The sequence below is a fragment of the Streptomyces sp. NPDC050433 genome (assembly GCF_044458565.1).
In the GTDB taxonomy this organism is placed as follows: domain Bacteria; phylum Actinomycetota; class Actinomycetes; order Streptomycetales; family Streptomycetaceae; genus Streptomyces.
In genome coordinates, this window is record NZ_JBITIB010000004.1 from 104,491 (window position 1) to 319,523 (window position 215,033).

The 215,033-nt window shown below is 70.4% G+C and carries 186 protein-coding genes, 2 tRNA genes, 1 rRNA gene, 2 pseudogenes and 1 riboswitch; of the genes and pseudogenes, 119 read left to right on the forward strand and 72 right to left on the reverse strand.

Going from position 1 to position 215,033, the window contains the following annotated elements; genetic code table 11:
* A partial coding sequence (locus ACIBLA_RS06995) for an ADP-ribosyltransferase (RefSeq protein WP_363240321.1) occupies window positions 1-1,481 on the forward strand: 1,481 nt, incomplete at its 5' end.
* A 101-nt stretch (window positions 1,482-1,582) separates the two neighbouring features.
* Here ACIBLA_RS06995 and ACIBLA_RS07000 read toward each other — a convergent pair.
* Window positions 1,583-2,782 (reverse strand): RCC1 domain-containing protein, encoded by a 1,200-nt coding sequence (locus ACIBLA_RS07000; protein WP_399198002.1) that lies wholly within the window; start codon window positions 2,780-2,782, stop codon window positions 1,583-1,585.
* Window positions 2,783-3,056: 274 nt separating this feature from the next.
* Between ACIBLA_RS07000 and ACIBLA_RS07005 the strand changes: the two genes are divergently transcribed.
* Window positions 3,057-6,698 carry a hypothetical protein gene (locus ACIBLA_RS07005; RefSeq protein ID WP_399198003.1) on the forward strand — a complete coding sequence of 1,214 codons (3,642 nt, stop codon included), beginning with the start codon at window positions 3,057-3,059 and terminating at the stop codon, window positions 6,696-6,698.
* Here ACIBLA_RS07005 and ACIBLA_RS07010 read toward each other — a convergent pair.
* Complete coding sequence (locus ACIBLA_RS07010; protein ID WP_399198004.1) at window positions 6,596-7,864, reverse strand: GDSL-type esterase/lipase family protein; 1,269 nt, start codon at window positions 7,862-7,864, stop codon at window positions 6,596-6,598. The genes ACIBLA_RS07005 and ACIBLA_RS07010 overlap by 103 nt on opposite strands.
* Before the next feature lie 9 nt (window positions 7,865-7,873).
* The gene (locus ACIBLA_RS07015; protein ID WP_363240317.1) at window positions 7,874-8,467 is read right to left on the reverse strand and encodes a TetR/AcrR family transcriptional regulator; all 594 of its coding nucleotides are present in this window, start codon (window positions 8,465-8,467) and stop codon (window positions 7,874-7,876) included.
* A gap of 143 nt (window positions 8,468-8,610) precedes the next feature.
* Between ACIBLA_RS07015 and ACIBLA_RS07020 the strand changes: the two genes are divergently transcribed.
* Window positions 8,611-8,754: a VOC family protein gene (locus ACIBLA_RS07020; RefSeq protein ID WP_399198005.1), complete on the forward strand. Its 144-nt coding sequence runs from the start codon at window positions 8,611-8,613 to the stop codon at window positions 8,752-8,754.
* Between the two features lie 17 nt (window positions 8,755-8,771).
* Here the strand turns inward: ACIBLA_RS07020 and ACIBLA_RS07025 are convergent, their stop codons facing one another.
* From ACIBLA_RS07025 to ACIBLA_RS07035, 3 genes are all read right to left on the reverse strand, one after another.
* Window positions 8,772-10,583, reverse strand: a complete 1,812-nt coding sequence (locus tag ACIBLA_RS07025) for a protein kinase (RefSeq protein WP_399198006.1) — start codon at window positions 10,581-10,583, stop codon at window positions 8,772-8,774.
* A gap of 105 nt (window positions 10,584-10,688) precedes the next feature.
* Window positions 10,689-11,165 carry a MarR family winged helix-turn-helix transcriptional regulator gene (locus ACIBLA_RS07030; protein WP_399198007.1) on the reverse strand — a complete coding sequence of 159 codons (477 nt, stop codon included), beginning with the start codon at window positions 11,163-11,165 and terminating at the stop codon, window positions 10,689-10,691.
* Window positions 11,162-11,758 carry a type 1 glutamine amidotransferase family protein gene (locus tag ACIBLA_RS07035; protein ID WP_399198008.1) on the reverse strand — a complete coding sequence of 199 codons (597 nt, stop codon included), beginning with the start codon at window positions 11,756-11,758 and terminating at the stop codon, window positions 11,162-11,164. Before ACIBLA_RS07035 ends, ACIBLA_RS07030 begins: the two co-directional genes overlap by 4 nt.
* Before the next feature lie 152 nt (window positions 11,759-11,910).
* On the opposite strand from ACIBLA_RS07035, the gene ACIBLA_RS07040 reads away from it, so the two are divergent.
* From ACIBLA_RS07040 to ACIBLA_RS07055, 4 genes are all read left to right on the forward strand, one after another.
* Window positions 11,911-13,275, forward strand: a complete 1,365-nt coding sequence (locus ACIBLA_RS07040) for an aspartate aminotransferase family protein (protein ID WP_399198009.1) — start codon at window positions 11,911-11,913, stop codon at window positions 13,273-13,275.
* A gap of 95 nt (window positions 13,276-13,370) precedes the next feature.
* Complete coding sequence (locus tag ACIBLA_RS07045) at window positions 13,371-14,099, forward strand: GntR family transcriptional regulator (RefSeq protein ID WP_399198010.1); 729 nt, start codon at window positions 13,371-13,373, stop codon at window positions 14,097-14,099.
* Between the two features lie 83 nt (window positions 14,100-14,182).
* The gene (locus ACIBLA_RS07050) at window positions 14,183-16,690 is read left to right on the forward strand and encodes a glycosyltransferase (protein WP_399198081.1); all 2,508 of its coding nucleotides are present in this window, start codon (window positions 14,183-14,185) and stop codon (window positions 16,688-16,690) included.
* Between the two features lie 156 nt (window positions 16,691-16,846).
* Complete coding sequence (locus ACIBLA_RS07055; RefSeq protein ID WP_363240311.1) at window positions 16,847-17,497, forward strand: hypothetical protein; 651 nt, start codon at window positions 16,847-16,849, stop codon at window positions 17,495-17,497.
* A 153-nt stretch (window positions 17,498-17,650) separates the two neighbouring features.
* Here the strand turns inward: ACIBLA_RS07055 and ACIBLA_RS07060 are convergent, their stop codons facing one another.
* The gene (locus tag ACIBLA_RS07060; RefSeq protein ID WP_363240309.1) at window positions 17,651-18,505 is read right to left on the reverse strand and encodes an SLATT domain-containing protein; all 855 of its coding nucleotides are present in this window, start codon (window positions 18,503-18,505) and stop codon (window positions 17,651-17,653) included.
* 269 nt (window positions 18,506-18,774) lie between these two features.
* On the opposite strand from ACIBLA_RS07060, the gene ACIBLA_RS07065 reads away from it, so the two are divergent.
* From ACIBLA_RS07065 to ACIBLA_RS07075, 3 genes are all read left to right on the forward strand, one after another.
* Complete coding sequence (locus ACIBLA_RS07065) at window positions 18,775-19,110, forward strand: YbaB/EbfC family nucleoid-associated protein (protein ID WP_078494255.1); 336 nt, start codon at window positions 18,775-18,777, stop codon at window positions 19,108-19,110.
* Window positions 19,111-19,171: 61 nt separating this feature from the next.
* Window positions 19,172-19,771 carry a recombination mediator RecR gene (gene recR, locus ACIBLA_RS07070; protein WP_363240308.1) on the forward strand — a complete coding sequence of 200 codons (600 nt, stop codon included), beginning with the start codon at window positions 19,172-19,174 and terminating at the stop codon, window positions 19,769-19,771.
* The gene (locus ACIBLA_RS07075) at window positions 19,764-20,429 is read left to right on the forward strand and encodes a DUF5063 domain-containing protein (RefSeq protein WP_363240307.1); all 666 of its coding nucleotides are present in this window, start codon (window positions 19,764-19,766) and stop codon (window positions 20,427-20,429) included. The genes recR and ACIBLA_RS07075 overlap by 8 nt, the downstream gene beginning before the upstream one ends.
* Before the next feature lie 4 nt (window positions 20,430-20,433).
* Here ACIBLA_RS07075 and ACIBLA_RS07080 read toward each other — a convergent pair whose 3' ends face one another.
* On the reverse strand, window positions 20,434-21,006 hold the full coding sequence (locus tag ACIBLA_RS07080; protein WP_363240306.1) for a hypothetical protein: 573 nt from the start codon (window positions 21,004-21,006) through the stop codon (window positions 20,434-20,436).
* A gap of 281 nt (window positions 21,007-21,287) precedes the next feature.
* Here ACIBLA_RS07080 and ACIBLA_RS07085 point away from each other — a divergent pair, with 281 nt between their 5' ends.
* The 5 genes from ACIBLA_RS07085 to ACIBLA_RS07105 all read left to right on the forward strand — a co-directional run bounded on the left by ACIBLA_RS07085 (window position 21,288) and on the right by ACIBLA_RS07105 (window position 27,348).
* Window positions 21,288-22,340: a LacI family DNA-binding transcriptional regulator gene (locus ACIBLA_RS07085; RefSeq protein WP_399198011.1), complete on the forward strand. Its 1,053-nt coding sequence runs from the start codon at window positions 21,288-21,290 to the stop codon at window positions 22,338-22,340.
* Between the two features lie 132 nt (window positions 22,341-22,472).
* A complete protein-coding gene (locus ACIBLA_RS07090) occupies window positions 22,473-23,837 on the forward strand; it encodes an ABC transporter substrate-binding protein (RefSeq protein WP_399198012.1) in 1,365 nt (454 codons plus the stop codon).
* On the forward strand, window positions 23,834-24,826 hold the full coding sequence (locus ACIBLA_RS07095; RefSeq protein WP_363240303.1) for a sugar ABC transporter permease: 993 nt from the start codon (window positions 23,834-23,836) through the stop codon (window positions 24,824-24,826). The genes ACIBLA_RS07090 and ACIBLA_RS07095 overlap by 4 nt, the downstream gene beginning before the upstream one ends.
* Window positions 24,823-25,656 carry a carbohydrate ABC transporter permease gene (locus ACIBLA_RS07100; RefSeq protein ID WP_399198013.1) on the forward strand — a complete coding sequence of 278 codons (834 nt, stop codon included), beginning with the start codon at window positions 24,823-24,825 and terminating at the stop codon, window positions 25,654-25,656. Before ACIBLA_RS07095 ends, ACIBLA_RS07100 begins: the two co-directional genes overlap by 4 nt.
* Window positions 25,657-25,707: 51 nt before the next feature.
* Window positions 25,708-27,348, forward strand: coding sequence for a glycoside hydrolase family 13 protein (locus ACIBLA_RS07105; protein WP_399198014.1), 1,641 nt, complete (start codon window positions 25,708-25,710; stop codon window positions 27,346-27,348).
* A 21-nt stretch (window positions 27,349-27,369) separates the two neighbouring features.
* On the opposite strand, the gene ACIBLA_RS07110 is transcribed toward ACIBLA_RS07105, so the two are convergent.
* A complete protein-coding gene (locus ACIBLA_RS07110; protein ID WP_399198016.1) occupies window positions 27,370-28,269 on the reverse strand; it encodes a phosphotransferase family protein in 900 nt (299 codons plus the stop codon).
* 136 nt (window positions 28,270-28,405) lie between these two features.
* Here ACIBLA_RS07110 and ACIBLA_RS07115 point away from each other — a divergent pair, with 136 nt between their 5' ends.
* Window positions 28,406-28,861, forward strand: coding sequence for an SRPBCC family protein (locus ACIBLA_RS07115; protein WP_363240299.1), 456 nt, complete (start codon window positions 28,406-28,408; stop codon window positions 28,859-28,861).
* A 214-nt stretch (window positions 28,862-29,075) separates the two neighbouring features.
* Here ACIBLA_RS07115 and ACIBLA_RS07120 read toward each other — a convergent pair whose 3' ends face one another.
* Window positions 29,076-29,396 (reverse strand): hypothetical protein, encoded by a 321-nt coding sequence (locus ACIBLA_RS07120; protein ID WP_363240298.1) that lies wholly within the window; start codon window positions 29,394-29,396, stop codon window positions 29,076-29,078.
* A 308-nt stretch (window positions 29,397-29,704) separates the two neighbouring features.
* Here ACIBLA_RS07120 and ACIBLA_RS07125 point away from each other — a divergent pair, with 308 nt between their 5' ends.
* The 7 genes from ACIBLA_RS07125 to ACIBLA_RS07155 all read left to right on the forward strand — a co-directional run bounded on the left by ACIBLA_RS07125 (window position 29,705) and on the right by ACIBLA_RS07155 (window position 36,774).
* Entirely contained in the window at window positions 29,705-30,772 is a 1,068-nt protein-coding gene (locus ACIBLA_RS07125; protein WP_399198017.1) for a hypothetical protein, read from the forward strand.
* Window positions 30,773-30,781: 9 nt separating this feature from the next.
* Window positions 30,782-31,042: a DUF397 domain-containing protein gene (locus tag ACIBLA_RS07130; protein ID WP_399198018.1), complete on the forward strand. Its 261-nt coding sequence runs from the start codon at window positions 30,782-30,784 to the stop codon at window positions 31,040-31,042.
* A 267-nt stretch (window positions 31,043-31,309) separates the two neighbouring features.
* Entirely contained in the window at window positions 31,310-31,975 is a 666-nt protein-coding gene (locus ACIBLA_RS07135; RefSeq protein ID WP_363240292.1) for a dihydrofolate reductase family protein, read from the forward strand.
* A 218-nt stretch (window positions 31,976-32,193) separates the two neighbouring features.
* The gene (locus tag ACIBLA_RS07140; protein ID WP_363244373.1) at window positions 32,194-33,465 is read left to right on the forward strand and encodes an aspartate kinase; all 1,272 of its coding nucleotides are present in this window, start codon (window positions 32,194-32,196) and stop codon (window positions 33,463-33,465) included.
* Between the two features lie 25 nt (window positions 33,466-33,490).
* Entirely contained in the window at window positions 33,491-34,555 is a 1,065-nt protein-coding gene (locus tag ACIBLA_RS07145) for an aspartate-semialdehyde dehydrogenase (protein ID WP_399198019.1), read from the forward strand.
* A gap of 288 nt (window positions 34,556-34,843) precedes the next feature.
* On the forward strand, window positions 34,844-35,509 hold the full coding sequence (locus ACIBLA_RS07150; protein WP_363244375.1) for a SigE family RNA polymerase sigma factor: 666 nt from the start codon (window positions 34,844-34,846) through the stop codon (window positions 35,507-35,509).
* 179 nt (window positions 35,510-35,688) lie between these two features.
* Window positions 35,689-36,774 (forward strand): hypothetical protein, encoded by a 1,086-nt coding sequence (locus ACIBLA_RS07155; RefSeq protein ID WP_363244376.1) that lies wholly within the window; start codon window positions 35,689-35,691, stop codon window positions 36,772-36,774.
* 42 nt (window positions 36,775-36,816) lie between these two features.
* Here ACIBLA_RS07155 and ACIBLA_RS07160 read toward each other — a convergent pair whose 3' ends face one another.
* The 3 genes from ACIBLA_RS07160 to ACIBLA_RS07170 form a co-directional block, all read right to left on the reverse strand.
* On the reverse strand, window positions 36,817-37,569 hold the full coding sequence (locus ACIBLA_RS07160; RefSeq protein WP_363244377.1) for an SURF1 family protein: 753 nt from the start codon (window positions 37,567-37,569) through the stop codon (window positions 36,817-36,819).
* A 384-nt stretch (window positions 37,570-37,953) separates the two neighbouring features.
* On the reverse strand, window positions 37,954-39,786 hold the full coding sequence (locus tag ACIBLA_RS07165; protein ID WP_399198020.1) for a S9 family peptidase: 1,833 nt from the start codon (window positions 39,784-39,786) through the stop codon (window positions 37,954-37,956).
* Between the two features lie 164 nt (window positions 39,787-39,950).
* Complete coding sequence (locus ACIBLA_RS07170; protein ID WP_363244379.1) at window positions 39,951-40,598, reverse strand: TetR/AcrR family transcriptional regulator; 648 nt, start codon at window positions 40,596-40,598, stop codon at window positions 39,951-39,953.
* A gap of 111 nt (window positions 40,599-40,709) precedes the next feature.
* On the opposite strand from ACIBLA_RS07170, the gene ACIBLA_RS07175 reads away from it, so the two are divergent.
* Window positions 40,710-41,867 (forward strand): serine hydrolase domain-containing protein, encoded by a 1,158-nt coding sequence (locus ACIBLA_RS07175; RefSeq protein ID WP_399198021.1) that lies wholly within the window; start codon window positions 40,710-40,712, stop codon window positions 41,865-41,867.
* A 63-nt stretch (window positions 41,868-41,930) separates the two neighbouring features.
* Window positions 41,931-42,518: a flavoprotein gene (locus ACIBLA_RS07180; protein WP_399198022.1), complete on the forward strand. Its 588-nt coding sequence runs from the start codon at window positions 41,931-41,933 to the stop codon at window positions 42,516-42,518.
* A gap of 14 nt (window positions 42,519-42,532) precedes the next feature.
* Here ACIBLA_RS07180 and ACIBLA_RS07185 read toward each other — a convergent pair whose 3' ends face one another.
* Together ACIBLA_RS07185 and ACIBLA_RS07190 are read right to left on the reverse strand one after the other, a co-directional pair.
* Window positions 42,533-44,713 (reverse strand): TIR domain-containing protein, encoded by a 2,181-nt coding sequence (locus tag ACIBLA_RS07185; RefSeq protein ID WP_399198023.1) that lies wholly within the window; start codon window positions 44,711-44,713, stop codon window positions 42,533-42,535.
* Window positions 44,714-45,157: 444 nt separating this feature from the next.
* On the reverse strand, window positions 45,158-46,726 hold the full coding sequence (locus tag ACIBLA_RS07190) for a hypothetical protein (protein ID WP_399198024.1): 1,569 nt from the start codon (window positions 46,724-46,726) through the stop codon (window positions 45,158-45,160).
* A gap of 776 nt (window positions 46,727-47,502) precedes the next feature.
* Between ACIBLA_RS07190 and ACIBLA_RS07195 the strand changes: the two genes are divergently transcribed.
* The 3 genes and pseudogenes from ACIBLA_RS07195 to xerC all read left to right on the forward strand — a co-directional run.
* Window positions 47,503-49,038 carry an alanine/glycine:cation symporter family protein gene (locus tag ACIBLA_RS07195; RefSeq protein WP_399198025.1) on the forward strand — a complete coding sequence of 512 codons (1,536 nt, stop codon included), beginning with the start codon at window positions 47,503-47,505 and terminating at the stop codon, window positions 49,036-49,038.
* A 460-nt stretch (window positions 49,039-49,498) separates the two neighbouring features.
* Window positions 49,499-51,205, forward strand: a complete 1,707-nt coding sequence (locus ACIBLA_RS07200; protein WP_399198026.1) for an FAD-binding oxidoreductase — start codon at window positions 49,499-49,501, stop codon at window positions 51,203-51,205.
* A gap of 291 nt (window positions 51,206-51,496) precedes the next feature.
* Window positions 51,497-52,419 (forward strand): annotated as a pseudogene (gene xerC, locus ACIBLA_RS07205) (tyrosine recombinase XerC); the annotation flags it as partial.
* Window positions 52,420-52,516: 97 nt separating this feature from the next.
* Here xerC and ACIBLA_RS07210 read toward each other — a convergent pair.
* Together ACIBLA_RS07210 and ACIBLA_RS07215 are read right to left on the reverse strand one after the other, a co-directional pair.
* A tRNA-Pro gene (locus ACIBLA_RS07210) sits at window positions 52,517-52,590 on the reverse strand.
* Between the two features lie 108 nt (window positions 52,591-52,698).
* The gene (locus ACIBLA_RS07215; RefSeq protein ID WP_363244386.1) at window positions 52,699-53,637 is read right to left on the reverse strand and encodes a metallophosphoesterase; all 939 of its coding nucleotides are present in this window, start codon (window positions 53,635-53,637) and stop codon (window positions 52,699-52,701) included.
* Window positions 53,638-53,736: 99 nt separating this feature from the next.
* Between ACIBLA_RS07215 and ACIBLA_RS07220 the strand changes: the two genes are divergently transcribed.
* Window positions 53,737-54,204 (forward strand): GatB/YqeY domain-containing protein, encoded by a 468-nt coding sequence (locus ACIBLA_RS07220; protein WP_399198027.1) that lies wholly within the window; start codon window positions 53,737-53,739, stop codon window positions 54,202-54,204.
* 60 nt (window positions 54,205-54,264) lie between these two features.
* Here ACIBLA_RS07220 and ACIBLA_RS07225 read toward each other — a convergent pair whose 3' ends face one another.
* Window positions 54,265-56,493: a transglycosylase domain-containing protein gene (locus ACIBLA_RS07225; RefSeq protein ID WP_399198028.1), complete on the reverse strand. Its 2,229-nt coding sequence runs from the start codon at window positions 56,491-56,493 to the stop codon at window positions 54,265-54,267.
* Between the two features lie 457 nt (window positions 56,494-56,950).
* Here ACIBLA_RS07225 and ACIBLA_RS07230 point away from each other — a divergent pair, with 457 nt between their 5' ends.
* Window positions 56,951-57,325: a WhiB family transcriptional regulator gene (locus ACIBLA_RS07230; RefSeq protein WP_363244389.1), complete on the forward strand. Its 375-nt coding sequence runs from the start codon at window positions 56,951-56,953 to the stop codon at window positions 57,323-57,325.
* A 29-nt stretch (window positions 57,326-57,354) separates the two neighbouring features.
* Here the strand turns inward: ACIBLA_RS07230 and ACIBLA_RS07235 are convergent, their stop codons facing one another.
* Both ACIBLA_RS07235 and ACIBLA_RS07240 read right to left on the reverse strand, forming a co-directional pair.
* Window positions 57,355-58,719 (reverse strand): ArsA family ATPase, encoded by a 1,365-nt coding sequence (locus ACIBLA_RS07235; RefSeq protein WP_399198029.1) that lies wholly within the window; start codon window positions 58,717-58,719, stop codon window positions 57,355-57,357.
* Window positions 58,719-59,678, reverse strand: a complete 960-nt coding sequence (locus ACIBLA_RS07240; RefSeq protein WP_363244391.1) for an ArsA-related P-loop ATPase — start codon at window positions 59,676-59,678, stop codon at window positions 58,719-58,721. Before ACIBLA_RS07240 ends, ACIBLA_RS07235 begins: the two co-directional genes overlap by 1 nt.
* A 174-nt stretch (window positions 59,679-59,852) precedes the next feature.
* Here ACIBLA_RS07240 and ACIBLA_RS07245 point away from each other — a divergent pair, with 174 nt between their 5' ends.
* The 4 genes from ACIBLA_RS07245 to ACIBLA_RS07260 all read left to right on the forward strand — a co-directional run bounded on the left by ACIBLA_RS07245 (window position 59,853) and on the right by ACIBLA_RS07260 (window position 62,281).
* Entirely contained in the window at window positions 59,853-60,014 is a 162-nt protein-coding gene (locus ACIBLA_RS07245) for a DUF4177 domain-containing protein (RefSeq protein ID WP_023539689.1), read from the forward strand.
* Entirely contained in the window at window positions 60,011-60,481 is a 471-nt protein-coding gene (locus ACIBLA_RS07250; RefSeq protein WP_399198030.1) for a RidA family protein, read from the forward strand. The genes ACIBLA_RS07245 and ACIBLA_RS07250 overlap by 4 nt, the downstream gene beginning before the upstream one ends.
* Window positions 60,482-60,542: 61 nt before the next feature.
* Window positions 60,543-61,439, forward strand: a complete 897-nt coding sequence (locus ACIBLA_RS07255; protein ID WP_363244393.1) for an NUDIX hydrolase — start codon at window positions 60,543-60,545, stop codon at window positions 61,437-61,439.
* The gene (locus ACIBLA_RS07260; protein WP_363244394.1) at window positions 61,436-62,281 is read left to right on the forward strand and encodes an MBL fold metallo-hydrolase; all 846 of its coding nucleotides are present in this window, start codon (window positions 61,436-61,438) and stop codon (window positions 62,279-62,281) included. The genes ACIBLA_RS07255 and ACIBLA_RS07260 overlap by 4 nt, the downstream gene beginning before the upstream one ends.
* A 145-nt stretch (window positions 62,282-62,426) precedes the next feature.
* On the opposite strand, the gene ACIBLA_RS07265 is transcribed toward ACIBLA_RS07260, so the two are convergent.
* Window positions 62,427-63,101 (reverse strand): Crp/Fnr family transcriptional regulator, encoded by a 675-nt coding sequence (locus tag ACIBLA_RS07265; protein WP_023539685.1) that lies wholly within the window; start codon window positions 63,099-63,101, stop codon window positions 62,427-62,429.
* 288 nt (window positions 63,102-63,389) lie between these two features.
* Here ACIBLA_RS07265 and nth point away from each other — a divergent pair, with 288 nt between their 5' ends.
* The 3 genes from nth (at window position 63,390) to ACIBLA_RS07280 (ending at window position 66,463) form a co-directional block, all read left to right on the forward strand.
* Entirely contained in the window at window positions 63,390-64,322 is a 933-nt protein-coding gene (gene nth, locus ACIBLA_RS07270) for an endonuclease III (protein ID WP_363244395.1), read from the forward strand.
* Window positions 64,323-64,385: 63 nt separating this feature from the next.
* Window positions 64,386-65,138 (forward strand): CoA pyrophosphatase, encoded by a 753-nt coding sequence (locus tag ACIBLA_RS07275; protein ID WP_363244396.1) that lies wholly within the window; start codon window positions 64,386-64,388, stop codon window positions 65,136-65,138.
* A gap of 125 nt (window positions 65,139-65,263) precedes the next feature.
* Window positions 65,264-66,463, forward strand: coding sequence for a MarP family serine protease (locus ACIBLA_RS07280; RefSeq protein WP_363244397.1), 1,200 nt, complete (start codon window positions 65,264-65,266; stop codon window positions 66,461-66,463).
* 156 nt (window positions 66,464-66,619) lie between these two features.
* On the opposite strand, the gene ACIBLA_RS07285 is transcribed toward ACIBLA_RS07280, so the two are convergent.
* The 6 genes from ACIBLA_RS07285 to ACIBLA_RS07310 form a co-directional block, all read right to left on the reverse strand.
* Window positions 66,620-66,799, reverse strand: coding sequence for a hypothetical protein (locus ACIBLA_RS07285; RefSeq protein WP_363244398.1), 180 nt, complete (start codon window positions 66,797-66,799; stop codon window positions 66,620-66,622).
* Window positions 66,800-66,933: 134 nt separating this feature from the next.
* Window positions 66,934-67,989 (reverse strand): alpha/beta fold hydrolase, encoded by a 1,056-nt coding sequence (locus tag ACIBLA_RS07290; RefSeq protein WP_399198031.1) that lies wholly within the window; start codon window positions 67,987-67,989, stop codon window positions 66,934-66,936.
* On the reverse strand, window positions 67,986-68,498 hold the full coding sequence (locus ACIBLA_RS07295) for a phage holin family protein (RefSeq protein ID WP_363244400.1): 513 nt from the start codon (window positions 68,496-68,498) through the stop codon (window positions 67,986-67,988). Before ACIBLA_RS07295 ends, ACIBLA_RS07290 begins: the two co-directional genes overlap by 4 nt.
* A gap of 102 nt (window positions 68,499-68,600) precedes the next feature.
* Window positions 68,601-69,986 carry a Na+/H+ antiporter NhaA gene (gene nhaA, locus ACIBLA_RS07300; protein ID WP_363244401.1) on the reverse strand — a complete coding sequence of 462 codons (1,386 nt, stop codon included), beginning with the start codon at window positions 69,984-69,986 and terminating at the stop codon, window positions 68,601-68,603.
* Window positions 69,987-70,174: 188 nt separating this feature from the next.
* Window positions 70,175-72,130 carry an acetate--CoA ligase gene (gene acs, locus ACIBLA_RS07305; RefSeq protein ID WP_399198032.1) on the reverse strand — a complete coding sequence of 652 codons (1,956 nt, stop codon included), beginning with the start codon at window positions 72,128-72,130 and terminating at the stop codon, window positions 70,175-70,177.
* A gap of 200 nt (window positions 72,131-72,330) precedes the next feature.
* Window positions 72,331-74,871 carry a SulP family inorganic anion transporter gene (locus ACIBLA_RS07310; protein WP_399198033.1) on the reverse strand — a complete coding sequence of 847 codons (2,541 nt, stop codon included), beginning with the start codon at window positions 74,869-74,871 and terminating at the stop codon, window positions 72,331-72,333.
* A 309-nt stretch (window positions 74,872-75,180) separates the two neighbouring features.
* Between ACIBLA_RS07310 and ACIBLA_RS07315 the strand changes: the two genes are divergently transcribed.
* Entirely contained in the window at window positions 75,181-76,569 is a 1,389-nt protein-coding gene (locus tag ACIBLA_RS07315; RefSeq protein WP_363244404.1) for a hypothetical protein, read from the forward strand.
* 56 nt (window positions 76,570-76,625) lie between these two features.
* On the opposite strand, the gene ACIBLA_RS07320 is transcribed toward ACIBLA_RS07315, so the two are convergent.
* On the reverse strand, window positions 76,626-77,612 hold the full coding sequence (locus ACIBLA_RS07320) for an ATP-binding protein (RefSeq protein WP_363244405.1): 987 nt from the start codon (window positions 77,610-77,612) through the stop codon (window positions 76,626-76,628).
* Window positions 77,613-77,714: 102 nt separating this feature from the next.
* On the opposite strand from ACIBLA_RS07320, the gene ACIBLA_RS07325 reads away from it, so the two are divergent.
* Entirely contained in the window at window positions 77,715-78,617 is a 903-nt protein-coding gene (locus ACIBLA_RS07325; protein WP_399198034.1) for an oxidoreductase, read from the forward strand.
* A 392-nt stretch (window positions 78,618-79,009) separates the two neighbouring features.
* Here the strand turns inward: ACIBLA_RS07325 and ACIBLA_RS07330 are convergent, their stop codons facing one another.
* Window positions 79,010-79,846, reverse strand: a complete 837-nt coding sequence (locus ACIBLA_RS07330) for an HAD-IB family hydrolase (RefSeq protein WP_363244407.1) — start codon at window positions 79,844-79,846, stop codon at window positions 79,010-79,012.
* A 570-nt stretch (window positions 79,847-80,416) separates the two neighbouring features.
* On the opposite strand from ACIBLA_RS07330, the gene ssd reads away from it, so the two are divergent.
* The 7 genes from ssd to ACIBLA_RS07365 are packed head-to-tail and all read left to right on the forward strand — an operon-like array spanning window position 80,417 to window position 85,504.
* Complete coding sequence (ssd, locus tag ACIBLA_RS07335; protein WP_399198035.1) at window positions 80,417-81,532, forward strand: septum site-determining protein Ssd; 1,116 nt, start codon at window positions 80,417-80,419, stop codon at window positions 81,530-81,532.
* On the forward strand, window positions 81,529-82,710 hold the full coding sequence (locus ACIBLA_RS07340; protein WP_399198036.1) for a TadA family conjugal transfer-associated ATPase: 1,182 nt from the start codon (window positions 81,529-81,531) through the stop codon (window positions 82,708-82,710). The genes ssd and ACIBLA_RS07340 overlap by 4 nt, the downstream gene beginning before the upstream one ends.
* An 11-nt stretch (window positions 82,711-82,721) precedes the next feature.
* Window positions 82,722-83,573, forward strand: coding sequence for a type II secretion system F family protein (locus ACIBLA_RS07345; RefSeq protein ID WP_399198038.1), 852 nt, complete (start codon window positions 82,722-82,724; stop codon window positions 83,571-83,573).
* Entirely contained in the window at window positions 83,570-84,376 is an 807-nt protein-coding gene (locus ACIBLA_RS07350; RefSeq protein WP_363241833.1) for a type II secretion system F family protein, read from the forward strand. The genes ACIBLA_RS07345 and ACIBLA_RS07350 overlap by 4 nt, the downstream gene beginning before the upstream one ends.
* A gap of 36 nt (window positions 84,377-84,412) precedes the next feature.
* Window positions 84,413-84,691 carry a DUF4244 domain-containing protein gene (locus ACIBLA_RS07355; protein WP_363241834.1) on the forward strand — a complete coding sequence of 93 codons (279 nt, stop codon included), beginning with the start codon at window positions 84,413-84,415 and terminating at the stop codon, window positions 84,689-84,691.
* Window positions 84,678-85,064, forward strand: a complete 387-nt coding sequence (locus ACIBLA_RS07360) for a TadE family type IV pilus minor pilin (RefSeq protein WP_363241835.1) — start codon at window positions 84,678-84,680, stop codon at window positions 85,062-85,064. Before ACIBLA_RS07355 ends, ACIBLA_RS07360 begins: the two co-directional genes overlap by 14 nt.
* Window positions 85,061-85,504, forward strand: a complete 444-nt coding sequence (locus ACIBLA_RS07365) for an Rv3654c family TadE-like protein (RefSeq protein ID WP_363241836.1) — start codon at window positions 85,061-85,063, stop codon at window positions 85,502-85,504. The genes ACIBLA_RS07360 and ACIBLA_RS07365 overlap by 4 nt, the downstream gene beginning before the upstream one ends.
* Before the next feature lie 31 nt (window positions 85,505-85,535).
* Here the strand turns inward: ACIBLA_RS07365 and ACIBLA_RS07370 are convergent, their stop codons facing one another.
* Window positions 85,536-88,073, reverse strand: coding sequence for a DEAD/DEAH box helicase (locus tag ACIBLA_RS07370; protein ID WP_399198040.1), 2,538 nt, complete (start codon window positions 88,071-88,073; stop codon window positions 85,536-85,538).
* Window positions 88,074-88,153: 80 nt separating this feature from the next.
* On the opposite strand from ACIBLA_RS07370, the gene ACIBLA_RS07375 reads away from it, so the two are divergent.
* The 11 genes from ACIBLA_RS07375 to ACIBLA_RS07425 all read left to right on the forward strand — a co-directional run bounded on the left by ACIBLA_RS07375 (window position 88,154) and on the right by ACIBLA_RS07425 (window position 104,366).
* Window positions 88,154-88,507 (forward strand): STAS domain-containing protein, encoded by a 354-nt coding sequence (locus ACIBLA_RS07375; RefSeq protein ID WP_003967428.1) that lies wholly within the window; start codon window positions 88,154-88,156, stop codon window positions 88,505-88,507.
* A 103-nt stretch (window positions 88,508-88,610) separates the two neighbouring features.
* On the forward strand, window positions 88,611-89,072 hold the full coding sequence (locus tag ACIBLA_RS07380) for an ATP-binding protein (protein ID WP_399198041.1): 462 nt from the start codon (window positions 88,611-88,613) through the stop codon (window positions 89,070-89,072).
* 306 nt (window positions 89,073-89,378) lie between these two features.
* The gene (locus ACIBLA_RS07385; protein WP_399198042.1) at window positions 89,379-91,787 is read left to right on the forward strand and encodes a sodium-translocating pyrophosphatase; all 2,409 of its coding nucleotides are present in this window, start codon (window positions 89,379-89,381) and stop codon (window positions 91,785-91,787) included.
* Window positions 91,788-92,008: 221 nt separating this feature from the next.
* Window positions 92,009-92,620, forward strand: coding sequence for a small secreted protein (locus ACIBLA_RS07390; protein ID WP_363241841.1), 612 nt, complete (start codon window positions 92,009-92,011; stop codon window positions 92,618-92,620).
* A gap of 114 nt (window positions 92,621-92,734) precedes the next feature.
* The gene (locus tag ACIBLA_RS07395; RefSeq protein WP_399198043.1) at window positions 92,735-94,294 is read left to right on the forward strand and encodes a methyltransferase; all 1,560 of its coding nucleotides are present in this window, start codon (window positions 92,735-92,737) and stop codon (window positions 94,292-94,294) included.
* Between the two features lie 149 nt (window positions 94,295-94,443).
* Window positions 94,444-94,641 carry a hypothetical protein gene (locus ACIBLA_RS07400; RefSeq protein ID WP_363241844.1) on the forward strand — a complete coding sequence of 66 codons (198 nt, stop codon included), beginning with the start codon at window positions 94,444-94,446 and terminating at the stop codon, window positions 94,639-94,641.
* 407 nt (window positions 94,642-95,048) lie between these two features.
* Window positions 95,049-97,925 carry a type I DNA topoisomerase gene (topA, locus tag ACIBLA_RS07405; protein WP_399198044.1) on the forward strand — a complete coding sequence of 959 codons (2,877 nt, stop codon included), beginning with the start codon at window positions 95,049-95,051 and terminating at the stop codon, window positions 97,923-97,925.
* 157 nt (window positions 97,926-98,082) lie between these two features.
* Window positions 98,083-101,220, forward strand: a complete 3,138-nt coding sequence (gene tmk / locus ACIBLA_RS07410) for a dTMP kinase (protein WP_399198045.1) — start codon at window positions 98,083-98,085, stop codon at window positions 101,218-101,220.
* Window positions 101,221-101,368: 148 nt separating this feature from the next.
* Window positions 101,369-102,574 (forward strand): DNA polymerase III subunit delta', encoded by a 1,206-nt coding sequence (locus ACIBLA_RS07415; protein WP_399198046.1) that lies wholly within the window; start codon window positions 101,369-101,371, stop codon window positions 102,572-102,574.
* Window positions 102,575-102,648: 74 nt separating this feature from the next.
* Window positions 102,649-104,178, forward strand: a complete 1,530-nt coding sequence (locus ACIBLA_RS07420; RefSeq protein WP_363241849.1) for an alpha/beta hydrolase — start codon at window positions 102,649-102,651, stop codon at window positions 104,176-104,178.
* 114 nt (window positions 104,179-104,292) lie between these two features.
* Window positions 104,293-104,366 (forward strand) — tRNA-Thr (locus tag ACIBLA_RS07425).
* A gap of 87 nt (window positions 104,367-104,453) precedes the next feature.
* On the opposite strand, the gene ACIBLA_RS07430 is transcribed toward ACIBLA_RS07425, so the two are convergent.
* From ACIBLA_RS07430 to ACIBLA_RS07445, 4 genes are read right to left on the reverse strand one after another with little or no spacing between them, the layout of a single operon-like run.
* On the reverse strand, window positions 104,454-104,849 hold the full coding sequence (locus tag ACIBLA_RS07430) for a universal stress protein (protein WP_363241850.1): 396 nt from the start codon (window positions 104,847-104,849) through the stop codon (window positions 104,454-104,456).
* A gap of 11 nt (window positions 104,850-104,860) precedes the next feature.
* Entirely contained in the window at window positions 104,861-106,360 is a 1,500-nt protein-coding gene (locus ACIBLA_RS07435; protein ID WP_363241851.1) for a tripartite tricarboxylate transporter permease, read from the reverse strand.
* Window positions 106,360-106,893 (reverse strand): tripartite tricarboxylate transporter TctB family protein, encoded by a 534-nt coding sequence (locus tag ACIBLA_RS07440; RefSeq protein WP_363241852.1) that lies wholly within the window; start codon window positions 106,891-106,893, stop codon window positions 106,360-106,362. The genes ACIBLA_RS07435 and ACIBLA_RS07440 overlap by 1 nt, the downstream gene beginning before the upstream one ends.
* The gene (locus ACIBLA_RS07445) at window positions 106,890-107,891 is read right to left on the reverse strand and encodes a tripartite tricarboxylate transporter substrate binding protein (protein WP_363241853.1); all 1,002 of its coding nucleotides are present in this window, start codon (window positions 107,889-107,891) and stop codon (window positions 106,890-106,892) included. The genes ACIBLA_RS07440 and ACIBLA_RS07445 overlap by 4 nt, the downstream gene beginning before the upstream one ends.
* A gap of 136 nt (window positions 107,892-108,027) precedes the next feature.
* Here ACIBLA_RS07445 and ACIBLA_RS07450 point away from each other — a divergent pair, with 136 nt between their 5' ends.
* The 4 genes from ACIBLA_RS07450 to ACIBLA_RS07465 all read left to right on the forward strand — a co-directional run bounded on the left by ACIBLA_RS07450 (window position 108,028) and on the right by ACIBLA_RS07465 (window position 111,128).
* Entirely contained in the window at window positions 108,028-109,635 is a 1,608-nt protein-coding gene (locus ACIBLA_RS07450) for an ATP-binding protein (protein ID WP_399198083.1), read from the forward strand.
* A complete protein-coding gene (locus ACIBLA_RS07455) occupies window positions 109,632-110,306 on the forward strand; it encodes a response regulator (RefSeq protein WP_363241855.1) in 675 nt (224 codons plus the stop codon). Before ACIBLA_RS07450 ends, ACIBLA_RS07455 begins: the two co-directional genes overlap by 4 nt.
* Before the next feature lie 145 nt (window positions 110,307-110,451).
* Entirely contained in the window at window positions 110,452-110,745 is a 294-nt protein-coding gene (locus ACIBLA_RS07460) for a hypothetical protein (RefSeq protein WP_399198047.1), read from the forward strand.
* An 11-nt stretch (window positions 110,746-110,756) separates the two neighbouring features.
* Window positions 110,757-111,128 (forward strand): SCO4225 family membrane protein, encoded by a 372-nt coding sequence (locus ACIBLA_RS07465; protein WP_363241856.1) that lies wholly within the window; start codon window positions 110,757-110,759, stop codon window positions 111,126-111,128.
* 143 nt (window positions 111,129-111,271) lie between these two features.
* On the opposite strand, the gene ACIBLA_RS07470 is transcribed toward ACIBLA_RS07465, so the two are convergent.
* Window positions 111,272-111,973: a TetR family transcriptional regulator gene (locus ACIBLA_RS07470; protein ID WP_363241857.1), complete on the reverse strand. Its 702-nt coding sequence runs from the start codon at window positions 111,971-111,973 to the stop codon at window positions 111,272-111,274.
* Window positions 111,974-112,070: 97 nt separating this feature from the next.
* Between ACIBLA_RS07470 and ACIBLA_RS07475 the strand changes: the two genes are divergently transcribed.
* Window positions 112,071-113,003 carry a zinc-binding dehydrogenase gene (locus tag ACIBLA_RS07475; protein ID WP_399198048.1) on the forward strand — a complete coding sequence of 311 codons (933 nt, stop codon included), beginning with the start codon at window positions 112,071-112,073 and terminating at the stop codon, window positions 113,001-113,003.
* 79 nt (window positions 113,004-113,082) lie between these two features.
* Here the strand turns inward: ACIBLA_RS07475 and ACIBLA_RS07480 are convergent, their stop codons facing one another.
* Window positions 113,083-114,825, reverse strand: coding sequence for a lysyl oxidase family protein (locus ACIBLA_RS07480; protein WP_399198049.1), 1,743 nt, complete (start codon window positions 114,823-114,825; stop codon window positions 113,083-113,085).
* A gap of 243 nt (window positions 114,826-115,068) precedes the next feature.
* Window positions 115,069-117,660: a polysaccharide lyase family 8 super-sandwich domain-containing protein gene (locus tag ACIBLA_RS07485; RefSeq protein ID WP_363241860.1), complete on the reverse strand. Its 2,592-nt coding sequence runs from the start codon at window positions 117,658-117,660 to the stop codon at window positions 115,069-115,071.
* Between the two features lie 174 nt (window positions 117,661-117,834).
* Between ACIBLA_RS07485 and ACIBLA_RS07490 the strand changes: the two genes are divergently transcribed.
* From ACIBLA_RS07490 to ACIBLA_RS07505, 4 genes are all read left to right on the forward strand, one after another.
* A complete protein-coding gene (locus tag ACIBLA_RS07490; RefSeq protein WP_363241861.1) occupies window positions 117,835-118,359 on the forward strand; it encodes a PadR family transcriptional regulator in 525 nt (174 codons plus the stop codon).
* Window positions 118,356-119,090 (forward strand): ABC transporter ATP-binding protein, encoded by a 735-nt coding sequence (locus ACIBLA_RS07495; RefSeq protein WP_363241862.1) that lies wholly within the window; start codon window positions 118,356-118,358, stop codon window positions 119,088-119,090. The genes ACIBLA_RS07490 and ACIBLA_RS07495 overlap by 4 nt, the downstream gene beginning before the upstream one ends.
* Complete coding sequence (locus tag ACIBLA_RS07500) at window positions 119,087-121,531, forward strand: FtsX-like permease family protein (protein WP_399198050.1); 2,445 nt, start codon at window positions 119,087-119,089, stop codon at window positions 121,529-121,531. Before ACIBLA_RS07495 ends, ACIBLA_RS07500 begins: the two co-directional genes overlap by 4 nt.
* Window positions 121,532-121,650: 119 nt before the next feature.
* Window positions 121,651-122,292, forward strand: coding sequence for a GNAT family protein (locus ACIBLA_RS07505; protein ID WP_363241864.1), 642 nt, complete (start codon window positions 121,651-121,653; stop codon window positions 122,290-122,292).
* Window positions 122,293-122,351: 59 nt separating this feature from the next.
* On the opposite strand, the gene metE is transcribed toward ACIBLA_RS07505, so the two are convergent.
* Complete coding sequence (gene metE, locus ACIBLA_RS07510; RefSeq protein WP_363241865.1) at window positions 122,352-124,676, reverse strand: 5-methyltetrahydropteroyltriglutamate--homocysteine S-methyltransferase; 2,325 nt, start codon at window positions 124,674-124,676, stop codon at window positions 122,352-122,354.
* 156 nt (window positions 124,677-124,832) lie between these two features.
* A riboswitch (cobalamin riboswitch) is annotated at window positions 124,833-125,083 on the reverse strand.
* 177 nt (window positions 125,084-125,260) lie between these two features.
* Here metE and ACIBLA_RS07515 point away from each other — a divergent pair.
* A complete protein-coding gene (locus ACIBLA_RS07515; RefSeq protein ID WP_363241866.1) occupies window positions 125,261-126,781 on the forward strand; it encodes a glycoside hydrolase family 3 protein in 1,521 nt (506 codons plus the stop codon).
* Window positions 126,782-126,885: 104 nt separating this feature from the next.
* Here ACIBLA_RS07515 and ACIBLA_RS07520 read toward each other — a convergent pair whose 3' ends face one another.
* Together ACIBLA_RS07520 and ACIBLA_RS07525 are read right to left on the reverse strand one after the other, a co-directional pair.
* Window positions 126,886-127,287, reverse strand: a complete 402-nt coding sequence (locus tag ACIBLA_RS07520; protein WP_363241867.1) for a VOC family protein — start codon at window positions 127,285-127,287, stop codon at window positions 126,886-126,888.
* 592 nt (window positions 127,288-127,879) lie between these two features.
* Complete coding sequence (locus ACIBLA_RS07525) at window positions 127,880-129,586, reverse strand: bifunctional 3'-5' exonuclease/DNA polymerase (RefSeq protein ID WP_363241868.1); 1,707 nt, start codon at window positions 129,584-129,586, stop codon at window positions 127,880-127,882.
* A 172-nt stretch (window positions 129,587-129,758) separates the two neighbouring features.
* Between ACIBLA_RS07525 and ACIBLA_RS07530 the strand changes: the two genes are divergently transcribed.
* On the forward strand, window positions 129,759-130,673 hold the full coding sequence (locus ACIBLA_RS07530; protein ID WP_363241869.1) for an NADP-dependent oxidoreductase: 915 nt from the start codon (window positions 129,759-129,761) through the stop codon (window positions 130,671-130,673).
* A gap of 107 nt (window positions 130,674-130,780) precedes the next feature.
* Here the strand turns inward: ACIBLA_RS07530 and ACIBLA_RS07535 are convergent, their stop codons facing one another.
* The gene (locus ACIBLA_RS07535) at window positions 130,781-131,347 is read right to left on the reverse strand and encodes a sugar O-acetyltransferase (RefSeq protein ID WP_363241870.1); all 567 of its coding nucleotides are present in this window, start codon (window positions 131,345-131,347) and stop codon (window positions 130,781-130,783) included.
* A 221-nt stretch (window positions 131,348-131,568) separates the two neighbouring features.
* Here ACIBLA_RS07535 and ACIBLA_RS07540 point away from each other — a divergent pair, with 221 nt between their 5' ends.
* Window positions 131,569-132,807, forward strand: a complete 1,239-nt coding sequence (locus ACIBLA_RS07540) for a DUF2786 domain-containing protein (protein WP_363241871.1) — start codon at window positions 131,569-131,571, stop codon at window positions 132,805-132,807.
* A gap of 55 nt (window positions 132,808-132,862) precedes the next feature.
* Here ACIBLA_RS07540 and ACIBLA_RS07545 read toward each other — a convergent pair whose 3' ends face one another.
* Window positions 132,863-133,354: a hypothetical protein gene (locus ACIBLA_RS07545; RefSeq protein ID WP_363241872.1), complete on the reverse strand. Its 492-nt coding sequence runs from the start codon at window positions 133,352-133,354 to the stop codon at window positions 132,863-132,865.
* 263 nt (window positions 133,355-133,617) lie between these two features.
* Here ACIBLA_RS07545 and ACIBLA_RS07550 point away from each other — a divergent pair, with 263 nt between their 5' ends.
* Window positions 133,618-133,854: a DUF397 domain-containing protein gene (locus ACIBLA_RS07550; protein WP_031230206.1), complete on the forward strand. Its 237-nt coding sequence runs from the start codon at window positions 133,618-133,620 to the stop codon at window positions 133,852-133,854.
* A gap of 37 nt (window positions 133,855-133,891) precedes the next feature.
* On the opposite strand, the gene ACIBLA_RS07555 is transcribed toward ACIBLA_RS07550, so the two are convergent.
* Window positions 133,892-134,386, reverse strand: a complete 495-nt coding sequence (locus tag ACIBLA_RS07555; RefSeq protein WP_363241873.1) for an ATP-binding protein — start codon at window positions 134,384-134,386, stop codon at window positions 133,892-133,894.
* Window positions 134,387-134,730: 344 nt separating this feature from the next.
* Between ACIBLA_RS07555 and ACIBLA_RS07560 the strand changes: the two genes are divergently transcribed.
* On the forward strand, window positions 134,731-135,612 hold the full coding sequence (locus tag ACIBLA_RS07560) for a helix-turn-helix transcriptional regulator (protein ID WP_363241874.1): 882 nt from the start codon (window positions 134,731-134,733) through the stop codon (window positions 135,610-135,612).
* 115 nt (window positions 135,613-135,727) lie between these two features.
* The gene (locus tag ACIBLA_RS07565) at window positions 135,728-137,185 is read left to right on the forward strand and encodes an aldehyde dehydrogenase family protein (protein ID WP_363241875.1); all 1,458 of its coding nucleotides are present in this window, start codon (window positions 135,728-135,730) and stop codon (window positions 137,183-137,185) included.
* A gap of 62 nt (window positions 137,186-137,247) precedes the next feature.
* On the opposite strand, the pseudogene ACIBLA_RS07570 reads toward ACIBLA_RS07565, so the two are convergent.
* Window positions 137,248-137,709 (reverse strand): annotated as a pseudogene (locus ACIBLA_RS07570) (hypothetical protein); the annotation flags it as partial.
* A gap of 40 nt (window positions 137,710-137,749) precedes the next feature.
* Here ACIBLA_RS07570 and ACIBLA_RS07575 point away from each other — a divergent pair.
* From ACIBLA_RS07575 to ACIBLA_RS07585, 3 genes are all read left to right on the forward strand, one after another.
* Entirely contained in the window at window positions 137,750-138,391 is a 642-nt protein-coding gene (locus ACIBLA_RS07575; protein WP_363241876.1) for a PadR family transcriptional regulator, read from the forward strand.
* Between the two features lie 159 nt (window positions 138,392-138,550).
* Complete coding sequence (locus tag ACIBLA_RS07580; RefSeq protein WP_363241910.1) at window positions 138,551-139,468, forward strand: ATP-binding cassette domain-containing protein; 918 nt, start codon at window positions 138,551-138,553, stop codon at window positions 139,466-139,468.
* Window positions 139,465-140,253, forward strand: coding sequence for an ABC transporter permease (locus ACIBLA_RS07585; protein ID WP_363241877.1), 789 nt, complete (start codon window positions 139,465-139,467; stop codon window positions 140,251-140,253). Before ACIBLA_RS07580 ends, ACIBLA_RS07585 begins: the two co-directional genes overlap by 4 nt.
* 107 nt (window positions 140,254-140,360) lie before the next feature.
* On the opposite strand, the gene ACIBLA_RS07590 is transcribed toward ACIBLA_RS07585, so the two are convergent.
* The 3 genes from ACIBLA_RS07590 to ACIBLA_RS07600 all read right to left on the reverse strand — a co-directional run bounded on the left by ACIBLA_RS07590 (window position 140,361) and on the right by ACIBLA_RS07600 (window position 143,845).
* The gene (locus tag ACIBLA_RS07590; RefSeq protein WP_363241911.1) at window positions 140,361-141,779 is read right to left on the reverse strand and encodes a glutamate decarboxylase; all 1,419 of its coding nucleotides are present in this window, start codon (window positions 141,777-141,779) and stop codon (window positions 140,361-140,363) included.
* 69 nt (window positions 141,780-141,848) lie between these two features.
* A complete protein-coding gene (wrbA, locus tag ACIBLA_RS07595) occupies window positions 141,849-142,466 on the reverse strand; it encodes an NAD(P)H:quinone oxidoreductase (RefSeq protein WP_363241878.1) in 618 nt (205 codons plus the stop codon).
* A gap of 104 nt (window positions 142,467-142,570) precedes the next feature.
* Window positions 142,571-143,845, reverse strand: coding sequence for an ion channel protein (locus tag ACIBLA_RS07600; protein WP_363241879.1), 1,275 nt, complete (start codon window positions 143,843-143,845; stop codon window positions 142,571-142,573).
* Between the two features lie 269 nt (window positions 143,846-144,114).
* Here ACIBLA_RS07600 and ACIBLA_RS07605 point away from each other — a divergent pair, with 269 nt between their 5' ends.
* Window positions 144,115-144,939 (forward strand): DedA family protein, encoded by an 825-nt coding sequence (locus ACIBLA_RS07605; RefSeq protein WP_363241880.1) that lies wholly within the window; start codon window positions 144,115-144,117, stop codon window positions 144,937-144,939.
* 59 nt (window positions 144,940-144,998) lie between these two features.
* Here the strand turns inward: ACIBLA_RS07605 and ACIBLA_RS07610 are convergent, their stop codons facing one another.
* On the reverse strand, window positions 144,999-146,666 hold the full coding sequence (locus tag ACIBLA_RS07610; protein ID WP_363241912.1) for a threonine/serine exporter family protein: 1,668 nt from the start codon (window positions 146,664-146,666) through the stop codon (window positions 144,999-145,001).
* Window positions 146,667-146,869: 203 nt separating this feature from the next.
* Window positions 146,870-147,364 (reverse strand): inorganic diphosphatase, encoded by a 495-nt coding sequence (locus ACIBLA_RS07615; protein ID WP_003968257.1) that lies wholly within the window; start codon window positions 147,362-147,364, stop codon window positions 146,870-146,872.
* 193 nt (window positions 147,365-147,557) lie between these two features.
* Here ACIBLA_RS07615 and dacB point away from each other — a divergent pair, with 193 nt between their 5' ends.
* The 6 genes from dacB to folE all read left to right on the forward strand — a co-directional run bounded on the left by dacB (window position 147,558) and on the right by folE (window position 155,237).
* A complete protein-coding gene (gene dacB / locus ACIBLA_RS07620; RefSeq protein ID WP_399198051.1) occupies window positions 147,558-149,048 on the forward strand; it encodes a D-alanyl-D-alanine carboxypeptidase/D-alanyl-D-alanine-endopeptidase in 1,491 nt (496 codons plus the stop codon).
* Between the two features lie 128 nt (window positions 149,049-149,176).
* Complete coding sequence (locus tag ACIBLA_RS07625) at window positions 149,177-150,307, forward strand: zinc-dependent metalloprotease (protein ID WP_363241882.1); 1,131 nt, start codon at window positions 149,177-149,179, stop codon at window positions 150,305-150,307.
* Between the two features lie 283 nt (window positions 150,308-150,590).
* On the forward strand, window positions 150,591-151,667 hold the full coding sequence (gene tilS, locus ACIBLA_RS07630; protein WP_363241883.1) for a tRNA lysidine(34) synthetase TilS: 1,077 nt from the start codon (window positions 150,591-150,593) through the stop codon (window positions 151,665-151,667).
* A gap of 69 nt (window positions 151,668-151,736) precedes the next feature.
* Window positions 151,737-152,297, forward strand: coding sequence for a hypoxanthine phosphoribosyltransferase (gene hpt, locus ACIBLA_RS07635; RefSeq protein WP_363241884.1), 561 nt, complete (start codon window positions 151,737-151,739; stop codon window positions 152,295-152,297).
* A gap of 195 nt (window positions 152,298-152,492) precedes the next feature.
* Entirely contained in the window at window positions 152,493-154,520 is a 2,028-nt protein-coding gene (gene ftsH / locus ACIBLA_RS07640; protein WP_363241885.1) for an ATP-dependent zinc metalloprotease FtsH, read from the forward strand.
* Between the two features lie 111 nt (window positions 154,521-154,631).
* A complete protein-coding gene (gene folE, locus ACIBLA_RS07645; RefSeq protein ID WP_363241886.1) occupies window positions 154,632-155,237 on the forward strand; it encodes a GTP cyclohydrolase I FolE in 606 nt (201 codons plus the stop codon).
* Between the two features lie 40 nt (window positions 155,238-155,277).
* Here the strand turns inward: folE and ACIBLA_RS07650 are convergent, their stop codons facing one another.
* From ACIBLA_RS07650 to ACIBLA_RS07675, 6 genes are all read right to left on the reverse strand, one after another.
* On the reverse strand, window positions 155,278-155,775 hold the full coding sequence (locus ACIBLA_RS07650; protein ID WP_363241887.1) for a DUF3180 domain-containing protein: 498 nt from the start codon (window positions 155,773-155,775) through the stop codon (window positions 155,278-155,280).
* Window positions 155,776-155,902: 127 nt separating this feature from the next.
* Window positions 155,903-156,499, reverse strand: coding sequence for a 2-amino-4-hydroxy-6-hydroxymethyldihydropteridine diphosphokinase (gene folK, locus ACIBLA_RS07655; RefSeq protein ID WP_399198052.1), 597 nt, complete (start codon window positions 156,497-156,499; stop codon window positions 155,903-155,905).
* Window positions 156,496-156,855 carry a dihydroneopterin aldolase gene (gene folB, locus ACIBLA_RS07660; protein ID WP_363241889.1) on the reverse strand — a complete coding sequence of 120 codons (360 nt, stop codon included), beginning with the start codon at window positions 156,853-156,855 and terminating at the stop codon, window positions 156,496-156,498. Before folB ends, folK begins: the two co-directional genes overlap by 4 nt.
* 210 nt (window positions 156,856-157,065) lie before the next feature.
* The gene (locus tag ACIBLA_RS07665) at window positions 157,066-157,524 is read right to left on the reverse strand and encodes a nuclear transport factor 2 family protein (RefSeq protein WP_363241913.1); all 459 of its coding nucleotides are present in this window, start codon (window positions 157,522-157,524) and stop codon (window positions 157,066-157,068) included.
* Between the two features lie 5 nt (window positions 157,525-157,529).
* A complete protein-coding gene (folP, locus tag ACIBLA_RS07670; RefSeq protein WP_363241890.1) occupies window positions 157,530-158,396 on the reverse strand; it encodes a dihydropteroate synthase in 867 nt (288 codons plus the stop codon).
* Window positions 158,397-158,477: 81 nt separating this feature from the next.
* Window positions 158,478-159,650, reverse strand: a complete 1,173-nt coding sequence (locus ACIBLA_RS07675; protein ID WP_399198054.1) for an ABC transporter ATP-binding protein — start codon at window positions 159,648-159,650, stop codon at window positions 158,478-158,480.
* A 143-nt stretch (window positions 159,651-159,793) separates the two neighbouring features.
* On the opposite strand from ACIBLA_RS07675, the gene ACIBLA_RS07680 reads away from it, so the two are divergent.
* The 4 genes from ACIBLA_RS07680 (at window position 159,794) to ACIBLA_RS07695 (ending at window position 163,615) form a co-directional block, all read left to right on the forward strand.
* Window positions 159,794-160,531 (forward strand): ABC transporter permease, encoded by a 738-nt coding sequence (locus ACIBLA_RS07680; RefSeq protein ID WP_363241892.1) that lies wholly within the window; start codon window positions 159,794-159,796, stop codon window positions 160,529-160,531.
* A gap of 3 nt (window positions 160,532-160,534) precedes the next feature.
* Window positions 160,535-161,302, forward strand: coding sequence for an ABC transporter permease (locus ACIBLA_RS07685; RefSeq protein ID WP_399198055.1), 768 nt, complete (start codon window positions 160,535-160,537; stop codon window positions 161,300-161,302).
* Between the two features lie 85 nt (window positions 161,303-161,387).
* Window positions 161,388-162,362, forward strand: coding sequence for an ABC transporter substrate-binding protein (locus tag ACIBLA_RS07690; RefSeq protein WP_363241894.1), 975 nt, complete (start codon window positions 161,388-161,390; stop codon window positions 162,360-162,362).
* Between the two features lie 107 nt (window positions 162,363-162,469).
* Window positions 162,470-163,615 carry a hypothetical protein gene (locus tag ACIBLA_RS07695; protein ID WP_363241895.1) on the forward strand — a complete coding sequence of 382 codons (1,146 nt, stop codon included), beginning with the start codon at window positions 162,470-162,472 and terminating at the stop codon, window positions 163,613-163,615.
* A 16-nt stretch (window positions 163,616-163,631) separates the two neighbouring features.
* Here ACIBLA_RS07695 and ACIBLA_RS07700 read toward each other — a convergent pair whose 3' ends face one another.
* Together ACIBLA_RS07700 and ACIBLA_RS07705 are read right to left on the reverse strand one after the other, a co-directional pair.
* Window positions 163,632-164,783, reverse strand: a complete 1,152-nt coding sequence (locus ACIBLA_RS07700; protein WP_399198056.1) for an NADH-quinone oxidoreductase subunit D — start codon at window positions 164,781-164,783, stop codon at window positions 163,632-163,634.
* On the reverse strand, window positions 164,780-165,775 hold the full coding sequence (locus tag ACIBLA_RS07705; RefSeq protein WP_363241914.1) for an SAM-dependent methyltransferase: 996 nt from the start codon (window positions 165,773-165,775) through the stop codon (window positions 164,780-164,782). Before ACIBLA_RS07705 ends, ACIBLA_RS07700 begins: the two co-directional genes overlap by 4 nt.
* A 186-nt stretch (window positions 165,776-165,961) precedes the next feature.
* Between ACIBLA_RS07705 and ACIBLA_RS07710 the strand changes: the two genes are divergently transcribed.
* The 3 genes from ACIBLA_RS07710 (at window position 165,962) to ACIBLA_RS07720 (ending at window position 168,536) form a co-directional block, all read left to right on the forward strand.
* Window positions 165,962-167,161 carry a sensor histidine kinase gene (locus tag ACIBLA_RS07710; protein ID WP_363241897.1) on the forward strand — a complete coding sequence of 400 codons (1,200 nt, stop codon included), beginning with the start codon at window positions 165,962-165,964 and terminating at the stop codon, window positions 167,159-167,161.
* 98 nt (window positions 167,162-167,259) lie between these two features.
* Complete coding sequence (locus tag ACIBLA_RS07715) at window positions 167,260-167,934, forward strand: response regulator transcription factor (protein ID WP_363241898.1); 675 nt, start codon at window positions 167,260-167,262, stop codon at window positions 167,932-167,934.
* Window positions 167,934-168,536 (forward strand): AAA family ATPase, encoded by a 603-nt coding sequence (locus tag ACIBLA_RS07720; RefSeq protein WP_399198057.1) that lies wholly within the window; start codon window positions 167,934-167,936, stop codon window positions 168,534-168,536. The genes ACIBLA_RS07715 and ACIBLA_RS07720 overlap by 1 nt, the downstream gene beginning before the upstream one ends.
* Before the next feature lie 34 nt (window positions 168,537-168,570).
* Here the strand turns inward: ACIBLA_RS07720 and ACIBLA_RS07725 are convergent, their stop codons facing one another.
* Both ACIBLA_RS07725 and ACIBLA_RS07730 read right to left on the reverse strand, forming a co-directional pair.
* The gene (locus tag ACIBLA_RS07725) at window positions 168,571-169,662 is read right to left on the reverse strand and encodes a DUF5937 family protein (protein WP_363241900.1); all 1,092 of its coding nucleotides are present in this window, start codon (window positions 169,660-169,662) and stop codon (window positions 168,571-168,573) included.
* A gap of 54 nt (window positions 169,663-169,716) precedes the next feature.
* Window positions 169,717-170,940 (reverse strand): beta-eliminating lyase-related protein, encoded by a 1,224-nt coding sequence (locus tag ACIBLA_RS07730; RefSeq protein ID WP_363241901.1) that lies wholly within the window; start codon window positions 170,938-170,940, stop codon window positions 169,717-169,719.
* Window positions 170,941-171,095: 155 nt separating this feature from the next.
* Between ACIBLA_RS07730 and ACIBLA_RS07735 the strand changes: the two genes are divergently transcribed.
* The 10 genes from ACIBLA_RS07735 (at window position 171,096) to ACIBLA_RS07780 (ending at window position 179,358) form a co-directional block, all read left to right on the forward strand.
* The gene (locus ACIBLA_RS07735) at window positions 171,096-172,034 is read left to right on the forward strand and encodes a Rossmann-like and DUF2520 domain-containing protein (protein ID WP_399198058.1); all 939 of its coding nucleotides are present in this window, start codon (window positions 171,096-171,098) and stop codon (window positions 172,032-172,034) included.
* Entirely contained in the window at window positions 172,031-173,086 is a 1,056-nt protein-coding gene (gene panC / locus ACIBLA_RS07740) for a pantoate--beta-alanine ligase (protein ID WP_363241903.1), read from the forward strand. The genes ACIBLA_RS07735 and panC overlap by 4 nt, the downstream gene beginning before the upstream one ends.
* Before the next feature lie 68 nt (window positions 173,087-173,154).
* On the forward strand, window positions 173,155-174,918 hold the full coding sequence (locus tag ACIBLA_RS07745) for an L-aspartate oxidase (protein WP_399198084.1): 1,764 nt from the start codon (window positions 173,155-173,157) through the stop codon (window positions 174,916-174,918).
* The gene (gene nadC / locus ACIBLA_RS07750) at window positions 174,915-175,937 is read left to right on the forward strand and encodes a carboxylating nicotinate-nucleotide diphosphorylase (protein WP_399198059.1); all 1,023 of its coding nucleotides are present in this window, start codon (window positions 174,915-174,917) and stop codon (window positions 175,935-175,937) included. Before ACIBLA_RS07745 ends, nadC begins: the two co-directional genes overlap by 4 nt.
* Window positions 175,937-176,734, forward strand: a complete 798-nt coding sequence (locus tag ACIBLA_RS07755; protein WP_356588655.1) for a type III pantothenate kinase — start codon at window positions 175,937-175,939, stop codon at window positions 176,732-176,734. The genes nadC and ACIBLA_RS07755 overlap by 1 nt, the downstream gene beginning before the upstream one ends.
* 175 nt (window positions 176,735-176,909) lie before the next feature.
* Window positions 176,910-177,569, forward strand: coding sequence for a hypothetical protein (locus ACIBLA_RS07760; protein WP_399198085.1), 660 nt, complete (start codon window positions 176,910-176,912; stop codon window positions 177,567-177,569).
* A gap of 13 nt (window positions 177,570-177,582) precedes the next feature.
* Window positions 177,583-177,765 (forward strand): hypothetical protein, encoded by a 183-nt coding sequence (locus ACIBLA_RS07765; protein WP_363241905.1) that lies wholly within the window; start codon window positions 177,583-177,585, stop codon window positions 177,763-177,765.
* A gap of 105 nt (window positions 177,766-177,870) precedes the next feature.
* On the forward strand, window positions 177,871-178,335 hold the full coding sequence (locus ACIBLA_RS07770; RefSeq protein ID WP_363241906.1) for a BlaI/MecI/CopY family transcriptional regulator: 465 nt from the start codon (window positions 177,871-177,873) through the stop codon (window positions 178,333-178,335).
* A gap of 9 nt (window positions 178,336-178,344) precedes the next feature.
* Entirely contained in the window at window positions 178,345-178,878 is a 534-nt protein-coding gene (locus ACIBLA_RS07775; protein ID WP_363241907.1) for an amino-acid N-acetyltransferase, read from the forward strand.
* A 144-nt stretch (window positions 178,879-179,022) separates the two neighbouring features.
* Window positions 179,023-179,358: an Lsr2 family protein gene (locus ACIBLA_RS07780; protein ID WP_023539576.1), complete on the forward strand. Its 336-nt coding sequence runs from the start codon at window positions 179,023-179,025 to the stop codon at window positions 179,356-179,358.
* On the opposite strand, the gene ACIBLA_RS07785 is transcribed toward ACIBLA_RS07780, so the two are convergent.
* Entirely contained in the window at window positions 179,337-179,963 is a 627-nt protein-coding gene (locus tag ACIBLA_RS07785) for an SCO3374 family protein (protein WP_363241908.1), read from the reverse strand. The two genes, ACIBLA_RS07780 and ACIBLA_RS07785, sit on opposite strands and share 22 nt — an antisense overlap.
* 452 nt (window positions 179,964-180,415) lie before the next feature.
* Between ACIBLA_RS07785 and ACIBLA_RS07790 the strand changes: the two genes are divergently transcribed.
* Window positions 180,416-182,941, forward strand: coding sequence for an ATP-dependent Clp protease ATP-binding subunit (locus ACIBLA_RS07790; RefSeq protein WP_363241909.1), 2,526 nt, complete (start codon window positions 180,416-180,418; stop codon window positions 182,939-182,941).
* A gap of 482 nt (window positions 182,942-183,423) precedes the next feature.
* Window positions 183,424-184,116: a M23 family metallopeptidase gene (locus tag ACIBLA_RS07795; RefSeq protein ID WP_399198060.1), complete on the forward strand. Its 693-nt coding sequence runs from the start codon at window positions 183,424-183,426 to the stop codon at window positions 184,114-184,116.
* On the opposite strand, the gene ACIBLA_RS07800 is transcribed toward ACIBLA_RS07795, so the two are convergent.
* Window positions 184,106-184,684: a TetR/AcrR family transcriptional regulator gene (locus ACIBLA_RS07800; protein WP_399198061.1), complete on the reverse strand. Its 579-nt coding sequence runs from the start codon at window positions 184,682-184,684 to the stop codon at window positions 184,106-184,108. The genes ACIBLA_RS07795 and ACIBLA_RS07800 overlap by 11 nt on opposite strands.
* 157 nt (window positions 184,685-184,841) lie before the next feature.
* Here ACIBLA_RS07800 and ACIBLA_RS07805 point away from each other — a divergent pair, with 157 nt between their 5' ends.
* The 3 genes from ACIBLA_RS07805 (at window position 184,842) to ACIBLA_RS07815 (ending at window position 187,503) form a co-directional block, all read left to right on the forward strand.
* Window positions 184,842-186,386: an MDR family MFS transporter gene (locus ACIBLA_RS07805; RefSeq protein ID WP_363246330.1), complete on the forward strand. Its 1,545-nt coding sequence runs from the start codon at window positions 184,842-184,844 to the stop codon at window positions 186,384-186,386.
* A 162-nt stretch (window positions 186,387-186,548) separates the two neighbouring features.
* On the forward strand, window positions 186,549-186,974 hold the full coding sequence (locus ACIBLA_RS07810; protein WP_363246336.1) for a helix-turn-helix transcriptional regulator: 426 nt from the start codon (window positions 186,549-186,551) through the stop codon (window positions 186,972-186,974).
* A gap of 82 nt (window positions 186,975-187,056) precedes the next feature.
* A complete protein-coding gene (locus tag ACIBLA_RS07815; protein ID WP_363246329.1) occupies window positions 187,057-187,503 on the forward strand; it encodes a VOC family protein in 447 nt (148 codons plus the stop codon).
* Between the two features lie 12 nt (window positions 187,504-187,515).
* On the opposite strand, the gene cseC is transcribed toward ACIBLA_RS07815, so the two are convergent.
* The 6 genes from cseC to ACIBLA_RS07845 all read right to left on the reverse strand — a co-directional run bounded on the left by cseC (window position 187,516) and on the right by ACIBLA_RS07845 (window position 193,038).
* On the reverse strand, window positions 187,516-188,829 hold the full coding sequence (gene cseC / locus ACIBLA_RS07820; protein ID WP_399198062.1) for a two-component system sensor histidine kinase CseC: 1,314 nt from the start codon (window positions 188,827-188,829) through the stop codon (window positions 187,516-187,518).
* A complete protein-coding gene (cseB, locus tag ACIBLA_RS07825; RefSeq protein WP_399198063.1) occupies window positions 188,826-189,530 on the reverse strand; it encodes a two-component system response regulator CseB in 705 nt (234 codons plus the stop codon). The genes cseC and cseB overlap by 4 nt, the downstream gene beginning before the upstream one ends.
* Before the next feature lie 19 nt (window positions 189,531-189,549).
* On the reverse strand, window positions 189,550-190,269 hold the full coding sequence (locus tag ACIBLA_RS07830; RefSeq protein ID WP_399198064.1) for a hypothetical protein: 720 nt from the start codon (window positions 190,267-190,269) through the stop codon (window positions 189,550-189,552).
* Window positions 190,257-190,877: a SigE family RNA polymerase sigma factor gene (locus ACIBLA_RS07835; protein ID WP_399198065.1), complete on the reverse strand. Its 621-nt coding sequence runs from the start codon at window positions 190,875-190,877 to the stop codon at window positions 190,257-190,259. The genes ACIBLA_RS07830 and ACIBLA_RS07835 overlap by 13 nt, the downstream gene beginning before the upstream one ends.
* 273 nt (window positions 190,878-191,150) lie before the next feature.
* Window positions 191,151-192,062: an A/G-specific adenine glycosylase gene (locus tag ACIBLA_RS07840; protein WP_363246325.1), complete on the reverse strand. Its 912-nt coding sequence runs from the start codon at window positions 192,060-192,062 to the stop codon at window positions 191,151-191,153.
* 202 nt (window positions 192,063-192,264) lie between these two features.
* Complete coding sequence (locus ACIBLA_RS07845) at window positions 192,265-193,038, reverse strand: phosphatase PAP2 family protein (RefSeq protein WP_399198086.1); 774 nt, start codon at window positions 193,036-193,038, stop codon at window positions 192,265-192,267.
* Between the two features lie 179 nt (window positions 193,039-193,217).
* Between ACIBLA_RS07845 and ACIBLA_RS07850 the strand changes: the two genes are divergently transcribed.
* The gene (locus ACIBLA_RS07850) at window positions 193,218-194,069 is read left to right on the forward strand and encodes a hypothetical protein (RefSeq protein ID WP_399198066.1); all 852 of its coding nucleotides are present in this window, start codon (window positions 193,218-193,220) and stop codon (window positions 194,067-194,069) included.
* A 91-nt stretch (window positions 194,070-194,160) separates the two neighbouring features.
* Here the strand turns inward: ACIBLA_RS07850 and disA are convergent, their stop codons facing one another.
* Both disA and radA read right to left on the reverse strand, forming a co-directional pair.
* Window positions 194,161-195,294: a DNA integrity scanning diadenylate cyclase DisA gene (gene disA, locus ACIBLA_RS07855; RefSeq protein ID WP_363246323.1), complete on the reverse strand. Its 1,134-nt coding sequence runs from the start codon at window positions 195,292-195,294 to the stop codon at window positions 194,161-194,163.
* Between the two features lie 44 nt (window positions 195,295-195,338).
* A complete protein-coding gene (gene radA, locus ACIBLA_RS07860; protein WP_363246321.1) occupies window positions 195,339-196,751 on the reverse strand; it encodes a DNA repair protein RadA in 1,413 nt (470 codons plus the stop codon).
* Window positions 196,752-196,908: 157 nt separating this feature from the next.
* Here radA and ACIBLA_RS07865 point away from each other — a divergent pair, with 157 nt between their 5' ends.
* Window positions 196,909-198,810, forward strand: coding sequence for a hypothetical protein (locus ACIBLA_RS07865; protein ID WP_399198067.1), 1,902 nt, complete (start codon window positions 196,909-196,911; stop codon window positions 198,808-198,810).
* 25 nt (window positions 198,811-198,835) lie between these two features.
* Here ACIBLA_RS07865 and ACIBLA_RS07870 read toward each other — a convergent pair whose 3' ends face one another.
* Window positions 198,836-199,666, reverse strand: a complete 831-nt coding sequence (locus ACIBLA_RS07870) for a hypothetical protein (protein ID WP_363246319.1) — start codon at window positions 199,664-199,666, stop codon at window positions 198,836-198,838.
* 39 nt (window positions 199,667-199,705) lie between these two features.
* Between ACIBLA_RS07870 and ACIBLA_RS07875 the strand changes: the two genes are divergently transcribed.
* From ACIBLA_RS07875 to ilvD, 4 genes are all read left to right on the forward strand, one after another.
* Complete coding sequence (locus tag ACIBLA_RS07875) at window positions 199,706-200,644, forward strand: Ppx/GppA phosphatase family protein (RefSeq protein WP_363246318.1); 939 nt, start codon at window positions 199,706-199,708, stop codon at window positions 200,642-200,644.
* 150 nt (window positions 200,645-200,794) lie between these two features.
* Window positions 200,795-201,733: a sugar phosphate isomerase/epimerase family protein gene (locus ACIBLA_RS07880; RefSeq protein ID WP_399198068.1), complete on the forward strand. Its 939-nt coding sequence runs from the start codon at window positions 200,795-200,797 to the stop codon at window positions 201,731-201,733.
* Window positions 201,730-202,341, forward strand: a complete 612-nt coding sequence (locus tag ACIBLA_RS07885) for a TetR family transcriptional regulator (protein WP_363246316.1) — start codon at window positions 201,730-201,732, stop codon at window positions 202,339-202,341. The genes ACIBLA_RS07880 and ACIBLA_RS07885 overlap by 4 nt, the downstream gene beginning before the upstream one ends.
* Window positions 202,342-202,446: 105 nt before the next feature.
* Window positions 202,447-204,297, forward strand: a complete 1,851-nt coding sequence (ilvD, locus tag ACIBLA_RS07890; protein WP_363246315.1) for a dihydroxy-acid dehydratase — start codon at window positions 202,447-202,449, stop codon at window positions 204,295-204,297.
* Window positions 204,298-204,340: 43 nt separating this feature from the next.
* On the opposite strand, the gene ACIBLA_RS07895 is transcribed toward ilvD, so the two are convergent.
* Window positions 204,341-206,548, reverse strand: coding sequence for a serine/threonine-protein kinase (locus ACIBLA_RS07895; RefSeq protein ID WP_399198070.1), 2,208 nt, complete (start codon window positions 206,546-206,548; stop codon window positions 204,341-204,343).
* A gap of 138 nt (window positions 206,549-206,686) precedes the next feature.
* Between ACIBLA_RS07895 and ACIBLA_RS07900 the strand changes: the two genes are divergently transcribed.
* From ACIBLA_RS07900 to proC, 8 genes are all read left to right on the forward strand, one after another.
* The gene (locus tag ACIBLA_RS07900) at window positions 206,687-207,022 is read left to right on the forward strand and encodes an SH3 domain-containing protein (protein WP_399198071.1); all 336 of its coding nucleotides are present in this window, start codon (window positions 206,687-206,689) and stop codon (window positions 207,020-207,022) included.
* A gap of 45 nt (window positions 207,023-207,067) precedes the next feature.
* A complete protein-coding gene (locus tag ACIBLA_RS07905; protein WP_399198072.1) occupies window positions 207,068-207,625 on the forward strand; it encodes a hypothetical protein in 558 nt (185 codons plus the stop codon).
* 68 nt (window positions 207,626-207,693) lie between these two features.
* Window positions 207,694-208,482: a class I SAM-dependent methyltransferase gene (locus ACIBLA_RS07910; RefSeq protein WP_399198073.1), complete on the forward strand. Its 789-nt coding sequence runs from the start codon at window positions 207,694-207,696 to the stop codon at window positions 208,480-208,482.
* A 40-nt stretch (window positions 208,483-208,522) separates the two neighbouring features.
* Window positions 208,523-209,395, forward strand: coding sequence for an RNA polymerase sigma factor SigJ (gene sigJ, locus ACIBLA_RS07915; RefSeq protein WP_363246311.1), 873 nt, complete (start codon window positions 208,523-208,525; stop codon window positions 209,393-209,395).
* 45 nt (window positions 209,396-209,440) lie between these two features.
* The gene (locus tag ACIBLA_RS07920) at window positions 209,441-210,583 is read left to right on the forward strand and encodes an NAD(P)/FAD-dependent oxidoreductase (protein ID WP_399198074.1); all 1,143 of its coding nucleotides are present in this window, start codon (window positions 209,441-209,443) and stop codon (window positions 210,581-210,583) included.
* A gap of 57 nt (window positions 210,584-210,640) precedes the next feature.
* Complete coding sequence (locus tag ACIBLA_RS07925) at window positions 210,641-211,411, forward strand: ABC transporter ATP-binding protein (protein WP_399198075.1); 771 nt, start codon at window positions 210,641-210,643, stop codon at window positions 211,409-211,411.
* On the forward strand, window positions 211,411-212,205 hold the full coding sequence (locus ACIBLA_RS07930) for an ABC transporter permease (RefSeq protein ID WP_399198076.1): 795 nt from the start codon (window positions 211,411-211,413) through the stop codon (window positions 212,203-212,205). The genes ACIBLA_RS07925 and ACIBLA_RS07930 overlap by 1 nt, the downstream gene beginning before the upstream one ends.
* A 111-nt stretch (window positions 212,206-212,316) precedes the next feature.
* Entirely contained in the window at window positions 212,317-213,126 is an 810-nt protein-coding gene (proC, locus tag ACIBLA_RS07935; protein ID WP_363246307.1) for a pyrroline-5-carboxylate reductase, read from the forward strand.
* 43 nt (window positions 213,127-213,169) lie between these two features.
* On the opposite strand, the gene trpS is transcribed toward proC, so the two are convergent.
* Window positions 213,170-214,168, reverse strand: coding sequence for a tryptophan--tRNA ligase (gene trpS / locus ACIBLA_RS07940; protein WP_399198077.1), 999 nt, complete (start codon window positions 214,166-214,168; stop codon window positions 213,170-213,172).
* A 772-nt stretch (window positions 214,169-214,940) separates the two neighbouring features.
* On the opposite strand from trpS, the gene ACIBLA_RS07945 reads away from it, so the two are divergent.
* Window positions 214,941-215,033, forward strand: a 16S ribosomal RNA gene (locus ACIBLA_RS07945); the annotation flags it as partial.

The window sequence follows — 215,033 nt, forward strand, 5'->3', positions numbered from 1 at the left end:
GGTCGTCCGGTGGTGGTTCCTCCTCGGGCGGTGGTTCGTCGTCCGGTGGTGGTTCCTCCTCGGGCGGTGGTTCGTCGTCCGGTGGTGGTTCCTCCTCGGGCGGTGGTTCGTCGTCCGGTGGTGGTTCCTCCTCCGGCGGTGGTTCGTCCTCCGGTGGTGGTTCCTCCTCCGGCGGTGGTTCGTCCTCCGGTGGCGGCTCCTCCTCCGGCGGTGGCTCGTCTTCAAGTGGTGGTTCGTCGTCCAGCGGTGGCTCGAGTGGCGGCAAGGTCGAGTGCAACCCCACGGGGGCCGGCTCTCAGTGGGGCCTGACCGGCTGCAAGGAGGTCGATGACGACGACAAGGACAACGACAAGGACGACAAGGACAAGGACAACGACGAAGACGACAACGACGAAGACGACAAGGACGACAAGAAGGTCGAGTGCAACCCCACCGGCGCCGGGTCTCAGTGGGGCCTGACCGGCTGCAAGGAGGTCGATGACGACGACAAGGACAAGGACGAAGACCAGGACGAAGACGAAGACGACAAGGACAAGTGCCCGGACGGCAGCCAGGTCGCCTACTTCGGCAGTGTGACCACCGGCGCGGCCGGTGCCGGTCGCTACACCCTCGCGTCGGCCTCGGTGGGCGCGGGCGTTACGTACGCGGCGCCCGGTGGACCCCCCTCCCCGGTGGAGCTGGCGAACGCGATGTCCAGCGCCGCGATCGCCGGCGTCGACACGTACCAGGACATCGAGAACCAGCTCAGCAACGCCCTCGGGCTCACCGATCCGCCGCCTCCGCCGATCAAGGACGATCCCGACCCCCCGAAGGACAAGCCCGAGCCGAAGCCGAAGCCTCCGCACCTTCGCGGTTGCCCGGTGAACAAGACCCCGATGAACGTCCTGGACGACATCCCGAAGTACGGCGACGTCGACCGGAACACCTGGGGGGAGCAGGTCGAGGAAGAAGCCCAGAAGCACGAGCTGACGAAGGACTTCACCAAGGAAGACGCGCTCATCGTCGCCGACTACACGGGTTCCTGGGCCGAGGACGCGAACAAGTACCTGCGCGGTCATCCCGTACCCGGCAGCCGGGCGAAGTCGGTGCCGAAGTTCATCGAGAAGATGGACACCGCGTTGGACCATCTGCCGCCCGTCGAGGGGACGTTCCACCGGGGCACGTTCATGCCGGACGAGATGCTGGAGAGGTTCGCCAACGGTGACGAGGTCGAGATGCCCGAGTACCTCAGCACGTCGAGCGACCCGGCGAAGGCCGACCGCGCGGCCGAGAACGCGAAGGCGAACGGTCGGGAGGGCGAGAACGTCGTCATGGAGATCACCACGGACAACGGCCGCAACATCGACCCTCTCTCCCGCTATCGGGGCAGGGAGTCGGAGGTCCTCATCCCGCGTGGCGGCAAGTTCGTGAAGACGGGCGAGACGACGAAGATGATCGGTGGCAAGGAGTACAAGGTCATCCAGGTGAAGCAGGTCGGCTGAGCCACACGCGTACGGCCCTGTGCGGTGACCGGTGAAGGTCACCGCACAGGGCCGGTGTCATGCCGTCAGGTGCTCTCGGTGGAGCAGGTGAAGCAGGTGGATCAGTAGGCGTAGCTGGTGTTTCCGCCGAGGGAGGCAGCTACCTTCGTCACGGCCGGGTCGGTGTTGAGCATGTGGAACGACTGCGGCATGGTCGACGCGGTGTTGCTGCCGCCGACCTGGCGCTCCGCGCTCTGGCCCCAGGCGAAGACGTCCTCGCCGAAGATCGCGATGCCGTGCTTGGCGCCGGCCGCGACCTGCTGGGCGCCTTCCAGGCGGGGGATGTCGATCGGAGTCGAACGGTTGGTGAACGTCTTGGCGTCCTTGGTGGCCGGGTCGGCCTCAAGGAGCTGGTTGTTCTGGTTGTTGCCCCAGCCCCAGACCTGACCCTCGCTGCCCATGGCGTAGTTGTGGTTGGCGCCGGCGTCGATGTCGCTGACGTTCTCGATCCGGTCGACGTCGACCGGGACGACGCTGCTCCGCGTGGAGGAGTTGCCGAGCTGGCCCGACTCGTTGCGGCCCCAGGACTTGACGGTCTTGTCGGCGGTCAGGGCCAGCGCGTGGTGGCAGCCCGCGTCGATCTCGGTGACGTTCCGCAGGCCCTCGATCTCGCGGGGCTTGGAGCTGGTGGTGCGGTCGCCGCTGGCGAGCTGGCCGTAGACGCCGCGGCCCCAGGCGTACACCTTGCCGGCCTCCGTCAGCGCGAGGCTGAAGTCGCAGCCGGCCGAGACCTGCTTGACCTTGGGCATGCCCTTGACGACGTTCGGGAGGACGCGGGTGTCACCCGTGCGGTTGTTGCCGAGCTGGCCGTAGTTGTTCTCGCCCCACGAGTAGACCTTGCCCTGCTCGTCCACGGCGAGCGCGTGCTGGCCGCCGGCGGCGATGTCCTTGATGTCGGTCAGGCGCGACACGGCGGCGGGGGAGTTGCGGTTGGTACGGCCGCCGTTGCCGAGCTGGCCGGACGAGTTGTGGCCCCAGGCCTTCACGGTCCGGTCGGCGAGAGCGAGCGCGAAGGAGTCGTCCTCGGAGGTGCCGCCGGCGGAGATCCGGTCGACGTCGCCACGGGCGAGGGAGGAGACGGGCACCGGGACGAAGCTGTCCTTGGCGGCACCGTTGCCGAGTTGGCCGACGCGGCCCGCGCCCCAGCTCAGAACGGACGGGTTGTCCTCGGCGGGCGCGGGCGCGGCCGAGACCGAGGCCAGCGGGGTGACTGCGAGACCGGCGGTGAGGGCGGCGGTCAGGAGGGCGCGACTACGGCGCATGTGGAAGTCCTCTCGTGAAGGTGCGGTGCCCGTCTTCGTCGGGACCGCACCTGATCATCGATTCGCTCGTTGGCCACTTTCCGAGGCGCGACCGGTCGCCCACCCGGATGGTCCCGAACAGCGACCCGAACGGCGTGCAGGCGGGGGCCGGGTGGCCGGGGCGTACGGCCGTCGGGGGTGGGTGCTCGGGCCGACTGTCAGTGGTCGATGTCATAGTCGATGGCAGTTGACGGGGAACTGGTTCACGGGGGTTCGACGAGCGATGACGCACGACATGGGGACACGTCTGGCCGCAGGGCTGGCGCCGACGGGGACGGCAGGTGGGCCGACGACCGCGGAGGAGATCACCGCGCGTCGCTACACCCATCCGCTGCTGGGAGCGCGGCCCGTCGTGCGGCTGACGGGGCAGGCGGTCGCGCCCGTCGAGGACCGGCTGTTGGCCGAGGCCGGCTTCTCCGCGCCGGACGCGGGGGAGCCCGTGGCGGCAGGGAATCGCCCGCCGCTCCGCTATCCGGCCTGGGCGCTGGTCCATGACCCTCACCACTCCGGGGTCGCGCTGGACGCGGGTGCCGAGATGGCGCGGGCCGGGCAGCTCGTGGCTCCCCGGCCGGGGCCCGCGCTGGAGAGGTTCCACCGGATCGCGGGGGCGCTTCCCGATGACCATCTGCCGCCGTTCTGGGAGGAGGTGGGCCGGCTGTTCATCGCCGCCGGGCGGGACAAGCAGGGCGCGATGATGTTCGGCCGGGCGCGGGCCGCCGACCGGCACACCGCCTTGGGCGTCGATCCGGCCGGGCGGCATGCGGTGTTCCTGGAGTTCGCGCTGGCCGGAGCCCTGTCGGCCAAGGACATCAACACGTATGTCGACGAGCTGTACCAGCGGCCCGACCCGGTGGAGGCGTATCGCGATCTGCGGGAGCTGGTCCTGCGCCGGACGGTGGGCGGGCTCGCGCCGTGGTCCGGTGTGCTGAAACAGATCGGCACGCTCGCCGGGGTGGCGGGGCTGGAGAAGGTCACTGAGCAACGGGTGCTGCTGGAGAGCCTGGTGGACACGCCGGCGCTGTGGCGGGCGGCGGACAGTTTCTGGAAGACACAGCGCAAGCTGCTGATGCCCGTGATCGCCGCCTCCCCGGCGCTGAAGGAGCGGCTGCTGTGGCGGCTGACCGAGGTGCCGCCCTCGGCGATGGACGACTGGTGGTGCGACCTGCTCGGCGAGACCGGGGCTCTCGACCAGCTGTCCCGTGATGCGGGGAAGTGGCTGTCCGCGATGCTCGGCCGGTACGGCGATGTGTCGTCTCCCTCGGTCCCCGAGGGGTTGCTGGGGCTGCTGCCCCGGCTGGCGGAGCGTGTCCGGAAGGCCGATACGCCGGTACGGTTCCGGCCCGGTGCCTTCGAGGAGTACTGCCGCATCGACGCCGTCGCGCTGCTCCGCTGCCTGGACGCGCGAATCCCGCTGGCGGACCCCGGCCCGAAGACGTACGTGCGGAACTGGCAGGAGTTCGCTCCCAAGGACCTGCGGACGCTGATCGATGACGAACGGTTCGGGCCGGTGCTGATGCGGTCCGTGCCGAGCGGAGGCGACGAGTTCCGCAAGCTGTGGGGGAAGAGGGGGCTCCGGCCCGCCCTGAGCGCGAACGTCGACAGCAATGTCCGGCGGGCGGGGTCGCGCGGCCTGGGGGAGGCGACCCACGCGCTTCGCTGGATGGAGGAGAACCTCCGTGGGGACATGCTGAAAGATTCGCCCGGCCTGCACGACCGGATCGCAGCGCTCGACATGGTGACGCCCCTGACCAGGACGCTGCGCGCGGGCATCCTGGACGAGCTGGGATGGGCCGCCCTGGACGAGGCCGCCGCCGAAGTGAGGGGCAAAGACTCCTGGTGCCGGGCGAGCTGGCCCGCGCTGACCGTCCACAACCGTCAGAAGGCCATCGCGATCGGGCCCGGTGGCCGGATGGCGGAGCACCGGCTGCGGGTGCCGCTCCGAGACGCCACCAAGTTCCACCACACACCTCAGGTGTACTTCTCCGACGGGCAGTTCCTCGTCCTGCACTATGTCAACGGCATGCAGGGGCACTACTGGTCGGACGTGCCGGGCGAGATCTTCGACGTAAGGCCGGGGATGTGGAAGTCGCTCTACCACGAACCACCCCAGCACGGTTACACGTTCATGGCGCCGAGCGGCCGGCGGTTCATGGGGCACGCCGTCCTCGACTCCGGCGAGAGGCGGGTCGGCCCGGACGGCCATATGTTCCATGACGGCCGGGACTTCTGGTGGCACGCCACGGACGGCCTGGAATCGCGGGTGCACCGGGTCGACCTGGTGACCGGCGATCTCGCCGAGGCCGGCCTGCCGGAGTTCTTCGACCCGGCCCTGCTCGGTCAGGACGAGGAGTGGGACTTCGAGTCCTCGTCCTTCGCCCCTCTGCCGTACGGCGTCAAACGCTCACCCCTGGGCAGCGACGGCACCCATGTCGGCCTGCGGGTCGTCAGGGACAGGGTGACCGACCGGGTCCGCTACCACCGTGTCGACGGTGTCGAAGGCACGCTCGACGGGGACGGAATGACGGCTGTCTGGGGTCTGCTGGACGTACCGGGCACGGAGAAGCGGCTCCTGCTCAGCGGCGGTGTCAGCAGATACAGCCCGGTGGTCGCCCGCGACGCCGAAACGGGAGAGATCTACTGGCAGGCCGAACGGAGGAACGACGGCTATACGTACAGCGACCCCGACCCGATGACTGCCGGGACACAGCTCATCCCGCCGCCCGCCTTCTGGCACTTCCTCACCCCGCGCGACCCTGCCGGATCGGGGGCTCTGCGGGAGATGACCGAGGACACCGTGCGGGGTCTGCTGAAGGCCGCGGCCACCTCGGAGGAGGCGCTGCGGACCGCCGTCCGCAGGCTCCTGCCCGAGGTCGGCCATCCGCTGCTCGTACGGGGCGTCGTCGGATGCGTCCAGGCGGCCACCGCGCTCCTTGCCGAACGGAACAAGATCCTTACCCGGCTCAAGCGGCCACGCCTCGCACGGATCAAGGTGACGGACGAGGACCTGGGCGGGGCGCTGGCGGGGCTGGTCAGTCAGTACAACAGCGGCTACCGGGGCACGGCGAAACAGATCGAGCTGACCACGGCGTTCTTCGCCGGCGCGATCGACGCGAAGGTCGCGATGGAAGGCTGGCTGGACAACTGGAGCACCTTCGACTGGACCGAGCTTCCCGGCCGGATCGGCGGGCTCGCGTTCCGTGCGGTCAGTGCCGTCACCAGTGCCGAGCACAGCCGGGCGCTGGCTCGGCTGCTGAGGTTCTGGGCGCTGTCGCCGCTGGCCGAACCGGGCCTGCGGCGCGGCCTGTTGGACGGTGAGCAGCGAGCCGCGCTGTCCGACGAGAACGGCAACGGCGTGGTGATGCCGCTGGACATCACGATGCTCCACGGCGCCTGGGGGAGGTCCCACAGCGATGCCGCCCGGAGCCTCGCGGTGTGTCTCCAGCGGGGGACCGGGCCGGCACCGGCGGGTCTCCTCGATGTCCGGGAGGTGCCCGAGGGCTGGGCCACACCCGAGCGGCTGCACCTGCTGGTGGACGAACTGGAACACCGCGGCCCTGTCCCCTTCGACCCGGCCGCGGCCCGCCGGCTCTCCGGGGCTACCGGCCTCGACCAGACGGCGGCGGCCCTGCTCCTGGCGGGCCTCCCGTACATCGCGAACGACGAGCGCAACTTCCTGCCGCCGGAGACCCGTAAGGCGCTGGGCCTGAAGGTGGCGGAGGCCGCCGCCGCCCGCGACTGGTTCCGTCGCGTACCGGAGGCGGCCCGGCTGGAGGTCTACGACGCGGCGATGCCCGACGACCCGGCCGAGTTGTGGGACCAGGCCGCGACGGCGGAGCGGCTGGCGGCGGCGTGGGAGGAGACGGAGACAGGTGTCTGACCCGGGCCCGGTGTCGTGAACGCCAGGGCGGCGAAGCGTTCGCCGATGCGGCGGTGGGTGGGGGCGTCCGGGTGGAGTTCGTCAGGGAGGGGGAGTTCGGCGTAGTCCGCCTCGCCGTACAGCTCGCGGCCGTCCAGGTAGTGCAGGTTCGGGTCCTCGGCCGCCCGCTGCCGGACGATCCGGGCCAGCTCGTCCCGGATGACGTTCAGCGTCAGCTTCCCGCCGTCGCGCTCCGCCGGGTCGCCCGCGGCCAGGAACCGCAGTCGGCCCTCGCTGATGGCGGAGAAGTCCGGGGCGCTGGGGCCGGGGGTGTCCTCGTGGATGGGGCACAGGATCGGCGAGACGACCAGCAGCGGTGCCGTGGGGTGTCCCTCGCGGATCGTGTCGAGGAACCCGTGGACGGCCGTAGTGAAGGCGCGCAGACGCATCAGGTCGACGTTGACCAGGTTGATGCCGAGCTTGACGCTGATCAGGTCGGCCGGGGTGTCCCGCATCGTGCGTGCGGTGAACGGGTCGAGCAGGGCGCTGCCGCCCAGGCCCAGGTTGATCAGGTCCACGCCGCCGAGGGAGGCGGCGAGCGCGGGCCAGGTCGTGGTGGGGCTTGCGGCGTCGGAACCCTGGCTGATCGAACTGCCGTGATGCAGCCACACCTTGCGGCCCCGGTCCGGTACGGGCTCGACGGGGGCGTCGGTGCGCAGGGCGACGAGTTCGGTGCTCTCGTTGTGCGGCAGCCAGACCTCGATGTCCTTCTCGCCGTCGGGCAGTTCGCCGAAGCGGAGGGTGCCGGGCTGTCCCGGCTGCTGCTCGCTGGTCCCGGCCGTCATGTCGATGGTCAGGATGTTGCCGCCCGCCACGGAGCCGTGGCCGGCCGGCCGGCCGTCGACGAGAAGGTCGTACAGCCCGTCGGGGCGGGGCGGGGCGCCCACGTAGACCCGCTTGGTGGGCAGCGCGTCCAGCTCGATGGCGGTGGCGCGGGTGCGGAACCGGAGCCGTACGCCGGAGGGTTGGGCCTCCACCATCGCCAACTGCGGGTCGCTGTTCTGGGCGCGGGCCCAGGCGGGCAGCCGGTGGGGGAGGACACCGTGCGCGGTGTGCTCCAACTCGATGGCGCCGCGCAGGATGTCGGCGGTGATGGGTGTGGTGGTCCACTGATGCTGGGTGCTCATGGTCTCTGCCTATGCGTCCTGTTCTTCGTTGTCTGCGATGGGCCAGGTCCGTAGGAGCGCGTCGAGGCGGTCCACGATCCACACCCAGGTCTCGTCGGAGTCCGGTGAGCTGTGGCTGAAGCCGCCGGCCGTCTCCAGGCTGATGTAGCCGTGGAAGACGCTGCCCAGGAGCCGTACGGCGTGTGTCTGGTCCGGCTCCGTCAGGTCGTACCCACGGAGGATCGCCCGCGTCATCTGCGCATGCCGGGGGCCGGCGCTGGCAGCGGCGGTCTCCGGGTCGAGCGTCAGCCGGGCGGCGGTGTAGCGGCCGGGGTGCTCGCGGGCGTAGTCGCGGTAGACGTTCGCGAACGCGCCCAGGGCGTCCTTCCCCGCCCGCCCGGCGAGCGCGGTGGCGAGCCTGTCGGCCATCTCCTCCAGCGAGAGCAGCGCGATCCGGGTCTTCAGGTCCTGGGAGCTCTTGAGGTGCGAGTAGAGGCTGGCGACCTTGACGTCGAACTGCCGGGCCAGCGCCGAGACGGTCACCTGCTCGAACCCGACCTCGTCGGCCAACTCGGCGCCCGCCCGGACGAGGCGTTCGGTGGTGAGTCCTGCGCGGGGTGACATGGGGCTCCTTCCGTCTACCTGAATCGATTATGCATTCACCTAAGGCCTATAGGCAAATCCGTAATTGATTCAGGCGCAGGTCGTGAAGAACCGGGTGCGATCTGGATCTGAAGGTGGGCGGCGGGCGCGAGGTGCCGCGTGCGGTGCGGAAGGAGCGGATCACCGCCAAGGCGGACCGGCTGGTGGCCGCCGGGGCGACGGTGTCGCGGGTGATGGACGAGCCGTCGATGGACTACTTCGGGATCGTGCTGCGGGACCCGGAGGGGAACGAGTTCTGTGTGGGGTGACACCGCCGCTTGAGTCTCTAGCCGCCCTTCGTGTACGTCACCGACTCGCCCCCCGTCGTTGACGTCCGGCGCAGGCGGCCGTCCGGGAGGATCGTCAGTTCCGATGCAGCGCCCGGCCGGCAGGAGGACATCGGGCGGCCCGTCGTGACCGTCGACGGGCCGATCCGCAGCGGGCCGGACGACGGCGCCTCGTCGAGTTCCGCCTCGAACACGCAGTGGTACGTGCCGCCTGTCTCGGTCGGGCCTTCCCCCGTCAGTACGAGGACGGTGTCGCCCACCTCGCCCTGTCTGATGGAGAGTTCGCGCGTGCTGAGCCCCGCCTCGCCGTCGATGGTGCCGGACCAGGCGCCGAGGTACTTCTTCGGTACGTCGCCCGCACCGGCCTTCTCCGTGTCCGACGGGGAGGGGGTCTCGGCGGCCGGTGGTGTGTCCGTACCGCCGTCCGTTTCCGCCTCCTCGGACTGGGGGGTGCTGTTGTCGGGCGAGTTGTCCGCCTGGTTGTGAGCCCCGTCGTCCTTCTTCTCGCTGCCGCTGTCCATGAACGCGTACACCGAACCGCCCGCGCCCAGCGCGACGACCAGTGCGACGGCGATCAGCGCGACCGTGCCGCGTGCGCTGCGGCGCGGCGGTTCGGGCTGCGGGACGGGGTAGCCGTAGCCGGCGGGCGGCGGCGGGCCGTACGGGGGTGTCGCGCCCCACGGGGGGAGCGGGGGCCGGCCGGGCTGCGGGTAGCCGTACGGCTGGGGCGGCTGGGGCAGTTGGGCGGGCGGAGGCGCCTGCTCCGGAGGCGGGGGCGGGGGCGAGGACGGCGTGCCGACCCTCGTCGCCATGTGGTGCACGCCGCCCTCGCCGGGGCCACCCGGCGGCGGAGGCCCCGGCTCGGGCGCCGGCTCCGGCGGCTTCGAGAACGCCAGTTCCGTACGCGCTCCCGGCTCCTCGTGATCCAGCAAATGCACCGCGTCGCTGCCCAGTTGGGCCAGCAGCGCGCCGGGCAGCCAGGGCTCGTCGTCGTCCGGTTCGCCCACCCGCGCCAGGATCTGCGCCGGGGTCGGGCGCTCCGCCGGGTCCTTCTTCAGGCAGTCGCCCACCAACTCCCGCAGCCCCTCCGGGAGTTCGGACAGGTCCGGCTCCTCCTGCGCGATACGGAACATCAGCAGGTGCACGGCGGTGTCGGCCGCGCCGAACGGCAGCCGCCCCGTCGCCGCGTACGCGAGCACCGAGCCCAGGCAGAACACGTCGCACGCGGGCGTGACCGGGGTGCCGCGCACCTGCTCCGGCGCCATGAAACCGGGCGACCCGACCATCCCGCCGGTCCGGGTCAGCCCGGCGTCGGTGACCGACTCCAGCGCGCGGGCTATGCCGAAGTCGATGACCTTCGGGCCCTCGATGGTGACAAGGACGTTGGACGGCTTGAGGTCGCGGTGGATCAGGCCCGCGGTGTGGATGTCCTGGAGGGCGTGGGCGAGACCCGAGCCGAGTATCCGTACCGAGCGGGCGGGCAGCGGCCCGTGCGGGCCCGAGACGACGGCGCTGAGCGAGGGCCCGGCCACGTACCCCGTCGCGACCCACGGCACCGCGGCCTCGGTGTTCGCGTCGAGAACCGGCGCCGTCCACGCGCCGCCGACCCGCCGGGCCGCGGCGACCTCCAGCCGGAACCTGTTGCGGAACTCGTCCTGTTCGGCGAGTTCCTTGCGTACGAGCTTCACCGCGACCGTACGGCCCCGGTCCGAACGCGCCAGGAAGACCTGCCCCATGCCCCCCGCACCGAGGCGTGCCAGCAACCGGTACGCGCCGATGCGCTGTGGATCTCCCGCAGCCAGATTCTCCATGGCCGTACGGCCCTCCCCCAGATGCCCAAGCCCGTCGGGGCGAGGATAGTGCCGCTGTCGTCGCCCTGCGCGGTCACGGGGAAACCGGGAGTCAGCCGACAGGCCCTAGTCGTGCTCGATCGCGTCCAGCGCCCGCGACAGCCGCTCCAGCACCCGTACGGTCTCGGCGAAGCCCTCCGCCCCCAACTCCCCGGCCAGGCGCACCGCGAGGGCCGCGTGGCCGGGTGTGATCTCGTGGATCGCCGCGCGGCCCTTCTCGGTCGGGGTGAGCAGCTTCGCCCGTCGGTGGGCGGGGTTCGGCTCGTACGCCGCCAGTCCCCGCTCGACCAGCAGATCCGCGATCCGCTGCACGCTCTGCCGGGTGATGCCCATCTCGCGGGCGATCCCGGAGACGGGCAGCGGCTGCGGCAGTACGGCTCCGAGGACCTGCCACCAGGCCGCCGTCAGGCCCGCCGGGGCGGCCAACTCATCCGCCACGGAGAGGAATTGGCCGTTGAGCCGGAAGACGCCGAGTGCGCTCCTGCTGAGCAGTTCCGGCGCGCCGGCCCGTGCCGGGGTACTGACCTGCCCCTGCTCGCTCATGAGTTGAGGACCTCGAAGGCGCTCGCGTCCGAGTTCTTGAACAGCCGGTACCAGGCGTCCAGCTTCTCGCCCTCGTACACACCGAGCAGCGCGAAGATCTCGCGGGCGAACGCGACCGGCTCGGTCGGGCCGGCCGTGATCAGGTTGCCGTCGGTGACCGCGTCGGCGTCGCGGTAGTGCTTGCCGCCCTGATAGCCGGTGGCGTCCAGGTAGTAGCTGACGGCGCTGGTGTGCGCCCGGTCGTCCAGCAGACCCTCGCGGGCCAGCCCCGCCGTGGCGCCACAGATCGCGGCCACGGGCAGGCCCAGGCCGAGGAACCGCCGGGCGGCGCGGGCGAACGGCGCCAGGTCGTCCCCGGTGTCCCAGAGATCGGCGCCCGGCAGGATGAGCACCGCCGTGTCACGGGGCTCGCCCAGCCGGTCGAGCGCGATGTCGGGCTGGACGTGCAGTCCGCCCATGGTGGTGACGGGCTCGGTGGTGGGGCCGACGGTCCGCACGGTGAAGCCGTTGCGGGCGAGGTGCGCGGTGGCGTACCCGGTCTCCCAGTCGGCGAGGGTGTCGTACACGGCGAGGTAAACGGTTCTGCCGGTCATGGTGGCCTCCTCGGCAGTTCGACTATGACAGCAGTCTGTCATGACGACAGCATGCTGTCAAAAATGGGAGGCGACACCCTGCCGAGTCCCACCGCCCACACCAGACAGGATGGTCATTTCGCCTCCCACCCGCCCCTCTCTACGCTCGCCCTATGACCCCTCATCGCGACCTCGTAGACCCCCGCGCCGGCGCCGCCGTCAAGGCCGCCGACCGCGCCCATGTCTTCCACTCCTGGTCCGCGCAGGACCTGATCGACCCGCTCGCCGTCGCCGGCGCCGAGGGCTCGTACTTCTGGGACTACGACGGCCACCGCTACCTCGACTTCACCAGCGGCCTCGTCTTCGCCAACATCGGCTATCAGCACCCCGCCGTCGTGGCCGCGATCCAGGAGCAGGCGGCCCGGCTCAGCACCTTCGCGCCCGCCTTCGCCATCGACGTACGCTCCGAGGCCGCACGCCTCATCGCCGAGCGCACCCCCGGCGACCTGGACAAGGTCTTCTTCACCAACGGCGGCGCCGAGGCCTCCGAGAACGCCGTACGGATGGCCCGCCTGCACACCGGCCGCCCCAAGGTGCTCTCCGCCTACCGCTCGTACCACGGCTCCACCACCACCGCGATCAACCTGACCGGCGACCCGCGCCGCTGGGCGTCCGACTCCGGCAGTGCGGGCGTGGTGCGCTTCTGGGCGCCGTTCCTCTACCGCTCGCCCTTCTACGCCACCACCGAGGCCGAGGAGTGCGCCCGCGCGCTGGAGCACCTGGAGGCGACCATCGCCTTCGAGGGGCCGGCGACCGTCGCCGCGATCGTCCTGGAGACGATCCCCGGCACAGCGGGCATCATGACGCCGCCGCCCGGATACCTCGCGGGCGTACGGGAGTTGTGCGACCGGCACGGCATCGTCTTCATCCTGGACGAGGTGATGACGGGCTTCGGCCGCACCGGGGCGTGGTTCGCCGCCGACCACTTCGACGTCGTGCCCGACCTGCTGACCTTCGCGAAGGGCGTCAACTCCGGCTACGTACCGCTCGGCGGCGTCGCGATCTCCGCCGCCATCGCGGACACCTTCGCGACCCGCCCCTACCCCGGCGGCCTCACCTACTCCGGCCACCCGCTCGCCTGCGCGGCGGCCGTCGCGACGCTGCGCGTGATGGCCGACGAGAAGATCGTCGAGCACGCGGCGCTCATCGGCGAGACGGTCCTCGGCCCCGGCCTGCGCGAGCTGGCCGGCCGCCACCCGTCGGTGGGGGAGGTGCGCGGGCAGGGCGTGTTCTGGGCGCTCGACCTCGTACGGGACAGGGAGACGCGCGAGCCGCTGGTGCCGTACAACGCGACGGGGGACGCGAACGCGCCGATGGCCGCGTTCGCCGCCGCGTGCAAGAAGGGCGGGCTGTGGCCGTTCGTGAACATGAACCGTACGCATGCCGTCCCGCCCTGCACCATCACCGAGGCGGAGGCGAAGGAAGGCCTGGCGATCCTGGACGCGGCGCTGGAGGTGGCCGACCAGCACACGGTCTGACCGCCGAGCACACGGTCTGACCGCCGAGCCGGTGCCCGGGCCCCTCCCCGTCCCTGGCTTAAGGTGTGCGAAGCCGGACGAGGGGACGAACACCAATGCCCGCCAGCGGAGCTGTGACCCGCAACACCCTGCGGCAACAGATCGCGGAAGCACTGCGTGACGAGGTGCTGGCGGGGCGTTTGCTGCCGGGCGAGGGGTTCACCGTCAAGCACATCGCCGAGCAGTACGGCGTGTCGGCGACCCCCGTCAGGGAGGCCCTGGTGGACCTGGCCGCGCAGGGGCTGCTCGACTCCGACCAGCACCGGGGCTTCCACGTCCACCGGTTCAGCGTCGACGACTTCCGCGCGATGATCGACGCGCGCTCGCTGATCACGGAGGGCGTGTTCCGCCGTGCCATGGTGCAGGGCACCAGACGGGTGGACTCCGAGGCGCTGGTGTCGGTACGGCGCCGCGCCGAGGAGGCCGCGCGGGCGGCCAAGGGCGGGGACCTGGACATCCTGATCGGGTACGACCTGCGGTTCTGGCGGGAGCTGTCCGCGCTCGTGGCGAATCAGTACATCTGCGACTTCCTCGACCAGCTGCGGGTGCAGGCATGGGTGTTCTCCGTGCCGTTCCTGCGCGGTGACGGTGCCCGCCGCGACTGGCTGTGGAACGGGTACGGGCAGCTCGTCGACGCGATCACGCTCGGCGACGCGAAGGCCGCGCGGGCGGTCGTCGACGACTGCCACACGCACTCGCTGGAGTGGGCGGACCAGCTGGAGCAGGCGCAGGCGCAGGGGTCCGGGTCGAGGCCGGGGCCGGGCTCGGGGCGTCCGCGGAGGTGAGCGGGTACGTGGCGAGTGGACGTACGGGATCGGGCGCGGGCGCGGAATCGGGCGCGGAATCAGGCGCGGACGCGACACCCGGCATATCGCGTATCACCGGCAGCGCGGACACGGCGGCGGACCTGACCGTCGTCGTCCCCGCGTACAACGAGGAACACCGGCTGGGCCCCACCCTCGACGCGATCCGCGCGCACCTGCGCGCCGCCCCGGAGCGCTGGGGCGACTGGGAGCTGATCGTCGTGGACGACGGCTCGACGGACGGCACCGCGGCGGTCGCGGCGCGGGCGGCGTCGGAAGACCCCCGCGTCCATGTGCTGACGAGCACCGAGAACCGCGGCAAGGGGCACGCGCTACGGCTGGGCGTCCTGGCGTCGTACGGCAGGCGGGTGCTGGTCACGGACGCGGATCTGGCGACGCCGATAGCGGAACTGGACACGCTGGACGCGCTGCTGTCGGCGAGCGCGAGCGCCGGCGACAGCGCCGACGACGACAAACACAACGACAAGCACAACGACACGTCCGCGTACGAGCCCGCCGCCGCGATAGGCTCCCGCGCCCTCCCCGGCTCCCGCGTCGAGGTGCACCAACGCCCCCTTCGCGAATGCCTCGGCCGGCTCGGCAACCGCCTCATCCGGCTCGTCGCCGTCCGCGGCATACGCGACACCCAGTGCGGCTTCAAGCTCTACGACGGCGACAAGGCGCGCGCCGCCTTCGCCGCCTCCCGCCTCGACGGCTGGGGCATAGACGTCGAGATCCTGCGCCACTTCCGCCGCGCCGGCTGGCCCGTCGCCGAGGTGCCGGTGCGCTGGTCGCACCAGAGCGGGTCGAAGGTGCGGCCGGCGGACTACGGGCGTGTACTGCTGGAACTTCTGCGGCTACGCACCCGCGTACGCCCCTTCGACCTCGCCGTCGCCGGCGTCTTCGTCCTCGCGTCCGTCCTCCTCTACAAGGGCCTGTGGGCGGACCTGGACCGCGCGTATCTCGCCGACTCGATGCAGGACCAGAACCAGTGGGAGTGGTTCTTCGGGGTCACCGCGGACAACGTCGCGCATCTGCGCAACCCGCTCTTCACCACGTATCAGGGCCATCCCGACGGCGTGAACCTGATGGCGAACACGGTCATGCTCGGCCTGTCCGTCCCCCTGACGCCCGTCACGCTCCTCCTCGGGCCGACGGTGACGTGGGCGCTGGTCCTCACGTTCGGCCTGGCGGCGACGGCCGTCGCCTGGTACTGGCTGTTCGTACGCCGCGTCACCCGCGCCCGGCCGGCGGCGGCGCTCGGCGCGGCGCTGGCGGCATTCGCGCCGCCGATGATGTCGCACGGCACCGCGCACCCGAACTTCCTCGTGCTCTTCGTGATCCCGCTGATCGTCGACCGGGCGCTGTCCCTCTGCGAAGGGCGACGTGTCGTCCGCGACGGTGTGCTGCTCGGCCTCTTCGCGGCGTACCAGATCTTCCTCGGTGAGGAAGCGCTGCTGCTCGCCACGATGGGGATGCTGATCTTCGCGCTGGCGTACGCGCTGGCGCGCCCCGACGTCGCGCGCGCCGCGCTGCGACCGCTGCTGCGCGGGCTCGGCGTGGCGCTGGCGGTGTGTCTGCCACTGGTGGCGTTCCCGCTGTACTGGCAGTTCTTCGGCCCGCAGAGCTACCACAGCGTCCTGCACGGCGACAACGCCGGCAACAGCCCGCTCGCCTTCCTGGAGTTCTCGGGCCGCGCGCTGCTCGGCGACGAGGCGCGCGCCGACACCCTCGCGATGAACCGAACCGAGCAGAACGCCTTCTACGGCTGGCCGTTGACCGCGTTCGTCTTCGGGGTCGTGGTGTGGCTGGGGCGTTCGGCGCTGGTGAAGGCGCTGACGGCCACGGTGCTGGTGGCCGCGCTGCTGTCGCTGGGGCAGAAGATCCGTATCCCGTTCACGGACGTGGTGCTGCCGGGGCCGTGGCGTGCGCTGGCGCATCAGCCGCTCTTCGAGTCGGTGATCGAGTCGCGGGTCGCGATGATCTGCGCCCCGGCGCTCGGCGTCCTGATCGCCCTCGCGGCGGAACGGATCGCGGACCTCGAACCGCGTACGCACCGGGCGGTGGGACTGGTCGCGATCGCCGCCGCGCTGCTGCCGATCCTGCCGACGCCGCAGCCGGTGCGGGAGCGCGCGGAGGTGCCGCGGTTCATCACGGACGGCATGTACCGGGACTACGTCGCCGAGGGCGAGAGCGTCGTCCCCGTACCCCTGCCGAGCCCGGCCGAGGCGGACGCGCTGCACTGGCAGTCGGCCACGGGCTTCGGCTTCTCCGTGCCCGGCGGCTACTTCAACGGGCCCTGGGGCCCGGACCGGATGGGCATCTACGGCGCGTCCCCGCGCTACACCTCCAACCTGTTGAGCGACGTCCGTTACGGCGGCCGGATCCCGGACATCGGCCCGAGTTGGCGCGCGCAGGCCAAGCTCGACCTGGCGTTCTGGAAGGCGGGCGTGGTGGTGCTGGCGCCGCAGGACAACGAGGCGGCGCTGTACGAGGTCATGACGAAACTGCTGGGGCGGCCGGGGGAGCGGTTGGGGGGCGCGTGGGTATGGGATATGCCAAGAGCGAGTTGAGGGCGGCCGGCGCAGGTCGTGCTGGTCGTCTTCGCTGATCGCGTTCGCCGCATTACGCTGACCCGACGGTCGGGTTCGTACGTACATGTACGAACATGACAGAAGTAGCTGGAACCCGACGGAATCCGTTCGAACTCGTTGGAGAGCGAGCCTCCCTTGGCCTGTGACCTGTGGTTGGTCCCCCTCGTCGACGTGCTGTGCCACAGCCCCGACAACCCCTTCGCCGAAGAGATCGCCGTCTACGACAAAGCACTCGGCGACGCCGGGCTGCCGTCCGTCCCCGTCTTCGCCTACATGCCCGGTCTCTCCGGTGATGTCGCACCCGTCGCCGGCTTCGACTACGACGCGCTGCACTTCCTGCGCCGGGCGTATCTGCTCCAGATGTGCGGCCTGGCGGTGACGCCGGTGGGCGAACTGGGCGGTGACTACGAGCAGTTGCTGGAGATGTTCGAGGCCACGGCCCAGCAGTCGCATCTGGTCTGGCACTACGACCACGCGGGCGCGTACGTGCCCGTGGACTACGCGTCCCCGCTCTCCAACGAGGAACTCCTCGCGGGCGGCGGCCCGCTGGGCTCGACCCAGGGACTGCTGCGCGAGCTGGAGCTGGTGGCCCGCTCGATCGGCATCGACCCGACCAACCCCCCGGCCGCCCCGGCCCCGCCGGGGGGCCCGACATCCCTGGAGGAACCGGCGGGCCCGATCCCGTACGACGACAGCCCGTTCGCCCGCGAACGCCACGTCTGGCTGGGCCTGCACGCGGCGGCGACCCGGAGCCTGGGCCAGGGCTCCATGATCATCTTCAGCTGACCCGCCGGCGCGGGGGCGGGCCCGGTCTACGGACCCGCCCCCGCAGCCAAGTACGCGCTGGTCGAAGGCGGTTGATCGGTTGGCGCCACCGCGGGTGCTACGGGCGCCACGGGCGACGACGCGTCATTGGGGCAGGGGCATAGGGGCAAGGGGCTACCGCACATCCGGTGGTCGCTGCCGGGGCATGTTCGGGCGGGTGCCCGGTGGGAGCGGGAAGCGGCCCGGTGGGAAACCGGCGCCGTCCGGCCGCGCCGTACCGCCCACGCCTCCCGTACTCCCCATGCCCCCCATCGCCGGCGACTGCGTCACCAGCGGCGCGGGCCCGGCCCGGTGCTCCACCATCCAGTCCGCCGTCTCCGCCCGTACCAGCTCCGTGACGTCCTCCGCGAACCTCCGCAGCACCCCCAGGCACCGCTCCGCCGCCTCGCTCGCCGTGCCGTCCGCCGGGCCGAGCACCTCTCGTACGCACTCGGACGCCCAGTCGTACTGGAGCGCCTGCAACCGCCGCTCCACCGCCTGCGCCGTCGCGACATTCCGCAGCCAGCCGGACGTCACCCCGAAATACCGGTCGCAGCCCAGACAGGCCGCGGCGAACAGCAGTGACAGATACCCCCAGCCGGTAGCCGTCCCGCCCAGCACGGCCGTCAGGTCCAGCAGCGGCAGCGCCGCGCCCGCGACCGCGCCGAGCGCCGTCGCGGCCCGCAGGGCGCGGGCGCAGCGGCGCTTGCGTACGCGCTGCGCGCGGTAGCGGGCGACGGTGCGCAGCGCACTCGCCTCGGCCCACCGGTACAGCTCGTCGAGCCGCCGCGCGGGCTCGCTCCAGTCCCCGGCGGGAAAGGCCCCGGCGGGGAAGGCCCCGGCGGGGAAGGTCCCGGAGACGGCCCCCCACGGCGCGCTCCCCGGGGCCCCCGGCCCCGCCGCACCCCCGCTCCCGTTCACACTCCCCGGCGCACCCCGCGCGCCCTCGTCCGGGGCCGGCCCCCCAGGCTGCATGTCCGGCTGGCTCACGGGGCTCCTCTGCGCAACGGCATCACTGAGTGGAAGATGGAAACGTGGAACGTAAAGGTGGATACGAACACGTACCGCACTTCCTACCGCCGAATGGTGGGGCCCGCGCCCGAAATCCGGGCGCTTGCACCGCGCGGGCCCCGTGATCAGGTAGAGGAGCCGGGCACTCTCACCCGAAAGAGTTCGTTCCTGTGGGGTAGGGCGGCCTGCTTGGTGACCACGTAGGCTCGACCTGCCGATCAACCGACGTCGATTTGCCAGGAGTGACCGTGATTCCCGGTGGTGGCCAGCCCAACATGCAGGAGATCCTCCAGCAGGCCCAGAAGATGCAGCAGGACCTCGCGGCGGCCCAGGAAGAACTGGCCGCGACCGAGGTCGACGGTCAGTCGGGCGGCGGTCTCGTGAAGGCCACCGTCAACGGTTCCGGGGAGCTGCGCGGCCTCGTCATCGACCCCAAGGCGGTCGACCCCGACGACACGGAGACGCTGGCCGACCTCGTCATCGCCGCCGTCCACGCGGCGAACGAGAACGCGCAGCAGCTCCAGCAGGAGAAGCTCGGCCCGCTGGCCCAGGGCCTCGGCGGGATGCCGGGTCTGCCCTTCTAGCGGGGCGCCCCAGCAACTACGGTACGAGCAAGACGTATAGACGTATACGAGAGGCAGTCCGTTGTACGAAGGCGTGGTCCAGGACCTCATCGACGAGTTGGGCAGGCTGCCCGGCGTCGGTCCCAAGAGCGCGCAGCGGATCGCCTTCCATGTCCTCCAGTCCGAACCGACCGACGTCCGCCGCCTCGCGCACGCCCTGCTCGAAGTGAAGGACAAGGTCCGCTTCTGTGCGGTGTGCGGCAACGTGGCGCAGGAGGAGCGGTGCGGCATCTGCCGCGACGCCCGGCGCGACCTGACGGTGATCTGTGTCGTCGAGGAGCCCAAGGACGTCGTCGCCATCGAGCGCACCCGCGAGTTCCGCGGCAAGTACCACGTACTCGGCGGCGCGATCAGCCCCATCGAGGGCGTGGGCCCCGACGACCTGCGGATCCGCGAGCTGCTGGCCCGTCTCGCCGACGGTACGGTCACCGAACTGATCCTGGCGACCGACCCCAACCTGGAGGGCGAGGCCACGGCCACGTATCTCGCACGCATGATCAAACCGATGGGCCTGAAGGTCACGCGCCTTGCCAGCGGTCTGCCCGTGGGGGGCGACCTGGAATATGCCGACGAGGTCACGCTGGGGCGTGCCTTCGAGGGGAGACGACTTCTCGATGTCTGACGCTACGCTGCACTCCACCACGCAGGACCCGGACGACTTCGCGGTCCAGATCGCCGATCAGGTCGAGAGTTTCATCGTCGCGGTCACGGAGGTCGCGAAGGGCGACGAACCGGACAGCGCCGTCCCCTTCCTGCTCCTGGAGGTCTCCCAACTGCTCCTGGCCGGCGGCCGGCTGGGCGCGCACGAGGACATCCTCCCCGACGAGCGGTACGAGCCCGACCTGGGCCCGGAGCCGGACGTCGACGACCTGCGCGAGCGCTTCGCGGCGATCCTTGAGCCGATCGACGTGTACTCGGAGGTCTTCGACCCGTACGAGCCCCGCAAGGCGCCGGTCCCGTGCCGTATCTCCGACGACCTGGCCAACGTCGTGGCGGACCTGCGCCACGGCATGGCGCACTACCGCGCGGGCCGGACGACCGAGGCGCTGTGGTGGTGGCAGTTCTCGTACTTCTCCAACTGGGGCTCCACGGCCTCGGCATCACTCCGCGCCCTCCAGTCCCTGGTGGCCCACGTCCGCCTCGACCAGCCCCTCCCGGCCCTCGACGGCCTGGACACGGACCAGGACCTGGGCGAGGACGCACTGGCGGAGGAGGCGGGCAGGGTGATGGCGGAGGAACTGGGCACCTTGGGCATGCGCCCGGTCGCGGACCCGGCGTAGGGGGTCACTCGCGGGGGCCGCTCCTGTCGTAATAGCCGAGTTCGAGGTAGCGGGTGCGGCTGCTCCAGTCGCCGAGGTCGGGTGTGTTGGCCAGGACGTCGTGCCACGGCTGGCCCGGGTCGCCGGGGCGCTCGGCCCGGAGCCGCACCCCCGACCGCGCCTCGGACTCGCGAACCGGCTCCCGGAACCCGACGGAGAACATCCCGGCGAGCTGATGCACGGCGATAAAGCTGGCCAGGCCGCCCTCGGGGTCCGTACGGTCCGGGCGCTCGGTGATGGCGTGCCACAGGATGTACATGTTCGGCAGCCGCACCTGGGGCTGGAAGCGGTAGACGAGCCGCTCCAGCCTGATCGATCCGATACCCGGCAGCTGAAGCCGCGACAGCGGAACAACCTCACGCGCACCGCCGGTCCAGGTCAGCGTCTTGTTGCGCCCCAGGTAGCCGGGCTCGCTGAAGACCGTGACGTAAAGGTGCTCCGGCCGATCAGTCCGCCGGTTGTGCAGCATGCCGGCGCCGACGACGGCACCACCCACGGAGGCCAAGCCCGTCAGAAGGATTCTGGTCTTACGTTTCATCGGAACGCGACACCTCGCTTCTGACGGTACGGGCGCCTCCATCATGCGCCAGCAACGGCAGTTGATCTACCGTCAGGCCCCGATGAGCCGGGACGGCCGACGAGCGGCCCGAGTTGTTGGTGTCATGAGTCTTGACAGTGGTGTTCGATGGAGTGGACCCTCTCAGGCATTAGATCGATCCAAGGGCACGAACGGCGAGCTCACGGCCGGAAAAGTGCCCTTTGGAACGCTCTAATGAACGTGCATGGCCCTGTGCAAGTCCGCCTGCCCCGGAGACCGCAATGTCGCGCTCCACCAGCAGTTCCTCGGCCAAGGGCGGCCCCGCGACCCTCGCCATGGTCGCCGGCCGCGCCGGGGTCTCCCCGCAGACCGTGTCCAACGCGCTCAACTCGCCGGACCTGCTGCGTCCGGAGACCCTGGAGCGGGTTCTTCGGGCGATCGACGAGATGGGCTACCGGCCGAGCCGCGCCGCCCAGACGTTGCGCACCCGCTCCAGCAAGCTCATCGGCTACGGCATCCTGCCCGCCCCGCCCGGCACCACGGCCCTGGTTCTGGACCGGTTTCTGCACGCTCTGTCCGAGGCCGCGGACGAGGCCGGTTACCGCATCCTGCTGTTCGCCGCGCCGGCCGGCGGTGCGAGCCTGCGGGGCCACGAGGAACTGCTCGCCCAGCACGCTGTCGACGGGTTCGTGCTCAGTGACACCGACGAGCGAAGCGTTCCGCGCCAGGCGTGGCTGGCCAAGCGGGGCGTGCCGTTCGTGGGCTTCGGCCGGATGTGGTCGGCACGGCAGATCGGTGACTGGGTCGATGTGGACGGCGCCTTGGGCACGGACGCGGCGGTGGAGCATCTGATCGCGCTCGGGCACCACGACATCGGCTTCCTGGGCTGGCAGCGCGGCTCCGGCGTCGGTGACGACCGCGCCAAGGGCTGGCAGAGGGCCATGCGGCGGCACGGACTGCGGACCCGTAGCCGACGGGCGCAGAGCGCCGACGACGTCGAAGAGGCGCGCACCGCGGTCAAACCGCTGCTGGACGCGGGCGTCACCGCCGTGGTGGCGGCCAGCGACACACTCGCGCTCGGCTGCTACAACGCCCTGCGCGAGCGGGGGGCCGCTCCGGGCCGGGACGTCGCCGTGACCGGCTTCGACGACTCGCCGATCGCCGCCATCCTCTCTCCCGGTCTGACCACGCTCGCCCAGCCTCTGGAGGCGGTCGGCCGGGAGTGCGTACGGCTGTTGCAGAACCGGATCTCCGACCCCGACGTACCACCCGAACGGATCCTGCTGGAGCCGTCCCTCGTCATCCGCGACAGCGCGCCCGCGCCGGACGCCTGAACTCCCGTTCCCCCGTTCCCTCTTCGGCACTTCTCTCTCAGCAGTACGTCGTTCGTCCCCTGTCCGGGCGCGGACTCCGAGCCACCCGAAACGAGCCGCAGCCACCACCTCGAATGATCCACGGAGGAATTCATGGCCACCCGTACGTCCGCTCCCGCCCTCATAGCCACCAGGCCGACCAGGCCGGCAGCGACAGCGAAGTCCCACCGCACCAGAGTGCTTCAGTGCTCGGCCACGCTTGTCGCCGCCGGGCTCGTCCTCACCGCCTGCGGCTCGTCCGACGACGGCGGCTCCGGCTCCGGGCAGGCCGGGAGTACGTCGTTCGAGGGGCGCGGCCCCATCACGTACGTGGCCGGCAAGGACACCACCGGCTCCGTCCAGCCGGTGCTCGACCGCTGGAACAAGCTGCACCCGAAGGAGAAGGTCACCTTCATCCAGCTCCCGACCGACGCCGACGCGCAGCGTCAGCAGATGATCCAGAACGCGGAGACGAAGTCCGACGCGTACTCGGTCCTCTCCCTGGACGTCGTGTGGACCTCGGAGTTCGCCGCCCACCAGTGGATCGACAAGCTGCCCGAGAAGCAGTTCCCGCTCGACAAGATGCTGAAGCCGGTGGTGGCCACGGGGCAGTACCGCGACGGCCTGTACTCGGTCCCGGTCTCGGCGGACGGCGGACTGCTGTACTCCCGCACCGACCTTCTGAAGAAGGCCGGCGTCGCCGAGCCGCCGGCGACCTGGGCGGAGATGAAGTCCGCCTGTGCCAAGGTCAAGAAGCTGCCCGAGGCCAAGGACATGTCCTGCTACGGCGGTCAGCTCCAGAAGTACGAGGGCCTGACCGTGAACTTCTCCGAGGTCGTGAACTCGGCGGGCGGCATCGTCACCGACGAGAACGGCAAGCCGGACGTCGACACCCCCGAGGCCAGGAAGGGCCTGGACTTCCTCGCCGATTCCGTCAAGGACGGGACGATTCCCAAGGAAGGCATCACCTATCTGGAGGAGGACAGCCGTCAGGCGTTCCAGTCCGGCAAGCTGATCTTCCTGCGCAACTGGCCGTACGTGTACTCCCTGGCCGAGAAGAGCGAGGTCGCGGGGAAGTTCGGGGTCTCGCCGCTGCCCGGTCTGAACGGGCCCGGCTCCTCCAGCCTGGGCGGTCACAACGTGGCCGTGTCGTCGTACGCCAAGAACAAGGCCACGGCCCTGGACTTCGCGAAGTTCTTCAGCAACGAGGAGAACGCGGGCACGTTCCTCAAGGAGGCCTCCCTCGCCCCGCCGTACGGCGCCCTGTACGACGACAAGGCGCTGGTCGGGCAGTATCCGTACCTGCCGGTGCTCAAGGAGTCGATCCTGCGTGCCGTGCCGCGTCCGCAGGTCGTGCAGTACGGCGATGTGACCTCGAAGATCCAGCAGGAGGCGTACGCCGCGCTGACCGGCGACAAGAGCAGCGCGCAGGCGCTGAAGGACCTCCAGAAGGACCTGGAGAAGGCCGCGGCCCAGTGAGGCGCACGCCGGTGGAGCGCCGGGGCAGGAAGGGACGGGCGACCGGGGGCTCGGCGCGGATGGCGGCGCTGTTGGTGTCCCCGACGATGCTGGTGCTGACGATCGTCGTGCTCTACCCGACCCTCATGGCGCTCAGCGAGTCGCTGTACGGGCCGAAGGGCCTGGACCCGAAGACCGGGTTCATGAACGCCACCGAGCCGTACGTCGGGCTGCAGAACTACGCCGACATCTTCGGCGAGGCCGGAGAGCGGTTCTGGAACGCCTTCTGGAACACCACGTTCTTCACCGTCGTCACGGTCGGTCTGGAGACACTGATCGGGGTGGCGATGGCCCTGATCATGCACAAGGCGTTCCGGGGCCGCGCCCTGCTGCGGGCCGGCATCCTGATTCCCTGGGCCGTGCCGACCGCCATCTCCGCCCTGCTCTGGCGGTGGATCTTCAACAGCAACGGCGTCGCCAACTCCCTCATCGGCCAGCAGGTCCTGTGGACCACCGAGGGCTTCCAGGCCAAGGCCGCGGTCATCATCGCCGAGGTGTGGAAGACCGCCCCCTTCATCGGCCTGCTGGTCCTGGCCGGCCTCCAGGTGATCTCGAAGGAGGTCTACGAGGCGGCCCGCATCGACGGAGCGAGCCGGTGGCGCCAGTTCTGGCACATCACCCTGCCGCTGGTGAAGCCCGCGCTGCTGGTGGCGGTGCTGTTCCGCTGCATGGACGCGCTGCGGATGTTCGACCTGCCGTACATCCTCATCGGCGCGCAGAAGAACTCGGTGGAGACCCTGTCGATGCTCGCCCAGAACGAGGCGTCCAACGTCCGCTTCGGACCGGCCTCCGCCTACGCGGTGATCCTGTTCCTCTATGTCTTCCTCATCGCCCTGGCGTTCGTCCGGCTGCTCGGCGCCGATCTCGTCGGCGACGCCGGTGGCAAACGTACGAGGAGAAGCAGACGACGGCGGATGCCGGCGCCGCGCGGCGCGGAGGTGACGGCATGACCATTCCGGCGAAATGGCGCAACGCGCCGATGTACGTGGGCGTCGCCGTAGTGGTGGCGTACTGCCTGGCTCCCTTCTACTGGATGCTCGTCTCCAGCCTGCGACGTACCTCGGACATCTTCAGCACCTCGCTGATCCCCTCCCCGGTGTCCTTCGAGAACTACCGGGCGGTGTTCGAACCGTCCCAGGGGTTCACCCGCGCCCTGCTCAACAGCTTGATCGTCGCCGGCGTCACCACCGCACTGGCGCTGCTGCTGGCCACGTTCACCGCGTATGCGATGGCCCGGCTGGAGTTCCGGTTCAAGCGGCTGATCCTCACGCTGATCATCGCCACCTCGATGTTCCCCGTGGTGTCGATCGTCGTCCCGCTGCTGAAGCTGTTCACGGACATCGGCTGGATCAACACCTATCAGTCCATGATCGTGCCCAGCATGTCCTTGACGCTGCCGCTGGCGGTGTGGAACCTGACCACGTTCTTCCGGCAGATGCCCGACGAGCTGGAACAGGCCGCCATGGTCGACGGCTGCACCCGGGGCCAGGCGTTCCGCAAGATCATTATTCCGCTCGCCGCGCCGGGCCTCTTCACCACCGCGATCATCGTCTTCATCTGTGCCTGGAACGAGTTCCTCATCGCCCTGTCGATGACCAACAAACCCGGCATGCAGACCGCGACGGTCGCCATCTCGAAGTTCACCGGCGCCACGGAGTACGACACGCCGTTCGGCAGCCAGATGGCAGCGGGCGTCCTCGTCACGATCCCACTGGTGATCATGGTGCTGCTCTTCCAGCGCCGTATCGTCGCCGGACTCACCTCCGGCTCGGCGAAGTGACATTGGGCGCCCCGCCACCCGCCCCCAACGCGCAAGGAGAACACCGCAGTTATGACCAGCACCGCAGCACCGTGGTGGCGCGACGCCGTCATCTACCAGGTCTACATCCGCAGCTTCGCCGACTCGAACGGCGACGGCGTCGGCGACATCGCCGGCATCCGTTCCCGTCTGCCGTATCTCAAGTCGCTCGGCGTCGACGCGCTCTGGATCAACCCGTGGTACAAGTCGCCGATGGCTGACCACGGTTACGACGTGGCCGACTACCGCGAGATCGACCCGCTGTTCGGCACGGTGGCCGAGGCCGAGCAACTCATCGAGGAGGCACACCGGTTGGGGATCCGCGTCATCCCCGACATCGTGCCGAACCACACCTCGGACCAGCACGCCTGGTTCCAGGCGGCCCTGGCGGCCGGACCGGGCAGTCCGGAACGAGAACGGTACGTCTTCCGGCCCGGCCGCGGCCCCGACGGCGCCGAGCCGCCCAACAACTGGCTCTCCGTCTTCGGCGGCCCGGCCTGGACCCGGCTGCCCGACGGCGAGTGGTACCTGCACCTGTTCGCCCCCGAGCAGCCCGACCTCAACTGGCAACACCGCGAGGTCCGGGCGGAGTTCGAGTCGATCCTGCGGTTCTGGTTCAGCCGAGGAGTCGACGGCTTCCGTATCGACGTCGCCCACGGGCTCGTCAAGGACCCCGAACTGCCCGACCTCCCACCCCGCCGGGAACCGGAGAGCGACGGGCCCCGGCAGCATGTCGACCACCCGCACTGGGACCGTGACGAGGTCCACGACATCTTCCGCGCGTGGCGCAAGGTGGCCGACGAGTTCCCCGGCGACCGGACGTTCGTCGCCGAGGCCTGGGCCGACACACCGCAGCGACTCGCCGCCTACGTTCGCGAGGACGGCCTGCACACCGCGTTCAACTTCGACTTCCTGATGTCCAGTTGGGATCCGAAGGCCCTGCGTGCGGTCATCGACGACTCGCTCGCCGTCCTCGGGGCCGTGGGCGCACCGGCCACCTGGGTGCTCTCCAACCACGACGTCGTACGCCACCCCAGCCGGTACGGCCGTATGACGGTCAACCAATGGGTCGCCAACGAGCCCTACCGCCCCGAAGGCCCCCTGGACCTGGACCTGGGCACACGACGCGCCCGGGCGGCGGTCCTGCTGATGCTCGCCCTGCCCGGCGGCGCCTACATCTACCAGGGCGAGGAACTCGGCCTGCCCGAGGTGGAGGACCTGCCCGAGCCGGTCCTCCAGGACCCGATCTGGGAACGCTCCGGACACACCGACCGCGGACGCGACGGCTGCCGGGTCCCCCTCCCCTGGTCGGGGCCGGCCGAGCCGTTCGGCTTCAGCCCCGACGGTGCCGCCGCTCCCTGGCTCCCGCAGCCCGCGGACTGGTCCGAACGCAGCGTGGAAACCCAGAGCGGCGACGAGACCTCCATGCTGGAGCTGTACCGCCGCGCCCTGCGCCTGCGGCGCGAGCACCCCGCTCTCGGCGACGGCACCCTGACCTGGCTGGACACCCCGCCCGGTGTCCTCGCCTTCAGCCGCGCCCCCGGCTTCGTGTGCGCGGTCAACCTCTCGCCCGAGCCCTACCGGCTCCCCGAGCACGCATCGGTCCTGCTGTCCGGCGACCCCGTCGAGAACGGACTGCTGGCACCGGACGACGCGGCGTGGCTCGCGATGTAGGTCCGACCGGCTGCCGAGCGGCTATGCCGGGTACAGCCACGTCAGCGCGGCGAGGCTCTTGTCGAGATAGGGGGCCCGTCCGGTCTCGATGCCGTAGGCCATGTCCTCCAGGACGCCGCACTTGGCGTAGAAGGCGGCACGGGTCCCGATCGCTTCGGCCTGGTGGGCGCCGGTCCGGTAGCTCCGCAGGGCGCTGTGGAGCGCCGTGGCACCGAGGTCGCGGTACAGACGGCCGAAGTCACAGGCCGGATCGCAGATCGCGGCGTCGCTCCAGTCGATGACGCCCGTGAACGTCCAGGTGGCGGCGTCGACGAGAACGTGCTCGATCCCCAGGTCGTTGTGCGAGAACACGAGAGGATGTCCGCCGGCGGGTGGTGGCTCGCCGAGGAACGCCTCGATGGCAGGGCGATGCGCCATCGGCACGTTCGAGACGATCGCGGCGTACGTCTCCGCGGCCTCGTCGAGCCACGCCGCGGCCGGCTGATCCTCGACGTCCACCAACCGCGCCATCGGGCCGACCGGAACCTCGTGCAGCGCGGAGAGCAACTCGCCGAGCCTGGCGGCGGTCACGGCGTCGTGAGCCGCCCGTTGGGGGAGGGGCAGATCGATCACCGGTCGGCCGGGGAGTTTGAAGTAGGCCAGGCAGCCGTGCTCGGCGTCGGCGAAGGCCGGCTCGGGAACGGGCAGCGGTGAGATACGGGCGACGGCGGCGAGCAGGCGAACCTCGCCGCTCACTTCGGCGGTCCGGCGTACCGGATCGGGCTCCTTGCTGAAACGTACGATCAGCTCCCCGTTGACCTCGAAGGCGATGTTGTCCTCGCCTTCACCGAGAAGCACCACGGAGCCGGCCCGGTAGCCGGGCAGCTGCGCGGCCACGATGTCACGTACGAATCCGGCCTGATCGCCGCGCCCGCTGTCCATGGCAGGAGAGTAATGCGCGGGACCGCACTGCCGAGACTTCACCCGTGCTCAGCAACCCGAGTGGCGGTGGACCGGTAACGAGGGCAGAGTGAGTTGCTACCTTCCCCCCACTCTGACCGTCAAGGAGTGAACAGTTGTGAGTGGACAGTTCGAAGCAGTGACCGAGATCGACCGACCGATCGAGGAAGTCTTCGCGTATCTGGCGGAGGGCACGAACGATCCGGAATTCAGTCCCCGCGTACAGACCATCACCAAGGAGCCGGCGGGACCCACGGAGGTCGGCACGGTATTCCGGAGCACGGTGAAGGACGCCGGGATGAAAACCCAGCGCGCGCTACGGATCACCGAGCTGGAAACACCCTCCAGAATCCGCTGGGCCGAAACGTCGAAGAACGTGGTGACGTCACGCGAGGGCGGTTACGACCTGGAGGCGATCTCGGACGGGAGGACACGGGTGCGACTGTTCAACGTCCTGGAGGGCCACGGCATCGGCAAACTGCTGGAGGGATTCGCCCTCAGCGGGGCCCGCAAGGACGCCCCCGCATTCGGCGAGCGCATCAAGAAGGCCGTCGAGTCTGTCCAGGCGCCCTGACCGACTTGAGGTCCAGCTCGAACCACACGTACTTCCCGAACGGCCGCTCGCCCGTACCCCACCGCGACGCGACCGCCTCGACCAGCAGCAGCCCGCACCCGGTCTGGTCGTCGTCGGCCGGATGACGGAGCCGGGGCCGGCGGCGGTTGGCGTCGTGGCACTCCACACGTACGCGGTGCTCGTCTCGCGGTAACCAGCTTCGTCCGGTACGCCGCTACGCGTAGGTCGTGAGGACCGCCATCAGGAACGTTGCTTCGGCGACCAGTTGGATCAGGAGCGCGGTCCCGCGCAGGGCTCGGCGCGGGACGAAGAGGACGGCCAGCCAGGCGACGCCGGCGACCAGGAGGCTTCCCGAGTACACCCAGCCGGGGGTGCTGCCGCAGTTCTCGTTGTAGCCGATGCACCTGGCGGAGTTCTCGGTCGTGAGGGCGAGGATGCCGGCCAGAATCGTCGCGGGCACCAGCAACACGGCCGAGACGGTGGCCCACTTGCGGAGTAGGCGGGTGGCCTCGGCGGTGGTCATGATGGCGTTCATGGTGTCGATCAAAGCGGGCCGGGCCGCCCGTCGAATGAGCCCCGCTACTCAGCCCCCGATGAGTGACATCGCCGCAGGTGGCCCCGGAGCTTGAGCCTCGGGCTCCGAGCCCTCTTTCAGAAGACTGGAAGGGCTTGGGAGGGAACCAACCCCCCTCCCAAGTCCCCCGCTGACGAGGCGATATGACTATCAGTGGTCAGCTTGCGCCGTTGCGTATTGACGGTTTAGCGTTCATGGCATTAAGCGGCCCCGGCAGGTGCACCAACACCAACTCCGGGGCCTGACCAACGAATCGAAAGCAGTCGATCGTGGCTTCCACAGAGCTTAGTGCTGCCCTGCGCGCGCCCGCACACCCCTCGGCCAAGCCCGGCTACGGCAAGCGCTCCGCGCCCGACCAACGCCCGCGTACCGCAGCTGATTTCACACAGCTGCGCCCGAGGGAAGCGGCGATCGCCGCGTACATCGACCGCCTGCCCGAAGGCGCTGCGATCGGCTACAAGCCCCTCGCTGCGAACATCGCCGACTACGGCCAGCAGGCATGCGCCAAGGCGCTCAAGTTCCTGTCGCACGAGGGGCATCTGCGGCTGGTGAAGGAACATCTGTGCACGGCGGACAACAGCTTTCGCTGGGTGACGCGGACCTACTTCTCCCGGACGTCGAGGGACGACGACTGGTGGAAGGCGTACGTGGACAGCCTGCGCGGGATCGACCTCACGGAGCTGGAACGACGGCAGCGCGGCGCGGCGCCGACGGGGGAGCCCGTACGGGAACCCGAGCCCGCCCCCGCCGCACCCGCACGGCCCGCCGCGCTCCAGGAGCCTTCCGCCGCGTACCGAGCCCTCGCCCGCCTGGGGCGTACCGAACCTCGTATGACCCTGTCCGCCACCGAGTGCGCCGCGCTCGAACCGCTCGCCGCGCAGTGGCTGGAGCGCGGCGCGACGGCGGACCACCTGACCCGTTCGCTGACCGGCGGGCTGCCGCACCCCTTGCACAGCCCCGGCGCGATCGCCCGCAAACGACTGGAGACCAAGATGCCGCCCGAGCCGTACGAGGCCCCGGAGTACATCACCCGAGCCGTGATGGTCTGCATGGGCTGTGAGCAGCCCGAGAACGTCGTGACGTTGATCAAGGGCATGTGCCTCGACTGCAACGAGGAGCTGGAGGCGTACGACGCGGCCGAGGAGACGGGCCTGGTCATCGACGCCATCCCCGACACCTTCCGCGCCGTCCCCGCCAAACAGGAGGTGGCCCGCCGCGCCGACGCCCTGCGCGCGGCGGCCGGCTTCAGAACCCGCCCCATCCCGCGCCCGGCCCACGGTGAACTCGTCCAGACCTACTCGCCCGACGGCGCGGACCTGCTGCGGGCGGCCGAATGAGCGTGCGGCATGGGATGTCCGTCCCGGTTCCGCCACCCAACGGCTGGGGTGGCCCGTGATCTCGGCGATCTGGTCGTAGTCCTCGTCGAAGTCGCCCTGGCCTGGCACAAGTCCACGTACAGCGACTTCGAAGACGCGAGCTGCGTCGAGGTCGCCGCCTGCCCCGCCGCCGTCCACGTCCGGGACTCCAAGGTCACCGACGGGCCTGAACTGGCCGTTGCCGCCCCGGCTTGGGGCGCGTTCGTCTCGTACGCGAGCCGACGCGCCTGAGAGGGCGGCTCAGCCTCAGCTCTCCGTGACAGTCGTCTCCTCGGCGGTCGTGTCCGGCATCTCCATCAGCGACATGATGTGCTGATCCGCCGGAGGCCGGCCCCGTGGCCTCGGCTCTCTCGCCCGTCGACCGGGGGCGACGACATGGCCGCACGGATGCCGAGAAGCGACCGGTCAGGCCACCCTGCGATGAGTTTCCGGCGCGCCCGTCGTCTCCACTCGTGACGACCCACATACGGTTACGCCCCCGGAAGGCAGGTACCACCCATGGCGAAACTCATCCTCACCTCGTTCGTCAGTCTCGACGGCGTCATGCAGGCCCCCGGCGGGCCCCAGGAGGACACCCGCGGCGGGTTCGATCTCGGCGGGTGGAGCTTCCCGTACGGGGACGAGGACTTCATGCGGTTCATCGCCGGTGTCTTCGACCGCGCCGGGGCTTTTCTCCTCGGGCGGTATACGTACGACATCTGGGCCGGATTCTGGCCCAAGGTGACCGACCCCCACGACCCGGTCGCCTCAAGGCTCAACTCCCTTCCCAAATACGTCGTTTCCAATTCCCTTGACGCGGCCGGCGAACCGGCGTGGGCCGGTACCACCGTCATCGGCGGGGATCTTGTCGCGGAGGTCACCGCGCTGAAGGAGCGCACCGAGGGGGAGCTTCAGGTGCACGGGAGCGGGGTGCTCGCGCAGTCGCTCATGGCGCACGATCTGATCGACACGCTCCATCTGCTCGTCTTCCCCGTCGTCCTCGGCAAGGGCCGCCGCCTCTTCGCCGAAGGCGCCGTACCCACCGCGTTCCGGCACACCGGCGCCGAGGTCACGGGTGCGGGCGTTGCGATCCATACGTACGATCTGGCCGGCCGGCCCACCTACGGCTCGTACGTGGATGACCAGCCGCAGGGCGACGCGCGCGGCGACGTGCCCGGCGTGTGACCCGGCCCACGTTCCGGCGCCGTTTCCGCGTGGCTCGCGGGATACCGGGCATGGATGTCCACCGAGCAGCCGCACCGCTCCCGAGGGACCCTCGGAGTGATCAAGGCGTGAGCGGGACATCTCACGATGCGATATACCCGAAGCGGAATGCGGCTGCTCGTTAGACTGAGCCGACCGCAGTGATGAACGACTGCGGCATGACTGATCGAGGAGCGCACGTGGGCCTTGTCGTGCAGAAGTACGGAGGCTCCTCCGTCGCCGATGCCGAAGGCATCAAGCGCGTTGCCAAGAGAATCGTCGATGCCAAGAAGAACGGCCACCAAGTGGTCGTCGTGGTATCCGCGATGGGCGACACGACGGACGAGCTGACCGACCTCGCCGAGCAGGTGTCCCCGATCCCCGCGGGTCGGGAACTGGACATGCTGTTGACCTCGGGAGAGCGGATCTCCATGGCGCTGCTGGCCATGGCGATCAAAAGCCTGGGCCACGAGGCCCAGTCGTTCACCGGCAGCCAGGCCGGTGTCATCACCGACTCGGTCCACAACAAGGCGCGCATCATCGATGTCACGCCCGGCCGTATCCGTACGGCGCTGGACGAGGGCAACATCGCCATCGTCGCCGGATTCCAGGGTGTGTCGGGCGACAAGAAGGACATCACCACGCTCGGCAGGGGCGGCTCGGACACCACGGCCGTCGCCCTCGCCGCCGCGCTGGACGCCGAGGTCTGTGAGATCTACACGGACGTCGACGGAGTCTTCACCGCCGACCCCCGCGTCGTCCCGAAGGCCCGGAAGATCGACTGGATCTCCATCGAGGACATGCTGGAGCTGGCCTCGTCCGGCTCCAAGGTGCTGCTGCACCGCTGCGTCGAGTACGCACGCCGATACAACATCCCGATCCACGTCCGCTCGTCCTTCTCGGGACTGCGCGGCACCTGGGTCAGCAACCAGCCGCAAGGGGACCAGCAGGTGGAGCACGCCATCATCTCCGGAGTCGCCCACGACGTCTCCGAAGCCAAGATCACCGTCGTCGGCGTCCCCGACAAGCCGGGGGAGGCCGCGGCGATCTTCCGTTCCATCGCGAACGCGGAGATCAACATCGACATGGTGGTACAGAACGTGTCCGCCGCGTCCACCGGGCTGACCGACATCTCCTTCACCCTCCCCAAGACCGAGGGCCGCAAGGCCATCGACGCCCTGGAGAAGGCGAAGGGCACGATCGGCTTCGACTCGCTGCGCTACGACGACCAGATTGGCAAGATCTCGCTGGTCGGCGCCGGTATGAAGACGAACCCGGGCGTCACCGCCAGTTTCTTCGAGGCGCTGTCCGACGCGGGCGTGAACATCGAGTTGATCTCGACATCCGAGATCCGTATCTCGGTCGTCACCCGCGCCGACGACGTCAACGAGGCCGTACGCGCCGTGCACACCGCCTTCGGTCTCGACACCGAGTCCGACGAGGCCGTGGTCTACGGAGGCACCGGACGATGAACAGGCGTCGCGGAGGCGCGCGCCGATGAACGGCCGGCCGACGCTCGCGGTCGTAGGCGCGACCGGGGGCGTCGGCGCCGTCATGCTCCAGATCCTGTCGCAGCACGCGGACGTCTGGGGCGAGATCCGCCTTCTCGCCTCGCCCCGCGCGGCCGGCCGCAAGCTGACCGTACGGGGCGAGGAGACCGAGGTCGTGGCGCTCAGCGAGGCCGCGCTCGCCGGGGTGGACGTCGCGGTGTTCCTCGTACCGGACGCGGTGTCCGCCCAGTGGGCACCCGTCGCGGTGTCGCGGGGCGCGGTCGTCGTCGATGTCTCGGCCGCGTTCCGGATGGATCCCGACGTACCGCTCGTGGTCCCCGAGCTGAATCCGCATGCCGTACGGCTCCGTCCGCGCGGCATCGTCGCGAGTCCGGGCTGCGCCACGCTCTCGATGATCGTCGCGGTCGGCTCTCTGCACGCCGAGTTCGGGGTGCGCGAGCTGGTCGTCTCCTCGTACCAGGCGGTCAGCGCGGCGGGAGCGGACGGCGTCGAGACGCTGCGTCGGCAGATGTCGGTCGTGGCGGGTACGGAGCTGGGGACGAACCCCGGCGACGTACGGCGCGCGGTGGGCGACATCGCCGGGCCCTTCGGCGGGCCGCTGGCGCTCAACGTCGTGCCGTGGGCGGGGTCGCTCATGGAGGACGGCTGGTCGTCCGAGGAGATGGCGATCCGCGAGGAGACCCGGAAGGTCCTGGATCTGCCGGACCTGAAGGTCGCGGTGACGTGCGTGCACGTGCCGGTGATCACCGCGCACTCGCTCGCCGTGCACGCGCGCTTCGAGAGCGCCGTAACGGTCGACCGGGCGCACGAGATCCTGGCGACATCGCCGGGCGTGGTGCTGTTCGACAATCCGGCGGCGGGGGACTTCCCGACACCGGCGGACGTGGTGGGGACCGACCCGACGTGGGTGGGGCGGGTACGGCGGGCGCTGGACGACGAGCGGGCGCTGGAGCTGTTCGTGTGCGGCGACAACCTCCGTAAGGGCGCGGCGCTCAACTGTGCGCAGATCGCGGAGGCCGTGGCCGGGGAATTCACCGGGATGCGGCCCTAGGAACCGCTCCACCACGACTGGCTGACCCTATGTAGAGTCTGTGAACAACCTGTGAGCAAATCGCCGGTCTGGGCCACTTGAACTGGGGTGTTCCGGTGGCAGACGATGCTGACTCGACTTTCTGCAACCGCTGGTTGGCCGGAAGCGTCTAAGCGGTCGCCCCTCTGTGGTGCCGTGGGCAAATGGGGCATGTGGGGGAGATCGGTTACGCATGAGGGCAATTGGTGCATCGTCAAATGCGGCGACGAACGCGTACAACCCTGGGCGGGGGAAGCGTGTCCAACAGGCGTGGCAGAGGTTCTCGATTTCACAGCGGTCGTCCCGGTTCGCGGCACTTCGGTGCGGCCGACCCGTCGCCCCCGCAGGCCCGGCGGTATGCCGGTGATCGCCCCCATGCCCGCGGCGCGCCCGGCATCCGGTATCCCGGACCGGCGCGAGGGCGCTGACGACACGATGGCAGCCGGTACCACCGTCGACCACCTGACCGAGACCTACCGCCAGCACTACCGCTCACTGCTCGGCCTCGCGGCACTGCTCCTGGACGACACGGCCTCCTGTGAGGACGTCGTACAGGAAGCCTTCATTCGCGTGCACTCGGCGCGCAACCGGGTACGCGAACCGGAGAAGACCCTCGCCTATCTGCGCCAGACGGTCGTCAACCTGTCGCGCTCCGCGCTGCGCCGCCGCATCCTCGGGCTCAAGCTGCTGTCGAAGCCGATGCCCGACATGGCGAGCGCCGAGGAGGGCGCGTACGACCTGCTGGAGCGCGACGCGCTGATCAAGGCGATGCGCGGCCTCCAGCGCCGGCAGCGCGAGGTGCTGGTGCTGCGCTACTTCGCGGACATGACGGAGGCGCAGGTCTCCGAGACGCTCGGCATATCCCTGGGCTCGGTGAAGGCGTACGGCTCGCGGGGCATCGCGGCGCTGCGTATCGCCATGGAGGCCACGGCGTGAGCGGCACGGGAGGCGTGGGCGGGTACGAGCACGACCACGGGTACGAGCGTGACAACACGTACGAGCATGACCAGGACCACGAAAGGCCGGAGGGGCCGGACGGTCCGACAAGCGAGTCGACTGGGAATGGAACTGTGAAACACGGGCCGGAAGAAGAACCGGGCGGAGACCTCCACAGCGTGGCCGACGGCAGCGGCCCCCCAGCAGATGTGACCCAGCCGCAGCCCCTCGCGGCGCTCTTCGGCGGAGCGACTGGTGACGACGACGGCATCGCCGACGAGTTGGCGCTGCGCCGGCTCCTGCACGGCGCCGTCCAGGAGATAGAGCCCTCCGACGGAGCCCTCGACCACCTGCGCAGAGCCGTGCCCGCGAGACGCGCGCGCAAGCGCCAGGCCTTCGTCGGCGTCGCGGCGGCGGCGCTGCTGATCAGTACCGCGGTGCCCGCCTTCGTGCATGTCGCCAACACCGCCAGCTCCGCCGAGGACAATTCTTTCAACGTGGGCCACGGGGAGCAGGTGCACGGCGGCACCGGCTCCGACGGGGCCCCGCGAGACGGTGAGTCGGAGGGGACCAGCCCTTCCGACACCACGGAAAGCGGTCCGGACGGCTCGGGCGACAAGGACACGCCGGAGACGAGCGTCGGCGGGACCACGGGCGGTACGACCGGTGGCATCGGCAGGGACCCGGAGAGCAGCTTCACCAGCTCCACCGCGACCTGCGACGCCAGCCAGCTCGTCGTCATCTCGGCCGAGTCGGGCGAACCGCAGGCCGACGGCACGGTCTACGGCAAGTTCCGCATCTCCAACGTCTCCGGCACCGACTGCTCGGTCAGCGGCCACGGATCCATCGCCTTCGAGGCGGCGGGAGCCGCCGACCCGAACAAGATCGAGGTCCTGGACCACACTCCGGGCGACCCCGCGAGCGACCTGCCCGACCCGTCTCAGGAGGCGAGCAGCCTGGTGCTGCCGCCCTCGGGGGCGTACGAGGTGATGTTCGCCTGGGTGCCGACCGACACCTGTCCCAAGGGCGAGCCGTCACCGGACCCCTCGCCCACGGAGGGCGACTCGGGCGGTGCGACGAACGGCACGGGGTCGTCGCCGGTCGAAGCGACGCCGCAGCTCGGCAGCGAGGAGGGGCCCGAGGACAGCGGCAGTATCGACGTCCTGCACACCCCGGAGTCCGGCTCGGCGTCGGCGGAGACGACGACGATCGACAACGCGTGCGCGGGCAAGATCTACCGGACGGGCGTGCTGGAAGCGTCGTAAACGGCGCGGTGGCGCGTGGTCCCGTACGACGCTACGGCGGCGCTACGCGGCGGTCTCCAGCCCCAGCGCACGGTCCCTGATCGCCTCGGTCTCGCGCCGGAACAGCCGGAACCACATGAAGAGCACGAACGCGACGAAGACGAACCACTCGCCCGTGTACCCGAGGTTCTGGAACGCCTTCAGGTCCAGCCCGCTGCCCTGCGGCGCCCGCGCCGGTACGGGAGTCAGCCCGGCCTCCGGCTCGGTGACGGTGACCCACGCGTCGTACACCTCGTACGGTACGAGATTGACCAGCGACGCCCCGCTGATGATGCCGACCTGCCCGCTCGGCAGCCCGCCACGGGAGTCGACGCCGTCGGTGCCCGAGTTCTCCGGCGCCTGAAGCGCGCCGGTCACGCTGACCTCGCCCTTCGGGGCGGGGGGCACGGCCTCGCCGGCCGGCAGCCAGCCGCGTACGACGGGCAGCGCCCGACCGCTCTCGGTCCGCAGGAGCCCGAGCACGTACGAGCCGGACTTGTCGTCCAACTCGCGGTTGGGCACGACGAGTTGGTCCGCGTACGTACCGCTCGCCGTGGCGTGCCGCCCGGAGGTCTCCTGATCGACGGGCAACAACTCGGCGAGCGGCGCGGCGGCCCGCTCACCGGGATCGGGCGCGGCCTCGGCGCTCCGGTGCGAATCGACGCGGTCCTCGAAACGGCCGAGCTGCCAGGTCCCCATGAAGATGCAGAAGGGAATGGCCAGCAGCACGAAGACATTGATGCCCCACCACCGGGGCGTCAGCAGGAACCGGTACACCCCTCTACGGTACGCAGCGCCTGTGCGGGGCCGGGGGGCGGGGGCGGCTCGCCTGGTGGGTGCGACCATCCGCCGGACGGGCTTCCGGCCCTCGGAGACGAGGTGCTACCGGCGGCCTGCCCAGCGGTGTCACGACGCCTGGGCGTCGGTTCCCCCCCCCGTAGCCCTTCGGGCACGGGAGGTGCCCCCGCGTTGTCGTCGGTCGCCCACGTACGACTGCCGGGTCGTCCGCGACGCGGATCCTCCGTCCATCGGCCGTTCCACGGCGGGCGCGAGCCCGCCCCCTTCGAGCGGCCGAAGGTACGTCGCGGACACGCCTCAGGACGGAGCCGCGCCGGGGCCGGTCGCCGCACCGGGTGCTCACCGCCCCGTCCCCCCACCCGCCTACCGCAGGTGCCGCTCCGCGAAGTCCAGTTCCAGGCGGACCTGCTTGATCCGCTCCTCCACCACCAGGGAACCGTGGCCTGCGTCGTACCGGTACACCTCGTGCGTCGCCCCACGCGCCGACAGGCGGTTGACGTAGTTCTCCACCTGCCGGATCGGGCAGCGCGGGTCGTTCAGGCCGGCCGAGATGTAGACCGGCGCGCGTACCGCGTCGACGTACGTCAGCGGTGACGACGCCGCCCAGCGTTCGGGCACCTCCTCCGGCGTACCCCCGAGCAGCGTGCGGTCCATGGACTTCAGGGCCTCCATCTCGTCCTCGTACGCCGTGACGTAGTCCGCCACCGGTACGGCCGCCAGCCCCACCGCCCACGCGTCCGGCTGCGTGCCGATGCCGAGCAGCGTCAGATAGCCGCCCCACGAGCCGCCGGAGAGCACGAGCTTCGCCGGGTCCGCGAGACCGGACGTCACCGCCCACTCGCGTACGGCCGCGATGTCCTCCAGCTCGATCAGACCGATGCGGTGCTTGAGCGCGTCCGTCCATTCGCGGCCGTAACCGGTGGAGCCGCGGTAGTTGACCCGTACGACCGCGTAACCGTGGTCCACCCACGCCGCCGGCCCCGCCGTGAACGAGTCCCGGTCGTGCGCGGTCGGCCCGCCGTGGATCTCGAAGACCGTCGGGAACGGGCCCTTGCCCGCCGGCTGCTGCACCAGCGCGTGGATCGGGCCGCCCGGACCCTCCACCCACAGGTCCGTCACGGGCACGGACTCCGGCGCCTTCGCCCCCGGCGGGTCGAGTACGACCCCGCCCGACGTGGACCGCACCACCGGCGGGTGGGCCGCCGACGACCACAGGTACTCCACCGAGCCGTCGGGCCTGGCCGTCGCCCCCGACACCGTCCCGGCCGGCATCTCCATCTCGGTCAGCTCGCGCGTCGCGAGGTCGTAGCGCCACAGCTCGCTGCGCGCGTCGAAGCTGTGCACGATCAGCAGCGCGGACCCGTCCGGATACCACTCGGCCGATACGTCTCCGGGCAGCTCGATGCCCAGATCGGTCTCCTCGCCGGACTTCACGTCCCACATGATCGGCTCCCAGCGCCCGCGCCGCTGGTGCCCGACGAGCAGGCGGGTGTCACCGTCGACCGGTGCGAAACCGAGGACGGACAGGCCCAGTTCGAGCTGGCCGCCCTTGGTGTCGTCCAGCTCGGCGACCGTCGTGCCGTCGAGACGCACCACGCGCAGCGCGGAGTGCATCGCGTCGCCGTGCTCGGTGTGCTCGACGGCGACGAGCGTCCCGTCGTGCGACAGGTCACCGACGCCGGCCGACTCACGGTGCCGGTAGATCTCGGTCGGGGTGCCGCCGGCGGGGAGGACGAGGATCGTGGAACCGTCCTCGTCGGTCGAGCAGCCGACGACGGCCGTCCCGTCACGGCCGAGCGCGAGGCCGCTGGGGTACGACGGCGCGATGCCGGGCGTCGCGGGCTCGTCGGCGCCGCCGTCTCCGCCGTTTCCACCGTCGAAAGGCTGTCGCTTCCAGACGCCGAACTCGTCGCCGTCGGTGTCGCTGAACCACCAGATCCACCGGCCGTCGGGGGTCAGCACGCCGTCCGTGGTGCCGTTGGGGCGATCGGTGACCTGCCGCTGGGCGCCGGTGGCGCGGTCCCACGCGTACAGCTCGTACGTACCTGTCGCATTGGAAACGAACAGCGCGCGGTCGGGCGCGTCCTCGGCCCACTCGGGCAGCGAGACGCGGGCCGCCCGGAAACGCCGCTCCCAGGCGGGCGCCTCCTCCCGCGCCGACGAGTTGTGCGGCTCGTGATCGTTCTTCTCAGTCATGCGCCCCATTCTGCGTCTTCCGGGCGCACCGACGACGGGCCTTCCGATTCCTCAATAAAACTAGCCGAACGATCGTGCTAATTCCTATCTCGTCACTCGGGGGCTGGGTCACCGGCGAATACTCGGCGACCGTCAAGTCGTCACATACGTACGGGACTTCGTGGTCAGGGGACCGGCGGCGGCAGCAGCGCCGGATCCGTCGCCACGGCCCGCAGCCGGCTGAGGACGGCCTTGGCGGCCTTCGCGTAGCAGCTGAAGTCGTCGTGCAGGACGGACTCGGCGTTGGCGCCTTCGAGGAGCGCCACCAGCTCGAAGGTGAGTTGGGGAACGTCGGTGCCGTCCTCGATCTCACCCGCCTCCTTCGCCTCCTCGATGTTCCGGTTCACGAACGCGACCCAGTCGAGGCGCGCCTGCGCCACGGCGTCATGGACCTTGCCCTCGCGTGCGTCGTACTCGGCCGAGACCGAGTAGAAGAAGCAGCCGCCGGGGAAGACCCGGCTCTCGGAGTAGGTGAGCCACCCGTCGCACAGCCGCCGTACCCGGGCCAGCCCGGCGGGCATGTCGAGAACGGGCTGGACGACATGCTCGACGTACACCTTGGCGGCGGCGCGCACGGTGGCGAGCTGCAACTCCTCCTTGGAGCCGAAGAGGGCGAACACCCCGCTCTTGCTCAGTTCCAGCTCACCGGCCAGCCGACCGAGCGACAGGCCCCCGAGACCTTCGACGGAGGCGGTCCGGACGGTGTGTTTCAGGATCAGCTGGCGCGTCTGGTTTCCGCGCGCGATGCGTCCGTCGGTGCTGGTAGCTGTCACACGCCCAGTGTACTAACCGAACGACCGTGCGGTCATTAGTCGCGTCACCGCTGCCGATGATTACGGCCGTCACCGGAAGTCTCCACAACAACCCCGAAGAAAGGCGTTCCCATGTCAGCGAAGAAGGCCGGCACCCTGCGCGAGATCCTCCAGAGGCACGTGGACGAGGGCCCGCTGCCGGGCGCCGTGGCCATGGTGGCCCGTGGCGACCGCATCGAGGTGGCGGAGGTCGGCGCCGCCGACACCACCGCCGCGACCCCGCTCACCAGGGACTCGATCTTCCGTATCGCCTCGATCACCAAGCCGGTCGTCGCCGCGGCGGTCATGGTGCTGGTGGAGGACGGCCGTATCGCGCTGGACGCCCCGGTCGACGAGTGGCTGCCCGAGCTGGCGTCACCAATGGTCGTACGGACACCCGCCTCCCCCGTGGACGACGTGGTCCCGGCCGTCAGACCGATCACGGCGTTCGACCTGCTCACCTTCCGTTCCGGGCACGGCTTCCCGTCCGACTTCACGCTGCCCGCGGTGTCACCGCTGTTCAGCGAGCTGAAGCAAGGGCCGCCGCAGCCGCAGCACGTCCTGCCGCCCGACGCGTGGATGGCGGCGCTGTCCCGTATCCCGCTGCTGCACCAGCCGGGCGACGCCTGGCTGTACAACATCGGGTCCGACATCCTCGGTGTGCTGATCGCGAGGGTGACGGGCCGGCCGCTGCCGGAGTTCCTGGCGGAGCGGGTCTTCGAACCGCTCGGCATGGTGGACACCGGATTCGCGGTGCCGGCCGGCAAGCGCGACCGGGTGCCGTACTACTACCGGAAGGACGAGGCGGGCGGCCTCGAACCGATCGACGCCCCCGACGGCCAGTGGAGCACGGTGCCCCCGTTCCCGTCCGGTGCCGGCGGCCTGGTCTCGACCCTCGGTGACTGGTACGCCTTCGCCCGGATGCTCCTCGCGGACGGCAAGGCGGGCGACCGGACGCTGCTGTCACCCGACTCCGTCCGGCAGATGACCATGAACCACCTCACCGAGCCCCAGCGCGCCGCGGGCACGCTGTTCCTGGAGGGCCAGGGCTGGGGCTTCGGAGGCTCGGTGGATGTACGGGCCGTCGACCCCTGGAACGTACCCGGCCGCTACGGCTGGGTCGGCGGCACCGGCACGGCGGCCCACATCACACCGTCCACGGGCCAAGTGACCATCCTGCTCACGCAGTTGGAGGCGGAGGGCCCGGTCCCGTCGGCACTGCTGCGGGACTTCTGGCGTTACGGGGCATAACCACCCCTGCCCTGGCCCTGACCTTGGCCTTGGCCCTGGCCCTGGCCCTGCGAGACTGTGCCGATGAGCGAACTGCGCACGCCCCGCGGCGTCCTGGGAGTGGTGGCGTCGGCGGCCGGCGGGGTGGAGTCGCTCCGTACGGGCCTGGTCGAACCGGCGCTGGCCCGCGGCTGGCGGGTGGCGGTCACGCTGACCCCGACCGCGGGCCGCTGGCTCCGGTCGAACGGCGAGTGGGCCCGCCTGGAAGCCCTGACCGGCCTCCCGGTCCGCGACCACCCCCGCCTCCCCACGGACCCCCGCCCACACCCCCCGGTGACCTGCTTCGTGGCGGCCCCGGCGACGGCCAACACCGTGGCCAAGCTCGCCCTGGGCATCGCCGACAACCAGGCCCTCACCCAACTCACCGAGGCCCTGGGCACCCCCAACCTCCCAGTGATCGTTTTCCCCCACATCAACGCGTCCCACGCCCGCCACCCCACCTGGCCCACCCACCTCACCCACCTCGAAGAGGCAGGCGCCCACCTGATCCAGGGCCCCGATCTCTGGCCCCTCCACGAACCCCAGGCGGATCCGCCGCACCGCGAACTCCCGTGGCAGGCAATCCTCAACGCGGCGGACACGGCTGACGCGGAGGACGCGGCGACGACATGAGCGCACGCCCGCGCTCACCCGCCGTTGGTCCGCCCACCGCCGAGCAGATCGGTGCCGCACAGCGCGGCGAGTTCCTTCGCCACAGAGGTCAGCGGGCCCTGCAACTGGGCCAGTTCGGCACGTATGTCGGTGGATCGTTTCCACTGCCGTTCGTGTTCGACCTGGCTCGCGCCGGCGGGGCGGGTGGCCTCGTACTCCTCCAGCGCGGGGTGCCAGGCCGACAGGAAGGGCCGCAGGTGCTGGTTGGCGAGGTTCGCCGCGATGCCTGGCAGGGCGAGGGGGCCGGTCGTCTCTCGGGCCAGGCGGTGAAGCACCTCGCGGGTGGTGGCGAACAGCGAATACAGCGAGGTGAGTGCTTCGCGCAACGAGCCCTGGTCGCCGGTGAGCGGCTGGACTCCGACTCGGGTGACGAGCTCGATCTGGAGATCGAACGCCGCGATTCGCTCGACGGTCCCGGGGAGGCCGGGGGCTTCGGGGACGGCGGCGGGTTCGGCCGTCTGCGGCGTTGCCCGTGCCGACGGCCGGGGGGCGACGGCGGTATGGGCGGGGGCAGGGGGGTGAACCGGGAGTACCAGTGCCAGGGTGTGCAGCAGTATGCGGCGGAGGTCTTCCTGCCGGGCCGTGTCGGTGTCGTGACGGCGTACGGCTCGGGCCAGCAAGGGGTGAATCGTCCAGGACCGTTCCCGCGTGCGGTCCGGACGCAGCGCGCCGTGGCCGAGGAGTGTGTCGACCGCCTCCGCGACGACGGAAGGGATCTCCCAGGGATCGTAGGGGCCGACTGTGGAGAGCACATCCTCCAGGGTGGTTTGTGCGAGCGGCTCCGGACTGGCCGTGGCGAACAGCCGCAGGAGGTCGTCGGAGGAGAGATTCCCGGACAGCGGACTGGACAGGAAGTCCGTCGCGGGCGGGGGGCTTGGGGGAGCGGGGGAAGTGTCCGTACCTCTTTCGCGGCTGAGAGGACGCCGGTTCGTCAGGACGTCCGACTCCGGGGCGTGGAACCGGTTGCGCAGGCGGATGAAATCGCCGTGCTCCGTGAGACCGGCGAGAAGGTCCAGGGCCTGGGGGTGGCCGTCCACGTCACGGACGAGCGACCTCGCGGCGGCGCGTTCCGGATCTCCCTGGGGCGCGCGAAGTGATGTCAGCAGACGATAGCCGTCGGCGTCATTCAGAGGCGGGACGTCGATCGCCTCGGCGAACGAGGAGTAGCGCAGAGACCGCGAGGTGATCAGCGTCGCGCTGAGCAGATGTGGTCCGCGCAGGAGATGGAGGTCATCCGCGGACAGCCCGTCGGGGACCCCGTCAACCACCCACAGGCAGTGGGTGCCGCGTTCCCCCAGGGCGACCGCGAGGTGGCTCAGCAGGCCGGGCAGAGACGTGGCGGGGGGATCGAGCCCGAGTGCGGAGAGCACGGTGTGGACCTGCTCGGTGTAGGCGGCCATGACGTCCGACGGGCGGGACCCGGCGAGCCGGTGCAGGTCGAACCAGAAGATCCCGCCGGGGAAGGCGGAGCTGAAGTGCAGGGCGTACTCCTGGGCGAGCAACGTCTTGCCGATCCCCGGCATGCCGCGCAGTTGGGCCGTACGACCCGCGCCGGCCTGGGCGACCAGCGGGGAACGGTGACGGTGAAGCGCTGTGTGGATACGCCACTGCTCGGCGAGGCGGCCGGTGAAGTGCATCGACCCGGTACGGGCGGGCGCCGGCAGCCAGGGGACGAAGGGCGCGTGGGCCAGATCTCCCATCGGCGTGGTGATCGCGTCGACATGGGCGGCCACGCGTTCCGCGAGCCGGCCGACGGCCTTCTGCACTGTGGGCCAGGGCCAGTGGCGGGCATCACGGAGTTCCATGGGATGCACATGATCGGCCGAGTGCTCGGGGTTGATCACCAGCGTACGGCGGCGTGGGTCCCCCTCGTGCTGCCCACTGAGATAGGCGTAGGTCAGCTCCCACTGACAGGCCCGGCGCTTCGGGTAGTCGGCCGAGTACAGGGCGAGTAGAACCTTCGAACGCGACAGGGCCTCCGTGATCGTGGCCGTGATGGAGCTGAAGTCGTCGACAGCCGTGTCGTCGACGAAGACACGCAGACCGAGGGCCTGTAGTGCGGGCACCAGGACATCGATCTTCTGTACGTCGAAGCGGCTGTAACTGACGAACACATCCCACTCGGCAGGGGACGCGGCAGGAGTCGATGTCTCCATCAACACACCCTCCCTGAGGCGCCGAACGCCAGGCCCTCCGCGTCAGACGCCAGGCACTCCACAACCGGCCTCAGCCACGCAAAACGGCTGGGGGGGGGGTAGGCAGACCTGTCGCGTACGCGAGTCGCGCCGCTTGCTGTCCGGGGCATGGGGATCATCACCGACCCATCATGCGCCACCCCGGGATTCGACCGAACTATCGGCGAGGGTGTTCGGACGTGCGCCCTGTCTCGCCATCGCAGATCGTCCTACGATCGCTACTCCGCGTAAGAGAGGACGTGGCATGGCGGCTGGTGGATCGGCGACCGGCCATGACCCGTGCGCGGGACGTGCTGTGGCTGGGCAGCGTGAAACGGCTTACGTGACCGGCACGACGCCGCCCCCTCGATCCCCCTCGATCCTCGTCGAGGGGGCGGTGACTTTGGCACGGTGACCGGCAGCCCATTACGTGGGGATGGGCTTGACCTTGCTGCAGTTCTTCCACTCCACCCACGGCCGGGCGCCGCCGTTCCTGGGCCCGGTGGCGTAGGTGGGGTTGCCGGTGATCGTCTGATTCTTCTCCTCATGGGTGATGTCGATCCCGAAGAGCTTGAACCCGAGCGTGAACTGCCCGGCGGAGATGCCGAAGCCGATGCCGAGTGAGGCGTTCCACCAGTCGGTGTTGGCGTTGTAGTCGAGCCGGCTGAGCTTTCCCTTCTCGTGCAGCAGCCGCTCCAGCGGGCTCGCGTCGGGGCCCGGAACCTTCGCCGCGTCGGTGGGGGAGGGCAGCGGGTTCTTCGCGGGGTTGCCCTTGCCTCGCAGCCAGTCCTCGACGGTGGTGCTGTCGGCGTCGTTGTCGAGGATGAGTTCGGCGGTCTCCGTGTGTATCTGCGACCGCGTGGATCCGCCGCCGCCACCCACGTCGATCGTCACGGGACCGGCGTTGGCGCCTCCCTCTATCTTGACGCCGCCACCGCCCCCGGCCTCCTCGCTGGTGGTGATCACCAGCTTCTCCGGGCGGTGCTCCTTGCCGTCCTTCTCCTCCTGGTCGTAGGTCGCCGCGTCGTACGTGACTGCCACCTGCTGCATCTTCTCGCCGGTGGCGACCCCGCCCGCGCCGCCGGACCCCTTGACCGTGAAGGTGTAGACGAAGGTGATCTTCCCGGCGTTCGGTCCGGTGTGCGCACGCATGACGACGACGTCCTCGGTCATCGTGCCGTTGGCCACCTCGCCGGATATCTTCCCGAGGTCCTTGGGGCCGTCGCCGGAGTCCTTGCCGCCCTTGCCGCTGCCCTTGAACTTTCCGCCGAAGTTCGCGTTGCCGGAGGCCTCGATGGACGTCTTGGTGATGTCGACGTCCGGTGCCCTCTCCGGCGGCAGGTCGGGCTTCTTCTTGCCCGCGTGGTAGCCGCAGATCATCTGGAGTTCGGACCGTCCGGACCGCGAGTTGCACTCGTCCTGGGCCTTCAGATACTCGGTGAACCGCTTGGCGTCCGCCAGGTTCAGCTCCAGGTCCTTCTGCGGGTCGCCGGTCTTGTTCCCGGAGAAGAGCCACTGGCCGCCGCTGCCGCTGCCCCCCATGTAGGTGCCGCTCAGTTTGGCGCTGCCGCCCCAGTCCTCCAGGCCGCGAATGCCCGCGGAGATACTGGCAGTCACCCCGCCGCCGACTTCGGTGATCCGCTCCAGGGTGACGGTGCCGTCGGACCACTGCTGGAGCTTGACCGTCTCCGAGCTGCTGATCTTGATGAAGAAGATCTGGACGACGACGGTGGTCTTGGTCTGATCCTGCGACAGCAGACACCTCGTGGGCTCGAACGGGTCGCCGTTCGGTACGAAGGGGTCCCCGCCCTCGCCACCGCCCCCGCCGCCCTCTCCCCCGTCGCCACCGTCCGCGTAGTCGCCGGTGGCACAGGCCTCGTCCCCGCTCGTGGGGTGCAGCACCCGGCACACCGCGCTCTTCAGCCCGGTCGTCTCCTGCTCGGGCAGGCTCAGGCCGACGACGGCGGCCACGATCACGGCCACGACCCCGAACACCGCGGCGTACTCCGCACCGCTCTGGCCTCTGTCACGGTGCCGCGGGTCTCTCCATCTACGTTCGTGCGGACGCAACTTCCACCACTGGAACGCACGGGCCTTCCCCACCTGTTCTCCCACCTCACGCTGTCGTCGCCGCCCCCGAGCGCGAGCAGCGTAAGGACAGGTCAGGGCCCATACGGCAGGGTCCACGGACCCAGTTGAGGCGACTGGACGGCCAAACCGGCATGCGTTCATCTCCCGGTCGACCAGCAACTCCGCGTACGCCGCCCGTAGTTCGCCGTAGGTACGAGGGGACGCCTCCGACGACTTGGCCGACGGGCACCCAGGGGCGCTCGGCCGCCCTCAGCAACGGCGGGGCGGGGTCACGCGGTTGGCCCTCGGGACGGGACGGTGGGCCTGCGGGCCCGTGGGCGGCTCGGCGGGGTGACGGGGGCGAGGGGGCGACGGGAAATTCATCGTTCGCTCAACTGAAGCTCAGATCCAGGTAACGATCACGCCAATTGGGCCCAACGCGCCATGAATGGGCCCGAACTTGTGGCGTGCGTCACTAAAGAGCGGGCAAAGGGCATGGTACGACTGCACAACTCCGCTTCCGGATGGACTCCTTCCGGGGTGCGGGGATGCCGGTGCGCACCGGCACGTACCACTGGGGTGAGTCCGGTCCGGGTCCGCGGATCGGAATTGCCCCTGACGGTCCCGGACATGGCCGTCATCCGCGTCCGCCCCCCACCCGGCGCGTCCGTCCGCGCCGCCCGCGTTCCCGAGGTAGCCAGATGTCACTTGATTCATTCACCGAGTCGGTCGACGAATCCGTCAGCGGGTTCTTCGAACCGATAGCTTCCTGGCTCGGGGAGGTGGTGTTCTACGCGGTCCCCGTCGGAGGTACCGATCTCCCGTTGATCGTGGCCTGGTTGGTGGTCGCGGGCCTGATCTTCACGGGCTGGTTCGGGTTCGTGCAGTTCCGCCGGTTCCGGCTGGCGATCGATGTGGTGCGTGGCAAGTACGACGACAAGTCGGCCACCGGAGAGGTGAACCACTTTCAGGCGCTCACGGCAGCCGTCTCCGGGACCGTGGGGCTGGGGAACATAGCCGGCGTCGCGGTCGCGGTCAGCATCGGCGGCCCCGGAGCGACGTTCTGGATGATTCTCTGCGGGCTGCTCGGCATGGCCAGCAAGTTCGTGGAGGTCACGCTCGGCGTGAAGTACCGCGAGGTGCACGCCGACGGCACGGTCTCGGGCGGGCCCATGCACTATCTCCCCAAGGGCCTCGCCGACCGGTTCGGCAGCGGCGGCGCCTTGTTCGGCAAGGTCCTCGCGGTTCTCGCCTCGGCGATGATCCTCTTCTTCGGGCTGTTCGGCGGGAACCTGTTCCAGGTCAACCAGAGCTACGCCCAGCTCGTATCGGTCACCGGCGGCGAGGAAGGCGCCATCGGCTCCTCGGCCGGCGCCCTGTTCTTCGGCGTCCTGGTGGCGGCACTCGTGGGCATCGTCCTGCTCGGCGGCATCCGCTCGATCGCCTCGGTCACCAGCCGTCTGGTCCCCGCCATGGCCGGCATCTACATCGCCGCGTGTCTGGTCGTCATCCTCGTCAACGTCGGTGAGGTGCCGTCAGCCCTCACCACCATCGTCGAAGGAGCCTTCAACCCCGAGGGAGTTGCGGGCGGCGTGCTCGGCGCGCTCATCATCGGTTTCAAGCGGGCCGCGTTCTCCAACGAGGCCGGCCTCGGGTCCGCGCCGATCGCCCACTCCGCCGTCAAGACGAAGCACCCCGCCAGCGAGGGCCTGGTGGCGCTGCTGGAGCCGTTCATCGACACCGTGATCATCTGCACGATGACGGCACTCACGATCGTGATCGCCAACCCCGCCAGCTGGGCGGAGGCCCGCACCGGTGAAGAGATCGGCGGCGTGACGATCACCTCCGACGCCTTCGAGACCGTGCTGCCCTGGTTCCCGTACATCCTCACCGTCGCGGTGATGCTCTTCGCGATCTCCACCGTCCTGACATGGGGTTACTACGGCCTCAAGGCGTGGTCCTACCTCTTCGGCCGCAGCAAGGCCAGTGAGACCACCTACAAGGTCATCTACACGCTGTTCGCCGTCGCCGGCTCGCTGCTCACCCTCCAGACCCTGATCGACATGGCGGACGCGGTGCTGTTCACCCTGGCCGTCATCAACATCACCGGCCTCTACTTCCTGGCCCCGGTCGTCAAGCGTGAACTCGAATCGTTCCTGATCTACGTCCGCACCCACAACAACGCCACGCCCCCGGCCAAGGACGCCAAGAAGACCCCATCCGTCCCCCAGCCCTGACCACCCCCGAGGCCCGGCTCCCCAAGCGGGACGCCGGGCTTCGCGCTTCCCCGCTGCGACGGGAGTCCGGTATGCGCGGGCGGCCCCCAAAATGGCCCCCGCAACAACTCAGAGGCCCGACCCGCGATGCGGATCAGGCCCCTGAGCTGCTGTTTTGGCTGTCGGTGGCGGGATTTGAACCCACGACCTCTTCGTCCCGAAGCAACTTGGGCGAGCGTTTTCGCGGTTGTCCGCCGCCGTGCGTCGGCGTTGTCACGCAGTCAGACACTCACCCGCCCAACCCGACCGGGCGCTTAGAAGGTGCGGGCACACCGGTTCAACCAGGCCTTAGCAGCTGGTCTCCATTCCGCCGACGGGCGTGCGGGTCTGCCGCGGTACGCCGTCGTTGCCGTCAGGACTGCCGTCACCGCTGTCACAGCGACAGTCGGCGCACAACAAACGGCGATCTTACAAACCGGTTATGACGGGATCCGCTGGGTTACTCCTTCAGGCTGTCGTCATCGTCCTCAATTGGCGTGTCGGGAAACACCGCACGGCCACCCCCTTAGCGTGCGGAGGTCAACCACAAGGACTGCCCGGCAGCGGGCAGATAAGGGCTCCCTTAGCCGCGTACCGGCGTAGCCCGATCGAGAGGATCTGGACCTTGAGCGATTTTTCTCGCCGCTACCTGCTCAGGGCGTCGGCGGCCGCCGGCGTCGGGGCGGTCGTCGTCCCGGGTCTTACGGCCGCAGGCGCGCCGGATATCGCGGCCGCGAGCACCCCGGGCCTTATGGCCGCGAGCGACCCGAGTGGAAGGCCGGGATGCCCGCCGGCGAAGCTGACCGGCCACATCGTCCGCCCCGATGACGCCTCGTACACGGATGACCGAATCGGGTACGACCAGCTCTTCTCTCACTATCCGCTGGTCATCGTCTTCGCACAGGAAACCCAGGACGTGGTGAACGCCCTCACGTGGGCGCGGCAGCACAACGTCGCGCTGCGCGTACGGAGCGGCCGCCACGCCCTTGAGGGCTGGTCGAACGTCGACAACGGCATCGTGATCGACGTCAGCCAGCTGAAGTCGGTCCAGATCGACACCGATGCCCGTATCGCGACGGTCGGCGCCGGGCTGACCCAGTTGGAAGCGGTGACGACGCTCGCCAAGCAGAACCTTGCCGTCACGACCGGAAGTGAGGGCAGCGTCGGCTTGGTCGGTGCGACGGTCGGCGGCGGCCTCGGGCCCCTCAACCGCTGGCTCGGCATGGCTTGCGACAGCCTGATCGGGACCGAGGTCGTTGTCCCGTCGGGTCACGACTGCGCCAAGGTGATCCGTGCCGACTTGAATGACCACTCGGACCTGCTGTGGGCGCTCCGCGGGGCGGGAAACGGCAACTTCGGGATCGTCACGCAACTCACCTACAAGGTGCACTCGCTCAAGCGTCTCGCCTATGTGCAGGCGACCTGGGACGGCCTGGGGGACCTGCACGGGATCTTCGATGCATGGCAGCGTACGGTACCGTTCGCCGACAACCGTCTCGGATCCGAAGTCGAGATCCACAAGTCCCAGATCCTGCTGTTCGGGTGGCTCGCGGAGGGGTCGGCGGCAGAGGCCAAAGAGATGCTGGCCCCGATCCTGTCGGTCGGTACGCCCGATGTGACGGTGCAGGTCGGTAACTGGGGCGACATCTTTGCAGGATCCCAGGTCCCGCGCGCGCAAGAGCCCGCCAACGTGAAGTTCTTCTCGGAGTTCGCCAAGCAGCTGTTCCCGAAGAAGGCGATCGACGTCATCGGCGACTTCATGCGAAACGCTCCCACGGAGGACAGCAACTACTTCGTCGATGCCTTCGGCGGGGCGATCAAGAGGGAGCCCCGCAGCGGCACGGCGTTCGTGCACCGCGACGCGATTTTCTACGGCGAGATCGGCGCAGCCTGGGGGACTCCTTCAACGACACCAGGCGTCTGCGACCCGCTCACCTCGACATGCCAGGCCTGGACCGCCGAGTTCAGCCAGGCGATGCGGCCCTACGTGGACGGCGCCTACGTCAACGTGCCGAACGTCGGAATGCAGGAGTGGGAGACCGCCTACTGGGGGAGACACAACTTCGAGCGGCTGCGCAAGATCAAGGCGAAGTACGACCCCTACAACGTCTTCCAGTACGAGCAGAGCATCCCGCCCGCGTCACTCTGATCGACAGTTCGCCGTCGGGACCCCGCCCAGGGGTGTTTTGGCCTGAGGGCTGCGCGCCTTGTGCTAAAGGACCAGTCGGCGGAGCGGCTTTGGGCTGGAGCTGCTTCGGCGCGAGTGATCATGGCCCCGTAAGCTTCCGGCGCGTCGGGCAGTCTGTGGACCTGCCCGGTAAGGCATGACGTTGGGGCCATGATCTTCGAGGCTCGCGCCAAAGTGGCTGCGTAAAGCCGTGGAGCCGACCGCCCCAGCCACAGCGGGTTTCCCTATCTCTGCCGCGCGCCCGCGCCGTGCGCGGGCCTTGACCCTCGCACCGTCGAGACCACCACGCTCCTGAGCGAGAAGCACGTCATCCCGTCGCTGGGCGCTCGCAAGCTACGTGACCTCAGCGCCGAGGACGTCGATCGCTGGCTGGCCGCCAAGGCGAAGACGCTCAGCACACGCACGCTCCAGGGCCTTCATTCCTCCCTGAACCGCTCGGTAAAGCGGGCCATGGCGCGGGACAAGGTGAAGCGGAACGTTGTCGGGCTGTGCTCGGTGCCTCAAGGACAGGCGGGGCGGCCATCCAAGGCGCCCACCTTCGCTCAGGCTGAGGCGGTGCTGAAAGAGGCCGCAGGGACTTCCATGCACGCGTACATCGTTGTCGCGTTGCTGACCGGGGCACGTACGTACGGAGGAACTGCGAGCCCTCACCTGGGATCACGTCTTCCTGAAAGGGTGGCCGGACTACGACCCGCCCCAGCCTTCCCATATCGCTGTCTGGCGGTCGGTCCGGCGGAGCGGGGACACCAAGACCCGGAAGTCCCGGCGCACGCTTGCCCTGCCGGCGCGCTGCGTCGAAGCCCTCTGGCAGCAGTTCGAGGATCAGGGATGGGACCGGCTCGCCGCCGATTACCAGTGGAAGGAAAACGGACTCGTCTTCTCCTCAGCCGTCGGCAAGCCGCTCGACGCGGCCAACGTCCGCCGCGCTTTCCGTCAGGCGCTCAAAGACGTCGACGGGATCGACGCCGCTCAGTGGACGCCTCGGGAACTGCGGCACAGCTTCGTGTCGCTGCTCTCCGACCCGGGCGTCCCCCTGGAGGAGATCTCCCCGGCTCGTCGGGCACTCCGGAACGGCCGTGACCGAGGAGGTGTACCGGAAGCAGATCCGGCCCGTGATCCAGACCGGCGCCGTGGTCATGGACGGCATCGTCGGGGCAGATCGACAGAAGCCGTAGGGACTCACGAATCGGTAGTCACGCAGATAGACACACGGCATGCCAGAGGGCCCAGCGACACTTGCACACTGGGCCCTCTGATCTGCGTTTTCAGCTGTCGGGGTGGCGGGATTTGAACCCACGACCTCTTCGTCCCGAACGAAGCGCGCTGCCAAGCTGCGCTACACCCCGATGTCGCCCGTGTCGCTGCGACATCGATTACTTTAGCCCACCGGCGCCCGCAGGCGAAATCCGGTTTTGTGCGGCGCCGGCCCCGCCCCGAGGCCCCGCCGGCAGGGATCAGAAGCCCGGTGTGAGCGTCAGGAGCGTGGCCTCCGGGGGGCAGGCGAAGCGGACCGGGGTGTAGCGGTTTGTGCCGCAGCCTGCCGAGACGTGGAGGTAGGACGTGTGGCCCCCGGCGTCGTAGGTGGAGAGGCCCCGTGCGCGGGCCGTGTCCAGGTCGCAGTTGGTGACCACCGCTCCGTAGAGCGGGATACGGAGCTGGCCGCCGTGCGTGTGGCCGCCCAGGATCAGGGGGTAGCCGTCCGACGCGAAGGCCTCCAGTACGCGCAGGTACGGGGCGTGGACCACGCCGATCGACAGGGCCGCGTCCCGTTCCGGGCCGCCCGCGACCTTCGCGTAGCGGTCGCGTTTGATGTGCGGGTCGTCGACGCCCGTGAAGGCGACCTCGTGCCCGTCGATCTTGAGCCGGCCGCGGGCGTTGGTGAGGTCCAGCCAGCCCGCCTCGTCGAACGCGTCGCGCATCGGCTCCCACGGGTTGTGGACGACGTTGACGGCCGGTGCGTTGCCGTTCAGGCCGTGCTTGCCCTGGGCCTTCTCGAAGATGTAGCGCGCCGGGTTGCGCAGCGCGGGGCCGTAGTAGTCGTTGGAGCCGAAGACGTAGACGCCCGGGAACTCCATCAGCGGGCCCAGCGCGTCGAGCACCTCCGGTACGCCCTCCGGGTCGGAGAGGTTGTCGCCGGTGTTCACCACGAAGTCGGGGCGCAGGCCGGCCAGTGAGCGGAGCCAGCGCTGCTTCTTGCGCTGGCCGCTGACCATGTGGATGTCCGAGACATGGAGGACGCGCAACGGCCGCATACCTTCTGGAAGTACGGGTACGGAGACCCGTCGCAGGCGGAAGGACCGGGCCTCGAAACCGGCGGCGTAAGCGATGCCGGCCGCGCCGACGGCCGCGATTCCTGCGGTGACTTTCAGGGGGATTCCGTAGCGTGCGCGCATGGTGTCATCGTCGCAGATTCGCGCGGTCCGCCCGGTCGCGCCCCGGGCGGCCGGGAAACTGAACGGCGGGCCCCGGGGCGTACCTGACACACTGTCCGCATGACCACGCTCAAGTCCAAGCTGCACGACGACCTCATCGCCGCGATCAGGGCACGCGACGAGCTGCGCTCCGCCACCCTCCGGCTGACCCTCGCCGCGATCTCCAAGGAAGAGGTCTCCGGCAAGTCGGCGCGCGAGCTCTCCGACGACGAGGTGCAGAAGGTGATCGCCAAGGAGGCGAAGAAGCGCCGCGAGGCGGCCGAGGCCTTCGCGCAGGGCGGGCGGACCGAGCAGGCCGAGCGGGAGAAGGCGGAGGGCGTGCTGCTCGACGCGTATCTGCCGCAGCAGCTGACCGACGACGAGCTGGGCGCGATCGTCGCGCAGGCCGTGGGGGAGGCGAAGGCCGCCGGTGCCGAGGGGCCGCGCGCGATGGGCGCCGTTATGAAGATCGTCGGGCCGAAGGTCGCGGGGCGCGCCGACGGCGGTCGTGTCGCCGCCGCAGTCAAGCAGAACCTCGCCGCCGGCTGACATCCCGTACGAGGTCCAAAGGGGCTCGTGTCCGTTGCGGACGCGAGCCCCTTCTTGGATTTATTCGAACCCTGGGAAGTCCGGGAACGGGTTACCCCCGCCTCCGTTGTCGTTCCCGCGCGGGTTCCCCGACCCTCCCGGACCCTGCCCCGTGTCCGGGTCGCCGTTGTCTTCGTCGCCGTTCCCGCCGTTGTCCCCCGGACGGTCGCGGCCCTTGTCCTTGTCCTTGTCCTTCTCCGGCTTCGGGATGTCGATGGTGTTGAACGGAGGCGCCGGCTTGCCGTCCAGCGCACCGCCCATCGCGTCGCGCCAGATCGGTCCCGGCACGGCGCCACCGAAGACCTTGTCGTGGTACCGGCCACCGATGGTGATGTCCACCATCTTCTTCTTGTGGGCCGGGTCGCCGACCCACACCGCGCCCGCCATGTTCGGCGTGTAGCCCACGAACCACGCCGCCAGCCGGAAGTCCGTGGTACCGGTCTTGCCCGCGCTCGGCCTGTTGCCGAGGCCGGCCGCCTGGCCCGTACCGTCCTCGACCACGCCCTCCAGCAGGGTGTTTATCGTGTCGGCCGTCTTCTCCGACATCGCCCGCGAGCAGCTCGACTTCGGGACGTCCATCTCCTTGCCGTCCGGACCGGTGATCGACTCGATGGCGATCGGCGTGCAGTACGTACCGCGGTTGGCGAACGCCGCGTACCCGGAGGCCATCGTCAGCGGCGACATCTCCTGCGTGCCCAGCGTGATCGACGGCACCTGGTCCAGCGCCTTGCCGTTGGCCCGCTCGACGCCCATCTTCCGGGCCAGCTCGGTCACCGGGCAGACGCCGATCTGGCTGATCAGCTGTACGTAGTAGGTGTTGACCGACTTGGCGGTCGCTTCCTCCATCCCGTACGGGCCGACTTCGCTCTCGTTCTCGTTCTCGACCGGGACGCCCCGGTCCGTCCATGGGCCCTTGCAGGTCTGGACGGGGCTCGGGTAGTCCATCTGGTACGGCGAGGGGTACGACTGCGTCGGCTGGATGCCCTGCTCCAGGGCCGCCGCGGCGACGATCGGCTTGAACGTCGATCCCGGCTGGTAGCCCGCGCCGCCGCCCATGTCCTCGTCGACCGACAGGTTCATGTACGTCTCGTTCTTGCCGCCGCCGTACGGCCGCGACTGACCCATCGCCAGGACCTTGCCGGTGCCCGGCTCGACGATCGACAGGGCGGTGGCGACCTCGTCCGTCTTGTAGACGTGCTTCTTGATCGACTCCTGCGCCGACTCCTGCGCCTGCGGATCGAGCGTCGTGCGTACGGTCAGGCCGCCCTGGTTCCAGACCTTGGCCCGGTCCTCCTTCGTCTTGCCGAAGGCGGGGTCGGTGAGGAACACCTTCCGCACGTAGTCACAGAAGAAGCCCGCGCCCTTGACCGCCGTGATGCAGCCGTTCTTGGGACGGCTCACCTTCAGGTCGATCCCGGTCTTCTTCGCCTTGTCCGCCTCGGCCTGCGAGATGTCCTTCACGTCGGCCATGCGCTGGATCACGGTGTTGCGGCGCTTGGTCGCCTCCTCCGTGTCGTTCACCGGGTCGTACCGGCTCGGCGACTGGACGATGCCCGCCAGCAGCGCCGCCTCCTCCAGCTTCAGGTCCTTCGCCGACTTGGAGAAGTAGCGGTGCGCCGCCGCCTCGATGCCGTACGCCTGCTGTCCGAAGAAGGTGATGTTCAGGTAGTTCTCAAGGATCTTCTTCTTGCCCAGCTCCTCCTCGACCTGGATCGCGAATTTCAACTCGCGGATCTTTCGGCCGATGGTCTGCTGGGTGGCCTGCGCGACCTTGTCGGGGTCGTCGCCGGCCTCCTCGACGAAGACGTTCTTCACATACTGCTGGGTGAGGGTCGACGCGCCCTGGGAGACGCCGCCCGACTGCGCGTTGCGATTGGCCGCGCGCAGAACGCCCTTGAGGTCGACCGCCCCGTGCTCGTAGAAGCGCGAGTCCTCGATCGCGACGATCGCCTTCTGCATGTAGGGCGAGATGTCGCTGAGCGGGACCACGGTGCGGTCGCGCGAGTAGACGGTGGCGATGGGGCCGCCGTCCTTGTCGAGGATCGTGGTGCGCTGGCTGAGCGGCGGCGTCTTGAGGTTGGCCGGGATCTCGTCGAAGCCCTCGACCGTCCCCTTGGCCGCCAGGCCCAGAACTCCGAAGGCGGGCAAGGCGATTCCCGCCAGTACGGCTCCGGCGAGCACACTGACACCGAGGAACTTGGCGGCCTGCTGGGTCCCGGTCAGACCGCCGCCCGAGCGCTTCTTTGGCATGACAGCAGCCTACGTTGTCATTCGCCGGACACACATAAAGGCTCTGGCCTAAGCTGCACTCAGCTGTCACAGCAGTGCGGTTTCGCATCACGGCCGCGTATCACGTTGTCTCACGTCCTGGCCGTGAACATCTCGTCATCACCGCCAAGCATCGGGATCGTCGGGAACGTTGGGAACGTCGCAACGCCGGAAGTCCCGCCCGATTTCGCCCCGTACGTCATTCGAAGTCCGTTGTGGTCCAAGTGAATTGGCCCGCCTTGTCTGGTTCGTCGCGCATGTCTTTCGCTCACTCCCCTGGGTGATCTGCCGCGTACGCATAGTCCGTTCGGGCCATTCAAGATTGGGCCCGAAGGGGGTGTTGCGCCGTGCCCACCTTCCGTAACGTCCTCAACTGGCAGCGGTGAATATGCCGTTTCCGCCGTGGGGGAGCCTCGAATCGGGAGAGGACGGCGCCGGGATGGGCTGGGTAACCGACTGGAGTGCGCAGGCAGCATGCCGCACTACTGATCCGGATGAATTGTTCGTACAGGGCGCAGCGCAGAACAGGGCCAAGGCAGTGTGCACCGGATGCCCGGTGCGGACGGAATGCCTGGCCGACGCGCTGGACAACCGCGTCGAATTCGGCGTGTGGGGCGGAATGACCGAGCGGGAGCGACGCGCATTGCTGCGCAGACGCCCGACCGTCACCTCATGGCGACGACTGCTCGAAACCGCACGCAGCGAGTACGAGCGCAGCGCGGGCATTCTGCCCGCCGGCCTTGAGGACGACGAGACGTACGGCTCACGCCATTACGTCGACGTCATCGACAACACGTGGGCGGCGGTGGGGTAGACGGGAGGCGCCAGGCCGCCAGTCGTCCGTTACGCGGCTCCCGTCGCCGTGCTTCCGCCCGCGAGGCGGTCGCCGATGGCTCGGAGCCCGGCGAGGTCGTGCACATCGCCGGGCAGCGCCGCCACCTCGGCCACCGGCACCTCGGGATGGAGCGCGGTGAAGCGGTCGCGGGTGCGCTGCTCGCGCTTGAGCACCTGCATACGTTCGGCATGCAGGTACAGCAGACCGGCCGTCAGCTGATTCACCGACGGCGCCTCAGGTGTCTGCGCCTGTGTCTTTCTATGAGTCTGTGTCTGTGATTCTGTTTCCTGGTACGGGAGTTGCGTGGAGCTGGGCGGCTCCATCTGCGGCTCGGACGTGTGGGGTGCCTCGGGAGCGTCGGCGTCGGGAGAGGAGCCCGCGGGGGCAGCGGCCTCACGCACACCATTCTTCCCGTGGCTCTGATCCACAATGCGACCCTCTTCAAGATTTTCCGCGGCGGCCCGCGCCCGCTCGGCCGACAGCCTTGCGGCGCCGCTGCCGTGCACGCGGTTGAGGACCAGACCCGCCAGCGGCATCTCCTCGGCAGCCAGCCGCTCCACGAAGTACGCCGCCTCGCGCAGCGCGTCCCGCTCCGGCGCCGCGACCACCAGGAACGCCGTGCCGGGCGCCTGGAGCAGCTTGTACGTCGCGTCCGCGCGCGTACGGAAACCGCCGAACATCGTGTCCATCGCCGCCACGAACGTCTGCACGTCGCGCAGGAATTGGCCGCCGAGCAGCTTCCCCAGCGTGCCGGTCATCATCGACATCCCGACGTTCAGGAACTTCATCCCCGCCCGGCCGCCCATCTTCGCCGGGGCCATCAGCAGCCGGATGAACTTGCCGTCCAGGAACGAGCCCAGGCGCTTCGGCGCGTCCAGGAAGTCCAGCGCGGAGCGCGACGGCGGGGTGTCGACGACGATCAGATCCCACTCGTCGCGGGCCCGCAGCTGCCCCAGCTTCTCCATCGCCATGTACTCCTGCGTGCCCGCGAAACCGGCCGACAGGGACTGGTAGAAGGGGTTCTCCAGGATGGCGCGGGCCCGGTCCTGGTCCGCGTGCGCCTCGACGATCTCGTCGAAGGTGCGCTTCATGTCGAGCATCATCGCGTGCAGTTCACCGCCGCCCTCGATGCCCTTGACCTGCCGCGGGCTGTTGTCGAGCGAGTCGATGCCCATGGACTGGGCGAGCCTGCGTGCCGGGTCGATGGTCAGCACGACCACCTTGCGGCCACGCTCCGCCGCCCGTACGCCGAGAGCCGCCGCTGTCGTGGTCTTGCCGACGCCGCCGGAGCCGCAGCAGACGATGATGCGGGTCTCCGGGTCGTCCAGCAGCGGATCGACTTCGAGCGGGGCCGCCGCCGGGTCCAGAGTCATCAGGCCTCCCCGAGATTCCGTAGCTCCCCCGCCAGGCGGTACAGACCGGCGAGGTCCATTCCCTCGCCGATCAGGGGGAGTTCGTACGTGGGCAGCCCCAGCTTCGCCAGGACGGCCCGCTGCTCGCGCTCAAGCTCCACGCGCTGGGCGTGCTCGGCGGCCTGCTCCAGGAGCGGGCCCACGAGCTTCGTGGGCGCGCTCACCCCGGCCGCCGCGAGCGCCTTGGTGACCTCCTTACGACGGTCACCCGCCACGCCGTTGACCGCCTCCTCGTCGAGGACGTGCGGGCGCACCATGTTCACGATCACCTTGCCGACGGGCAGTTCGGCGGCACGCAGCTCACCGATGCCGTCCGCGGTCTCCTGGACCGGCATCTCCTCAAGAAGGGTGACCAGGTGTACGGCGGTGCCCGGCGACTTGAGCACCCGCATGACCGCCTGCGCCTGGTTGTGTATCGGCCCTATCTTGGCGAGTCCGGCCACCTCGTCGTTCACGTTCAGGAAGCGCGTGATGCGGCCGGTGGGAGGCGCGTCCATCACGACGTAGTCGTAGGCGAACCGGCCCTGCTTGTCCCGGCGGCGTACGGCCTCGCACGCCTTGCCGGTCAGCAGCACGTCCCGGACGCCCGGCGCGATGGTGGTGGCGAAGTCGATGGCGCCGAGCTTCTTGAGGGCGCGGCCCGCGCTGCCGAGCTTGTAGAACATCTGGAGGTAGTCGAGGAGCGCGCGCTCCGCGTCGATGGCCAGCGCGTGCACCTCGCCGCCGCCCGGGGCGACGGCGATTTTCCGTTCCTCGTAAGGAAGCGCCTCCGTTTCGAAGAGCTGTGCGATGCCTTGTCTGCCCTCGACCTCTACAAGGAGGGTGCGTTTGCCCTCTGTCGCGAGGGCGAGCGCGAGGGCCGCGGCGACCGTCGTCTTACCGGTGCCGCCCTTGCCGCTGACGACCTGGAGCCTGCTCACACATTCGAGCCTAACCAGTCGGGCCGCGGGCTACGCACGAGGTGGTGCACGGGCGCCCTTCGAGGTCGTCCACGGGTTCCTCACACGGTCGTCACGGAGCCGTACGCGGACTTCGTACAAGGTCGTCCACGGGCTCTGTACGAGGTCGTCGCGCGGTGCCGATACAGTCGGCCCATGACGAAGTGGGAATACGCGACGGTGCCGCTGCTCGTACACGCGACGAAGCAGATTCTGGACACCTGGGGCGAGGACGGCTGGGAGCTGGTTCAGGTCATTCCGGGGCCGAACAACCCCGAGCAGTTGGTGGCCTATCTGAAGCGAGAGAAGTCCGCGTGAGCGGCGTGGTCGAGGCGGCTCTCGCCGAACTGGGGCTGACGGTTCCGCAGGTAGTACCGCCGCTGGCGGCGTATCAACCGGCCGTGCGGTCCGGCGTGTACGTCTACACGGCGGGGCAGCTCCCGATGGTGGACGGCAAGCTTCCGGTGACCGGCAAGGTCGGTGCCGAGGTGACGCCCGAGGAGGCGAAGGACCTCGCCCGCGTCTGCGCGCTCAACGCGCTGGCCGCCGTGAAGTCCGTCGCCGGCGACCTGGACCGCGTCGCGCGCGTGGTGAAGGTCGTCGGGTTCGTCGCCTCCGCCTCGGACTTCACGGGCCAGCCCGCCGTCCTCAACGGGGCGAGCGAGCTGTTCGGCCAGGTCTTCGGCGACAAGGGCGTGCACGCGCGCAGCGCGGTGGGCGTCGCCGTCCTGCCGCTGGACGCCCCCGTCGAGGTCGAGATCCAGGTGGAGCTGGTCGCGGACTGACCCGTCCGCGTCCGCCGAAGTGACTCTCGAACATCGCCGGGGAAGCCCGTAGCATCCCGGCATGTCCAATGGTCAGTGGTTCCCGCCCGAGTGGTCCGGACGCATCCGCGCGCTCGCCCTGGGCGAGCTGAGCGTCGCCCCCGCACGGCGGGCCGCGACCGTGATGCTGCTGCGCGATGCCATCGAAGGGTCCGCCGCGCCCTCCGTGTCCGACGGACCCTCCGTACATATGCTGCGCCGACGCACCTCCATGGCCTTCGCCGGAGGTGCGTACGCCTATCCGGGCGGTGGCGTCGACCCGCGCGACGACGACCGGCTCGTCCGCTGGGCTGGGCCGGGGCGCGACGTATGGGCGCGGCGGCTCGGCGTGGACGCCGCGTCCGCGCAGGCCATCGTCTGCGCGGCGGTGCGCGAGACGTACGAGGAGGCCGGGGTCCTGCTGGCCGGCGAGACGGCCGAGACCGTCGTCGGGGACACCACGGGAGACGACTGGGAGGCCGACCGGGCCGCTCTCGTGGACCGTGAGCTGTCCTTCGCGGAGTTCCTGGACCGGCGCGGGCTGACGCTGCGCAGCGATCTGCTGGGGGCGTGGACCCGGTGGATCACCCCGGAGTTCGAGCCCAAGCGGTACGACACCTGGTTCTTCGTGGCCGTGCTGCCGGCCGGGCAGCGTACGCGCAACGCTTCTACAGAGGCCGACCGTACGGTGTGGATCCGGCCCTCCGAGGCCGCCCTCGGATACGACAAGGGCGAGCTGCTGATGATGCCGCCCACCGTGGCGACGCTGCGCCAGCTCCAGGAGTACGGCTCCGCCGCCGAGGCGCTTCTGGCCGCCGAGGGACGGGATCTCGCGCCCGTGCTGGCCAGGCCGAGAGTGGAGGGCGACGAGGTGGTGCTCAGCTGGCCGGGCCAGGACGAGTTCACCAAGCGCGTACCGCTGGCGGGTGGCGACCGATGACCGACGCGGCGGCCCTGCCGGGACAGCCGCGCGGAGGCGTCCTCTCGGGCGCCGCGACGGCCCGCGCGGTCAACGTGCTCGCGCCCAACGCGTCGGCGATGACCCTCGACGGCACGAACACCTGGATCGTCTCCGAGCCGGACTCCGAGCTCGCGGTCGTGATCGATCCCGGCCCGCTCGACGAGGGCCATCTGCGGGCGGTCGTCGCCACCGCCGAGCGAGCGGGCAAGCGCGTCGCGCTGACCCTCCTCACCCACGGTCACCCGGACCACGCGGAGGGCGCTGCGCGTTTCGCCGAGCTGACGCGTACGCCCGTACGGGCCCTGGACCCGGCCCTGCGCCTCGGTGACGAGGGGCTGGCCGCCGGTGACGTCGTCACGGAGGGCGGTCTTGAGCTGCGTGTCGTGGCCACGCCGGGGCACACCTCCGACTCCCTCTGCTTCCATCTGCCGGCCGACCGCGCGGTGCTGACGGGCGACACGATCCTCGGCCGCGGGACGACGATGGTGGCCCACCCGGACGGCAGGCTCGGCGATTACGTGGACTCGCTGCGGCGGCTGCGCTCCCTGACCGTCGACGACGGCGTCCATACGGTGCTGCCGGGCCACGGGCCCGTACTGGAGGACGCCCAGGGCGCGGTGGAGTACTACCTCGCGCACCGCGCGAGCCGGCTCGCGCAGGTCGAGACGGCGGTGGAGGACGGCTACCGCTCGGCGGCGGAGATCGTGGCGCATGTGTACGGAGGCAGTGGCGTGGACCGGTCCCTGTGGCCGGCGGCGGAGCTTTCGGTGCGGGCGCAGCTGGAGTACCTGCGGGAGCACGGGCTGATCTCCGGGCCGTGAAACCGCTGAGCGCGAGCAGGGCCGGCTCGCGGGGGTTCGTCGGGCTCGCGGCGGCATGCGGAAGGCCGCCCGGCTCGCGGGGAGCGGGGCGGCCTTCACGGGGTCGTACAGCGGCGTCGGACGGGCGGCGTCGCGTCCGTCCCGGTCAGCGCGAGCGCTTCGCGAGGCGTTCGACGTCCAGCAAGATCACCGCGCGGGCCTCCAGACGCAGCCAGCCGCGCTGGGCGAAGTCGGCGAGCGCCTTGTTGACCGTCTCGCGGGACGCGCCGACCAGCTGGGCCAGCTCCTCCTGCGTGAGGTCGTGGACGACATGGATGCCCTCCTCCGACTGCACGCCGAAGCGGCGCGACAGGTCGAGGAGCGCGCGGGCGACACGGCCCGGCACGTCGGAGAAGACCAGGTCGGACATCTGGTCGTTCGTCTTGCGCAGGCGCCGCGCGACGGCGCGCAGCAGCGCCGTGGCCACCTCGGGGCGGGCGTTCAGCCAGGGCTGGAGGTCGCCGTGGCCGAGGCCGAGGAGCTTGACCTCGGTGAGGGCGCTGGCGGTGGCGGTACGGGGGCCCGGGTCGAAGAGCGACAGCTCGCCGATCAGTTCGCCGGGGCCGAGGACGGCCAGCATGTTCTCCCGGCCGTCGGGGGAGGTGCGGTGCAGTTTGACCTTGCCCTCGGTGACCACATAGAGGCGGTCGCCGGGATCGCCTTCGTGGAACAGCGCGTCGCCACGGGCGAGCGTCGTCTCACTCATCGAGGCGCGGAGCTCCGCGGCCTGCTCGTCATCGAGCGCCGCGAAGAGCGGGGCGCGTCGTAGAACGTCGTCCACGAAATCTCTCCTTGTCGACCTGCTCAGGGGACCATCGGTCCCATGATGCCGGACGTGCTGCCTGTTCACGGGTGGCTCGGGCCGGCGGCGACTCTGTCTCCGTACCGGTCACCCGTTGTCGAAAACGTGCGATCAGTCACAAGTTTGACGCACAGCGGCCCCGGACCGTGCCCCGGGGCCCGATTCGGGTGGTCATCGGCCGGGGCCGCGCCGGATGTCAGTGCCGGGCTCTAGGCTGGCCGGGTGTCCAACTCGCCGGTGAGAGGGCAGGCCAAGGGAGCTGGAAGAGTGTCACCGAAGCAGAATTCCGCTGTGGGCGAACAGCCTTCCGCGAAGTCGAAAAAAGTTACAAAAGCCGTAAAACGCTCAAGCGTGAAGCCTGCGAGCACGGAACCCGCGAGCACCGAGCCCGCAGGCGGCAGCAAGCGGCCCAAGAACGGCAAGCCGGAGTCCCGCCTCGCGATGGTCCGGCGGGCCCGCCGGATAAACCGTGAGCTGGCCGACGTGTATCCGTACGCCCACCCGGAGCTGGACTTCCGCGACCCCTTCGAGCTGCTTGTCGCCACGGTCCTGTCCGCCCAGACGACGGACCTGCGCGTCAACCAGACGACGCCCGCGCTCTTCGCGAAGTATCCGACCCCCGAGGACATGGCCGCCGCCGTGCCCGAGGAGCTGGAAGAGGTCATCCGCCCCACCGGGTTCTTCCGCGCCAAGGCGAGGTCCCTCATAGGGCTGTCGACGGCGATCCGTGACCGTTACGACGGCGAGGTGCCCGGCAGACTGAAGGACCTCGTGACGCTGCCCGGCGTCGGCCGCAAGACGGCCAATGTGGTGTTGGGCAACGCTTTCGGCGTCCCCGGCCTGACGGTCGACACCCACTTCGGCCGGCTCGTCCGCCGCTGGAAGTGGACCGACCAGGAGGACCCCGAGAAGGTCGAGGCGGAGATCGCCGCGATCTTCCCCAAGAGCGAGTGGACGATGCTCTCGCACCGGATCATCTTCCACGGACGCCGGATCTGCCACTCACGTAAACCCGCCTGCGGCGCCTGCCCGATCGCCCACCTCTGCCCCTCCTACGGAGAAGGCGAGACGGACCCGGAGAAGGCCAAGAAGCTGCTCAAGTACGAGTTGGGCGGCTATCCGGGACAGCGGCTCTCCCCGCCGCCGGACTATCCGGGCAAGCCCGCACCGCCCCTCGGCACTCCCGCCGGGGCCGAATGAGTGCCCGCGCGGTGCCGCTGGAACGATCCGGGCGGCAGTGGGCGTTGTACGGCGGGGGTGCCGATGACACGGACTGACACGCATGACGCACGGACCGCAAGCACCGCACGCACACCGCGTGCCGCACGAAGCCACGACGAAGCTGTGACCGACGTCCCCGTCACCGCCGAAGGCCTGCCCGACTGGCTGGCCCCGGTGGTGCACGCCATGCGGACGGTGGCGCCGGAGCAGCTGAGCCGCTTCCTGCCGCCCAAGAACGGCGTCGGGCGGCAGTCCGCCGTTCTCATCCTCTTCGGCGAGGGCGAACACGGCCCCGAGCTGCTGCTGATGGAGCGGGCCAGCACCCTGCGCTCGCACGCCGGCCAGGCCTCCTTCCCCGGCGGCGCCCTCGACGCCGAGGACGGCGATCCGGCGACCACGGGACCGTTGCGCGCCGCGCTGCGGGAGGCCGAGGAGGAGACCGGGCTCGACCCCGCCGGCGTCCAGCTCTTCGGCGTGCTGCCCAGGCTCTACATCCCGGTGAGCGAGTTCGTGGTGACGCCGGTGCTCGGCTGGTGGCACACCCCCACCCCGGTCGGCGCCGTCGATCCCGCCGAGACGGCACGGGTCTTCGCCGTGCCCGTGGCGGATCTCACGGACCCGGCCAACCGCGTCATGGCCACGCACCCGAGCGGCATCAACAGTCCCGCGTTCACGGTCTCCTCGGCGCTCGTCTGGGGCTTCACAGCTGGGGTGATCGACCGCATTCTGCACTTCTCGGGCTGGGAGCGCCCCTGGGACCGCACGAAGAAGGTCCCGCTCGACGGGCGCACATGACAGGCTTGCCCAATCGCTGTCCCGACCCGGTGGTACGGCGTCGACAGTGATTCCGCCGCAGGCCCGGACCCCCGCCCGCCGGGGCGTCGGGCGATGAATCAGCGAGGCTAGCGAGGCTATTGACAGTGAACGTGCTGGACATCCTGCTGCTGGTCGCCGCCGTGTGGTTCGCGATCGTGGGCTACCGCCAGGGCTTCGTCGTGGGCATCCTGTCGGTGATCGGATTCCTCGGCGGCGGTCTCGTCGCGGTCTATCTGCTCCCGGTGCTCTGGGACCAGATCACCGAGGAGGCCGAGGTCACGACGACGGCCACGGTCGTCGCCGTCGTCGTCGTGATCGTGTGCGCCTCCGTAGGACAGGCCTTCACCACGCACCTCGGCAACAAGCTCCGCCGCTACATCACCTGGTCACCGGCGCGCGCCGTGGACGCCACGGGCGGCGCGCTGGTCAATGTCGTCGCCATGCTGCTGGTCGCCTGGCTGATCGGCTCCGCCCTGGCCGGGACCTCGCTGCCGACGCTCGGCAAGGAGGTCCGTAACTCGAAGGTGCTGCTCGGCGTCTCGCGGGTGATGCCCGGTCAGACGGCGACCTGGTTCACGGGCTTCTCCTCCGTCCTCGCCGAGAAGGGGTTCCCGCAGGTCTTCAGCCCGTTCGCGAACGAGCCGATCACCGCGGTCGACCCACCGGACCCGGCGCTCGTCGGCAGCCCTGTCGCCGCCCGCGCGCAGCGCTCCATCGTCAAGGTGGTCGGTACGGCGCAGAGCTGCGGCAAAGTCCTCGAAGGCACCGGCTTCGTCTTCGCCGAGCGCCGCGTGATGACCAACGCCCACGTCGTGGGCGGCGTGGACGAGCCCACGGTCCAGATAGGCGGCGAGGGGCGGCTGTACGACGCGAAGGTCGTCCTCTACGACTGGGAGCGGGACATCGCCGTCCTGGACGTGCCCGACCTGCGGGCGCCCGTGCTCCAGTTCACCGACCGGGACGCGCGCAGCGGCGACAGCGCGATCGTCGCCGGCTTCCCGGAGAACGGTGCGTACGACGTCCGCTCGGCCCGTGTCCGGGGCCGTATCGACGCCAACGGGCCGGACATCTACCGCCGCGGCGAGGTCCGGCGCGACGTCTACTCGCTCTTCGCGACCGTCCGCCAGGGCAACTCCGGCGGCCCGCTGCTCACCCCCGACGGCAAGGTGTACGGCGTGATCTTCGCCAGGTCGCTCGACGACCCGAACACGGGATACGCCCTGACGGCGGACGAGATCCGCGAGGACATCAAGCGGGGCCGCACCGCCAACCAGCAGGTCGACAGCCAGGGATGCGCGCTCTAAAGGCCTGAACGCCGGCGCCGGAGGAACGAGGACGGGCCGGACCAGAAGATCCTGGTCCGGCCCGGCTCCGTCCTCCGTCTCGCTTCCGCTGATCCTGATCGTGACCGTGATCGTGGTTCTGAACCTGATACTGATCGTGATCCGGTTCCGCCGTGCCTAGCTGCGCGGATGCCGCAGCCGTGCCGAGACCCAACGGGCCCTTCGGCGGAGAATCAGTGGAATTCCGAGCCGGAGATCATGGCCCCGATCTTTCGGGCCGCCCCTCTCGTGGGTGATCGGCACAGAGGCCGAGCGGCGGTTGCGTGCTGCGTCACCGTAGTCGTGCGTCCAGCCCATACACGGACGTTTGCCCGGGGCCCATGGTCGGTAATCGCCCATGCGTCGGCCAATTGGCCTATGCGTCAGGCAATTGGCTGTTCGTCGTACAAGTGTTCCTGGGGGTGCGTCCGATCCGACGAACGCGGCGCTGATCAGCGGTCGGGCTCGGGATCCTTGAGCCAGTTGACGAGTTCCGTGGAGAAAGCGACGGGGTCCTCCTCCTGTGGGAAATGGCCAAGCCCGTCGAACAGCCGCCAGCGGTACGGCGCTTCGACGTACTCGGCGGACCCGGCCGTACTGCGCGTACGCATCGCCGGATCGAGCGACCCGTGCAGCTGGAGGGTCGGCACCCGCACCGGCCGCCTCATCCGCCGGTTGAACTGGATCCCGTCCGGCCGCGCCATCGACCGCACCATCCAGCGGTACGGCTCGATCGAGCAGTGCGCCGTCGAGGGGATGGTCATCGCCCGCCGGTAGATGTCGAGCGTCTTGTCGTCGGGCGGCTGCGGCCCCGACCAGTCGCGGATCAGCTCGCCCACCAACGCCCCGTCGTCGGCGACGAGCTGACGCTCCGGCAGCCATGGCCGCTGGAAGCCCCAGATGTAGGAGCCGGCCCTGCTCTGCGAGAAGTCCGACAGCATCGCGGAGCGCCAGCGGCGCGGGTGCGGCATCGACGACACGACGAGGCGGCGCACCAGCTTCGGCCGCATCACGGCCGCGGTCCAGGCGAGATACCCGCCGAGGTCGTGCCCGACGAGCGCGGCGTCCGGCTCGCCGAGCGAGCGCACCACACCGGTGATGTCGAGCGCCAGATTGGCGGGGTCGTAACCCCGAGGCGTACGGTCGCTGCCGCCCACGCCCCGCAGGTCCATCGCGACGGCCCGGTACCCGGCCTCGGCGAGCGCGGGCAGCTGGTGCCGCCAGGTCCACCAGAACTGCGGGAAGCCGTGCAGCAGCAGCACCAGCGGCCCGTCGCCCATCTCGGCGATGTGGAAGCGTGCCCCGTTGGCCGCCACGTCCCGGTGCGTCCAGGGACCGTCGAGGCGTACATCGGCCGCGACGGTCGCCGCGGTCGCTCCGGATACCGTCGCGCCGGGTACAGCCGCTCCAGGAACAGCGCCAGGAACAGCGCCAGGAACAGCGCCGGAAACGGTCGCGCCGGGAACGCTGCCTGAGGTGGTGCCAGGGCCGTTTTCTGGGGCGGTCATGCAGACGAGCGTGCCACAGTCTTGTCCGCCTCATGGACCGGGCGCGGATGCGGTTTGACGGTCTGGAGGACGGCGGCGCTCTGCTTGGCGGACGCGATGGTCTTCTCCGGCGGCTTGACCTTCTTGAACTTCCGCATGGCGATCAGCCCCAGCAGTCCCGCCAGGAGCAGGAACGCTCCTCCCACGATCAGGAACGACCACGCCAGCCCCAGGCCCCAGTTGTGGATCCCGTACGCGGCGGCGAAGCTCAGCACCGGCAGCGAGAAGAGCGCGAACACCGCCGCGATGCCGATCGCGGCGCTGCCCGTCACGCCCCGTTTGACGTCCTCCCGCAGCTCCGCCTTGGCCAGTGCGATCTCGTCGTGCACCAGCGCGGACACCTCCGCGGTCGCCGATGAGACCAGCTGGCCGAGACTGCGGTCACCGTTGACCCGGACGGCCGGCACGGCGTCCGGAACGGCATCGGCAGTGGCGGTGCTGACGGCGGCATGGCTGCCGGGGTCGCTCATCGTTGACTCCCTCGTTTCGGCTGAGCTCTCGCAGATCCGGGATTTCCTCCGGCTCGGCGCCTTCAGATCATGCCGGATGTCACATCAGTGTCGGATGTCAGATCATGCCGGACCGGCGCCGTCCTCGCGCGTCGCTGCGGCGTGTTCCGCCAACCGGCGGTGCTCGGCCGCCTTCCCCTCGTAGATGGCCGCCATTCTCAGGTGGTACTCCGGATCGTCCTGCTCGTAGACGTCGGGAATGCCGCTCATGTCCTCGTCACGCTCCTCGGCCTCGTACAGCGCCCGGTACGTACGGACCCGAAGCCGCAGCAGTACGGCGGCGAATACGGCGGCGATCAGCGAACCTGTGAGGACGGCCGCCTTCACCTCGTCCGTCAGCCCGGGATCGTCGCTGAAGGCGAGTTCGCCGATGAGCAGCGAGACGGTGAAGCCGATCCCGGCGAGGGTCGACAGGGCCAGGATGTCGGGCCAGGTCAGATCCTCGTTCAGTTCCGCACGGGTGAAGCGCGCGGCCAGCCAGGTGCCGCCGAAGATGCCGAGAGCCTTGCCCACGACGAGCCCCAGGACCACGCCCAGCGTCTCCGGCCGGGTGAAGACGTCGGCCAGCGCACCGCCGCTGACCGAGACGCCCGCCGAGAAGAGCGCGAACAGCGGCACGGCGAGACCGGCCGACAGCGGGCGCACGAGATGTTCGATGTGCTCGCCGGGGGACTGCTCCTCGCCCTCGTGCCTGACGCAGCGGAGCATCAGGCCCATCGCGACACCGGCGACGGTGGCGTGGACCCCGCTGTTGTACATCAGGCCCCAGATGACGAGGGCCAGCGGGACGTACACGTACCAGCCGTGCACGCCCTTCCTGAGGAGGAGCCAGAAGACGGCGAGCGCGGCGAAGGCGCCGGCCAGGGCCAGCAGGTCGATGTCGCTGGTGAAGAAGATCGCGATGATCAGGATCGCGAAGAGGTCGTCCACGACGGCGAGGGTGAGCAGGAAGGCGCGCAGCGCGGACGGCAGCGAGGTGCCGAGGACGGCGAGTACGGCGAGCGCGAAGGCGATGTCGGTGGCCGTGGGGACCGCCCAGCCGCCCAGGGATCCGCCGCCCACCACGTTGACCAGCACATAGACGAGGGCGGGCACGGCCATGCCGCAGAGCGCGGCGATCACGGGGAGGGCGGCGGCCTTCGGGTCGCGCAGCTCTCCGGCCACCAGCTCGCGCTTCAGTTCGATGCCGGCGACGAAGAAGAAGACGGCGAGCAGTCCGTCGGCGGCCCAGTGCTGGATCGAGAGGTCCAGGCCGAGGGAGGCCGGGCCCAGATGGAAGTCGCTCACGGTCGTGTAGCTCTCGCTGAGCGGGGTGTTCGCCCAGATCAGCGCGGCGATCGCGGCTACCAGGAGCAGGACACCACCGACGGTCTCGGTGCGCAGCGCGCTCGCGAGATATGTCCGCTCGGGCAGTGGCAGGCGTCCGAGAAAGGTGCGCGGGGTGGCCATGTGGAGCGTCCTCCGGTCGGTTCGGCGGGCATGACTGATGACCTGCCGACCAGACTTCCCGGCGCACCTTTGGATTCTTATTGCGTTGTTGACGCGCCGCCCACTTTACAAAGAGGAGCCCCCGGCGCGGTGCGGCGGGGGCTCCTCTTCGTTCGGGACGGACGTACGACGGGCTCGGCCCTCGCTGGTCAGTCCTCGCTGGTCGCGCTCGGGAGCTGCGTCTGGATCAGATCCATCACGGAGGAGTCGGTGAGCGTCGTGACGTCACCGAGCTGACGGTTCTCCGCGACATCGCGCAGCAGCCGCCGCATGATCTTGCCCGACCGGGTCTTCGGCAGCTCGGCCACCGGCAGGATCCGCTTGGGCTTGGCGATTGGCCCGAGCGCCGTACTGACATGGTTGCGCAACTCGGCCACCAGGCCCTCGTCGACCGACGCCGTACCGCGCAGGATGACGAAGGCGACGATCGCCTGACCCGTCGTCTCGTCCGCGGCGCCGACGACGGCGGCCTCGGCGACCTTCGGGTGCGAGACGAGCGCCGACTCGACCTCCGTGGTGGAGATGTTGTGGCCGGACACCAGCATCACGTCGTCGACCCGGCCCAGCAGCCAGATGTCGCCGTCGTCGTCCTTCTTGGCACCGTCGCCCGCGAAGTACTTGCCCTCGAAACGCGACCAGTAGGTGTCGATGAACCGCTGGTCGTCGCCCCAGATGGTGCGGAGCATCGCCGGCCACGGCTCGGTGAGGACGAGATATCCGCCGCCGCCGTTCGGCACCTCGTTGGCGTCGTCGTCCACGACGGTCGCCGAGATACCGGGCAGGGCGCGCTGCGCGGAGCCCGGCTTGGCCGCGGTGACGCCGGGCAGCGGGGAGATCATCATGCCGCCGGTCTCGGTCTGCCACCAGGTGTCCACGACCGGGGTCTTGCCGGCGCCGATGTTCTGCCGATACCAGATCCAGGCCTCGGGGTTGATCGGCTCACCGACCGAGCCCAGGACACGCAGCGACGTCAGATCGAACTTGGCGGGGATGTCGTCCCCCCACTTCATGAACGTGCGGATCGCGGTCGGCGCCGTGTAGAGGATCGTCACGCCGTACTTCTGGACGATCTCCCAGAAGCGCCCCTGGTGCGGGGTGTCGGGCGTGCCCTCGTACATGACCTGCGTCGCGCCGTTGGCCAGCGGCCCATACACGATGTACGAGTGGCCGGTCACCCAGCCGACGTCCGCCGTGCACCAGTAGACGTCCGTCTCCGGCTTGAGGTCGAAGACCGCGTGGTGCGTGTACGCCACCTGGGTGAGGTAGCCGCCCGAGGTGTGCAGGATGCCCTTGGGCTTACCCGTCGTACCGGACGTGTACAGGATGAACAGCGGGTGCTCGGCGCCGAACGGCTCCGGCGTGTGCTCGGCGGACTGGCGGTCGACGACGTCGTGCCACCACACGTCCCGGCCCTCGCTGAAGGCGGTGTCCTGGCCGGTGCGGCGTACCACCAGGACATGCTCGACCTGCGGGCACCGGGAGACGGCGTCGTCGATCGCGGGCTTGAGCGCGCTCGGCTTGCCACGCCGGTAGCCGCCGTCCGCGGTGATGACGAGCTTGGCGTCGGCGTCCTGGATACGGGAGGCCACGGCGTCGGCCGAGAAGCCGCCGAAGACCACGGAGTGCGCGGCGCCGACGCGGGCGCAGGCCAGCATCGCCACGGCCGTCTCGGGGATCATCGGCATGTAGATGGCGACGCGGTCGCCCTTGCCCACCCCGAGTTCGGTGAGCGCGTTCGCGGCTCGGGAGACCTCGTCCTTCAGGTCGGCGTAGGTGAGGGAGCGGCTGTCGCCCGGCTCGCCCTCGAAGTGGATGGCGACCCGGTCGCCGTTGCCCGCCTCGACGTGGCGGTCCACGCAGTTGTACGCGACGTTCAGCTCGCCGTCCGCGAACCACTTCGCGAACGGCGGGTTCGACCAGTCGAGGGTCTCGGTCGGTTCGGTGGCCCAGGTGAGCCGCCGGGCCTGCTCGGCCCAGAAGCCAAGCCTGTCCGCCGCGGCCTGCTCGTACGCCTCGGCTGTCACGTTGGCGTTCGCGGCCAGCTCGGCCGGTGGCTCGAACCTCCGCTCTTCCTTGAGCAGGTTGGCCAGGCTTTCGTTGCTCACGACATCTCCCTTTCCCAGGGCGTCCTATGTGTCCCCGGGCCTAGCTCATCAGGCAGATGCCCGGGTGACAAGGGTCTTCAGGAAATTGGTTTAGACCTATGCGGCCGGACTTACGGTGGGCGTACGAGTAAGTGGCCCCGTTCCCCGGCTGTGGTGGGGAACGGGGCCACACATTCTCACGGATGACACGGGGCGCCGGTTCAGGCGCGCGACTCCTCGAATGCCGTCGGGGCCACCCGGTTGAACACCTTGTCGGTGTCGGCGGAGCATCCTGCGGAACGCCCTTCGGGGCGTCCGGCGGGTCCTTGGCCGGGCCGTCCGTCGGACGACTGTCCGTCCGACGACTGCCCGTCGGACGCGAGCAGATACGCCTGCGCCTCGCCGACATGGAAGTACATGCCGTGCAGTTCGAGCCTTCCCTCGGCCAGGGCGCGGGCCACCGCCGCATGGGCGCGCAGATGCTCCAACTGCTGGACGACATTGGTCAGACAGAGCTGCTCGACCGCATCGGCGGGCAGCCGCCCGGAGATCCTCGCCCACGCGTGGTCGCGGTTCCTCATCCGCTCCAGGCTGGGCAGGCCGTGCCGCAGCCAGCGGGTGAGGGGGGAGGGCGGCTCGGGGGATCCCTGTGCGGAATGCGCGGGCGTGTCGGCGGGTGGCTTGAGGAGGGCCTGCATCGCACCGCATCCGGAGTGCCCGCAGACCGTGATGGATCCGACCCGCAGGACATCGACCGCGTACTCGATCGCCGCCGCCACCGAGTCGTCCTGCCCCTCCGCGCCCTCCTCTCCTGGAAGGGGGACCAGATTGCCGACATTGCGGACGGTGAACAGATCGCCGGGGCCGCTCGCGGTGATCATGCTCGTCACGAGACGCGAGTCGGCGCAGGTGAGGAAGAGCTGGGACGGTTGCTGGCCCTCGCGCGCGAGGCGCGCCAACTCGCCCCGTACGAGCGGAGCCGTATTGCGCTGGAACGAGCTGAGCCCACTCGCGAGTTGGTCGCCCTGGACCCGGCTCGACACCCGCACCTGATCCGTCTTCCGCCCTTCCGTCGGGGGCTGCTCCACCGGATTGCCGCAGTGGTGATTGCGCCATGGTGTCCACGGCCGGCAGCAGGTGCTCGACTCTGTCACCGGCTCGGTGGGCTCGGCGATACGGTCCCCGGAACTGCCCGTGAACTCGACCGTGCCGCCCTGGGCCTGATGCGCGACCTGCCAGTCGTGCAGCGCCTCGTACGCCGCGTGGTCCATGAACGATCCGTCCAATTCGACGACACAGGCGCTCCCTTGCGGCACCTGGTGCAGCAGCCGGCTCAGCCGTGGAACCGCCAGGAACGTCAACTGGCCGCGCGCGTGCAGCCGATGGACGCCCTCCCGCTCGTCCAGGGTGATCCGAGTCCGGGTGAGCCGGTGCAGCGCGACGGCGACCGCCAGGGCGATCCCGATCGTCACCCCCTCCAGTACGCCGGTGAACACCACGCCGACCAGCGTCCCCACATAGACGAGCAGTTCGCGATTGCGCCGCACGCTGCGCATGTGCGTGATGTTGACCATCTGGACGCCGATGACCATCACCAGCGCGGCGAGCGCGGCCAGCGGGATCAGGTCGAGCAGGGACACCAGGAAGAGCGCGGCGACGGCGACCCACAGCCCGTGCAGCATCGTCGAGTGCCGACTGACGCCGCCCGCGGCCACGTTGGCCGCGCTCCGGACAGCGACGCCGGTGATCGGCAGTCCGCCGAGGGCGCCGGAGACGACGTTCGCCGCCCCCTGTCCGGACAGCTCCCGGTCGAGCCGGGCGCGCGGAATCTGGACGTCCGGGTCCTTGTGGGCGGCCACCAGCTTGTCGACGGCCACCGCCGACAGCAGTGACTCGACGCTGCCGACCAGGGTGATGGTGAGGACGGCGGCGATCAGTCCGAGCACCGGCCCGTGCGGCAGCTCGGGCAGCACATGGCTGCTCCAGGAGGGCAGGTCGACGCGGTCGAGACGCAGACCCGCGAAGGCGGCCACGGCGGTGGCGGCCGCCACCGCCGCGAGGGCGGCGGGCACCTTCCGTACGATCCGGCCCGCACGTCCGGGGATGCGCGGCCAGGCGAGCAGAACGACCACGGTCAGCGCGCTCACGGAGACCGCGGCCGGGTGCAGATCGGCCAACTGGGCCGGCAGACCCTGGACGTTGGCGACGGCGGAGCTCTGCGGGGTGCCGCCGAGGACGATGTGCAGTTGGGCGAGCGCGATCGTGACACCGATGCCGGCCAGCATGCCGTGCACGATCGCCGGGCTCACGGCGAGCGCCGAGCGGGCGACGCGCAGGGCGGCGAGGCCGAGTTGGGCGAGACCGGCGAGCACCGTGATGGCACAGGTGGTGCGCCAGCCGTACTGCTGGATCAGGTCGGCCGTGACGACCGTCAGACCGGCCGCCGGACCGCTGACCTGGAGAGGTGCGCCGCCGAAGCGGCCGACCACCAGGCCGCCGACGGCCGCGGCCACGAGACCGGCCTGGAGGGGCGCGCCGGTGGCGAGCGCGATGCCGAGGGAGAGCGGCAGCGCGATCAGGAAGACCGAGATGGACGCGGAGAAGTCCGCCCCGGCGATCCGCGGTCCCCGCCACCGGCCGGGCGGCGGACTGTGCGGACGGTGCGGGCTCTGTGGGTCATGCGGACCCTGTGAGTTCCGGGGGTCCTGTGGGTTCTGTCGGCGGTGGGGCTGGTCTTCGTGGGTGGGGACGTACGCGGGCATGGTTCCCGTCTCCTCCGGGGCAGCGCGGTCGCGGAACAGCGGTCGCGGGACAGGTGACGCGGCCGTGGGTCACGGCGTGCAGCAGCGGGATCATCAACGCTCAGTAAATGGATCGTAATGGAGAGTAAAGATTCAGGCATAACTTTCCGGGCAAATGGTGCAAAGATTCACCCGCAACGGTGATTAGTCATTTTGTACGGCTTGTCATACCGGATCCCCTCGGGTCCCAGTGCGACGTTGTCGGCGCTCGGCGCCGTGCCCGGCGTTTCGGCGCTTCAACGCACAGAACCTGAGGGAAGAGGTGGGCGGATGCTGGCCGCCAGAAAGAGGATCGCCTGCGGCGCGGCCCTGACGGCTCTGGCCGTGGGGCTCGCCGGATGTTCTGGGTCCGGTTCACCGGAACCGAAGGACAAGACCAAGGCCGAGGGGGGTCCCGACGCGGCGAAGAAGGGGCCGCCCAAGAGCGCGGTACGGCTCATCGGCGACGGCTCGACGGCGTACACCGGCGCTCAGCCCGGCGTCCTCAAGCCGGAACGCCTGAAGCCCGGCGAGAAGCCGCCCCAGTTCGTGGTGTTCTCCTGGGACGGCGCCGGAGAGGACAGCCAGAAGCTCTTCTCCCACTTCCGCGACGTGGGCAAGAAGTACAACGCGAAGATGACGTACTTCCTCAGCGGTGTCTATCTGCTGCCGAAGGACAAGGCCAAGCAGTACAGCCCGCCGCAGCACGCCGCGGGCCGCTCGGACATCGGCTTCAACGACGTCGAGGGGATCAGGAACACCCTGCGCGAGCTGCGCGCCGCCTGGCAGGACGGCAGCGAGATCGGCACCCACTTCAACGGCCACTTCTGCGGCGCCGACGGCGGGGTCGGCAACTGGTCCGTCGAGGAGTGGAAGAGCGAGATCAGCCAGGCCAAGGCGTTCGTCAAGAACTGGAAGAGCAACAGCGGCCTGACGGCCGAGGCCCCGCTGCCCTTCGACTACGAGAAGGAACTGGTCGGCGCCCGCACCCCCTGCCTGGAAGGGCAGAAGAACATGATGCGGGCGGCGCGGACGATGGGCTTCCGCTACGACTCCAGCGGGGTCGGCAACCAGGTCTGGCCGAAGAAGACCGAGGGCATGTGGGACATCCCGCTTCAGCTCGTCCCGGTGCCCGGCCGGCAGTTCGAGACGCTCTCGATGGACTACAACTTCATGTTCAACCAGTCGAAGACCGTCAACGGCGACCCGTCCCAGCACAAGTATTGGGGCGACCAGATGCGGGACGGCCTACTCAAGGCCTTCAACCGCGCCTACGAGGGCAACCGCGCGCCGCTGATCATCGGCAACCACTTCGAGTCGTGGAACGGCGGCACGTACATGCGCGCCGTCGAGGAGACGATCAAGACCGTCTGCGTGAAGGACGGCGTGCGGTGCGTGACGTTCAAGGAGCTCGCTGACTGGCTGGACGCGCAGGACCCGGAGACGCTCGAAAGGCTGCGGGGGCTGGGTGTGGGTCAGAAGCCCACGACCGGCTGGCAGTCGTATCTGACGGCTCCCAAGGCGCCGGCCTCACCGGCTGCCCCGGCGGGTCCGGAGGCGACCCCCGCGCCGACCGACGGCCCGGACGCGGGATCCGGCTCGGGCCCGGCCGCCGGTCCCGACGCGGGTACGGACTCCGGCTCAGGCTCGGACTCCGAACAGGGCGCGGACGCCGGGTGACTTGAGCGCGCGGATACGGGCGGCGCATCGTCGCACCGCCCGTATCCGCGCGCCGCTCAGCTCGGCTGCGGAACCGCCACGTCCTCGCGGAGCACGAACGCCGGGTCGACCTGCGCGGCCAGGTCGGCGCCCGTCTTCGCATTGCCCCAGCTCTCCGCGTTCCTGAGGTGGAAGTGCACCATCTGCCGCGTGTAGCGCTCCCAGTCGCGGTCCGCGTACGAGTCCTCCGCCGCGTCCTCCAGCACCTGGAGCGCCACGCGGTTCTCCGCCTCCAGCAGTTCGAAGGCGGCCGGCCGCCCCTTCTCCATGGACCGCACCCAGTTGGAGTGTCCGACGGTCACGAGCAGGTCGTCGCCCACCTCGTCCTGGAGGAAGTCCACGTCGTCCTGGGCCTGGACCTTGTTGCCCACGACGTTCAGCGCGACGCCGAAGTCCCGTGCGTACTCCTTGTACTGGCGGTAGACCGACACCCCCTTGCGTGTCGGCTCGACCACCAGGAACGTCATGTCGAACCGGGTGAACATCCCGGACGCGAACGAGTCCGAGCCTGCCGTCATGTCGACGACGACGTATTCGTCCGGGCCGTCGACGAGGTGGTTCAGGCAGAGTTCGACCGCGCCGACCTTGGAGTGGTAGCAGGCCACACCCAGGTCGGACTCGGTGAACGGCCCCGTGGCCATCAGCTGGACGGCGCCGTCGTCCAGCCGGACGGTGCGGGCGCAGGCGTCGTACACCGGGTTGGACTCGCGGACCCTCAGGAGCTGGGAGCCCTCGCCCGGAGGCGTCGTCTTGATCATCGAATCGGCGGACGTGATGCGCTGGTTGGTGCCGCGCAGATACTCCTTGATGAGCGGCAGATGCGCGCCCATGGCCGGCAGCGCGGCGGTCTGCTCCTCGTCGAGGCCGAGCGCGGCCCCCAGATGCTGGTTGATGTCGGCGTCCACCGCGATGACGGGGGCCTCGTTGGCGGTCAGATGGCGGATGAAGAGCGAGGCCAGCGTCGTCTTGCCGCTGCCGCCCTTACCCACGAAAGCGATCTTCATGTTCACCTAGCGTAGTGCTCATGTCGCTGTGCGCTGTCACGTCAGGTGAAGAAGACCACTCCAAGGTGGGGCGTGCGCTATGGGCGCGTAGCCTTGCTACCTATGAGTACGACAGCTCCGAACGCTTCGTCCGCTCCGCGAGGGCGCGACCCTCTCGCGACTCTGGGCTCCCTGCCGGGTGTCCCCGAAGCGGTGGATTCGGTGCGCAAGGCGGTCGACCTGGTCTACGGGCACCGGGTGATGAGACGGCGTAGCAACGAGGTCACCTCGGAGGCCGCGCTGCGCGCCGCGCGCGGGTCGGCGGCGCTCTCCGGGGCGGACTGGGCGCTGGAAGAGGTGCGCAGGCGCAGCGACTTCGGCACTGCGGCCGACGCCCTGACGGTCGGGGCGGCGCTGCGGGTGACGGCCGAGGCGGGTCAACTCCTTTCCATCTGGCGGCAGTCACCGGTACGAGTGCTGGCCCGGCTGCATCTGGTGGCGGCGGGCGGCGCGGGTGCGGGCTCGGGTGTGGCTGCCGAGGTCGCGGGGGAGACGGTCGGGCGGCCGAGGCTGGCCGGGGAACCGGTCGTCGAGACGCCGGGGCCCGACAGTCCCAAGCCGCTGATCGAAGCTCCTCTGCCCGCCGCCGACGAGGTGGCCGGGCGGCTGGACGGGCTCTCCGAGCTGGTCATCGCGGGGAGTTCGGCGCCCGCGCTCGTCACTGCCTCGGTGGTGCACGGAGAGCTGCTGGCGCTGCGCCCCTTCGGCTCGTACAACGGTCTGGTGGCGCGTGCCGCCGAGCGGATCGTGCTGATCGGCAGCGGGCTCGACCCCAAGTCCATCTGTCCGTCCGAGGTGGGCCACGCGGAGTTGGGACGCGCCGCGTACGTGGCGGCGTTCGACGGCTATGTGTCAGGGACGCCGGACGGGATGGCGGCGTGGATCACGCACTGCGGGCGCGCGGTCGAACTCGGTGTCAGGGAGTCGACCGCCGTGTGCGAGGCCCTCCAGCGCGGCGCGGCCTGAGGCGCCCGCAGGAACGGAATCCCGCGCGAACGGGAACTGGAACCTCGCGGGAACGGAAATGCGGCGGCACCGAGAAGGTACCGCCGCTGGCACGTCCACCGAGTTACCAAGCGTCCTCGTAGTTTGCCCATCAGGTCGGGTACTTCGCCCGTCCCTGGTGCGGCTGGCCCGTAATCGACGGGTCGACGTCGCGTGGGTACTCGGTTTTCATGCTCGGTCCGTGGGGCCTTCGTGCGTTACAGGCCGTCCTCTCGGATGTCCTTGGTCTCGCGGGCCGTTGATTCCTTTCTACTCCTGTCCGGAGAGAAGTGAAAGCCCTCGCTCCGGGACTTTACTTTTAGGTTCAAATACGGGCGAACCGCCTGGTCGTGGTCGGTATCGCCGGCGTTCGCTCATGCGGAAGCCGCCTGACGCCGCCGGCTCGCGTACCAGACCAGTCCCGCCGTGGCCGCCGCCGCGCCCACCGCTGCCGCCGCGACGAGCGCCGGCCGTGGCGGCATGGAGAAGGCGGGCAGCCGCTGCTTGAGCCGGACCGGCCGGTTGAAGACGAGAATCGGCCAATCACGGGCCACCGCCTCACGGCGCAGTGCCCGGTCGGGATTGACCGCGTACGGGTGGCCGACCGACTGGAGCATCGGCAGGTCGGTGGCGGAGTCGCTGTACGCGTAACAGCGATCCAGGTCGTACCCCTCGGACGCGGCGAGCGCTTTGACCGCCGCGGCTTTGGTCGGCCCGTATGCGTAGTACTCGATCTCACCGGTGAAGCAGCCGTCGGCTCCGACGACCATGCGGGTCGCCACGACCCGGTCGGCGCCGAGGAGTTCGCCGATCGGCTCGACGACCTCCGCGCCGGAGGTGGAGACGATCACCACATCGCGTCCGGCGGTGTGGTGGTCCTCGATGAGGGAGGCGGCCTCGTCGTAGATGATCGGGTCGATGAGATCGTGCAGGGTCTCCGCGACGATCTCCTTGACCTGCTGGACGTTCCAGCCCTTGCAGAGCGCGGAGAGGTACTCGCGCATGCGCTCCATCTGGTCGTGATCGGCGCCGCCTGCGAGAAAGACGAACTGCGTGTATGCGGTGCGCAGTACGGCTCGGCGGTTGATCAGTCCGCCTTGATAGAAGGACTTGCTGAAGGTCAACGTCGACGACTTCGCAATGACCGTCTTGTCCAGGTCAAAGAAGGCCGCTGTGCGAGGCAAGGAGTGGTTTTCCACGAAGTCGAGCATAGGCGCCCACCATTCGGCGTAAGGTACGGCGCGTGGGTTTGCCTGAGAAGGCTCTCGGGTACACCATGGAAGTCACGGATCGTTCGCGACCGTGCTCACCTGGTCCGGCTCCTCCCCCCCCCGAGTCGGTCTGGGGGACGACCCCCGCTCTCCCCCCCGGCGGGGGTCGTCGCATGTCCGGGCGCGTTTCCGGTGCTTGGGTCCGTGGCATCCTCGCACCCCTCCTCTCGTGTGTGCTTCGCGTGGGCGGATGCGATTCGCACTCTACCCGTCACTGTGCGTAGTTGCCAGGCTGCTCTCGGAAGTCACCGGTATGAGCTACGGAGATATTCACAACCGGTGAGTTGTCCACAGCTTTTGAGCAAGATCCACACGTTTTTTCCGCGCGGTGCACCGTGATTTCCGACCGCGAAAGTTCGCGGTAGCCGGAATCACAGATGCCGGATCACGGCGAGATCGCTGAGAGCCCACTGAGCGGATGCCCTTCGGGTGTCCTCGCTTGGTGTGGGCGAGCGCCTTCGGCGCGGCTGCGGACTCGATCCGGGATCGCGGGAATAGGGGGTGGAGTAAATGGCTGGATTCAGGACGTCCGACCGTTCGCCGGTTGCCGAAGGGCGCCGGGCCGGACCGCTGATCGTGACCGAGGACGTCGACCTGCTCGACGATCTGCTGCGGCTGTGCGCCGCCGCGGGCGCGGAGCCGGAGGTGCACCATTCGGTGCCCGCGCGACGGGGCGGATGGGAGTCCGCGCCACTGGTGTTGGTGGGTGACGACGCCGCAGTCCGGTGCCGGTTCGCCACCCGGCGCCGAGGGGTGCTGCTCGTCGGCCGGGATCAGGACGACCCGGACGTATGGCGGCGGGCGGTCGAGATCGGCGCCGACTCCGTGTTGCGCCTGCCCGACGCCGAGAGTTGGCTCGTCGACCGGATCGCCGACGTCGCCGAAGGCGTGGGGCGGCCGGCGCTCACGGTCGGGGTGATCGGTGGCCGGGGCGGTGCCGGGGCCTCGACACTGGCCTGCGCCCTGGCGGTCACGGCCGCCCGCCAGGGGCTGCGCACCATGCTCATCGACGGCGACCCGCTCGGGGGCGGGCTCGACGTGCTGCTCGGCGGTGAGCGCGCGGAGGGTCGCCGGTGGCCGGATTTCGCCGCCTCCAAGGGGCGGGTGGCGGGTGGTGCGCTGGAGGAGTCGCTTCCCCGGCTGCACGACCTGCGGCTACTCAGCTGGGACCGCGGTGACTCCGTGCTGGTCCCGCCGGCGGCCATGCGGTCCGTCCTCGCGGCGGCCCGCAGACGGGGCGGTGTCGTGGTCGTGGATCTTCCGCGCCGGATCGACGAGGGCGCGGCGGAGGCGCTGGCGCAGTTGGACGTGGGGCTGTTGGTGGTGCCGGGGGAGCTGCGGGCCGTCGCTGCGGCCGGCCGGGTGGCGTCCATGGTGGGCATGGTGCTGCCGGACCTGCGGGCGGTGGTCCGTGGGCCTTACGCGACCGGGCTGGACGACAGCTGGGTGGCCGGCGCGTTGCGGCTGCCGCTCGTGGGTGAACTTCCCGTGGAGCCGGGCCTGTTGACGGCTCAGGAGGCCGGAATGCCGCCGGGGGCGGGCGCGCGGGGTCCGCTGGCGCGGTTCTGTGCCGCGTTCTGGGAGCGGGCGCTCGCGGGCGCCGGGGACGGGAGCGTGACCGCGTGAGCGCCGTGACGCGGGCCAGGGGCGGGCAGGTCGGTGGAGCGCTCCTGGAGGCCGTACGGCAGCGTCTGGCGGAGAGCGGGGCCGAGCCGACCCCCGCGCGCGTGGCGGCGGCTCTGCGGGCCCAGGGGAGGCTCCTGGGGGACACGGAAGTACTCGGCGCCGCCGAGGAGTTGCGGTGCGAGCTGGTCGGGACTGGGCCGCTGGAGCCGCTGCTGGCCGATCCCTCCGTGACCGACGTGCTGGTCTCGGCGCCCGATCGGGTCTGGGTGGACCGGGGCGGCGGGCTGGAGTTGACGCAGGTGTCGTTCGCCGACGCCTCCGCCGTACGGAGGCTGGCGCAGCGGCTCGCCGCCGTGGCGGGCAGGCGGTTGGACGACGCCCGCCCGTGGGTGGACGCCCGGCTGCCCGACGGGACACGGATGCACGCGGTGCTGCCCCCGGTGGCCGTCGGATCGGCGCATCTGTCGCTGCGGGTCGTCCGTCCCCGCGCGTTCTCCTTGGCGGAGCTGACCGCGGCAGGGACCGTGCCGCCGGGCGGCGAGCGACTGCTGCGGGCGCTGATCGAGGCCCGTGTGTCGTTCCTGATCAGTGGCGGGACCGGCACGGGGAAGACGACTCTCCTCTCGGCCCTGCTTGGCCTGGTGGGGGAACGCGAGCGGATCGTCCTGGCCGAGGACTCGGCGGAGTTGAGGCCCGACCACCCGCATGTGGTCCGTCTGGAGGCACGGCCCGCGAACCAGGAGGGCGCGGGCGAGGTGACCCTGGAAGACCTGGTGCGGCAGGCGTTGCGGATGCGGCCCGACCGGCTGGTGGTCGGGGAGGTGCGCGGGGCGGAGGTCACTCAGCTTCTCGCCGCCTTGAACACGGGCCACGAGGGCGGCTGCGGGACGGTTCACGCGAACACCGCCGCCGACGTTCCCGCCCGGCTGGAAGCCCTCGGGACGGCCGCCGGGCTCGACCGGGCCGCTCTCCACAGCCAGTTGGCGGCAGCGCTGTCGGTGGTGATCCATCTCGTACGGGACCGGGCCGGGAGGCGCCGTATCGCCGAGGTGCATGTGCTGGAGCGGGACGCGGCGGGGCTGGTGGTGCCGGTGCCCGCGCTTCGCTGGGGCGCGGAGGGGTTCGCGTACGAGCGGGGCTGGCCGAGGCTGCGGGCGCTGATCGGGGGTGCGCTGTGACGCCGGTGCCGGTGTCCGTGTCCGTCTTCTGCGCGGCGGTGTGCGCGGGGCTGGCGGCGTGGCTGCTGGTCGACCGGGGGCGGGTGTTGCGGCGGGCGGAACTGCTGTTCGGCGGCGGCTGCGGCAGCCGCACGGCAGGGCCCGCGGTGATGGCGGTACGGGCGCGGCTGACCGGGCTGGGGAAGGAGTGGTTCTGTCTGCCCGTCGCCGCGGTGCTCGCCGTGTGGGGCGGGTCGGTACTGCCCCTGGGCGCCGGTGCGGTGGCGGTGCCACTTGTGAGGCGGCGGCTGCGGGCGAGTGAGCGCAGGCGCGTGGCGGAGCGGCGGGCCGAGGCTGTGCGGGGTCTCTGCGACGTGCTCGTCGGGGAGTTGCGGGCCGGGGCACAACCGGCCGAGGCGCTCACGACGGCCGTCCGGGCCCTCTTGCGGGACCTGAGCGTTCAGGAACTCGCCCTGGTGGTCGCGGCGGCCCGCTTCGGAGGGGACGTCCCCGAAGCCCTGCGCAAGGCGGCCCGGCAACCGGGCGCGGAAGGTCTCGTCGGGGTCGCGGCCTGCTGGCGGGTCGCCGTGGACGGCGGAGCGGGGCTGGCCGCGGGCGTCGACCGGCTGCGTGCCGCGCTACGGGCGCAGCAGGATCAACGGGAAGCCATGCGGGCCCAGTTGGCCGGTGCGTGGTCCACGGTCGTGGTGCTGGCACTCCTGCCCGTGGCGGGGCTGGCGATGGGCTGGGCCATGGGCGCCGACCCGCTGAACGTGCTGCTGCACACACCCGCCGGTCTGGGCTGTCTGGTGGTGGGCGGGCTGCTGGAGGCGATGGGCTTCTGGTGGGCCGGGCGGATCGTCCGGGGCGGTGACGCGTCATGAACGGGTTGCTCGCGCAGGGGACCTTCGTCCACACCCTGTGGGTGACCGCCTCACTGCTGGCGGCCGTGGTGTCCGTCGTCCTGGCATGGGCCGGGTGGCGCCGCGAACGGGCCGCGCGCGGACGGCTGGTGGCGCTCCTGGCCGTGGAGGAGGCGGCGCCCGTGTCGCGGCGCGGGCGGCCGGAGTTCGGAGGGAGGATCCGCCGCTGGGGTGCGCCGCTGGGGGCCGGGTGTCTCGGCTGGGCCCTGGTCGGCGGGGTGGCCGGATTGCTGGTGGGCTTCGCCGGGGCGTACGGCGTCGGTCGGTGGCTGCGTACGCGCAAGCCGGACGCCGACGCGGGCACGGACGCGGCCATGGGCGAGGCCGCACGGCAGTTGCCCCTCGCCGCCGATCTGTTGGCCGCCTGCGTCTCGGCCGGGGCGGGTCCGCGCGAGGCGGCGGAGGCGGTGGGGGAGTCGCTGGGCGGGCCCGTCGGCGAGCGGCTGGTGAGTACGGCGGCGGCGCTGCGGCTGGGGGGAGAACCGGTCGAGACGTGGGGGCGGTTCGGCGAGATACCGGGCGCCGCGGAGCTGGCCCGCTGTCTGGAGCGGGCCGGTTCCACGGGGGCGCCGGCGGCCGAGCCGGTCTCCCGGCTGGCCGACGGTCTCCGGGCGGACCGGGCCCGGCGGGCCGCCGCACGCGCGGGTCGGGCCCAGGTGCTGATCACCGCCCCGGTGGGGCTGTGCTTCCTGCCCGCCTTTCTGGCGGTGGGGGTGGCCCCGGTGGTGATCGGCCTGGCGACCGGGCTGCTGCGGGGCAACTGAACTGCTTCAACTGTGCTGATCCAACGGGAGGTTGACATGAAGATGCGGGTGGGACCGTCGGGACGACGGGCATGGCGTGTGGTGGAGGCGGCGAGCAGGGTGAGCCGGCTGCGCCGGAGCAGGGTCCGGGTCCGTGGCGGGCTCCGGTTGCGCACCGGCCCGCGGGCGGACTCCGGAATGGCGAGTGCCGAATACGCGGTGGGGACTCTCGCCGCCTGCGGCTTCGCTGCCGTGCTCTACAAGGTGGTCACGAGTGGGCCTGTCTCCAGCGCCCTGGAATCGGTCATCGGGAACGCCCTCGATGCGAAATTCTGAGTCGGGGCCGGCCGGAGGAGCCGGCGATCGGGGGTCGGTGACGGCGGAGGCCGCCGTGGCGGTGCCGACGCTGGTGGTGTTCGTCGCGGCACTGCTGTGGGCACTGATGGCGGCCGCCGCGCAGATCCAGTGCGTGGACGCCGCCAGGGCCGGGGCTCGGGCCGCTGCCCGGTCCGAGCCACCCGCGGCGGCGATGGAGGCCGCCCGCTCGGCCGCCCCGGAAAGCGCCGAGGTCACGATGGGGCGGTCGGGCGACCTGTGGCGGGTGCGGGTGGAGGCCCCGACTCCGGGGCCGCGCGGTATCGCCCTGACGCTCGCCGCGGAAGCGGTGGCACCGGCCGAGGACACGGCGACGGTCGGAGCGGGACCATGAGCCGGGATCGAGGGTCGGCGACGGTGTGGGCGGCCGTGGCGGTGACCGCGCTGTGCGCCGTGTTCGCGGTGATCCTCGCCATGGGCCAGGCGGTTGTGGCCAGGCACCGCGCGGGTTCGGCGGCGGACCTGGCGGCACTGGCGGCGGCCGGGCAGGCGCTGCGGGGAGCGGAGGCCGCCTGCGCGCGGGCCGTCGAGGTGGCCGGAGCGCAGGACGCGGAGGTGGTGCGGTGCGCGGTGGCCGGTGAGATCGCCGACGTGACCGCGCGGGCGCACTTCGGCCCGTACACCCCGACGGTCAGGTCCCGCGCGGGCCCACCGGACGCACTGCCCTCGCCCCCGCCCCCGCTCGCGTCCCCGCCCGCCTCTCCACCCGCGCCGGACCGGGCGTCCGTACGGCCGGCTTCCCGGCCTCCGCCGGCCGGATCTCCCGGCCCGTGACCGCGGCGCGGGTCTTTGGCCCGGCGGGGAGTCAGTCGCCGGACAGGCTCACTTCGGCCCGCTCGGCGGTCGGGGACGGGCGCGGCCCCGGCAAGTCCGTCGGTTCCGGCGTCCCCGCCGACGGCGGCGCCGACTTCAGGAGTTCGCCCAGGAGCCGCACGGCCGCGCGTTTGTGCAGGGGTTCGTTGCCGTTGCCGCATTTCGGGGACTGGATGCAGGACGGGCAGCCCGCCTCACACTCGCACGAGGCGATGGCCTCGCGGGTCGCGGTGAGCCATTCACGCGCTGTGTGGAAGGCGCGTTCGGCGAAGCCCGCCCCGCCGGGGTGGCCGTCGTACACGAAGACCGTCGGCAGCAGCGTGTCCGGGTGGAGCGGTACGGACACGCCGCCGATGTCCCGGCGGTCGCAGGTCGCGAACAGCGGGAGCATCCCGATGGACGCGTGTTCGGCGGCGTGCAGGGCGCCGCCCAGCTGCTCCGGATTGATCCGGGCCGCGTCGAGTTGGTCCTCGGTGACGGTCCACCAGACGGCGCGGGTGCGCAGCGTGCGGGGCGGCAGATCGAGTTTGGTCTCGCCCAGGACCTCGCCGGTGATGAGACGGCGGCGGAGGAAGGAGACGACCTGGTTGGTGACTTCGACGGAGCCGTAGCAGAGGCGTCCGGCGCCCCACGGGATCTCGGTGTCGGTTTCCAGGACGGAGATGACGGTGGTGTCGCGCGCGGTCGTGGAGTACGGCGGACCGGCCTCCTCGACGAGCGCGACCGAGTCCGACAGGTCCAGCCGCTGCACGAGATAGGTCCGGCCCTGGTGCAGATGGACCGCGCCGTCGTGCACGGCGGTGTGGGAGGCGGCCTCGTCCACGGTGCCCAGCAGTCTGCCGGTGCCCGCCTCGACGATCTGGACCGGCCGGCCGCCCTCGCCCCTGATGTCCGCGAGATCGGCGGCCCGCTCACGGCGGGTCCAGTACCAGCCGGTGGTACGCCGCCGCAGCAGGCCGGCCTCGACGAGTTGCGGCAGCAGCTCGGGCACCGCGGGGCCGAAGAGTTCCAGATCGGCTTCGGTGAGCGGCAGTTCGGCGGCGGCGGCGCACAGATGGGGGGCGAGTACGTACGGGTTGTCCGGGTCGAGCACGGTCGACTCGACGGGCTGCTGGAACAGCGCCTCGGGATGGTGGACGAGGAAGGTGTCCAGCGGATCGTCCCTGGCGACCAGGATGGCCAGCGCGCCCTGCCCGGCGCGTCCGGCGCGACCCGCCTGCTGCCACAGCGAGGCGCGGGTGCCCGGATAACCGGCGATGACGACCGAGTCCAGGCCGGAGACGTCGATGCCCAACTCCAGGGCGGTGGTGGCGGCGAGGCCGAGAAGCTCGCCGGAGTGCAGCGCCCGCTCCAGGGCGCGCCGCTCCTCGGGGAGGTAGCCGCCCCGGTAGGCGGCGACGCGTCTCACCAGGGAGCGGTCGACCTCGGCGAGGCGTTCCTGCGCGATGACGGAGACCAGTTCGGCGCCTCGCCGGGACCGGACGAAGGCGACCGAACGCACGCCCTGGACGGTCAGGTCGGTGAGGATGTCGGCCGTCTCGGCCGTGGCGGTGCGGCGGACCGGTGCGCCCTTCTCGCCGTGGAGTTCGGTGAGAGGGGGTTCCCACAGGGCGAAGACGACCTCGCCGCGCGGTGAGGCGTCGTCGGCCACCTCATGGACGGGCAGGCCGGTGAGCCGCCCGGCGGCCCGCGCGGGCTCGGCGGCGGTGGCCGAGGCGAGGAGGAAGACGGGATCGGAGCCGTACCGGGCGCAGACGCGGCGCAGTCGGCGCAGGACCTGGGCGACATGGGAGCCGAAGACGCCGCGGTAGGTGTGGCACTCGTCGATGACGACGTAGCGCAGGGAGCGCAGGAAGGAGGACCACCTGGGGTGGGCCGGGAGTATGCCGCGGTGCAGCATGTCGGGGTTGGTGAGTACGTAGTTGGCGTACTGGCGTACCCATTCGCGCTCCTCGACGGGGGTGTCCCCGTCGTAGACGGCGGGGCGCACGCCGTTGCCGAGCGGTGCGGCGAGCGCCTTCACGGCACGGCGCTGGTCGGCGGCGAGCGCCTTCGTCGGGGAGAGGTACAGGGCGGTCGTGCCGCGGCCGTTGGGCGCTTCGGAGCCGTCCAGGAGCGCGGTGAGGACCGGCGCCAGGTAGGCGAGCGACTTGCCGGACGCGGTGCCGGTGGCGATCACGACGGATTCGCCGTCCAGGGCGTGCTCGGCCGCGGCGGCCTGATGGGCCCACGGATGGTCGACGCCGGCGAGTTGAATGGCGTTGATCACTTCTGGCCGGATGCGGTCGGGCCAGACCGCATGCCTGCCCGCACGTGGGGGCAAGTGCTCCGTATGGGTGATGCGCGCAGCCCGGCCCGCCCCTGCGGCGAGCCGGTCCAGGACCGTGCCGGGGGAAGGGCGGGAGTCCCCGCTCTCGGGCGGCCTGCCAGGACCGTGATTCGTGGCCATCGGCACCGAGTGTGTCACTGGCGTGGCGGACAATGGTCCGAAGGCGTCGTGCATGGCTGCCGGTAAGTGATTGAATGCCATCGCGGCTGGCGATACGCCCCCTGGCTCCGTCGGGAGAGACCCGAGGGGCGACCGCTCGATTGCAAGGTGCTGGAGGATCCGTGGACCTGTCCCTGTCGACTCGCAATGTGTCCGGCCCCGGTGGCGACCGTACGGTCGTCGAGGTCGGTGGCGAGATTGATGTGTATACCGCGCCCAAGCTGCGCGAGCAGTTGGTCGAGTTGGTGAACGACGGCAGTTACCACCTGGTCGTCGACATGGAGGGCGTGGACTTCCTCGACTCGACCGGTCTCGGCGTGCTCGTGGGTGGACTCAAGCGTGTGCGTGCCCACGAGGGCTCGCTGCGTCTGGTCTGCAACCAGGAGCGCATTCTCAAGATCTTCCGGATCACCGGCCTGACCAAGGTGTTCCCCATTCACACCACGGTCGATGAGGCCGTCGCCGCCACCGACTGAGGCCGGTCGGAGGCTTTCGGAAGGAAGGGCAGGGGGCACCGGGCGTCATGCCCGGGGCACCCGCGCCCCAGATTCGCACGCTCGTACGTCTGAGGGGGATCGCATGGCCACCGTTGAACTCCGCTTCAGCGCCCAGCCCGAACACGTCAGGACGGCCCGTCTGGTGGCGGCTGCCGTGGCGCGCCGGGCCGGTGTCGACGAAGCAGTGTTGGACGAGGTCAGGCTCGCCGTCGGTGAGGCGTGCAGCCGCGCGGTCGGTCTGCACCGCAGCCACGGCATCACCGCACCGGTGCGGGTCGTGCTGACCGAGGAGGAGAAGGTCTTCTCCATCGAGGTCGGTGACGAGGTGCCCACGCCGGGCATCGCGGCGGCCGAGGACGTGCCCGTCTCGGGCGGGTCCGACGTCGCGGGCGAAGCCCACGAGACGGAAGCGGGCGACGGTGAGGACGAGATGGGCCTCGCCGTCATCAGCGGCCTCGTCGACGACGTGGAAGTGACCTCCGACGACAACGGCGGCGTCATCCGGATGAGCTGGCCGGCCCCCTCGGCGGTCGCGCTGCCCTGAATGCGCGTGTGCGTACGGTCCGCGGCGGGCGGCCAGCCCGTCCGCGGATGTCCACCGTCCGAGCGGTCCTGAGCGTGTGATCCAATTTCCTCTACGGCCCTGCTGAGCAGGGCCTTTTCTTTTTCTCCGGGGAAATTGATCACCAGCCAATGCGTTAATCTCATTACGCATTTCTGAGTGCTTTTCCGTGGCCGATCATTTGCAGCCCCGTAAGTCAAGGTCAATTACACGCGGCGCACTCTGTTTTGATCAGCTTCCGCTCCCTACAATCCGTCCATCTTGAGCGCTGAGCGTCAAGGAGGACGAATGGCGGGGCACATCGATCCACAACTGTCCGAGCACCCCACTTCTCTCGCTGCCGCGATACTCACCGACGGCAACAGACTGATCGTGATCGTCGTCGCGGTCATCGCGCTGGCGGCGCTGCTCGTCGCCCAGCGGCTGGTCCGTCAGGTCCTGGCGGCCGACGAGGGCACCGATTCCATGAAGGAGATCGCGGCGGCTGTACAGGAAGGCGCGAATGCCTATCTGGCACGGCAGTTGCGCACCCTCGGCGTTTTCGCCGTCGTGGTGTTCTTCCTGTTGATGTTGCTTCCGGCCGACGGCTGGTCGGAACGCGCGGGACGTTCACTGTTCTTCCTGGTGGGTGCGCTTTTCTCGGCGGCCACCGGATACTTCGGCATGCGTCTCGCCGTGCGCAGCAATGTGCGCGTCGCGGCTGCCGCGCGAGAGGCGACCCCGGCGGAGGGAGAACCGGAAAAGGATCTGACAGCCGTCGCGCACAAGGCAATGAAGATCGCTTTCCGCACCGGTGGCGTGGTCGGAATGTTCACGGTGGGCCTCGGCCTGCTTGGCGCCTCCTGTGTGGTCCTCGTCTACGCCGAGGACGCGCCCAAGGTGCTGGAGGGATTCGGCCTCGGCGCCGCGCTGATCGCGATGTTCATGCGTGTCGGCGGCGGCATCTTCACCAAGGCCGCCGACGTCGGCGCCGACCTCGTCGGCAAGGTCGAGCAGGGCATCCCCGAGGACGACCCGCGCAACGCGGCGACCATCGCCGACAACGTCGGCGACAACGTCGGCGACTGCGCCGGCATGGCGGCCGACCTGTTCGAGTCGTACGCCGTGACACTCGTCGCCGCGCTCATCCTCGGTACGGCCGCCTTCGGCAACTTCGGGCTCGGCTTCCCGCTGATAGTCCCCGCGATCGGTGTCCTCACGGCGATGGTCGGCATCTTCGCCGTCGCGCCGCGGCCGGCCGACCGCAGCGGGATGACCGCGATCAACCGCGGATTCTTCATCTCCGCGGTGATCTCGCTGGTCCTGGTGGCCGTGGCGGCGTACACCTATCTGCCGTCCACGTACGCGGAGTTGGACGGCGTGACCGCCGAGGAGATCACCTCGCATCCCGGTGACCCGAGGACGTTCGCGCTGGTCGCCGTCGCCATCGGCATCGTGCTCGCGGCGCTCATCCAGCAGCTCACGGGCTACTTCACGGAGACCAACCGGCGCCCGGTGCGCGACATCGGCAAATCGGCGCTCACCGGTCCGGCCACCGTCGTCCTGGCCGGTGTGGCCATAGGCCTGGAGTCCGCCGTCTACACGGCGCTGCTGATCGGTCTCGGCGTGTACGGGGCGTTCCTGCTCGGCGGCACGTCGATCATGCTCGCGCTGTTCGCGGTGGCGCTGGCCGGCACCGGACTGCTCACCACCGTCGGTGTCATCGTCGCCATGGACACCTTCGGTCCCGTCTCCGACAACGCCCAGGGCATCGCCGAGATGTCCGGGGACGTCGAGGGCGCGGGCGCGCAGGTGCTCACCGACCTCGACGCCGTGGGCAACACCACGAAAGCCATCACCAAGGGCATCGCCATCGCGACCGCCGTACTGGCGGCGGCGGCGCTCTTCGGCTCGTACCGCGACGCCATCGCCACGGCCGTCTCGGACGTGGGGGCGAAGGCCGGCGAGATGGGCCTGAGCCTGGACATCTCGCAGCCCAACAACCTCGTCGGACTCATCCTCGGCGCCGCGGTCGTGTTCCTGTTCTCGGGGCTCGCGATCAACGCCGTTTCACGGTCGGCCGGTTCGGTGGTCTACGAGGTACGGCGGCAGTTCCGTGAGCACCCCGGAATCATGGACCGCACGGAGAAGCCGGAGTACGGGCGCGTCGTCGACATCTGTACGAAGGACGCGTTGCGCGAGCTGGCCACGCCCGGTCTGCTCGCCGTACTCACCCCCATCGCGGTGGGGTTCTCGCTCGGCGTCGGCGCCCTCGGCTCGTTCCTGGCCGGCGCGATCGGCACCGGCACGCTGATGGCCGTCTTCCTCGCCAACTCCGGCGGGGCGTGGGACAACGCCAAGAAGCTGGTCGAGGACGGCCACCACGGCGGCAAGGGCAGCGACGCCCACGCCGCGACGGTCATCGGTGACACCGTCGGCGACCCGTTCAAGGACACGGCGGGACCGGCGATCAACCCGCTGCTCAAGGTCATGAACCTGGTGGCGCTGCTCATCGCTCCCGCGGTGGTGCAGTTCAGCTACGGAAGCGACGCCAACGCCGGGGTCCGCGCGGTGGTCGCGGTGCTGGCGATCGCCGTGATAGTCGGCGCGGTGTACGTCTCCAAGCGGCGCTCGGTGACCGTGGACGACACGGGGGAGGGAGGCGGCGGATCCGGCGACGGGACGGCCAAGTCACCGGATCCGGCGAGCGTTTCGTAGTCGGAGCCGCGGACAACTGGCGGGCGGGCGGGGCGTCTTGGCGCGTCGCCCGCCCGTTTCGGCGTCCGCCCGTCCGTCGCTCCGCGGAGAGGGCGGCGTGAGGGTTCTCTCTCTTGGCTCAAATGGCCACAAGGGCCAATTTATCGGACTCTCGGCGTACGGTAGTCGCCCACTTGGCGTGTATGTTCCGGGGCCGAGAGCCTTGGAAGGGACCCAATCCGGTGAACAAGAAGCTCACAGCCGCGCTGTCCGGCGGTGCGGTACTGATGATGACGCTGTCGGGGTGCAGCGACGACAGCGACAGCAAGGTGAACGACTGGGCGAAGAAGGTCTGTGACCAGGTCCAGCCGCAGCTGACGAAGATCGCCAACGCCAACGCCTCGATCCAGCAGGCGACCTCGGGCAGCAGCAAGCCCGCCGACGTCCAGAAGACCGACGCAGCCGCCTTCCAGTCCATCTCGGACGCCTACAAGGCGCTGGGCGCGGCCGTGAACGACGCGGGTGCCCCGCCCGTCGAAGACGGCGAGAAGACCCAGAAGGAGGCCGTCAGCGAGCTCAACGCCACCTCCAAGGCGTACGCCGGGCTCAAGACGGATGTCGACGACCTCGACACCAAGGACCAGGCGAAGTTCGCGGACGGCCTCAAGGGCGTCGCGGACGACCTGGACAAGCTCAGCAAGAGCGGTGACAAGGCCCTGCAGAAGCTCCAGTCCGGCGACGTCGGCGCGGCGATGGCGAAGCAGCCCGGCTGCCAGCGGCCGGAGACGTCCGCGCCCGCCGAGAGCGGATCGGGCGGACCCGCGACGGAGCCGTCCGCCGACAAATCCTCCTGACCTCGCAACGCACGCCTTGCAGTACCCCTCCGGACGTGAAACCCACGGCCCGGCACCCCGTCCGGGGGAGCCGGGCCGCAAGCGTTTGTCAGTGGGAGCCGCCACAATGGACGGGTGAGTACGACCAGCCTTCCCGCGCCCGACCACTCGCCCCGACTCCGCGACGCCCTGCTCGCCGCCGACTTCACCGTCGACGGCCTGCTGGACCTGCTCGGCGCGTCCGCGTACGCCGCGCTGGCCCGCAGCGAGACCGTGCCCGCCCTGCGGGCCACCCGCGGCGACACCACGCTCGAAACGCTCGTCAGACTCTTCCTGCTCCAACGGCCTGTTCCCGCCGAGCGGGCCGGTGCGGCGCTTCCGCTGGCGCAGTGCCTGGCCGACGGATGGCTCGTGGAGAGCGGTGGCACGACAGCCGCCACCGAAGGCGGTACGGGCAGCGGCGGGGACGGCGCGCTCATCAGCGCCACCGTGGACGTACGGCCCTACGGCGGACCCGAAGGAGAGGACTGGTTCATCGTCTCCGACCTCGGCTGCTCGGTCGGCGGCGCCTCCGGGGCGATCGGCCACGGCGAGGGTGTGGTGCTCGGCGTCGGCGGGGCGTCCACGACGCTCGCCGGACTCACCGTCCGTACGCCGGTCGCCAAGGCCCTCGACGTCGGTACCGGGTCCGGCATCCAGGCCCTGCACGCGGCACAGCACGCCACGACGGTCACCGCCACCGACGTCAACCCGCGCGCGCTGGAGTGCGCCCGGCTGACCCTCGCCCTGTCCGGGGCGCCCGCCGCCGAGCTGCGCCAGGGCTCGCTCTACGAGCCGGTCGACGGCGAGACGTACGACCTGATCGTGTCGAACCCGCCCTTCGTGATCTCGCCCGCCGCCCGGCTCACCTACCGTGACGGCGGAATGGGCGGCGACGGCCTGTGCCGCAGGCTCGTCCAGGAGACGGGTGACCGCCTCGCCGACGGCGGGTACGCGCACTTCCTCGCCAACTGGCAGCACGTGGAGGGCGAGGAGTGGCAGGACCGGCTGCGGTCCTGGGTGCCGCGCGGCTGCGACGCCTGGATCGTGCAGCGCGAGGTGCAGGACGCGACGCAGTACGCGGAGCTGTGGCTGCGCGACAGCGGCGACCACCGGGCGGACCCGGAGGCGTACGCGGCGCGGTACGAGGCGTGGCTGGACGAGTTCGAGGCGCGGAAGACCAAGGCCGTCGGCTTCGGCTGGATCACCCTCAGAAAGTCGGGGTCCGAGCGGCCCTCGGTGATCGCGGAGGAGTGGCCGCACCCCGTGGAGCAGCCGCTCGGTGAGACCGTACGGGCCCACTTCGAGCGGCAGGACTATCTGCGCGCGCACGACGACGCCGCGCTCCTCACGGCGCACTTCGCGCTCGCCCCCGAGGTCGTCCAGGAGCAGGTCGGACTGCCCGGCGCGGAGGATCCCGAGCATGTGGTGCTCCGTCAGAACCGCGGGATGCGCAGGGCGACGAAGGTGGACACGGTCGCGGCGGGCTTCGCCGGGGTCAGCGACGGCTCGCTGAGCGCCGGGCGGATCCTGGACGCGATCGCCCAGCTCGTGGGGGAGGACCCGGTGCGGTTGCGCGACCGGACGCCGCAGGCGATCAGGCTGCTGGTGGAGGAGGGCTTCCTGGTGCCGGTGGCGGCTCCGCCCGGCGCCTGAGCGCCTGACCCGAATTCCGGAGCGCCCGGCGGACGCCGCGCGAGTGAACCCCCCGCGCCGTTCACGCGGAATTCGCGCCAATGACGTACCGAGGTGCCAGCCTCTGCCTGCGGAGCCGCTCGGCTCCGGGAATCGGACGGGGTACGGGCATGGACAGCGGGCCGGCGATCTTCGCGGGAGCGGCGTTCGCGCTGTTCGGAGCCGCACTGCTGGTGTGGACGGGAACGCGCGTGCTGCACCGCGCCCCGGTGGCGCACGGAGTCAGCCCTGCGACATCCATCACGCTGGCGACCCTCGCGGGCGTGTCGTTCGTGGCCCTCGGCGTCTGGTGCTTCGGCCGGATCTGATCCCTGGCCCCGTCCGCGGCCGGCGCACCTCGTCCGGCCCGGCGCGCCCGACGAGTCGTACGGCGCCGGATCCCGCCGGGACCACGGCCGGGACCGGCCCTCCACCGACCCCCCGGACCTGCGGTGAAGCCCTTCCCGAGGCGCGCCGCCGACCCGGCCGCTCCGGCGTCCGCGCGCCGTCGTACGCGGCGGGCACCTGGGTCCGGGCGGCAGAAACGTGCGGACTCGGGTTACCGTTCGAGTGGCCGCTGCGGTCTTTCGCCGTTTGACACGGGGGCGGGTTGTACCGTCACACTCCGCAGCGAAGCAGCGTCATAGCGGGGCTTGTCCTGCCCCGCAGTGCCGCACTTCCGTACCGCGGTAAGGCCGTACGGGCCACCTAGTGCCGACCGGAGAGAAGAGCGAAGTTGTCCCCGACCAGCGAGACCGGACACGCCGGCCGCCGACTCGTCATCGTCGAGTCGCCTGCCAAGGCGAAGACGATCAAGGGCTACCTCGGCCCGGGATATGTCGTCGAGGCGAGCGTCGGGCACATCCGCGACCTCCCGAGCGGCGCCGCCGAGGTGCCGGAGAAGTACACCGGCGAGGTGCGCCGCCTCGGTGTGGACGTGGAGCACGACTTCCAGCCCATCTATGTCGTCAACGCCGACAAGAAGGCCCAGGTCAGGAAGCTCAAGGAGCTGCTGGCCGACTCCGACGAACTCTTCCTCGCCACCGATGAGGACCGCGAGGGCGAAGCCATCGCGTGGCATCTCCAGGAAGTCCTCAAGCCCAAGGTCCCGGTCCACCGGATGGTCTTCCACGAGATCACCAAGGAAGCGATCAGGGCCGCCGTCGCCAACCCCCGCCAGCTGAACAAGCTGATGGTGGACGCGCAGGAGACGCGCCGGATCCTCGACCGGCTGTACGGCTACGAGGTCTCGCCCGTCCTGTGGAAGAAGGTCATGCGCGGCCTGTCCGCCGGCCGCGTGCAGTCCGTCGCCACCCGTCTCGTCGTCGAGCGCGAGCGCGAGCGCATCGCCTTCCGCTCCGCCGAATACTGGGACCTGACGGGCACCTTCGGCACCGGCCGCACCGGCGACGCCTCCGACCCCTCCGTACTGAACGCCCGGCTGTCGGCCGTCGACGGGCGCCGTATCGCCCAGGGCCGCGACTTCGGCTCGGATGGACAGCTCAAGTCCGACCAGGTCCTGCATCTGGACGAGGCGAACGCGCAGGCGCTGGCCGCCGCGCTCCGGGACACGTCGTTCGCCGTCCGCTCGGTCGAGTCGAAGCCGTACCGCCGCTCCCCGTACGCCCCCTTCCGTACGACGACGCTTCAGCAGGAGGCCTCGCGCAAGCTCGGCTTCGGCGCCAAGTCGACGATGCAGGTCGCGCAGAAGCTGTACGAGAACGGCTACATCACCTATATGCGTACGGACTCCACGACGCTGTCGGCCACGGCCGTCTCGGCGGCGCGGGCGCAGGTCACGCAGCTGTACGGGGCGGGTTATCTGCCCGACAAGCCGCGTACGTACGCCGGCAAGGTCAAGAACGCGCAGGAGGCGCACGAGGCGATCCGTCCCTCGGGCGACCGTTTCCGTACGCCCGCCGAGACCGGTCTGAGCGGCGATCAGTTCCGGCTCTACGAGCTGATCTGGAAGCGGACCGTCGCCTCGCAGATGAAGGACGCGGTCGGCAACAGCGTCACGGTCAAGATCGCGGGCATGTCGAGCGACGGCCGGGACGCCGAGTTCTCCGCGTCCGGCAAGACGATCACCTTCCATGGCTTCATGAAGGCCTATGTAGAAGGCGCCGACGACCCGAACGCCGAGCTGGACGACCGCGAGCGCCGGCTGCCGCAGGTCGCCGAAGGCGACACGCTCTCGGTGGAGGAGATCAGCGTCGACGGCCACGCCACCAAGCCGCCGGCCCGCTACACCGAGGCGTCGCTGGTCAAGGAGCTGGAGGAGCGCGAGATCGGCCGCCCGTCGACGTACGCGTCGATCATCGGCACGATCCTCGACCGCGGCTATGTCTTCAAGAAGGGCACGGCGCTCGTCCCGTCCTTCCTCTCCTTCGCCGTGGTGAACCTGCTGGAGACCCACTTCGGCCGGCTCGTCGACTACGACTTCACCGCGCGGATGGAGGACGACCTCGACCGCATCGCGCGGGGCGAGGCGCAGTCGGTGCCGTGGCTCAAGCGCTTCTACTTCGGTGCGGGTGACGACGCGGACGGTGTGGCCGCCACCGCCACCGCGACCGCCGCCGCCGCGGGCAACGGCGACGGGGACCACCTGGGCGGGCTCAAGGAGCTGGTCACGGACCTCGGAGCGATCGACGCCCGCGAGATCTCGTCCTTCCCGATCGGCGGCGGCATCATGCTGCGCGTCGGCCGCTACGGTCCCTACGTCGAGCGCGGCGAGAAGGACGCGGAGGGCCACCAGCGGGCCGACGTGCCCGAGGACCTGGCACCCGACGAGCTGACGGTCGAGTACGCGGAGGAGCTGCTTGCCAAGCCGAGCGGTGACTTCGAGCTGGGTGTGGACCCGCAGAGCGGACACCAGATCGTGGCCAGGGACGGCCGCTACGGCCCGTACGTGACCGAGGTTCTGCCCGACGGCACCCCGAAGACCGGGAAGAACGCCGTCAAGCCGCGGACCGCCTCGCTGTTCAAGTCGATGTCGCTGGACACGGTGACGCTGGCGGAAGCGCTGAAGCTGATGTCGCTGCCGCGCGTGGTCGGTACGGACGCCGAGGGCGTCGAGATCACCGCGCAGAACGGCCGCTACGGCCCGTATCTCAAGAAGGGCACCGACTCGCGGTCGCTGACCGCCGAGGACCAGATCTTCGACATCACGCTGGACGAGGCGCTGGCGATCTACGCCCAGCCGAAGCAGCGCGGACGGGCGGCGGCGAAGCCTCCTTTGAAGGAGCTGGGGACGGACCCGGTGAGCGGCAGCCCGGTCGTCGTGAAGGACGGCCGCTTCGGGGCGTACGTCACGGACGGCGAGACGAACGCGACGCTGCGGACGGGCGACAGCGTCGAGGAGATCACGCCGGAGCGCGGCTACGAGCTGCTGGCGGAGAAGCGCGCCAAGGGGCCCGCCAAGAAGAAGACGGCCAAGAAGGCGCCGGCGAAGAAGGCCACCGCCAAGAAGGCTCCCGCCAAGAAGACGACGGCGGCGAAGAAGACCGCGGCGAAGAAGACGACCACGGCCGCCAAGAAGACCACCGCGAAGTCGACTGCCGCGAAGAAGTCGACGGCCTCGTCGTCCCGCCCCGGCTCGAACGCGGACGAGTAGAACGCGGACGAGTAGGGCGAGAGCGGGGCGTACGCACCTCCGTACGGAAGCCGGGCGCCGCACGGGATACGCCACGGCCGCCGTCCGGAGACCCGTGCGGCGGTCGTTTGTTCGGGCGGGCCTCCGAGGACCCAGGCGCTCCGGATAGGCTGGGCGAATGACGCGAGCCGAGCAGCCAACGGTCGTGAGCCCCACCTCCGACTCCGACGCACTTGCCGCAGACTCACGAGAGCGTGCCGTACGAGCCTTGTTGCGCTTCCCCCCGCTGCGGCGGTTGTGGGGCGCACAGCTCGTGGGCGGCATCGGCGATGCACTCGCCCTGCTCGTGCTTCTGCTGCTGTCGTTGCAGGCGGCGGTCGCCGAGGGCTCTTTCGGGGCGGGATATCGGGGAGTGGCGTTCGCCGTCGCCGCGGTGTTCGGTGCCCGGATCCTTGCCACCGTGCTCTTCGGAGCCGTACTCCTCGGACCGCTCTCCGCCCTCACCGCACCTGGGGCGGGTGGAGGCGCGAGCGGGGCGACCGGGGCCAAGGGCGGCCCGCTGGATCGTCGCTGGACGATGATCGGGGCCGACGGCGTACGCCTCGCGCTGCTCATCGTCGCGCCGCTCTGGCTCGACTGGAGCCCCGAGAACGCGCTGCCCATCCTTCTTAGTACGGTCTTCGTCGTCGGCGTCGCCGAGCGCTTCTGGACGGTGGCAAAGGAGAGCGCGGCGCCCGCCCTGCTCCCGGCCCCGCCGCCGGAGGGCTCCGCCGTACGCCCGATGCCCGACCACCTCGACGCGCTGCGCCGGCTCTCACTGCGCACCGGCTTCGTCGCGATCCCCGCAGCCGCGGCCGTCCTGCTCGTCGCCACACTGATCGGCAACCTGCTCGGCACGGGCATCGAGTGGTTCTCGCTGCACCAGGCGGCGCTCGGCAGTTACGTCGCGGCCGGTCTGTTCGCCGCGTCCGTGTCGACCCTGTTCATGCTGGAGCTGCCCGGCGGCCCCACCCCGCGTCCGCGCTCGCCGCTCGAAGGGCTGCGCCGTCCGACGACCGGAACCGGTCCTGACAAGGGCCGTACGGGCGCGGTGCCGCTGCTCGTCGTCGCCTGCGCGGCCGTCGCCGCGGCCATCGCGTCCGCCGCCGCCGTCTCCGTACTGCACGCGAAGGACCTGGGCGGCGGCCCTGTCGCCTTCGCCCTGCTGATCCTGGCGCTGACGGGCGGCACGGGTGTTGGGATCCGCGGCGCCGCGAAGTTGCTGCCGGGACTCTCCCGCCGTCGGCTGCTCGCGCTGGCCATCGCCCTCACCGGTGTCGCGCTGCTGGCCATGGGGCTCGTACCGGACGCGGCGACCGTGCTGTTCGTCGCGGCGCTCGCCGGTGTGTCCGCCGGTGTCGCGGCGAACACCGGCCACGGGCTGATCGACCAGGAGACCGAGGAGTACCGGCGCGGCCGGCAGACCGACCATCTCCAGGCCGTCGTACGGGTCTTCGTGGCACTCGGCGCCGTGGCGGCGCCCGTACTGGCCGCCGCGATCGGACCGCACCGGCTGGCCTCCGGCGACTTCGTCTTCGCGCACGGCGGCGCCGCCTTCACACTGATGCTGGTCGGCGCGCTGCTGCTCCCCATGGCCGCCGTCGTACTCGCGAAGACCGACGACCGGTCGGGCGTACCGCTGCGGCGTGATCTGCGTGACGCGCTGCGCGGCGGCGCCGACCCGGCGCAGGTCCAGGCGGCGAACGGTTTCTTCCTCGCCATCGAGGGTGGCGACGGCGCGGGGAAGTCGACCCAGGTCGAGGCGCTGGCGGAGTGGATCCGCGCCAAGGGCCACGAGGTCGTGGTGACCCGTGAGCCGGGCGCGACGCCGGTCGGGAAGCGGCTCCGCTCCATCCTGCTGGACGTGTCGAGCGCCGGTCTGTCCAACCGCGCGGAGGCGCTGCTGTACGCCGCCGACCGCGCGGAGCACGTCGACTCGGTCGTACGCCCCGCCCTGGAGCGCGGCGCGATCGTCATCTCGGACCGTTACATCGACTCCTCCGTGGCCTACCAGGGCGCCGGGCGCGATCTGGCGCCGACCGAGATCGCCCGTATCTCGCGCTGGGCCACGGACGGTCTCGTACCGAATCTGACGGTGCTGCTCGACGTCTCGCCGGAGGCGGCGCGCGAGCGCTTCACGGAGGCCCCGGACCGGCTGGAGTCCGAGCCCGCCGAATTCCACCAGCGCGTACGGGACGGCTTCCTCACACTCGCGGCCTCGGATCCGGGCCGGTATCTGGTGGTGGACGGTGCGCAGGAGCCGGAGGCCGTCACCACCGTCGTACGTCACCGGCTCGACCAGATGCTGCCGCTGTCGGCCGCCGAGGTGCGGGCCCAGGAGGAGGCGCGGAAGGCCGCCGCCGAGGAGGCGCGGCGCCGGGCCGAGGAAGAGGCCGCACGGAAGGCCGAGGAGGAGCGCCAGGAACGCGAGCGGCAGGCGCAGCTCGCCAAGCTCCGGGCCGAGGAGGAGGAGCGCAAGCGCCGCGAGCTGGAGGAGGCGCGGCAGCGCGAGACCGAGCGGCAGGCGATGGAGGCGAGGGAGCGGGCCGAGGAGGCGCGCAGGCTCGCTGAGGAGGAGCGCGTACGGCGCGAGGCCGAGGAGGCGACGCGGCGCGCGGAGCAGGAGAGGCTGCGGCGGCTCGCCGAGGAGGAGAGCCGGCTCAGGGCCGAGGCGGAGGAGCGGCGGCGCGAGAAGCAGCGGAAGGCCGAGGAGGCGCTGCTGCGGGCCGAGGAGGCGCGGCGGCTGGCGGAGGCCGGGGAAGCCGAACGTGGCGAGACCGACAACGAGTTGACGGTGCCGACGCCGGTCGTGCAGCCGCCGCCCGGGGGTGCGACCGGGGAGAAGCGGGTGGTCACCCCGGACGACGCGACGCAGGAGGTGCCGACGCCGCCGGGCACGGACAACGACGAGACGCGGGTGATCCCGAAGGTCCCGGATCCGGGGGAGGGTTCGAGGTCGGCGGGGTCGTCGGGGTCGTCCGGTTCGGGCTCGGATTCGGGAGCCAAGGACACGGCGGCCGACGAGACCGCCGTACTGCCGCCCGTACGGGACCCGGATCCGGCCGACCGGGTACCGCCCGGCTACTTCCGGGGCGACGACCGGACGCGCGAGCTGCCGCAGGTCGATCCGGAGAAGCCGGCACGGCGGCGTTCGGACTGGGCGGAGGAGACTCCGCTGGACGATCTCCCGACGCTCGCCGACGAACTGCTCGGTCCGCACGACGATGACGACGACCCCGACGGGGCGCGCGGCGGTCGGAGTCGGGGCGGTCGCTGAGTATCGCGTCAGGGGCTGGAATGTCTGCCTCCGCCCAGCTGGGACGGGATTGTCAGACCCCGCCCCCACAATGGATCCCGGAAGTCGGCATCCGGTCCCGATCCCGGTCCGGATGCCGAAGCGCGCGACTCGGAGGTGGTGACGGCGCATGACCGTATGGGACGACCTGGTCGGGCAGGACCGCGTCGCCGAGACGCTCACCGCGGCTGCCCGCGACGCGGACGCCCGTGTCACGGCCGAGTCCTCGGGCACCGCGCCGCCCGAGGCGACGAAGATGACGCACGCGTGGCTGTTCACCGGCCCTCCGGGCTCCGGCCGTTCCACCGCGGCCAGGGCCTTCGCCGCCGCCCTCCAGTGCACCAGCCCGGACCGCGCGCTGGGCGGTGTGCCGGGCTGCGGGTTCTGCGACGGCTGCCACACGAGCCTGATCGGTACGCACGCCGACGTCGAGGTGGTCCGCACCGACCTGCTCTCCATCGGCGTCAAGGACACCAGGGAGCTGGTCCGCCGGGCTCAGCTCTCCCCGGCCGTCGGACGGTGGCAGGTCATCGTCCTCGAAGACGCGGACCGACTCACCGAGGGCGCGGGCAACGTGCTGCTGAAGGCCGTCGAGGAGCCCGCGCCGCGCACGGTCTGGCTGCTCTGCGCCCCCTCCCTGGAAGACGTCCTGCCCACGATCCGCTCCCGCTGCCGCCATCTCACGCTCCGTACGCCACCGGTGGACGCCGTCGCTGACGTCCTGGTGCGGCGCGACGGCATCGAGCCCGAGGCCGCCGCCGCGGCGGCGCGCGCCACCCAGGGCCACATCGGCCGGGCACGCCGTCTCGCCACGGACGAGCGGGCCCGCGCCCGCCGGGCCACCGTCCTCAAGGTCCCGCTGCGCGTCGAGGACATCGGCGGCTGCCTCCGGGCCGCCCAGGAGCTCATCGACGCGGCGGGGGAGGACTCCAAGCAGGTCGCCGAGGACGTGGACGCCAAGGAGACCGAGGACATGAAGGCCGCCCTCGGCGCCGCGCCGGGCGGCCGGATGCCGCGCGGTACGGCCGGCGTCATGAAGGACCTGGCGGACCGGCAGAAGCGGCGCTCCACCCGTACGCAGCGGGACAGCCTCGATCTGGCGCTCACCGATCTGACAGGGTTCTACCGGGACGTGCTGGCGATCCAGTTCGGCTCGCGGATCGGGCTGGCCAACGACGACGTACGGGACGCGCTCGACCGGATCGCGAGAGCGTCGACCCCGGAGTCCACGCTGCGCCGGATAGAGGCGATCGTGGCCTGCCGCGAGGCGCTGGACCGCAATGTGGCGCCGCTGCTGGCGGTGGAGGCGATGACGGTGTCGCTGCGGGCGGGCTGAGGGGGACTTCGGGAGGAGTCACCCGTACGGATACAGAAGGGGGATACCCACCGCGCGACGGTTAGGCTCCTCGAATGGACTTCAGGCGCCACCTCCGTCTCTCCGCCTCCGGGCTCGCCGCGGCCGTTCTGCTCGTCTCCGGCTGCACCTTCGGTGACTCGTCGTCGGGCGGGGCGTCGCCGGAGTCCGGGGCTCCGGCCGAGCTGAAGAAGTACTACGGACAGAAGCTCGACTGGCGTGCGTGCGGTGTTCCCGACTTCCAGTGCGCCACGATGAAGGCGCCGCTCGACTACGACAAGCCGAACGGCACCGAGATCAAACTCGCCGTCGCCCGCAAGAGGGCCACCGGCCCCGGCAAGCGCCTCGGCTCCCTCCAGGTCAACCCCGGCGGGCCAGGCGGCTCGGCGATCGACTACCTCCAGGGGTACGCGGGCATCGGCTATCCGGCGCCCGTCCGCGCCCGGTACGACATGGTGGCCATGGACCCGCGCGGTGTCGCCCGCAGCGCGCCCGTCGAATGCCTCACCGGCGAGGAGATGGACGCCTACACCCAGGTCGACCAGACACCCGACGACCAGGCGGAGAAGAACCTCCTGGCCGCCTCCTACAAAAAGCTCGCCCAGGGCTGCGGGAAGCGCTCGGCCGAGACGCTGCCGCACGTCTCCACCATCGAGGCCGCCCGCGACATGGACATCTTCCGGGCCGTCCTGGGCGACAAGAAGCTGGCGTACGTCGGGGCGTCGTACGGCACGTTCCTCGGCGCCACGTACGCCGAACTCTTCCCCACCCATGTCGGCCGCCTCGTCCTCGACGGCGCGATGGACCCTTCCCTGCCGGCCGCCGAACTCAACCGCGACCAGACGGCGGGCTTCGAGACCGCCTTCCAGGCGTTCGCGGCCGACTGCGTCAAGCAGCCGGACTGTCCCCTGGGCAAAAACGGGTCGTCGGAGGACGCGGGCCGCCGTATGAAGTCCTTCTTCAACGACCTCGACGCCAAGCCGATCCCGACCGGCGATCCCCGCCAGCTGGGCGAGTCCCTGGCCACGACGGGTGTGATCAACGCCATGTACGACGAGTCCGCCTGGCCGGGCCTCCGCGAATCCCTCAGCAGCGCACTGGACGGCGACGGCTCCGGGCTCCTCGCCCTGGCCGACAGCTACTACGAACGCGAGGGCGACGGCTCGTACACGAACCTCATGTACGCCAACGCCGCCGTGAACTGCCTGGACCTCCCGCCCGCCTACACCGAACCCGCCGAGGTCGAGAAGGCGGTGCCGTCCTTCCAGGAAGCCTCCCCGGTCTTCGGCACGGGCCTCGCCTGGGCCTCCCTGAACTGCGCCTACTGGCCCACGAAGGCCACCGGCACCCCCCACCGCATCGAGGCGAAGGACGCACCCCCCATCCTCGTGGTCGGCACCACCCGCGACCCGGCGACCCCGTACAAGTGGGCACAGTCCCTGGCCGGCCAGCTCTCCTCAGGAGTCCTGCTGACCTACGACGGCGACGGCCACACGGCATACGGCCGCGGCAGCGACTGCGTCGACACAGCGATCAACACCTACCTCCTCGAAGGCACCCCACCGAAGAACGGCAAGAAGTGCTGACCACACCCCTCTCCCCACCCGAGGACTGGTGCGGGGCACCCCCAAGAACCCTGTAGACTTGGCGCCGCTGCTGATGCGAACCTGACCGTGCGCGGACAGACAACTCCGCAGCTTGCCGCCTTAGCTCAGTTGGCCAGAGCAACGCACTCGTAATGCGTAGGTCTCGGGTTCGAATCCCGAAGGCGGCTCTGTGAAGGCCCCAGAACTCACTCGCCGTGATCTGGGGCTTTTGCTTGTGCCGGGCGTGACGTCGCGCACCCCGAAACGACGGGGTGTCAGGAGTCTGCTTTCACCGCGAGGACCGGGCACGGCGAATCCAGCAGGATGCGCTGCGCCGAGGACCCCAGGAGGAGCTTGCCGACCGCGCTGCGGTGTCTCAGGCCGATCACCACCAGGGAGATCTCGGACGATCCCGCCAGCTCGACGATCTCCTCGGCGGCATCGCGCCCGCCGACCACCTGGCGGATGTCGAAGTCGACCCCCAGCTCGGTCAGATCGCGTCGGACACGGTCGAGGTCCTGCTGCTGTGCGAAAGCGCGGTCGACGTAGGCGTCGCCCCGCGAGGTGTTCATGACCAGCAGGGTCTCGCCCCGGTTGCGGGCCTCGGCGACTCCCGCGCGCAGGGCCGCCTCTCCTTCCGGCGAGGGCACGTATCCCACCAGTACCGTCATGGCTGGTCCTTTCAGGCCTGTCGCTCGACGAGCGGACGCACGACGTACCGGCGGACCAGCGGCCAGGCCAGTACGAGCACGATCACTGTGTAGATCACATAGGACAGCGGTCCGCCCAGCAGACCGGACAGTTCGCCGCCCGACAGCTGAAGAGATCGCCGGCCTTGCAGTTCCGCGCGGGGGCCGAGGATGACGCCGACGATCAGCGGCAGCACCGGCAGCCCGAATCTCCGCATTCCGAAACCGATCAGCCCCAGCGTCAGCAGGAGGAAGAGGTCCAACGGCTGGGCGTTGACCGCGTAGGCACCCATCGATGCGAAGAACACAATCCCCGCGTACAGATAGGGGCGCGGTATGCGAAGCAGCCTGGCCCAGGCCGGAGCGAGCGGCAGATTCAGCAGGAGCAGCAGCAGATTGCCGATGAACAGGCTGGCGATCAGCGCCCAGACAAGCCCCGACTCGCGCTCGAACAGCAGGGGGCCGGGCTGGATGCCGTACGACTGGAAGGCCGCGAGCATCACCGCCGCGGTCGCGTTCGTCGGCAGCCCGATGGCGAGCATCGGTACCAAGGTGCCCGCCGCGGACGCGTTGTTCGCCGCCTCCGGGCCCGCGACCCCCTCGATCGCCCCCTTGCCGAACTGCTCGGGGTGCTTGGTCAGCTTCTTCTCGGTGGCGTACGAGAGAAACGTCGGGATCTCCGCGCCACCGGCCGGCATGGCCCCGAAGGGAAAGCCGAGGGCGGTGCCGCGCAGCCATGGCTTCCAGGACCGTTTCCAGTCCTCCCGGCCCATCCACGGCACGCCGACGGGGACCACCTGTGTGGGTTGACGCCGCAGATGCGCCGCGACCCAGAGGGCCTCGCCGACGGCGAAGATGCCGACGGCGACCACCACCACATCGATGCCGTCGGCGAGTTGGGGGACATCGAGGGTGAGTCGCTGCTGCCCGGAGACCGAGTCGATTCCGACAATGCCGATCACCAGGCCGACGAGCAGCGAGGCGAACCCGCGGATGCGTGACGAGCCGAGTACCGCGGTGACCGCGATGAAGGACAGCAACATGATGGCGAAGTAGTCCGGTGCGCCGAGGCCGACCGCGAAATCCACCACGATCGGGGCGACGAACACCAGCAGCAGAGTGCCGATCGTTCCGGCGACGAAGGATCCGATCGCCGCGGTGGCGAGCGCCTGTGCCGCCCGGCCGGCCTTCGCCATCTTGTTGCCCTCGATGGCTGTGACGACCGAGGACGATTCGCCGGGCGTGTTCAGCAGGATCGAGGTGGTCGAACCGCCGTACATGCCTCCGTAGAAGATGCCGGCGAACATGATGAACGCCTGTGTCGGCTCCATTCCGTACGTGACGGGCAGCAGCAGGGCCACCGTCATGGCCGGGCCGATACCGGGCAGGACCCCGACCGCCGTGCCGATCGTGACGCCGATCAACGCCAGCAGAAGGTTCATCGGGGTGACGACGTGCGCGAACCCCTCCAGCAGATGATTCAGGTTGTCCATCACAGGATTCCTTGCAGCACGCCGGCCGGGAGATTGACGCCGAGCCCGATCGCGAAGGCGTAGAAGGTGATCAGCGACAGCGCCATCGCGATCGCCAGGTTGCGCAGGTAGTGCCGGTTGCCCAGAGCGAAGGCCGTTCCCCAGAACAGGAGGGCCCCGCTGATGACCCAGCCGAGAGGTTCGATCAACACCGCGTTGACGACGAAGGCGCCGATCAGCAGCAGCACGGTGCGCCAGTCGATCTGATTGGTCAGGTCGATGTCCTCGCCGGCCTCCGGTTCGGCGCGACCGCCCCGCGCGACATCGATGCTGTACGCCAGGGCGATCACCAGGAGCAGTACGCCGAGGAGTACGGGCACCGTGCGCGGCCCGACCGGGTCGGTGCTGCTCGTCGAGTTCGCGATCCCCGTGGCGTCGATGAGTACCAGCACGCCCAGCAGGGCGAGGAACGCGCACACGCCGTACTGTGCGCGGTCCTTGTCGGGGGACCGGCCCGGACCCGGGCCGGTGTCCTCGTTGACGTCCAGGCTCATGCCAGGCCGAGCTCTGTGAGGATGCCGGCGACGGCCTTGTCCTGTTCCGTCAGGTAGGTGGCGAAGTCATCGCCTGTCGTGAACGCGTCGGTCCAGCCGTGCTTGGTCAGCTCGGCCTTCCACTCCTTGGAGTCGTGCATCGCGGTCAGCGAGTCGATCCAGACCTTCTTGTCGGCGTCGCTGATGCCGGGCGGGGCGACGATTCCGCGCCAGTTGGTGAAGACCATGTCGATGCCCGAGGACTTCAGCGTCGGGGCCTCCTTGAGGGCTTCGATCGGCTTCTCGCTGGTCACCGCGAGCACCCGCACCTGACCCGCCTCGATCTGGTCGAGGAACTCACCGAAACCGCTGACACCGAAGGCGATCTTGTTGCCGAGGATCGCCGGTAGCAGTTCGCCACCGCCGTCGTAGCCGATGTAGTTGACCTTCTTCGGGTCGATGCCGACCGTCTTGGCGAGCTGCATCGGAAGCAGGTGGTCCGGTCCGCCGAGCGACGAGCCGCCGCCGACAGCGACGGTCTTGGGGTTCTGCTTCCAGGCGGTGACGAGATCGTCGATCGTCTTGTACGGGGAGTCCTTGGGCACGACGATCGCGCCCGCCTCCTCCATCATCTTGGCGAGCGGCGTGGTCTGCGCGAGCGTCGCCTTCGACTTCGAGGTGTACGCGGCACCGACGACGCCCAGCCCCATCTGCATGGCGAGCTTGCCGTTGCCCTTTTCGTTCACGGTGCGCTGCAGACCGACCGTGCCGCCGGCACCCGGAAGGTTGAACACCTGGACACCGGACGCGATCTTGGTGTCATTCAGTACCTTGGCCGCCGTCCGCGCCGTGGTGTCGTACCCACCGCCCGGGGTGTTGGGGACCATGATCCGCAGGTCGGTGACGGGCCCGTCGCTCTTGGCCGCCCCTTCCTTCCCCGCGGTGGCGCCGCAGGCGCCTATCGCGAGCATGGATATGGCGGTCAGGGCACTGACGACAGCAGTTCTGCGAGTTCTCATGGCTTGTCTCTTTCGCTTCCGGCAGTCGGACGCCATGATTGTGCGACTCGCCGGATACCACGTCTTCGTTGTGTCGGCATTGAAGATTGAGTTAATTGTGGTCGTTATTTTTCGTCGCCATACCCTCGCGGGTGAGCTGTTGGTACTGCAGCTCGCCATCGTCGTCGTGGTGCTGCTGGCGGTCGCAGCCGTCTCGCTGGCTCAGTCGGAAGCGACCTTCAACCGTGTCGAGGGACGCCGGGTCACCGCGCTGGCCGAGCAGCTTGCCGGCAACCCGTTGGTTTCCAGCCAGCTCGGCAGTCTGGCGGCGGGCAGGACGCTGGCCCCGCTCGTACAGACCACACAGACCCAGTCGGTCGTCACCTCCGTGACGGTCGCCGACAGCCGCGGCAGGATCGTCAGCTCCACGAATCCCACGGTGATCGGCTCGGAGTTGCCGCTCGGCTCCGGCGTCGCCGAGGCCCGCGGCTGGTCGGGCGAGCTGGTCCTGGACGGTGGCCGGCAGCTGGTGGCCCAGGTGCCGGTGATCAAACCGGATCAGCCCGACCTCGGCCGGCATCTCGGCACGGTGATGATCGGTGAGGCGTCACCGACGATCTGGCAGCGGCTGAGTGGCGCGTCGTCGTATCTGCTCGCCTACCTCGGCATCGCGAGCGGGCTCGGCCTGGTCGGATCGTGGCTGCTGGCACGCCGTACCAAACGCCAGACCCTCGGTATGGAGCCACGCGAGATCGCCGGGCTCGTCGAGCACCGCGAGGCGATGCTGTACGGGATCGCGGAAGGCGTGATCGCCCTCGACCCGCAGCTGCGGCTCACCCTGGTGAACGAGGTCGGCAGGCGGTTGCTCGATCTCCCCGAGCACTGTGTGGGGATGAGCCTGGCCGACCTCCGGATCGAGGGCCGGCTCCACGACGTACTCGCCGGATCTTCCGGTGACACGGATGAGCGGCGCGACGAAGTCGTCATACGGCGGAGCCGGGTGCTGGTGATGAACCGGATGACCGTCACCAAGGACGGCCGCCGGCTGGGCTCGGTCACGACCTTGCGGGACCGTACCGAACTCGCGCATCTGGAACGGGAGATCGGATCGTTCCGCAGCTCCGCCGAGATGCTGCGGGCGCAGGCCCACGAGTTCGCCAATCAGCTGCACACGATTTCCGGGCTGATCCAGATCGGTAAGCACAACGAGGTGGTGGGGTACGTCCGCGCGCTGAGCAAGCACCGCCAGTCGCTGGACACGACCCTGACCAGGCGGGTCCGCGACATGGCTGTCGGTGCTCTGCTGATGGCGAAGTCCTCGCTCGCGGCCGAACGCAAGGTCGTGCTGCGCGTCTCGGAGCACACGGCTCTCGACCGGCTGGCACCGGAGGAATCGGTGGACGTGGCGACGGTGGTCGGCAACCTCGTAGACAACGCCGTTGACGCCGCGGCGGCGGGCGACGACGGCAACGGCGCCTGGGTGGAGGTCGAGTTGAGGCAGGACGCGTCCAGCGTGGAGATCGTGGTGCGCGACTCGGGCCCCGGCGTGGCGCCCGAGCTCGCCCAGGAGGTCTTCCTGCACGGCTTCACCACGAAGGCCGCTCAGGAGGGGGAGCGCGGCATCGGGCTGGCGCTCACCCGGCTCGTCTGCGAGCGACGCGGCGGCGAGGTCGCGGTGACCAACACCCCGGACGGTGCGATGTTCACCGCGAGGATGTCCGTCGGCAATCCGGTCGGCGCGGTACCGGAAGGATCCTCCCGATGATCGACGTACTGGTCGTCGACGACGACTTCATGGTGGCCGGTGTCCACCAGACCTTCGTCGACCGCGTCGAGCCCTTCCGGGTCGTCGGCACGGCGAACACCGGCGAGCAGGCGATCAAGGCTGTCGGCGAGCTGCGCCCCGACCTGGTCCTGCTCGACCTCTATCTTCCGGACATGTTCGGCCTGGACGTCCTGCCACGCCTGCGGACCGCCGGGCACGACTGTGACGTCATGGTGATCAGCGCCTCGCGCGAGACCGAAGCGGTCCGCCGCTCCGTCCGCCAGGGGGTGGTCGACTACCTGCTGAAGCCGTTCGACTTCGACGATCTGCGTCCCCGCCTGGAGCGGTACGCCGCCCGGCGCAACAGCCTGCTCACCGCAGTTGTCCGAGGCCAGGCCGACGTGGACCGGGTACTGACCGGGGCCGGCCTGCCGACACCGAGTGTCGCGCTGCCGAAGGGCATGAGCGTGGAGACCGCGGAGCTGATCGAACGCACCCTGTGCGCCATCGACGGAACGCTGTCCGCCGCCGAGTGCGCGGCCCGGTCCGGCATCTCCCGCGTCAGCGCACGCCGTTACCTCGAACACTTCCACGACACCGGCCGCGCCGAGGTGTCCCTGCGGTACGGCGTCGCCGGGAGACCCGAGCGCCGCTACGGCTGGCGCGACTGAGGCCGCTCCTGCCGGTCCGGCCATGCCGGTCGAGCACCACAGGCAGGGTCGAGCGGAACCTCCCGTCTGCAACCCGGGTAAGAGGTCGGAATCCGACTTCAGCCGGAGCCGGGCCGTGCTGCCGCCGCCATAGCCTTGAGCGGTCATGAAACGAAACGACGACCGGCTCGTCCCGGTCCTGCTGATCGGCGCCCAGACCGCGGTGTGGCCCGGGGCCGGGCTGGTGCATGGGGTGGTGCCCCGCGCCGACGACCTCCTTGTGGTGGCCCTCGTCGCCGGGTTGGTCGGGGCCGGGCTGGCCATGCGGCGGGCGCGCACCGTCAAGTCCCATCTGAACGCGCTGCTGCGCAAACTCGGGCTGCGCGACCGGGTGCAGGCCACGATCCTCGCGTACGACCTCGGCCTCGCCAGCCCGAACCCGCCCGGCACCGGCATCTGACAACTCGGCCGATGACCAGCACAGCCACAACGACCAAGGAGTGCACCGCCGTGATCGCTTCCGTCTCACACCGTCTGCGCCACGCGCTCAGCGACATCTTCGCCCGCGTCTACCTCGGCATCTGCGCCGTCCTGCTCGTGGGAGCGTACGTGGTGACCGCCACCGACAGCTCGGACGAGTCCATGGCGGGCGTCATCCCGGCGCTCGCCACCGCCCCGGCCAGTCTGGTGATGCTCGTGCTGCCGGACCACAGGGCGACGATCGTCGTCGGCGTGGCTTTCGGCGCACTGGTCAACGCCACGGTCATCGGCCTCTGCTCCCGCGCCCTGCGCCACCGCAACAGCAACAGCAACAGCAACAGCCCGGACCCGGCGTCCCGTTGAGGTCCGGGGGCCCGGAGGCCCGGAACTCACCTACGGTGTGAGCAGGTACTGCCGCACCACGTGGCCGCCCTGGCGGTCATGCGCCGTATCCATGCCGCAGCTGAGGAGGTGGGCCGGCACTTCACTGTCCGGGGGCAGGCGGTTCACGCGTCCGGGGCCGGTCGGCGCGGCGTTGCCGTGAAAGTGGGGGTCTCCGTCAGGGCCTCGAAGGCGTGGTGGGTGTGGGTGGACAGCGGTGCGGCGGTGGGGGCGGACGCCCACATCGTCAGGGCGCAGTGGAACGCGGCCACGACCATGTCCAGGGCCAGCCGGGGGCGGAGGTCCAGCGGGTCGGGGATGTCGAGGCGGTGGTGCAGGGTGGCCAGCGCCGCGCGGGTGGTGCGGTCGCAGAAGTGGAGGCCGTGTGCGTCCATCGAGGGGGTCCGCTCGGTCAGATTGCGGCTGAGCAGCACGCGGTGGTTCCAGTCGTCGTCGGCCGTCCGGTCCAGGGCGGTGAGCAGGGTGTCCTGGACCAGCTCCAGGACCGGCAGGCCGGTGGATGCCCCGTCGGCGGGGCCGAGGTCGGTCGTTTCGAGTACGTCGAGGAACGTCAGCCACAGGTCCTGTGTCGGGGCCATCGCCACGTCTTCCTTGCTGGTGAAGTACCGGAAGAACGTGCGTTTGGAGACCTCGACCGAGTCGCACAGCTCGTCCAGCGTCACCTTGTCGAAGCCGCGCTCTGTGAACAGTTCGAGGGAGGTGTCCGCCAGGAGCCGGCGGGTGCGCCGCTTCTTGCGCTCGCGCAGCGAGGGCGGAGTGGGCGGAGTGAGCGGAGTGGGTGGCGATGGCGGCGGCGTGGTGCTCATGACACCACCGTACGGGAGAAGCGAATGCCGCTTGTGCGCCAATGCCACTCGGTGGCACATTGGAGGTTCCCGAGGATCCCGAGGAAGGCGTCCCTCCATGCGCGCTCTGCTTGTCGACCACTCCACGCCCACCGGCCTGCGGCTCGGCGAGGCCCCCGACCCCGAACCCGCGCCGAACCAGGCCCTCGTGCGGGTGGCCGCGACCTCCCTGAACCACGGTGAGGTCCGCTTCGTCCTCCGGGAGGCTGCCGACGGGGCGGTACTGGGCTGGGACGCCGCCGGAGTCGTCGAACGCGCCGCCGCCGACGGGTCGGGCCCGCCCGCCGGTACGCCGGTGGTGACCCTGGGCCCCGACGGCGCCTGGGCCGAACTCCGCGCGGTCGGCACCGACTTGATCGGTACGGTCCCGGCCGGCGCCGATCTCGGGGCCATCAGCACCGTCCCCGTGGCGGGCGCCAGCGCCCTGCGCGCGCTGCGGCGGATCGGTCCGATCCTCGGCAGGCGGATCCTGGTCACCGCCGCGACGGGCGGCACCGGTCGGTACGCCGTACAGCTCGCCCGGCTCGGCGGCGCGCACGTCATTGCCTCCACCGGCGACCCGGACGCCCACGGGGAGAGCCTGCGGGCGCTCGGCGCGCACGAGGTGGTCGCCGGACCGGCGGCGCTCGACGCGCCCGTCGACGGAGTCGTCGATCTGGTCGGCGGCCATCAACTCGTCGACGCTTTCGGGCTGCTGACGGCGGGTGGGACGCTGGTCTCGGTCGGGCACGTCGCGATCGACGAGGGGGAGCACTTCCCTTACGGCGCGCTGTTCGGCAACGACGGACGGCACGACCGCTCGCTCGTCACCTTCTATCTCCTCGGCTGCCGCGACCTCGCCCCCGACCTCGGCCTGCTCGCGGCCAAGGTCGCAGCCGACGAACTCGACGCCCAGATCTCCTGGCGCGGCGGCTGGGACAAGGCGCCCGAGGCGGTCGAGGCACTTCTCGAACGCCGGCTCCACGGCAAGGCCGTCCTCGACCTGCGGTGACAGAAGGCGCCGGACGGCAACGGCCCCCGGGACGGAGGAACCCGGGGGCCGATCGAGAGTGACTACCGTTTGAGCGAGGTCAGTTGGAGTCGACCAGGTCGTGGGCCGGGACCTTCACCGTGCGGGCGCCCGGCTTGCCGCCCAGGACGACCTTGCGCAGCGCGCTGTTGTTGTCGAGGCTCGTCTCCTTCAGGCGGTTCTCCGGGTTGGCGAGCACCTGGATGTAGTAGGTGCCGTTCGCCAGGTTGGTGATGTCGAAGGACTGGCCGGGCAGGTCCTGCGTGTACGTGTCGCCGGAGCCGACGTCCAGCACCTCACGGACGGAGACCGAGTTCTCCTGGCCGCACGCGGTGGACAGATCGGTGTTGCCCGGGTGCCAGTTGGCGTTCTTCACCGTGTAGTCGACGGCGTCGGTGTTCGCCAGGCAGAACGCCTCCTTGCCGCTGCGCACCGTCTCCTTCTGGTCCGCCTTCAGCAGCCGGTAGCTGGCGAAGTCGGTGAAGTGCCAGTGCTCGTGGCCCGGCCGCGGGTCCCACTCCATGGTGCCGGTCGGGGTGTAGCCGACCTGCTCGCCGTCCGCGTCGTAGAAGTACTGGTAGGCGTCCATCAGCTCCTTGCCGGGGCTGCGGAAGCCGTCCACGACGAGCTGCGCGGGACCGGCGTTCCAGACGTTGGCGCTGAAGGCGAGGTAGTCCTTGCCCTTGACGTCCTGGCCGCCGTCGCTGATCTCGATGCCGTAGGCGGGCAGCGAACGCAGGTCGGGTTTCGGCACGTCCGGGACCAGGGCCTTGCCCGTCGGGCGCTTGGCGTTGGGCTCCACGGCGGGCGCCTTGCGCGAGCCGTCCGTACGGCCGGGGCCGTCACCGACGGGTGCCACCGCGCTCCTGAGCGAGGCCTTCTTCAGCGCCCACGGCAGGGCCGGCGGGGCGGGGATGAGCGGGCCGTGGCCCACGTTGTACGAGGGACCGGCGCCGCTCGTCGGGGCGGCGGGGGCCTTGGGGCGCATCGCACCGTGCCCGGCCATCCCGGCCATCCCGGCCATGCCCTTCATGGCCGACATGTCGTGGCCGCTGTGACCGGACGCGGCGCTCCTGCTGCTCATGCCGGCAGCTCCCTCGTCCTCCCAACTGCGCTCGCGGACCGTCAGCTTGATGATCTGCGGCTTGCTGGAGATGCCGAAGAGGTCGCGGTACTTCTTGTTGACCGTCACCTTGGCGGTGTACTTGCCGGGGGCGAGCTTCACGGGCTCGGAGTCGAAACCGGCGTACGTGTTGGACGCCCAGCCGCCCTCGACGCCCCACACCGAGCCGAGGGTGAACGCGTTCGGCGGGCAGCTCTCCGGGTACTTCGACTTCGACGGCGCGTCCGGGTCGATCCGGCCGGCGGCGTTGTTCGGGCAGTACTTCTCGCTCTTGTCGAGCACGACCTTGCGGTTCGTGTCGGTGACGCTGATCCGGGCGAAGTCCGGCAGCCCCGAGAAGTCCTCGACCAGTCCGGCGGGAAGGGCCTTGGCGGTGGTCTTGCCGCCGTTGTGGATGATCTGCTCGACGACGACCGGGTCCTTGTACGACTTGCGGGTCACCTTGAGTTCGAAGGGCCCGCCCTCGGCCGTGAGGTAGGTACCGAGGTCGAGGTAGACGCCCGGGTCCTCCTTCCACGAGTCGAGTGTCAGCGAGTTGGTCGCCGCGATCAGGCTGAGCCTCGGCGTGGTCTGCGCCGCGTCGCCGTCGGGTGCCGCGGCCACGACGCCCGCGGTCACGGCGAGCGCCGCGCCGGCGGCCATCACCGACCGCCGGATCCGGGCCTGGTGCGTTCTGGTCATCGTTCCTCGTTTTCCGAGTTCTCCGAATGCCTCGTGGACGGTGGACGGACAGTCGGCGCGAATACGGAACCCTGTCGCGGAACTGTCTCCCTTGTGCTGAGAGGCGGGAGAGGGCGCTGTGGGTTGTCTGTGAACCGAGGAGAGTTGAATCGTTGGCCGAAAGGTGCCCGTGCATGCCGGATTCGGCCGTCTTCGCGGCCTTTCTGACGGGACCGGGTTCCGGTTGTGGTACGGCCGCGCCCGCTACCGCAGCCGTGCCGTCAGGCTGCGGCCGTGGACCTGGTGGGTGTTGACGTCGACGCGGGTGCCGCCGAGGACCTTGCGGACGCCGACCCCCTCGTCCGACGACACCGCGCGCAGCCAACGGCCCCGCACAGTGACCGAGACCGTGTCCCGCTCCATCGTCGGGTCGGACACCGCGATCGAGAGGGTGCCGTCGAGGGACGTCCGCAGGAGTACCGACGCGGCGCCGTCGATCGACAGGCGGTCGGCGTGGTGCGTGCCGCGGGTGAAGGTGTTGGCGGCGAGGAGGGACAGGCCGTGGTGTTCGACGGCCTGGACCCGCGTGGTGTTGGCGATCACCGACAGCGGACCGCGCCCGCGTCCGTACGCCTTCAACTGCCCCTCCGTGGCGTTCGGTACGAGCGCGTACGCCGTCGACAGGCGTCGCGCGCCCGCCGGTTGGTCGACCGAGAGCGAGAACACCCGCTTGGTGACAAGGGTGTCGGGGTTGGACGTGCGCACCACGCGGCGGCTCCTGGAGACCGTGTCGAGCCGGACCGTCGGGAGGCGGTGCCCGTCCAGGAACACGTACCCGACCGACACCCCCTGCCCGGCGTCCGCGTACCGCAGCCACGCCACCGGGCCCGGAGCCGTACCACTTCCCGACCAGGCCCCGCCGTCCCGCAGCCGCCCCGTGACCGTGACGGCGTCCGGCGCGGCGGCGATCCTGCTGTCGAGCGTGGTCGTCACCGCGCGGCCCGCCGGGTCGCCGACCCCGGCCGCCAGGACGACTATCTCGTGGTCGAACATGAACCACGACTTGGTGGCGGCGGCGTTGCGGTAGGCGACGAAGTCGTCGGGCAGCTCGCCGGCCTGCTTCGCGGCGTACGCCACGTCGTCGCCGAGCACGAGTCCGGCCGCGCCGTACGTGCCCAGACGGGCGCCCCCGGACAGGGAGTTGGTGCCGCGCGGGAAGTAGACGTACGTGTTCTGCGACTCGGAGGACGACGTGAAGCCGCGCTCCGGGTTGTCGTACCAGGCGGTGCCGTACAGCTCGGGGATCGTCCGGCGCGTCTCCACGGGCGCGGTGACACCGGCCAGCCGGTACGGCGACACGGTCGTGTAGTAGTCGACGCCGAAGGCGAGCGTCTGGTCCTGGCCCGCGAGATACAGATAGTGGGTGCCGTCGCCCTGGAACCACGGCATCAGATTCTCGCCGCTCATGTACTCGTACTTGCTGATCCGGTTCGAGCTGCGCGCCAGCGCGAACGCGTAACCGGGCCGCCGGTGCACGGTCTTGTCCATCGCGTTGAACGCGGTGTGGCTCTCGGCGGCCCCGAGGTCCCGCGCCGGCACGGACGTGTCGGCGAGGATGTCCGCGTAGCGCGCGACGCTCACCGGTGAGACGAAGACGACCGGGTCGAGCGCGGCCTTCGACGTCTGCCGTACGAACTTCACGTACCCCGCGAGGGCCGTGGCGTCCTCGCCCGTCGCGTGTCCCGAGAGGTCGACCACGGCCTCGACCACGACGGCGACATCCGTGTAGCCCGTCGCCGTCCGCGACACCCCGCGGCCCTTGACGACCTCCATCATCCAGCCCTCGAAGACGAGCGGGGCGAAGCCGTCGGCGACCCAGCCCTGCGCGACGGCCACCAGGTCGGCGGTGGCGGTGTCGAGGTAATCGGTGCCCTGGAGGATCTTGACGGTCTGTACGGCGCGGGTGAGCAGCACCTTGCCGTACGAGCCGGTGTAGGCGACCGAGTCGTGCTGGATGAAGGAGCCGTCGGCGTAGAAGCCGTCGGTGACCCCGTGCCGCGGGTGATACGGATCGACCGTCGCGTAGACGGTGAGCTGGTCGGCGACGGCCTTGGTCACGCGCGCGTCGTCGCCGGTGACGGCGCCCTGGAGGATGCGGTTGGTGGTGATGTCGGCGAGGTTGGCGCCGGTGTGGAAGCGCGAGTCGAGGTCGACGTCGCCGTCCTTGCCGTTGCGCAGGTACGCGTCCATCGAGGCGAGGTACGTGGCGGCCAGGTCCGGCTTGTACGCGGCCAGTTCGTCCTTCAGCAGGACGAGGGTCTTGCTGACGCTCGCGGAGATGCCGATCTCCCAGTGGAACCAGTTGCCGTAGTAGCCCTTCGACTGATCGCCGTAGTACGTGGTGTGGAGCAGCGCCAGGGCGTCGATGACGCGGCGCTGGACGCTCACGTTGTCCCGGAGGTCCGAGGCGGCGGGGCCGGGGGCGCGGGTGGCGAGGGCTATCTCGTACAGGTACTGGTACGACGTGCTGAGGTTCGCGTCGCTCGTGCCGAGCGCGACGCCCTTGAACAGCTCGCCGGGTCCGGCGCCGTCCAGGGCGGCGAGGCGGGTGCGCGCCGTCGACGTGAGGGCGGCGAGCTTGGCGGCGACCTCGGGGCGGGCGTTGGACTCGGCGGTGCCGGCGAAGATCGCGAGGGTGTTGGCGAGGAGCGCGGCGTGGTTGGGGACGGGGTCGGCGGCGCGAGCGGCTCCAGCAGCTGCGGGCGGCGCGGCGGCACGGGCGCGCAGTGGCGCGGCCAGGGCGAGCAGGGCGGACGCGGGCAACATCGTCAACAGGGTGCGGCGCGAGAGCTGCAAGGGACTGCTCCAATCACGGCCGGAAAGCGCTTGCCGCATCCAAACAACCGGGGTTGTACCTGTCAATGAATCGGCGACCGTCAGGGGCGGGACCCCTGCGGTGACCTTGTCCGGCCTTCGTCACCGCACCCCCCCTATACACAGCATGTATACGCCGTGTGTAGAGTGTGGGGTATGTCAATCGGTCACACCCTCCTCGGGCTCCTCGAATCAGGCCCCCAGCACGGCTACACCCTCAAACGCGCCTTCGACGACTCCTTCGGCCACGATCGCCCCCTGCACTACGGGCAGGTCTACTCGACCATGTCCCGGCTGCTGAAGAACGGGCTCGTCGAGGTCGACGGCATAGAGGCCGGGGGAGGACCCGAGCGGAAGCGGTACGCGATCACCGAGGCCGGCATCACCGATGTCGAGCGCTGGCTCGCGCAGCCGGAGAAGCCGGAGCCGTATCTCCAGTCGACCCTCTACACGAAGGTCGTCATCGCGCTGCTCACCGGCCGCAGCGCCGCCGATCTGCTCGACACCCAGCGGGCCGAGCATCTGCGGATGATGCGCACCCTGACCGAGCGCAAGCGGCACGGAGACCTTTCGGACCAGCTCATCTGCGACCACGCGCTGTTCCATCTGGAGGCCGATCTGCGCTGGCTGGAACTTGCGGCCGCCCGGCTGGACAAGCTCGCCGAAGAGGTACGCCGATGAGCGCCGCGCCTGCGGGCTCGCTGCTCGTCGCGCACGACCTGCGCAAGACGTACGGCTCCACCCACGCACTCGACGGCGCCTCGTTCTCGATCCACCCCGGTGAGTTCGTCGCCGTCATGGGCCCGTCGGGATCCGGCAAGTCGACGCTGCTGCACTGTCTCGCCGGCATCGTGCCCGCCGACTCCGGCACCATCACCTACCAGGGCCGCGATCTCACCGAACTGTCCGACGCCGCCCGCAGCACCCTGCGCCGTACGGACTTCGGCTTCGTCTTCCAGTTCGGCCAGCTCGTGCCCGAACTGACCTGCGTGGAGAACGTGGCGCTGCCGCTGCGGCTGAGCGGCACCCGCCGCAAGGAGGCCGAGCGGATCGCGCTGGAGTGGATGGAGCGCCTGGAGGTCACCGACGTACGGGCCCAGCGGCCCGGCGAGGTCTCCGGCGGTCAGGGGCAGCGCATCGCCGTCGCGCGTTCGCTCGTCACCTCGCCCCGCGTGCTGTTCGCCGACGAGCCGACGGGCGCGCTCGACTCGCTCAACGGCGAGCGCGTGATGGAGCTGCTGACCGACGCGGCGCGGTCGACGGGAACGGCCGTCGTCCTGGTCACGCACGAGGTGCGGGTCGCGGCGTACTCCGACCGCGAGGTCGTCGTACGGGACGGCAGGACACGCGACATGGACGCGTACGTGGCCGGCGCCGGTCACGGGAACAGCGGCGTGGGGCACGCGGCATGACGGTTCTCGACCGGGAGGCACCACCACGCTGCCCACCGCCCCCGCCCCCTCCCGCCGCCGCCCCCACCGGCGCCCGCGCCTGGGCGCGTGACCTCGCCCTCGGCCTGCGCTTCGCCGCGTCCGGCGGGCGCGAGGGCTGGACCCGTACGGCGCTGACCGCCCTCGGAGTCGGCCTCGGCGTCGCGCTGCTCCTCGCCGCCGCCTCCGTACCGCAGCTCCTCGACGTCCGCCAGAGCCGCACCGAGGCGCGCGACACCCCGAACGCCACCTCGCAGGCGGTCGGCAAGGGCATCACGGACACCACCTTCCTCTGGGCCGAGGCGAGCACCGAATACCGCGGCGACCCGGTGACCGGCCGGCTGCTGCGCCCCGAAGGGGCCGAAGCACCGCCGCCGCCGGGGGTCGCGGCGATCCCCGGCGCCGGCGAGATGGTCGTCTCGCCCGCCCTGCGCGATCTGCTCGCCTCGTCCGAAGGCGCGCTGCTCGCGGAGCGGCTGGACGACCGGATCGTCGGCACGATCGGGGACGCGGGTCTGGTCGACCCCGGCGAACTGCGCTTCTACGCGGGCAGTTCGACGCTGACCGTCGACGGCGTCGGCATCCGGTCGCCCGGTTACGGCCTCGACGAGTCCCCCGCACCGTTCGACCCGCTGCTCGTGGTGCTGGTCATCCTGATGTGCGTGGTGCTGCTGGTGCCGGTGGGCATCTTCATCGCCACCGCCGTCCGCTTCGGCGGCGACCGCAGGGACCGCAGACTGGCCGCCCTGCGCCTGGTGGGGGCCGACGCCAGGACGGTGCGGCGGATCGCGGCGGGGGAGGCCCTGGGCGGGACGGTGGCCGGGCTGGCCGTCGGTGCCGCGCTGTTCCTGATACTGCGTCAGGTCGTCGGCCACGTAAGGCTCTGGGGATACGGCGCCTTCCCCTCCGACCTGACCCCTGTGCCCGGACTGGCCCTGCTCATCGTGCTCGCGGTGCCGGCCGCGGCCGTCCTGGTCACCCAGGCCGCGCTGAGTTCGGTGGCCATCGAACCCCTCGGAGTCGTACGCGACACCGGACCGCGCCGACGAAGGCTCTGGTGGCGGCTGCTGCTGCCCGTACTCGGCGTCGGCATCCTCGCGACGACCGGGCGCGTGGACGCCATGTCGCAGTCGGTCGGGGCCGTTCCCATCGCCGTCGGCGCCTCGTGCGTGCTGATCGGACTGGCCGGGCTGCTGCCCTGGCTCGTCGAACTGGCCGTCTCACGGCTGCGCGGCGGACCGGTGCCCTGGCAACTGGCCACGCGCAGGCTCCAGTTGAGCAGCGGCACGGCGGCGCGGGCGGTGAGCGGCATCACCGTCGCCGTGGCGGGCGCCATCGCGCTCCAGATGATGTTCGGCGCGATGCAGAAGGACTTCCTCGAAATCACGGGGCAGGACACCGAGCGGGCCGACTTCTACGTCTCCGGCGACTACGGCGACTCCGCGCTCGCCGAGCGGATGATCCAGGACTTCCGTGACACCAAGGGCGTCTCGAAGGTCATCGGCACCGTCGAGACGTATGTGGCCGCCACCGGCGCCCCCACGGAGCACGGCTGGCAGCCGATCACCAGCCTCACGGTCGGGACCTGCGCGACGCTGAAGGAGATCGCCGAACTGCCCTCCTGCCGGGACGGGGACACCTTCGTGGGGCGCCTCGACGCCAGGGCCGCGAAGAAGGTCGGGTCGGCCGGGGTGAAGGAGCAGAACGACCGGCTGAAGGAGGCCGCCGTTCCCGGCAGGCCCGTCGACCTGACCGGCAACTACGAGGAAGGGGGCAAGCCCCTGCTGTGGACGCTGCCCGAGTCGGCTCGCACGGTGGTCACCTTCCCCGACCCGATGGGTGACGTCCACGACGGCATCCTCGTCACACCGGGCGCCCTCGGCTCGGTGAAACTGCCCGGAGCCACGGCCAGGGCCTCGATCAAGGTCGACCGTACGGTGCCGGACGCGGCCGAGTACGTACGCGGAACGGCGGCCGACATCGACCCGACGCTGCGGATCAACCCGCTCACGGACCAGGAGCGCGACAAGCAGTACGGGAGCGTCCAGAACGGTCTCCTGGTGGGCGGCACCCTCACGATGATGCTGATCGCGGCGAGCCTGCTGGTCTCCCAGATCGAGCAACTGCGGGAGCGCAAGCGCCTGTTGTCCGTCCTGGTGGCCTTCGGTACGCGGCGCAGGACGCTGGTCTGGTCGGTGCTGTGGCAGACGGCGGTGCCGGTGCTGCTGGGCACGGCTCTCGCGGTCGGGGGCGGGCTCGTCCTGGCCGGGTTCATGCTGGGGATCGTCGGGAAGCCGATCGGTGACTGGTGGGTGTTCGTCCCATACGCGGCGGTCGGCGCCTCGGTGATCCTGCTGGTGACGCTGGCGACCCTGCCCCCGCTGTGGCGGATGATGCGGCCGGAGGGGCTGCGTACGGAGTAGGGGGCGGGCCGGCGCCCGGCCCCACCGCCTCGGAACACCTGGGTCCGGGTCTGGTCGCCCTGGCGGCCTGACACGTAATCCGCTCGACGCCCCGACGGCCGGTTCGGCAGGCTTCCGTCATGGAACCTCCTATCTGGCCCCTGTACGCCCTGCGGATCACCACCCCGCGCCTTGAACTGCGGCTCCCGGACCTGGAGCGGCTGTCCGAACTGGCGACGGTCGCCGCCGCCGGGGTGCACGACGAGAACTGGATGCCGTTCGCCGTGGCATGGACCGACGCGACCCCCGAGGAACGCGCGCGGTCGACCTTCCAGCATCTGCTCGGCACCGTGGCGGGCTGGACCCCGCGGACATGGTTGCTGAGCCTGGCGGTCAGCTGCGAGGGAAAGGTGGTCGGCCGCCAGGACCTGGGCGCGACGGACTTCGCGGTGACCGGTGAGGCGCACACCGGCTCGTGGCTGGGGCGGGCGTACCAGGGGCGCGGTATCGGTACGGAGATGCGGGCGGCCGTGCTGCATCTGGCGTTCGCGGGGCTGGGGGCGCGGTACATGACGTCGTCGGCCATGACCGACAACGCGCCGTCGCTGCGGGTGTCGGAGAAGCTCGGCTACCGGCCGGACGGGCTGATGGTGTCGTCGGTACGGGGCGAGGCACGCACCCAGCGGGGGCTGCGCCTGGACCGCGCGGGGTGGGAGGCGCACCGTACGGTCCCGGTCGAAGTGCACGGACTGGAGCGGTCGTTGGCACTCTTCGGGCTGTAGAGCCACCAGAGTGTGGCCGGGGGTACGAGGCCCCGGCCACACACGTCGTGCCTCGCCGATCAGCCCGTCGTCGGCAGCCCCGCGCGGATCTCCCGCGCCGCCGCGACCAGGTTCTCCAGTGACGTACGGACCTCCGGCCAGCCGCGCGTCTTCAGGCCGCAGTCCGGGTTCACCCACAGCCGCTCGGCCGGGATCGCCTCAAGTCCCTTGCGCAGCAGCACCGTTGCCTCGGCCGTGCTCGGGACGCGCGGGGAGTGGATGTCGTACACGCCGGGTCCCGCCTCGCGCGGATAGCCGTGCGCGGCGAGTTCGTCCGCGACCCGCATGTGGGAGCGGGCGGCCTCGAGGCTGATGACGTCCGCGTCGAGGTCGTCGATGGCCTGGACGATGTCGCCGAACTCCGCGTAGCACATGTGCGTATGGATCTGCGTGTCCGGACGGACACCTCCGGTCGTGAGGCGGAACGCCTCGGTCGCCCACGCCAGATACGCGGCCCGCCCCTCCGCGCGCAGCGGCAGCGTCTCGCGCAGTGCGGGCTCGTCGACCTGGATCACCGAAGTGCCCGCCGCCTCAAGGTCGTTCACCTCGTCGCGCAGCGCGAGCGCGACCTGCCGCGCGGTGTCGCCGAGCGGCTGGTCGTCCCGGACGAAGGACCACGCGAGCATCGTGACCGGCCCGGTGAGCATGCCCTTGACCGGCCGGTCCGTGAGCGACTGCGCGTACGACGTCCAGCGCACCGTCATCGGCTCAGGCCGCGAGATGTCACCCGCGAGGACCGGCGGGCGTACGTAACGGGTGCCGTACGACTGCACCCAGCCGTACCGGGTGGCGACGTAGCCGGTCAGCTGCTCGGCGAAGTACTGGACCATGTCGTTGCGTTCGGGCTCGCCGTGCACCAGGACATCGAGCCCGGCCTTCTCCTGGAAGGAGAGGACGTCGCGGATCTCCTTCCTGATCCGCTCCTCGTATCCGGCGGTGTCGAGCCGCCCCTTGCGCAAGTCGGCCCGCGCGGCGCGCAGTTCGGCGGTCTGCGGGAAGGAACCGATGGTGGTCGTGGGCAGCGGCGGCAGCCCCAGGTGCGCCCGCTGGGCGGCGGTGCGCACCTCGTACGGCTGCGAACGGCGCGCGTCCGCGCCGGTGACCGCCGCCGCGCGGGCGCGCACGGCCGGGTCGCGGGTGAGCGCCGAGCCCGCGCGGGAGGCGAGAGCGGCGCGGTTGGCGGCGAGTTCGGCGGTGATCGCGCCGGTTCCCTCGGCCAGGGCGCGGGCCAGCGTCGCCACCTCGGTGCTCTTCTGGCGGGCGAACGCCAGCCAGCTCGCGATCTCCGGGTCGATGTCCCGCTCGGCGGTCGCGTCGAGCGGGACGTGCAGCAGGGAGCAGGACGGTGCGACGTCGACGCGGTCGGCGAGGCCGAGGAGCGTGCCCAGGGTCGCGAGGGACTTCTCGAAGTCGTTGATCCAGATGTTGCGTCCGTCGACCACGCCCGCGACCAGCCGCCTGCCGGGCAGCCCGCCGACGGCCGCGAGGCCTTCGAGGTTGGCGGAGGCCGGGCCGGTGAAGTCGAGCGCGAGCCCTTCGACGGGTGCCTTGGCGAGCATCGGCAGCGCGTCGCCGAGCCGGTCGAAGTACGAGGCGACCAGCAGCTTCGGCCGGTCGGTCGCGCCGCCGCCCAGGTCGCGGTAGGCGCGGGCGGCGGCGTTCAGTTCGGCCGGGGTGCGGTCCTGGACGAGCGCGGGCTCGTCCAGCTGCACCCACTCGGCGCCGGCCGCACGCAGATCGGCCAGGACCTCCGCGTACACGGGAAGGAGCCGGTCGAGCAGCGTCAGCGGCTCGAAGCCGTCGGCCACGCCGGGGGCGGGCTTGGCCAGCAGGAGGTACGTGACGGGGCCGAGGAGCACGGGGCGCGCGGTGAGGCCGAGCGCGAGGGCTTCCGTCAGTTCGGCGACCTGCTTGGCGGAGTCGGCGGAGAAGACGGTGTCCGGGCCGAGTTCGGGCACGAGGTAGTGGTAGTTGGTGTCGAACCACTTCGTCATCTCCAACGGCGCCACGTCCTGCGTGCCCCGTGCCATCGCGAAGTACCCGTCCAGCGCGTCGGCGTCGACCGCCGCGCGGTGCCGCTGCGGGATCGCGCCGACCATCACGCTGGTGTCCAGGACGTGGTCGTAGTACGAGAAGTCGCCCGTCGGGACCTCGTGGACGCCGTCGGCGGCCAGCTGTTCCCAGTTGGCGCGGCGCAGGCCGACGGCGGTGTCGCGCAGGGTGTCGGGGCCGACTGTGTCTTTCCAGTAGCCCTCGACGGCCTTCTTCAGTTCGCGATGCGCGCCCTGCCGGGGGTAGCCGTACACGGTGGCGCGTGCTGCCGCGGCTGCGGACTTGTCTGTCACGGAACTCTCCTTCGCGAGTCGTCTCCTGCGATCCCTGGTGACTGGTTACCGGGGACGGATCGGAGACACGAAGGGGTACAGAACCGGGCGGGCGAGCGCCCGACCGATATGCACGCCGACCCGCCCACGAGGTCACCGGGATCTCCGTACGCGATCGGCCGCGCACGGGCAGCGGGCAGGTCTTCGGACTCGTGGGCCAGTCCCGTATCGCGTACGTCGCGTACGTCGCGCACGTCGCATACGGGGCACCTACTGGCCGTCGCTTCCCAGGCCCGCACGGGCCCAGTGCTGATGACGGCGGTCGTTCCCACTCACCGCTGCGGGGCAGTCCCGGATTCCCACCGGGTTCCCTCTTACGACGCTCCCGCCCCATCGGACGGAAACGAACCAGCTGCACAACCAGCCTAGCGGGTGTACATCCGCTCCCTCGAAGCCTCACCAAACATTCATGACCGGGTTAATCCACCAGCTTCCGGGTCGAGTTCGTACAACGGGGCAGTCCGATACCTCCTTGACATGCCTATTGGTCTAAGCCAACATCCGATTGGCCTGTACCAAATTTGTGTTCACTCGGAGGACCCCGCATGGAGCCGAGCAGCAGCCGTCACCAGCAACTGACGCGTCTCGCGGAGACCGTGCTCCAGCCCGGATTCGTGGGTACGACCCTGCCCGACTGGGTCCGCCGCAGAATCGCGGGCGGCCTCACCTCCGTCGTCCTGTTCGGCCGGAACATCGTCGACCCCGAGCAGGTCGCGCGCCTCACCGCCGAGCTACGCGCGGAGAACCGCGACCTCATCATCGCCATCGACGAGGAGGCCGGTGACGTCACCCGGCTCGAAGCCTGGAGCGGCGCCTCCCGGCCGGGCAATCTCGCGCTCGGTGCCGTGGACGACGTGGACCTGACCGAGTCCGTCGCCCGCGACATCGGGCGCGAGCTCCACGCCGCCGGCATCTCCCTCAACTACGCGCCCAGCGCCGACGTGAACTCCAACCCCCTCAACCCGGTCATCGGTGCCCGCTCCTTCGGCGCCCGTACGGACGTCGTCTCCCGGCACACCGCGGCCTGGGTCCGCGGGCTCCAGTCGGCCGGCGTCGCCGCCTGCGCCAAGCACTTCCCGGGCCACGGGGACACCTCGGTCGACTCCCACCACGGCCTGCCGCAGGTCTCGGGGAGCGCCGAGGAGATCGCCGCCGTCGCGCTGCCGCCGTTCGTCGCCGCGATGGAGGCGGGCGTACGGGTGGTGATGACCGCGCACCTGCTCGCGCCCGCGTACGACCCCGAGCTGCCGGCCACCCTCAGTCCCCGCATCCTCGTGGACCTGCTCCGCGACGAGCTGGGTTTTGACGGTCTGGTGGTGACGGACGGTATCGAGATGAGCGCGGTCACCGCCCGCTACGGCATCGACGGGGCCACCGTACGGGCGGTCACCGGCGGGGCCGACGCGGTGTGCGTCGGCGGGGAGCACGCCGGTGAAGCCACCTTCGACCAGCTCACGGACGCCCTCGTCCAGGCCGTGGTCGACGGCACGCTGCCCGAGGCGCGGATCAGCGAAGCCGCCGCGCGGGTCGCGGAGTTCGCCGCCTGGTCGGGCAGCCGCACGCGCGCCGTGACCACCGACGACACCGCGTCCGACATCGGCCTCGTCGCCGCCAGGCGCGCGCTGCGGGTCCTGACCGAGCAGAGCCGCGAGTCGGTGCTGCCGCTCGTCGGCGCGCCCCATGTGGTGGAGCTGTCGCCGACGATGAATCTGGCCGTCGACGGGCAGACCCCGTGGGGTGTGGCGGCTCCGCTGAGCGATCTGCTGCCGGGCACGACATCCGTACGGCTGACGGAGGCCGACCTGACGGAGTCGGGCGACCTGCTGGACCGCAAGGGGCTCGACCCGGCGGCGGAACGCTCACTCGTGGTCGTGGTGCGCGACGCGGCGCGGCACGGCTGGATGTCGGCGGCGATGACGCGGCTGCTGGGGAGCCGGCCCGACGCGGTGGTCGTGGAGATGGGCGTACCGAACGGCTCTGCGCCAGGCGCCGTCCACCTGGTCACCCACGGCGCGACCCGCGTCTCGGGCCTGGCGGCGGCGGAGTTCCTGACGGGGCGCCGCTGACGCCGACGGCGTGGGGCGGGCGTTGGAGACCGCAGGGTTGCGGCCGGTCCCCAACGCCCTTGCTTGCCCTTGCTGCGAAGGCGAGTTGCTACCGGCTTACGGTCCTACTCGTCCGCGTCCGTTACGACGTTGTCGTACGGCTGCGTGATCACTTCCAGGTAGTGACCCGCCGGATCGATGAAATACACGCCACGCCCGCCGTAGTTGTGATTGATCTCGCCGGGAAGCCTGCCGTGCGGATCACCGAAGAAATCAACTCCGGTCTCCTTGATCCGCCCGAAGATTCCGTCGAAATCCTCCTCGGGCACCAGGAAGGCGTAATGCTGCGGAGTGATGGACTCCTGACCGACAGTCGCGAAGTCGAGAGTGACGCCGTTGCCGGTGTCGACCGGAATGAAGGGGCCCCATTCGGTGCCGATCTCCAGATCCAGGATGTGCGCCAGAAATTCGGCGGAAGCCCGGTTGTCACGGGCGTGAACGATCGTGTGATTCAACTCTACTGACACGGTGGAATGCCTCCAGAGGCATCTCACGGGAACCTCCACGCCTCACCCAGCCGGTGACCAACGCGCGATGCCCATCGGGGATCGTAAAGGCTCGGAGGGATTACGCCAACCGGTCAACACCGGCGTCATGCCTGATGGCGGGGGCAGGCGCGGGCGTCTGGGCGCCAACTGGACGGCGAAGGGCGGCGTTTGCCGCACGGCGGCGGTCCCGGCTGTGCCGCCGGACTGGCGTCGTCGGCGCCGACTGCCGTACGCAGCGCCCCCGGCCACTGGCTGTGGCGCCCGTCGCTGATCCTCCGTCGGCAGGTGCGGGCTTTTGGACCTCAACTGGACAGCGAAGGAAGGAGCTTGCCGCACGGCGGCGGGTCCGCAGCGTCGCCTCCCGTACAACAGCGTCCCCGACGACCGGCGGTAGCTGCGGACATACGTCCGGCCCCCACACGGCTGATCCGTCGCGTGATGGCGTGCTCCAAGGAGTCTTCCGGCCGCAACGCGGCGGGCGGGCAGGGAAGGCGTCCCCTCCGCCTTGCGACGCACCGCACCAGACCGCCCCCGCCCGCGCCAGGCGTCGGCTTCCCGCCCCTCCATGCCCTCACTTGGCGTCCGAGTACCGCTCCACCGTCGCCGTCGTGAAAGGAAACCGCACCGGTGTCTCGCCGAAGGCGATCCGGCCCGCCAGCTCACCCGCCTCGCGGATCGCCACCGCCACCTCCGCCGCCTCGTCCTGCGGGCAGTGCACGATCACCTCGTCGTGCTGGAAGAAGACCAGCTCCGCCCGCATCCCCGCCGTCGCGCTCCGCAGCGCCGCCAGCATCAGCAGCGCCCAGTCCGCCGCGCTGCCCTGCACCACGAAATTCCGTGTGAAGCGCCCCCGCGCGCGGGCGTTCGTCGACGCGTACCCCGGCACGAACTCGCCCCCGCCGGACGGCACTTCACCGGATGCCGGGTCACCGGCCTCCTGTGGGATGCCCGCCTCGTCGCCGTCCTCCGCTCCCGCCACCGGGGGACTCGTCCGGCCCAGCCACGTCCGTACGAGCCGGCCCTCCTCACCCGCCCGAGCCGCGTCGTCCACGTACTCGACGGCCCGCGGGAACCGTCTTCGCAGGGCGGCCAGATTCTTCAGGCCGTCGCCCGACGTCTGGCCGTAGATCGCTCCCAGCAGGGCGAGCTTCGCCTGCCCCCGGTCGCCGGAGAACGCGCGGTCCGACAGCACCTTGTACAGATCCTCGTCGTGCCCGGCGACCTCCATCAGCCCCCGGTCGCGGGAGATCGCGGCCAGCACACGCGGTTCCATCTGGTCGGCGTCGGCGACCACCAGCCGCCAGCCCTCGTCGGCGACGACCGCTCCCCGTATGACGCGCGGGATCTGGAGCGCGCCACCCCCGTTGGTCGTCCACCGGCCGGAGACCGTGCCGCCCGGCAGATACTCCGGCCGGAACCGGCCGTCCCGCACCCAGTCCTGGAGCCAGCTCCAGCCGTGCGCCGTCCAGATGCGGTACAGCTTCTTGTACTCGATCAGCGGAGCCACCGCCGGATGGTCGATCTCCTCCAGCTCCCACCGCCGCGTCGATCTCACCTTGATCCCCGCCCGCGTGAACGCCTTCACCACGTCCGCCGGCAGATCGGGCCGCACGCGCCGCCCGAACGCCTCCGAGACCAGCTCGGCCAGCTCGGCCAGCCGCCGCGGCTCGCCCCCGCCCGCGTACCGCTCGCCCAGCAACTCGTCCAGCAGGGCACGGTGCACATCCGCCCGCCACGGCACACCCGCCGCGTGCATCTCGGCGGCCACCAGCATCCCCGCCGACTCCGACGCCGTCAGCAGCCGCATCCGGCCGGGCCGCTCCGCCGCGTCATGCCGGCGCTGCTGTTCCTCGTACACCTCCAGCAGTCCGTCGAACGGCACCTCCGCACCTGCCTGCGGCTCGAAGAGCGAGGACTGCGAACCCGGCTCGGCGGCCCGCTGCGGCGGATCCGGCGGTACGGGCCCCCGCCGCAGCCGCGCCCAGGCGGCGGCGGCCGACCGGGGCTCCCCGAGCCGCCCCTCATGGCCGAGCAGCAGCAGCTCCGCCGCCTCGATGTCGTAACACCGCTCCACCCGGACCCCGGCGGCCAGCAGCCGGGGCGCCACCTCGGCGGTGGACCGCCACACCCACCGCGTCACCTCGGGCAGCCGCGCCCTGACCGCCTCGACGAGATCGGGCTCGCGCAGCACGGGCCCGGCTGGGCGCGCGTCCGCGCCCAGCGGCGCGAGCCACGCGCCGCCGCCCTCCGCCGGGGCCAGAGCCCACCGTCCGATCACGAATCCGAGTCTTCCAGCCGGGTCTGACAACGGACCGCCGCCGAACTGACCCGGCTGGAACATCTCAGAACATTTCAAGAGGCGGACGGGACTGCGCCCAGCGAACATCGAAGTGACGCACACACGAACCGACTCATACGGATCACATCGAAATCGCTCTACGGAGGCTGACATGCAGGCGATCGTTTTCGAGGAGTTCGGCGGTCCTGAGGTGCTTCACATCAAGGACATCGAGCAGCCGGAGCCAGGGCCCGGCCAGATCCGCGCGTCCGTCCGGGCGGCGGGGGTCAACCCGGCCGATGTGAAGATCCGTAAGGGCTGGATGGCGGAGATCATGCCGACCGTGTTCCCCGCCGTCCCCGGTGCCGAGTTCTCCGGGGTCGTGGACGCTGTCGGCGACGGCGTCATCGGACTCTCCGTAGGAGACGAGGTCCTCGGCTGGTCCATCGGAGGCGCCTACGCGCAGTACGCGCTGGCCACCCTCGTCGTGCCCAAACCCGCCGGACTGAGCTGGGACGTGGCGGCGGCGCTGCCGGTCGCCGGCGAGACGGCCCGGCGGGTGCTGGACGACCTGGCCGTCAAGGAGGGCGAGACCCTGCTGGTGCACGGCGCGGCCGGATCCGTCGGATCGATGGCGGTCCAGCTCGCCGCGGCACGGGGTGCGACGGTCATCGGCACCGCCTCCCCGGCCAACCACGACTACGTGCGGCTGCTCGGCGCCACCCCCGTGACGTACGGCGAGGGCCTGGTCGAGCGGGTCCGCGCCGCCGCGCCCCAGGGCGTGGACGCGGTCTTCGACACGGCGGGCAAGGGCGCGCTGCCGGACTCGATCACTCTGCGCGGTGGCACGACGGACCGGATCATCACGATCGCCGACCCGACGGCCGCCGAGCACGGCGTGCCGTTCTCCTCGGGCGGTTCGACTCCCGAGGAGAGCCGCGCGGGCCTCGCCGAGCAGGCCAGGCTGGCGGCTGACGACACGCTGCGCGTCCTGGTGGCCCGGACGTATCCCCTGGCCGAGGCGGCCCAGGCCCAGTCGGCGAGCGAGTCGGGCCATACGCGCGGCAAGCTGATCATCAAGCCCTGAGCTGACGCGTCGCCCCCTGGGCGGGAGCCGGGATGCCGGGATGCCGGGCAGCCGGGACGCCGGGACGCCGGGCAGCCGGGGCGCCGGGCGGCGCCCGCCCGTCCGCCCTACCCCAGCTCGCGTATCACCCGTGCCGGGTTGCCGACCGCCAGGACCCCGGCCGGCAGATCCTTCGTGACCACGGATCCCGCGCCGACCACCGTGTTCGCGCCGATCGTCACGCCGGGACAGACGATCACGCCACCGCCGAGCCAGACGTTGTCGCCGATGGTCACGGGCGACGCCCGCTCCCAGCCCGCCCGGCGGCGCTCGGTGTCGAGTTCGTGGGTCGGTGTGAGCAGTTGGACGTTCGGCCCGATCTGGACGTCGGAGCCGACGGTGATCGGCGCGGTGTCGAGGAAGACCGCGCCGAAGTTGATGAACGTCCGGGCGCCGATGCTGATGTAGGTCCCGAAGTCGCAGTTGAACGGGGGCCGGATCCGTACGCCCTCACCCATCGACCCCAGCAGTTCGCCCAGGATCCGCTCGCGTCCCTCCGCGTCGGGGAGCGCGCCCCCGCCCGTCCCGTTGTACGCGGAGCAGAGGTCGGCCCGCCGCCGGGACTCCGCCTCCAGCTCCTCGTCGTCCGGCAGATACCAGTCGCCGGCCAGCATCAGCTTCTTGTTCTCGCCCATGTGCGCCCCTGCCCTCTCGTCGTGAGTTCCACCACGGTAGGGCGGTGCGCCGGATCGCGTGAAGGAACCCCCTCAGCCTGTGGACAGACGGGCAGCCACGCAGGTCGTGCAGTAGTTCGATATGCACAGCCTGTGGATAACTCGTCTTCTGCGACCATGGACGACGGCCTGTCGTCGCGACGTCCGGAGCGGGGCGAACAAGGGCAGGGGGAGACGGTTCCATGTCAGGTACGCGAGGCGAGTCGGACGCGGTCGGCGGCACGGTCGACCGCGCCTTCACCGCCGCGCTCTACGCCGACCCGCAGACCGACGGCGGCAGGGGCCTGGACACCGGCGCCTCTCTGCTCGCCGCCGATCCGGCGGCCGACACCGAGCTGCGCCTGCGGGGCGAGGGGTTCCTGCGTCGCGCGTGGGAACGGGGCTGGCGGCCCGCCGATGTCGTACGGCTGGTACGCCGTGACCTCGACGAGCCGCACACGCGTCTCGTCGCCGAGCTGATCGCGGCGGAGGCAGTCCGGTACGAACGGCTGACCCCGCGCTGGGACGCCCAGCTCACGGAGATCGCCGCCGACCTCGAAGCCGACCGCAGGGCCGGGACCCCGCCCCGGTCCGCCGACCGCTTCTCGTACGCGACCACCGCACTGGAGCTGTACCGGCTGCTCGTCAGGCTCCCGGCGATCGAGTCCGTGGGGCCGGTGCCCGGCACGCCCGTCCATCTCCCGGCGACCGACGGCGAGCCGCGCATGCTCACCCGCATCCGCGCCCTGCTGGCCAAGGCCGAGGGCACGGACTACCCGGAGGAGGCCGAGGCGCTGAGCGCCAAGGCGCAGGAGCTGATGGCCCGGCACAGCATCGACGAGGCCCTGCTCGCCGACCGCACGCAGAGCGGCGACGTACCGGCCGCGTGCCGGATCGGGGTGGACGCACCGTACGAGACGGCGAAGGCGATCCTGCTCGACGCCGTCGCGTCCGCCAACCGCTGCCGGTCGGTGTGGAGCAGTACGTTCGGCTTCTCCACCGTGGTCGGTTTTGAGCCGGATTTGGAGGTGGTCGAGCTGCTGCACACGTCGCTGCTCGTGCAGGGGACTGCGGCGATGACGCGTGCGGAGGCCGCTCAGCGGGCGTCGGGCCGTCGACGGACGAAGACTTTCCGGCAGTCGTTCCTCATGGCGTACGCCCACCGGATCGGCGAACGGCTCGCGGCGGCCACCGAGCAGGTCACCACCGAGCAGGTCACCACTGAGCATGCCGCCACCGACCGGCTCACCGCCGGACAGCTCACGGCCGACCGGGGAGGGCGCCTGCTGCCCGTCCTGGCGGCACGGGACGTGGCGGTCGCCGACCGCGCGGAGCGGATGTTCCCCGAAACGGTACGCACGAGAGTGCGCGGCGTGACCGACGGTGAAGGATGGGCGCACGGCACGGCGGCGGCCGACCGGGCCCGCGTCACCTCCTCATAATGAGGACGCCGAGTTCCCGTAACCCGACGCCCTCAAGAGGGGAAAGCGGTCTCCGTCACGGCACCTGAATGTCGGTCGGCAACCCCTCGGGGAGTTTGCCCGGCTCCGTTTTGGCGAGGCTGTCCTTCGTGCCGCCTTCCCACGAAAGCACCAGAGTCTTCCCGTCGTTGGAGTCGATCGACCCCATCGTGCGGTCGGTGTTACCGTCGGCGCACTTGAGCGACAGCATCGGCTCGCCGCCCATCTCCTCGACATCGCCCTGGCAGATGTGCTCGTCGGCGATGAGTGCGGCCTTGCCCTCCTTGACGGACAGCGCGATGGCCTTGCCCTCCGTCGTCCCGGCCCAGGTGCCTTCCAGGCTGTCGGCGGTGGAGTCGGCGTCCGGGGTGGATTCGCCGGCGCCCCCGTCCGGCGCCGTCGGGGTCGGCGTGCCGGACCCCTTGTCCTTACCGGAGTCGTCACCGCTGTCACCGCCGCCACAGCCGGTGAGAGTGAGCGCGACGACGAGTCCGGCCGTGGCGACGCCGGTCCGTAGAAGCTTGTGCATGTAGCTGTCCCCCTTCAGTTCCAAGACCGCGCCAAGCTACCAGGACGGCCGCCTCACAACTGTGGCAGCGAGTTCCGGACGACCCTTGAAACCCCGGCACCGAAAGGGCTTTCCGTACGTCTCAATGAATGAGTCATACGTTCGCAAGCCTGTAGTCAAGGGAACACCCCCCGTGCACGTGCATCTGCTCATGCATTGGCATGTGAACACAGCTATGATCCGAGCTAGTTGACACCTGCACCTTGCAACTCGGGGAGCGTCCTGTGCACCACGCGTACAACGGCATGGCGGCCACCGAGCTTCACGGAGTCGTCTGGCAGAAGAGCAGGCACAGCAATTCGCAGGGCTCCTGCGTCGAGTTCGCCAAACTGCCCGGCGGGGGTGTGGCGGTACGGAATTCACGCCACCCCGAAGGCCCCGCCCTCGTGTACACACGGGCCGAGATCGTGGCCATGCTGGCGGGTGTGAAGGACGGGGAATTCGATCATCTGACGGCCTGAGACCGGCCCTCGGATTGAGTCCGCCGGCCGCCCGTCGTCATTCCGCCCGCAGCCGGAACAGCGCCCAGACCACCTTGCCGTGCAGCGAGCCGGCCAGCGGATGCCAGCCCCACGTATCGCTGAACGAGTCCACCAGGAACAGCCCTCTGCCGGACTCCGCGGCGAAATCCTCGTCCGACTCGCGCGCCGCGGGACCCGCGCAACTGGGATCGCGCACCGCGCACACCAGCCGGGTCGTCCAGCGCATCAGATGCAGTCGTACCGGCGGTTCCTGCGGCTCGCGCGGTGTGTCCGAAGGGAGGGCGTGGCGTAGCGCGTTGGTGACGAGTTCGGAGACGACCAGCGCGACGTCGTCGAAACGGTCGTCAAGTTCCCACTGGCGCAGTGTCGTCCGGGTGAACTGCCGCGCGCCGCGTACCGCTTCGTAGCGGGCGGGCAGAGCGCACGACGCCGAGCTGGAGACGGCTGAGGGATCGATCGGCGGAAGCCCCTGCCTTAACGGCTCGAGCACGGTCGATCCATTCGTCCCCATGCGAGGCACTCCCCGGGATTCGCGGCCGTAGCGATACTGCGGTGGTGCGGTGGTACAGCGTCACAACACGTCAAACACGAACGAGCACGCAGGTGCGGCGAGGACCATGGTTCCCAATGCGCAGGGCAGATGCAAGGGCAGATGCACGTGCACGCGCCCGACTCGTCCAGGGATGTGAAGTTCCGGATTATTTCTTCTGGCGGCTACTTTCGCGCTCTTCCCAAAGGCTTCTCATTTCTGTAATCGAATGAGTACGGGCTGATGCGTTTGATGGCACAATCCGGCTCTCAGGGTTCGGGGGTACTCCGAGAGTGTCGTGGGATAAATAGTGGGAGATGGACCGTATGGGGAGGGTTGGAGACGTGACCGCAGTCGAACCGGGCGGATCCGTGGTGCGGCGCATACTGCTGGGCTCGCAGCTGAGGCGGCTGCGTGAGTCGCGTGGCATCACGCGTGAGGCGGCCGGTTACTCGATCCGCGCGTCCGAGTCCAAGATCAGCCGTATGGAGTTGGGGCGGGTGAGTTTCAAGTCCAGGGACATCGAGGACCTGTTGACGCTCTACGGAGTCGCCGACGAGATGGAACGAGGGTCCCTGATCGGTCTCGCCCGTGAGGCCAACGTCGCCGGCTGGTGGCAGAGCTTCGGCGACGTACTGCCCGGCTGGTTCCAGACGTACATCGGACTCGAAGGCGCCGCCTCGCTGATCCGCATCTATGAAGTCCAGTTCGTGCACGGCCTGTTGCAGACCGAGGCGTACGCCCACGCGGTCGTCAAGCGTGGCATCCCGAACGCGCCCCAGGCGGACATCGACCGCCGCGTCGCGCTGCGCCAGGAGCGCCAGAAGGTGCTCGTCTCCGAGCGTGCCCCGCGCTTCCACGCGGTGCTGGACGAGGCGGCGCTGCGGCGCCCGTACGGCGACCGGTCGGTGATGCGCGGCCAGTTGGCGCATCTGATCGAGATCTCCGAGCATCCGACGGTCACGCTCCAGGTGATGCCCTTCAGCTTCGGCGGGCACGCCGGCGAGAGCGGCGCCTTCACGATGCTGCGCTTCCCCGAGTCGGATCTCTCCGACCTCGTGTACCTGGAACAGCTCACGAGCGCGCTGTATCTCGACAAGCGGGAGGAAGTCACCCAGTACGAACGGGTGATGACGCGACTGCACGAGGACAGCCTCGGGCCGGCCGAGAGCCGTGACCTGCTGCGAGGTCTGCTGCAACTCTCCTGAAGCCGTTGAGCCACACGGGCGGCGATTTTCGGACGTTCTTGAAGCCCCTTGACTCTGACGCAGCGTAAGTATGATGACGTGACATCAGTTTTCCGGTTCTGAGGTTAGGGATCACATGTCCTTCTTCGCCGAACTCGACCAGCAGTACATCGACGGCGAGTGGCGGCCCGGCAGTGGCTCGTGGGACATCATCGATTTCAATCCCTACGACGGCGAGAAACTGGCGTCGATCGCGGTGGCGACGGCCGACGAGGTGGACCAGGCGTACCGGGCAGCCGAGCGCGCCCAGACCACATGGGCGGATACCAACCCGTACGCCAGGAGGCAGGTCTTCGAACGCGCGCTGCGCGTCGTCGAGGACCTTGAGGAAGAGATCACCGAGGCGATCATCGCCGAACTCGGCGGTACGCGCCTGAAGGCGGCCTTCGAGCTGCGTCTCGCCAAGGAACTCCTCCGCGAGGCCGTACAGCTCACGCTGCGCCCCGAGGGCCGGATACTTCCCTCGCCCGTCGACGGCACGGAGAACAGGGTCCACCGCGCCCCCGTCGGTGTGGTCGGCGTCATCAGCCCCTTCAACTTCCCGTTCCTGCTGTCGCTCAAGTCCGTCGCCCCGGCGCTGGCGCTCGGCAACGCCGTCGTACTGAAGCCGCACCAGAACACGCCGATCTGCGGCGGGTCCCTGGTGGCCAAGGTCTTCGAGGACGCGGGTCTGCCCGCCGGACTGCTGAACGTCGTCATCACCGACATCGCCGAGATCGACGACGCGCTGATCGAGCACCCGATACCGAAGGTCATCTCCTTCTCCGGCTCCGACCGGGTGGGACAGCACGTGGCCGTCGTCTGCGCGAAGAACTTCAAGCGCTCCGTACTCGATCTCGGCGGGAACAGCGCGCTGATCGTCCTCGGGGACGCCGATGTCGACTACGCGGTCCACGCGGCGGTCTTCAGCCGGTACGCGTACCAGGGCCCCGTCTGCATGGCGGCGAACCGCATCCTGCTGGACCGCGCGGTCGAGAAGGAGTTCACCGAGAAGTTCGTCGCCAGGGTCAAGATGCTGACCGTCGGCGACCCGGCCGACCCGAAGACGGTCATCGGCCCGCTCATCAGCTCCCAGCAGGCCGACGCCGTCGGCGCGCTGGTCGACGAGACCGTCGCGGCGGGCGCGACCGCGCTGGTGCACGGCACCGTCGACGGCAATCTCGTCTCACCGACCGTGCTGACCGGGCTGCCTCTCGACTCGCCCGTCCTGACCCAGGAGATACTCGGCCCGGTCGCGATCCTGCTGCCCTTCGACGGCGTGGACGAGGCGATCAGGGTCGCCAACGACACCCGGTGCGGGCTCAGCGGCGCCATCCACACCGGCGATGTCGAGCGGGGCGTCCGGGTCGCGCGGCGGATCAACACGGGCATGATCCACATCAACGACAGCACGGGTCATCACGAGCCGATCGTCCCGTTCGGCGGTGAGAAGCACTCCGGTGCGGAGTGGGTGAACGCCGAGTCGATGGTCGACGCCTTCACCACGCAGAAGTGGATCTCGGTGCAGTACGGGCGATCGACCTTCCCGTTCTGACCGTGCGGCGGCAGCGGCCGTGACCGCCGCGATCGACACCGCTGCCACGCGAGTGATTCCAGCAGTTCCGCGGCCCTTCGCACGTCGTCGCTCACCTCGGTGCGCTCCGCCTCCGTCAACTCGACGGCGGCGGCCCGCCCGAGGAAGCCGCGTGCCTCCTCGATGTCGTTCAGACGCTGCGCGACATCGCCGCGCAGCACGAGCAGCCGGTAGAGCTGCACGGCGGTCGGCGACGCGCCCTCCTTACCGAGGCCGCCGTCGCTCGCCCCGGCTTTCAGCCCCGACCGGAACGCGCCGTACATCGTGTCGACGTCGTCGGTCAGCACCTGGCAGCCGCTGATCGACCCGGTGGGCTCGTACGCCTTCATCGCGAAGAACTGCAGTTCCACATTCCCGCGCTCGACGACCGCGTAGGGGTAAGGGCTCTTCTGTAGGAAGGTGATCTCGAAGCCGAGTGCCGAGTAGAAGTCGACTACGGGTTGGATGGTCTGACACGGGAGGAGCGGGATGGTCTTCTCTGTCAGGCCGAGTAGTCTAGTCAAAGTTGAATAGAAGGGTACGGCGATGTCAGCGATCCGGCTTCTGGTGCTCGGTGCCGTGCGCCAGCACGGCCGCGCGCACGGCTATCAGATCCGCAACGACCTGGAGTTCTGGGGCGCGCACGAGTGGTCGAACGCCAAGCCCGGCTCGATCTACCACGCGCTGAAGCAGATGGCGAAGCATGGCGAACTGCTGGCGCACGAGGTCGCGCCGAGCACGGCGGGCGGTCCGCCGCGCACCGAGTACGAGCTGACGGAGGCGGGGACCGCGGAGTACTTCCGGCTGCTGCGCGAGTCCCTGGTCGCCTACGACCAGAAGATGGACGTGCTGTCGGCCGGTGTGGGCTTCATCGTCGACCTGCCGCGCGCCGAGGCTGTCGAGCTGCTGAGGGAGCGCGTGCGTGCGATCGAGGGCTGGCGGGCGGCCGTGACCGAGCACTACACGCCCGAGGACGGCCCGGAACAGCTCGGGCACATCGGCGAGATCATGAACATGTGGATCAGTCAGGCCGACTCCGGGGTGGAGTGGACGCGCGGTTTCATCGAGCGCATCGAGGCCGGCGCCCATGTCTTCGCGGGTGAGGGCGACCCGTTCGTCGGAGTGCTCGCCGAGGGTGAGGAGAACCCGTACGCGACGGGCACCCCCGCCGAGGGTGACGACGACTGACGGTGGCGGGCGACGGCTGACGCGGTGGGACACTCTCTCTAATCAAGTTTGATTAATTCAATCTCCTGAGCTACCTTTTCGGGCTTGTAGTCAAATTTGACTACGTGGCGGAGGGGCTGGGAGGCGAAGGCATTGACTGACGCGACGGACGCGATCGTCATGGAAGGCGTACGCAAGCGATACGGCGAGAAGCCCGCCCTGGACGGGCTCGACCTGGTGGTGGCGCGCGGCACCGTGCACGGGGTTCTCGGCCCGAACGGAGCGGGCAAGACGACGGCCGTACGGGTGCTGGCCACGCTGCTGCGGCACGACGAGGGAGTGGCGCGGGTCGCGGGGCACGACCTCCGTACGGAGGCGCAGGAGGTGCGCCGGCGGATCGGACTGCTCGGACAGCACGCGGCCGTGGACGAAGAACTGAGCGGGCGGCAGAACCTGGACATGTTCGGGCGGCTCCACCACCTGGGCGCCCGGCGGGCCGCGTCGCGCGCCGGCGAACTGCTGGAGCGCTTCGGGCTCGCCGACACGGGACGCAAGGCGATCAAGCAGTACAGCGGGGGCATGCGGCGCCGCCTCGACCTGGCGGCCTCGCTGATCACCGATCCGGCGGTGCTCTTCCTGGACGAGCCGACGACGGGGCTCGACCCGCGCGGGCGGGCCGAGGTGTGGTCCGCCGTGCGCTCACTGGCCGGCGCGGGCACGACCGTACTGCTGACCACCCAGTATCTGGAGGAGGCCGACCAGTTGGCGGACCGGATCTCGGTCGTCGACAGCGGACGCGTGATCGCCGAGGGGACGGCGGACCAGCTGAAGGCGGAGGTCGGCGGCGACCGGATCGATGTGGTCGTGCGCGACCCGGGTCAACTGACCACAGTGGCACGGTTGTTCGGGGACGAGGCGACGGTGGACGAGGACCGCCGGCTGGTCAGCGTGCCCGCCGTGGACCGGATGGCGGCGCTGAGCAGGGCCGTACGGGATCTGGAGGCGGCCGGGATCGAGGCGGAGGACGTCGCGGTGCGCAGACCGACGCTGGACGAGGCTTTCCTGCGGCTGACGCACCGTACGAAGGAGGCCGTATGAGTACGACGAACGCCTGGGTGCTCACCGACAGCTGGACGATGACGCGCCGTGAACTGGCCCACTGGCAGCGGCAGCCGGTCCAGGTGGTCGTCGGGCTGGTCTTCCCGGTGATGCTGCTGCTGATGTTCGGCTACCTGATGGGGGCGGGGCGCGGCATCGAGGGTGAGTACATCGGCTTCCTCGTCCCCGGAATGCTCGCGCTGACCATGGTCTTCGGGCTGGAGTCCACCATGCTGGCCGTCACCCAGGATCTGGGCAAGGGGGTCATCGACCGGTTCCGCTCCATGCCGATGGCCTCCTCGGCGGTGCTGGTGGGCCGGAGCGTCGCGGACATGATGCAGTCGGCGCTGAGCCTGGTGGTGATGATCGGGGTCGGTTACGCGCTCGGCTGGCGCTGGCACGGCGGATTCGCGGCGCTGCTGGGGGCGGTGGGGCTGTTGTTGCTGCTGCGCTTCGCGATGCTGTGGCTGGGCATCCAGCTGGCGATGGTGGCCGGGAAGCCGGAGATGGTGCAGGCGGTGCAGATCCTGGTCTGGCCGATCGGTTTCTTCTCCAACGCCTTCGCGACACCGCAGTCCATGCCGGGCTGGCTGGGGACCGCGGTCGAGTGGAACCCGCTGTCGGCGACGGCAACCGCGGTACGTGATCTGGCGGGCGTTCCGGGGCAGTTGAGCGGTTCGTGGGCGGCGGAGCACGCGCATCTGCTGGCGGTGGTGTGGCCGGTGATGCTGATCGCGCTGTTCTTCCCGCTCGCCGTGGGGCGCTTCCGCAGGCTCAGCCACTGATCTTCGGGCGATCGGTGGCGTGCGGACGCCACCGGTCGCCGGGGGGGGCGGAACCTTGGCGGGGTTCGGGGCCATTCATGCGCGTGATCTCCACGTCCACGCGCCGGTCAATGGTGGAAGGCGGTCGCCGCCGACTTGTCCCGGCCCAAGGGGTGTGGCTGGCGCCGCAGTTCCGGCAGCAGCAGCCGCAGATCGGCGAGCAGCAGCGCGGCGAGGTCGGCCGAGAATCCGTTGCGGCACACCACGCGCAGGACGGACAGATCCTCGCGGTTGGCCGGGAAGGTGTAGGCGGGCATGAGCCAGCCGTGCTCCCGCAGCCGCCGCGAGACGTCGAAGACGTCGAAGTTCGTGACGTGGGGCGCGGTGGTGAAGGCGAAGACGGGCAGTTCGTCGCCCCGTGTGAGCAGCCGGAAGTCGTCGATCGCCCCGATCTGCTCGGCCAGCCCGCAGGCCACGTCCCGCGCGGTCTGCTGGACGGCGCGGTAGCCGTCCCTGCCCAGCCGCAGGAACGTGTAGTACTGGGCGACGACTTGTGCGCCGGGCCGCGAGAAGTTCAGCGCGAAGGTGGGCATTTCCCCGCCCAGGTAGTTGACGCGGAAGACCAGTTCCTCGGGCAGTTCGGCCGACGTGCGCCACAGCGCCCAGCCGACGCCCGGGTAGACCAGGCCGTATTTGTGCCCGGAGGTGTTGATCGAGGAGACACGCGGGAGCCGGAAGTCCCAGACGAGGTCCTCGTCGAGGAACGGCGCGACCATCGCGCCGGACGCGCCGTCGACATGGACGGGGATGTCCAGACCGGTGCGCTCCTGGAGGGAGTCGAGGGCCGCGCACAGCTCGGCGACGGGTTCGTACGAACCGTCGAAGGTGGAGCCGAGGATGGCCACGACCCCGATGGTGTTCTCGTCGCAGAGATCGGCGGCGCCCTGCGGGTCGAGATGGAAGCGGTCGCCCTCCATGGGAAGGAGGCGGGCCTCGACCTCCCAGAAGTTGCAGAACTTCTCCCAGCAGACCTGGACGTTGACACCCATGACGAGATTGGGCTTCGCACTCCCCGGATAACGGTCCCGGTGCTTCGCCGTCCAGCGGCGCTTGAGCGCGAGCCCGGCGAGCATGCATGCCTCGCTGGAGCCGGTGGTCGAGCAGCCGACGGCGGCGGACGGGTCGGGGGCGTTCCAGAGATCGGCGAGCATCGTGACGCACCGCCGCTCCAACTCGGCGGTCCGCGGGTACTCGTCCTTGTCGATCATGTTCTTGTCCCGGCACTCCGCCATCAGCACACCGGCCTGCCGCTCCATCCAGGTGGTGACGAAAGTTGCCAGATTGAGCCGGGAGTTGCCGTCCAGCATCAGTTCGTCATGGACCAGCTGGTAGGCCGTGGACGGGGGCATGGGGCCGTCGGGCAGCCGGTGCGTGGGCGGGGCGGACTCCATGTCGCCGGTCGGGTCGGCCTCCCCGAAGAAGGGGTTGAGCGACAGCCGCCGCCGCTCGGCGTGGTCCTCCGCCGGATCGTCCGCCGGGCCCCGCATGTTGCCCTCGGCGCGCTGCCTACCGTGTTGCAGTGCCATCGGTTTCCCTGTCTCCCGTGGTCGCGCTGGTCAGTTGCCGAGACCGGCCTTGATGGCGCGGGTGAATTTCACGACCCGCTCGGCCTGGACGCGGGCGGCGGTCAGCGTCTGTTCGTTCACCGGGAGGTCGCCCTGTCCCGAGACGTGCGACGTGCCGTACGGATTGCCGTCGACGTACTTCGACTCGTCCGTGTAGCCGGGCGCCACGAGGATCCCGCCGAAGTGGTGGATCGTGTTGTAGAGGGCGAGCAGCGTCGTCTCCTGACCACCGTGCAGCGTCGCCGACGCCGTGAAGCCGCTGTAGACCTTGTCGGCGAGCCGCCCCTCCTGCCAGAGGCCGCCGAGGGTGTCGAGGAACTGCTTGAGCTGCGCCGAGACATTGCCGTAGCGGGTGGGGGAGCCGAAGATCACGGCGTCCGCCCAGCGCATGTCGTCGGGCGTGGCCTCACCGATGTCGGCGGTCGCCTCGATGTTGGCGGCCCAGGCCGGATTGGTGTCGATCGCCACCTGCGGGGCGAGCTCGGCGACCTTGCGGAGCCGTACGGCCGCTCCCGCCGCCTCCGCGTCCTTGGCGATGGCCTTGGCCATGGTGGTGAGGGTGCCGGTGGCGGAGTAGTAGATCACGGCGACGTTCACGGACGTGGGCATGGTGGCTACCTCGGTCGTCAGGGTGCGGCGGCGGGGACGTCAGGCGAGACGATACGGACAAAACGGGCCGTCGGCTCGCCGGGCGTCCGTTTGGCCCCGGGCTGTCACCGCAGGGCCTTGCCGTCCGCGCCGACCTGCATCCGCGGGCGACCGGTCACCAGCAGCCAGGCGGGCAGGATGGCCACGCACAGCAGGGGGAGGATGTTCGGATCGGCGGCGAGTACGGCCGCGGTGAACAGGCTCAGCCAGCCGTGCCGGGTGATGGCGAGCAGCATCCCGAGCACGGCGCAGACGACCCCCAGGGTCGGGTTCACGGAGGGCACGAGCGCGTGGGCGCAGAGTCCGAGCGCGACACCGATGAAGACGGACGGGAAGATCCGCCCGCCGCGGAAGCCGCACGCCGCGGCGATCACCAGCGCGACCGCCTTCACCACGGCCATCTGTGCGAACGACCCGGCCGACCAGCCGTCCGGGTCGGCGGCCAGAGTCCTGGCCTCGTCCAGGCCCTTGAAGAGGGTGAGATATCCGCCGAGCGCCCCGAGGAGGCCGAGCAGCAGTCCGCCGAGGGTCAGGGCGAGCACGGGGTGCCCCAGGCGCCGGAAGGCGGTGTGGACGTACGGGAAGGCGTACACACCGGCCAGTCCCAGAGCTGCGGCGGCCGGCGCGATCACGATTGCGGCCAGGAGGTCACCCCAGTGGGTGCCGGGATAGGGGGGCAGGGACAAGTTGAAGGTCGGCTGCGAGATCAGCACGGTCATCAGCCCCGCGGCTCCGGCGGCCACCAGTGGCCCGAAGAGCTTGTCCCAGAGCGAGCCCGGCCCCGGTCGGCCGGCGAGCGTCTCCGTCAGGACCAGCGCGGCGGCCACGGGGGTGCCGAACAGCGCCCCGATCGTGCCGGCGGCGGCCAGCGGGACCCAGATCGCGGCCGGGGCCTCGGGAGCGGCTTTGCGACCGAGCCAGTAGGTGAGCGCGATGTTGGCCGCGGTGATCGGGTTCTCCGGTCCGAGGCTCACCCCGCCCGCCAGTGCCAGCACGGCGGCCAACAGCAGACCGGGCACGATGCCTGGCGGCAGTGGGGGGTCGACGAGCCCGGTCGTGGCGGGGTCGGGTCCCGCGTGCCCGTACACCTGCCAGACGACGAGGCCCACCGCGAGCCCGGTCGCCGTGAGCATCACGATCATCCAGAGGGAGGAGTGGGCGCCGATGCCGAGAGCGTCGGGGAGTGTCTGCCAGAGCACGTCCTTGAGCAGATCGGCGAGCTCGCTGATCCCGAGCAGGACGAGGCTCGCGACCACACCGACAAGCAGGGAGGGAAGGATCAGCGGGAGGAGCGTACGCCCCGAAGGGGCCGGAGGGGCGGACGGAGCGTCAGTGGCCACGCGCATACCGTAATGGCACAAATGCCGCAAAGCGTCCTCGTTGGAGGGATCGCTCGCCGAGGGCCGGGGACGGGGCCGGGGATGAAAAGCGCGCTTCGTCACCGGGCCGTGCCGATCGCAATCTCTGCGGACCGGGTGGAACCTCAGCCAGGGGCGGAGCGTTGATAGCTTTGGGCAGCCGACAACCGCTGATGGCGGCTGGACGACGCTGATGCAGCGACGGCCGATTTCGACGATCGACCGACTATCGACTCAGGAGCCCGGACCTCGTGGAAACCCTTGCGCTCGGACCGAGCTGGCTCGACCCGGACTATCTGATCGGGACCTTCGGTCTGATCGGTGTCCTGGTCATCGTGTTCGCCGAATCAGGCCTGCTCATCGGCTTCTTCCTGCCGGGCGACTCGCTGCTGTTCACCACTGGGCTGCTGGTGACCTCCGGCACGCTGGACAGGCCGCTGTGGCTGGTCTGTGTCCTGATCGTGCTGGCGGCGATCATCGGTGACCAGGTCGGCTATCTCTTCGGCCGCAAGGTCGGCCCCGCGCTGTTCAAGCGTCCCGACTCCAAGTTCTTCAAACAGGAGAACGTGGAGAAGGCCCACGAGTTCTTCGAGAAGTACGGTCCCAAGTCGTTGGTGCTGGCCCGCTTCGTGCCGATCGTGCGGACGTTCACGCCGATCATCGCGGGCGTCAGCCGGATGAACTACCGGTCGTTCGTCACGTTCAACATTATCGGCGGCGTGCTCTGGGGTGCGGGCGTCACGCTGCTCGGTGCGGCGCTGGGCAAGATCGAGTTCGTACACAAGAACATCGAGATGATCCTGATCCTGATCGTGCTGCTCTCCGTGCTGCCGATCGTGATCGAGTTCATGCGGGCGCGTTCCAAGTCCAAGAAGGCCGCTGCGGCGGGCGAGTCGGCGGAGCCGGCAAGGCCCGCGGGATATGGGCCTCCGGGCGACCACAGCCAGGTGCCGCAGGACTTCCAGACCCAGCAGCTCCGGGTCACGCGCGACGAGTACGGCGCCCCCGTCTCCCAGTCGTACGGTGCGCCGGACGACCCGGAGTCCCCGCCGCGCGGGCGCCACGCCAGGCGCTGACGGCCCGGCTCCCCGGTCAACGAATCAGGCGCATCAGCCACACCGCCCGCACCGCCGGATCAGAAGCCGCGCGTCCGCTTGGCCGCGCGGCGGCTCGCCCCGCGTCCCGTACCCGGCACTTGCAGGAACAGCCGGGAGATCTCGCCGCCGAAATTCACCCCGATGGCGATCGCCAAGGCCAGCGCCGCGGCCTTGGACAGCGAGGCCAGCCCGTCGTCCACATGGTTCTGCGCGAGACCGAGCAGACCGAAGTACGTCGCCGAGCCGGGCAGCAGCGGCCCGATCGCGGCGGTGACGTACGGCAGCGCCGACGCGAACTGGTACCGCGAGAACAGTTGCCCGAAGAGCCCCACCACTCCGGCGGCGACCGCGGTCGCCGCCACCGGCGAGATCCCGCCGGTGTCATGCATCGCCCCGTAGACGGTCCAGGCCACGCCCCCGTTCAGGGCCACCATCAGCACGGTGGATCGTTCCTGCTGGAGCAGGATCGCGAAGGCGAAACTCAGCGCCACGGCGGCGCAGATCTGCAGCACCGGCCGCCCCTCGCCGGGCTGAAGAGCCGACTCCGGGTCGAGCTGGGCGTCCAGCTGGACGCCCAGATACAGCGCGATCAGCACCCCCATCACGATCGCGATGAAGAAGTACATGACTTCGAGCAGCCGCGCGGCGGCGGTGATGTAGTAGCCGGTCAGCCCGTCCTGCACGCCGGCCACCAGAGCCCGCCCCGGCAGCAGCGCGAACAGACCACCGGTGATCACGGCGGACGGCCGGCCCTCCCAGTTCATGGCGGGCCCGGCCACGGTCAGCGCCACCCCTATCGCGGCCGGCGGCATCGCCGCGGCCACGAACTGGTAGAACTCCGGAATCCCGCGCCCCGCGCACAGCCACGCCAGCCGGTCGCCGAGCATCGCGCCGATCATCGCCGCGAGGAAGACCACCAGATCACCACCGACCAGCACCGACGCGGACCCGGCCAGCAGCCCGCTCGCGCCGGTCAGAGCCCAGCCCGGATACGGATGCCGGTTACGCCTGATCTCCGCCAGCCGCCGGTACGCCTCCTCCAGGGTGACGTCCGTGTCCTCGGTGGTGATGTCGTCGACGAGGTGGAAGACGGCGGACAGCCGTGTGTAGTCGGTGCCCCGCCTGCGTACGGTACGACTGGCCGACACCGGGTCGTCCACCAGCGATGGCTGGTACGAGATCGACAGCAGCGTGAAGGTGACGTTCGGCTCGCAGCGGTCGAGACCGTACGCGCGGCTGACCGCGAACATCGCGGCCTCGACGTCCTCGGCCCCCTCACCGCCCGCCAGCAGCAACTCGCCGATACGCAGCGTCAGGTCGAGCACGCGCGGCACGGCCGGCCCGGCCTCGTCGTGCCGCTGCACGATCTCCACCACCGGCCGGTCCCCGGCCGGCATCCGCAGCAGCGTACGCATCTGGTCCTGCCACGGCGCCTCCTTGGGCAGCCGCACGACGGGCATGCCCTGCGCCGGTGTGAACGCCGGGGGCGACTCCCGCGCGCGGTAGGTCCGCGGCGGGTCGAAGGCGGACCGCTCGGTCTCCTGCGTGCTCTCCGGGCTCAGGCCCCGCGGAATCGCGAATTCCGAGGTGGGGCTGTCCTCCTCGGGGGCCGGCACCTGTTCCGTCCCGGCCGGTGGAGTGAAGGCGCTGTGCGACTCGTCGGACGGAGACTTACGGTCCTCCGCCTCGTCCCGCTCGGCCACCACAGATCTCGCCCTCACTCACTCTCGTCGGTGCCGCTCCGGCACGGTTCGCACAACCACCGTTCAGTATGGACACGGGCGCCGGGATGGGCGCACGCGAGCGGCGGGCAGCGCACCCGCATGGTGCGCTGCCCGCCGCTCGTGCCCCCCGGCTGCCGACCCGTCAGGGCCCGGCAACGTTCAGGGCCTGTCCGTGGGACACGCGCTCAGTGCGCGCCGCCCTGCGCCTCAAGGCGCTTGTACGAGGCCTCGATCTCGGCCTCCGCCTCGGCGCGGCCGACCCAGTCCGCGCCCTCGACCGACTTGCCGGGCTCCAGGTCCTTGTAGACCTCGAAGAAGTGCTGGATCTCCAGGCGGTCGAATTCCGACACATGATGGATGTCCCGCAGGTGCTCCACGCGCGGGTCCGAGGCGGGGACGCACAGCAGCTTGTCGTCGCCACCGGCCTCGTCCGTCATCCGGAACATGCCGATCGCGCGGCACTTGATGAGACAGCCGGGGAACGTCGGCTCGTCCAGGATGACCAGCGCGTCCAGCGGGTCGCCGTCCTCGCCCAGGGTGTTCTCCACGAAGCCGTAGTCGGCCGGGTAGCTGGTCGAGGTGAAGAGACGACGGTCAAGGCGGATCCGGCCGGTCTCGTGGTCCACCTCGTACTTGTTTCGCGAACCCTTAGGGATCTCGATGGTGACGTCGAACTCCACGGGTGGCTCCTCCATGATCAACACAACTGTCGGTGATGCTGCTGTCGGTCGGTGGTACCGCGCGTCACCGGGGCCGACCCGGTGGTACCGAGCAGGATCGGCCATCGCTGGCCGGGGCACCGTGCTCGTCGCAACGCGCAGTGATTAAGTGTCCCCCACGCAGCTGTGTGATCGCGAAAGGGGCTGGTCAACCGTGCTTGAGCCGAAAGTGTGGCAGCTCACGGCAGGTTCCGCCGTGCTCGGCCTGGTACTGGCGGCCGGGGCGGTGGCCATGGCCGGCCCCTGGGACAACGGTCAGCGTAAGGCCGAGCGCGACCGGGTGGCCGCCCAGGGCCGTACAGGTGGCGCACATCACGGAGGACAGTCCGCGCGCACACCCGCGCCCGCGCCCAGCGCCGCCGGTGTGCTCGACGAACTCGGCGCGCCGGTCGAGTCCCTGTCCGCCCCCGCCGATCTCCCCGCCGATCTGAGGAACACCCTCGGGCCGCTGCTCGGCTCTCCCGACCTCGGCCCCGCGCCCGCGGCGTCCGTCGTGGACGTCGCGACGGGTGAGCAGTTGTTCGGCGAGCGCGCCGACCGGGCGATGACACCGGCCTCCACGATCAAGATCGCCACGGCGGTCGCCACGCTTTCCGCGCTCGGCCCCGACCACCGCATCCCCACGACCGTCGTCACCGCTGACGGCAAGGGCAAGGGCGACGACAAGGGCAAGGGCGGGAGTGGGAGCGGGAACGACGACGGCAAGGGCGACGAGGATCCGACCGAGATCACCCTCGTCGGCGGCGGCGACGCCACCCTCGACCGCAAGGGCCTGCGCGCCCTCGCCGAGGACACCGCCAGGGCGCTGCGCGACCGCGGCGTCCACCGGGTCACCCTCCGCTTCGACGTCTCCCTCTACTCCGGACCGCGCGAGCACCCGATCGGCCCCAACGACAACATCGCGCCGGTCACCGCCCTGATGGCGGGCCAGGGCCGCCTCGACGACTCCGCCCGCGACTCCTTCGGCGGCCCGGCACCGCGCAGCGGCGACCCGGCGGGCGACGCCGCCGACGTCTTCGCCGAACTGCTGCGCGAACGCGGCCTCAAGACCTCGAAGCCCCCGACCCTGGGCAAGGCGCCCAAGGACGCTGACCGCCTCGCCGTGACGTACTCGCGCCCCATGTCCGCCCTGGTCGAACGGATGCTGACGAACAGCGACAACGACATCGCCGAGTCACTCGTCCGGCAGACCGCCCTCAAGACGGGCAGACCCGCGAGCTTCACCGGCGCCCAACAGGCCGTCCAGGACGAACTCAAGGAGCAGAAGCTGCCCGTCGACGGGGCGCTCCTGCGCGACGGCAGCGGTCTCAACCGCCACGACAGGATCACCTCCGGCCTCCTCACCGCGCTGCTCGCGCGCGCGGCCGACCCCGACCGGCCCGAGTTGCGGCCGGTCCTCACCGGCCTCCCGGTGGCCGGATTCAGCGGGACGCTCCAGGGCCGGTACGCCGACGCCGACGCGATCACCGGCAGCGGCCTCATCCGCGCCAAGACCGGCACGCTGACCGGCGTGAACTCCCTGGCGGGGACGGTCGTCGGCCCCGGCGGACGGCTTCTCGCCTTCGCCTTCCTGGCGGAAGAGGCCCCGGCCCCCGATACGGCCCAACGGGCCCTGGACCACCTCTCGGCGGAGCTGGCGTCCTGACCGGGCGCGTCCCGGCGCCCGGACAGCGGCACGGGACGCCCGCACCGGCGCCGGCGCGGACCGGCCGGGACAGCGACAGCCCGGCCGACACCCCGCCGCCTTCCGGCCCGAGCACGTACGGTTGACGCATGACGAGCATCGGTGGGGCCGAGATGGTGGACTGGAATCTCGCGGTGGCAACCGCGACCCGCCTCGCGCGGCCGGGACCGGAAGTGAGCCGGGACGAGGCCCGCGAGATCGTCGCCGAGCTGCGGCGGCACGCCAAGGCGGCCGAGGAGCATGTGCGCGCCTACACGCGGATGATCCCGGAAGGCCATGAGCCACCGGACACCCCGGTCCTGGTCGTGGACCGGGCGGGCTGGATCAAGGCGAACGTCGCGGGCTTCCGCGAACTGCTCAAGCCGCTCCTCGACAAGATGCAGGACCGCCGCTCGGGCACGGCGGGCGGCGCCGTCCTCGGCGCCGTGGGCGGCAAGGTGACCGGCGTCGAGCTGGGCATGCTGCTGTCGTTCCTGTCCTCCCGCGTCCTCGGCCAGTACGAGACGTTCGCGCCGCCGAGCCGTGACCTCCCTTCGAGCGACGGAGGCGGCGGCCGACTGCTGCTCGTCGCGCCGAACATCGTGCACGTCGAGCGCGAACTCCAGGTCGACCCGCACGACTTCAGACTCTGGGTCTGCCTGCACGAGGAGACCCACCGCACCCAGTTCACCGGTGTGCCGTGGCTCCGTGACCACCTTGAGGGTGAGATCCAGTCATTCCTGGAGGAGACCGAAGTCGACCCCTCGACCGTCGTGGAACGCCTGCGTGAAGCGGCCCAGTCGCTCACCGGCAGCCGTCCCGAGGGCGAGGAGGAGGACGACGGCCGCAGCCTGGTCGAACTGGTGCAGACCCCCGGCCAGAAGGAGATCCTCGGCCGCCTCACCGCCGTCATGTCGCTGCTCGAAGGCCACGCCGACTACGTGATGGACGGCGTCGGGCCGCAGGTCGTGCCCTCGGTGGCGGAGATCCGCGAGAAGTTCCAGCAGCGCAGGGCCAAGGGCGCCAGCCGGCTCGACCAGGCGCTGCGCAAACTGCTGGGCCTGGACGCGAAGCTGCGGCAGTACCGGGACGGGGAGCGTTTCGTACGAGCCGTGGTGGACGAGGTCGGCATGGACGGCTTCAACCGCGTCTGGACCTCCCCCAACACCCTTCCCACGAAGGGGGAGATCGCCAAGCCGGCGGACTGGATCGCACGGGTGCACCGCAAGGCCGAGTCGTAGGACTCCCAGGGCCCCAGGACTCTCAGGGTTCGTAGGGTTCCCAGGACTCCTGAGACCCCTGAGACTCCTGAGAGGGTGCCGCGAGGCCCGTGCCGGATGTCAACGTGCACAGGTGTCCACCGGAATGGGCCAGCATCACCCATCCGAGGGACCGTGGGCGCTGGGTAGGCGTGCAATGCTCGGAGAACGGCCCGGTTCTGTCACCATTGACGCACTCTGTGTGACTGAATCCCGTCCCTACTCCGACCGAGGCACCCCCCAAATACCACGAAGGGCACCGGACATGGGTCCCCATCCTGCGGTCGCGGCGATACGCCTGGCGGTCCGCCGCGTACTCCACGACATCATCACCGAATGCTCCGAACGCGCGAGCTCCGACACCGAGCGCTCCCGGCCCACCCCGGCAGCCGCTGCCGACCGCGCCGCCGCACCGCCCCCGACCGACAGCCGGCCGCTGGTCCTGGTCGCCTGCTCCGGAGGCGCCGACTCCATGGCCCTCGCCTCCGCCCTCGCCTTCGAGGCCCGCAAGCTCTCTGTCCGCGCGGGCGCCGTCACCGTTGACCACGGCCTCCAGGCCGGATCCGATCTCCGTGCCGCCGAAGTCGTCTCCCGGCTCGCCGCCATGCGGCTCGACCCCGTCGAGTCCGTCGCCGTGACCGTCGGCCGCGACGGAGGCCCCGAGGCCGCGGCCCGCGACGCGCGCTACGCCGCCCTCGACGCCGCCGCCGAGCGCCACGGTGCCGCCGCCGTCCTGCTCGGCCACACCAGGGACGACCAGGCCGAGACCGTCCTGCTCGGCCTCGCCCGGGGCTCCGGCACCCGCTCGCTCTCCGGGATGGCCCCCGTCTCCGGCGCCACCGGACGCTACCGCCGCCCGTTCCTCCAACTCGACCGGCAGACCGCCCGCAAGGCCTGCCTGGTCCAGTCGATCCCGGTCTGGGACGACCCGCACAACGCCGACCCCGCGTACACCCGCTCGCGCCTGCGCCACGAGGGCCTGCCCGCCCTGGAGAAGGCGCTCGGCAAGGGCGTCGTCGAGGCCCTGGCCCGTACGGCACAGCTCTCCCGCGACGACGCCGACGCCCTCGACGCCTGGGCGGCCGACGTCGAGTCCGCCGTACGGGACGACGCCGGACAGCTGGAATGCGCCAAGTTGTACGCCCTGCCGCCCGCCGTACGGCGCCGCGTGCTGCGCCGGGCCGCCGTGGTCGCCGGGGCACCCGCCGGGTCGCTCTTCGCCCGGCACATCGAGGAGATCGACCGCCTGATCACGGGCTGGCGAGGGCAGGGAGCCATCAATCTGCCGGGCCGCGTCGAGGCCCAACGGCAGGGTGGCAGACTGGTCATCCGGCAGGGCTGAAGCGCTGAAGCACGACGGCTGTGTCTACCGGGGTGGCGAGTTCCGGCCTCCTGGCCGACAACGAAAGTGATGCGGGTGGACGACAAGGACATGGGCGCCGACCTCAAGTCGGTGCTCATCACCAAGGAAGAAATCGACGCCAAGCTGGTCGAACTGGCCGCCAAGATCGACGCGGAGTACGCGGGTAAGGACGTCCTCCTCGTCGGCGTCCTCAAGGGCGCCGTCATGGTGATGGCGGACCTGGCGCGTGCCCTGTCCACCCCGGTGACGATGGACTGGATGGCCGTGTCCTCGTACGGCGCCGGGACGCAGTCGTCCGGTGTGGTCAGGATCCTCAAGGACCTGGACACCGACATCAAGGGCAAGCACGTCGTGATCGTCGAGGACATCATCGACTCGGGTCTGACGCTCTCATGGCTGTTGTCGAACCTCGGTTCGCGCGAGCCCGCCTCGCTGGAAGTCTGCACGCTGCTCCGTAAGCCGGATGCCGCAAAGGTCGCGATCGATGTGAAATGGATCGGTTTCGACATTCCCAATGAGTTCGTCGTCGGTTATGGCCTTGATTACTCGGAGAAGTACCGGAATCTTCCATTCGTCGGCACGCTCGCCCCCCATGTGTACGGCGGCTGAGCCGGCCACCGAGCCCGCCGGGCCGGACCGGGAACCCCGGCGCCCGTCCCGCCGTTGGAGCATGGGAAGACGGGTTTACCGGCAGTCCCGCGCGGTCGCGGGTGACAATGCTGGGGTACCGTCCGAAGAACAGTCTTTTCTCACAGCAGCATTTACCTACGGGCAGGAGGGACGGGGCGTTCTCGCTCCGTATGGATGGACGTGAAGCGATACTTCCGTGGGCCGGTCATGTGGATCGTGCTGGCCGTCCTCGCCGTGGTCGTGTTGATGCAGGTCGTCGGCTCGTCGGGCGGCTACAAGACGGTGGACACCGGCGAGGTCGTCCAGGCGATCGACAAGAACCAGGTCGACCAGGTCAAGCTGACCACAGGCGACGAACAGACCATCAAGATCGACCTCAAGGACGGTCAGAAGGTCCAGGGCGGCGACAAGGTTCAGGCCAGCTACATCGGCTCGCAGGGCTCCGCTCTGGCCGAGAAGCTGCAGAACAAGTTCGAGAGCGGTGACATCAAGCAGGGCTACACGGTCTCGCCTTCCAAGCAGAGTCCGTTCATCTCTGTGCTGCTCACCCTGCTGCCCTTCATCCTCATCGTCGTGGTCTTCCTGTTCCTGATGAATCAGATGCAGGGCGGCGGCTCCCGAGTCATGCAGTTCGGGAAGTCCAAGGCCAAACTCATTACGAAGGACACCCCCAAGACGACGTTCGCCGACGTCGCGGGGTCCGACGAGGCCGTCGAGGAACTTCACGAGATCAAGGAGTTCCTTCAGGAGCCCGCGAAGTTCCAGGCCGTCGGCGCCAAGATCCCGAAGGGCGTGCTGCTCTACGGCCCGCCCGGTACGGGTAAGACACTGCTCGCCCGCGCCGTCGCCGGTGAGGCCGGCGTCCCGTTCTACTCGATCTCCGGTTCCGACTTCGTCGAGATGTTCGTCGGTGTCGGTGCCTCCCGAGTTCGTGACCTCTTCGAGCAGGCCAAGGCGAACGCCCCGGCGATCGTCTTCGTCGACGAGATCGACGCCGTCGGCCGGCACCGCGGTGCGGGCCTCGGTGGTGGCCACGACGAGCGCGAGCAGACGCTCAACCAGCTGCTCGTCGAGATGGACGGGTTCGACGTGAAGGGCGGCGTCATCCTGATCGCCGCCACGAACAGGCCCGACATCCTCGACCCGGCGCTGCTGCGTCCGGGACGGTTCGACCGTCAGATCGCCGTCGACCGCCCCGACATGCAGGGCCGTCTGGAGATCCTCAAGGTCCACCAGAAGGGCAAGCCGGTCGCCCCGGACGTCGACCTGGGCGCTGTCGCCCGTCGTACGCCCGGCTTCACCGGCGCGGACCTGGCGAACGTGCTGAACGAAGCGGCGCTCCTGACGGCGCGCAGCGACAAGAAGCTCGTCGACAACCACTCGCTGGACGAGGCCATCGACCGAGTCGTGGCGGGCCCGCAGAAGCGGACCCGGATCATGTCCGAGAAGGAAAAGAAGATCACCGCCTATCACGAGGGCGGCCACGCCCTGGTCGCGGCGGCGTCTCCGAACTCCGACCCGGTGCACAAGATCACGATCCTGTCCCGCGGCCGGGCCCTCGGTTACACCATGGTCCTGCCGGACGAGGACAAGTACTCGACCACGCGCAACGAGATGCTCGACCAGCTCGCCTACATGATGGGCGGGCGCGCGGCGGAGGAGCTGGTCTTCCACGACCCGACCACCGGCGCGGCCAACGACATCGAGAAGGCGTCGGCGACGGCACGGGCCATGGTCACGCAGTACGGCATGACCGAGCGGCTTGGCGCGATCAAGTTCGGCGGCGACAACACGGAGCCCTTCGTCGGGCGTGAGATGGGCCACCAGCGTGACTACTCGGAAGAGGTCGCCGCGCTGGTCGACGAAGAAGTGAAGAAGCTGATCGAGACGGCGCACAACGAGGCCTGGGAGATCCTCGTCGAGAACCGCGACGTTCTCGACAACCTGGTCCTCGCGCTGCTGGAGAAGGAGACGCTCAACAAGGATCAGATCGCCGAGATCTTCTCGACGATCGTGCGGCGCCCGGCCCGTCCGGCCTGGACCGGTTCCTCGCGGCGTACACCTTCGACACGTCCGCCGGTGCTCTCGCCCAAGGAGCTGGCCCTCACGAACGGGGCGACCGGTAGCAACGGCGCGCTTCCCGGTGTGGCGACCGGCGACTCGTCGGCCGAGGCCGTCCCGGAGGAGCGTCCGGAGAGCTGATCCCGAGCCTCTTACCAGGCCCGGAATAGATGCCGCGTCCCACAGGTCTTAGCCTGGTGGGGCGCGGCATTTGTGTGGCCGCGCATGGAACGGCGGAGGAACGAGGCCCAGATGACCAACCCCGTGAGGCTCGACGGCGCGGGTGTGATCGGCGAGTTCGACGAGAAGCGGGCCGAGAACGCCGTCCGGGAGCTTCTGATCGCGGTCGGGGAGGACCCGGACCGTGAGGGCCTGCGTGAGACGCCGGGCCGGGTGGCCCGCTCGTACAAGGAAATATTCGCGGGACTGTGGCAGCGGCCCGAGGACGTCCTGACGACGACGTTCGACATCGGCCACGACGAGATGGTCCTGGTCAAGGACATCGAGGTACAGAGTTCCTGCGAACACCACCTGGTGCCGTTCCACGGTGTCGCGCACGTCGGGTACATCCCGTCGACCGACGGCAAGATCACCGGGCTGTCGAAGCTGGCGCGCCTGGTGGACGTCTATGCCCGCAGGCCGCAGGTCCAGGAGCGGATGACCACGCAGATCGCGGACTCGCTGATGACGATCCTGGAACCGCGCGGCGTGATCGTGGTCGTCGAGTGCGAGCACATGTGCATGTCCATGCGCGGGGTACGGAAGCCCGGTGCCAAGACGATCACCTCGGCGGTACGCGGACAGCTGCGCGACCCGGCGACCCGTAACGAAGCGATGAGCCTGATCATGGCCCGCTGAACCACCGTGAGCGCTACGGCCGCCGCGAGTGCCGGTGCGGTCAGGCGCGGGTGGCGCCCGGGCCCCGCCCCAGGTTCTCGTCGTCGGGCCCTTCGGGCAGTTTGCAGACCCGCTCCAGGAAGAACGCGGCGGCGATCACCGCGATGCCGGCCACCACGGAGAATCCCGCGTAGATGGCCTGGTCCCGTCGGGCGGGGATGTCCAGGGAGCCGAGCAGGAAGACGCCCGTCCCGCCGTACATCCCGGCGACCAGCGCCGCGACCAGCGCGCTCGCGTGGCCGAAGACGACCGCGCGGGCCGCCATCAGCGGATCCACGCCCTTGGCCCCCGGCCGGCGCTCGCGCTGGGCGCGCAGCCGGGAGCGCAGCGAGAGTGCCGTCGCCGCGAGGACGACGGCGATCAGCCCGAGCACGATGGGCGCGGCCAGGGGCACGCTGGGCAGGGTGCCGAGCGAGTCCCACAGGCGCGCACCGGCCCACGAGAGCACCCCGGCCACGGCGAAGACGCCCGCCAGAACCCTGATCCGCAATTGCCTCACCGCGTGAGCCCGCCCTTCACCGTCATCCTCACCGGTGCACACCACCCGCGCACACCGCCGCCGCCTGTGGTCGGTCGGACCGACCGACCGACCGACCGCCGACCGACCGATTCGCAGAGCCTAACGACTAGTCGGGCAGGCGAAGTTCCAGGTCCGCTCGCGGTTCCACGCCGTCCTGCTCCACCACGGCGAGCAGTTCGGAGACCGCGCCCCGACCGGCCAGCAGCGCCTCGGGCTCCACGTCGTGCCAGGGCACGAGCACGAAGGCCCGCTGATGTGCGCGCGGGTGCGGCAGGGTGAGCACCGGGTCGTCCGAGACGACGTCCGCGTACGCCACGATGTCGACATCGATCGTGCGCTGCCCCCAGCGCTCCACGCGGACGCGGTCGAAGGCCTCCTCGACGGCCTGAGCGCGCTCCAGCAGGGACGAGGGCGGCAGCGTGGTCTTCACCACGACGATCGCGTTGAAGTACGAGGGCTGGGAGCCCGGTTCGACGCCCCAGGGCACTGTCTCGTACACCGGGGAGACGGCCTTGACCCGAAGGCCCGGCGTGTCCTCCAGCGCGTCGATGGCGCCCTGAAGGGTCTCCAGCCTGTTGCCGAGGTTGGATCCGAGGCTGATCACGGCGCGTTTCGGATTGGACAGGGTGACGTCCGCCGCGTCGACCTGAGCCACCACGGAGGCCGGCACCGGCTGAACGGTCGGGTCGCTCTGGGGATTCATACTCGGCTCCGGGTGATGGTGATGGTCACATCGTCGAAGGGCACCGTGATCGGGGCGTCCGGCTTGTGCAGCGTCACCTCGACCTCGTCGACGCCGTCGTGCTTCAGACACTGTTCCGCGATGCGCTCGGCGAGCGTTTCGATGAGGTCGACCGGCTCGCCCCGCACGATGGCCACGACCTCCTCGGCCACGACTCCGTAGTGGACGGTTCTCGCGAGGTCGTCTCCGGCCGCGGCGGGGCGGGTGTCGAGGCTCAGCACCAGATCCACGATGAAGGTCTGCCCCTCCTCGCGCTCGTGGGGGAAGACGCCATGGTGCCCACGAGCCTTGAGCCCGCGCAGCGCGAGACGGTCCACGCGAATCACTCCTGCTGTCGTTGGTCAAGTGGGGCACTATGCCGTATGCGGAGGCGGATGTCCCGGTCGAATCTACTCGCGGGCACCGACACGACCTGCCCGTGGGGGCCTCGGACGCCGCGGACAGCGCCCGCGGCGGGCTTCGCGTCACAGGGACCGCAGGGTAGCCCCAGCGGCGCGGAACCGCCTCTCGTAGGGTCGCTTACCCACTCAGGCGGGAGTTTCGTCGTCCTGCTCGTCGTCGGTTTCGGCCAGTACCGGTGAGCCGTGGTGGGACCAGACCCGCCAGCCGTCGGGGGTGCGGCGGAAGACGTTCGTGGCGACCACCAGCTGGCCCACGAGCGGGCCGAGCGCGCCGCTCTCCTCGGCCGGTCCGCCACTGAGGATGTTCTCGGTGCAGGTCACGAGGGCGGTGTCACCGGCGACGGACACCACGACATCCGTAAGGAAGAACTGGATGTACTCGGTGTTGGCCATGATCAGCGCGTACGAGCGCAGCACCTCGCCCCGGCCCGAGAGCACCGGCCAGCCGGGGTGGACGCAGCTGACACCGGGGTTGTCGCCGTCCAGCCAGAGCTCGGACAGCTCGTCGAGATCCCCGCGCTCCATGGCTTCGTAGAAGGCCGTGTTGAGGGCGTCGACCTGTTCCCTGTCGGTCCCGCTCGGCAGGCTCCTCACCGGGCTCCCTCGACTGCGCGCGCCACGCGGACGGCGTCGGCGGTCGCCCGTACCTCGTGCACCCGTACCGCCCAGGCGCCCTCGTGCGCGGCGATCGCCGAGACGGCGGCGCTGGCCGCGTCCCGCTCGCGCGCGGGCGGCGGTCCGCCGGCACCGGCCAGTACGTGGCCGAGGAACCGCTTGCGGGACGCGGCGACCAGCAGGGGTCTGCCCAGCTCCCGCAGGTCCGCCTGGTGGGCCAGCAGCGTGAGATCGTGCTCGGCGCCCTTGGCGAAGCCGAGGCCGGGGTCGATCACCAGGCGCTCGGCGGCGATACCGCCGGCGATCACCGCCTCCATGCGCTCGCGCAGTTCGGCCACCACCTCGGCGACGACGTCCGTGTAGTGCGCGCGGCTGTTCATCTCCTGACTGAAGCCGCGCCAGTGCATGACGACGAAGGGCACGCCCGCGGCGGCGACCACGGGCACCATGGCCGGATCGGCGAGGCCGCCGCTGACGTCGTTGACCAGGACGGCGCCGGCGGCCACCGCCCGCTCGGCGACGGAGGCCCGCATGGTGTCCACGGACACGGTGACGCCCTCTGAGGCCAGGCCCCGCACGACGGGCACGACGCGCCGCAGCTCCTCCTCCTCGTCCACCCGCGAGGCGCCGGGGCGGGTGGACTCGCCGCCGACGTCCACCAGGTCGGCGCCCTCGGTGACCAGATCGAGGCCTCGCTTGACGGCGGTGGTGGTGTCGAACCAGCGACCGCCGTCGGAGAAGGAGTCGGGCGTCACGTTGACGACCCCCATGACCGCGCAGCGGTCCCATTCCGGCAGGCCGTCGACCGTGCCCCTGCCGCCCTGCGCACGCAACGTACTCATACGTCCCACCCTAGGCCCGTCGAAGGGAAGCCCCACCGGAGGACGCGGTCGGAACGCGGTCAGGACGTGTTCGGGGCGCGGTCAGGAGGCGGCGATCTGGGCGACGGTCTCCAGTTCCACCTCGGTGCGGGGGATCGCCTGCGCGTCGGCGTCGATCGAGCGGCGCAGCGCCTCGTGCAGCCGGGCCGGGGTCAGCACACCGAGGAAGCGCCCCGTCTCCTCCTTGTCGATGACGGCGATCCAGCCGGCGTCGTGCTGGAGCATCGTGGAGAACGCCTGCTTGAGTGAGGCCCCGACGGGCAGCCAGGCCTCCATCCGACGGGCGTGCTCGCGAACGGTGCCCGAGAGGCCGGTCTGCTCGGTGGAGATCCAGCCGTGCAGATTGTCCTCGGCGTCCAGGACGACCGCCCAGCGCGCGCCCTCCTTTGAAAGCTTCGCCGCGGCGGCCCGCAACGGGTCGTCGAGATGCAGGACGGGCGGCTGCTCCAGGTCGCCCTCCTCGATCGGTGTGACCGAGAGCCGCTTCAGGCCTCGGTCCGCGCCGACGAAGTCGGCGACGTACGGCGTGGCGGGCGCGCCCAGGACCGCGGCGGGGGCGTCGAACTGCTCGATCGTGCCCTGCCCGAAGACGGCGATCCGGTCACCGAGCCGGACCGCCTCCTCGATGTCGTGCGTGACGAAGAGCACGGTCTTGTTGACGGCGGCCTGGAGCTTCAGGAACTCGTTCTGGAGGTGTTCGCGTACGACGGGGTCGACCGCGCCGAAGGGCTCGTCCATCAGCAGGACGGGCGGATCGGCGGCCAGCGCCCGTGCCACGCCGACGCGCTGGCGCTGTCCGCCGGAGAGCTGCTCGGGGTAGCGGTCGCCGTAGACGGACGGATCGAGGCCGACCAGGTCGAGGAGTTCGGCGGCACGCTCCCGGCCCTTGCCGCGCTGCCAGCCGAGGAGATGGGGGACGGTCGCCGTGTTGTCCAGGATCGTCTTGTGCGGGAACAGGCCGACCTGCTGGATCACATAGCCGATCCGGCGGCGGAGTTGAACGGGATCGATGGTCGATATGTCGTCCCCGTCCATGAATATCCGGCCTTCGGTCGGTTCGGTCAACCGGTTGACCATCTTCATCGTGGTGGTCTTGCCGCAGCCCGACGGTCCGACGAGCGTGACCAGCTCGCCCGCTCCGACCTCCAGGCTGAGGTCGTCGACGGCCGTGGTGCCGTCCGGGTACCGCTTGGTGACGTGCTCGAATCGGATCATGATTTCCCCATTGTGACGGGTCTTGTGTGAAGGCAATGTTGCTGGAATGTGGCGGCCTTCCGTGATTGTCAGTGGTCGGGGATAGGGTCGCCCAGACAAACACACCAGACATACGTTCGGGGAGATAGGGGAGGCGGGGGTGGATGAGCGCTCAAAGCTGTCTGGCGGCGAACGAATGGATCTGCGGAGAGTATCTCCGCTCCCGTAGCCAGGAGTTGATCGATGCGACGGTCCAGCACATCTGGATCACCGTCGTCTCGGTCCTCATCGGGCTGCTCGTGGCCTTTCCGCTGGCCCTGCTCGCCCGCGGCAAACCGGCTTTCGCCGGCCCCGTGCTGGGACTGACGACACTGCTCTACACGATCCCGTCGCTGGCGATGTTCTCGCTGCTGCTGCCGTTCTTCGGGCTGTCGTCGGCGCTGGTGGTCACCGGCCTGGTGCTGTACTCACTGACGATCCTCGTGAGGAATGTCGTCGCGGGCCTCGAATCCGTCCCCGCCGATGCCAAGGAGGCGGCCCGCGGGATGGGGTACGGCTCCGGGCGGCTGCTGTGGGAGGTCGAGCTGCCGCTCGCGCTGCCCGCGCTGATGGCGGGTGTCCGGATCGCGACGGTCTCGACGATCGCGCTGACGACCGTCGGCTCGATCGTGGGGCGCGGCGGGCTCGGCAATCTCATCGAGGACGCGCTGCCGAGCCTGTTCAAGGCACAGGTGCTCGCCGCCTCCGTGCTCTGCGTGCTGCTGGCCGTCACCGCGGACCTGCTGCTCCTCGGACTCCAGCGGCTGCTCACGCCCTGGACCCGCATACGTACGGGCAAGGACGGGGCGCCACGTCCCGCGCGCGCGGGCGGCCCCGGCCGCCCGGTGAAGGTGGGGGGCTGACCCATGGGTGTTCTGGGCGAGGCGTGGACCTGGCTGATCACCGGTTCCAACTGGTCCGGCGAAGGCGGGGCGCTGGCCAGGCTCGGCGAGCATGTGTACGTCAGTGGGATCGCCCTCGCGCTCGCCTGCGCGATAGCCCTTCCGACGGCCTTCTACCTCGGACACATCGGCAAGGGCGGCGCGCTCGCCGTCAACATCTCCAACGTGGGGCGGGCGATCCCGGTCTTCGCCGTGCTCGCCCTGTTCATGCTCTCCCCGCTGCGCAACGCGGGTTATGTGCCGACGATCATCGCGCTGGTGCTCTTCGCCGTGCCGCCGCTGCTGACCAACGCCTACGTGGGCATGCGGGAGGTGGACCGCGCGGTGCTCGAAGCGGCCAGGGGCATGGGGATGTCCGGGCGCCAGCTCTTTCTGCGGGTCGAGCTGCCCCTCGCGTACCCGATGGTGATGACCGGCCTCAGGTCGGCGTCCGTCCAGGTGGTCGCCACGGCCACCATCGCGGCGATGGTGGGGCAGGGCGGCCTCGGCCGGATCATCACCGCCGGCTTCAACACGTACGACACCCCCCAGGTGGTCGCGGGCGCGCTCCTGGTGGCGCTGCTCGCGCTGCTCGTCGAGGGCGTGCTCATGGCGCTGGACCGGGTGCTGGACCCGTCTCCGTCCGCCGCCGTCGTCCGGGCACCGGTGCCCGGCGCGCGGGACGGCGGTGCGGCTGACGCCCTCAGTACCGACGACGTGCTTCCGCGGGACCGGGTGACCAAGACCGTGTGACACGACCGAGCGTGTGACGAGCAAGCGTGTGACGACCGACTTCTCCGGCCTTTTCCTCTGGCCTCTCTACGGATGGTGAATTCTCATGAGCAAGACCTCGCGCATGGCGGGTGCGGTACTTGGCGTTGTCGCCCTGACCGGGTCGCTCGCCGCGTGCGGCGGCGACAGCCTCGAATCGGACGGCGGCTCGGACAAGGGCTCGGCCTCCGACAAGAAGGGCTCCCTCGTCGTCGGTGCCGCCGCTTTCACCGAGTCCAAGGTGCTCGCCGAGCTGTACGCGCAGATCCTCGACGACGGCGGATATGACGCCTCCGTCACCACGGTGAAGAACCGCGAGCTGTACGAGCCGTCCCTGGAGAAGGGCGAGATCGATGTCGTCCCGGAATACGCGGCGACGCTCACCGAATTCCTCAACGCCAAGGTGAACGGTGCGGAAGAGGCCGTCAAGAAGCCTCTCGCCTCCAGCGACGCGGACGCCACGGTCGCCGCCCTGCAGAAGCTGGCCGAGCCTCGCGGACTGAAGGTGCTCCCCGCCGGCAAGGCGGTCGACCAGAACGCCTTCGCCGTCACCAAGGAATACGCCGAGAAGAACAACCTCAAGACCCTTTCGGATCTGGGTGCGTCGAAGCTCAAGGTGAAGATCGCCGCGGGTGACGAGTGCGAGGTACGGCCGTTCTGCGCGCCCGGTCTCAAGGAGACGTACGGCATCGACGTGACCGGCATCGATCCGCAGGGTGTCGGCACTCCGCAGGCCAAGCAGGCGGTCAAGGACGGCAAGGACCAACTGGTCCTCAGCACCACCACCGACGGCACGCTCGACAGCTTCGGACTGGTGGTCCTGGAGGACGACAAGAAGCTCCAGAACGCGGACAACGTACTTCCGGTGGTCAATGCCAAGGACGCTGGTTCCCAGGAGATAGCGGACCTTCTCGGCAAGCTCACCGACACCCTCACCACAGAGGATCTCGCGAAGCTCAACCTGAAGGTCGACGCGGAGCGCGCGAAGCCCGCGGATGTCGCCAAGGAGTATCTGGAGTCCAAAGACCTGATCGGCAAGTAGGCAGGAAGCAGCGGGAAGCAGGGGAACCGGAGTGGAGTCGGCAACGGACGGGGAAAGATTGTCCGGCCGACCCCCATTCCGCGTCCACGCGCGGTAAATTTCGGGCCATGCCACGTGGACGCCACCGCCATTCCCCGCCCCTCCACAGGATTCTTCCGCCGTCGGCCGTAGCGGGGGCCGCGGCCCTGTGCGCCGCGGGTGCCTGGCTCCTCGCGGAACCCGTGGCGCTCCGGGGCCTGGTGGCCGTCACCGCGGCGGCCGCCGCCACCGGCGCGTATCTGATGCGCAGTTGGGACCGGGCGGCGGGCAGGCGCGTCGCGGAACTGTTGCGCGCGCAGGAGAGCGAGGCGTGGAAGACCGAGGAGCGAATAGCCGAACTCGAAACGGATATCGAGGAATCACGCGAGATTCGCACCCGGCTCGACACGAAGCTGCGCGCCAAGCGGGTGGAACTCGCCAAGCTGCGCGGTGAGCACGCCGCGCTCCTGCGCCGGTACGCCACGGCGGAGACCGCGCGCGCGAGCGCGCTGGAGGGCAGGCGGCAGCTCGCCATCGAAGCGGCCCGCGAGCCCAAGGCCCTGCCCCCCGCGGGCAGTACGCCCACCGCGTCGGCGTACTTCCGCGCCGCGCAGGCGCTGGAGGACCTGACGCGCAACGGCGCGACGCAGTACACCAAGCGGATCCTCGAAGAGGCCCGTCGGCGTGAACTCGCAGCGCGCGCGGCCCGCGAGGCAGCGGTGGAGGCGGAGCGGGCGGAGCGGGCGGCGAAGGCCGAGCGGAAGGCCCGCGCCGAGAGGGCCGAGCAGGAGAAGGCGGACAGGAAGCGCCGCGCGGAGGCGGAGGCGGCGGCAGCCGCGGAGCACGCGCGCCCGTCGTCCGCGCTGCCGCTGAAGGCCCGGCCGACGTCGGCCCTGCCCGCCACCCGCCCCCATCCGGGCGCGTCGGCGATCGTCCCGTACAACCGGCGGCACCGGCTCCAGCGGGGCCCCGAGGGAGGCTTCGACTTCTTCGGTACGCAGAAGGGCGGTCCCGCCGCTGACGGTTCCACCGCCGGCGACGCGACGGAGGACGGCCCCGCCGACCCGGCGCAGCTGGAGCGCGTGCAGCACGAGGACCTGGCCGATGTGGCAGGCGAGGAGGCCCTGGCCGGGCAGCGCAGGGGCGAGGACCGGGCCGTGGGTCAGGTCATCGACCTGACCGAACACGACGAGGCGGAGCCGCTGGGGCAGCTGCGCAGCGCGATCGGCTCCTGAATCGCGTCGGAGCGCGTTACTTGTCGATGTCGCCGACGACGAAGAACAGTGAACCGAGAATCGCCACCATGTCGGCGACCAGGGTGCCCGGCAGCAGCTCGGTGAGTGCCTGGATGTTGTTGAAGGACGCCGAGCGCAGCTTCAGCCGGTACGGCGTCTTCTCGCCCTTCGACACCAGGTAGTAGCCGTTGATGCCGAGCGGGTTCTCGGTCCAGGCGTACGTGTGCCCCTCGGGCGCCTTGAGGACCTTGGGCAGCCGCTGATTGATCGGACCGGGCTCCAGACCGGCGATGCGGTCAAGGCACGCGTCCGCGAGGTCCAGCGAGTTGTGGGTCTGACCGAGCAGGCACTCGAAGCGGGCGAGACAGTCGCCCTCCTCGCGGGTGACGACCTTGAGCGTGTCCTGGAGTTCGCCGTACGCGAGATACGGCTCGTCGCGGCGCAGGTCGAAGTCGACGCCCGAGGCCCGCGCGATCGGCCCCGAAACCCCGTACGCGTGCACGGCGTTCGCCGAGAGGACGCCCACACCGCGGGTCCGGCCCCGGAAGATCTCGTTGCCGAGGACCAGCCTGTCGTACACGTCCATCCGCGAACGGACCTCGGCGACCGCGTGCCTGGCGCGGCCCAGCCAGCCCGCGGGCAGGTCCTCCTTGAGACCGCCGACGCGGTTGAACATGAAGTGCATCCGGCCGCCGGAGATCTCCTCCATGACGGCCTGAAGCTCCTCGCGCTCCCGGAAGGCGTGGAACACCGGGGTGATCCCGCCCAGTTCGAGGGGGTACGAGCCGAGGAACATCAGATGGTTCAGCATCCGGTTCAGCTCGGCGAGCAGGGTCCGGGTCCAGACGGCGCGCTGCGGCACCTCCATGCCGAGCATGCGCTCGACGGCCATCACCACACCCAGCTCGTTGGAGAACGCCGACAGCCAGTCGTGGCGGTTGGCGAGCATGACGATCTGGCGGTAGTCGCGCGCCTCGAACAGCTTCTCGGCGCCCCGGTGCATGTAGCCGATGACCGGCTCGGCGTGCTGGATCACCTCACCGTCGAGCACCAGACGCAGCCGGAGCACCCCGTGCGTGGAGGGGTGCTGGGGCCCGATGTTGAGCACCATGTCCGTGCTCTCGGCCGCGCCGCCGATGCCGACCGTGGTGCGGGTGGTCTCCGTCATGCGGCCCAGTCTCTCAGAGCCGTACCGACGGGCCGCAGCAGCCAGCCGAAGTCCCCGAGGCCGCCGCGGGCGGTCAGTTCGGCCGCCTGGCCGGCGGTGGCGAGCGCGCGTACGTAGGAGGCGGGGTCGGTCGTGGCGAGGGAGAGCGGCGGGCGCTCGCCGCTGACGCCGAGGCGGTGCAGGGCATCGCGCTGGCTCAGTACGAAGGCGCCCGTCCCACCCGTGCCTTCGGCACGTGCGGAGGCGTCCGCGTCGTCCGCCGTCCGGCCCGCCGCCGCGCACGCGTCCAGCGCCACATGGGCGGTGATGTCGCAGCTGCCGTCCGGCACCGGCCGTACCTCGCGGCCGTCCCGGAACCCGGTCAGCGTCCCGAACAGCGGCCGGTCGGCCCGTACATGGGCGTAGTCGACGGCCACCGCCAGCCCCCGGTCCAGCGTCGCCACCGCGGCGGCCCACGCCTTGTCACGGGTGCGGCCGATCTCCGCCCGCGCGCCCGGCTCCGCCGACGGCCACCAGCGCGCCAGCCAGGCGGCGTCCGGGCCGTCGACCGGCGCGCCGGGCCGCTCCGTACCGTCGGGGCCGACCAGGACGTACCGCACGGTGCCGTCGGGCCCCGTCTCGGCGACGTCCAACGGCACGTTGTCCAGCCACTCGTTGGCGAAGAGCAGCCCCCGCACACCGGCCGGCGGCTTGTCGGTCCACTCGACGCGCGGATCGAGCCCCGGCGGGCGCGCGGCCCGTTCAACGCCGTACGGCTGTACGGCCAGTCCGTCCGGTACGGCGGCCAGGACCCCCGTCAGCAGTTCCCCGCGCCCCGCCCCGACGTCGACCAGAGCGATCTCGTCGGTGTCCAGCGCCTCCGCGGTCGCCACCAGCAGCCGCGCGACGGCCGACGCGAAGAGCGGTGAGGCGTGGACGGAGGTGCGGAAGTGCCCCGCAGGGCCCTCAGGACGCCGGTAGAAGCCCTCCGGGCCGTACAGGGCGCTCTCCATGGCCGCGGCCCAGCCACGCGGCTCCACGCCCCACGGAGAGCCGTGAGCGGCCCCGTGAATCCCGTCGCGCTTACACGTCTCATCCGTCACAGGCCCAAGTCTCCACCTTGGGGAGTACGTGCCGAGCGACCGGATCGGCCCTCCGGTTGACCCTTCTACCTCTGCGGCTTCCCTACGCTGGGTTACGTGCAGCGCCTCTATGACTTCCTCCGCAGACACCCGACGGGCGTCGACAGCTTCTGGGCTGTGATGCTCTTCGGGTTTTCCGGGCTGTGGGTGGTGCAGGCGGATGTCGGCACCCGGCTGAGCCCCCTGTCCCTGGGGATCACTCTGCTGCTGTCGCTGGCCGTCGCGCTGCGCCGCCGGGCCCCGGACAAGATGCTGCTGCTCCTGGCCGTGCTGGGAGTGCTGCAGCTCCTGACGGGCGTGCGGCCCAATCCGGCGAACTTCGCCATGCTGGCGCTCATCTACACCGTCGCCGCGCGGGGCGGCCCGCCCTGGGCCAAGCAGCTGGGCCTGATCGGCGGCCTGGCCGCGACGCCGCTGGCGCAGCTGCGCTGGCCCACGGCCGAGGCCGGTCTCGGCGGGCAGATCTTCCTCACCGTCGTGATGAGCGTGCCCTTCGCGCTCGCGTGGGTGCTCGGCGACTCCGTGCGCACCCGCCGCGCCTACTTCGCCCAGCTGGAGGAGCGCGCGTCCCGGCTGGAGAAGGAGCGCGAGGCGCAGGCCAAGGTGGCCGTCGCCGCCGAGCGCGCGCGGATCGCCCGCGAGCTGCACGACGTCGTCGCGCACAACGTGTCGGTGATGGTCGTCCAGGCCGACGGCGCCGCCTATGTCCTGGACACCGCGCCCGAGCAGGCCAGGCAGGCCCTGGAGACCATCTCGGGCACCGGACGGCAGGCGCTGGCGGAGATGCGCCGGCTGCTGGGTGTGCTGCGGACGGGGGACGTCCAGGAGAGCGGCGAGTACGTGCCGCAGCCCGACGTCCAGCAGATAGAGGATCTGGTCGAGCAGGTGCGGTCGGCGGGGCTCACCGTGGACTTCAAGGTCGAGGGCACCCCTCGGTCGCTGCCGAGCGGGGTGGAGCTGACCGCGTACCGGATCGTGCAGGAAGCCCTGACCAACAGCCGCAAGCACGGCGGACCCGATGTGGGGGCCAGCGTGCGTCTGGTCTACTTCGACGACGGGCTCGGACTCCTGGTCGAGGACGACGGGCGCGGCGCGGGCCACGAGCTGTACGTGGACGGCGGCGCGGACGGCCGGGGCCACGGCCTCATCGGGATGCGGGAGCGCGTCGGCATGGTCGGCGGCACGCTCGACGCGGGGCCGCGGCCGGGGGGCGGCTTCCGGATCAGCGCGCTGCTTCCACTGAAGCCCGCGCACTGAGCGGCGTACGGCACGCGACTGCAACCGCGACCCGAACCGCGACCGACCTACTTACCGACCCGCTTACCGACCACCCCCGATCGAGAAGGAACCCGCCGATGTCGATCCGTGTGATGCTCGTCGACGACCAGGTGCTGCTGCGCACCGGTTTTCGCATGGTGCTGGCCGCACAGCCCGACATGGAGGTCGTCGCGGAGGCGGGCGACGGCGCGGAGGCGATCGAGAATCTGCGCGGCACCGCCGTGGACGTCGTCCTCATGGACGTACGCATGCCCCGGCTGGACGGCGTCGAGGCGACCCGCCGCATCTGCGCGGAGCCCGGAGCGCCCAAGGTGCTCATCCTGACGACGTTCGACCTAGACGAGTACGCCTTCTCGGGGCTCAAGGCGGGCGCCAGCGGCTTCATGCTCAAGGACGTGCCGCCGTCCGAGCTGCTGACCGCGATCCGCGCCGTGCACAGCGGTGACGCGGTCGTCGCGCCGTCCACGACGCGGCGGCTGCTCGACCGCTTCTCGGCCATGCTGCCCAGCGGCAAGGAGAACACCGCCACCGGCGCGCTGGAGCGGCTGACGGGCCGCGAGCGCGAGGTCATGCTGCTGGTCGCCCAGGGGCTGTCGAACGGCGAGATCGCCGCCCGGCTGGTGCTCTCCGAAGCCACCGTGAAGACGCATGTCGGCCGCATCCTCACGAAGCTCGCCCTGCGCGACCGGGTGCAGGTCGTGGTGCTCGCGTACGAGTCGGGGCTGGTGCGCGCCGGGGGCGGGCCCCTCTGATGCTCCTGTGGATCAACGGGCCCTTCGGGGGCGGGAAGACGCAGACCGCGCACGAGATCGCACGGCGGCTGCCGGGCAGCGCCATCTGCGATCCCGAGCTGGTCGGGTTCGGGCTGCACCGCATGATGCCCGCCCGGCTCCGGAGGGACTTCCAGGACCTGCCGGTCTGGCGGCAGGGCGTCCACGACGTGCTCGACCTGGTGCTGCGTGAGCACGACGGCACGGTGATCGCCCCCATGACGCTCGTCGACGAGGGCTACTTCACGGAGACCGTCGGCCGGTTGCGCGAAGAGGGGCACGACGTACGCCACTTCGCGCTGCTCGCCGAACGCGGGACCGTCCTGAAGAGGCTCACCGAACGAGGACTCGGGCTGGGTCTCAAGCGGGAGAGCTTCGCCGTCGCCAAGCTGGACCACTGCCTGGAGCAGCTGTCCAGGCCGGAGTTCGGCGAGCACATCCGTACCGACAGCGTGACGATTCCCCAAGTCGCCGATGCCGTGGCCGCGTCGGCGGGGCTGCGGCTCGCCCCGAACACCGACAGCGCGCTCCGCCACCGCCTGCGGCGCACGTGGACGGGCATCAAGCACATCCGCTTCGACTAGAAGCGCGTCCGAGCGGCACCCCGGGGCGCGTCCGTCATCGCAGCACACCCTCCAGGAAGTCGCTGCCGAGCCTGGCGACCATGGTCACGTCCAGCTGGTGCAGCACATAGCGCCCCCGGCGGCGGGTCGTCAGCAGCCCGGCCTTGCGCATCACGGAGAGATGCCGCGACACCTCCGGCGCCGTGATGCCGTACGTGTCCGCCAGCTCGCCCGTCGTGAACGAACCCCGCGCCAGACTCCGGCAGAGCCTCATCCGCATGGGGTGCGCGACCGCCTCCAGGCGCAGCTTGACCGTCTCCACGGAGGGTGCGCCGCCGGACGGCTCCGGGCTGCCCACCGGGTACTGAACGACCGGCTGCCAGCCGGGTGCGTGCAGCGCGATCAGATGCGGCCAGCCGAAGGCCGTCGGCAGGAAGGTCAGGCCCGACCCGGCGGCGCTCGCGCGGCCCGACGAGAGCTTGTCCACGACGACGGCGGTGACCGCTCCGGTCTCCTGGAGCGTCACGGCGGACGAGACGGCGGCCACGGCCTCCGCGAGGCCCTTGCGCCGCAGCAGATCGGTCTTGTGCCGGGCGTCGGCGGCCAGTTGGACCCGGACGCGCCGCCAGGTGTCTGCGAAGAACGCCTCGTCGCAGTCCTCCAGCAGCCGCCGTATCCACGCCCGGACGGCGGGCGGGTCGGCCAGCATGCGCCGTACGAACGCGGACTGGTGCGGCCCGCGCGCCTCCGCGAGGTCCAGCGCGCGCTCGCGCGTCCGGGCGTCCACCAGCGGGGACGGCGCGCCCGTGTCGTACTGGCTGGCGCAGGAGATCTCCAGCGCCGCCGCCACGTACTGCTCGTCCGGCAGCCTGTCGACGTCGTCGAGCTCCTCGGCCAGCGTTTCGCGGGGGTGGGCGGGCAGCAGGATGTCGGAGCGGGTGGACCGCCACAGGAAGTCGGCCTCGTGCAGCCGGTCGGCCAGCTCGGGCTTGAGACCGGCGGACGTGGACGTGACCCAGCCGTGCAGCCGGGCGTGGTGGCCGGGCTCGGACAGCGCGTGCAGGGCGGCGCCCAGCTCGGCGAGCGGGGACGGTCCGAAGACGATCCGCTCGTGGGGCAGCCCGGTGATGTCGATGGTCACGCTCATGCACCCATGCTGCACGCCACCACTGACAACGCGGCGGACGATTGACGGCGCCGGTCAATCGGCGGCGCCGTCGGTGCGGGCGTTCTCCTCCTCCAGGCGCGCCATGAACTCCCGTACGGCCTGCCGGACGTCGTCCGCCGTCCACTCCAGCCCGGCCGACCCCACCGTCACCTCCGTCACCGCGACGCCCGGCGGGCCCGCGCCCGAATCGAACCAGCGGCGGAACAGCGTCACACCGGTCTCCTCGGCCTGCCGCACCGCCGCCTCGCTCAGCACCCGCGCCTCGTACGGAAGCCACACCTGGAACTGGTGGGTGTGGGGCCGCCGCGGGTGCACCCGGAACCACGGCGCCGACGCCCGCGGGGCCCCCGACTCCGACTCCTGCCCCGACTCCTGCCCCGAATCCGCGAACCCTTCCGCCAGCGCCGCCGCGACCACGCGCGCGTGCGCGACGTACGACGGCAGCCGCGGCAGCTCCCGCTCCAGCCCCAGCAGCGCGGACAGCGCCGCCGGATACTGCTGGAAGACCTGCCCTCCGTACCGATGGCGCCACACCCGCGCCTCCTCGACCACAGCCGAAGGCCCCACGAGCATCGCCCCGGACATCCCGTCCAGGGACTTGTAGAAGGACACGTACACACTGTCCGCGAGTCCCGCGATCTCCTCCAGCGGCCGGCCGAAGTGGGTCACGCACTCCCACAGCCGCGCCCCGTCGAAGTGCACCACCGCGTCGCGCTCCCGTGCCGCCGCCACCACGGCGACCAGCTCGTCCCACGTCGGCAGCACGAACCCGGCGTCGCGCAGCGGCAGTTCCAGCATCAGCGTGCCGAACGGCTCGTCCGTCGCGTGGATCTCGTCGGCCGTGGGCAGCCGGGGCTCGGACGTGGGGTGGATCGTACGGAGGCCGCTGACGGCGGACAGTGCCCCGCCCTCGTGCACCTCCGGGTGCGCGAGCGGATGCAGTGCCACGGTCGTGTTCCCGGTACGCCCCGCCCAGCAGCGCAGCGCCACTTGCTGCGCCATGGTCCCGGTCGGGAAGAACGCGGCGGCCGGGAAGCCGAGCAGGGACGCCACCCGGCTCTCCAGTTCGGCGACGACCCCGCCCCCGTACACATCCGTCCATTCGTCCAGGTCGTAGACCGACGACGCGTCCGCCGCCACGGCGGCCAGCCGTTCGCCGACGGGGCGGTCGGCGGAGCTTCGCCACAGCGTCCGCCCGGAGTTGTGCCAGGCGGCCAGCCGTCGTCGTCGTTCGTCCTGCTCGCTCGTCTCTCCCATGGGGGGATCATCGACCACGGCGAGCGGCCCGACCAGCCCTTTTCCCGAGGCCGCCCACAGCCTGTGGACAGTCGGGGAATGCCGCGAAACGCTGGCGTAGCATGGCGAGAAATCGTCCGGTACCCGTCGCGGACTGGAACGGAAGGCCCCGCCGCGTGAACGCATCAGCAGTCCCCACCGATCCCCGTGATCCGCGCGACAGGCCCGCCCGTCTCACGGTCGGAGTCGTCGGTTCCGGCCGCGTCGGACCCGTGCTGGCCGCCGCTCTCCAGCTCGCCGGTCACCGCCCTGTCGCCGCGTCGGGCGTCTCCGACGCCTCTGTACGGAGGGCGGCCGTCCTCCTCCCCGACGTGCCGCTGGTGACGCCCGCCGACGTGCTCGCCCGCGCCGAACTGGTGCTGCTGACCGTCCCGGACGACGCGCTGCCCGGCCTGGTCGAAGGGCTCGCCGAGACCGGAGCCGTCCGTCCTGGACAGCTGCTGGTCCACACCTCGGGGCGGTACGGCACGAAGGTGCTGGCGCCCGCCCTGCACGCGGGCGCGCTGCCGCTCGCGCTGCACCCGGCGATGACGTTCACGGGCACCTCCGTGGACGTCCAGCGGCTGGCGGGCTGCTCCTTCGGAGTCACCGCACCCGAGGAACTGCGGCTGGCCGCCGAGGCGTTGGTCATCGAGATGGGCGGCGAGCCCGAGTGGATCGAGGAGGACGCCCGCCCGCTCTACCACGCGGCGCTGGCGCTCGGAGCGAATCACCTGGTCACGCTGGTCGCCCAGTCGATGGAGCTGCTGGGCAAGGCTGGGGTCGCCGCCCCGGACAGGATGCTCGGCCCACTCCTCGGCGCCGCCCTCGACAACGCGCTGCGCTCCGGCGACGCCGCGCTCACCGGCCCCGTGGCACGCGGCGACGCGGGCACGGTCGCCGCGCATGTCGCCGAGCTGCGCGAGCACGCGCCCGCCGCCGTGCCCGGCTATCTCGCGATGGCCCGTACGACGGCCGACCGGGCGCTCGCCCACGGCCTGCTCAAGCCGGCGCTGGCCGAGGACCTGCTGGACGTCCTCGCCGACGACGACCACCACCGGGGGAGCGATCGATGAGCCTCGAACTGGCCTCCACACGCGCGGAGCTGGACCGGCTGCTCGCCCGGCACGGCGACCGGCCCTCGGCCGCTCATGAGCCCGCGCCCGCCGCCCGTACCGCCGTGGTCATGACGATGGGCGCCCTCCACGACGGCCACGCCGCACTCGTACGCGCCGCCCGCGCGCACGTCGGCCCGGCCGGCTTCGTCGTGGTCACCGTCTTCGTCAACCCGCTCCAGTTCGGCGCGGGCGAAGACCTCGACCGCTACCCCCGGACCCTCGAATCGGACCTGAAGACGGCCGGGGCGGCAGGCGCCGACGCCGTGTTCGCGCCGTCCGTCGCCGAGGTCTATCCCGGTGGCGCACCCCAGGTGCGGATCTCCGCCGGCCCCATGGGGGAGCGCCTCGAAGGCGCCGTACGGCCCGGCCACTTCGACGGCATGCTCACCGTCGTCGCGAAGCTGCTCCATCTCACCCGCCCCGACGTCGCCTTCTACGGACAGAAGGACGCCCAGCAGCTCGCGCTGATCCGGCGGATGGCCCGCGATCTGAACTTTCCCGTCGAGATCGTCGCCGTGCCGACGGTCCGGGAGGACGACGGTCTCGCGCTGTCCAGCCGTAACCGTTACCTCTCCGCGCCCGAACGCCGCACCGCGCTCGCGCTCTCCCGCGCGCTCTTCGCCGCGCGGGACCGCCTCGGCGCCCAGCACGCGCTGCGTGCCCGCGCGGAGTCCGCGCCCACGTCCAAGGCCCGCGCGGCAGCCCTCTCCGCGCTCGGCGAGGCCCGTGCCGCCGCCGACACCCACGCCGTGGCCCAGGCGGCGTCCGGTACGCCGCAGACGCCCGGCTGGGGCGCGCACGCCGTACGGTCGGCGGCCCGCGTCGTCCTCGACCAGGCCGTCAGGGACAGCCCGTCCTTCACGCTCGACTACCTGGCCCTCGTCGACCCCGCCGACTTCACCGAGGTCCCGGACGGCCACACCGGCTACGCGGTCCTCGCCGTGGCCGCGCGGGTCGGCGCGACGCGGCTGATCGACAACATCCCCCTGACGTTCGGAGCCGCCCAGTGACCGCCGAGTCCGCACCGGAGCCGAGAGAGCCGACGGAGCCGAGAGGGACGACACCCCCGGGGGCCGGCCTGCCCGCCGGCATCCAGCTCACCGCGCCCGTACCGGGCTGGGCCATCGACGCCGACGTGGTCGTGGTCGGCTCCGGCGTCGCCGGACTCACCACCGCGCTGCGCTGCGCTGCGGCCGGGCTCAGGACGGTCGTCGTCACCAAGGCCCGCCTCGACGACGGTTCCACCCGCTGGGCGCAGGGCGGCATCGCGGCGGCCCTCGGTGAGGGTGACACCCCCGAGCAGCACCTGAGCGACACCCTCGTGGCGGGCGCGGGCCTCTGCGACGAGGAGGCCGTACGCACCCTGGTCACCGAGGGCCCCGACGCCGTACGCCGTCTGATCGGGACCGGCGCGCGGTTCGACACGTCGGCGACGGGTGATCTCCAGCTGACCCGCGAGGGCGGCCACCACCGCCGACGTATCGCCCACGCCGGAGGCGACGCGACCGGCGCGGAGATCTCCCGCGCCCTGGTGGACGCGGTGCGCGAAGCCTCCCTCCGCACGGTCGAGAACGCGCTGGTCCTCGACCTCCTCAAGGATGAGCACGGCAACACCTCCGGCGTCACCCTCCATGTGATGGGCGAGGGCCAGCACGACGGCGTCGGCGCCGTCCGCGCCCCCGCCGTCGTCCTGGCCACCGGCGGCATGGGCCAGGTCTTCTCGGCGACGACCAACCCCGCCGTCTCCACGGGGGACGGCGTGGCCCTCGCGCTGCGCGCCGGCGCGGAGGTCTCCGACCTCGAGTTCGTGCAGTTCCACCCGACGGTGCTGTTCCTCGGTGCCGGATCGGAGGGCCAGCAGCCGCTGGTGTCCGAGGCGGTACGGGGCGAGGGCGCCCATCTCGTGGACGCCGACGGTGTCCGTTTCATGCTCGACCAGCACGAACTCGCCGAGCTGGCACCCCGCGACATCGTCGCCAAGGGCATCATGCGCCGCATGCGGGAGCGGGGCGCCGAGCACATGTATCTGGACGCCAGACACTTCGGCGCCCAGATGTGGGCCACCCGCTTCCCCACGATCCTCGCCGCCTGCCGGTCGCACGGCATCGACCCGGTCACCGAGCCGATCCCGGTCGCGCCCGCCGCGCACTACGCCTCCGGCGGCGTCGTCACGGACCTGCGCGGCCGTACGACCGTGCCGGGCCTGTACGCCTGCGGCGAGGTTGCCTGCACGGGCGTGCACGGCGCGAACCGGCTGGCGTCCAACTCGCTTCTCGAAGGGCTGGTGTTCGCCGAGCGCATCGCGGCGGACATCGCCGCCGTCGCGGCGGCCCCCCGACCCGTACCGGCCGCCGCGTCGTCCGTCGCCCGCCCCGCCCCCGCGAGGGCCCAGCCCGCCGCACTCCTGCCGCTCATCGCCCCCGAGGCACGCCTCACGATCCAGCGGATCATGTCCGAAGGCGCGGGTGTCCTCAGGTCCGCCACGAGCCTGGGCGTGGCCGCCGAAGCCCTGGAGGCGGTGTTCCAGGACGCCCTGCGTCCCAAGGACCCCGGCAAACCCGCTCAGCCGGGCGTCGAGTCCTGGGAGACCTCCAACCTCCTGTGCGTGGCCCGCGTCCTCGTGGCCGCCGCCCTGGAACGCGAGGAGACCCGCGGCTGCCACTGGCGCGACGACTTCCCCGAGCGCGACGAAACCGACTGGCGCCGCCACCTCGTCGTACGCCTCGGCACGGGCCGCGCCCTGGAGCTGAGCCGGACCGACACCGCAGCATTTCCCGCCGTACATCCCGCACATTCCGCACATCCAGTAGATCCCCCCGTCCCCAGGGAGCCGTCACCGTGAGCACGCCCGAAGACAGTCCGCGCCCCGAGGCCGTGGACGTACCGCTCATCCAGATCGGCGCCCCGGCGTCCGACGCCGGGGGCTGCGGCGACGGCTGCGGCTGTTCCGACGGTGAGGACTCCCAGGAGTGCGGTCTCGATCCCGCGCTCGCCGCGCTGCTGGCCGAGGCCGGGCTCGACCCCGTCCAGGTCGAGGACATCGCGTACGTCGCCATCGGCGAGGACCTGGCCCACGGCCTGGACGTGACGAGCGTGGCGACAGTCCCGGCCGACGCCGTCGCCACCGGCGACTTCACGGCCCGCAGGAGCGGCACGGTCGCCGGGCTGCGCGTCGCGGAGGCCGTCCTGTCCCTCGTCTGTACGGAGGACTTCGAGGTCGAGCGGCACTTCGAGGACGGCGACCGCGTCGAGGCCGGCCAGAAACTCCTCAGCGTCACCACCCGCACCCGGGACCTGCTCACCGGCGAGCGCAGCGCCCTCAACCTCCTGTGCAGGCTCTCCGGCATCGCGACCGCCACGCGCGCGTGGGCCGACGTGCTCGAAGGCACCGGCGCGAAGGTCCGCGACACCCGTAAGACGACGCCCGGTCTGCGCGCCCTGGAGAAGTACGCGGTGCGCTGCGGCGGCGGCGTCAACCACCGGATGTCGCTCTCCGACGCCGCGCTCGTCAAGGACAACCACGTGGTGGCGGCCGGCGGGGTCGCGGAGGCCTTCAAGGCGGTCCGGGACCAGTTCCCCGACCTGGCGATCGAGGTGGAGACCGACACGCTCCAGCAGGTCCGCGAGGTCCTGGACGCGGGCGCCGACCTGATCCTGCTGGACAACTTCACCCCGGCCGAGACCGCGGAGGCCGTGGCGCTCGTCGCCGGCCGGGCCCTGCTGGAATCCTCCGGCACGCTCTCCCTGGAGAACGCCCGCGCGTACGCGGAGACCGGCGTCGACTATCTCGCCGTCGGCGCCCTCACCCACTCCGCCCCGATCCTCGACATCGGCCTCGACCTGCGTGAGGCGGGTGTCTGATGCTGCTCACCATCGACGTCGGCAACACCCACACCGTGCTCGGTCTGTTCGACGGCGAGGAGATCGTCGAGCACTGGCGGGTGTCCACCGACGCGCGCCGTACGGCCGACGAGCTGGCCGTCCTCCTTCAGGGACTGATGGGGATGCACCCGCTGCTCGGCGACGAGCTGGGTGACGGCATCGAGGGCATCGCGATCTGCTCGACCGTGCCCTCCGTCCTGCACGAACTGCGCGAGGTGACCCGTCGCTACTACGGAGACGTCCCCGCGGTCCTGGTCGAGCCCGGCATCAAGACCGGCGTACCGATCCTGGTGGACAACCCGAAGGAGGTCGGCGCCGACCGGATCATCAACTCGGTCGCCGCCGTCGAACTGTACGGCGGTCCCGCGGTCGTCGTGGACTTCGGCACGGCCACGACGTTCGACGCGGTCAGCGCGCGTGGGGAGTACACGGGCGGGGTCATCGCACCCGGCATCGAGATCTCCGTCGAGGCGCTCGGCATCAAGGGCGCCCAGCTGCGCAAGATCGAGCTGGCGAGGCCGCGCAGCGTCATCGGCAAGAACACGGTCGAGGCGATGCAGTCGGGCATCGTGTACGGATTCGCCGGCCAGGTCGACGGCGTCGTGACCCGGATGGCGCGCGAACTGGCCGAGGACCCCGGCGAGGTGACCGTGATCGCGACGGGCGGCCTGGCGCCGATCATCCTCGGCGAGTCGTCGGTGATCGACGAGCACGAGCCCTGGCTGACGCTGATCGGGCTGCGGCTGGTGTACGAGCGGAACGTCTCCCGCATGTAGCTCCCGCCCGGCTCCGCCCCGATCGCCCACCGGCCCGACAGCGGCCGTCCGGGGATCGGGGCGGCCCGCGTCACGGCCCACATCCCGCCGCGCCGCAGCTCTCGCGTTTAGACGATTTTGTGCGATTCGTGAGTATCGTCACCTCATGCCCACGCCCTACGGATCCCGCGGCGGCATGGCGTTCGGCGCAGACGAGTTGCGTGTGCTCCGAGGCGCCCTCGCCGTCGCCCTCCACCCCGTTCCCCTCCCCGACGAGGACGTCCAGGACTGCCTGCGCCTGGCCGAGTCCGTGGACGAGGTGGTCCGCGAGGCCGGTCGGCTGCGCGCCTTCCTCCTCGCCGACCTCGCCCGCTACCGCGCCGCGCTTCCCGGCTCGGCCGCCGGCTATCTGGAGCTTCTCCAGGACGCCCTGGCCGCCGGGTACGACCCCCGTCCGGAGGACCTCATGGCTCTGCGCACCCTGCGCGCCGCATCCGTCGCCGACGCGCTGCTCGACCGCTGTCAGCGGATCACCGAGGACTCCGTACGGGCCAGGCTCGCCGGCCGCTCACCCGCCGCCCCCGCGCCCCGCACGAGGCTGCTCGCGCTCCAGGGCGGCCGTGCCGCGGCCGACCCGGAGCCGCCCAAGGAGGAGCCCGGCAAGGAGCCCGGCAAGGAGCCGGGCAAGTCCCCTGGCAAGTCCCCCGCCAAGGCTCCGGGCAAGCAGCCCGCGCCGCCGCGCCGCCCGGCGTCCCCCGGGCGCCCCGCCACCGAGCGTCCGATGCCCAAGCCGTCCGAGGTCTTCCCGCCACGTCGCAAGCCCGCGCCCCCGCCGGAGCGGCGGGCCGCCGGATAGCTACTCTTGGGCCATGGACTACGTATCCGCTCTCCTGCCCCCCGTGGTGATGGCCGCCTTCTTCATCGGTCTGGTCGTGACGATCGTCAAGAGCCAGGGCGGGGACAACAAGACCAAGGAGGACGCGGCCGTGGACGCGGCGATCGCCCGCGCGGAGGCCGTGGAGCAGCAGGGCGGCAGCCCTTCCGGCGCCTGACGGTCTCGGGGTCGTAGATCAGGACGTACGACTTCCGCCACGTCGTACGTCCTCTTTGTAACGTCAATAACCGGCCATTCAGACATCTCGCACTATGGTGACGATGTGCCCCGTCAATTGGGAGACCTGGAAGACGCCGTCATGAGTCGCGTCTGGCAATGGAACCGTCCGGTCACCGTCAGGGAAGTGCTCGAAGACCTTCAGCGGGAACGGTCCATCGCCTACACGACCGTCATGACCGTAATGGACAATCTCCATCAGAAGGGCTGGGTGCGCAGGGAAGTCGACGGCCGCGCCTATAGATATACGGCGGTCTCCACGCGCGCCGCCTACGCGGCGGCCCTGATGAACGAAGCCTGGTCGAAGAGTGACAACCCGGCGGCGGCTCTTGTCGCCTTCTTCGGGATGATGTCGCCGGCGCAGCGCGACGCCCTGGAGGACGCGGTCCGTATGGTGCGCGTCGACCGGCCTGAAGACACCGCCGAGACCGCGTCCGGCGAAGTCCCCACCGAAGTCCCCACCGAAGTCCCGTCCGAGGGCGCCGACCGAGAGCATCCCGCAGGGCGATAGCGTCCAGTCATGTCCTGTGAGGTTCCGAAAGCCACGGCAAATGCCATCACCGTCCGGCGGGCCAGGACGAGCGATGTGACTGCGGTCCGTCGGCTCGTCGACCCGTACGTGAGTCAAGGCATCCTGCTCGACAAAGCGACGGTGACGCTTTACGAGGACATCCAGGAGTTCTGGGTCGCCGAACGCGACGACGACGCGACGGTCGTCGGCTGCGGCGCACTCCATGTGATGTGGGAAGACCTCGCCGAAGTGCGCACACTCGCGGTGGATCCGCGCTTCCGGGGTGACGGCATCGGACGGCATGTGCTCGACAAACTGTTGCAGACCGCCCGGTGGCTCGGTGTGCGGCGCGTATTCTGTCTCACCTTCGAAGTTGACTTCTTCATCAAGCACGGCTTCGTGGAGATCGGTGAGACTCCTGTCGACGGAGATGTCTACAGCGAGCTGCTGCGTTCCTATGACGAGGGTGTCGCCGAGTTCCTCGGTCTCGAACGGGTGAAGCCGAACACCTTGGGTAACAGCCGCATGCTTCTGCACCTGTGAGCGGCGGAAGAACCCGGAACCCTATGTCCGAATCGCGCACGTTTCCCGTGTTCTTGTGCTACAGAACCTCTGCCGGGGGTTTGTGTTTTCCTGAGAAAAGCGGTTTCCTTTCGGCGTACTGCATTTTCGATGAAAGGAAAACCGGTGGCACAGAAGGTTCAGGTCCTTCTTGTTGACGACCTCGACGGTGGCGAGGCCGACGAGACCGTCACGTTCGCGCTGGACGGCAAGACCTACGAGATCGACCTCACGAACGCGAATGCCGACAAGCTCCGTGGGCTGCTCGACCCGTACACCAAGAGTGGCCGTCGTACCGGTGGCCGCGCCGCCGGTGGCCGTGGCAAGGGCCGCGCCGCCGCGGGTGGGAACAAGGACACCGCGGAAATTCGCAAGTGGGCCAAGGAGAACGGCTACAGCGTCAACGATCGCGGTCGCGTTCCGGCCGAGATCCGCGAAGCCTACGAGAAGGCCAACGGCTGAGATTTCGTACCCGTCGATTCTCCACGAAGCAATCGGGCCCGGTGGCACTCCGTCGCCGCCGTGTCCACGAGTCGAACGAGATCGGGGACATCCCCACCCCTGTCCCCGAGTCCGGCACTGCCTCCGGGCCCGTGTCCGAAATGAGTGAGAGCCGGCAGCGTCGGTTCCACCTCGCGTCCCGGCTCGGGGGGCCGCAGCCACACGGCGGCCCCCTGCTCCGCCCCGAGACGCCCGCCTGCCGCCCTGCCCGGCGGCTCCGGAGCGGTCATCCGGCCGTCGGCACCGACGGCCGTCAGATCGAGCGCGACGCCGCCCCACTCCAGCCAGTCGAGCAGCCCCGGCAGTTCGTCCGCGCCGCCCGCGGCCACCAACAGCAGCATCCGGCCGTCCACGAGCGCCACCGGCCCGGTCCCAGACGCGTCGATCCGCCGCAGCACCGCGGCGCCCGCCGCGGCCGGCAGGTCCAGCGCGTCGAAGCGGAGCCCGGTCAGCAGCGCGACCGGCGGCCCCGACGCCGTGGCCCAGCCCAGCTCGTGCTCGTACCAGAGGGCGCTGCCGCCTTCGACCGGCAGCGGCGCGCGGGGAAGCGGGAAGGGAACGGCCATGCACGGACCAACTCCCCGCCCTGGCAATGAGTTACGCGGTGTTGATGTGCGGTCGCTCCATGTGTTCGCCATGGGGGCGTGCGGAAGCATTCGGGAGTGCAAGGGTGTTCGCCCGTAGCGGAGCGAACCAGGGTGCGCCGCATGGACTGTCGGTGCTTACGGGTAAGACATTCCTAGTGGGGAGGGGCGACACGCGGTCCTGGACGTCTCACGTTCGCCATCGGCGTACCGATAGCGGGGGTATCTGTCTGGCCTGCGGGAACATCGTCTCGCACCATCAGGTTGGAGCAGGTGTCGGCTGTTCGTGAGGAAAGTTCGCCGCCGATGGCGGGGTGATCACGGCGGATGTCGGCAGTTGGAATGAGCGGTCCCCGCTTGCGGGACTAAGCTGCGGAAGGACAGGGAGGGGACCGACCCCTTTACTGCCTGACCGCTCTGAGGAGCGATTAACGATGTTCGAGAGGTTCACCGACCGCGCGCGGCGGGTTGTCGTCCTGGCTCAGGAAGAAGCCCGGATGCTCAACCACAACTACATCGGCACCGAGCACATCCTCCTGGGCCTTATCCACGAGGGTGAGGGTGTCGCCGCTAAGGCCCTGGAGAGCCTCGGGATTTCGCTCGAGGCGGTCCGCCAGCAGGTGGAGGAGATCATCGGGCAGGGCCAGCAGGCTCCGTCCGGCCACATCCCCTTCACGCCCCGTGCCAAGAAGGTCCTGGAGCTGTCGCTCCGCGAGGCCCTTCAGCTCGGCCACAACTACATCGGCACCGAGCACATCCTGCTCGGCCTGATCCGCGAGGGCGAGGGCGTCGCCGCCCAGGTCCTCGTGAAGCTGGGCGCCGATCTCAACCGGGTGCGGCAGCAGGTCATCCAACTGCTCTCCGGTTACCAGGGCAAGGAGGCCGCCACCGCCGGCGGCCCGGCCGAGGGCACGCCCTCGACCTCCCTCGTCCTGGACCAGTTCGGCAGGAATCTCACCCAGGCCGCCCGTGAGTCCAAGCTCGACCCGGTCATCGGGCGCGAGAAGGAGATCGAGCGGGTCATGCAGGTGCTGTCCCGCCGTACGAAGAACAACCCGGTCCTCATCGGCGAGCCCGGCGTCGGCAAGACGGCGGTCGTCGAGGGACTGGCCCAGGCCATCGTCAAGGGCGAGGTGCCCGAGACCCTCAAGGACAAGCACCTCTACACCCTGGACCTCGGCGCCCTGGTCGCGGGCTCCCGCTACCGAGGTGACTTCGAGGAGCGGCTGAAGAAGGTCCTCAAGGAGATCCGCACCCGCGGCGACATCATCCTGTTCATCGACGAGCTGCACACCCTGGTGGGTGCGGGCGCCGCCGAGGGCGCGATCGACGCGGCTTCGATCCTGAAGCCCATGCTCGCCCGTGGAGAGCTCCAGACCATCGGCGCGACGACCCTCGACGAGTACCGCAAGCACCTGGAGAAGGACGCCGCGCTGGAGCGCCGCTTCCAGCCGATCCAGGTGGCCGAGCCGTCGCTGCCGCACACCATCGAGATCCTCAAGGGTCTGCGGGACCGTTACGAGGCGCACCACCGCGTGTCCATCACGGACTCCGCGCTGGTCGCAGCCGCGACGCTCGCCGACCGCTACATCTCGGACCGCTTCCTGCCGGACAAGGCGATCGACCTGATCGACGAGGCCGGCTCACGGATGCGTATCCGCCGGATGACCGCTCCGCCGGACCTCCGCGAGTTCGACGAGAAGATCGCGAACGTCCGCCGCGACAAGGAGTCGGCCATCGACTCCCAGGACTTCGAGAAGGCAGCTTCGCTCCGCGACAAGGAGAAGCAGCTGCTGGCCGCGAAGACCAAGCGGGAGAAGGAGTGGAAGGCCGGCGACATGGACGTCGTCGCCGAGGTGGACGAGGAGCTGATCGCCGAGGTCCTGGCGACCGCCACGGGCATCCCGGTCTTCAAGCTCACCGAGGAGGAGTCCTCGCGGCTGCTCCGTATGGAGGACGAGCTCCACAAGCGCGTCATCGGCCAGAAGGACGCCATCAAGGCGCTCTCCCAGGCCATCCGGCGTACGCGGGCGGGTCTGAAGGACCCCAAGCGTCCCGGTGGCTCGTTCATCTTCGCCGGCCCCTCCGGAGTCGGTAAGACGGAGCTCTCCAAGACGCTCGCCGAATTCCTCTTCGGCGACGAGGACGCGCTGATCTCCCTCGACATGTCGGAGTTCAGCGAGAAGCACACGGTGTCGCGTCTCTTCGGTTCTCCCCCCGGATACGTCGGGTACGAAGAGGGCGGCCAGCTCACCGAGAAGGTGCGCCGGAAGCCGTTCTCCGTCGTCCTCTTCGACGAGGTCGAGAAGGCCCACCCCGATATCTTCAATTCCCTTCTGCAGATCCTGGAGGACGGTCGGCTGACCGACTCCCAGGGCCGGGTCGTGGACTTCAAGAACACGGTCATCATCATGACGACCAACCTCGGGACCAGGGACATCTCCAAGGGGTTCAACCTGGGCTTCGCCGCCCAGGGCGACACCAAGTCCAACTACGAGCGGATGAAGAACAAGGTCAACGAAGAGCTCAAGCAGCACTTCCGGCCCGAGTTCCTCAACCGTGTGGACGACACGGTCGTCTTCCACCAGCTCACCGAGGAAGACATCATCCAGATCGTCGACCTCATGATCCACAAGGTGGACGAGCGCCTGAAGGACCGGGACATGGGCCTTGAGCTCAGCCCGAACGCGAAGGCGCTGCTCGCCAAGAAGGGCTACGACCCCGTTCTGGGCGCCCGGCCGCTGCGCCGGACGATCCAGCGCGAGATCGAGGACATCCTCTCCGAGAAGATCCTCTTCGGTGAGCTGCGCCCCGGTCACATCGTGGTTGTGGACACCGAGGGTGAGGGCGACGAGAAGCAGTTCAGCTTCCGTGGCGAGGAGAAGTCGGCACTGCCCGACGTCCCGCCGATCGAGCAGGCGGCCGGCGGCGCCGGTCCGAACCTGACGAAGGAAGCGTGAGCCGACGCTGAAGCAAGGCTGAGGCGCGACTGAGCCCAGCACGAGGGGTGGCCCGGAACCGTAACTGGTTCCGGGCCACCCCTCTGTCGTGCCCTCACGAGGGCCTTCGCCGTGACAAGCCGCACACCCGTTTCCCGGCCTACGACCCGGAATAGTGGTGAAGCGGGTGATTCCGGCGGGACTTTCGGAAAGGTCGGTCTCGGGACCTTGGTCCCGGGCCTTCGGGACGGGGTGAGGGCCCGGTCGGTCACCGGATGCGCACCCTCCTGACGTGCGGGTAAACAGTATTTAACTCGGACATTTCGGATCGAGCGGGCGGGATGCTTCAGGTCGTCAAGGGGTCGAGTTGCCACTGAGGTGACTACGACGAGATGTCGTAGATGGGTGGTTTGGGGTGTGATGGGCGGTCGGGTTACCAAGGTGGGGCAAGCCACCGCCCGGTGCCCCGAGTGCCGGGTCCATTGATGCCCGGAGGTTTCTCAATGTCGCAGCGCACCACGCCCCGCCAGTCCACTCTCCGTACCCGTGCCGCCGTCCTGGCCGCCGGACTCGGAGTGTCGACTGCGCTCGGAGTGGGCGTCGCTTTCGCCGCGAACAGCGGCGACGACGGCGCCACCAAGGCCTCGGCCACCGTGGCCGCCGACAAGCAGGCGGACAAGGCGAGCACGGACAAGGCGAGCACGGACAAGGCCGCCGACAAGGCGAAGGACAAGAAGGAAAAGAAGGAAAAGAAGACCAAACGCCACCCGACCTGGGCCAAGCCGGTCTCCAAGTACGAACTGAGCGCCACCTACGGCCGCGGTGGCGGCATGTGGGCCAGCAAGCACTCGGGCCAGGACTTCGCCGTCTCCGTCGGCACGAACGTGAAGGCCGCGCACACGGGCACCGTCGTGAAGGCCGGCCCCAACGGTGCCGGTGACGGTCCCGCGTACGGCAACGCGATAGTCGTCAAGCACGGCACCGGCAAGGGCGCGAAGTACTCCCAGTACGCGCACCTGTCCAAGGTGAAGGTGAACGTCGGCCAGAAGGTCGGCAAGGGTCAGAGCATCGCGCTCTCCGGCAACACCGGTAATTCGAGCGGCCCGCACCTGCACTTCGAGATCCGTACGACCCCGAACTACGGCAGCGCGATCAACCCGGTGACGTTCCTGCACGCCGCCGGTGTCACTCTGTGACCCCCTGAGAGCGCACCAGCAGATCGGTGGCGACCTCGAGGATGGCTTTCTGCTTCTCCTCGGGGTCGCCTTCGACGTCCTTGAGGGCGAACATGCCGGCGTGCATCGTGAAGATCGCGGTGAAGCAGCGCACCCGGTCGGTCATCGTGCCCTCGGGCTGCTTGAGGAGTTCCATCAGCCGCAGCATGCGGCTCTTGAAGGTCTCTCCCACGCTCAGGTCGCGCATCGCCGCCTGGTTCTCCTGCATGAAGCGGAACAGGGGCGCGGCGGCGGTGAGCGCGACGCTGTAGCGGTGCAGGATCTCCTTCTTCACTTCCAGGGTCCGCGGCTGGGTCTCGCCCCAGGCGATCAGCTCGTCCATCGGCCGGGCCAGATCCTGGAAGAGGCTGATCAGGATGTCTTCCTTGGTCTTGAAGTGGTAGTAGAGAGCGGCCTTGGTGACGTCGAGGTGCTCGGCGATCTCGCGCAGTGAGGTCCTCTCGTAGCCCTGCTCGGCGAAGAGTTCCAGCGCGACATCCTGGATGCGCTGGCGGGTGTTGCCCCGGCGTGGCTGCGCTGTGCTGCCCATGACTGCTCTCCCGAAAATTACTTACTTGACGACCGGCAAGTGACAGGTCTACGTTCCCGAGTGTACTTAACTTGCCGGTCGGCAAGTAAGTGCTGGAACGACAGCACCACAGATGGACAGAACCAAGAACGGACCAGGAACAGGGGAGTGGGGGACCATGTCACTCGACACGGTGGGGTCGGAACAGAGAGAGAAGGCGGAGCCACAGCCGCGCAGCGTGCGGGTGGTTCTGCTCGCGCTCATGATCGCGATGCTGCTGGCCATGCTGGACAACATGATCATCGGCACCGCGATGCCGACCATAGTCGGCGAGCTGGGCGGGCTGGAGCACCTGTCCTGGGTGGTCACCGCCTACACCCTCGCCACCGCCGCGTCGACCCCGATCTGGGGGAAGATCGGCGACATGTACGGGCGGAAGAAGATCTTCCTGCTCTCCATCGTCATCTTCCTCATCGGCTCCGCGCTCAGCGGCATGGCCCAGGACATGGGCCAGCTCATCGGCTTCCGCGCCGTCCAGGGCCTGGGCGCAGGCGGACTCATGGTCGGCGTCATGGCGATCATCGGTGACCTCATCCCGCCCCGTGAGCGCGGCAAGTACCAGGGCATGATGGCCGGCGTGATGGCCCTCGCCATGATCGGCGGACCGCTGGTCGGCGGCACCATCACCGACCACCTCGGCTGGCGCTGGAGCTTCTACATCAACCTGCCGCTCGGCGCCGTCGCCCTCGCGATGATCGTGACTGTGCTGCACCTGCCCGCCGTGGAGCGGACCAAGCGCAAGATCGACTATCTCGGCGCCGCCCTGCTCACGGTCGGTATCACCGCGATCGTGCTGGTCACCACCTGGGGCGGTACGGAGTACGACTGGAGCTCCCCGGTGATCATGGAGCTGATCGCCATCGGCGTCGTCACCCTCACCGCCTTCGTGTACGTGCAGACCAAGGCGCCCGAGCCGATCATGCCGCTGCACATATTCCGCAACCGCAACTTCAGCCTGATGCAGGTGATCGGCTTCCTGACCGGCTTCGTGATGTTCGGAGCCGTCCTCTTCCTGCCGCTCTACCAGCAGTCCGTGCAGGGCGCCTCGGCGACCAACTCCGGTCTGCTGCTCCTGCCGATGCTGCTGTCGATGATGGTCGTCTCGCTCTTCGCGGGCCGGGTCACCACCAACACCGGCAAGTACAAGATCTTCCCCATCGCGGGAGGCGCCCTGATGGTCACCGGCCTCTTCCTGCTCGCGCAGATGGACATCGGGACCTCCCGCCTCACCTCCGGCGTCTACATGGCCGTCCTCGGCGCCGGTATGGGCTTCCTGATGCAGATCACCATGCTCGTGGCGCAGAACAGCGCCGAGCCGAAAGACATGGGCGTCGCCTCGTCCTCCACCACCCTCTTCCGTACGCTCGGCAGCTCCTTCGGCGTGGCCATCATGGGCGCGCTGTTCACCAGCAAGGTGCAGGAGGAGATGGCGGCGCGCGGCGGTGACGCGGTGACCCAGCAGTCGGCGCAGCTCGACGCGGCGAGCCTGGCCAAGCTGCCGGACGCGGCGCGTGAGGCGTACCAGATCGCCGTCTCGTCCGGTACGCACGTGGCTTTCCTGCTGGCCGGTGCGGTCGCCGTGATCGGCTTCCTCGCGGCGTTCTTCGTCAAGGAGGTCCCGCTGCGGGGTGCCGGTCCCGAAAAGGCCTCGCAGGCCGCTTAGCCGCGCAGTCCGCTTAAAGGACCGCGTCAGGCCGCTGTGGACGGCGGGGGGCCGTTGTCAGTGCAGCGTGCCAGCATCGAAGACGTGGACAGTACACAAGCAGGTCAGCCGCCGCAGGTGCCCCTCACGCACCTGCGGCAGCTGCGTCTGGCCAAGGACGCCATGGACCGCGACTGGGCGAGCCCCCTCGACCTGGACGCGATCGCCGCTCATGCCGGATATTCGCGGTATCACTTCGTGCGGGCCTTCAAGGCGGTGTACGGGCAGACGCCCGGCCGCTATCTCTCCCGCAGGCGCATAGAGCGCGCCGAGGAGCTGCTGCGCTCGGCGAATCTCACGGTCACCGAGATCTGCGTCCTGGTGGGCTTCAGCAGCCTCGGCACCTTCTCGAAGCGCTTCAAGGAGCAGACCGGCAGCACTCCGAGCGCGTATCGCGCCAAGCACGCGGGACGCGGGGCCGCGCTCATACCGGGGTGTTACGCGATGCTGTGGGCCGGTGGCTTCCCCCACCGGGACACGGGCGCGCCACCGCGCCCGGCGGCCCCTGACCGGCCCGGCGAGGACCGCAATTCTGGAGAAGCCCGCTGACCTCGCCCCTGCCTACGGTGGGAGAGGAAGCACGGGCCACGCGAGCGGTCCGGGTACGGCACATCTCTGCGAGGAGCACGTCATGATCAAGGGTCTCGTCATCTCCACCGTCTGGGTGCTCGACCAGGAACGGGCCAAGGAGTTCTACGTCGACAAGCTCGGCCTGGAGGTCCGCACGGACATGACCCTGGGCGAGGGTGGGATGCGCTGGCTGACGGTCGGCGCCAAGGACCAGCCCGATGTGGTGCTGACCCTGATGCTGCCGGGCGGGCCCGCGGCGGACGAGGAGTCCGCCGCAGCGATCCGGACGCTCGTCAGCAAGGGCATGCTGGGCGCGGGCGTGCTCGCCACCGACGACATCCACGGGGACTACGAGAAGCTGAAGGCGAAGGGCGTGGAGTTCATACAGGAGCCGCAGGAGCGTCCGTACGGCACGGAGGCGATCTTCCGCGACGACTCGGGGAACTGGTTCTCGTTCACCCAGGCCAAGGAGGGTGACCTCGACCTGGAGAAGGAGTGGTCGTCATGATCCATCGGGCCGTCAGTCCGGGAGCTTGATCATCGGGAAGCTGCCCGTCGTCGTCGGGGCGTGCTCGGGGAGCCAGAGGACCGCGATCGCGCCGCCCGTCTCGTCCGGGCCGGGCGTCAGGCCTTCCGGTGCCGCATTGCGGAAGGTCAGCCTCGCCCCGAGGACGCGCGCCTGACCGGCGGCGATGGTCAGCCCCAGGCCGTGGCCGTGGCCCGCGCGGTCGCTCGCGCCCGTACGGAACCGGCTCGGCCCCTCCCGCAGCAGCGCGTCGGGGAAGCCCGGACCGTGGTCGCGTACGCGCACCACCCGGCCCTCGACGGTCACCTCCACCGGTGTGCCGCCGTGCTTGGCCGCGTTGGCCAGGAGATTGCCGAGGATGCGCTCCAGCCGGCGCGGGTCGGTGCTCACCCATGAGTCGTGCAGGACCCGGATCCGCACATCGGGGTCGAGCAGCGCCACCCGCCTGCTGACGAACTCGCCGAGCGCTATCTCCTGGAGTTCGGCGCGTTCCGACGCGCTGTCGAGTCGGGCGACTTCGAGGACGTCCTCGACCAGCGTCCGCATGGCCTGCGCCCGGTCCCTCACCAGCTCGGTGGGGCGACCGGGAGGCAGCAGCTCGGCGGCCGTCAGCAGGCCCGTCACCGGCGTACGCAGCTCGTGCGCGATATCGGCGGTGACCCGGCGCTCCGCCTCGATGCGTTCGTTCAGCGCGTCCGTCAGGGCGTCGACCGCGCGGGCCAGCTCGTCGGTCTCGTCCCGTACGACTCCGCCGACCGCTTCCCGTACGCGTACATCCGTGTTGCCCTGTGCCACCTTGCCCGCGGCAGCCGCAGCCTTGCGCAGCCGGCGCGAGAGCTGTCCGCCGATCAGTACGCCCAGCGCGGAGCCGCCGACGACCACGCAGACCGAGCCGATCAGCAGGGCGCGGTCGAGATCATTCATGATCGTCGCTGAGCGGTCGGCGAACTTGCTGTGCAGGGAGAGCACACCGTTCTCCAGCGGCACGGCCGCCCAGACGTCGGGTGTCCCGTCCGCCGCGTCATGTATGTATGTCGCGCGTCTGCCCTGCTGCACCTTGTCCCGCAGGTCGTCGGGGAGCGCGGGGTCGTTCAGTTTCGTACCGAACTTCAGCTCGTGCGTCGAGTCGTACATGCGCTGTGCGAACAGCAGCCGCTCCAGCTGCACCTCGCGGGCGTTGTCCAGCATCGAGAGCTGAGCCGCGTTGTGCACGACAAGGCTCAGGGCCGTCGCGATGAGGGCGCCGACCGCCGCGATCGCGATGCTGATCTTCCACCGGACGCCGGTGCGCAGGGCGAACCGCTTCATGCCTTGAGTTTGTAGCCGAAGCCGCGGACCGTCTCGATCCGGTCCTGCCCGATCTTCGTGCGCAGCCGCTGCACATGAACGTCCACCACTCGCGTGTCACCGCCCCAGCCGTAGTCCCAGACACGTTCGAGCAGCTTGTCACGGGACAGGACGGTGCCCGGAGCAGCCGAGAACTCGATCAGCAGCCGTATCTCGGTAGGCGTCAGCGCCACCGGCTCACCTCCCTTGCGCACCTCCATGCCCTCGATGTCGATCTCCAGATCGCCGAAGGACCGCGCGCCGTGCTCGTCCGCCCGCTCCGGCCCGCCGTGCTCCCCGGCGGGCCGGCCCGCGTGCCCGAAGCGGCGCAGCACCGCGCGGATCCGGGCGACGAGCACGGCGCCGTCGAAGGGCTTGGTCACGTAGTCGTCGGCCCCCGCCTCCAGGCCCAGCACCACGTCGATCGAGTCGGCGCGCGCCGACAGCATGATCACGGGGACGGTCGACTCGTCCCTGATCCGGCGGCAGAGACTGACCCCGTCGAGGCCCGGCACCATCACATCGAGCAGCGCGATGTCCGGCCGGTCGGCCCGGAACGCCTCCAGACCGGAGAGGCCGTCCGGCATGGCCGTCACCACGAAGCCGTCGCGCTCCAGCGCGAGCTGGGTGGCCTCGCGAATGACGTCGTCGTCCTCGACGAACAGGACATGGGTCTCCACCATCCGGCAGCTCTCAGCTCTCTCAGTCGTCGCTCGTCGGGGACGGCGCGGGGGCGTCCGCGGGGCCGTTGCCGACCGCTCCGCTGTAGTGGTTGCGCACCCGGTAGCGCTCGGTGAATCTCGTGTCGGCCCAGGTGTAGGTGACGACGTCCTCGCCGGACGGATACGCCACGGGGTCGCCCTTCGCGTACACCTGGCGGGTCACCACCAGCTCACCACGGTCGATCGTGGCGTAGACGGCGGGTTCCTCGGAGGAGAAGACGTTCTCGTAACTCCGGTCGGACTCGCGGTAGACGTATGTCCCCAGCCCCACGGCGTCGTCGCAGGTCATCACGTTGACCACCACGTCAGGCACGTCGCCGCCGGTCAGATTCCCGTACGAGGTGTCGACCGGGTAGGCGTCCTTGGCGCACGGCTTGAGGTCGGCCTTGACCTGCCCGCTCACCTTGGGGTCCCGCCGTATGAGATCCACCGGGTCGATCTCCTGGGCGGGCACGGCCGACGGCTCGGAGGTCGGCGGCCCGGCGGGCTCGGGGCTGGCGACGACAGCGGCACCTTCGTCGCGGGTGCCGGTCGTGCTCGTGGAGCAGCCGAGGGCGAACAGGGCGAAGGCGACGAGCGCGGCCAGCGCCACACCGCCGGTGGCGGTCGTCGCCGTCAGGGTCACCTGCCTCGGAGGACGGCCCTGCGTGGGCGTGATCCCGTCGCTCGTAGCCTCTCCGTGGCGCTTCAGGCCGCGCACCGCTCCTGCCCCCGTCCGTCGCGACGATAACCTGCACGCTCCGGAGCGACGGCGCGCGGCGTGGGGTGCGCGGGCCGCCGGTTCCCCGGCGTCCGGCGCTCCGCGTCGCGTCGCTCCAGCTCACGGGCCTCCAGCTCCTCGCGGAGTTTGGCGAGAGCCCGGTGCAGCGTGCTCTTCACCGTACCGGTAGACATTCCGAGCGCCGCCGCCGTCTCCTCCGTACTCATCTGCTCCCAGTGCCGCAGTACGACGACGCTGCGCTGCTTCGGCGCCAGGACGCCGAGGATGTCGACGAGCAGGGCGCGGTTGGCGCGCTGCTCGGAGCCGTCCTCGACACAGGGCTCGGGCAGCTGCTCGGTCGGCACCTCTTCGAGCTTGCGCGCCCGCCACCACTCCGTACGGGTGTTGATCATGACGCGCCGCAGATACGCGTCGGCGAGCGACTTGTCGGCGATGCCGTCCCAGCGGCCGTACGTACGGGCCAGAGCGGTCTGGAGCAGGTCCTGGGCGTCGACGGGGTCGGGGACCAGCCGCCGGGCACTGCGCAGCAGAGCCTCCTGCCGGGTGCGTACGTACTCCTCGAATTCGAGCACCTCGCCGTGCGCCATGCCAACCGCCTCCCGCCCCTGAACTGCACCGTGTACCGCTGCTGTGGTCTTCGCCCTACGACCCAGAAGTTACGGAGGCGTTGTCACGAGGCCGTGCGCGCCAGCCCTCGGCGGGCGCACGGAGACCCATCGGTTGTGTAACGGCGGGGACGGAACGGACGAACGAGCAACGGGGGAGGAGACAGACGAACGGCCGGCCCGGAAGGGCCGGCCGGGGGTCGGGGGCGAACGGGTGGGGGAGGTGGCGGAACGGTGCGGTGCGGCGCCGCGTGGTCAGCTCAGCGGCAGCCGGTACAGGTCGTCGGCCAGCGGCTCGACCAGCCCGTCGGCCACCAGCCCGTCCAGCGCCCTGGCCCGCTGCACCGGCTCCTCCCATACGGCGTCGAGCACCGCGAGCGGCACCGGCGCCACCGCCTCGCGCAGCACGGCGAGCAGCTTGCCGCGCACCTGGCGGTCGGTACCCGCGTATGTCTGGCCGCGGCGGGCGGGACCCTGGTGCGCCGGTTTGCCGGCCAGCCGCCAGGCGCACCGCGAGGCGATCGGGCAGCGTGCGCAGTCCTCGTTCTTCGAGGTGCACACGAGCGCGCCGAGTTCCATGGAGGCGGCGGCCCAGCGGGCCGCCGTCCGCTCGTCCACAGGCAGCAGCGCGCGGGCCAGTTTGCGCTCGGCGGCCGTCGTCGCGTTCGGCGGGTACTGGATGCCGGCGGCGGCGCGCGCGAAGACACGGCGCACGTTCGTGTCGAGGACGGCATGCCGTTGTCCGTACGCGAACGAGGCCACGGCGGCGGCGGTGTACTCGCCGATGCCGGGCAGCGCGAGCAACTGGCCGTGCTCGCGCGGTACGTCGCCGCCGAACCGCTCCGTTATCGCCAGGGCCGCCCCGTGCAGCCGTAGCGCTCGGCGCGGGTAGCCGAGTCTGCCCCAGGCGCGTACCGCTTCGCCGGGTGCCTCGGCGGCCAGGTCGGCGGGGCGCGGCCAGCGCGCGAGCCACTGTTCGTACACCGGGAGCACCCGGGCGACCGGGGTCTGCTGGAGCATGAACTCGCTGACCATCACGCCCCAGGCGCCCGTGTCGGGGCGGCGCCAGGGCAGGTCGCGGGCGTGCGCGTCGAACCACGCGATGACGGGGTCGTGGAGGGCGGCCGGGTCGGTAGCCGGCGCCGTAGTCGCAGAAGTCGCAGTCATGGCAGCACCGATCCTGGCACGTTCCGGGGTGGGGGTGGCGCAGCCGACCGCTGTGCGCCGGGCGTCGCTGGGGGGTGACGGGGGCGTGAAGGGGGCGCGTTGGGGTTCGTACGAGACCCGCCGGTCGGGCGAAACCGTGTGTGAAGCACGAACGAACCACGCGTGAATCCCACATGTTCCACGCGTGAATCGCGCATGCGGCTCAGAGGTGCGAGTCGTGGCGGCCCCTCGGCCGGAGCCGGCGGGTTTCTGTCGCCGAACCGTGGTCGGGCTCCGGGCCGGGACCGGGTCCGTGGACCGGTCCCTGGATCGCCCCGTGAGCCGGGCCCGTGGTCGCGCCCGCGGCCTGCGCCGAGACCGGTCCCTGTCCCGGTCCCTGTCCCGCGAACCAGACCACCACTCCCGTACGGCTCGTCCGCATCGTCTCGATCAGCACCCTCGCCGGTCGCGTCAGCGCCAGGACGACGAGCGTCGCGACCACGGCGCCGAACACCAGCCCCACCGCCACGTCATGCGGATAGTGCACGCCGACGAAGACCCGCGAGAAGGCCGCGAAGAGCGCCAGCGGAAGCGTCAGGAACGCGATCCTCCGCCAGGCGATGGCCAGCGCGACCGCCGCCGCCCCGGCGATCGTCGAGTGGTTGCTGGGGAACGACCAGTCGCCGACCGGCGGACAGGTCGCCAGCGACGCGGCGGCGCCCGCGACCGCGCGGCACGGCCGCTCCTCCTGCACGGCGCTCTTGAACAACTCGCTGCCCACGTAGGCGACTGCGGTCGCCAGTGGCCCAACTACCGCTACCGCCATGGCGCGTGAGTCCGCGGACCGGGTCCGCCACCAGCTGAGGAGGAACAGAACGCCGAGGATGACGATCACGGCCTCCGTCCCGATTTCGACGAAGTGCGTTACCCAGGAAGGGGAGTCGTGGGCGAGATCGGTAATGTCGCGGTAAAGACCGCTGGTGACGGAGGGGTCCATGGTCACGGACCGTACCTTCCCCACTCCGGCTCACGCATCTCACCAACGGCGGCCGTACCCTGACGAAAGTGGTAAGTGGGGTCACACAGGCCGCAGTCGCGTGATGATGATCCGTAAAACTTGGCAGACGAGCGGCATGTGGGGCGGGAGTTGGCCCTGAACTCTCGTAGAGTTGCGCCGTGGGATCTATGCGCAATCCGGTCGGGCCGCTTCCCTCCTCCATCTACTGGCGACGGAGGGCAGTCGCGGCGACTCTGATCGCGCTGCTCGCGTTGCTCGTCGTATGGGCCGTCACATCCGGTGGTGACGAAGGCGGAAAGAAGCGCGACGACGGCGCGAACGGCGAAGGTCCCGCCCCCTCGATCACCCCCGGACCGTCCGGATCCGGACCCGCGATCAGCGAACAGCCGGGCGGGCGCGACGAGTCGGGCGAGACCGGCGGAAGCGACGGCGGCGACCAGGGCGGTACGGACGCGGGCGCTGACGGCGGCGGCAGTGGCAGCGGCGACACCGGCAGCGGTGGTACGGGCGGTTCCGCCGGCGCGGGCGGCGCGGCGAACGGCGGCGGTGGCGCCGACGGTGCGAGCGGCAGCAGTACGGGCGAGCAGGTACCGGTCGGATCGAGCCTCCCCGACTGCGCGGCGAGCGCGCTGTCCCTGAAGCTGGAGAGCCGGAAGGTCGCCTACGAGCCGGGCGAGAAGCCCTCGTTCAAGATCACGGCCACCAACGGGTCCGCCACGGACTGCAAGGCGGACCTCGGACCGAAGTCCGTCGTGCTGACCGTCACCGACTCCGAGAGCGACGAGATCTGGTCCTCCAAGGACTGCCCCAAGATCGACCGGCTGTTGCTGAAGGTCCCCGCCGGCGGGACGGTCACGCGGACCGTCACCTGGGACCTCACACAGAGCGCCCCGCAGTGCGCCACACCCCCGCCCGGCAAGGCCAAGCCCGGCACCTACCTGGTGGAGGCGGCGGCGCCCGGCGCGACGGTGAAGCAGGGCCAGGCGTCGATCCGGCTGGACAAGGACTGAGGTCGAGGCGAGGATTGACGAGCACGCGAGGACGGCTTGCGTAGCAGGGCGGCACCACCGTCGTTCCGGTGCTGCCGCCCTCCTGCGTACGTCAGACGTACCGCTCCAGGATGGACGACTCCGCCAGCCGCGACAGGCCCTCGCGCACGCTGCGCGCCCGCGCCTCGCCCACGCCGTCCACCGTCTGCAGATCGTCGACGCTCGCCGCCAGCAGCTTCTGCAGCCCGCCGAAGTGCTCGACCAGCCGCTCGATGATGGCGCCCGGCAGCCGCGGCACCTTGGCCAGCAGCCGGTAACCGCGCGGCGAGACCGCCGAGTCCAGCGTCTCGGGCGAGCCGCTGTAGCCCAACGCGCGGGCCACCACGGGCAGTTCCAGCAGCTCGGTGTGGGAGAGCGCGTCAAGCTCCGTCATCGCCTCGGCGACCGTACGGGACCGCTTCGCCGTCGGCTCGGGCACATAGTCCCGTACGACCAGCTCACGCTCGGGGTCGACGCCCGCGATCAACTCGTCGAGCTGGAGGGAGAGAAGACGCCCGTCGGTGCCCAACTCGACCACGTACTCGGCGATTTCGGTGGCGATCCTGCGCACCATCTCCAGGCGCTGCGAGACCGCCGTCACGTCTCGGACCGTCACCAGGTCCTCGATCTCCAGCGCGGAGAGCGTGCCGGCGACCTCGTCCAGCCGGAGCTTGTACCGCTCAAGGGTCGCCAGCGCCTGGTTGGCGCGCGACAGGATCGCCGCCGACTCCTCCAGGACGCGGCGCTCCCCGTCCACGTACAGCGCGATCAGCCGCATCGACTGCGACACGGAGATCACGGGGAACCCGCACTGCTTGGACACCCGGTCCGCCGTGCGGTGGCGGGTGCCGGTCTCCTCGGTCGGGATGGACGCGTCGGGGACGAGCTGGACACCGGCCCGCAGAATCTTGGTGATGTCTTTGTCGAGAATGAGCGCGCCGTCGAGCTTGGCCAGCTCGCGGAGCCTCGTCGCGGTGAATTCCACGTCCAGCACGAAGCCGCCCGTGCACATCGCCTCGACGGTCTTGTCCATACCGAGGACGATGAGACCGCCGGTGTTCCCCCGGAGGATCCGCTCCAGGCCGTCACGCAGCGCCGTGCCTGGCGCCACGGCGCTCAGTGAGGCGCGCATCAGCGCTTCGGTGCCGGATCCACCGGAGCCACCACCGGACTTTCCGGGTGCTGCTGCCCGGTCGTTGGCTGCCACTGCACTCCTCCGGCTCGTACGGATGGGCGAGACCAGGGCAAAGTCTACCGGCGGTCCTTGCCCTCCCGTGGGGCCTCCGTACGACCCCGGCGCGGAAGCACGCTCAGAGCCGCCCCCATGTCCGCGACTTCTGTGACCTTCATACCGGCTGGGATCTTCCCCGGATCGGTCGGGACGAGGGCGTGCGTGAAGCCGAGACGGTGCGCCTCGGCCAGTCTGCGCTGGACGCCCGTGACCCTTCTGACCTCGCCCGCGAGCCCCACCTCGCCGATCGCGACCAGATTCGTCGGCAGCGGGGTGTCGCTCGCCGCCGAGGCCAGGGCCAGGGCGATCGCCAGGTCGGCGGCCGGTTCCGAGAGCTTCACGCCGCCGACCGTCGCGCTGTAGATGTCGCGCTTGCCGAGCGCGCTGATCCGGCCGCGCTGTTCGAGAACGGCCAGCATCATCGAGACGCGGGACGTCTCCAGGCCCGATGTGGTGCGCCGGGGAGAGGGGATCTGCGAGTCGACCGTCAGCGCCTGCACCTCGGCGACGAGCGGGCGGCGGCCTTCGAGCGTGACTGTGAGGCAGGTGCCGGGGACCGGCTCGTCCCGGCGGGTCAGGAAGAGGCCGGAAGGGTCGGCGAGCCCGGTGATGCCCTCGTCGTGCAACTCGAAGCAGCCGACCTCGTCCGTCGTGCCGTACCTGTTCTTGACGCCTCGCACCAGCCGCAGCCGCGCGTGCCGGTCGCCCTCGAAGGACAGCACGACGTCCACCAGGTGCTCCAGCAGCCGGGGGCCCGCGATCGCGCCGTCCTTGGTGACATGGCCGACGAGCAGGGTGGACATGCCCCGCTCCTTGGAGTTCCGGATGAGCGCCCCGGCGACCTCCCGGACCTGCGCCATGCCGCCGGGCGCCCCGTCGATCTCCGGCGACGCCACCGTCTGTACGGAGTCCAGGATCAGCAGCGACGGTTTGACCGCGTCGAGATGCCCGAGGACGGCGGAGAGGTCCGTCTCGGCCGCGAGATAGAGATGGTCGTCGATCGCCTTGATGCGGTCCGCGCGCAGCCGCACCTGGCTCGCCGACTCCTCGCCCGTCACATACAGCGTGCGGTGCTCGGGGCCGGCCGCCTTCGCCGCGACGTCCAGGAGCAGCGTGGACTTGCCGACGCCCGGCTCACCGGCCACCAGCACGACGGCTCCGGGGACGAGGCCGCCGCCCAGGACGCGGTCCAGCTCGTCCACGCCCGTCGAGCGGGCCGTGGCCGTCCGGCCGTCGATCTGGCCGATCGGGAGGGCCGGGGTGCTGACCCGGCCGACCGCCGTCGTCCGTACGGCGGGCGCGCCGTACTCCTCGACGGTGCCCCAGGCCTGGCACTCGGGGCAGCGGCCGAGCCACTTGACCGTCGTCCAGCCGCAGTCGGTGCAGCGGTAGGACGGCCGGTCCTTGGCGGATTTCGTACGGGCGACAGCCATGACGCCACCGTATAGGCGACCACTGACAGCCCTTACCGCGGTGGCCACTTGGGCGGGGGCGAGAGCAGGAAACGGCCGTAGCGGTCGTTTCACCCGTAAGGATTAAAAGCAGGCGAGCGTGGGGAAGGTCGTGCGCTCCCCTGTCTACCGTCGCCGGGTGACGAGCAGCAGACTGGAGCCCCCCGCATACACCACCGGCGCGCACCGTGCGCCCCGAACGGAGCCGCCCCGATCGGAGCCGCCCCGATCGGAGCCGCGCCATTCGGAGCCGCGCCGATCCGTTACGCGCCGGCCGCCCGTTCGGTACGAGCCGTATCTGGACGGGTTGTTCACGTACTGCCTCTCCGTGCTGTGCGACCACGACGCCGCGACCGAGGTGCTGGGCGAGGTGCTGGTCATCTCCGAGCGCCACTACGGGCGTTGCCCGGGGGGCGAGGGGGAGCGCAGGGTCTGGCTGTACGCGCTCGCCCGGTGGGCCTGTCTGCGTCGGCTCGGTGAGCGGCGCGGGAGCAGGCCGGGGGCGCACACGGGCCGCCGCGGGCCGGTCGGGAATTCCGGAGCCCACTCCGGAGCCGACGCGGGGGCCGCCGTCCCGCCGGAGGTCGCCGCGCGCCGTCGGCGTGAACTCGCCACGCTGGCCTGGCCCGAGGCCGCCGGTACGTCCCCCGAGCAGCGCGAAGCGCTCGAACTGGCCGTACGCCACCGGCTCGACGCGCGCGGTGTCGCCGCCGTCCTGTCCATGGAGGCGCTGCCGGCCCGCGAACTGCTCAACTCCGCCGCCTGCGAGGTCGAGCGCACCAGGGCCGCGCTCGCCGTCGTCGAGACGGGCAACTGTCCGGCCGTCGCCCAGCTCACCGGCGACGACCAGGTGCTGCTCTCCAGCGCGCTCCGGCGCGAACTGGTCCGGCACGTGGACGACTGCCCGCGCTGCCGCCGCGCCGCCGAGCGCGCCGAGGCGGCGGGCCCCTGGCCGGGCTCGGCGGCCTCAGCGCGCGCCGCCCGGCCCGCCACGCCCGGCGTGCCCTCCTGGGCCGCGTCGCCCGCCGTCCTGCCGCTCGTCGAAGCTCCTCGGGTGGCGGCGTACGGCGCCATGACGAACACGCCGCGCTCCCGTGCCACGACCCCGCGCTTCGGCCGTGACGGCTTCCCGATGGACCCCAAGGACCGCGCCGCCCGCCGCGACCGGCTGCGCGCGCGTGCCGTCACGACCACCGTCGTGGCCACCGTCGTCGCCGCGCCCGTGCTCGCCCTCTGGGCGGCGTACCGGGGCGAGCCGCCGACCGCCGAGGGCCAGGGCGGGACGTCCGTCAGCGCCGGTGACGCCGAGCGGCGCGGCGCGCAGGCGGCCGATCCGCTGGATTCGTACGAGAACGCGGGCAACGCCGAGAACCGCCCCGGCGCCCCCTTCGCCACCGGCAGCGGTGACCCGGACGTCTCGGTCGAGGTCATCAGCGACGGCACGGGCGCCCCGCCCGGCACCGCCGGAGCGGGCTCGGGGCGGCTCTCCGTCACTGCGGAGTCGACCGGCGACCGTACGAGGATCACGCTCACCGCGACCGGCACCCACCCCGTCGCGTGGTCGGCCCGGACCAGCGCGCCCTGGCTGCGGCTGAGCCGTACGTCCGGCACCCTCGCCCCCGGCCGGTCCGTCACCGTCCACGTCCACGTGGACCACGCGCGCGAGCCGTCCGGCCCGTGGCGCGCCCGCGTGGGGCTGACCCCGGCGGGGTCGGTGGTCGCGATCAGCGGTTACGGTGCCAGGCCGCCGTCCTCGTCGGACCCGGGTCCCGGCCGGCCGACACACCCGACCCGCCCCCCGTCATCGCCGCCGGGCACGGGCGGCCCCGGCCCGAGCGATCCGGGCGAGCCGACCGATCCGGGGCCGAGCGCCCCCACGGATCCGCCGCCCGGCACGGGCACTCCGTCCGACCCGACGGATCCGACCGGACCCCCGCCCACCTCGGACGACCCGAGCCCGCCCGGCGACCCGACCGGCCCGAGCGACCCGGGCGGCTCGGACACACCGCCCGCGCCGCCCGCGCCCCTCACGTCGCCGTGAGCGAACGCGCCGCCGTCCCGCGCCCTCAGGCGTCGGGCACCTGCACGGGATCCGCCGGGTGCGGAGCGACCAGCGGCAGCGCGCTCGCCAGCCGTACCTCGCACAGCTCGACCAGCGTGTCGTACCCCGCCTTGCCCATCAGCTCGGTCAGCTCCGGCCCGTACGTCTTGTACACCGGCTCGCCCGCCCCGTGCGCCGATGTCGCCGAGGTGCACCACCAGTGCAGGTCGTGCCCGCCGGGGCCCCAGCCCCGCCGGTCGTACTCGCCGATCGTCACCTGGAGCACCCGCGACTCGTCGGGCCGCTCGATCCAGTCGTACGTACGCCGGACCGGCAGCTGCCAGCACACGTCGGGCTTCGTCTCCAGCGGCTCGCGGTCCTCCCGCAGCGCCAGGATGTGCAGCGCGCAGCCCGCGCCGCCGGAGAAGCCGGGCCGGTTCTGGAAGATGCAGGAGCCGTTCCAGCGGCGCGTCTTGCGGGCGCCCTCGTCGTCGGTCTCCGTCCAGCCGCTGTCCGCCCCCACGCCGTGGAACTGCCACAGCTCCGGCGTGAGGCGTTTCACGTGCCCGGCGACCCGCTTCTCGTCGTCCTCGTCGGAGAAGTGCGCCCCCAGCGTGCAGCAGCCGTCGTCGGCGCGGCCCGCCTCGATGCCTTGGCAACCGCTGCCGAAGACACACGCCCACCGTGAGGTGAGCCAGGTCAGATCGCACCGGAAGACCTGCTCGTCGTCCGCCGGATCAGGGAATTCCACCCAGGACCGCGCGAAATCCAGCCCCTTCTCGTCGGGCGGGATCTGCTCGTGCTGCTTCTTGGCGCGGCTGGCTTTGCCCGGCTTCGCCTTGTTCGTCTTTGGCACGGCTCCAGCGTATGCGCGTCGTCGCAGTAGCGTTCGCCCATGAGACTCGGAGTTCTCGACGTCGGTTCGAACACCGTCCACCTGCTGGCGGTCGACGCCCATCGCGGCGCCCGCCCACTGCCCGCCCATTCCCACAAGACCGAGCTGAGGCTCGCCGAACTGCTCGACGAGGACGGCGCGATCGGTCCCGACGGCGTCGAGCGGCTGGTGGCGACGATCGCCGACGCGCTGCTGGCCGCCGAGGACAAGGGGTGCGAGGCGGTGCTGCCGTTCGCCACGTCCGCCGTGCGCGAGGCGAGCAACGCCGACCACGTACTCGCCAGGGTCAAGGAGGAGACGGACGTTGACCTCCAGGTCCTCACGGGTGACGAGGAGGCCCGGCTGACCTTCCTCGCAGCCCGCCGCTGGTTCGGCTGGTCGGCGGGAAAGCTGCTGGTCCTGGACATCGGCGGCGGCTCGCTGGAGATTTCCTACGGCATCGACGAGGAACCGGACGCCGTCGTGTCCCTGCCGCTGGGCGCCGGCCGCCTCACTGCGGGCTGGCTGCCCGGCGATCCGCCCGACCCGCAGGACGTACGGGCGCTGCGCCGCCATGTCCGGGCGCAGATCGCCCGTAACGTCGGCGAGTTCACCCGCTTCGGCGAGCCGGACCATGTCGTGGCCACCTCGAAGACCTTCCGGCAGCTGGCACGGATCGCCGGGGCCGCCCGCTCCGCCGACGGGCTTTATGTACAGCGCGATCTGACCCGTAAAGCCCTGGAGGCGTGGGTCCCCAGGCTGACGACGATGACCGCCGCGCAGCGTGCCGAACTGCCCGGTGTGTCGGAGGGGCGGGCGCCCCAGCTGCTCGCCGGCGCGCTGGTCGGCGAGGCGGTGATGGATCTGTTCGGCGTCGAGGAGCTGGAGATCTGTCCGTGGGCGCTGCGTGAGGGCGTGATCCTGAGGAGGCTGGACCAGCTGCCGACGACGGAGGGCTGAGCGCCGACTGATGTCAGATCGCCGCCTTCTCAAAGAGGAGGCGGCGGGCCGTCCGAGCTGCGGTCTTCCCAAGGAGGACGGGCCGTTGCACTCGTCACTTTCCGCATCGGCGCCCGCGATGCGGCCTGCCGGTGCCCGTACCCTGTCTCCGTGGCAGAACCAGTGGTGCGCATCCCGGATGCGAAGGTCGCCCTGTCGACGGCCTCCGTCTATCCGGAGTCCACGGCGACGGCGTTCGAGATCGCCGGGCGCCTGGGGTACGACGGCGTGGAGGTCATGGTCTGGACGGACCCCGTCAGCCAGGACATCGAGGCCCTGCGCCGCCTCTCCGACTATCACCGGGTGCCGGTCCTGGCCATCCACGCACCATGTCTGCTGATCACGCAGCGGGTCTGGTCGACCGACCCGTGGACCAAGCTCCAGCGGGCGCGGTCGGCCGCCGAGCGGCTGGGCGCCTCCACCGTCGTCGTACACCCGCCGTTCCGCTGGCAGCGCCAGTACGCGCGCGACTTCGTCACCGGTATCTGGCGGATGGCCGACGAGACGGACGTGCGCTTCGCCGTCGAGAACATGTACCCGTGGCGCTACCGGGACCGTGAAGTGCTCGCGTACGCCCCCGACTGGGACGTCACGAAGGACGACTACCGGCACTTCACCGTGGACCTGTCGCACACGGCCACCGCCCGCTCCGACGCGATGTCCATGGTCGAGCGCATGGGCGACCGGCTGGGACACATCCATCTCGCCGACGGCAACGGCTCCGCGAAGGACGAGCACCTGGTGCCGGGGCGCGGCAACCAGCCCTGCGCCGAACTGCTCGAACGGCTGGCGGGCAGCTCCTTCGACGGGAACGTCGTGATCGAGGTCAACACCCGGCGTGCGATGTCCTCCGCCGAACGCGAGGCCGACCTGGCGGAGGCGCTGGCCTTCACCCGGTTGCATCTGGCCTCGGCGTCGTCCTCGGCCTCCACGCCGGCGACGGCGCCCGGACCGTCGGGACCCTCGGGTGCGTCGCGATCGTCGGCTGCGGAGTCCGGGCCCCCGCAGCCACGCCTGTCCCACGGCCGCTCCCGGATCCGCCGCCCATGACCGGTACGGCCCCGCGCCGCCGTGGCCGCCCCGCGCGCTCGGACGCGGACACCGGGCCCGGCGCCCGCGAGCGGATCCTGGAGGCGGCCCGTACGGAGTTCGCCGAGCGCGGCTACGACAAGACGTCCGTCCGGGGCATCGCGAAGGCCGCCGGGGTCGACCCGGCCCTCGTGCATCACTACTTCGGTACGAAGGAAGAGGTCTTCGGCGCGGCCATCGAGGTCACCTTCGAGCCGGCACGGGTCCTGCCCACGCTGCTGTCGGGTGGCAAGGACGGCATCGGCGAGCGGCTCGCGCGCTTCTTCATCAGCGTGTGGGAGAACCCGGCCTCCCGCGCCCCGCTGCTCGCGATCGTCCGTTCCGCCCTGACGAACGAGGTCGCGGCGGCCCTGCTGCGCAAGTTCGTGCTGCGGCGGCTGCTGGAGCGGATCGCGGAGGAGCTGGACGTACCGGACCCCACCCTCCGCGCCGAGCTGGCGGCCTCGCACATGATCGGGATCGCGATCCTGCGGTACGTGCTCAAGGCGGAGCCGCTGGCCTCGGTGGACACCGAGGAGATCGTCAGAATGGTCGCGCCGACGCTCCAGCGGTATCTGACCGAAAGCTGAACGGTCGTCCCGTATTCCGGACAGACCGTCCAGATCTTGGAGCGGTGGGCGTAGGCTCGAAAAAGTCATTTTCCACCGAAGGATCTGCCGAAGGAGCGAGCGACGATGCCCGAGCTGAGGTCCCGCACTGTCACCCACGGCCGGAACATGGCGGGCGCGCGCGCCCTTATGCGGGCGTCGGGCGTAGCGAGCGAGGACATCGGCAAGCCGATCGTCGCGGTGGCCAACTCCTTCACCGAGTTCGTCCCCGGCCACACCCACCTCGCCCCCGTCGGCCGGATCGTCTCCGAGGCGATCAAGGCCGCCGGAGCCGTCCCTCGCGAGTTCAACACCATCGCGGTCGACGACGGCATCGCGATGGGCCACGGAGGCATGCTCTACAGCCTGCCGTCCCGCGACCTGATCGCCGACTCCGTCGAGTACATGGTCGAGGCGCACTGCGCGGACGCGCTGATCTGCATCTCCAACTGCGACAAGATCACGCCGGGCATGCTGATGGCCGCGATGCGCCTCAACATCCCCACGGTCTTCGTCTCCGGCGGCCCGATGGAGGCCGGCAAGGCCACCCTGGTCGATGGCACCGTCCGCAAGCTGGACCTCATCAACGCGATCTCGGACGCCGTCAACGAGTCAGTCTCGGACGAGGACATCCTTCGTATCGAGGAGAACGCCTGCCCGACCTGCGGCTCCTGTTCCGGCATGTTCACCGCCAACTCGATGAACTGCCTCGCGGAGGCCATCGGTATCGCCCTGCCCGGCAACGGCTCGGTCCTCGCCACGCACACCGCGCGCAAGGCGCTGTACGAGAACGCGGGCAGCACGGTCGTCGACATCACCAAGCGCTACTACGAAGGCGGCGACGAGACCGTCCTGCCGCGCAACATCGCCACCCGCGCGGCCTTCGACAACGCCATGGCGCTCGACATCGCCATGGGCGGCTCCACGAACACGATCCTGCACCTCCTCGCCGCCGCCCAGGAGGCCGGTCTCGACTACGGCCTGGACGAGATCGACGCCGTCTCACGGCGCGTCCCGTGCCTGGCGAAGGTCGCGCCGAACGTCGCGCCCGGCGGCACGTACTACATGGAGGACATCCACCGGGCCGGCGGCATCCCCGCCATCCTCGGCGAGCTGTACCGCGGCGGCCTCCTTGAGGAGGACGTGCACTCGGTGCACTCCGACTCGCTCGACGAATGGCTCAAGACCTGGGACGTGCGCGGCGGTTCACCCTCCGAGGAGGCCGTGGAGCTCTGGCACGCGGCACCCGGCTGCAAGCGCTCGGCGACCGCGTTCTCCCAGTCCGAGCGGTGGGACACGCTCGACCTGGACGCCGAGGGCGGCTGCATCCGCTCGCTGGAGCACGCGTACTCGAAGGACGGCGGACTCGCCGTACTGAAGGGCAACCTGGCCGTCGACGGCTGCGTGGTGAAGACCGCGGGCGTGGACGAGTCGATCTGGACCTTCGAGGGCCCGGCCGTCGTCTGCGAGTCGCAGGAGGACGCCGTCGAGAAGATCCTCCGTAAGGAGATCGCGGAGGGCGACGTGATCGTCATCCGTTACGAGGGTCCGCGCGGCGGCCCCGGCATGCAGGAGATGCTCTACCCCACCTCGTATCTGAAGGGCCGCGGCCTCGGCAAGGCGTGCGCGCTGGTCACCGACGGCCGCTTCTCCGGCGGCACGTCCGGCCTGTCGATCGGCCACGCCTCGCCCGAGGCGGCGTCCGGCGGGACGATCGCGCTGGTGCGGGACGGCGACCGCATCCGGATCGACATTCCGGGGCGCTCGATCGAACTGCTCGTCGACGACGCCGAGTTGGCCCTCCGCCGGGACGCGCTGAACGGTGTGTACGAGCCGGTCTCGCGTGAGCGCAAGGTCTCCGTGGCGCTGCGCGCGTACGCGGCGATGGCGACGAGCGCGGACAAGGGCGCGGTCAGGGACGTCTCCCGACTGGGCTGAGCCGAGTCGGGCTGAGCACGACGGCCCCGGCACCCGGTGTGTGTCACCAGGTGTTGGGGTTCTCGCTGTCCACGGCGAAGACGGACCCGTCGGGCGCGCCGGCGTAGATACGGCCCGGCGCGGTCGCGGGGGCGGGCAGCGCCGACATGTAGGCGAGCCTGCCCGACAGCAGCCGAGGTTTCGTACGGCCGATCAGTGTGCCCTCCGCCGTGTCGACCGTGATCAGCTGCCCGTCGGCGGCGGAGAAGTAGAGCCGGTCGCCGGCCGTGACGACAGGGCTGGACGTGCGGGCGACGTCGGTCTCCAACTGCCAGCGGGGCTTGGCCTTCTTGCCCGTACGAGTGGTGTCGACGGCCAGCAGGCTCCCGCCGCGAGCCAGCAGGTACGCGGTGTCGTCGCGCACGGCCACCTGCGCCCCGGACACGAGGTAGGGCAACGGGATGCGGCGTACGTCCCGGCTCGCGGGGTCGTAGCGCACGACGGCGTCCGTCATCGAGTCCACGTCCGTCGACGCGAGGAACAGCGCGCCGCGCTGGGTGGCCACCGGCTTCAGGTTCCCGTCGAGCCGCCGCTGCCAGGCGAGATCGCCGGTCGCCGGGTCCACCGCGCTGACCAGCGTGGTGCGGGCGTCGTCCGATGACTCGGCGGCGTAGCTGTGACCGGTCTGCGGGCTGTGGAAGGCGAAGAGGGGGTTGGTGTGTCCGGGGAGCCGGTGCTCCCAACGCCTCTCGCCCGTCGCGCCGTTCAGCGACTCCACCCGTCCGTCGGGCTTCACGACCAGGACGGTGTCACCGGCGTGGTGGACGCCGCCCTGGTTGCCGGAGACGTCGGTGCTCCAGACCGGGGTGCCGTCGTCCTTCTCGTACGCCTTCAGCCGCGCGGACTTCTGAGCGGTGAGTACGGTGTGGACGAGACCGCCGGAGACGACGGGGACCGACGCGTCATCGGCGCCCGAGCCGTGCGACCAGATCACCCGCCCGTCGGCCGGGTCGAGCCGGGCGGCGGCGACGCCGCGCGTGGAGCAGAGCAGGGTCGCGGAGGCGCCGGAGTCGCCCGGTGTGTACGAACACGCCGGTGTGCTGCCCCGTTCGGCGCTCTCGCCGACGGCCGGGGCCAGCCAGGGCTTGAAGGCGGCTGGGGTCGTCCTTGCCGTATCGGAGCTCCGCGAATCGGGCGGGACCGTCCGGGTACCGCCGAATCCCTGCGCGGCCCAGAGGCCGCCGTACACGAGCACCACGAGGCCGACCGCCAGCGCGGGCCACTTGACGCGCGCGCGCCGCCCGCCCGCGGTCTTCGAAGCCGCCGACTGCGACTGTGACTGCGGTTCGGACTCCCGCTCCGGCCCGTGACCGGACGGCGCGCGACCGGACGGCGAGCCCGCCCCGACGTGGGTGCGCTGCTCCCCTCCCGGCGTCACCGAACGCCGCTCCACGGACCGCCGTTGAGCCGGTATGAACGCGTCCGCCTCGTACGAAGGCGGGCGCAGCTCCGACATGATCTCGTCCGGCGTGGGACGGTTCTCGGGGTCCTTGGCGAGGCACCGCCCGACCAGCGGCGCCAGATCGGCGGGCAGCCCGACCAGATCCGCCTCGTCGTGCACCACCTGGTACGCGACGATGTACGGGCTGTCCGAGTCGAACGGCCCACTCCCCGTCGCCGCGTGGACCAGCAGCGAACCCAGCGCGAACACATCGGCCGCGGGCCCCACTTCACGCGGTCGCTGGAACTGCTCCGGCGCCATGTACGGCGGCGAGCCGATCAACTTCCCCGTCTCGGTGCGCAGATCGCTGTCGACGGGCCGCGAGATGCCGAAGTCGATGACCTTGGGGCCGTTGTCCGTGAGGAGTACGTTGCCCGGCTTGAGATCGCGGTGGACGACACCGGCCCGGTGGATGTCCCGCAGCGCTTCGGCGAGCCCGGCCGTCAGCCGGCGCAACTCGGCAGGGGACATGGGCCCGTTGCTCCGCACCTGCTCGGCCAGGGTGGGACCCGGAATGTACGAGGTGGCCATCCAGGGCCGCTCGGCATCCGGGTCGGCGTCGACGACGGGCGCGGTGAACGCACCGCTGACGCGGCGCGCGGCGGCCACCTCCTGACGGAAGCGGGCCCGGAACTCCGGGTCCGCCGCGTACTGCTGGTGCACCACCTTCACGGCGAGGCGCAAACCAGACGCCGAGCGCGCGAGATGTACCACTCCCATGCCACCGGAGCCGAGGCAGGCCTCAAGGCGGTAACTCCCGGCGTATTCCATGTGTGCTTCCCCCGTGTCGCTTCTGCGAGCGCGACTCACGGAGCCTAGTCGATGGTGCGGCTGTGGCTGAAGAGTGTTGCTAGCCTGCGCGTCGCACAGAGTGAACTTTCAACAAGATCAGCAAGGGGGAGGGCAGCGATGGCTGTTGAAGGGGTTGAAGAGGTAGCAGAGACAGCGGAGACAGCAGGGGCAGAGGCCGGAGAGGCGGCAACGCTCGCCGCGTCGGTTGTCAACTACCCGATCGCGCCGGGTTACCGCGTCAACGTGCGCTCGGGTCCCGGCACTCAGTACTCGCTGGTCCGCGTCCTGCCGTACAACGCCACGGTGCCGGTCTACTGCCAGAAGCCGGGCGAGCGGGTGTCCGGGCCGTACGGCAGCTCGAACATCTGGGACAACATCGCCAACGGCGAGTTCGTCTCGGACGCGTACGTCAAGACGGGCAGTGACGAATACATCGCTCCGCGCTGCAACTGAACCCGGTCCGGTTCTCTAGCTCTCGCTCACTGGGACAATCGCCCGGTGAGCGAGAGTAAGAGCGTGAGCCCGCACAAGAGCGGCGAATCCGCCGAGACCCCCACCGGCCCCCCGCCCGAGGGCCCCCGGCCCGAACCGATCCGCTTCTTCGGCACCACCTGGGTCGCCCACGACGGCGGTTACGCGCTGCGCCGCGTCGCCGTCGCCGCCGGCTCGCTGGCGGCCGCGGTCGGCGCGTGCTTCCTGCTGCGCTTCGCCTACCAGGGCCTGGAGACGGCGAATGCCAGCTCGTTCGTCGGCGTCCTCGTCATCGTGACGTTCTCGGTGTGCAGCGCCATCGCCTTCCGCAAGACCTGGGAGGGTTTCTCGAAGCGTCCCGGCGACGCCGCCCGAGAGGAGGCGCTGCGCAGCCTCAAGGGCATCGGCTTCATCGGCTCGCTGCTCGCGTACTTCCTGCGCTCGCTCGCCGAGGCGCCGGGGGAGCGGCTGCGGCGCACCGAGTACGAGACGGCCGTCTCGCGGTACGAGCGCCGGCGCACCACCCGAACGGGCAATCCGGCCGCCCGCAAGGCCAACCGGCCCAAGCGCGCCAAGCGCAAGTGAGCCGGGACGGCCGGTACATCCGGTACCACCGGGCCCCCTTCGGCGCCTGAGAGCCGTCGCCCGGCACCATGGAGCGCATGACCGATCGCGCGCTCTCCTTCGACGTCGTCGCCGGGCAGTACGACTCCGCCAGGCCCGGCTATCCGCCGGCGCTGTTCGACGCCGTCGAGGAACTGTCCGGCCGCCCCCTCCACGGCTCCCGCGTCCTCGACGTCGGGGCCGGAACCGGGATCGCCACCCGTCAGCTGCTCGCACGCGGCGCCGAGGTCACTGCCGTGGAACCCGGCCCCGGCATGGCCGCCCAGCTGCGCCGTACGCTGCCCGACACCCCGCTGGTCAGGGGCTTCGGCGACGCCCTGCCGATCGCGGACACGTCGGTCGACCTGGTGACGTACGCCCAGTCCTGGCACTGGACCGACCCCGCCCTCTCCCTTCCCGAGGCGCTGCGCGTACTGCGGCCCGGCGGGGCGCTCGCCCTGTGGTGGAACGTGGCCGACCCCGACGTGCCCTGGGTCGCCGCACAGGACGAACGGCTGCGCCGGCGCGGCGGCGGGGGAGCCCACGGCGCCGGCGGCCATCGCGCCGAGGGCTTGCCCGACGAGCTGCCGCGTGTGCGTCGCGCGCTGCGCTGGACTCGCACCGTGCCGCTGGACAGCCACCTCGCCAACCTCTCCAGCCACTCCCTCTTCCGCGTGCTCGGCGGCGACGCCACCGCCGCCTGCCTGGCCGAGGAACGCGCCGAACTGCTCAAGGTCTTTCCGACCGGCTCCGTCGAGGAGGCGTACACGGTCGATCTGATCGTCACACTTCGCCCGGCTGCGTCGTCTGGTACCAGAGGCCCGTCGTCCGAAGTCTGACGGCGGGCGTGACACCGGCAGGGGAGAGGAGCGCCGCAGCATGGCCGATCTGGCCGATTTCGAGCAGGAGCGCAAGAGGCTCTGGGGCATCGCGTACCGCATCACCGGCTCCGTCGCCGACGCCGACGACGCGGTCCAGGAGACCTGGCTGCGCTGGCAACGGCTGCCCGACGACGAGGTGGACGACCCCCGGTCGTATCTGACGACGGTCATCAGCAGGCTCTGCTACGACCTGCTCGGTTCCGCTCGCGCCCGCCGTGAGTCGTACGTCGGGCCCTGGCTGCCGGAGCCGGTGGTGACCGAGAGCGGGCCCGAGGACCGGGTGACGCTGGACGAGTCGGTCGGGCTCGCCATGCTCACCGTGCTGGAGCGGCTGACGCCGGCGGAGCGCACCGCGTTCATCCTGCACGACGTCTTCGCGGTGCCGTTCAAGGAGATCGCGGAGGTGGTGGGCCGTACGCCCGATTCCGTACGGCAGTTGGCCTCCCGCGCCCGCCGCCGGGTACGGGCCGAGGCGCCCCGCCGCTCCGTGGACCGGGGCGAGCACCGGCGGGCCGTCGACGCTTTCCTGTCGGCGGTGATGGGCGGGGACTTCGACGGGCTGCTGGAGATCCTCGACCCCGAGGTGGTGTGGCGCTCGGACGGCGGCGGCAAGGTCACGGCGGCCAGGCTGCCCGTCATCGGCGACGAGAAGGTCGTGCGTTTCTCGCAGCGCCTCATGCGCGAGTTCGACCCCGAGACGATGTACGCCCTCGTACGGGAAGTGAACGGCGCTCCCGGCGTGGTGCTGGTCGACCCCGTCGGCGAGCGGGGCGTCGTCCTCGCCTTCGGCGTCCAGCGCGGGCTGATCACCGAGATCGACGCCGTGGTCAACCCGGAGAAGCTGCGCCACCTCGACCTCGGGAGTCTGTGACCGCACTCACCGTCACACCTGGGCGGGCCATCCCGTCCCATTTGTATGACACCCAACGACATTCCCTCCTCGTCCTCGTCCTCACCTTCGCCCTCCGGAAAACAGCGGGTCGTCGTGGTCGGCGCGGGTTACGCGGGGCTGATGTGCGCGCTGCGCCTCGCCCGGCACGCCCGTGTCACCCTCGTGGACCCCGCCGACCGCTTCACCGAACGCGTCCGGCTGCACGAACGCGCGGCCGGACGCCCCGACGTGACGCACCCTCTCGGCTCGTTCCTCCGCCCGACCGGCATCAGCCACGTCGCCGCCCGCGCCGTGGCGATCGACGCCGCGGCGCGTGAGGTCCGTACGGACGACGGCCGCGTCCTTCCCTACGACCGTCTCGTCCACGCCCTCGGCAGCCGCACCCGGTCCGCCGGACTCGGCGACCGGGACCGGGCGTACACGGTCGAGTCGGGGACCGAACTGCACAAGCGCCTCCAGGACGGCCCCGGCGCCCTGACGGTCGTGGGCGGCGGCCTCACCGGCATCGAACTGGCCACCGAACTCGCCGAGACCCACCCCCGCTGGAGCGTCGGCCTCCTTACGGAGGACATCGTCGGCCCGGGGCTCTCGGAAAAGGGCCGCGCCCATGTCCGTACGGTGCTCGCCACCCGCGGCGTACGCGTCGAGGAGGGCCGCCGTATCGCAGGCCCCGACGACATCGACACCGATGTCGTCGTGTGGGCCGCCTCGATGACCCCCAACACCGAACTGGCGCGCGCCGCCGGGATCGCCATCGACGCCCGAGGACGCGTCGAGGTCGACACGTCGCTGCGGTCCGTGTCCCACCCGGAGGTGTACGCGGTGGGCGACTCGGCCGCCGGACACACCGCCACCGCCGGTTCGCTGCGCATGGGTTGTGCCGCGGCGCTGCCCAGCGGCTCGCAGGCCGCGACGGCGATCATCGCCGAACTCGGCGGCGCGGAGCCGAAACCGCTGCGTTTCTCGTACCTCCTCCAGTGCTTGAGCCTGGGCCGTCACGACGGCCTGGTGCAGTTCGTACGGGCCGACGACTCGCCCCGCGAGCGGGTCCTCACCGGCCGCCCGGCGGCGTACGTGAAGGAGCGCATCGTCCGCTCCACGGTCGGCGCCCTGAGGCAGGCGTCCCGCCGGCCGGACCTGGTCGCGCGCATCCCCGGTTTCGGCTGAGCTTCGGCTGAACCCCCTCCTTGACGGTGTGGCGCGGACGGGAGCATTATTCATCGCATGATGAATAAATCAGAGGCCGCCATCCGCGCCAGCGGTCTGCGCGTCGTACGGGGAGAGCGCACCGTGCTGCGCGACCTCGACTTCGCCGTACCGCCCGGCCGGATCACCGGCCTCCTCGGCCCCTCCGGCTGCGGCAAGTCGACCCTGATGCGCGCCATCGTCGGCACGCAGGCCAAGGTCACCGGAACCCTGGACGTCCTCGGCCGCCCGGCCGGCGACGCCAGGCTCCGTGCCCGCATCGGCTATGTCACCCAGGCGCCGTCCGTCTACGACGACTTGACGGTCCGTCAGAACCTGGATTACTTCGCGGCCGTCCTCAACCCCGGACGCTCCCACCGCGACGCCCGCGACGAGACGGTCCACCGCGCCATCACCGACGTCGACCTCGTCTCACACGCCGACTCCCTCGCCGGCCGGCTCTCCGGTGGCCAGCGCAACCGGGTCTCGCTCGCCGTCGCCCTGCTCGGGACGCCCGAACTCCTCGTCCTCGACGAGCCGACCGTCGGCCTCGACCCCGTACTCCGCCGCGACCTGTGGGAACTCTTCCACCGCATCGCCGCCGACCGCGCGGCCACGCTCCTCGTCTCCTCCCATGTGATGGACGAGGCCGAACGCTGCCACCGCCTGCTCCTCATGCGCGACGGCGACATCCTCGCCGACGACACCCCCGACGCCCTGCGCACCCGCACCGGCTCCGAAACGGTCGAAGAAGCCTTCCTCCACCTGGTCGACGAGGCCAACGCCCACGCACTCCAGGAGACCTCCTGATGACGACGCCGACCGCGACCGCGACCCCGATCCCGGCCGCCCCCGCCCCGCGCGCGTTCTCCGGTGCCCGGACCCTGGCCACCGCCTCCCGCGTCCTACGTCAACTGCGCCACGACCCGCGCTCCATCGCCCTGATGATCCTCGTGCCGTGCGTGATGCTCTTCCTCCTCCGCTACGTCTTCGACGGCGACACCCGCACCTTCGACTCCATCGGCGCCTCGCTGCTCGGCATCTTCCCGCTCATCACGATGTTCCTGGTCACCTCCATCGCCACCCTCCGCGAGCGCACCTCGGGCACGCTCGAACGCCTCCTCGCGCTGCCCCTCGGCAAGGCCGACCTCATCGCCGGCTACGCCCTCGCCTTCGGCGCCCTGGCGATCGTCCAGTCCGCGCTCGCCAGCGGACTCGCCGTCTGGGGCCTCGGCCTGGACGTCGTCGGCTCGCCCTGGCTGCTCCTGCTGGTCGCACTCCTCGACGCCCTGCTCGGCACGGCCCTCGGACTGTTCGTCTCGGCCTTCGCCTCGTCCGAATTCCAGGCGGTCCAGTTCATGCCGGCGGTGATCTTCCCCCAACTGCTGCTCTGCGGACTCTTCACCGCACGCGAGAACATGCAACCGGTACTCGAAGCGATCTCGAACGTCCTGCCCATGTCCTACGCCGTCGACGGCATGAACGAGGTCCTGCGCCCCACCGACGTCACCACCAACTTCGTACGCGACGTCCTGATCGTCGCCGGCTGCGCGGTCCTTGTCCTCGCCCTGGGCGCCGCGACCCTCCGCCGCCGCACGGCATAGTCCGGACACAGTCCGACACTCGGACACACCGGGCCCGTCCCCGCCGCCGATGCGAGGATGGCCCCGGATGTCCCGTACGACCGCTCGACCCCCACCGGCGAGGTGCCCCGCATGACCACGACCATCGCAGTCCTCGGAACCGGCAAGATCGGCGAAGCCCTCCTCAGCGGCATGATCCGCGCCGGCTGGCGCCCCGCCGACCTCCTGGTCACCACCCGCCGCGCCGAACGCGCCGCCCAGCTCCGGGACCGTTACGGCGTCGAGCCCGTCACCAACGCCGAAGCGGCCAAACGCGCCGACACGCTCATCCTCGCCGTGAAACCGCAGGACATGGGCAAGCTCCTCGACGAACTCGCCCCCCACGTCCCCGCCGACCGTCTCGTCATCAGCGCCGCCGCGGGTATCCCCACGGCCTTCATCGAGGAACGCCTCACCACCGGTATCTCCGTCGTACGTGTCATGCCCAACACTCCCGTCCTTGTCGATGAGGGCATGTCCGTCATCTCCGGTGGCAGCCACGCCACCCCCGCCGACCTCAACCACACCGAGGAGATCTTCGGCGGCGTCGGCAAAACCGCCCGCGTCCCCGAGTCCCAGCAAGACGCGGCGACCGCACTCTCCGGCTCGGGCCCGGCGTACTTCTACTTCCTGGTCGAAGCGATGACCGACGCCGGCATCCTCCTCGGCCTGCCCCGCGCCCAGGCCCACGACCTCATCGTCCAGGCCGCCATCGGCGCCGCGGTCATGCTGCGCGACAGCGGCGAACACCCGGTGAAACTCCGCGAGGCCGTGACCTCCCCGGCGGGCACCACCATCAGCGCCATCCGCGAGCTGGAGAACCACGGCGTGCGAGCCGCCCTGATCGCCGCGATCGAAGCCGCCCGCGACCGCAGCCGCGAACTGGCCTCCGGCAACAGCTGACCAACCCGCCCCAACGCCCCGGCCGGGCGGACGCGCCCTTCCCTCAGCCGGCGGGCAGCAACCCGATCGCGTCACAGGCCGCATCCACCACCGGCCGGGCCATCCCCCTGGCCCGCTCCGCACCCTCCTTCAACACCTGATCCACATGACCGGGATCCGCCGCCAGCTCCGCATGCCGCGCCCGGACCGGCCGCAACAACTCGACGACGGCCTCTGCTGTGTCCTGCTTGAGTGAGCCGTACGAGTCATATGCACCGGCCAGCTCAGTCGGGTTCCCGCCTCCGCACGCCGCAAGGATCTCCAGCAGATTCGCCACCCCAGGCTTGTCGACGGGGTCGTACTCGACCTCGCGCCCGCTGTCCGTGACGGCCCGCATCACCTTCCTGCGCACCACGTCCGTCTCATCGAGCAGATAGACGATCCCGGCCCCCGACTCGTGCGACTTCCCCATCTTCGAGCACGGATCCTGCAGATCCATGACCCGCGCGGCCACCGGCGGATTCGTGACCCTCGGCACGGTGAACGTCGGCCCGTAGCGAAGGTTGAAACGCCTGGCCAGGCTGCGCGTCAGCTCCACATGCTGCGTCTGGTCGTCCCCCACCGGCACCTCGTCGGTCCGGTACGCGAGGATGTCCGCCGCCATGAGCGCCGGATAGGTCAGCAGCGACGCCCGCACACTCTGCCCGGTCGCCTGTGCCCGCTCGGACTTCTCCCTGTACTGGATCATGCGCCGCAGTTCTCCGTCCGTCGCCGTGCACTCCAGCAGATAGGAGAGCCGGGTGTGCGCGTCGACATGACTCTGCACGAAGACGGTGCACCGAGCCGGATCCAGCCCGGCCGCCAGCAGCAGCGTCGCCGCCTGCCGACTGAGTCTGCGCACACGAGCCGGATCGTGCTCCACGGTGAGGGCATGGAGGTCCACGACGCTGAACAGAGCGTCGGCCCGGTACTGATCCACCTCAGCCCACCTGCGTACGGCTCCGAGGTAGTTGCCCAAGGTCAGATGGCCCGTCGGCTTGACCCCACTGAAGATCCGCGTCATCTCTCTCGTCCCTCTTCCGGTCGGAGCCGCCGCCGAGCGGCCGGGCTCCCGAACCTCCACCAGAAGGGGAGAAACGCGAACGGCCGCCAGAGCGGCGGCCGTTGGTGTCACACACGTGTCAGCAGGCCGCCGTCAGACGGCCCGCCAGCTGTAGTTGCACGCATGCGTGGTCATGGGGGCAACAGTACGCGCCCCGTACCCCGAAGACCCGAGGTTGACACGTCCTGGGCGCGACCGTAATGTTCTCCGGGCTGTCCGACGTGAGCATCGACCCCGGTCGATCCCCGGACGGTCATTCCGCAAGACCACTGCAAACGCGCGACATCCGGTCGCTTTCTTTTGCGTGCGCTTTTGCGAAATGAGGAATCCACGTTCGAACGAAGGACGTGAACCCCCGATTAGCGTCGGGGGAACGGTTCCGCTAAAGTCTCACTCGTCGGAACGGCCGCAGGGCCGGAAAGACAAACCCGCTGACTGGGAATCAGACACCGAAAGGTTCTGATAGAGTCGGAAACGCAAGACAGCAAGACCGAAGGGAAAAGCCCGGAGGGCCCGGAGACGGGACCAAAGGAAGCGTCCGTTCCTTGAGAACTCAACAGCGTGCCAAAAGTCAACGCCAGATATGTTGATACCCCGACCTCGTCCACAGTTTGTGGATTGGGTTGAGGTTCCTTTGATAGAAACACAGCGAGGACGCTGTGAACGACCGGTCTTATTCCGACTGGTTGTTCCGCTCTCGTGGTGTCCACCTGACCAATGGGTCGGGTAAGCATTCACGGAGAGTTTGATCCTGGCTCAGGACGAACGCTGGCGGCGTGCTTAACACATGCAAGTCGAACGATGAAGCCTTCGGGTGGATTAGTGG

Coding starts and splice junctions, on each gene's coding strand:
- ACIBLA_RS07320 (WP_363244405.1), bottom strand. CDS start 77,612: ATGAAGATCGCTTTCGTGGGTAAGGGCGGCAGCGGCAAGACGACGCTG.
- ACIBLA_RS07490 (WP_363241861.1), top strand. CDS start 117,835: ATGTCAATCGGTCACACCCTCCTCGGGCTCCTCGAATCAGGCCCCCAG.
- ACIBLA_RS07460 (WP_399198047.1), top strand. CDS start 110,452: ATGAAACGAAACGACGACCGGCTCGTCCCGGTCCTGCTGATCGGCGCC.
- ACIBLA_RS07760 (WP_399198085.1), top strand. CDS start 176,910: ATGGCGTTCGGCGCAGACGAGTTGCGTGTGCTCCGAGGCGCCCTCGCC.
- ACIBLA_RS07775 (WP_363241907.1), top strand. CDS start 178,345: ATGTCCTGTGAGGTTCCGAAAGCCACGGCAAATGCCATCACCGTCCGG.
- ACIBLA_RS07470 (WP_363241857.1), bottom strand. CDS start 111,973: ATGAGCACCACGCCGCCGCCATCGCCACCCACTCCGCTCACTCCGCCC.
- ACIBLA_RS07385 (WP_399198042.1), top strand. CDS start 89,379: ATGGCGGGGCACATCGATCCACAACTGTCCGAGCACCCCACTTCTCTC.
- ACIBLA_RS07720 (WP_399198057.1), top strand. CDS start 167,934: ATGCTCCTGTGGATCAACGGGCCCTTCGGGGGCGGGAAGACGCAGACC.
- ACIBLA_RS07545 (WP_363241872.1), bottom strand. CDS start 133,354: ATGCACAAGCTTCTACGGACCGGCGTCGCCACGGCCGGACTCGTCGTC.
- ACIBLA_RS07540 (WP_363241871.1), top strand. CDS start 131,569: ATGTCAGGTACGCGAGGCGAGTCGGACGCGGTCGGCGGCACGGTCGAC.
- ACIBLA_RS07290 (WP_399198031.1), bottom strand. CDS start 67,989: ATGACCGCCCCAGAAAACGGCCCTGGCACCACCTCAGGCAGCGTTCCC.
- ACIBLA_RS07230 (WP_363244389.1), top strand. CDS start 56,951: ATGGGCTGGGTAACCGACTGGAGTGCGCAGGCAGCATGCCGCACTACT.
- ACIBLA_RS07245 (WP_023539689.1), top strand. CDS start 59,853: ATGACGAAGTGGGAATACGCGACGGTGCCGCTGCTCGTACACGCGACG.
- ACIBLA_RS07435 (WP_363241851.1), bottom strand. CDS start 106,360: ATGGACAACCTGAATCATCTGCTGGAGGGGTTCGCGCACGTCGTCACC.
- ACIBLA_RS07045 (WP_399198010.1), top strand. CDS start 13,371: ATGCCCGCCAGCGGAGCTGTGACCCGCAACACCCTGCGGCAACAGATC.
- cseC (WP_399198062.1), bottom strand. CDS start 188,829: ATGAAGCGGTTCGCCCTGCGCACCGGCGTCCGGTGGAAGATCAGCATC.
- ACIBLA_RS07580 (WP_363241910.1), top strand. CDS start 138,551: ATGGAAGGCGTACGCAAGCGATACGGCGAGAAGCCCGCCCTGGACGGG.
- ACIBLA_RS07415 (WP_399198046.1), top strand. CDS start 101,369: ATGACCGTATGGGACGACCTGGTCGGGCAGGACCGCGTCGCCGAGACG.
- ACIBLA_RS07180 (WP_399198022.1), top strand. CDS start 41,931: ATGAGCGAACTGCGCACGCCCCGCGGCGTCCTGGGAGTGGTGGCGTCG.
- ACIBLA_RS07225 (WP_399198028.1), bottom strand. CDS start 56,493: ATGCCAAAGAAGCGCTCGGGCGGCGGTCTGACCGGGACCCAGCAGGCC.
- ACIBLA_RS07790 (WP_363241909.1), top strand. CDS start 180,416: ATGTTCGAGAGGTTCACCGACCGCGCGCGGCGGGTTGTCGTCCTGGCT.
- ACIBLA_RS07350 (WP_363241833.1), top strand. CDS start 83,570: ATGAACGGGTTGCTCGCGCAGGGGACCTTCGTCCACACCCTGTGGGTG.
- ACIBLA_RS07295 (WP_363244400.1), bottom strand. CDS start 68,498: ATGAGCGACCCCGGCAGCCATGCCGCCGTCAGCACCGCCACTGCCGAT.
- ACIBLA_RS07010 (WP_399198004.1), bottom strand. CDS start 7,864: ATGAGCACCCAGCATCAGTGGACCACCACACCCATCACCGCCGACATC.
- ACIBLA_RS07275 (WP_363244396.1), top strand. CDS start 64,386: ATGACACGGACTGACACGCATGACGCACGGACCGCAAGCACCGCACGC.
- ACIBLA_RS07310 (WP_399198033.1), bottom strand. CDS start 74,871: ATGCCCGCGTACGTCCCCACCCACGAAGACCAGCCCCACCGCCGACAG.
- ACIBLA_RS07530 (WP_363241869.1), top strand. CDS start 129,759: ATGCAGGCGATCGTTTTCGAGGAGTTCGGCGGTCCTGAGGTGCTTCAC.
- ACIBLA_RS07235 (WP_399198029.1), bottom strand. CDS start 58,719: ATGACTCTGGACCCGGCGGCGGCCCCGCTCGAAGTCGATCCGCTGCTG.
- ACIBLA_RS07895 (WP_399198070.1), bottom strand. CDS start 206,548: ATGGAATACGCCGGGAGTTACCGCCTTGAGGCCTGCCTCGGCTCCGGT.
- ACIBLA_RS07845 (WP_399198086.1), bottom strand. CDS start 193,038: ATGGACCCCTCCGTCACCAGCGGTCTTTACCGCGACATTACCGATCTC.
- ACIBLA_RS07565 (WP_363241875.1), top strand. CDS start 135,728: ATGTCCTTCTTCGCCGAACTCGACCAGCAGTACATCGACGGCGAGTGG.
- ACIBLA_RS07035 (WP_399198008.1), bottom strand. CDS start 11,758: ATGACCGGCAGAACCGTTTACCTCGCCGTGTACGACACCCTCGCCGAC.
- ACIBLA_RS07285 (WP_363244398.1), bottom strand. CDS start 66,799: ATGGGCTGGACGCACGACTACGGTGACGCAGCACGCAACCGCCGCTCG.
- ACIBLA_RS07420 (WP_363241849.1), top strand. CDS start 102,649: ATGGACTTCAGGCGCCACCTCCGTCTCTCCGCCTCCGGGCTCGCCGCG.
- ACIBLA_RS07355 (WP_363241834.1), top strand. CDS start 84,413: ATGAAGATGCGGGTGGGACCGTCGGGACGACGGGCATGGCGTGTGGTG.
- ACIBLA_RS07700 (WP_399198056.1), bottom strand. CDS start 164,783: ATGACGGAGACCACCCGCACCACGGTCGGCATCGGCGGCGCGGCCGAG.
- ACIBLA_RS07690 (WP_363241894.1), top strand. CDS start 161,388: ATGAGCAAGACCTCGCGCATGGCGGGTGCGGTACTTGGCGTTGTCGCC.
- ACIBLA_RS07075 (WP_363240307.1), top strand. CDS start 19,764: ATGTCTGACGCTACGCTGCACTCCACCACGCAGGACCCGGACGACTTC.
- ACIBLA_RS07100 (WP_399198013.1), top strand. CDS start 24,823: ATGACCATTCCGGCGAAATGGCGCAACGCGCCGATGTACGTGGGCGTC.
- ACIBLA_RS07365 (WP_363241836.1), top strand. CDS start 85,061: ATGAGCCGGGATCGAGGGTCGGCGACGGTGTGGGCGGCCGTGGCGGTG.
- ACIBLA_RS07560 (WP_363241874.1), top strand. CDS start 134,731: ATGGGGAGGGTTGGAGACGTGACCGCAGTCGAACCGGGCGGATCCGTG.
- folK (WP_399198052.1), bottom strand. CDS start 156,499: ATGAATCCCCAGAGCGACCCGACCGTTCAGCCGGTGCCGGCCTCCGTG.
- ACIBLA_RS07705 (WP_363241914.1), bottom strand. CDS start 165,775: ATGGAGAGCGCCCTGTACGGCCCGGAGGGCTTCTACCGGCGTCCTGAG.
- ACIBLA_RS07080 (WP_363240306.1), bottom strand. CDS start 21,006: ATGAAACGTAAGACCAGAATCCTTCTGACGGGCTTGGCCTCCGTGGGT.
- ACIBLA_RS07400 (WP_363241844.1), top strand. CDS start 94,444: ATGGACAGCGGGCCGGCGATCTTCGCGGGAGCGGCGTTCGCGCTGTTC.
- ACIBLA_RS07145 (WP_399198019.1), top strand. CDS start 33,491: ATGAACGGCCGGCCGACGCTCGCGGTCGTAGGCGCGACCGGGGGCGTC.
- ACIBLA_RS07875 (WP_363246318.1), top strand. CDS start 199,706: ATGAGACTCGGAGTTCTCGACGTCGGTTCGAACACCGTCCACCTGCTG.
- ACIBLA_RS07495 (WP_363241862.1), top strand. CDS start 118,356: ATGAGCGCCGCGCCTGCGGGCTCGCTGCTCGTCGCGCACGACCTGCGC.
- ACIBLA_RS07885 (WP_363246316.1), top strand. CDS start 201,730: ATGACCGGTACGGCCCCGCGCCGCCGTGGCCGCCCCGCGCGCTCGGAC.
- ACIBLA_RS07835 (WP_399198065.1), bottom strand. CDS start 190,877: ATGGCGCACGGCGAGGTGCTCGAATTCGAGGAGTACGTACGCACCCGG.
- ACIBLA_RS07255 (WP_363244393.1), top strand. CDS start 60,543: ATGTCCAATGGTCAGTGGTTCCCGCCCGAGTGGTCCGGACGCATCCGC.
- ACIBLA_RS07925 (WP_399198075.1), top strand. CDS start 210,641: ATGATGAATAAATCAGAGGCCGCCATCCGCGCCAGCGGTCTGCGCGTC.
- ftsH (WP_363241885.1), top strand. CDS start 152,493: ATGGACGTGAAGCGATACTTCCGTGGGCCGGTCATGTGGATCGTGCTG.
- ACIBLA_RS07430 (WP_363241850.1), bottom strand. CDS start 104,849: ATGACGGTACTGGTGGGATACGTGCCCTCGCCGGAAGGAGAGGCGGCC.
- ACIBLA_RS07680 (WP_363241892.1), top strand. CDS start 159,794: ATGAGCGCTCAAAGCTGTCTGGCGGCGAACGAATGGATCTGCGGAGAG.
- ACIBLA_RS07920 (WP_399198074.1), top strand. CDS start 209,441: ATGACACCCAACGACATTCCCTCCTCGTCCTCGTCCTCACCTTCGCCC.
- ACIBLA_RS07315 (WP_363244404.1), top strand. CDS start 75,181: ATGCTGGCCGCCAGAAAGAGGATCGCCTGCGGCGCGGCCCTGACGGCT.
- ACIBLA_RS07795 (WP_399198060.1), top strand. CDS start 183,424: ATGTCGCAGCGCACCACGCCCCGCCAGTCCACTCTCCGTACCCGTGCC.
- ACIBLA_RS07800 (WP_399198061.1), bottom strand. CDS start 184,684: ATGGGCAGCACAGCGCAGCCACGCCGGGGCAACACCCGCCAGCGCATC.
- ACIBLA_RS07185 (WP_399198023.1), bottom strand. CDS start 44,713: ATGGAGACATCGACTCCTGCCGCGTCCCCTGCCGAGTGGGATGTGTTC.
- ACIBLA_RS07555 (WP_363241873.1), bottom strand. CDS start 134,386: ATGGGGACGAATGGATCGACCGTGCTCGAGCCGTTAAGGCAGGGGCTT.
- ACIBLA_RS07200 (WP_399198026.1), top strand. CDS start 49,499: ATGACGGGATCCGCTGGGTTACTCCTTCAGGCTGTCGTCATCGTCCTC.
- ACIBLA_RS07370 (WP_399198040.1), bottom strand. CDS start 88,073: ATGGCATTCAATCACTTACCGGCAGCCATGCACGACGCCTTCGGACCA.
- ACIBLA_RS07090 (WP_399198012.1), top strand. CDS start 22,473: ATGGCCACCCGTACGTCCGCTCCCGCCCTCATAGCCACCAGGCCGACC.
- ACIBLA_RS07505 (WP_363241864.1), top strand. CDS start 121,651: ATGGAACCTCCTATCTGGCCCCTGTACGCCCTGCGGATCACCACCCCG.
- ACIBLA_RS07715 (WP_363241898.1), top strand. CDS start 167,260: ATGTCGATCCGTGTGATGCTCGTCGACGACCAGGTGCTGCTGCGCACC.
- trpS (WP_399198077.1), bottom strand. CDS start 214,168: ATGACGCGGATCTTCAGTGGGGTCAAGCCGACGGGCCATCTGACCTTG.
- ACIBLA_RS07675 (WP_399198054.1), bottom strand. CDS start 159,650: ATGATCCGATTCGAGCACGTCACCAAGCGGTACCCGGACGGCACCACG.
- ACIBLA_RS07480 (WP_399198049.1), bottom strand. CDS start 114,825: ATGACCAGAACGCACCAGGCCCGGATCCGGCGGTCGGTGATGGCCGCC.
- ACIBLA_RS07810 (WP_363246336.1), top strand. CDS start 186,549: ATGGACCGCGACTGGGCGAGCCCCCTCGACCTGGACGCGATCGCCGCT.
- ACIBLA_RS07590 (WP_363241911.1), bottom strand. CDS start 141,779: ATGCGGGGCCCGGCGGACGATCCGGCGGAGGACCACGCCGAGCGGCGG.
- ACIBLA_RS07765 (WP_363241905.1), top strand. CDS start 177,583: ATGGACTACGTATCCGCTCTCCTGCCCCCCGTGGTGATGGCCGCCTTC.
- folP (WP_363241890.1), bottom strand. CDS start 158,396: ATGAGTACGTTGCGTGCGCAGGGCGGCAGGGGCACGGTCGACGGCCTG.
- ACIBLA_RS07515 (WP_363241866.1), top strand. CDS start 125,261: ATGGAGCCGAGCAGCAGCCGTCACCAGCAACTGACGCGTCTCGCGGAG.
- ACIBLA_RS07900 (WP_399198071.1), top strand. CDS start 206,687: ATGGCTGTTGAAGGGGTTGAAGAGGTAGCAGAGACAGCGGAGACAGCA.
- ACIBLA_RS07785 (WP_363241908.1), bottom strand. CDS start 179,963: ATGGCCGTTCCCTTCCCGCTTCCCCGCGCGCCGCTGCCGGTCGAAGGC.
- ACIBLA_RS07260 (WP_363244394.1), top strand. CDS start 61,436: ATGACCGACGCGGCGGCCCTGCCGGGACAGCCGCGCGGAGGCGTCCTC.
- ACIBLA_RS07005 (WP_399198003.1), top strand. CDS start 3,057: ATGGGGACACGTCTGGCCGCAGGGCTGGCGCCGACGGGGACGGCAGGT.
- tilS (WP_363241883.1), top strand. CDS start 150,591: ATGGGTCCCCATCCTGCGGTCGCGGCGATACGCCTGGCGGTCCGCCGC.
- ACIBLA_RS07330 (WP_363244407.1), bottom strand. CDS start 79,846: ATGCTCGACTTCGTGGAAAACCACTCCTTGCCTCGCACAGCGGCCTTC.
- ilvD (WP_363246315.1), top strand. CDS start 202,447: ATGCCCGAGCTGAGGTCCCGCACTGTCACCCACGGCCGGAACATGGCG.
- nhaA (WP_363244401.1), bottom strand. CDS start 69,986: ATGGCCACCCCGCGCACCTTTCTCGGACGCCTGCCACTGCCCGAGCGG.
- ACIBLA_RS07030 (WP_399198007.1), bottom strand. CDS start 11,165: ATGAGCGAGCAGGGGCAGGTCAGTACCCCGGCACGGGCCGGCGCGCCG.
- panC (WP_363241903.1), top strand. CDS start 172,031: ATGAGCCTCGAACTGGCCTCCACACGCGCGGAGCTGGACCGGCTGCTC.
- tmk (WP_399198045.1), top strand. CDS start 98,083: ATGACGCGAGCCGAGCAGCCAACGGTCGTGAGCCCCACCTCCGACTCC.
- ACIBLA_RS07465 (WP_363241856.1), top strand. CDS start 110,757: ATGACCAGCACAGCCACAACGACCAAGGAGTGCACCGCCGTGATCGCT.
- ACIBLA_RS07500 (WP_399198050.1), top strand. CDS start 119,087: ATGACGGTTCTCGACCGGGAGGCACCACCACGCTGCCCACCGCCCCCG.
- ACIBLA_RS07685 (WP_399198055.1), top strand. CDS start 160,535: ATGGGTGTTCTGGGCGAGGCGTGGACCTGGCTGATCACCGGTTCCAAC.
- ACIBLA_RS07535 (WP_363241870.1), bottom strand. CDS start 131,347: ATGGGCGAGAACAAGAAGCTGATGCTGGCCGGCGACTGGTATCTGCCG.
- ACIBLA_RS07215 (WP_363244386.1), bottom strand. CDS start 53,637: ATGCGCGCACGCTACGGAATCCCCCTGAAAGTCACCGCAGGAATCGCG.
- ACIBLA_RS07840 (WP_363246325.1), bottom strand. CDS start 192,062: ATGACTGCGACTTCTGCGACTACGGCGCCGGCTACCGACCCGGCCGCC.
- ACIBLA_RS07025 (WP_399198006.1), bottom strand. CDS start 10,583: ATGGAGAATCTGGCTGCGGGAGATCCACAGCGCATCGGCGCGTACCGG.
- ACIBLA_RS07815 (WP_363246329.1), top strand. CDS start 187,057: ATGATCAAGGGTCTCGTCATCTCCACCGTCTGGGTGCTCGACCAGGAA.
- ACIBLA_RS07360 (WP_363241835.1), top strand. CDS start 84,678: ATGCGAAATTCTGAGTCGGGGCCGGCCGGAGGAGCCGGCGATCGGGGG.
- ACIBLA_RS07725 (WP_363241900.1), bottom strand. CDS start 169,662: ATGAGCGTGACCATCGACATCACCGGGCTGCCCCACGAGCGGATCGTC.
- ACIBLA_RS07040 (WP_399198009.1), top strand. CDS start 11,911: ATGACCCCTCATCGCGACCTCGTAGACCCCCGCGCCGGCGCCGCCGTC.
- ACIBLA_RS07195 (WP_399198025.1), top strand. CDS start 47,503: ATGTCACTTGATTCATTCACCGAGTCGGTCGACGAATCCGTCAGCGGG.
- ACIBLA_RS07085 (WP_399198011.1), top strand. CDS start 21,288: ATGTCGCGCTCCACCAGCAGTTCCTCGGCCAAGGGCGGCCCCGCGACC.
- ACIBLA_RS07175 (WP_399198021.1), top strand. CDS start 40,710: ATGTCAGCGAAGAAGGCCGGCACCCTGCGCGAGATCCTCCAGAGGCAC.
- ACIBLA_RS07755 (WP_356588655.1), top strand. CDS start 175,937: ATGCTGCTCACCATCGACGTCGGCAACACCCACACCGTGCTCGGTCTG.
- ACIBLA_RS07120 (WP_363240298.1), bottom strand. CDS start 29,396: ATGAACGCCATCATGACCACCGCCGAGGCCACCCGCCTACTCCGCAAG.
- ACIBLA_RS07110 (WP_399198016.1), bottom strand. CDS start 28,269: ATGGACAGCGGGCGCGGCGATCAGGCCGGATTCGTACGTGACATCGTG.
- ACIBLA_RS07380 (WP_399198041.1), top strand. CDS start 88,611: ATGGCCACCGTTGAACTCCGCTTCAGCGCCCAGCCCGAACACGTCAGG.
- ACIBLA_RS07625 (WP_363241882.1), top strand. CDS start 149,177: ATGACGAGCATCGGTGGGGCCGAGATGGTGGACTGGAATCTCGCGGTG.
- ACIBLA_RS07475 (WP_399198048.1), top strand. CDS start 112,071: ATGCGCGCTCTGCTTGTCGACCACTCCACGCCCACCGGCCTGCGGCTC.
- ACIBLA_RS07730 (WP_363241901.1), bottom strand. CDS start 170,940: ATGGGAGAGACGAGCGAGCAGGACGAACGACGACGACGGCTGGCCGCC.
- ACIBLA_RS07135 (WP_363240292.1), top strand. CDS start 31,310: ATGGCGAAACTCATCCTCACCTCGTTCGTCAGTCTCGACGGCGTCATG.
- ACIBLA_RS07130 (WP_399198018.1), top strand. CDS start 30,782: ATGGGATGTCCGTCCCGGTTCCGCCACCCAACGGCTGGGGTGGCCCGT.
- ACIBLA_RS07440 (WP_363241852.1), bottom strand. CDS start 106,893: ATGAGCCTGGACGTCAACGAGGACACCGGCCCGGGTCCGGGCCGGTCC.
- cseB (WP_399198063.1), bottom strand. CDS start 189,530: ATGGTGGAGACCCATGTCCTGTTCGTCGAGGACGACGACGTCATTCGC.
- ACIBLA_RS07325 (WP_399198034.1), top strand. CDS start 77,715: ATGAGTACGACAGCTCCGAACGCTTCGTCCGCTCCGCGAGGGCGCGAC.
- ACIBLA_RS07930 (WP_399198076.1), top strand. CDS start 211,411: ATGACGACGCCGACCGCGACCGCGACCCCGATCCCGGCCGCCCCCGCC.
- radA (WP_363246321.1), bottom strand. CDS start 196,751: ATGGCTGTCGCCCGTACGAAATCCGCCAAGGACCGGCCGTCCTACCGC.
- sigJ (WP_363246311.1), top strand. CDS start 208,523: ATGGCCGATCTGGCCGATTTCGAGCAGGAGCGCAAGAGGCTCTGGGGC.
- ACIBLA_RS07455 (WP_363241855.1), top strand. CDS start 109,632: ATGATCGACGTACTGGTCGTCGACGACGACTTCATGGTGGCCGGTGTC.
- ACIBLA_RS07000 (WP_399198002.1), bottom strand. CDS start 2,782: ATGCGCCGTAGTCGCGCCCTCCTGACCGCCGCCCTCACCGCCGGTCTC.
- ACIBLA_RS07105 (WP_399198014.1), top strand. CDS start 25,708: ATGACCAGCACCGCAGCACCGTGGTGGCGCGACGCCGTCATCTACCAG.
- folE (WP_363241886.1), top strand. CDS start 154,632: ATGACCAACCCCGTGAGGCTCGACGGCGCGGGTGTGATCGGCGAGTTC.
- ACIBLA_RS07220 (WP_399198027.1), top strand. CDS start 53,737: ATGACCACGCTCAAGTCCAAGCTGCACGACGACCTCATCGCCGCGATC.
- wrbA (WP_363241878.1), bottom strand. CDS start 142,466: ATGCCCACGTCCGTGAACGTCGCCGTGATCTACTACTCCGCCACCGGC.
- proC (WP_363246307.1), top strand. CDS start 212,317: ATGACCACGACCATCGCAGTCCTCGGAACCGGCAAGATCGGCGAAGCC.
- ACIBLA_RS07445 (WP_363241853.1), bottom strand. CDS start 107,891: ATGAGAACTCGCAGAACTGCTGTCGTCAGTGCCCTGACCGCCATATCC.
- hpt (WP_363241884.1), top strand. CDS start 151,737: ATGCGGGTGGACGACAAGGACATGGGCGCCGACCTCAAGTCGGTGCTC.
- ACIBLA_RS07575 (WP_363241876.1), top strand. CDS start 137,750: ATGTCAGCGATCCGGCTTCTGGTGCTCGGTGCCGTGCGCCAGCACGGC.
- ACIBLA_RS07910 (WP_399198073.1), top strand. CDS start 207,694: ATGGAGCGCATGACCGATCGCGCGCTCTCCTTCGACGTCGTCGCCGGG.
- ACIBLA_RS07585 (WP_363241877.1), top strand. CDS start 139,465: ATGAGTACGACGAACGCCTGGGTGCTCACCGACAGCTGGACGATGACG.
- ACIBLA_RS07695 (WP_363241895.1), top strand. CDS start 162,470: ATGCCACGTGGACGCCACCGCCATTCCCCGCCCCTCCACAGGATTCTT.
- ACIBLA_RS07165 (WP_399198020.1), bottom strand. CDS start 39,786: ATGACTGAGAAGAACGATCACGAGCCGCACAACTCGTCGGCGCGGGAG.
- ssd (WP_399198035.1), top strand. CDS start 80,417: ATGGCTGGATTCAGGACGTCCGACCGTTCGCCGGTTGCCGAAGGGCGC.
- ACIBLA_RS07805 (WP_363246330.1), top strand. CDS start 184,842: ATGTCACTCGACACGGTGGGGTCGGAACAGAGAGAGAAGGCGGAGCCA.
- ACIBLA_RS07015 (WP_363240317.1), bottom strand. CDS start 8,467: ATGTCACCCCGCGCAGGACTCACCACCGAACGCCTCGTCCGGGCGGGC.